Annotated in this window: 217 protein-coding genes, 7 tRNA genes and 1 riboswitch (2 of these 225 only partly in view); of the genes, 96 read left to right on the forward strand and 128 right to left on the reverse strand. The window is 60.5% G+C overall.

All coding sequences use genetic code 11. The features are described from left to right. The 4 genes from ACOQOT_RS07380 to ACOQOT_RS07395 form a co-directional block, all read right to left on the reverse strand. On the reverse strand, positions 1-488 hold the 5' portion of the coding sequence (locus ACOQOT_RS07380) for a crotonase/enoyl-CoA hydratase family protein (protein ID WP_420561692.1). Its footprint begins 343 nt before the window's first position; the window shows 488 of its 831 coding nt (coding positions 1-488); it begins with the start codon at positions 486-488; the stop codon falls past the left edge of the window. A 101-nt stretch (positions 489-589) separates the two neighbouring features. Then, positions 590-997: a PaaI family thioesterase gene (locus ACOQOT_RS07385; protein ID WP_420561693.1), complete on the reverse strand. Its 408-nt coding sequence runs from the start codon at positions 995-997 to the stop codon at positions 590-592. Further along, positions 994-1,746: a dienelactone hydrolase family protein gene (locus tag ACOQOT_RS07390; protein WP_420561694.1), complete on the reverse strand. Its 753-nt coding sequence runs from the start codon at positions 1,744-1,746 to the stop codon at positions 994-996. Before ACOQOT_RS07390 ends, ACOQOT_RS07385 begins: the two co-directional genes overlap by 4 nt. Before the next feature lie 133 nt (positions 1,747-1,879). Next, the gene (locus ACOQOT_RS07395) at positions 1,880-2,521 is read right to left on the reverse strand and encodes a glutathione S-transferase family protein (RefSeq protein WP_420561695.1); all 642 of its coding nucleotides are present in this window, start codon (positions 2,519-2,521) and stop codon (positions 1,880-1,882) included. Positions 2,522-2,630: 109 nt separating this feature from the next. Here ACOQOT_RS07395 and ACOQOT_RS07400 point away from each other — a divergent pair, with 109 nt between their 5' ends. From ACOQOT_RS07400 to ACOQOT_RS07410, 3 genes are all read left to right on the forward strand, one after another. After that, complete coding sequence (locus tag ACOQOT_RS07400) at positions 2,631-3,935, forward strand: MFS transporter (RefSeq protein ID WP_420561696.1); 1,305 nt, start codon at positions 2,631-2,633, stop codon at positions 3,933-3,935. Between the two features lie 29 nt (positions 3,936-3,964). Next, the gene (locus tag ACOQOT_RS07405; RefSeq protein ID WP_420561697.1) at positions 3,965-4,537 is read left to right on the forward strand and encodes a gamma carbonic anhydrase family protein; all 573 of its coding nucleotides are present in this window, start codon (positions 3,965-3,967) and stop codon (positions 4,535-4,537) included. Positions 4,538-4,639: 102 nt separating this feature from the next. After that, on the forward strand, positions 4,640-5,683 hold the full coding sequence (locus tag ACOQOT_RS07410) for an HpcH/HpaI aldolase/citrate lyase family protein (RefSeq protein ID WP_420561698.1): 1,044 nt from the start codon (positions 4,640-4,642) through the stop codon (positions 5,681-5,683). Here ACOQOT_RS07410 and ACOQOT_RS07415 read toward each other — a convergent pair whose 3' ends face one another. Both ACOQOT_RS07415 and ACOQOT_RS07420 read right to left on the reverse strand, forming a co-directional pair. Then, a complete protein-coding gene (locus ACOQOT_RS07415; RefSeq protein WP_420561699.1) occupies positions 5,684-6,718 on the reverse strand; it encodes a glycosyltransferase family 9 protein in 1,035 nt (344 codons plus the stop codon). A gap of 95 nt (positions 6,719-6,813) precedes the next feature. Then, the gene (locus ACOQOT_RS07420) at positions 6,814-7,917 is read right to left on the reverse strand and encodes an NADH:flavin oxidoreductase (RefSeq protein ID WP_420561700.1); all 1,104 of its coding nucleotides are present in this window, start codon (positions 7,915-7,917) and stop codon (positions 6,814-6,816) included. A gap of 198 nt (positions 7,918-8,115) precedes the next feature. On the opposite strand from ACOQOT_RS07420, the gene ACOQOT_RS07425 reads away from it, so the two are divergent. The 3 genes from ACOQOT_RS07425 (at position 8,116) to ACOQOT_RS07435 (ending at position 10,215) form a co-directional block, all read left to right on the forward strand. Next, complete coding sequence (locus ACOQOT_RS07425) at positions 8,116-9,024, forward strand: ChbG/HpnK family deacetylase (protein ID WP_420561701.1); 909 nt, start codon at positions 8,116-8,118, stop codon at positions 9,022-9,024. A gap of 100 nt (positions 9,025-9,124) precedes the next feature. After that, on the forward strand, positions 9,125-9,454 hold the full coding sequence (hspQ, locus tag ACOQOT_RS07430) for a heat shock protein HspQ (protein ID WP_420561702.1): 330 nt from the start codon (positions 9,125-9,127) through the stop codon (positions 9,452-9,454). 191 nt (positions 9,455-9,645) lie between these two features. Further along, positions 9,646-10,215, forward strand: coding sequence for an acyltransferase (locus ACOQOT_RS07435; RefSeq protein WP_147446275.1), 570 nt, complete (start codon positions 9,646-9,648; stop codon positions 10,213-10,215). A 15-nt stretch (positions 10,216-10,230) separates the two neighbouring features. Here ACOQOT_RS07435 and ACOQOT_RS07440 read toward each other — a convergent pair whose 3' ends face one another. Then, entirely contained in the window at positions 10,231-11,223 is a 993-nt protein-coding gene (locus ACOQOT_RS07440; protein ID WP_420561703.1) for a DUF2804 domain-containing protein, read from the reverse strand. Between the two features lie 272 nt (positions 11,224-11,495). Continuing rightward, positions 11,496-12,062 (reverse strand): invasion associated locus B family protein, encoded by a 567-nt coding sequence (locus ACOQOT_RS07445; protein WP_420561704.1) that lies wholly within the window; start codon positions 12,060-12,062, stop codon positions 11,496-11,498. 172 nt (positions 12,063-12,234) lie between these two features. Here ACOQOT_RS07445 and ACOQOT_RS07450 point away from each other — a divergent pair, with 172 nt between their 5' ends. Genes ACOQOT_RS07450 through ACOQOT_RS07460 form a run of 3 tightly spaced genes read left to right on the forward strand, consistent with a single transcriptional unit; the run spans position 12,235 to position 16,681 of the window. Then, positions 12,235-14,034, forward strand: coding sequence for an extracellular solute-binding protein (locus ACOQOT_RS07450; protein ID WP_420561705.1), 1,800 nt, complete (start codon positions 12,235-12,237; stop codon positions 14,032-14,034). Next, on the forward strand, positions 14,034-14,954 hold the full coding sequence (locus ACOQOT_RS07455) for an NAD(P)H-dependent flavin oxidoreductase (RefSeq protein ID WP_420561706.1): 921 nt from the start codon (positions 14,034-14,036) through the stop codon (positions 14,952-14,954). The genes ACOQOT_RS07450 and ACOQOT_RS07455 overlap by 1 nt, the downstream gene beginning before the upstream one ends. A 41-nt stretch (positions 14,955-14,995) precedes the next feature. Further along, entirely contained in the window at positions 14,996-16,681 is a 1,686-nt protein-coding gene (locus tag ACOQOT_RS07460) for a class I adenylate-forming enzyme family protein (RefSeq protein WP_420561707.1), read from the forward strand. A gap of 12 nt (positions 16,682-16,693) precedes the next feature. Here ACOQOT_RS07460 and ACOQOT_RS07465 read toward each other — a convergent pair whose 3' ends face one another. The 3 genes from ACOQOT_RS07465 to ACOQOT_RS07475 all read right to left on the reverse strand — a co-directional run bounded on the left by ACOQOT_RS07465 (position 16,694) and on the right by ACOQOT_RS07475 (position 19,284). Then, positions 16,694-17,287: a VOC family protein gene (locus ACOQOT_RS07465; protein WP_420561708.1), complete on the reverse strand. Its 594-nt coding sequence runs from the start codon at positions 17,285-17,287 to the stop codon at positions 16,694-16,696. An 88-nt stretch (positions 17,288-17,375) separates the two neighbouring features. Continuing rightward, positions 17,376-18,122: a histidine phosphatase family protein gene (locus ACOQOT_RS07470; protein WP_420561709.1), complete on the reverse strand. Its 747-nt coding sequence runs from the start codon at positions 18,120-18,122 to the stop codon at positions 17,376-17,378. A gap of 22 nt (positions 18,123-18,144) precedes the next feature. Continuing rightward, the gene (locus tag ACOQOT_RS07475) at positions 18,145-19,284 is read right to left on the reverse strand and encodes a CaiB/BaiF CoA transferase family protein (protein WP_420561710.1); all 1,140 of its coding nucleotides are present in this window, start codon (positions 19,282-19,284) and stop codon (positions 18,145-18,147) included. A gap of 171 nt (positions 19,285-19,455) precedes the next feature. Here ACOQOT_RS07475 and ACOQOT_RS07480 point away from each other — a divergent pair, with 171 nt between their 5' ends. Then, on the forward strand, positions 19,456-21,024 hold the full coding sequence (locus ACOQOT_RS07480; RefSeq protein ID WP_420561924.1) for a class I adenylate-forming enzyme family protein: 1,569 nt from the start codon (positions 19,456-19,458) through the stop codon (positions 21,022-21,024). A gap of 120 nt (positions 21,025-21,144) precedes the next feature. On the opposite strand, the gene ACOQOT_RS07485 is transcribed toward ACOQOT_RS07480, so the two are convergent. Together ACOQOT_RS07485 and ACOQOT_RS07490 are read right to left on the reverse strand one after the other, a co-directional pair. Continuing rightward, positions 21,145-21,270: a hypothetical protein gene (locus ACOQOT_RS07485; protein ID WP_420561711.1), complete on the reverse strand. Its 126-nt coding sequence runs from the start codon at positions 21,268-21,270 to the stop codon at positions 21,145-21,147. A 23-nt stretch (positions 21,271-21,293) separates the two neighbouring features. After that, positions 21,294-22,073, reverse strand: a complete 780-nt coding sequence (locus ACOQOT_RS07490) for an SDR family NAD(P)-dependent oxidoreductase (RefSeq protein ID WP_420561712.1) — start codon at positions 22,071-22,073, stop codon at positions 21,294-21,296. 138 nt (positions 22,074-22,211) lie between these two features. Here ACOQOT_RS07490 and ACOQOT_RS07495 point away from each other — a divergent pair, with 138 nt between their 5' ends. Beyond that, a complete protein-coding gene (locus ACOQOT_RS07495; protein ID WP_420561713.1) occupies positions 22,212-22,862 on the forward strand; it encodes a DsbA family oxidoreductase in 651 nt (216 codons plus the stop codon). On the opposite strand, the gene mfd is transcribed toward ACOQOT_RS07495, so the two are convergent. Further along, the gene (gene mfd, locus ACOQOT_RS07500) at positions 22,863-26,357 is read right to left on the reverse strand and encodes a transcription-repair coupling factor (RefSeq protein ID WP_420561714.1); all 3,495 of its coding nucleotides are present in this window, start codon (positions 26,355-26,357) and stop codon (positions 22,863-22,865) included. 45 nt (positions 26,358-26,402) lie between these two features. Beyond that, positions 26,403-26,687 carry a succinate dehydrogenase assembly factor 2 gene (locus tag ACOQOT_RS07505; RefSeq protein ID WP_420561715.1) on the reverse strand — a complete coding sequence of 95 codons (285 nt, stop codon included), beginning with the start codon at positions 26,685-26,687 and terminating at the stop codon, positions 26,403-26,405. 123 nt (positions 26,688-26,810) lie between these two features. On the opposite strand from ACOQOT_RS07505, the gene recG reads away from it, so the two are divergent. Next, complete coding sequence (gene recG / locus ACOQOT_RS07510; RefSeq protein WP_420561716.1) at positions 26,811-28,901, forward strand: ATP-dependent DNA helicase RecG; 2,091 nt, start codon at positions 26,811-26,813, stop codon at positions 28,899-28,901. Here the strand turns inward: recG and ACOQOT_RS07515 are convergent. Continuing rightward, on the reverse strand, positions 28,879-29,631 hold the full coding sequence (locus tag ACOQOT_RS07515; protein WP_420561717.1) for a DUF502 domain-containing protein: 753 nt from the start codon (positions 29,629-29,631) through the stop codon (positions 28,879-28,881). The two genes, recG and ACOQOT_RS07515, sit on opposite strands and share 23 nt — an antisense overlap. 234 nt (positions 29,632-29,865) lie before the next feature. Here ACOQOT_RS07515 and ACOQOT_RS07520 point away from each other — a divergent pair, with 234 nt between their 5' ends. The 6 genes from ACOQOT_RS07520 to ACOQOT_RS07545 all read left to right on the forward strand — a co-directional run bounded on the left by ACOQOT_RS07520 (position 29,866) and on the right by ACOQOT_RS07545 (position 34,267). Beyond that, the gene (locus ACOQOT_RS07520; RefSeq protein ID WP_420561925.1) at positions 29,866-30,825 is read left to right on the forward strand and encodes a phosphotransferase family protein; all 960 of its coding nucleotides are present in this window, start codon (positions 29,866-29,868) and stop codon (positions 30,823-30,825) included. A 3-nt stretch (positions 30,826-30,828) separates the two neighbouring features. Then, on the forward strand, positions 30,829-31,203 hold the full coding sequence (locus ACOQOT_RS07525) for a DUF6285 domain-containing protein (protein WP_420561718.1): 375 nt from the start codon (positions 30,829-30,831) through the stop codon (positions 31,201-31,203). An 11-nt stretch (positions 31,204-31,214) separates the two neighbouring features. After that, complete coding sequence (locus tag ACOQOT_RS07530; RefSeq protein ID WP_420561719.1) at positions 31,215-32,027, forward strand: enoyl-CoA hydratase/isomerase family protein; 813 nt, start codon at positions 31,215-31,217, stop codon at positions 32,025-32,027. Between the two features lie 6 nt (positions 32,028-32,033). After that, the gene (locus ACOQOT_RS07535; protein ID WP_420561720.1) at positions 32,034-33,152 is read left to right on the forward strand and encodes a DUF3089 domain-containing protein; all 1,119 of its coding nucleotides are present in this window, start codon (positions 32,034-32,036) and stop codon (positions 33,150-33,152) included. A gap of 54 nt (positions 33,153-33,206) precedes the next feature. After that, positions 33,207-33,704 carry a hypothetical protein gene (locus ACOQOT_RS07540; protein WP_420561721.1) on the forward strand — a complete coding sequence of 166 codons (498 nt, stop codon included), beginning with the start codon at positions 33,207-33,209 and terminating at the stop codon, positions 33,702-33,704. Between the two features lie 80 nt (positions 33,705-33,784). Continuing rightward, a complete protein-coding gene (locus ACOQOT_RS07545; protein WP_420561722.1) occupies positions 33,785-34,267 on the forward strand; it encodes a PAS domain-containing protein in 483 nt (160 codons plus the stop codon). Between the two features lie 50 nt (positions 34,268-34,317). On the opposite strand, the gene ACOQOT_RS07550 is transcribed toward ACOQOT_RS07545, so the two are convergent. Then, positions 34,318-35,520 carry an acetyl-CoA acetyltransferase gene (locus ACOQOT_RS07550; protein ID WP_420561723.1) on the reverse strand — a complete coding sequence of 401 codons (1,203 nt, stop codon included), beginning with the start codon at positions 35,518-35,520 and terminating at the stop codon, positions 34,318-34,320. 41 nt (positions 35,521-35,561) lie between these two features. After that, positions 35,562-37,073 carry a hydroxymethylglutaryl-CoA synthase family protein gene (locus ACOQOT_RS07555; RefSeq protein WP_420561724.1) on the reverse strand — a complete coding sequence of 504 codons (1,512 nt, stop codon included), beginning with the start codon at positions 37,071-37,073 and terminating at the stop codon, positions 35,562-35,564. 308 nt (positions 37,074-37,381) lie between these two features. Between ACOQOT_RS07555 and ACOQOT_RS07560 the strand changes: the two genes are divergently transcribed. Next, complete coding sequence (locus tag ACOQOT_RS07560) at positions 37,382-37,765, forward strand: YbaN family protein (protein ID WP_420561725.1); 384 nt, start codon at positions 37,382-37,384, stop codon at positions 37,763-37,765. A 3-nt stretch (positions 37,766-37,768) separates the two neighbouring features. On the opposite strand, the gene ACOQOT_RS07565 is transcribed toward ACOQOT_RS07560, so the two are convergent. The 8 genes from ACOQOT_RS07565 to ACOQOT_RS07600 all read right to left on the reverse strand — a co-directional run bounded on the left by ACOQOT_RS07565 (position 37,769) and on the right by ACOQOT_RS07600 (position 49,239). Then, the gene (locus ACOQOT_RS07565) at positions 37,769-39,409 is read right to left on the reverse strand and encodes a tetratricopeptide repeat protein (protein WP_420561726.1); all 1,641 of its coding nucleotides are present in this window, start codon (positions 39,407-39,409) and stop codon (positions 37,769-37,771) included. Positions 39,410-39,570: 161 nt separating this feature from the next. Further along, positions 39,571-41,394 carry a glutamine--fructose-6-phosphate transaminase (isomerizing) gene (glmS, locus tag ACOQOT_RS07570; RefSeq protein ID WP_420561727.1) on the reverse strand — a complete coding sequence of 608 codons (1,824 nt, stop codon included), beginning with the start codon at positions 41,392-41,394 and terminating at the stop codon, positions 39,571-39,573. Between the two features lie 24 nt (positions 41,395-41,418). Then, positions 41,419-42,768, reverse strand: coding sequence for a bifunctional UDP-N-acetylglucosamine diphosphorylase/glucosamine-1-phosphate N-acetyltransferase GlmU (glmU, locus tag ACOQOT_RS07575; RefSeq protein WP_420561728.1), 1,350 nt, complete (start codon positions 42,766-42,768; stop codon positions 41,419-41,421). Positions 42,769-42,928: 160 nt separating this feature from the next. Beyond that, a complete protein-coding gene (locus ACOQOT_RS07580; RefSeq protein WP_420561729.1) occupies positions 42,929-44,881 on the reverse strand; it encodes a polysaccharide biosynthesis protein in 1,953 nt (650 codons plus the stop codon). A gap of 115 nt (positions 44,882-44,996) precedes the next feature. Beyond that, a complete protein-coding gene (gene galE, locus ACOQOT_RS07585; RefSeq protein WP_420561730.1) occupies positions 44,997-45,983 on the reverse strand; it encodes a UDP-glucose 4-epimerase GalE in 987 nt (328 codons plus the stop codon). Positions 45,984-46,020: 37 nt separating this feature from the next. After that, positions 46,021-47,919: an adenylyl-sulfate kinase gene (gene cysC / locus ACOQOT_RS07590; protein ID WP_420561731.1), complete on the reverse strand. Its 1,899-nt coding sequence runs from the start codon at positions 47,917-47,919 to the stop codon at positions 46,021-46,023. 27 nt (positions 47,920-47,946) lie between these two features. After that, on the reverse strand, positions 47,947-48,741 hold the full coding sequence (gene cysD, locus ACOQOT_RS07595; protein WP_420561732.1) for a sulfate adenylyltransferase subunit CysD: 795 nt from the start codon (positions 48,739-48,741) through the stop codon (positions 47,947-47,949). Positions 48,742-48,888: 147 nt separating this feature from the next. Beyond that, on the reverse strand, positions 48,889-49,239 hold the full coding sequence (locus tag ACOQOT_RS07600; protein ID WP_420561733.1) for a hypothetical protein: 351 nt from the start codon (positions 49,237-49,239) through the stop codon (positions 48,889-48,891). A gap of 245 nt (positions 49,240-49,484) precedes the next feature. On the opposite strand from ACOQOT_RS07600, the gene ACOQOT_RS07605 reads away from it, so the two are divergent. Next, positions 49,485-50,192, forward strand: coding sequence for an SPOR domain-containing protein (locus ACOQOT_RS07605; protein WP_420561734.1), 708 nt, complete (start codon positions 49,485-49,487; stop codon positions 50,190-50,192). Positions 50,193-50,237: 45 nt separating this feature from the next. Next, positions 50,238-50,891 carry a carbonic anhydrase gene (locus ACOQOT_RS07610; protein WP_420561735.1) on the forward strand — a complete coding sequence of 218 codons (654 nt, stop codon included), beginning with the start codon at positions 50,238-50,240 and terminating at the stop codon, positions 50,889-50,891. A 34-nt stretch (positions 50,892-50,925) separates the two neighbouring features. Here ACOQOT_RS07610 and ACOQOT_RS07615 read toward each other — a convergent pair. The 8 genes from ACOQOT_RS07615 to ACOQOT_RS07650 form a co-directional block, all read right to left on the reverse strand. Beyond that, positions 50,926-51,001, reverse strand: a tRNA-Lys gene (locus tag ACOQOT_RS07615). 184 nt (positions 51,002-51,185) lie between these two features. After that, a complete protein-coding gene (gene tgt, locus ACOQOT_RS07620; RefSeq protein WP_420561736.1) occupies positions 51,186-52,325 on the reverse strand; it encodes a tRNA guanosine(34) transglycosylase Tgt in 1,140 nt (379 codons plus the stop codon). After that, positions 52,318-53,379 (reverse strand): tRNA preQ1(34) S-adenosylmethionine ribosyltransferase-isomerase QueA, encoded by a 1,062-nt coding sequence (gene queA, locus ACOQOT_RS07625; protein ID WP_420561737.1) that lies wholly within the window; start codon positions 53,377-53,379, stop codon positions 52,318-52,320. Before queA ends, tgt begins: the two co-directional genes overlap by 8 nt. Before the next feature lie 99 nt (positions 53,380-53,478). After that, positions 53,479-53,949, reverse strand: a complete 471-nt coding sequence (locus ACOQOT_RS07630) for a peptidylprolyl isomerase (RefSeq protein WP_045442524.1) — start codon at positions 53,947-53,949, stop codon at positions 53,479-53,481. A 14-nt stretch (positions 53,950-53,963) separates the two neighbouring features. Further along, positions 53,964-54,509, reverse strand: coding sequence for a peptidylprolyl isomerase (locus ACOQOT_RS07635; RefSeq protein WP_420561738.1), 546 nt, complete (start codon positions 54,507-54,509; stop codon positions 53,964-53,966). Between the two features lie 47 nt (positions 54,510-54,556). Continuing rightward, positions 54,557-55,063: a pantetheine-phosphate adenylyltransferase gene (gene coaD / locus ACOQOT_RS07640; protein WP_420561739.1), complete on the reverse strand. Its 507-nt coding sequence runs from the start codon at positions 55,061-55,063 to the stop codon at positions 54,557-54,559. A gap of 12 nt (positions 55,064-55,075) precedes the next feature. Continuing rightward, the gene (gene gyrA / locus ACOQOT_RS07645; protein ID WP_420561926.1) at positions 55,076-57,739 is read right to left on the reverse strand and encodes a DNA gyrase subunit A; all 2,664 of its coding nucleotides are present in this window, start codon (positions 57,737-57,739) and stop codon (positions 55,076-55,078) included. 507 nt (positions 57,740-58,246) lie between these two features. Further along, complete coding sequence (locus tag ACOQOT_RS07650) at positions 58,247-58,726, reverse strand: single-stranded DNA-binding protein (RefSeq protein WP_045442531.1); 480 nt, start codon at positions 58,724-58,726, stop codon at positions 58,247-58,249. Between the two features lie 351 nt (positions 58,727-59,077). Here ACOQOT_RS07650 and uvrA point away from each other — a divergent pair, with 351 nt between their 5' ends. The 6 genes from uvrA to trmFO all read left to right on the forward strand — a co-directional run bounded on the left by uvrA (position 59,078) and on the right by trmFO (position 70,255). After that, a complete protein-coding gene (uvrA, locus tag ACOQOT_RS07655) occupies positions 59,078-62,149 on the forward strand; it encodes an excinuclease ABC subunit UvrA (protein WP_420561740.1) in 3,072 nt (1,023 codons plus the stop codon). 153 nt (positions 62,150-62,302) lie between these two features. After that, positions 62,303-64,393, forward strand: a complete 2,091-nt coding sequence (locus tag ACOQOT_RS07660; RefSeq protein WP_420561741.1) for an alkaline phosphatase D family protein — start codon at positions 62,303-62,305, stop codon at positions 64,391-64,393. Between the two features lie 59 nt (positions 64,394-64,452). Next, positions 64,453-65,880 carry an amidase gene (locus ACOQOT_RS07665; protein WP_420561742.1) on the forward strand — a complete coding sequence of 476 codons (1,428 nt, stop codon included), beginning with the start codon at positions 64,453-64,455 and terminating at the stop codon, positions 65,878-65,880. 35 nt (positions 65,881-65,915) lie between these two features. Further along, positions 65,916-67,340 (forward strand): amidase, encoded by a 1,425-nt coding sequence (locus ACOQOT_RS07670; RefSeq protein ID WP_420561743.1) that lies wholly within the window; start codon positions 65,916-65,918, stop codon positions 67,338-67,340. 81 nt (positions 67,341-67,421) lie between these two features. Then, the gene (locus ACOQOT_RS07675; protein ID WP_420561744.1) at positions 67,422-68,801 is read left to right on the forward strand and encodes a DUF3179 domain-containing protein; all 1,380 of its coding nucleotides are present in this window, start codon (positions 67,422-67,424) and stop codon (positions 68,799-68,801) included. 53 nt (positions 68,802-68,854) lie between these two features. After that, positions 68,855-70,255, forward strand: coding sequence for a methylenetetrahydrofolate--tRNA-(uracil(54)-C(5))-methyltransferase (FADH(2)-oxidizing) TrmFO (gene trmFO / locus ACOQOT_RS07680; RefSeq protein ID WP_420561745.1), 1,401 nt, complete (start codon positions 68,855-68,857; stop codon positions 70,253-70,255). 1 nt (position 70,256) lies between these two features. Here the strand turns inward: trmFO and ACOQOT_RS07685 are convergent, their stop codons facing one another. From ACOQOT_RS07685 to yajC, 6 genes are all read right to left on the reverse strand, one after another. Further along, the gene (locus ACOQOT_RS07685) at positions 70,257-71,108 is read right to left on the reverse strand and encodes a phytoene/squalene synthase family protein (protein ID WP_420561746.1); all 852 of its coding nucleotides are present in this window, start codon (positions 71,106-71,108) and stop codon (positions 70,257-70,259) included. A 71-nt stretch (positions 71,109-71,179) separates the two neighbouring features. Then, positions 71,180-71,782, reverse strand: coding sequence for a urate hydroxylase PuuD (locus ACOQOT_RS07690; protein ID WP_420561747.1), 603 nt, complete (start codon positions 71,780-71,782; stop codon positions 71,180-71,182). A 161-nt stretch (positions 71,783-71,943) separates the two neighbouring features. Next, positions 71,944-72,318: an Mth938-like domain-containing protein gene (locus tag ACOQOT_RS07695; protein ID WP_420561748.1), complete on the reverse strand. Its 375-nt coding sequence runs from the start codon at positions 72,316-72,318 to the stop codon at positions 71,944-71,946. Between the two features lie 7 nt (positions 72,319-72,325). Next, complete coding sequence (secF, locus tag ACOQOT_RS07700) at positions 72,326-73,261, reverse strand: protein translocase subunit SecF (RefSeq protein ID WP_420561749.1); 936 nt, start codon at positions 73,259-73,261, stop codon at positions 72,326-72,328. A gap of 11 nt (positions 73,262-73,272) precedes the next feature. After that, positions 73,273-74,889 carry a protein translocase subunit SecD gene (gene secD / locus ACOQOT_RS07705; RefSeq protein ID WP_420561750.1) on the reverse strand — a complete coding sequence of 539 codons (1,617 nt, stop codon included), beginning with the start codon at positions 74,887-74,889 and terminating at the stop codon, positions 73,273-73,275. 32 nt (positions 74,890-74,921) lie between these two features. Next, entirely contained in the window at positions 74,922-75,263 is a 342-nt protein-coding gene (gene yajC / locus ACOQOT_RS07710) for a preprotein translocase subunit YajC (RefSeq protein ID WP_420561751.1), read from the reverse strand. Positions 75,264-75,494: 231 nt separating this feature from the next. On the opposite strand from yajC, the gene ACOQOT_RS07715 reads away from it, so the two are divergent. Further along, entirely contained in the window at positions 75,495-76,355 is an 861-nt protein-coding gene (locus ACOQOT_RS07715; RefSeq protein WP_420561752.1) for an ATP-binding protein, read from the forward strand. Here the strand turns inward: ACOQOT_RS07715 and ACOQOT_RS07720 are convergent, their stop codons facing one another. The 12 genes from ACOQOT_RS07720 to argS all read right to left on the reverse strand — a co-directional run bounded on the left by ACOQOT_RS07720 (position 76,356) and on the right by argS (position 87,497). Next, on the reverse strand, positions 76,356-77,297 hold the full coding sequence (locus ACOQOT_RS07720) for a peptidoglycan DD-metalloendopeptidase family protein (protein WP_420561753.1): 942 nt from the start codon (positions 77,295-77,297) through the stop codon (positions 76,356-76,358). It lies immediately after the preceding gene. Positions 77,298-77,314: 17 nt separating this feature from the next. After that, positions 77,315-77,989: a protein-L-isoaspartate(D-aspartate) O-methyltransferase gene (locus ACOQOT_RS07725; RefSeq protein ID WP_420561754.1), complete on the reverse strand. Its 675-nt coding sequence runs from the start codon at positions 77,987-77,989 to the stop codon at positions 77,315-77,317. 8 nt (positions 77,990-77,997) lie between these two features. Continuing rightward, positions 77,998-78,804 carry a 5'/3'-nucleotidase SurE gene (gene surE, locus ACOQOT_RS07730; protein WP_420561755.1) on the reverse strand — a complete coding sequence of 269 codons (807 nt, stop codon included), beginning with the start codon at positions 78,802-78,804 and terminating at the stop codon, positions 77,998-78,000. Then, positions 78,804-80,093: a serine--tRNA ligase gene (serS, locus tag ACOQOT_RS07735; RefSeq protein ID WP_420561756.1), complete on the reverse strand. Its 1,290-nt coding sequence runs from the start codon at positions 80,091-80,093 to the stop codon at positions 78,804-78,806. The genes surE and serS overlap by 1 nt, the downstream gene beginning before the upstream one ends. A gap of 152 nt (positions 80,094-80,245) precedes the next feature. Beyond that, positions 80,246-81,067, reverse strand: a complete 822-nt coding sequence (tatC, locus tag ACOQOT_RS07740; protein WP_420561757.1) for a twin-arginine translocase subunit TatC — start codon at positions 81,065-81,067, stop codon at positions 80,246-80,248. Then, entirely contained in the window at positions 81,064-81,558 is a 495-nt protein-coding gene (gene tatB / locus ACOQOT_RS07745) for a Sec-independent protein translocase protein TatB (protein WP_420561758.1), read from the reverse strand. Before tatB ends, tatC begins: the two co-directional genes overlap by 4 nt. 41 nt (positions 81,559-81,599) lie before the next feature. Continuing rightward, positions 81,600-81,842 (reverse strand): twin-arginine translocase TatA/TatE family subunit, encoded by a 243-nt coding sequence (tatA, locus tag ACOQOT_RS07750; protein WP_420561759.1) that lies wholly within the window; start codon positions 81,840-81,842, stop codon positions 81,600-81,602. Positions 81,843-81,937: 95 nt separating this feature from the next. Continuing rightward, on the reverse strand, positions 81,938-82,588 hold the full coding sequence (scpB, locus tag ACOQOT_RS07755; RefSeq protein ID WP_420561927.1) for an SMC-Scp complex subunit ScpB: 651 nt from the start codon (positions 82,586-82,588) through the stop codon (positions 81,938-81,940). 279 nt (positions 82,589-82,867) lie between these two features. Then, positions 82,868-83,782, reverse strand: coding sequence for a segregation and condensation protein A (locus ACOQOT_RS07760; protein WP_420561760.1), 915 nt, complete (start codon positions 83,780-83,782; stop codon positions 82,868-82,870). A 146-nt stretch (positions 83,783-83,928) separates the two neighbouring features. Further along, complete coding sequence (nagZ, locus tag ACOQOT_RS07765) at positions 83,929-84,942, reverse strand: beta-N-acetylhexosaminidase (protein WP_420561761.1); 1,014 nt, start codon at positions 84,940-84,942, stop codon at positions 83,929-83,931. Between the two features lie 6 nt (positions 84,943-84,948). Further along, entirely contained in the window at positions 84,949-85,743 is a 795-nt protein-coding gene (locus ACOQOT_RS07770) for an SPOR domain-containing protein (protein ID WP_420561762.1), read from the reverse strand. Beyond that, complete coding sequence (gene argS / locus ACOQOT_RS07775; RefSeq protein WP_420561763.1) at positions 85,743-87,497, reverse strand: arginine--tRNA ligase; 1,755 nt, start codon at positions 87,495-87,497, stop codon at positions 85,743-85,745. Before argS ends, ACOQOT_RS07770 begins: the two co-directional genes overlap by 1 nt. Positions 87,498-87,636: 139 nt before the next feature. Between argS and ACOQOT_RS07780 the strand changes: the two genes are divergently transcribed. After that, a complete protein-coding gene (locus ACOQOT_RS07780) occupies positions 87,637-88,611 on the forward strand; it encodes a DUF481 domain-containing protein (protein ID WP_420561764.1) in 975 nt (324 codons plus the stop codon). Here the strand turns inward: ACOQOT_RS07780 and ACOQOT_RS07785 are convergent, their stop codons facing one another. Continuing rightward, a complete protein-coding gene (locus ACOQOT_RS07785; RefSeq protein WP_420561765.1) occupies positions 88,612-89,805 on the reverse strand; it encodes a deoxyguanosinetriphosphate triphosphohydrolase in 1,194 nt (397 codons plus the stop codon). 195 nt (positions 89,806-90,000) lie between these two features. Between ACOQOT_RS07785 and erpA the strand changes: the two genes are divergently transcribed. Both erpA and xth read left to right on the forward strand, forming a co-directional pair. Next, on the forward strand, positions 90,001-90,363 hold the full coding sequence (gene erpA / locus ACOQOT_RS07790; RefSeq protein ID WP_081875356.1) for an iron-sulfur cluster insertion protein ErpA: 363 nt from the start codon (positions 90,001-90,003) through the stop codon (positions 90,361-90,363). 79 nt (positions 90,364-90,442) lie between these two features. Next, positions 90,443-91,225 (forward strand): exodeoxyribonuclease III, encoded by a 783-nt coding sequence (gene xth / locus ACOQOT_RS07795; RefSeq protein WP_420561766.1) that lies wholly within the window; start codon positions 90,443-90,445, stop codon positions 91,223-91,225. Between the two features lie 3 nt (positions 91,226-91,228). Here xth and ACOQOT_RS07800 read toward each other — a convergent pair whose 3' ends face one another. Beyond that, complete coding sequence (locus tag ACOQOT_RS07800) at positions 91,229-92,737, reverse strand: M81 family metallopeptidase (protein ID WP_420561767.1); 1,509 nt, start codon at positions 92,735-92,737, stop codon at positions 91,229-91,231. Between the two features lie 130 nt (positions 92,738-92,867). Here ACOQOT_RS07800 and ACOQOT_RS07805 point away from each other — a divergent pair, with 130 nt between their 5' ends. Continuing rightward, a complete protein-coding gene (locus ACOQOT_RS07805) occupies positions 92,868-93,251 on the forward strand; it encodes an EthD domain-containing protein (RefSeq protein ID WP_420561768.1) in 384 nt (127 codons plus the stop codon). Here the strand turns inward: ACOQOT_RS07805 and ACOQOT_RS07810 are convergent. The 3 genes from ACOQOT_RS07810 to ilvD are packed head-to-tail and all read right to left on the reverse strand — an operon-like array spanning position 93,248 to position 96,411. Next, positions 93,248-93,973: a tetratricopeptide repeat protein gene (locus tag ACOQOT_RS07810; protein ID WP_420561769.1), complete on the reverse strand. Its 726-nt coding sequence runs from the start codon at positions 93,971-93,973 to the stop codon at positions 93,248-93,250. The genes ACOQOT_RS07805 and ACOQOT_RS07810 overlap by 4 nt on opposite strands. Positions 93,974-94,011: 38 nt before the next feature. Further along, on the reverse strand, positions 94,012-94,683 hold the full coding sequence (locus tag ACOQOT_RS07815) for an ATP-binding protein (RefSeq protein WP_420561770.1): 672 nt from the start codon (positions 94,681-94,683) through the stop codon (positions 94,012-94,014). Positions 94,684-94,686: 3 nt separating this feature from the next. Further along, positions 94,687-96,411: a dihydroxy-acid dehydratase gene (ilvD, locus tag ACOQOT_RS07820; protein WP_420561771.1), complete on the reverse strand. Its 1,725-nt coding sequence runs from the start codon at positions 96,409-96,411 to the stop codon at positions 94,687-94,689. A gap of 217 nt (positions 96,412-96,628) precedes the next feature. On the opposite strand from ilvD, the gene ACOQOT_RS07825 reads away from it, so the two are divergent. Both ACOQOT_RS07825 and ACOQOT_RS07830 read left to right on the forward strand, forming a co-directional pair. After that, positions 96,629-97,717, forward strand: coding sequence for a Zn-dependent alcohol dehydrogenase (locus ACOQOT_RS07825; protein ID WP_420561772.1), 1,089 nt, complete (start codon positions 96,629-96,631; stop codon positions 97,715-97,717). 187 nt (positions 97,718-97,904) lie between these two features. After that, the gene (locus ACOQOT_RS07830) at positions 97,905-98,309 is read left to right on the forward strand and encodes a DUF2852 domain-containing protein (RefSeq protein ID WP_420561773.1); all 405 of its coding nucleotides are present in this window, start codon (positions 97,905-97,907) and stop codon (positions 98,307-98,309) included. Positions 98,310-98,359: 50 nt separating this feature from the next. On the opposite strand, the gene ACOQOT_RS07835 is transcribed toward ACOQOT_RS07830, so the two are convergent. The 4 genes from ACOQOT_RS07835 to ACOQOT_RS07850 form a co-directional block, all read right to left on the reverse strand. Next, a complete protein-coding gene (locus ACOQOT_RS07835) occupies positions 98,360-101,035 on the reverse strand; it encodes a valine--tRNA ligase (protein ID WP_420561774.1) in 2,676 nt (891 codons plus the stop codon). 175 nt (positions 101,036-101,210) lie between these two features. Next, positions 101,211-101,867, reverse strand: a complete 657-nt coding sequence (locus ACOQOT_RS07840; protein WP_420561775.1) for a DUF2497 domain-containing protein — start codon at positions 101,865-101,867, stop codon at positions 101,211-101,213. Positions 101,868-101,978: 111 nt separating this feature from the next. Further along, complete coding sequence (locus ACOQOT_RS07845) at positions 101,979-103,334, reverse strand: TolC family outer membrane protein (RefSeq protein ID WP_420561776.1); 1,356 nt, start codon at positions 103,332-103,334, stop codon at positions 101,979-101,981. Between the two features lie 209 nt (positions 103,335-103,543). Next, positions 103,544-104,209 (reverse strand): protein-L-isoaspartate O-methyltransferase family protein, encoded by a 666-nt coding sequence (locus ACOQOT_RS07850; RefSeq protein ID WP_420561777.1) that lies wholly within the window; start codon positions 104,207-104,209, stop codon positions 103,544-103,546. Positions 104,210-104,412: 203 nt separating this feature from the next. On the opposite strand from ACOQOT_RS07850, the gene ACOQOT_RS07855 reads away from it, so the two are divergent. Then, a tRNA-Cys gene (locus ACOQOT_RS07855) sits at positions 104,413-104,486 on the forward strand. Between the two features lie 42 nt (positions 104,487-104,528). Here ACOQOT_RS07855 and ACOQOT_RS07860 read toward each other — a convergent pair. The 4 genes from ACOQOT_RS07860 to ACOQOT_RS07875 are packed head-to-tail and all read right to left on the reverse strand — an operon-like array spanning position 104,529 to position 109,133. Then, entirely contained in the window at positions 104,529-105,848 is a 1,320-nt protein-coding gene (locus ACOQOT_RS07860) for an O-antigen ligase family protein (RefSeq protein WP_420561778.1), read from the reverse strand. Positions 105,849-105,859: 11 nt separating this feature from the next. Further along, a complete protein-coding gene (locus ACOQOT_RS07865; protein ID WP_420561779.1) occupies positions 105,860-107,380 on the reverse strand; it encodes an undecaprenyl-phosphate glucose phosphotransferase in 1,521 nt (506 codons plus the stop codon). Continuing rightward, positions 107,377-108,567: a glycosyltransferase family 4 protein gene (locus ACOQOT_RS07870; protein ID WP_420561780.1), complete on the reverse strand. Its 1,191-nt coding sequence runs from the start codon at positions 108,565-108,567 to the stop codon at positions 107,377-107,379. Before ACOQOT_RS07870 ends, ACOQOT_RS07865 begins: the two co-directional genes overlap by 4 nt. Then, positions 108,567-109,133, reverse strand: a complete 567-nt coding sequence (locus ACOQOT_RS07875; RefSeq protein WP_420561781.1) for a polysaccharide biosynthesis/export family protein — start codon at positions 109,131-109,133, stop codon at positions 108,567-108,569. Before ACOQOT_RS07875 ends, ACOQOT_RS07870 begins: the two co-directional genes overlap by 1 nt. A 284-nt stretch (positions 109,134-109,417) precedes the next feature. Between ACOQOT_RS07875 and ACOQOT_RS07880 the strand changes: the two genes are divergently transcribed. Next, positions 109,418-111,598, forward strand: coding sequence for a GumC family protein (locus tag ACOQOT_RS07880; RefSeq protein ID WP_420561782.1), 2,181 nt, complete (start codon positions 109,418-109,420; stop codon positions 111,596-111,598). Positions 111,599-111,637: 39 nt separating this feature from the next. On the opposite strand, the gene ACOQOT_RS07885 is transcribed toward ACOQOT_RS07880, so the two are convergent. Then, positions 111,638-112,930 carry a polysaccharide biosynthesis C-terminal domain-containing protein gene (locus ACOQOT_RS07885; RefSeq protein ID WP_420561783.1) on the reverse strand — a complete coding sequence of 431 codons (1,293 nt, stop codon included), beginning with the start codon at positions 112,928-112,930 and terminating at the stop codon, positions 111,638-111,640. A gap of 207 nt (positions 112,931-113,137) precedes the next feature. Here ACOQOT_RS07885 and ACOQOT_RS07890 point away from each other — a divergent pair, with 207 nt between their 5' ends. After that, a complete protein-coding gene (locus ACOQOT_RS07890; protein WP_420561784.1) occupies positions 113,138-114,250 on the forward strand; it encodes a polysaccharide deacetylase family protein in 1,113 nt (370 codons plus the stop codon). Between the two features lie 3 nt (positions 114,251-114,253). On the opposite strand, the gene ACOQOT_RS07895 is transcribed toward ACOQOT_RS07890, so the two are convergent. Then, complete coding sequence (locus tag ACOQOT_RS07895; protein WP_420561785.1) at positions 114,254-114,565, reverse strand: hypothetical protein; 312 nt, start codon at positions 114,563-114,565, stop codon at positions 114,254-114,256. 103 nt (positions 114,566-114,668) lie between these two features. On the opposite strand from ACOQOT_RS07895, the gene ACOQOT_RS07900 reads away from it, so the two are divergent. Further along, positions 114,669-114,744, forward strand: a tRNA-Asn gene (locus ACOQOT_RS07900). A 75-nt stretch (positions 114,745-114,819) separates the two neighbouring features. Here ACOQOT_RS07900 and ACOQOT_RS07905 read toward each other — a convergent pair. From ACOQOT_RS07905 to ACOQOT_RS07920, 4 genes are all read right to left on the reverse strand, one after another. After that, positions 114,820-116,679: an ABC transporter ATP-binding protein gene (locus tag ACOQOT_RS07905; protein ID WP_420561786.1), complete on the reverse strand. Its 1,860-nt coding sequence runs from the start codon at positions 116,677-116,679 to the stop codon at positions 114,820-114,822. Positions 116,680-116,784: 105 nt separating this feature from the next. Beyond that, positions 116,785-118,185 (reverse strand): sensor histidine kinase, encoded by a 1,401-nt coding sequence (locus ACOQOT_RS07910; RefSeq protein ID WP_420561787.1) that lies wholly within the window; start codon positions 118,183-118,185, stop codon positions 116,785-116,787. A 53-nt stretch (positions 118,186-118,238) separates the two neighbouring features. Next, positions 118,239-118,427: a hypothetical protein gene (locus ACOQOT_RS07915; protein ID WP_420561788.1), complete on the reverse strand. Its 189-nt coding sequence runs from the start codon at positions 118,425-118,427 to the stop codon at positions 118,239-118,241. A 13-nt stretch (positions 118,428-118,440) separates the two neighbouring features. Next, the gene (locus ACOQOT_RS07920; protein ID WP_420561789.1) at positions 118,441-119,211 is read right to left on the reverse strand and encodes a response regulator; all 771 of its coding nucleotides are present in this window, start codon (positions 119,209-119,211) and stop codon (positions 118,441-118,443) included. A 288-nt stretch (positions 119,212-119,499) separates the two neighbouring features. Here ACOQOT_RS07920 and ACOQOT_RS07925 point away from each other — a divergent pair, with 288 nt between their 5' ends. The 5 genes from ACOQOT_RS07925 (at position 119,500) to ACOQOT_RS07945 (ending at position 123,905) form a co-directional block, all read left to right on the forward strand. Then, positions 119,500-120,732 (forward strand): class I SAM-dependent methyltransferase, encoded by a 1,233-nt coding sequence (locus tag ACOQOT_RS07925; protein ID WP_420561790.1) that lies wholly within the window; start codon positions 119,500-119,502, stop codon positions 120,730-120,732. Between the two features lie 61 nt (positions 120,733-120,793). Beyond that, positions 120,794-121,411 (forward strand): NUDIX domain-containing protein, encoded by a 618-nt coding sequence (locus ACOQOT_RS07930; RefSeq protein ID WP_420561791.1) that lies wholly within the window; start codon positions 120,794-120,796, stop codon positions 121,409-121,411. 96 nt (positions 121,412-121,507) lie between these two features. Further along, entirely contained in the window at positions 121,508-122,512 is a 1,005-nt protein-coding gene (locus tag ACOQOT_RS07935) for a cysteine synthase A (RefSeq protein WP_420561792.1), read from the forward strand. Further along, the gene (gene sseA / locus ACOQOT_RS07940; RefSeq protein WP_420561793.1) at positions 122,509-123,372 is read left to right on the forward strand and encodes a 3-mercaptopyruvate sulfurtransferase; all 864 of its coding nucleotides are present in this window, start codon (positions 122,509-122,511) and stop codon (positions 123,370-123,372) included. Before ACOQOT_RS07935 ends, sseA begins: the two co-directional genes overlap by 4 nt. Before the next feature lie 2 nt (positions 123,373-123,374). Further along, positions 123,375-123,905 (forward strand): GNAT family N-acetyltransferase, encoded by a 531-nt coding sequence (locus ACOQOT_RS07945; protein WP_420561794.1) that lies wholly within the window; start codon positions 123,375-123,377, stop codon positions 123,903-123,905. Here the strand turns inward: ACOQOT_RS07945 and ACOQOT_RS07950 are convergent. From ACOQOT_RS07950 to ACOQOT_RS07965, 4 genes are read right to left on the reverse strand one after another with little or no spacing between them, the layout of a single operon-like run. Beyond that, a complete protein-coding gene (locus ACOQOT_RS07950) occupies positions 123,902-124,609 on the reverse strand; it encodes an amino acid ABC transporter ATP-binding protein (RefSeq protein WP_420561928.1) in 708 nt (235 codons plus the stop codon). The genes ACOQOT_RS07945 and ACOQOT_RS07950 overlap by 4 nt on opposite strands. Before the next feature lie 59 nt (positions 124,610-124,668). Further along, a complete protein-coding gene (locus ACOQOT_RS07955) occupies positions 124,669-125,793 on the reverse strand; it encodes an amino acid ABC transporter permease (protein WP_420561795.1) in 1,125 nt (374 codons plus the stop codon). Beyond that, positions 125,790-126,995, reverse strand: a complete 1,206-nt coding sequence (locus tag ACOQOT_RS07960; protein WP_420561796.1) for an amino acid ABC transporter permease — start codon at positions 126,993-126,995, stop codon at positions 125,790-125,792. The genes ACOQOT_RS07955 and ACOQOT_RS07960 overlap by 4 nt, the downstream gene beginning before the upstream one ends. A gap of 16 nt (positions 126,996-127,011) precedes the next feature. Next, a complete protein-coding gene (locus tag ACOQOT_RS07965) occupies positions 127,012-128,115 on the reverse strand; it encodes an amino acid ABC transporter substrate-binding protein (protein ID WP_420561797.1) in 1,104 nt (367 codons plus the stop codon). A 120-nt stretch (positions 128,116-128,235) separates the two neighbouring features. Here ACOQOT_RS07965 and metC point away from each other — a divergent pair, with 120 nt between their 5' ends. The 5 genes from metC to ACOQOT_RS07990 are packed head-to-tail and all read left to right on the forward strand — an operon-like array spanning position 128,236 to position 132,268. Next, positions 128,236-129,399: a cystathionine beta-lyase gene (metC, locus tag ACOQOT_RS07970; protein WP_420561798.1), complete on the forward strand. Its 1,164-nt coding sequence runs from the start codon at positions 128,236-128,238 to the stop codon at positions 129,397-129,399. 1 nt (position 129,400) lies between these two features. Continuing rightward, entirely contained in the window at positions 129,401-130,204 is an 804-nt protein-coding gene (gene modA / locus ACOQOT_RS07975) for a molybdate ABC transporter substrate-binding protein (protein WP_420561799.1), read from the forward strand. Beyond that, positions 130,201-130,899: a molybdate ABC transporter permease subunit gene (gene modB, locus ACOQOT_RS07980; RefSeq protein ID WP_420561800.1), complete on the forward strand. Its 699-nt coding sequence runs from the start codon at positions 130,201-130,203 to the stop codon at positions 130,897-130,899. The genes modA and modB overlap by 4 nt, the downstream gene beginning before the upstream one ends. Further along, positions 130,896-132,017, forward strand: coding sequence for a molybdenum ABC transporter ATP-binding protein (modC, locus tag ACOQOT_RS07985; protein ID WP_420561801.1), 1,122 nt, complete (start codon positions 130,896-130,898; stop codon positions 132,015-132,017). The genes modB and modC overlap by 4 nt, the downstream gene beginning before the upstream one ends. A 26-nt stretch (positions 132,018-132,043) precedes the next feature. Beyond that, complete coding sequence (locus ACOQOT_RS07990; protein WP_420561802.1) at positions 132,044-132,268, forward strand: acetyl-CoA carboxylase biotin carboxyl carrier protein subunit; 225 nt, start codon at positions 132,044-132,046, stop codon at positions 132,266-132,268. On the opposite strand, the gene ACOQOT_RS07995 is transcribed toward ACOQOT_RS07990, so the two are convergent. The 3 genes from ACOQOT_RS07995 to ACOQOT_RS08005 all read right to left on the reverse strand — a co-directional run bounded on the left by ACOQOT_RS07995 (position 132,269) and on the right by ACOQOT_RS08005 (position 136,020). Further along, positions 132,269-133,588: a D-arabinono-1,4-lactone oxidase gene (locus tag ACOQOT_RS07995; RefSeq protein WP_420561803.1), complete on the reverse strand. Its 1,320-nt coding sequence runs from the start codon at positions 133,586-133,588 to the stop codon at positions 132,269-132,271. 87 nt (positions 133,589-133,675) lie between these two features. Next, positions 133,676-135,055, reverse strand: a complete 1,380-nt coding sequence (locus ACOQOT_RS08000; protein ID WP_420561804.1) for a DUF1329 domain-containing protein — start codon at positions 135,053-135,055, stop codon at positions 133,676-133,678. A gap of 179 nt (positions 135,056-135,234) precedes the next feature. Further along, positions 135,235-136,020: a tetratricopeptide repeat protein gene (locus tag ACOQOT_RS08005; protein ID WP_420561805.1), complete on the reverse strand. Its 786-nt coding sequence runs from the start codon at positions 136,018-136,020 to the stop codon at positions 135,235-135,237. Between the two features lie 293 nt (positions 136,021-136,313). Between ACOQOT_RS08005 and ACOQOT_RS08010 the strand changes: the two genes are divergently transcribed. Then, a complete protein-coding gene (locus ACOQOT_RS08010; protein ID WP_420561806.1) occupies positions 136,314-136,901 on the forward strand; it encodes a hypothetical protein in 588 nt (195 codons plus the stop codon). 123 nt (positions 136,902-137,024) lie between these two features. Further along, positions 137,025-138,722 carry a SulP family inorganic anion transporter gene (locus tag ACOQOT_RS08015; RefSeq protein ID WP_420561807.1) on the forward strand — a complete coding sequence of 566 codons (1,698 nt, stop codon included), beginning with the start codon at positions 137,025-137,027 and terminating at the stop codon, positions 138,720-138,722. Positions 138,723-138,731: 9 nt separating this feature from the next. On the opposite strand, the gene ACOQOT_RS08020 is transcribed toward ACOQOT_RS08015, so the two are convergent. Both ACOQOT_RS08020 and ACOQOT_RS08025 read right to left on the reverse strand, forming a co-directional pair. Then, positions 138,732-138,808 (reverse strand) — tRNA-Arg (locus tag ACOQOT_RS08020). Between the two features lie 62 nt (positions 138,809-138,870). Continuing rightward, positions 138,871-139,176: an ETC complex I subunit gene (locus ACOQOT_RS08025; protein ID WP_420561808.1), complete on the reverse strand. Its 306-nt coding sequence runs from the start codon at positions 139,174-139,176 to the stop codon at positions 138,871-138,873. 277 nt (positions 139,177-139,453) lie between these two features. Between ACOQOT_RS08025 and ACOQOT_RS08030 the strand changes: the two genes are divergently transcribed. Next, positions 139,454-139,759 carry a hypothetical protein gene (locus tag ACOQOT_RS08030; RefSeq protein WP_420561809.1) on the forward strand — a complete coding sequence of 102 codons (306 nt, stop codon included), beginning with the start codon at positions 139,454-139,456 and terminating at the stop codon, positions 139,757-139,759. Between the two features lie 70 nt (positions 139,760-139,829). Here the strand turns inward: ACOQOT_RS08030 and ACOQOT_RS08035 are convergent. From ACOQOT_RS08035 to ACOQOT_RS08045, 3 genes are all read right to left on the reverse strand, one after another. Continuing rightward, positions 139,830-139,906: transfer RNA gene (locus tag ACOQOT_RS08035), tRNA-Pro, on the reverse strand. A 100-nt stretch (positions 139,907-140,006) separates the two neighbouring features. Next, positions 140,007-140,453 carry a PaaI family thioesterase gene (locus ACOQOT_RS08040; RefSeq protein WP_420561810.1) on the reverse strand — a complete coding sequence of 149 codons (447 nt, stop codon included), beginning with the start codon at positions 140,451-140,453 and terminating at the stop codon, positions 140,007-140,009. Positions 140,454-140,504: 51 nt separating this feature from the next. Continuing rightward, positions 140,505-141,047: a cold-shock protein gene (locus ACOQOT_RS08045; protein WP_420561811.1), complete on the reverse strand. Its 543-nt coding sequence runs from the start codon at positions 141,045-141,047 to the stop codon at positions 140,505-140,507. 383 nt (positions 141,048-141,430) lie between these two features. On the opposite strand from ACOQOT_RS08045, the gene ACOQOT_RS08050 reads away from it, so the two are divergent. The 20 genes from ACOQOT_RS08050 (at position 141,431) to ACOQOT_RS08145 (ending at position 158,811) form a co-directional block, all read left to right on the forward strand. Beyond that, entirely contained in the window at positions 141,431-141,907 is a 477-nt protein-coding gene (locus ACOQOT_RS08050; RefSeq protein ID WP_420561812.1) for a Na+/H+ antiporter subunit E, read from the forward strand. Beyond that, entirely contained in the window at positions 141,904-142,215 is a 312-nt protein-coding gene (locus tag ACOQOT_RS08055) for a monovalent cation/H+ antiporter complex subunit F (protein WP_420561813.1), read from the forward strand. The genes ACOQOT_RS08050 and ACOQOT_RS08055 overlap by 4 nt, the downstream gene beginning before the upstream one ends. Next, positions 142,212-142,568: a monovalent cation/H(+) antiporter subunit G gene (mnhG, locus tag ACOQOT_RS08060; protein ID WP_420561814.1), complete on the forward strand. Its 357-nt coding sequence runs from the start codon at positions 142,212-142,214 to the stop codon at positions 142,566-142,568. The genes ACOQOT_RS08055 and mnhG overlap by 4 nt, the downstream gene beginning before the upstream one ends. 4 nt (positions 142,569-142,572) lie before the next feature. Continuing rightward, positions 142,573-143,139, forward strand: a complete 567-nt coding sequence (locus ACOQOT_RS08065; RefSeq protein WP_420561815.1) for a DUF4040 domain-containing protein — start codon at positions 142,573-142,575, stop codon at positions 143,137-143,139. After that, positions 143,139-143,576 (forward strand): Na(+)/H(+) antiporter subunit B, encoded by a 438-nt coding sequence (locus ACOQOT_RS08070; RefSeq protein WP_420561816.1) that lies wholly within the window; start codon positions 143,139-143,141, stop codon positions 143,574-143,576. The genes ACOQOT_RS08065 and ACOQOT_RS08070 overlap by 1 nt, the downstream gene beginning before the upstream one ends. Next, complete coding sequence (locus ACOQOT_RS08075; RefSeq protein ID WP_420561817.1) at positions 143,576-143,971, forward strand: cation:proton antiporter subunit C; 396 nt, start codon at positions 143,576-143,578, stop codon at positions 143,969-143,971. The genes ACOQOT_RS08070 and ACOQOT_RS08075 overlap by 1 nt, the downstream gene beginning before the upstream one ends. Further along, positions 143,971-145,512 (forward strand): monovalent cation/H+ antiporter subunit D family protein, encoded by a 1,542-nt coding sequence (locus ACOQOT_RS08080; RefSeq protein ID WP_420561818.1) that lies wholly within the window; start codon positions 143,971-143,973, stop codon positions 145,510-145,512. Before ACOQOT_RS08075 ends, ACOQOT_RS08080 begins: the two co-directional genes overlap by 1 nt. 3 nt (positions 145,513-145,515) lie before the next feature. Beyond that, complete coding sequence (locus tag ACOQOT_RS08085; protein WP_420561819.1) at positions 145,516-147,045, forward strand: monovalent cation/H+ antiporter subunit D family protein; 1,530 nt, start codon at positions 145,516-145,518, stop codon at positions 147,043-147,045. Positions 147,046-147,052: 7 nt separating this feature from the next. Then, entirely contained in the window at positions 147,053-147,373 is a 321-nt protein-coding gene (locus tag ACOQOT_RS08090; RefSeq protein ID WP_420561820.1) for a hypothetical protein, read from the forward strand. Beyond that, entirely contained in the window at positions 147,366-149,078 is a 1,713-nt protein-coding gene (locus ACOQOT_RS08095) for a Na(+)/H(+) antiporter subunit D (protein WP_420561821.1), read from the forward strand. The genes ACOQOT_RS08090 and ACOQOT_RS08095 overlap by 8 nt, the downstream gene beginning before the upstream one ends. A gap of 24 nt (positions 149,079-149,102) precedes the next feature. Next, positions 149,103-149,708 (forward strand): SRPBCC family protein, encoded by a 606-nt coding sequence (locus ACOQOT_RS08100; RefSeq protein ID WP_420561822.1) that lies wholly within the window; start codon positions 149,103-149,105, stop codon positions 149,706-149,708. 141 nt (positions 149,709-149,849) lie between these two features. Further along, positions 149,850-150,317 (forward strand): (2Fe-2S)-binding protein, encoded by a 468-nt coding sequence (locus tag ACOQOT_RS08105; RefSeq protein ID WP_420561823.1) that lies wholly within the window; start codon positions 149,850-149,852, stop codon positions 150,315-150,317. A 63-nt stretch (positions 150,318-150,380) separates the two neighbouring features. Continuing rightward, positions 150,381-152,744: a xanthine dehydrogenase family protein molybdopterin-binding subunit gene (locus tag ACOQOT_RS08110; RefSeq protein WP_420561824.1), complete on the forward strand. Its 2,364-nt coding sequence runs from the start codon at positions 150,381-150,383 to the stop codon at positions 152,742-152,744. Between the two features lie 12 nt (positions 152,745-152,756). After that, positions 152,757-153,554 carry an FAD binding domain-containing protein gene (locus ACOQOT_RS08115; protein ID WP_420561825.1) on the forward strand — a complete coding sequence of 266 codons (798 nt, stop codon included), beginning with the start codon at positions 152,757-152,759 and terminating at the stop codon, positions 153,552-153,554. Positions 153,555-153,742: 188 nt separating this feature from the next. Beyond that, a complete protein-coding gene (locus tag ACOQOT_RS08120) occupies positions 153,743-153,982 on the forward strand; it encodes a hypothetical protein (RefSeq protein ID WP_420561826.1) in 240 nt (79 codons plus the stop codon). Positions 153,983-154,045: 63 nt separating this feature from the next. Beyond that, entirely contained in the window at positions 154,046-154,972 is a 927-nt protein-coding gene (locus tag ACOQOT_RS08125; RefSeq protein ID WP_420561827.1) for an AAA family ATPase, read from the forward strand. Next, a complete protein-coding gene (locus ACOQOT_RS08130; RefSeq protein WP_420561828.1) occupies positions 154,969-156,177 on the forward strand; it encodes a vWA domain-containing protein in 1,209 nt (402 codons plus the stop codon). The genes ACOQOT_RS08125 and ACOQOT_RS08130 overlap by 4 nt, the downstream gene beginning before the upstream one ends. Then, positions 156,174-156,509, forward strand: coding sequence for an XdhC family protein (locus ACOQOT_RS08135; RefSeq protein ID WP_420561829.1), 336 nt, complete (start codon positions 156,174-156,176; stop codon positions 156,507-156,509). The genes ACOQOT_RS08130 and ACOQOT_RS08135 overlap by 4 nt, the downstream gene beginning before the upstream one ends. Further along, positions 156,509-157,186: an XdhC family protein gene (locus ACOQOT_RS08140; RefSeq protein WP_420561830.1), complete on the forward strand. Its 678-nt coding sequence runs from the start codon at positions 156,509-156,511 to the stop codon at positions 157,184-157,186. Before ACOQOT_RS08135 ends, ACOQOT_RS08140 begins: the two co-directional genes overlap by 1 nt. Next, positions 157,183-158,811 (forward strand): NTP transferase domain-containing protein, encoded by a 1,629-nt coding sequence (locus tag ACOQOT_RS08145; protein ID WP_420561831.1) that lies wholly within the window; start codon positions 157,183-157,185, stop codon positions 158,809-158,811. The genes ACOQOT_RS08140 and ACOQOT_RS08145 overlap by 4 nt, the downstream gene beginning before the upstream one ends. 156 nt (positions 158,812-158,967) lie before the next feature. Here the strand turns inward: ACOQOT_RS08145 and ACOQOT_RS08150 are convergent, their stop codons facing one another. After that, on the reverse strand, positions 158,968-160,575 hold the full coding sequence (locus tag ACOQOT_RS08150) for an alpha-amylase family glycosyl hydrolase (protein WP_420561832.1): 1,608 nt from the start codon (positions 160,573-160,575) through the stop codon (positions 158,968-158,970). Between the two features lie 109 nt (positions 160,576-160,684). Between ACOQOT_RS08150 and ACOQOT_RS08155 the strand changes: the two genes are divergently transcribed. Together ACOQOT_RS08155 and ACOQOT_RS08160 are read left to right on the forward strand one after the other, a co-directional pair. After that, on the forward strand, positions 160,685-161,419 hold the full coding sequence (locus ACOQOT_RS08155) for an SDR family oxidoreductase (protein WP_420561833.1): 735 nt from the start codon (positions 160,685-160,687) through the stop codon (positions 161,417-161,419). A gap of 35 nt (positions 161,420-161,454) precedes the next feature. Next, positions 161,455-161,943, forward strand: a complete 489-nt coding sequence (locus tag ACOQOT_RS08160; RefSeq protein WP_420561834.1) for a VOC family protein — start codon at positions 161,455-161,457, stop codon at positions 161,941-161,943. Between the two features lie 2 nt (positions 161,944-161,945). On the opposite strand, the gene ACOQOT_RS08165 is transcribed toward ACOQOT_RS08160, so the two are convergent. Further along, positions 161,946-162,686 (reverse strand): SIR2 family NAD-dependent protein deacylase, encoded by a 741-nt coding sequence (locus ACOQOT_RS08165; RefSeq protein ID WP_420561835.1) that lies wholly within the window; start codon positions 162,684-162,686, stop codon positions 161,946-161,948. 98 nt (positions 162,687-162,784) lie between these two features. Here ACOQOT_RS08165 and ACOQOT_RS08170 point away from each other — a divergent pair, with 98 nt between their 5' ends. The 5 genes from ACOQOT_RS08170 to ACOQOT_RS08190 all read left to right on the forward strand — a co-directional run bounded on the left by ACOQOT_RS08170 (position 162,785) and on the right by ACOQOT_RS08190 (position 165,686). Continuing rightward, a complete protein-coding gene (locus tag ACOQOT_RS08170) occupies positions 162,785-163,204 on the forward strand; it encodes a VOC family protein (RefSeq protein ID WP_420561836.1) in 420 nt (139 codons plus the stop codon). Between the two features lie 111 nt (positions 163,205-163,315). Further along, entirely contained in the window at positions 163,316-163,729 is a 414-nt protein-coding gene (locus tag ACOQOT_RS08175) for a hypothetical protein (protein WP_420561837.1), read from the forward strand. 118 nt (positions 163,730-163,847) lie between these two features. After that, on the forward strand, positions 163,848-164,525 hold the full coding sequence (locus tag ACOQOT_RS08180; RefSeq protein ID WP_420561838.1) for a hypothetical protein: 678 nt from the start codon (positions 163,848-163,850) through the stop codon (positions 164,523-164,525). Then, positions 164,522-165,103 (forward strand): cytochrome b, encoded by a 582-nt coding sequence (locus tag ACOQOT_RS08185; protein WP_420561839.1) that lies wholly within the window; start codon positions 164,522-164,524, stop codon positions 165,101-165,103. Before ACOQOT_RS08180 ends, ACOQOT_RS08185 begins: the two co-directional genes overlap by 4 nt. 10 nt (positions 165,104-165,113) lie before the next feature. Next, complete coding sequence (locus tag ACOQOT_RS08190) at positions 165,114-165,686, forward strand: YceI family protein (RefSeq protein ID WP_420561840.1); 573 nt, start codon at positions 165,114-165,116, stop codon at positions 165,684-165,686. 5 nt (positions 165,687-165,691) lie between these two features. Here the strand turns inward: ACOQOT_RS08190 and ACOQOT_RS08195 are convergent, their stop codons facing one another. Beyond that, positions 165,692-165,970, reverse strand: a complete 279-nt coding sequence (locus ACOQOT_RS08195) for a TMEM165/GDT1 family protein (RefSeq protein ID WP_420561841.1) — start codon at positions 165,968-165,970, stop codon at positions 165,692-165,694. A 4-nt stretch (positions 165,971-165,974) separates the two neighbouring features. Beyond that, positions 165,975-166,173, reverse strand: a riboswitch (yybP-ykoY riboswitch). A gap of 130 nt (positions 166,174-166,303) precedes the next feature. Between ACOQOT_RS08195 and ACOQOT_RS08200 the strand changes: the two genes are divergently transcribed. Both ACOQOT_RS08200 and ACOQOT_RS08205 read left to right on the forward strand, forming a co-directional pair. Continuing rightward, positions 166,304-166,891, forward strand: a complete 588-nt coding sequence (locus ACOQOT_RS08200) for a PAS domain-containing protein (RefSeq protein WP_420561842.1) — start codon at positions 166,304-166,306, stop codon at positions 166,889-166,891. 165 nt (positions 166,892-167,056) lie between these two features. Beyond that, positions 167,057-167,644 carry a PAS domain-containing protein gene (locus ACOQOT_RS08205; RefSeq protein ID WP_420561843.1) on the forward strand — a complete coding sequence of 196 codons (588 nt, stop codon included), beginning with the start codon at positions 167,057-167,059 and terminating at the stop codon, positions 167,642-167,644. 111 nt (positions 167,645-167,755) lie between these two features. Here the strand turns inward: ACOQOT_RS08205 and ACOQOT_RS08210 are convergent. From ACOQOT_RS08210 to ACOQOT_RS08235, 6 genes are all read right to left on the reverse strand, one after another. Continuing rightward, positions 167,756-167,830, reverse strand: a tRNA-Glu gene (locus tag ACOQOT_RS08210). Positions 167,831-167,896: 66 nt separating this feature from the next. Next, the gene (gene recJ, locus ACOQOT_RS08215; RefSeq protein ID WP_420561844.1) at positions 167,897-169,717 is read right to left on the reverse strand and encodes a single-stranded-DNA-specific exonuclease RecJ; all 1,821 of its coding nucleotides are present in this window, start codon (positions 169,715-169,717) and stop codon (positions 167,897-167,899) included. A 16-nt stretch (positions 169,718-169,733) separates the two neighbouring features. Beyond that, positions 169,734-170,714, reverse strand: coding sequence for a class II fructose-bisphosphatase (gene glpX, locus ACOQOT_RS08220; RefSeq protein ID WP_420561845.1), 981 nt, complete (start codon positions 170,712-170,714; stop codon positions 169,734-169,736). A gap of 24 nt (positions 170,715-170,738) precedes the next feature. Continuing rightward, the gene (locus tag ACOQOT_RS08225; RefSeq protein ID WP_420561846.1) at positions 170,739-172,040 is read right to left on the reverse strand and encodes a homoserine dehydrogenase; all 1,302 of its coding nucleotides are present in this window, start codon (positions 172,038-172,040) and stop codon (positions 170,739-170,741) included. Continuing rightward, entirely contained in the window at positions 172,037-173,311 is a 1,275-nt protein-coding gene (locus ACOQOT_RS08230) for an LL-diaminopimelate aminotransferase (RefSeq protein ID WP_420561847.1), read from the reverse strand. The genes ACOQOT_RS08225 and ACOQOT_RS08230 overlap by 4 nt, the downstream gene beginning before the upstream one ends. A 162-nt stretch (positions 173,312-173,473) precedes the next feature. Next, entirely contained in the window at positions 173,474-174,967 is a 1,494-nt protein-coding gene (locus ACOQOT_RS08235; RefSeq protein WP_420561848.1) for an OmpA family protein, read from the reverse strand. A 203-nt stretch (positions 174,968-175,170) separates the two neighbouring features. Between ACOQOT_RS08235 and ACOQOT_RS08240 the strand changes: the two genes are divergently transcribed. Both ACOQOT_RS08240 and ACOQOT_RS08245 read left to right on the forward strand, forming a co-directional pair. Continuing rightward, on the forward strand, positions 175,171-177,042 hold the full coding sequence (locus ACOQOT_RS08240) for a PHA/PHB synthase family protein (protein ID WP_420561849.1): 1,872 nt from the start codon (positions 175,171-175,173) through the stop codon (positions 177,040-177,042). A gap of 144 nt (positions 177,043-177,186) precedes the next feature. Beyond that, positions 177,187-178,008, forward strand: coding sequence for an EamA family transporter (locus tag ACOQOT_RS08245; RefSeq protein WP_420561850.1), 822 nt, complete (start codon positions 177,187-177,189; stop codon positions 178,006-178,008). Positions 178,009-178,013: 5 nt separating this feature from the next. On the opposite strand, the gene argC is transcribed toward ACOQOT_RS08245, so the two are convergent. Next, positions 178,014-178,961: an N-acetyl-gamma-glutamyl-phosphate reductase gene (gene argC, locus ACOQOT_RS08250; RefSeq protein ID WP_420561851.1), complete on the reverse strand. Its 948-nt coding sequence runs from the start codon at positions 178,959-178,961 to the stop codon at positions 178,014-178,016. Positions 178,962-179,164: 203 nt separating this feature from the next. Here argC and ACOQOT_RS08255 point away from each other — a divergent pair, with 203 nt between their 5' ends. Further along, positions 179,165-181,174, forward strand: a complete 2,010-nt coding sequence (locus ACOQOT_RS08255; protein WP_420561852.1) for a methyl-accepting chemotaxis protein — start codon at positions 179,165-179,167, stop codon at positions 181,172-181,174. A gap of 69 nt (positions 181,175-181,243) precedes the next feature. On the opposite strand, the gene rpsI is transcribed toward ACOQOT_RS08255, so the two are convergent. The 3 genes from rpsI to ACOQOT_RS08270 all read right to left on the reverse strand — a co-directional run bounded on the left by rpsI (position 181,244) and on the right by ACOQOT_RS08270 (position 182,796). Further along, a complete protein-coding gene (gene rpsI, locus ACOQOT_RS08260; protein WP_045442755.1) occupies positions 181,244-181,732 on the reverse strand; it encodes a 30S ribosomal protein S9 in 489 nt (162 codons plus the stop codon). Positions 181,733-181,735: 3 nt separating this feature from the next. Beyond that, positions 181,736-182,200, reverse strand: coding sequence for a 50S ribosomal protein L13 (rplM, locus tag ACOQOT_RS08265; protein WP_045442758.1), 465 nt, complete (start codon positions 182,198-182,200; stop codon positions 181,736-181,738). Between the two features lie 149 nt (positions 182,201-182,349). Beyond that, positions 182,350-182,796 carry a PaaI family thioesterase gene (locus ACOQOT_RS08270; RefSeq protein ID WP_420561853.1) on the reverse strand — a complete coding sequence of 149 codons (447 nt, stop codon included), beginning with the start codon at positions 182,794-182,796 and terminating at the stop codon, positions 182,350-182,352. A gap of 98 nt (positions 182,797-182,894) precedes the next feature. On the opposite strand from ACOQOT_RS08270, the gene ACOQOT_RS08275 reads away from it, so the two are divergent. Genes ACOQOT_RS08275 through ACOQOT_RS08285 form a run of 3 tightly spaced genes read left to right on the forward strand, consistent with a single transcriptional unit; the run spans position 182,895 to position 185,565 of the window. After that, positions 182,895-183,716, forward strand: coding sequence for an enoyl-CoA hydratase (locus ACOQOT_RS08275; protein WP_420561854.1), 822 nt, complete (start codon positions 182,895-182,897; stop codon positions 183,714-183,716). A gap of 40 nt (positions 183,717-183,756) precedes the next feature. After that, positions 183,757-184,239 (forward strand): CoA-binding protein, encoded by a 483-nt coding sequence (locus tag ACOQOT_RS08280; protein ID WP_420561855.1) that lies wholly within the window; start codon positions 183,757-183,759, stop codon positions 184,237-184,239. A 51-nt stretch (positions 184,240-184,290) separates the two neighbouring features. Then, positions 184,291-185,565, forward strand: coding sequence for an O-acetylhomoserine aminocarboxypropyltransferase (locus tag ACOQOT_RS08285; RefSeq protein WP_420561856.1), 1,275 nt, complete (start codon positions 184,291-184,293; stop codon positions 185,563-185,565). Between the two features lie 65 nt (positions 185,566-185,630). On the opposite strand, the gene ACOQOT_RS08290 is transcribed toward ACOQOT_RS08285, so the two are convergent. Further along, on the reverse strand, positions 185,631-186,686 hold the full coding sequence (locus ACOQOT_RS08290) for a COX15/CtaA family protein (protein ID WP_420561857.1): 1,056 nt from the start codon (positions 186,684-186,686) through the stop codon (positions 185,631-185,633). A gap of 191 nt (positions 186,687-186,877) precedes the next feature. Here ACOQOT_RS08290 and ACOQOT_RS08295 point away from each other — a divergent pair, with 191 nt between their 5' ends. Both ACOQOT_RS08295 and ACOQOT_RS08300 read left to right on the forward strand, forming a co-directional pair. Continuing rightward, entirely contained in the window at positions 186,878-187,111 is a 234-nt protein-coding gene (locus tag ACOQOT_RS08295) for a DUF2842 domain-containing protein (RefSeq protein ID WP_420561858.1), read from the forward strand. Between the two features lie 89 nt (positions 187,112-187,200). Next, positions 187,201-188,424, forward strand: a complete 1,224-nt coding sequence (locus tag ACOQOT_RS08300) for an amidohydrolase family protein (RefSeq protein ID WP_420561859.1) — start codon at positions 187,201-187,203, stop codon at positions 188,422-188,424. A 206-nt stretch (positions 188,425-188,630) separates the two neighbouring features. Here ACOQOT_RS08300 and ACOQOT_RS08305 read toward each other — a convergent pair. The 7 genes from ACOQOT_RS08305 to ACOQOT_RS08335 form a co-directional block, all read right to left on the reverse strand. Further along, a tRNA-Pro gene (locus ACOQOT_RS08305) sits at positions 188,631-188,707 on the reverse strand. Positions 188,708-188,819: 112 nt separating this feature from the next. Further along, a complete protein-coding gene (locus ACOQOT_RS08310; RefSeq protein WP_420561860.1) occupies positions 188,820-189,308 on the reverse strand; it encodes a MerR family transcriptional regulator in 489 nt (162 codons plus the stop codon). Between the two features lie 79 nt (positions 189,309-189,387). Then, positions 189,388-189,717 carry an integration host factor subunit alpha gene (locus ACOQOT_RS08315; RefSeq protein WP_420561861.1) on the reverse strand — a complete coding sequence of 110 codons (330 nt, stop codon included), beginning with the start codon at positions 189,715-189,717 and terminating at the stop codon, positions 189,388-189,390. Between the two features lie 108 nt (positions 189,718-189,825). Then, a complete protein-coding gene (locus tag ACOQOT_RS08320; RefSeq protein ID WP_420561862.1) occupies positions 189,826-190,803 on the reverse strand; it encodes a beta-ketoacyl-ACP synthase III in 978 nt (325 codons plus the stop codon). Next, positions 190,800-191,870, reverse strand: coding sequence for a phosphate acyltransferase PlsX (gene plsX / locus ACOQOT_RS08325; RefSeq protein ID WP_420561863.1), 1,071 nt, complete (start codon positions 191,868-191,870; stop codon positions 190,800-190,802). Before plsX ends, ACOQOT_RS08320 begins: the two co-directional genes overlap by 4 nt. Before the next feature lie 119 nt (positions 191,871-191,989). Further along, positions 191,990-192,538, reverse strand: coding sequence for a YceD family protein (locus ACOQOT_RS08330; protein WP_420561864.1), 549 nt, complete (start codon positions 192,536-192,538; stop codon positions 191,990-191,992). After that, a complete protein-coding gene (locus ACOQOT_RS08335; protein ID WP_420561865.1) occupies positions 192,535-193,113 on the reverse strand; it encodes a ubiquinol-cytochrome C chaperone family protein in 579 nt (192 codons plus the stop codon). Before ACOQOT_RS08335 ends, ACOQOT_RS08330 begins: the two co-directional genes overlap by 4 nt. Positions 193,114-193,371: 258 nt before the next feature. Between ACOQOT_RS08335 and ACOQOT_RS08340 the strand changes: the two genes are divergently transcribed. Continuing rightward, the gene (locus ACOQOT_RS08340; protein ID WP_420561866.1) at positions 193,372-193,881 is read left to right on the forward strand and encodes an outer membrane protein assembly factor BamE; all 510 of its coding nucleotides are present in this window, start codon (positions 193,372-193,374) and stop codon (positions 193,879-193,881) included. A 94-nt stretch (positions 193,882-193,975) separates the two neighbouring features. On the opposite strand, the gene ACOQOT_RS08345 is transcribed toward ACOQOT_RS08340, so the two are convergent. From ACOQOT_RS08345 to glyA, 9 genes are all read right to left on the reverse strand, one after another. Next, positions 193,976-196,093: a sodium-translocating pyrophosphatase gene (locus tag ACOQOT_RS08345; RefSeq protein WP_420561867.1), complete on the reverse strand. Its 2,118-nt coding sequence runs from the start codon at positions 196,091-196,093 to the stop codon at positions 193,976-193,978. Positions 196,094-196,266: 173 nt separating this feature from the next. Then, positions 196,267-197,259, reverse strand: a complete 993-nt coding sequence (gene thiL / locus ACOQOT_RS08350) for a thiamine-phosphate kinase (RefSeq protein WP_420561868.1) — start codon at positions 197,257-197,259, stop codon at positions 196,267-196,269. Further along, entirely contained in the window at positions 197,243-197,758 is a 516-nt protein-coding gene (nusB, locus tag ACOQOT_RS08355) for a transcription antitermination factor NusB (protein ID WP_420561869.1), read from the reverse strand. Before nusB ends, thiL begins: the two co-directional genes overlap by 17 nt. A gap of 6 nt (positions 197,759-197,764) precedes the next feature. Next, complete coding sequence (locus tag ACOQOT_RS08360; protein WP_045442790.1) at positions 197,765-198,232, reverse strand: 6,7-dimethyl-8-ribityllumazine synthase; 468 nt, start codon at positions 198,230-198,232, stop codon at positions 197,765-197,767. Next, positions 198,229-199,401, reverse strand: coding sequence for a 3,4-dihydroxy-2-butanone-4-phosphate synthase (ribB, locus tag ACOQOT_RS08365; protein WP_420561870.1), 1,173 nt, complete (start codon positions 199,399-199,401; stop codon positions 198,229-198,231). The genes ACOQOT_RS08360 and ribB overlap by 4 nt, the downstream gene beginning before the upstream one ends. A 5-nt stretch (positions 199,402-199,406) precedes the next feature. Next, the gene (locus ACOQOT_RS08370) at positions 199,407-200,006 is read right to left on the reverse strand and encodes a riboflavin synthase (protein ID WP_420561871.1); all 600 of its coding nucleotides are present in this window, start codon (positions 200,004-200,006) and stop codon (positions 199,407-199,409) included. Between the two features lie 2 nt (positions 200,007-200,008). Then, positions 200,009-201,127 carry a bifunctional diaminohydroxyphosphoribosylaminopyrimidine deaminase/5-amino-6-(5-phosphoribosylamino)uracil reductase RibD gene (ribD, locus tag ACOQOT_RS08375; RefSeq protein WP_420561872.1) on the reverse strand — a complete coding sequence of 373 codons (1,119 nt, stop codon included), beginning with the start codon at positions 201,125-201,127 and terminating at the stop codon, positions 200,009-200,011. Between the two features lie 42 nt (positions 201,128-201,169). Further along, complete coding sequence (gene nrdR / locus ACOQOT_RS08380) at positions 201,170-201,637, reverse strand: transcriptional regulator NrdR (protein ID WP_420561873.1); 468 nt, start codon at positions 201,635-201,637, stop codon at positions 201,170-201,172. Between the two features lie 72 nt (positions 201,638-201,709). Then, complete coding sequence (glyA, locus tag ACOQOT_RS08385; protein WP_420561874.1) at positions 201,710-203,011, reverse strand: serine hydroxymethyltransferase; 1,302 nt, start codon at positions 203,009-203,011, stop codon at positions 201,710-201,712. A 409-nt stretch (positions 203,012-203,420) separates the two neighbouring features. Between glyA and ACOQOT_RS08390 the strand changes: the two genes are divergently transcribed. Then, positions 203,421-203,861, forward strand: coding sequence for a MucR family transcriptional regulator (locus tag ACOQOT_RS08390; protein ID WP_420561875.1), 441 nt, complete (start codon positions 203,421-203,423; stop codon positions 203,859-203,861). A gap of 26 nt (positions 203,862-203,887) precedes the next feature. On the opposite strand, the gene ACOQOT_RS08395 is transcribed toward ACOQOT_RS08390, so the two are convergent. From ACOQOT_RS08395 to ACOQOT_RS08410, 4 genes are all read right to left on the reverse strand, one after another. Further along, positions 203,888-204,175 (reverse strand): DUF6898 family protein, encoded by a 288-nt coding sequence (locus ACOQOT_RS08395; RefSeq protein ID WP_420561876.1) that lies wholly within the window; start codon positions 204,173-204,175, stop codon positions 203,888-203,890. Beyond that, positions 204,165-205,376 carry a 5-aminolevulinate synthase gene (gene hemA / locus ACOQOT_RS08400; protein ID WP_420561877.1) on the reverse strand — a complete coding sequence of 404 codons (1,212 nt, stop codon included), beginning with the start codon at positions 205,374-205,376 and terminating at the stop codon, positions 204,165-204,167. Before hemA ends, ACOQOT_RS08395 begins: the two co-directional genes overlap by 11 nt. A 199-nt stretch (positions 205,377-205,575) precedes the next feature. Then, positions 205,576-206,349 carry a glycerophosphodiester phosphodiesterase gene (locus ACOQOT_RS08405; RefSeq protein ID WP_420561878.1) on the reverse strand — a complete coding sequence of 258 codons (774 nt, stop codon included), beginning with the start codon at positions 206,347-206,349 and terminating at the stop codon, positions 205,576-205,578. An 84-nt stretch (positions 206,350-206,433) separates the two neighbouring features. Next, entirely contained in the window at positions 206,434-207,732 is a 1,299-nt protein-coding gene (locus ACOQOT_RS08410; protein ID WP_420561879.1) for a L,D-transpeptidase family protein, read from the reverse strand. 203 nt (positions 207,733-207,935) lie between these two features. Here ACOQOT_RS08410 and ACOQOT_RS08415 point away from each other — a divergent pair, with 203 nt between their 5' ends. After that, entirely contained in the window at positions 207,936-208,790 is an 855-nt protein-coding gene (locus ACOQOT_RS08415; protein WP_420561880.1) for a DUF1295 domain-containing protein, read from the forward strand. 10 nt (positions 208,791-208,800) lie between these two features. Here the strand turns inward: ACOQOT_RS08415 and ldtR are convergent, their stop codons facing one another. The 4 genes from ldtR to ACOQOT_RS08435 form a co-directional block, all read right to left on the reverse strand. Beyond that, positions 208,801-209,313 (reverse strand): transcriptional regulator LdtR, encoded by a 513-nt coding sequence (gene ldtR, locus ACOQOT_RS08420; RefSeq protein WP_420561929.1) that lies wholly within the window; start codon positions 209,311-209,313, stop codon positions 208,801-208,803. Between the two features lie 304 nt (positions 209,314-209,617). Further along, a complete protein-coding gene (gene mmsB / locus ACOQOT_RS08425; protein WP_420561881.1) occupies positions 209,618-210,508 on the reverse strand; it encodes a 3-hydroxyisobutyrate dehydrogenase in 891 nt (296 codons plus the stop codon). 80 nt (positions 210,509-210,588) lie between these two features. Further along, the gene (locus ACOQOT_RS08430) at positions 210,589-211,626 is read right to left on the reverse strand and encodes an enoyl-CoA hydratase/isomerase family protein (protein ID WP_420561882.1); all 1,038 of its coding nucleotides are present in this window, start codon (positions 211,624-211,626) and stop codon (positions 210,589-210,591) included. A gap of 8 nt (positions 211,627-211,634) precedes the next feature. Further along, on the reverse strand, positions 211,635-212,774 hold the full coding sequence (locus ACOQOT_RS08435) for an acyl-CoA dehydrogenase family protein (protein WP_420561883.1): 1,140 nt from the start codon (positions 212,772-212,774) through the stop codon (positions 211,635-211,637). Positions 212,775-212,974: 200 nt separating this feature from the next. On the opposite strand from ACOQOT_RS08435, the gene hemB reads away from it, so the two are divergent. Beyond that, on the forward strand, positions 212,975-213,934 hold the full coding sequence (gene hemB / locus ACOQOT_RS08440; RefSeq protein ID WP_420561884.1) for a porphobilinogen synthase: 960 nt from the start codon (positions 212,975-212,977) through the stop codon (positions 213,932-213,934). A gap of 161 nt (positions 213,935-214,095) precedes the next feature. On the opposite strand, the gene ACOQOT_RS08445 is transcribed toward hemB, so the two are convergent. Both ACOQOT_RS08445 and ACOQOT_RS08450 read right to left on the reverse strand, forming a co-directional pair. After that, the gene (locus ACOQOT_RS08445; RefSeq protein WP_420561885.1) at positions 214,096-215,271 is read right to left on the reverse strand and encodes a type III PLP-dependent enzyme; all 1,176 of its coding nucleotides are present in this window, start codon (positions 215,269-215,271) and stop codon (positions 214,096-214,098) included. Between the two features lie 25 nt (positions 215,272-215,296). Next, on the reverse strand, positions 215,297-216,166 hold the full coding sequence (locus ACOQOT_RS08450; RefSeq protein ID WP_420561886.1) for an NAD(P)-dependent oxidoreductase: 870 nt from the start codon (positions 216,164-216,166) through the stop codon (positions 215,297-215,299). 132 nt (positions 216,167-216,298) lie between these two features. Here ACOQOT_RS08450 and ACOQOT_RS08455 point away from each other — a divergent pair, with 132 nt between their 5' ends. Next, complete coding sequence (locus ACOQOT_RS08455) at positions 216,299-218,764, forward strand: penicillin acylase family protein (protein WP_420561887.1); 2,466 nt, start codon at positions 216,299-216,301, stop codon at positions 218,762-218,764. A 5-nt stretch (positions 218,765-218,769) separates the two neighbouring features. On the opposite strand, the gene ACOQOT_RS08460 is transcribed toward ACOQOT_RS08455, so the two are convergent. From ACOQOT_RS08460 to ACOQOT_RS08475, 4 genes are all read right to left on the reverse strand, one after another. Beyond that, entirely contained in the window at positions 218,770-219,642 is an 873-nt protein-coding gene (locus tag ACOQOT_RS08460) for a hypothetical protein (RefSeq protein ID WP_420561888.1), read from the reverse strand. A 61-nt stretch (positions 219,643-219,703) separates the two neighbouring features. Beyond that, a complete protein-coding gene (locus tag ACOQOT_RS08465) occupies positions 219,704-220,111 on the reverse strand; it encodes an ExbD/TolR family protein (RefSeq protein WP_420561889.1) in 408 nt (135 codons plus the stop codon). Next, positions 220,108-220,536 carry an ExbD/TolR family protein gene (locus ACOQOT_RS08470; RefSeq protein WP_420561890.1) on the reverse strand — a complete coding sequence of 143 codons (429 nt, stop codon included), beginning with the start codon at positions 220,534-220,536 and terminating at the stop codon, positions 220,108-220,110. Before ACOQOT_RS08470 ends, ACOQOT_RS08465 begins: the two co-directional genes overlap by 4 nt. Positions 220,537-220,544: 8 nt before the next feature. Further along, entirely contained in the window at positions 220,545-221,318 is a 774-nt protein-coding gene (locus ACOQOT_RS08475) for a MotA/TolQ/ExbB proton channel family protein (protein WP_420558873.1), read from the reverse strand. A gap of 141 nt (positions 221,319-221,459) precedes the next feature. Here ACOQOT_RS08475 and ACOQOT_RS08480 point away from each other — a divergent pair, with 141 nt between their 5' ends. Continuing rightward, entirely contained in the window at positions 221,460-222,077 is a 618-nt protein-coding gene (locus tag ACOQOT_RS08480; RefSeq protein ID WP_420558874.1) for a MarR family winged helix-turn-helix transcriptional regulator, read from the forward strand. On the opposite strand, the gene ACOQOT_RS08485 is transcribed toward ACOQOT_RS08480, so the two are convergent. Then, positions 222,001-222,480 carry a flavin reductase family protein gene (locus ACOQOT_RS08485; RefSeq protein WP_420558875.1) on the reverse strand — a complete coding sequence of 160 codons (480 nt, stop codon included), beginning with the start codon at positions 222,478-222,480 and terminating at the stop codon, positions 222,001-222,003. The two genes, ACOQOT_RS08480 and ACOQOT_RS08485, sit on opposite strands and share 77 nt — an antisense overlap. Positions 222,481-222,715: 235 nt before the next feature. Here ACOQOT_RS08485 and motA point away from each other — a divergent pair, with 235 nt between their 5' ends. Beyond that, a complete protein-coding gene (gene motA / locus ACOQOT_RS08490; RefSeq protein ID WP_420558876.1) occupies positions 222,716-223,579 on the forward strand; it encodes a flagellar motor stator protein MotA in 864 nt (287 codons plus the stop codon). A 60-nt stretch (positions 223,580-223,639) separates the two neighbouring features. After that, positions 223,640-224,544: the 5' portion of a flagellar motor protein MotB gene (locus ACOQOT_RS08495; protein WP_420558877.1), read on the forward strand. Its footprint extends 52 nt past the window's final position; the window shows 905 of its 957 coding nt (coding positions 1-905); it begins with the start codon at positions 223,640-223,642; the stop codon falls past the right edge of the window.

The following is a 224,544-nucleotide window of genomic DNA, read 5'->3' on the forward strand; positions in this document are numbered from 1 at the left end:
GTACCCGCCATATCGGGCACGAGGCCCCATTTGACTTCCATGACGGAAAGCTTCGTGTCGGGCGCGACATAGCGGATATCCGCGCCGAGCATCACCTGAAAGCCGCCGCCGAAAGCAACGCCGTGAACGGCGGCGATCACCGGCACCGGCACCTCGCGCCAGATCCAGGCGGCATATTGCGCGTCATTGGCAATACCCTGGGTGCGCTTTTCAAGCCGCCCTTCCCCGCTGCCGGCAGCCGGGTTCGAGCCTTTGCCGCTGCCGCCTTCTTTCATCTTGGCGAAATTGCCCATGTCGAGTCCGGCGCAAAAGGCCCGGCCCTCGCCTGAGATAACGGCAACACGCACGGACGGATCGCTTTTCAGCTTCTCACCCGTCTCCAGCAAGGCCTGGAACATGGCCGGATCGAGCGCATTCATCTTGTCCGAACGCACCAGCCGGATATCGGCCACACCCTCTTCGATTTTCAGCGAAACGCGGTCGCTCATCTTTGTCTCCACCCTGTTGAATGTTTATTGGCGGCAGATTAGGCGAGTGGCAAGGTTCGCGCAAATGCCGCAGCGTCGCTGCCGCTTTGCCGCCTTGAAAACTACTTGCCGATTTTGAACGTGGCGCTTGCCCGCGCAACAAGCACGCCTTCGGGCGTGAAAAGCTCGGCTTCGGCAAAGGCGATGGATTTGCCCCGGTGGCGCACCCAGCCCTCGCCGTGCAGCTCACCGACGCCGGCTGCGCCCAGAAAACTCGTTTTCATTTCCAGCGTCACTTGCGGCGTGCCCGGCACCTCATGGGTGCTGCGCACCGCATGACCGCAGAGCCCGTCCAGCATGGCGGCAAGAAAACCGCCATAGATGCGCCCGCCCCGGTTGATGAAGTTTTCGCCTGCATAATAAGAGGCCTTCACCCGGCCGGGCTCCACGGAAATGACTTTCTTGCCGAGGGTGACGGCGGCGGGAGATTCCCATGTCTGGTCTTCCGGACGCAGATCGCTGTCGCTCACTTGGTATTTCCTTCAGGTTGCGGCAAACGGCGCCGGTAAAGATCGAAGACTTTCTCCCAAACGGCCTCTGCCGCATCGGCCTTATAAAGCGGGCGTTCGGGAAAACAGAAGCCGTGTTCCGTGCCGGGCCAGATGTCGAGCTGGTAAGGCACGTTGTTTTTCTCCAAGGCCTCTTTTAAATCCGGAATGACGTTATCCGGCACCCAGGCGTCGGTTTCGGCAAAGCCGAAATAAAGCTCTGCCTTGATGCGGGGAGCCAGAAGATGGGGCGAGTCTTCCTTATCCGTGACGATGCCAACGCCGTAAAGCGAGACGGCGGCGGCAAAGCGGTCGGGAAACGTGCCCGCCGCGGAGACCACATATTGCCCGCTCATACAATAGCCGATGCAGCCGGCAGGCCCGAACGCGGCGTTTACATTCGTGTCGAGAAAATCGAGCAGCGCGCGCGTGTCTTCCATGATGAGCCCATTGTTGAGCGAATACATGGCATCGAACACTTCCTCGCGTACATCATCGTTCGGAATGGGCGTTGGAAAGCGTTTGCGTCCAAGCCGGTAATAAAGATCCGGCAGAAGCACATAATAACCTTGCGCGGCGATGCGGCGGCAAAAGCCGTAAAGTTCCTCGCGGATGCCCGGCGCGTCCATATAAAGAATGATGGGCGGATGGCGCTTGCCGTCTTCCGGCCAAACGGTGAAGGTTTCGATCTGGCCGCCCGGCCCGTTTATCTGCTCGATCTTTTCGTGCATATGGCTCCTCCAGCGCGCAGCTTAAAAAGCTGCGGCCTCCTGTCAAAGAAAAACACTGGCAAAGGAAAAGCTGGCAAAGAAAAACGCCGGCACGGGGCCGGCGTCTTGTCTTCATCTCTACCAGTAGCCGGGATCAGGCCGTTGCCTTGGCGCTGTCGCGTTCCTTCATGCGCTCATACCAGGCAAGCACATTCTTGTTTTCAGGCTTAAGCGGCTGGCCGACGCTCACGCCGAAATCGAGGAAGCAGAAGAGCAGAATATCGGCAAGGCTCATGCGTTTGCCTGCGAGATACTCTTTGCCTTGGAGCTGCCCGTCGAGCCAGACGAGCTTGTCCTGCGCAATGGCTTTGAGCCCGTCTGCCGCTTCCGGCAGGCAGCGCATGCGGTTCTTGAACATCTCCAGCCCTTCGGAAAAACGGAAGCCGTTCGCCAGCGGCTCGCAAATGCCAAGATCGACGCGGCGCGTCCACATGCGCGTTTCCGCGCGCTCTTCTGGCGTTTTGCCGACGAGGCCGGACTGGCCTTCTTTCTCATCGAGATACTCGCAAATGGCCGTCACTTCCGCGAGGATCGTGCCGTCATCGAGCTCGAGGCACGGAAGCTGCCCGGCGGGGTTCTTTTGCAGGTAAGGCTCGGCGCGGTTTGCCGCGCCCATAATGTCTACTTCCTCGAACGGCACCTCGATGCCGCGTTCGGCCATATACATTTTGACGACCCGGGGGTTGGGGCCGATGGAATTATAGAATTTCACTGCGCGCTCCTGTTGTTTGGCCATTCAGATTGGCTCTTTTGTGCAAGCCCATTTTCATAATTGGCTCTGCTCTAGGGCAAAGAAGACATGTCTGCTATGACAGGATCAATAGAAATCTTGAACGAGCAGGCCAATGTCGGAGTTGCGGGACGAGGCGCCGGGCGGACGGGCGCCCCTTTTCTATGGCTGGTACATTGTGGCCGCGGCCTTTGCCGTCATGACCGTGTCGGCGGGGCTCGGCTTTTACAATCTCGGCGTTTATCTGAAAGCTTTCGTCGCCGAGCGGGACTTTGCCGTATCGGTGACATCGGCGGCGACCGCGAGTTTTTTCATTTCATCGGGCCTCACGGGCCTTGTCGTCGGTGCCTATATCGAAAAGCACGATCCGCGCTGGTCGGTACTGGCGGGCGCGGTAATCGCCTCTGCTGCCATGTTCGGCGTACGCTGGGTGGAAGAGCTTTGGCAGCTTTATGCCTTTCACATTCTCTTCGGCGCAGGCTATGCGGCCTGCGCGCTTTTGCCCTGCACGACGCTGGTGGCGCGCTGGTTCAACGATAAGCGCTCCATCGCGCTTTCTTATGCCTCCACGGGGCTTTCCGTCGGCGGCATTCTGCTCACCCCGCTTTCCGCCAAGCTCATCGATATTGGCGGTATCGGCTGGGCGGCGCAGTGGCTCGCCCTGATTTTTTTTATCGGCATTGTGCCGGTGTCTCTTCTTGTCTTCCGCCCCTCGCCCGCTTCCATGGGGCTTCGGCCGGACGGGGCGGCGGTAAGCCGGGATGAAAAAGGCAACGCGCTGCCGGAAGCGGCGGCAGAAGGCGCGGATTTCGGCGCGGCGGTGCGCTCGCGGCTCTTTCTTTTCATGGTCGCCGCCTTCGTCTTTGCCATGATGGCGCAGGTCGGCACAATCGCGCATCTCTTTCGCCTCGTTGCGACGCGCACGGGCAGCGACGACACCGCCTCCCTTGCCGTGGCGCTGATGGCGGGCTCCAGCATTGCCGGGCGCCTCATTGGCGGGCAAGTGCTCACCCGCCTTCCCGCCCGGCCTTTCGTTCTGGCACTGACGCTCGTGCAGGGAAGCGCGCTCGTGCTTTACGCTTTTGCGCAAAGCGAGGCGGCGCTTTTTGCCGTCGCGCTTTTATTCGGCACCTCCGTCGGCAATTTGCTGATGATGCAGCCGCTCATCGTGGCGGAGGCTTTCGGCCTTAAAGCCTATGGCCGGCTCTTTTCCTGGAGCCAGTTTGCGATGACGCTGGGCGTTGCCTCCGGCCCGGCAATGATCGGTTTTATCTATGAACAAGCGGGCGGCTATCAGCCCGCCTTCCTGCTGATGGCCGCTGCCTCGCTTACGGCCTTTGTCTGCCTTCTGGCGGCGGGTTCCTTCGATGTCTTCCGCAAGAACGGCTGGCAGGCGCCGGTAAAACGACAAATAAAGTAAAAAACGACAAACAGATAAGAGGAAACGCAATGTCCCGATTTGGCCCCGGCGTCACGCTCAACGATCCCGCTTTCATTCACGAGACGGCGCTTGTCTATGGCAAGGTGACGATCGATGAAGGCGCCTCTCTTTGGCCCTATGTCGTTATCCGCTCGGAAATGCATGAAGTGCGGATCGGTAAGCGCACGAATATTCAGGACTTCGTCATGATCCATGTCGGCAATACGACACCGACGATCATCGGCGATAATTGTTCGATCACTCACCATGTCACGGTGCATGGGGCGGAGATCGGCGATAATTGCCTCATCGGCATCAATTCGACGCTCATGGACGGAGTGAAAGTCGGCAAGAACTGCATCATTGCCGGGCATTCCATTCTGACGGAGGGAACGGAAATTCCCGACAATTCCATCGTCGCGGGCGCGCCAGCCAAAGTGATCAAGACGCGGGACAATGGCGCGGCCAATATCATGAATGCCGCCTTCTATTTTGAGAATGCCAAAGCCTATGCGCGCGGCGAGCACCGGGTGACGGATCTGCCGGAATTCGGCGCGGCCATGCAGGCCGAGCTTGAAAAGCTGGGCCGGAACAAGAGCTGACCAGGCTATTCCTTGTGGGGCATGCCAGGGCTGGCGGAGGCCGCCCGCTGCCGTTAGACTGCGCGCCAAATCACTCCCATTCCCACTCAAATGGCAGGACCGATGAAACTTCCCAGCCAATTCTATAAGCCCCTCGCCATCGGCGCGCCCGCTCCTTTCCGTGAGCTTCCCGTGCGCACCGAGCGGATGATTCACTTCTTCCCCCCGCAAAACGAGAAGATGCGCGCCAAGGTGCCGGATCTCATTTCCAAGGTGGATGTGATCCTGGGCAATCTGGAAGACGCCATTCCCGCCGAAGCAAAGGAAGCGGCGCGGGCCGGGTTCATCGAAGTCGTCAAAGCCAATGATTTCGGCCAGACGGGTCTTTGGACGCGGATCAACGCCCTGAACAGCCCCTGGGTGCTCGATGATATTACAGAGATCGTCAGCGCCGTCGGCGACAAGCTCGATGTCATCATGCTGCCCAAGGTCGAGGGCGACTGGGATATTCATTATCTCGATCAACTTCTCGCGCAGCTGGAAGCGAAGAACGGCATCAAAAAACCTATTCTCATTCACGCCATTCTGGAAACCGCGCAAGGGGTGAAGAATGTGAACGAGATTGCCGCGGCCTCTCCGCGCATGCATGGCATGAGCCTCGGCCCGGCGGACCTTGCCGCCTCCCGCGGGATGAAGACGACGCGCGTGGGCGGCGGACACCCCTATTACGGCGTGCTGGCGGATGCCGAGGAAGGCCAGGGTGAGCGGCCCTTCTATCAGCAGGACCTCTGGCATTACACCGTGGCGCGCATGGTGGATGCTTGCGTTGCCAACGGCCTGCGCGCCTTTTACGGCCCCTTCGGTGATTTCGGTGACGAGCGGGCCTGCGAAGCGCAGTTCCGCAATGCCTTCCTGATGGGCTGCTCCGGGGCGTGGTCGCTCCACCCCTCGCAGATCGATATCGCAAAACGTGTCTTCAGCCCCGAAGTGAACGAAGTGCTCTTTGCCAAAAAAATTCTGGACGCGATGCCGGACGGCACGGGCGCCGTTATGATCGACGGCAAGATGCAGGACGATGCCACCTGGAAACAGGCCAAGGTGATCGTCGATCTGGCCAAGATGGTGGCGGAAAAAGACCCGGACTTGGCGAAAGCCTACGGCTTCTGATCAGCCGGCGCGGGCAAGCAGCCGGTTTAGAGCCTCTTCAACGGCGGCGATGGGCACAAGCGATGCATCCACGCCGCCGTAATCTTTTGCATCGACGATTTCCAGCAGCCGCGCACCGGGCGCATATTTTTTCGGATCGTGCTTGGCAAAAATCGAAACGAGCGGCGCGCCGCCCACGGCAAGCATGTGCCCCGTGCCGGAATCATTGGCGACCGCCGCCTTCAGTCTTGCGGCCAGCGCCATGACAAGCAGAGGGCCTTTGACATCACCGTAAGGATCGAGCCGGTTCCACTCGGGAAAAAGCGCGTCAGGTACGGCGGAAGCGAGTGGCGTAAGCCAGTCTTTTTCTTCCGGCCCTAAAAAGAACACGGGCACCCGCCCCTGATCTTTCTGCTTGCGGGCAAGCTCGATGAAATTGTCGAGCGGCCAGCATTTGCTCTTATCCCCTGCCCCCGGCGAAAAGCCGATATAAGAAGGCCCTTCCGGGAGCAGCGCGGCGGCGGCTTCGCTGACGCGGCTTGCAAGCGGCATGGCAAAGGCCGGGTCGGGAACGGCCGGCGGCGCGGCAAGGTCGAGCAGTTGCATCAGATAAGCGGAAAACGAGCGCGGCGAGCTGTTTCCTTTTTCGGGGCGGGTGTCCGAGAACATGAACCCGGCTGTGCCCGAGACGAACTGACCGTGCGAAAGACGTTTCAGGATGAGTGTGCGCAGGACAAGGCGCTGTGTATCGATGATGACGTCGAAATGGCGCTTGCGGACAATCGCGCGCGGCAGCAGCAATTCGCTGGGGGATTTGCCGACCCCGGCGCATTCGATCACTTCATCGACGAAAGGCGCGGCGGCATCTTTCAAAATCCCGGCATAAACGGTTTTGCCGAGGCCCGAGAGCCAGGTGATATGCGCACCCGGAAAACGGGCCCGGCAGGCATGCAGGAACGGCAATTTGATAATGCCGTCGCCGATCTGATCCTGGCCGGAATAAATCAATACCGAGCGGGCCCCGGCTGCGTTGGCCCCTTCTGAACGCTTCGCCACCCGTCTTTCCCCAAATCCGTTAGGCGCAAAAAACAATGCCCCGCCGAGCGGTAAGCACCGGCGGGGCACGGCTAATGTCGCCTATCGGCTAGGGGTTAGGCAAGAGCCGCAAGCGCTTCCTTGGTAAAGGGCACGAGGTCTTTCGAGCGGCCCTCGCGGATTTTGTTCGGCCATTCCGGATCGACCAGAAGAGCGCGCCCCACGGCCACCATGTCGAACTCGTCCTTTTCCAGCCGGTCGAGCAATTTGTCGATGCTGGTCGGCTCTGAAGATTCGCCCATGAAGGCGCCGATGAATTCCCCCGAAAGGCCGACGCTGCCCACGGTCATGGTGGGTTTGCCGGTCAGTTTCTTCGTCCAGCCGGCAAGGTTGAGGTCGGAGCCTTCGAATTCCGGTTCCCAGAAACGGCGGGTCGAGCAATGGAACATATCGACACCGGCATCGGAGAGCGGCTTGAGGAAGGCGGCCAGCTCATCTGGAGTCGGCGCGATCTTGTGCTCGAAATCCTGTTGCTTCCACTGCGAGAAACGCAGAATGAGCGGGTAGTCGTTGCCCACTTCGCGGCGTACCGCATTGATGATATCGACGGCGAATTTCGTGCGCTGAGCGGCCTGCTCGCCGCCATATTCATCATCGCGCTCATTCGTACCGGCCCAGAAGAACTGGTCGATAAGATAGCCATGGGCGCCGTGCAGTTCGATCGCATCGAAGCCGAGCTCGCGGGCATCCGCTGCGGCACGGCCGAAAGCGTCGATCACGCTCTGGATGTGCTCTTTCGTCATCGGGTCGGAAACTTTTTTGCCTGGCTTGAAGAGGCCAGAGGGCCCGGCGCTCGGCAGTTCGGAGCGCGGTGCATTGCCCGGATCGCGCATGGTGCCGACATGCCAAAGCTGCGGCGCGATGAGCCCGCCTGCGTCATGGACTTCTTCCACAACGCGCTTCCAGCCTTTCAATGCATCGCCGTGAAAGGCCGGCACATTGGCCGCCATGGTGGCGACGGGATCGGCAACGGTCGTGCCTTCCGTGATGATGAGGCCCGTGCCACCTTCCGCACGGCGGCGGTAATAGGTGGCGACATCTTCGCCCGGCGTTTCGCCCGGCGAGAACTGGCGCGTCATGGGCGCCATGGCGATACGGTTTGGAACCGTCAGGCCGTTAAAAGTGAAAGGGCTGAAAAGTTTGTCGAGTGATCCGCTCATGAAGGTCCCTTGAAATGTGATGAGGCGGCCTTGCCGCCAGTACCAATTTGAATGGCGTACATATTGAGACTAAGGCCGCAAAAGGCAACCTTTGCCGCCATAACTTTTACGAAGCGGCGTTCTGCCTTTCCGGTTCTTTCCTTTCAGGATCAATCGGCTAGGCTGCGGTAAAACAATGGAGAATGCGGGGAGAAAAGCATGTGGGGTTCAAATCCGGTTCTGGAGAAACTGGGATTCGGTAAAAATGACCGTGTCGCCATCATCCATACGGACGATATCGGCATGTGCCAGGCTTCCGTTTCCGCCTTTATTGACCTTTGGGAGGCGGGCCGCATCACCGCCGGAGCGGCCATGGTGCCCTGCCCCTGGTTCGGCGAAATCGCCGCTTATTGCCGGGCGAACCCGGAAACGGATATGGGCGTTCACGCAACTTTGACTTGTGAATGGCCGACCTTCCGCTGGGGGCCGCTGAGCACCAGGGATGCGGGCACCGGCCTTCTGGATGAGGAAGGCGGGCTGCACAAGACGTGCGAAGCGCTGGCAGCTGACGGCCATGCGCCCGCCGTGCGGGCCGAGCTTGCCGCGCAGATTGCCCGCGCCCGCGCTGCCGGTATTTCCCCCACCCATATGGACACGCATATGGGCTCGGTCATGCATGCGAAATTCTACGAAGGCTTTGCGGAGACGGCGCTGGCCGCAGGTATTCCGCCTTTTGCGCTCCGGCTGGAAGAAGCCCAATGGCTGAAAGGCGGCTATGACGCAGAAAGCGCTGCAGTGCTTTTCAAGCAGAGCCAGCGGTTGGAACAGCTCGGCGTACCTCTTCTTGACAGAATATTGAATGTTCCGCTTGCGGAGGAGGAAAACCGGCTGGAGAAGACCCGCACCGTCTTCCGGGCTATGAAACCGGGACATTTGAGCTATTTCATTTTGCATCCGAGCCGGGACACGCCGGAATTACGGGCCATCTGCTCGGATTGGCGCTCACGGGGCGCCGATTATGAGATTTTCCTCTCGGGCGGTGTTGCGGAGACGGTTAAGGAAGAAGGTATCCACCTTATCGGCTGCCGGGATCTGGCAAAGCTGATGCCCGACTGGGCGAATGCCTGATCTGAGGACCCCGCGCTATCCGGCAATGCTTGCCGAATAAGCAGGGCACGGGTAACAATAAGGGATAAAAATTGTTCAGTAACCGCAGGTTGAGCGGATCATGTTAAAGCGTGATGCAAAGTTTCAGATCGGCCAGGTCGTGCGCCACCGGTTCTATCCGTTCCGGGGTGTGGTGTTCGATGTCGATCCCACTTTCAACAATACCGAGGAATGGTGGCAGTCCATTCCCGCCGAGGTGCGCCCCCGCAAGGACCAGCCCTTCTATCACCTTCTGGCGGAGAACGAGGAGACGGAATATGTCGCCTATGTGTCCGAGCAGAACCTTTTGGAAGATGAGACGGGCCGCCCGATCCGCCATCCGGAAGTGAGCCACTTTTTCGGATCGCTGGAAAACGGTGTTTACCAGTTGCGTTCGGATATTGCACATTGACGGCGCGCCATCACCGCCCGGCATAAGGACCAACGACACTGCGTAAAGATCGCCGCCCCTACCCGGTCCGCCGTATCAGAGACGGATTAGAGCGTTTTTACACGCGGCATTACCTCGCCCCTCATTTCGCGGAAATAGGACCTGGGCTCGACGCATCTTATCCCTGGACTATCGAGGTCTGGGGGCCCAACGTGACGGCCGGTAAGAACCTGCATATCCGCTCGGCGCGGGGCCACATGGTGCGCCTTTCCACATGGGACACCGGCACGCGCCAGGGTCGCATCGAGATCGGCGATAATGTGCTGATCTCCCCTTCCAATCAGATCGTTTCATCCGTCGGCATTACCATCGGTTCCAACACGATGTTGGCGAGCGGTTGTTACATTTCCGATTCGGACTGGCACGACACCTATGACCGCACGGCGGAACATGAGAAATATGCGCCGGTCGTTTTGAAAGATAATGTCTGGCTCGGTGTACGCACCATCGTCGGCAAGGGTGTGACGATCGGCGAGAACAGCATTATCGGCGCAGGCTCAGTGGTGATGACGGATATTCCGGCCAATGTCATTGCCGTCGGCAATCCGGCAAAGCCCGTGCGCGAGCTGGACATGACCCGCGAATTCCGCAAGCGCGAGGAACTCTTCCATAATCCGGAAAAGCTGGCCCGGGATATGGATCAGCTGCAGCGCTATCTTTTGCGCGAGAATACGTTCCTCAACTGGCTGCGCATTCTGGTGGCCCCGCGCCGGGGTGATTGACGAAAGCGCGGCCCGTCACCAGCGCAGATATTGCGTTTCGGTGAAACCGGGCATGGCCTCTATCTTGTAAGCCTTACCGCCTTCATCTTTCAATTCGCCGTTGAAGAAGCCGAACATCTGGTGGAAATTGCTGGCGATCTTTCCGTTCTCGCCTGTGGCGTGATAACCGCCTGCGGGCGTGAAGGTCAGATCGGCTTTGCCGTCCTGTGAGTAAATCCGCCAGGGCGCATCGAGGTTCTCGTCGTCGAAATCGATCATGACGTGGTCGCATTTGACCATCGCGCCGTTTACCCAGAAACAGTTTTCCGTCTGTCCCGTCTCGTTAACGCCGTTCGAGACATTGAGGCCAAGCACTGTGCCGTCCGCCGCGCGGCCGGAGAAACAGGCCCAGTTCCAATAGGTTTCGGGCCGCAGAAAACCTGCCGTGTAATCATGATGGGCGCAGGCGCCGAGCGCCGCAAAATCATACTGTCCAAAGGGGCCGGAGGCCTCCCCCTCGCCTATAACGCCAGCCACCTTCTGCGCATAAGTCCAGCCGGCGGCGCCCGTCTGCGTGCAAAGACGCAAAGTCTCGAACCCGGCTCTGCTTTCACTGAAAGAAAGCGAGATCGCCGTGCCGTCATCGAGGCGGACGTCCAACTTTTTCGATAGCGCTTCTTTTTCGGCTCGCATGACGATGCGGTTTTCACCGAAACGGAAAAGGCTTTCGCCGTCATCCGGATCGAGGGCGAAATGGCATTCATCGCCTTGGCGCGCGCCGAAGCGGCGCTCTAGCACGAAGCGGTTTTCGGAAAAGTCGAAAATATAGAGGAAGGCGGATTTGAGCGCGGCGGAATAAGTCACCGCGCAGCCGAGCACGAACCACGCCGAGACCGCGCCCAGAAACTGAAAGCCTTTGAAATCGCTCTCGCGCCGCTCTTCCGGCAGGAGAGCGCCAAGCGGCGATTTGAGTCTGTAGTCGCGGTAACGGATCGGGCCGATTGGGGAGCCGAAGAGCCCTTTCTTCACTGTCCCGTCTTCGCGGATCAACGGACCGGAAGGGGCACCGATTCGGGAGTGGGTGTCAGGATTTTTCATTGATGAAGATCAATGCCCCGCCATTCCGCCAGCGCTTTAAATGCCCCTCTGGGGAACGCGCTGAAAGGACAATAAAATGACCGACGCCGATACGCTTTACCTTGCCATCGTTCTTGGCGGCTTTGTGCTCTTTGCCGGTGTGCTGGCCTACTGTTCGGCGAAAGCCTCGCACCGCTAAGGGTGCGAGGACTTTTCCGGGAAGTTTACTGTTTGCTCAGCCAGTCGAAGGCCGCCGAAATGCCCGACAGGCTTACCGGCACTTTGACCGGCCCGCGCTGGGCATGAACGAACGCCACCTGCATCGTATTGCCGGCCCGCATTTGCTGGATGTTGTCGGTGGATAGCGCCATATGCGCTTCGCAGCCGCCGCCGTGGCAGATGACGAACGGTGCGCCGAATTCCTTGTTCTCGTCGATCTTGAAGCCGACGCCCTGCGGCAGCAGCGTGCCGAGCGGCGTCAAGGCGATAGCGCCGAAGCCGCCATCCTTGATGTTCGGCCCGATGGCGACGGAAATGATCCGCGTTTCCGGGTCTTCTTCCGCGCGAATGTCCACATAGACATTGCACACCTTGCGGGTGCTGCCGTCATTGAGGCCCATCTGCTGGCACCGCCCTGCCCAATTGCCGAATTTTTCGACTTGAGGAGCTGCTGCGCCCGCACCGGCGCCGGCTCCCAGACCTTCTTGTGCAGAGGCCGTAACCGAGCCGAAAGCAAGAGCGATCAATGCGGTGAGAACAGCGATCGGCGCGAAAATCCGCCGTTGAATCATGATAAACCTCATAAGTTGACGTCACGGGAAAGAAGCCGCCACCCGGCCTCTATTTCCAATCGGGCACAATATAGACATGCTCTGCGGCATAAAAGGGGCAGAAGCACGATTGCCCATCTTGCGGGGACTTTGCGCCTGCGTCATGGTTGGAAAAAAGGTCTTGGGAGGGGATATGCGGCGATTCTGGGCGAAAATCTGCGTTGCGGGGGCGTTTTTTGCGGCTACTTTGGTGGCGGGCGGCGCGGCCATTGCGCAGCCGCAACATGCCATCGCCATGCATGGCAGCCCGCTTTATGAGCCCGGCTTTTCGCATTTTTCATATGCAAATCCGCACGCGCCGAAAGGCGGCACGCTGAAGCTTGCGGCCATCGGCTCATTCGACAGCGTCAATCCCATGATCGTGCGGGGCACCGCGGGGCTCGGCGCGCGCGAGCACGTTTTCGAAAGCCTGATGGCGCGCTCCTATGACGAGCCCTTCTCGCTCTATGGATTGATTGCCGAAAGCATTGAAACGCCGGATGACCGCTCCTGGGTTGCCTTCACGTTGCGGCCCGAAGCGAAATTTTCAGACGGCACGCCCGTCACGGTGGAGGACGTGATTTTCTCCATCGAAACCTTGCGCGAAAAAGGCCGGCCCAATCACCGCTATTATTATTCGAAAGTCGAAAAGATCGAGCGGCCGGATGCGCGCACGGTAAAACTGATTTTCGGCGAGGAGCGCGACCGGGAAATGCCGCTCATCATGGGGCTGATGCCGATCTTGCCGAAGCATATTTATGAAGGCAAAGATTTCGAAAAGACGACGCTTGAGCCGATGGTGGGGTCAGGGCCATATGTGATGAGCGAAATCAAGCCGGGCACGCGCATCACTTACAAGCGCGATCCGAATTATTGGGGCAAGGACCTGGCGGTCAATCGCGGCCTTAATAATCCAGATGAAATCGTCTATGATTATTTCCGCGACACGAACGCCTCTTTCGAAGCCTTTAAAGCAGGGCTTTACGATGCACGGCCGGAATCCGATCCGGCGCGCTGGGTGGCGGGCTTCGATTTTACCGCCGTTCAAAAAGGCGATGTGCGCAAGCTCGCTTTCAAGCCCGAAACGCCTTCGGGCATGCGCGCCTTCGTCTTCAACACCCGCCGTCCCGTCTTTCAGGATAAGAAAGTCCGTGAAGCGCTGATCTATGCCTTCGACTTCGAATGGGTGAACAAGAACCTGTTCTACGGCGCTTATGAGCGCGTCCAGTCTTATTATGACGGTTCGGAGCTTTCCTCCCATGGCCGCCCGGCGAGTGAGAAGGAAAAGGCGCTGCTCGCCCCATACATGGATGCCGTCGATCCCGCGGTCCTGGCAAACGGCTATCAGGCGCCGGTGAGCGATGGAAGCGGCCGCAACCGGGAGAACCGCCGGAAAGCCATCATGCTGCTTCAGGATGCCGGTTGGACGCTGCAGGACGGGCAGATGAAAAACGCTTCGGGTGAGCCGCTCAGCTTCGAAATCCTCGTCTCAAGCCCGGATGATGAACGCCTTGCCCTCAATTACGCCCAGTCGCTGAAAGGCATCGGCGTTGCCGCCAATGTGCGCAATGTGGATTCGACGCAATATGAACAGCGCCGCCAGACATACGACTTCGATATGATCTTGAACTTCTGGTACGCCTCGCTTTCGCCCGGCAACGAGCAGAGCTTTTATTGGGGCTCGGAAGCGGCACGCACCGACGGATCGCGCAATTATATGGGCGCGGAGAACCCGGCGATCGATGCCATGATCGAGGCGATGCTGGCCGCCCGCAGCCGGGAGGATTTCGTTGCCGCGATCCGCGCGCTCGACCGGGTGCTGCTCTCCGGTTATTACGTCGTCCCGCTCTATTACCAGCCGGAGCAATGGGTGGCGCTTTGGGACAAGGTCAAGGTGCCGGAAAAAACCTCTCTTTACGGCTACCGCAGCGATGCCTGGTGGGTGAGCGAATAATGCGCCAGAAACTGTTCCCGAACCTGCGCTTGCCGCTGATGGCCGCGCCGATGTTTCTCGTCTCGGGCCCTGATCTCGTGGTTGCTGCCTGCAAGGCAGGAATTATCGGCACCTTCCCGACGCCCAATGCCCGCACACCGGAGATATTGGAAGACTGGCTTCAGGACATTACCGCGCGCCTTGCGGGGGACGCGGCGACAGCGCCCTGGGCGGCCAATCTCGTCGTACACCGTTCCAATACCCGCCTTGGGGATGATCTGGCGCTTGTCAAAAAATACCGCGCGCCGCTTGTCATCACGGCTCTCGGCAGTCCGCGCGATATCGTTTCGGAAGTTCATACCTATGGTGGACGCGTCTTTGCTGATGTGAATTCCGTTCCTTTCGCCCGCAAGGCGGCGGCTGCCGGCGTAGACGGGCTCGTTCTCGTTGCCTCCGGCGCGGGCGGGCATACGGGGCAGATGACGGGCTTTTCTTTCGTGCCGGCTGTCCGGGAGTTTTTCGACGGGCCCATCGTGCTCGGCGGCGGCATCACGACCGGCGGCGGCATCGCGGCAGCGGAAATGCTGGGCGCCGATTTCGCCTATATGGGCACACGCTTCATCGCGGCCGAAGAAAGCCTCGCCGCAGCCGATTACAAGCAGATGCTGACGCAAGTAAGCGCCGAGGATCTGGTGCCGACCCGCGCAGTAACGGGCGTGCTGGCCAATTGGCTGCGCCCGACGCTGGAACGCGCGGGCTATGATGTGGCGATGCTTGAAGAAAAACCCAATATCGATTTCACCGACCCGCAAAGCGATGCCAAACGCTGGGCGAATGTCTGGTCCGCCGGGCACGGTGTCGGCGCGATCAAGAATGTCGAGCCGGTGAGCAAGATCGTGGACCGCCTGAAAGCGGAATATGACGCTGCCCGGCAGACATAAATCATAGTGGGTTTTCTTTCGGCCATTGGGGAGGACGGGCCATGGGATACCGCGTGAGTGAGGAAGAGGCATCGCTTTACCGCGATGCCGGATTCTGGAGGAATGAGACCCTTAGCGCCCTTTTCCGTGAGAATGTGAAAAGAAACCCGGAAGCGCTGGCCCTTTGCGATATGCCGGGCAAGGAAGCCGCCACCGGCCTTGCCGAACGCCGTCTTTCTTATGATGCGCTTCACCGCGCCGTGCAGGGACTGGCAAATCAGCTTACGGGCGCGGGGCTTGAGGCGGGCGATATTCTGCTCGTCCAATTACCGAATAGTGCCGAGCTCGCCGCCACCTATCTCGCGGCCTGGGAGCGCGGAATTATCGTTTCCCCCGTTCCTATGCAGTGGCGCCGCCATGAACTTGAAGGCGTGCTGGAAGCAACGGGCGCCAAAGCGCTGATGACGCTGGCGCGCTTCAAAGACGAAAGCCACGAAGCGCTTGCCCGCGCCGCGGCTGAAAAGGCGTCTGCGCGCCCTCACCTTCTCGTCTGGGGCGCGGCGGCATCAAAGGGCGTCCAGCCGCTTGAATGGCGCGAGGAGGAACCTCTACCGGCCAAGACAGGCGATCCGCAGCGCCTTGCCACGCTCTGCTGGACCTCCGGCACTGAGGCACGGCCCAAAGGCGTGCCACGCCATCACGATCATTGGCGTGCCGCCGGCATGGCCATGGTGGAGGCCTGCGGGCTTGGCCAAGGCGATGTCATTCTCTGTCCCTTCCCGCTCGTCAATATGGCGGCCCTCGGCGGTACCTTCGTGCCCTGGCTTTTGACGGGCGGCACGCTGGTTCTCCATCACCCGCTCGATCTGCCGGTTTTCTTAAAGCAGCTTGTTGCGGAAAAAGTGAATTACACCGTCGCCCCGCCCGCCGTGCTCAACATGCTGCTGAAGGATGAAAAGCTGCTGGCGATGCTGGATCTTTCCAATTTCCGCAGCATCGGGTCCGGCTCCGCGCCGCTTGCGCCCTTTATGGTGAAAGGCTTTCAAGAGCGTTTCGATCTGCCCATCGTTAATATATTCGGCTCGAATGAAGGCACCTGTCTTTCCTCCGGTGCGGGGGATGTGCCGGAGCCGGAAAACCGGGCGCAGTTTTTCCCGCGCATCGGCGGCGGCGGGCTGGACTGGCCATCGGCGATTTCCGCCGTTACCCGCACGAAGCTCGTCGATCTGCAATCCGGCGCTGAAATCCTGGAAGAAGGCGTGCCGGGCGAGCTTGTCATCAAAGGGCCGACAGTTTTTGACGGCTATTGGCGCGAAGGCAGTGAAGACGGCCCGGCCCCGGCCATCGATGCGGACGGGTTCTTTCATACCGGAGATGTTTTCGAGATTGCCGGCGAATGCGGGCGCTTCTACCGCTTCGTTGAACGGGCCAAGGACATCATCATCCGCGGCGGCATGAACATATCGCCCGGTGAGATCGACGGGCTCATGGCAGGCCATCCCGATATTGCGGAAGCGGCGGTTTTCGGTGTACCGGATGAGAGATTGGGCGAGCGCATCTGCGCGGCGCTCGTACCGGCCAATGGCAAGGCGGTCACGCTTCAAAGCCTGACGGATTATTTAAGGGGCGAAGAAATTGCGGCCTATAAGCTCCCCGAAATGATTACGGAAGTCGAAGCCCTGCCGCGCAATCCGCTCGGCAAGGTGCTGCGGCGTGTCTTGAAAGAGACCTATCTGGCGAAAGCGTAAGGCGGGGGCGTTTTAGTCCGCCGCCTTGAAAAGCTCCATCCGCGCCTGCTTGATCGCTTTCGTCTTTTCGCTCCACTCGGCAATGGCCTGCGCCGCCTTGCCGCCCTCTTCTTTCATGTAAGCATCATGACAAGCGTCTTTGGTCGTGATCTCGCAGGCAAGGCCGTTCGGATCGAAGAAATAAAGCGAATGACAGAAGGTGTGATCGATAGGGCCGAAGGCGGGAACCTTCGCTTCTTCAAGACGGGTCTTGAAGGTCATCACCTCGTCCATCGTGCCGACTTCAAAGGCAAAGTGATAATCGTCGATGCCGTCTTTCAGCCCGAAGGTTTCATCGCTCGCGCTTGACGGCGCATCGAAAAAGGCGATGAAATTACCGTCTCCCATCTCGAAGAAAAGGTGCATGAAGGGCTTGTCCTCGCCAGACGGCGTCTTGTCGAACGACAGCGCGGCGGCGGGCTTCAGGCCCAAAAGATCGACGTAAAATTTGTATGTCTCTTCCGCATCGCGGCAGCGATAGGCGATGTGGTGAAATCCTTTGATCTGGGGCGGGGCGGTTTTCGTTTCGCCGATATGATCGACACTGCCCATCAGTTCACGGCTCATGGCTTCTCCTCCCAAAAATGCCCGGCGTGCTTGAGCAAGCTTACGCCTCAAGGCGAAGCTTGAAAAGCTGCGGTTTCAGATAGGAGTTTCAGGCAGGCTCCCGGGCGAAAATCGCCTCGAGGCTCGTCATGTTCATGCCGTGCTTGACGTAATTGTAAGGCGTGATGTTCACGGCTTTGACGATAGCGCGGGCGATTTCCGTGCCTACCTGCCCGTCCTCCTGCGGCACCATATCAAAATCGATCATGTTGATGCAGGCGGTGTCCTGCTCGAAGGCGGAGGCCGCGTGGAGCCCGCCGCTGACGGCCCAGCTCAAGATAAGCCGGTTGATGCCTTCATGAGCTGCGATCAGCGCCGTATGCCAGCCGGGCTCGGTCAGCAGCCGCTTGATGACGCCGAGCGCGCGGGCCTGGGCATCCGCGAAAGGCTCGCCCCCTTCCAGCAGCGTCGCGCCGGGTTCGCCTGCTTTTTCGAAATAGAGCGTCATAATGCGGGCGACATCGTCCCGCGATTTCACGGTGCCGAAGCCGCCGCCGTGAATCTCGTAGAGGTCTTCATCGGTTTCGAGCACCGGGCGCGCCGCCTCGTCCTGCATGTCCAGAACGAGCTCGGCAGTTGAGCGCGTGCGCGGCGCGCCGGAGCAAAGCGCCCGGTCGAAGCGCACATGAGAAAGCGCCTTGCCGGCTGCAATGGCTTCCTTCCGGCCGCGCGGGGTAAGCGGCACCACTTTGGTGTCGCCGCCCGCAGCCTGAATTTCCTTGCCGAAATAATCCACATGCCCGTGACGCATGAGATAAATCCGGCGGCGGCCCGTCGTGCCCGGCAATGCGCTCATCAGATGCCTTTCGGGCGGAAGCTTAAATCGCTTCCGCCTTTTTCAATGCGTCGATATCGCCGCCCGAAAAGCCCCAGTCTTCCAGCGCGCTTTCCGTGTGCTCGCCGATGGAAGGCGGCGGGCCCTGAATTTCCGACGGCGTGCCGAAGAAGCGCGGCGCGATATTGGGCTGCGCCACCCCGTCCCGCTCGACGATCGTCTCGCGCGCCTTGTTATGGGCGTGATCCTTGGCTTCCTTGATGGAAAGGACGGGAGCAAAGCAGATATCCGTGCCTTCCATGATGGCGCACCATTCATCACGGGTTTTCGTTTTGAAAACCTCGATGAGTTTGTTCTTCATTTCCGGCCACTGGCCACGGTCCATCTGCGCGTCCCAGATGGCATCGGTCAATCCTGCTTTCTCACGCAGGATGGCGTAGAATTGCGGTTCGATGGAGCCGATGGAAATCCACTTCCCGTCCTTCGTCTCATAGGTGTCGTAGAAATGCGCGCCGCCATCGAGCATGTTCGTGCCATGCTCGTCCGCCCACATACCCGACGCCGTAAAGCCGTAGAACATGGCCATCAGCGAGGTCGCGCCATCGGTCATGGCCGCATCGACCACCTGGCCTTTGCCGGAGCGGTTTGCTTCATGCAGCGCCGCCAGCATGCCCATGGCGAGGTAAAGCGCGCCGCCGCCGAAATCGCCCACGAGATTGAGCGGCGGCACCGGGCGCTCGCCGGGCCGGCCGATGGCGTGTAGCGCGCCGGTCAGCGAGATATAGTTGATGTCGTGACCGGCGGCATTGGCGAGCGGGCCTTCCTGCCCCCAGCCCGTCATGCGGCCGTAAACGAGCTTCGGATTGCGTTTCAAGCAGACATCGGGACCGAGGCCGAGCCGCTCCATCACGCCGGGGCGGAAGCCTTCCTGCAGGATATCCGCTTTCTCGATGAGTTTGAGGCAGGCTTCCACGGCATCCGGCGATTTCAGGTTCATCGCCACGGAGCGGCGCCCGCGGGCGGTAATGTCGAATTTCGAGCCGCCCTGGCCACCCTTGCGGTCGATGCGGATCACATCCGCGCCCATATCCGACAGCAGCATGGCGCAGAACGGGCCCGGCCCGATGCCTGCGAATTCGACGACTTTCACCCCGGAAAGCGGCCCTTTGCCCGTTTTACCCATGACAGAATCTCCCTGATTTGTGGCCTTTGGCTTTATTGGCCCCTGTTTTACCGGCTGGCCGGGAACGGGTAAACCGGCGAAAGAGACCCCGGTGCCGTGACGTAGCGTCCCTGCGGGCGCTTGCGCGGACGCGGCGCACGGGGTAGATGCCAGAACATGACAGACTTGAGCATGACAGAAACGCTTTCCCTCACCGCGCCCCGCTATACCGGCGCCTTGCCGCCTGCCCGTTTCAACATGGCGCAATATTGCCTGGAAGCGGCGGCGAGAACCACGCCGGAGAAAATCGCTCTGCGCGTCGTCCACGATCTTGCCGCGCCTGCGGAGGCGGCGGAAAGCTGGACCTATGGCGGGCTTGAAAAAGCGGTGCGCGCGGTTGCTGCGGGGCTTCTGGAAAGCGGGCTGAAACCGGGTGAGCGGCTGATGATCCGCCTGCCCAACACAAGCGACTATGCCCTGCTCTTTTTCGGCGCGCTGGCGGCGGGCATCGTGCCGCTGCCTGCCTCCGCGCAGCTCACGGCGCGAGAGGCGAGCTTTTTACTCGCGGACTCAGGCGCCCGAGCCGTCGCGCTTGGCGAAGGCATGGAGATCGAGGCGGCGGAAACGCAAGTCCTTACATCCGCCGATATCGCCAGGTTCAAGCAAGGCGCGCCGCTCGGCTCTTACGCGGCAACGCGGGCCGATGATCCTGCCTATCTCGTCTATACGTCCGGCACGAGCGGCAATCCGAAAGGCGTGCTCCATGCGCACCGCGCCGCCTGGGGGCGCAGGCCCATGTATCAGGGCTGGTATGGCATCGGGCCTGAAGACGTCATGCTGCATGCCGGTGCCTTCAATTGGACCTACACGCTGGGCGTCGGGCTGACCGACCCTTGGGCGAACGGGGCAAGCACCGTGCTTTATACGGGGGAGAAGAACGTCCAGGTCTGGGGCGAGCTGATGGCGCGCTATGACGCGACGCTGTTTGCCGCCGTGCCCTCGCTCTACCGGCAGATCCTGAAATATTGCGATACGGAACTTATTCGCGGCTCGAAGCTGCGCCACGGGCTGACGGCAGGTGAAGCCTTGCCCGAGCCGCTGCTCGAAGAATGGCGCGCCCGCACCGGCCGCGAGCTTTACGAGGCGCTGGGAATGAGTGAATGCTCGACCTATGTATCGACCGGCCCCGGCATGGAAATTCGCGCAGGCTCACCCGGTAAACCTCAGGAAGGACGCGCCGTCGCTATTTTGCCGGTTGAAGAGGGCAGCGATCCGCTGCCGCGCGGGGAAGACGGCCTTCTTGCCGTTCACCGCTCCGATCCCGGGCTGATGCTCGGTTATTGGAACCGGCCGGAGGAAGAGGCCGAGGTGTTCCGGGGTGAATGGTTCATCGGCGGCGACGTCGCCGCGCTCGATGAAGACGGCTATCTCTGGTACCGGGGCCGCGCCGACGATGTGATGAACGCTATGGGCTACCGCGTCTCGCCCATGGAAGTGGAAGCGGCGCTTGCCGCCCATCCCGGCATCGGGGAAGTTGCGGTTACAGAACTCAAAGTGCGCGCGGATGTCAGCATCATTGCCGCCTTTGTCGTGCCGGCGGAAGGCGCACCGCGTGATGCGCAGAGCATTCTGGATTTCGCGGCAGCGGCCCTTGCGGGTTACAAGCGCCCGCGCGAGATCATCTTCGTGGAAAGCCTGCCCCGTACGGCCAACGGCAAAGTGCAGCGCAAGGTGCTGACGGAGCGGTACAGGCGCATCTAACCGACTACTTTCGTCACCCTCGCGCTTGACGCGAGGGTCCACGGGAAGACGCAGCAGACAAAGAGGCTGCATGGATGCTCGGGTCAAGCCCGAGCATGACGACTGGATTGATTTGCTAGATCAATCCTCAATCGCGTCCCAGGTCTCCTCCCAAAGCGCTTCGACGGCATCGTCGAGATCGATTTCGTAGGCCCAGACGCAAGCCAGAAACCCGAGCACGAAGCCCAGCAAAAATTTCGCCATCATCCCCCCTTTTTGCCTTGCCGCGCTTAGGCAGGCTTCAGAGATTGTCCGTCATCCACGGTGAAAAGGGAACCCGTGATAAGGCGGCCCTGGTCGCCTGCCAGCAGCAGCAACGTGCCGTCGAGATCGGAATCCTCGCCAAGTCTCTTTCGGGGGAACCCAGCAATCTGCTTTTGCCCGCCCGCGCTGTCGAACCATTCGGAATTGAGCTCGGTGCGGATATAGCCGGGGCAAATCGCGTTGACGTTGATTTCGTGTTTCGCCCATTCGCGCGCCAGCGATTTCGTCATCATGGCGGTTGCCGCTTTCGACATGCAGTAAACGGCAAGGCCTGGCAGTACGCTATGCGCGCCGATGGAGGCGATGTTGATAATCCGCCCGCCTGCCCCGCGTGCGATCATCCTTCTGCCTGCAGACGTCGCCATGAAAAACGCCCCGCGCGTGTTCGTGCCCATGATCTGGTCATAGGCTTCCGGCGTCACGTCCGTCGCCATTGCCTGCACGTTCATACCGGCATTGTTGACGAGAATATCAAGCGGCCCGAGCGCCGCTTCGATCTTGTCCATCGCCGTTTCGATACCGGCGGCATCGGTCACGTCGAGTGCAACAGGCAGTGCCTTGCCGCCGTTAGCTGCGATTTCCTTGGCCAGTTCTTCGAGCCGCTCCACGCGCCGCCCGGCAATGGCGACCGCGGCGCCCGAGGCCGCCAGCACCCGCGCGAAACGCAGGCCGAGCCCGCTCGTTGCGCCCGTTACAAGAGCAGTTTTTCCGCTCAAATCCTGAGATGCGATGTTCACGCCAGACATGACCCCGTCCTTACTTATTGGTTCTGATTGGCCCGCATCCTACAAGGTGCCAAAGGGGGGTCAAGGAGACGTGTTTTGCGTAGGGGCGCAGGCTCTGTCAGACTGCTCCCAAAGAATTGAAAACCGAGGAGATGCCCCATGAAACTCGATATTATTTCCGATACGGTTTGCCCCTGGTGTTATATCGGCAAGAAGCGTCTTGAAAAAGCGCTGACCGATAGCGGGCGCAATGATGTCGAAATCAACTGGCGGCCCTTCCGCCTCGACCCTTCCATTCCGCCTGAAGGCGTGGACCGCCAGGAATATCTGGAACGCAAGTTCGGTCCGGAAAAAATGAAAGAAGCGGGCGGCGCACTGAAAGAGATGGGCGCGCGCGAGGGCATTCCTTTCGCCTTCGACAAGATCGAACGCTCGCCCAATACGCTGGACTCGCACCGCTTGATCCTTTGGGCGGGTAGCGCCGGTGTGCAGGACGAAGTCGTCAGCCTGCTCTTCAAAGCCTATTTCGAGGAAGGCAAGGATATCGGCGACAAGGACGTGCTCGTTGCCGTGGCAGAAGAAGCGGGCATGGAAGGCGATGTGGTACGCGATCTTCTCAATTCCGATGCAGACCTGAAACGGATCGAATATGACGATTTCCAGGCCCGGCAAATGGGAATCACGGGCGTGCCCTGCTTCCTTTTTGAAAATCAGTTCGCGCTGGTTGGCGCGCAGGATGCGGACACGCTGGTGAAAGTCTTCGACCGTATCGAGATGAAGCTGAAAGAAGCGGCAGAAGTTCAAGGCTGATCAGGCTGCCGCTGCTGCTTCCCCCGCAATTTCCGCAAGTTTACGCATCATCAGCCGTGTGCCGTTAAGCCGGTCTTCAGGCAGCGGCCAGTTGCGCATGAAAACGAGCTTGTGGTCCGGGCGCAACTTCGCCTTGTCGCGCTCGTCATTGATGAATTCCACAAGCCCGCCCGGGTTCGGGAATTCGTTATTGCGGAAGGTGAGCACTGCGCCCTTCGGGCCCGCATCGACTTTCTCCACCAGCGCCTTACGGCAAAGGCCTTTGATCTCCACGATTTTCAGCAGATGTTCGACTTCCTCGGGCAGCGGGCCGAAACGGTCGATCAGCTCGGCGGCGAAACCGTCAATATCCTGTTGATCCTCGACGCTGGAAAGACGCCGGTAAAGCGCCATGCGGGCATTGAGGTCCGGCACATAATTTTCCGGGATAAGAACCGGCGTGCCGATATTGATCTGCGGCGACCATTGGCCTTCATCGCTGCTGCCTTCTTCCCCGCGCAGCGAAGCGACGGCTTCTTCCAGCATTTCCTGGTAAAGCTCGTAGCCCACCTCTTTGATATGGCCGGACTGTTCTTCACCCAGAAGATTACCCGCGCCACGAATATCAAGATCGTGCGAGGCAAGAGTAAACCCGGCGCCGAGCGAGTCGAGCGATTGCAGCACCCGCAGGCGTTTTTCCGCCGTCGGCGTCAGCTTCTTGTTGGCCGGCACGGTCATATAAGCATAGGCGCGGGATTTGGAGCGCCCCACCCGGCCCCTAAGCTGATAAAGCTGGGAAAGACCGAACATGTCAGCTCTGTGGATGACCATTGTGTTAGCCGTCGGAATATCGATGCCCGATTCAACGATCGTCGTGGAAATCAGCACGTCATATTGACCGTCATAAAAGGCGGTCATCTTGTCTTCGATTTCCGTCGGCGCCATCTGCCCATGAGCCGTGATGAATTTCACTTCCGGCACATATTCCTTCAGAAAGTCTTCCGCTTCCTTCAGATCGGAAATGCGCGGGCAGACATAAAAGCTTTGTCCGCCCCGGTAATGCTCGCGTAAAAACGCCTCGCGGATGATGACGGGATCGAAGGGTGCTACATAGGTGCGCACGGCCAGCCGGTCCACGGGCGGCGTGGCAATGAGTGAGAGCTCCCGCACACCGGACAGCGCAAGCTGCAGCGTGCGCGGAATGGGCGTTGCCGTCAGTGTTAGCACATGCACGTCCGAGCGCAGCTCTTTCAGGCGTTCTTTGTGTTTGACGCCGAAATGCTGTTCCTCATCGACGATCATGAGGCCGAGATTGTTGAACTTGATAGTCTTGCTGAGTAGCGCATGGGTACCGATGACGATATCGACATCGCCGCTGGTAAGCCCGGTTTTCGTTTCCTGCGCCTCCTTATGCGGGACGAGACGGGAAAGCTGGCGGATATTGAGCGGCAATCCGGCAAAGCGCTGCGTGAAGGATTTGAAATGCTGGCGGGCAAGCAGCGTCGTCGGTACCACGACCGCCACCTGATGCCCGTCCATGGCAGCCGTAAAGGCGGCGCGCAGCGCGACTTCGGTTTTGCCGAAGCCGACATCGCCGCAGACCAGCCGGTCCATCGGCCGTCCTTTGGAAAGATCTTCCATGACCGCGTCGATGGCCTGGGCCTGATCGTCCGTTTCCTCATAAGGAAAGCGGGCGCAGAACTCGTCGTAAATGCCGTCCTGAACGTTGATCGGCGGGGCGTCTTTCAGCTCACGCGCCGCGGCGATCTTGATGAGCTGCGCGGCCATATCGCGCAAGCGTTCTTTCAGTTTGGCTTTGCGCGCCTGCCAGCCCGAGCCGCCGAGACGGTCAAGCTGCACGGCGGCATCGTCGGAACCGAAGCGGGACAGAAGCTCGATATTCTCGACCGGCAGATAGAGCTTGTCGCCGCCATGATAAAGAATGAGAAGACAGTCATGAGGCGCACCGGAAACGTCCACTGTCTGCAGCCCCTCGAAACGGCCAATGCCGTGATCGACATGCACCACCACATCGCCGGGCGTCAGGCTCGAGGCTTCGGTGAGGAAATTGTCCGCGCGCTTCTTGCGCTGGCGGCGCACCAGCCGGTCGCCCAGCACGTCCTGCTCGCTGATGATCGCAAGTTCATCCGTCTCAAAACCGTGCTCGAGCCCCAGCACCACGAGTTTGACGGTGGCGGCATTGCCGCTCAGCGCTTCGGCCCAGGTGCCCGCCAGCGCTTCATTCTCGATCTTGTGTTCGGCGAGCACCCCTTGCAGGCGTTCGCGCGCCCCGCCGCTCCAGCTTGCAATGACAACGCGCTTACCTGCTTTGCGAAGCCCTTGGATATGGCCGCCTAACGCATCGAAAACATTGACGCCTTCCTGCTGGCGCTCGGGAGCGAAACTGCGCCCTTCCCGCGCGCCGAAATTGATCACGTTCGCCTGCGTTTCCGGCAGAGCGAAGGGGGAGAAGGCCCGCACCCGCTTGCCCTCAAGCTGCGCTTTCCAATCGTTTTCGGTCAGATAAAGCGCGGAGGGTTTGAGCGGTTTGTAGCTCGGCACATCCATGTTCTTCATGGGTTTGACCGAAATACGCGCGTCGAAATAATCCTGAATGAGATCGAAGCGGGAGGCTCGCGCTTCATCGACCTGATGGTCGAGTGTGATAAGCGCGCCCGGTACATAATCGAAAAGCGTTTCGAGCTTTTCATGGAAGAGCGGCAGCCAGTGCTCCATGCCCTGATGCTTGCGCCCTTCACTCACCGCTTCATAAAGCGGATCGCCGTCATTGGCGGGTCCGAAAGTCGCGACATAACCCGCGCGGAAGCGTTTGATGGAGGCCGGGTCAAGATTGACCTCGCTCACGGAGACAAGTTCAAGGCCGGAAAGCTGGCCCACCGTGCGCTGGCTCTCCGGATCGAAGGTGCGCACGGAATCGAGCGTGTCCCCGAAAAGATCGAGCCGCACCGGTTCATCAAGGCTCGGCGGGTAGATATCGACAATCCCGCCGCGCACCGCATATTCGCCGGGCTCACGCACCGTGCCCGTTCGGGAAAAGCCGTTCTCGGCGAGATAGAGCAGAAGTTCGTCGAGATCGATGCGGTTGCCGACATGGGCATGCCAGCCCCCCGCCTCGAGCGTCTTGCGCTCCGGCACCCGCTGGATTGCGGCATTGACGGTGGCCAGCACGATAAGCGGTTTCTCCGCTCCCTCGGCACGCTTGGCGAGCCGGGTGAGCGTTGCCATGCGCCGGGCGACGATATCCGTATGAGGCGACACACGGTCATAAGGCAGGCAGTCCCAAGCCGGAAAGGTTGCGATTTCCACATCCGGCGCGAAGAAGGACAAGGCCTCGCTTAAAAGGCTCATGCGCGCATCGTCGCGGGCGATGTGCAGCAGCACCTCCCCCTCCAGCGCCCGTGCAAGATCGCTCAGCACCAGGGCATCGAACCCCTCCGGCGTTTCGCCAAGGTTCAAAAGGCCGTCGGTTTCGATAAGGGGGCGTATGTCGGTCACGGGAGAAGGCTCGCGGGCAAAGGGCTTCGGGCTTGGTCCAGGGAATTACTTTTGGCGGAACATCGTTCCGTCGAGATGGCTAAGGCCGCATATCCGTTTGAAGAGCGCGGTATCATGGGCTGGCTCGACCGGCTCGCGGCCCACCACCCAGGCATAGAGCATGTCGTCCGGTACCTCGAGCAGCGCTTCCAGCGCGCCCAGCTCTTCGGCGGACAGATTTTCCAGCTCGGCATCGATGAAAATGCCCAGAATGAGGTCCATTTCCTTCATTCCGCGGTGCCAGCCGCGGAATCGGATACGCTTGCGGCGCACGTCGAGTGGGTCGCTCACATTACTTCCTTTCCTTGTTGACCCCACGATATAGACCTAGAAAGAGGCGCTGTCAGCCCGCCGGTTGTTCACGCTCCGTTGCACGCTAGAATTGGCGCTCCCGATACTCGTAAAAGGCTGAAAATGCGGCCAGAAATTCTCTTTCCCCTCTTTGCCTCCGTCACCCGCCTGCCCGGCATCGGGCCGCGGCTGGAGAAGCTTTATGAGCGGCTGACGGGCCCGCATGTGGTGGATTTGCTCTGGCACCTGCCGACGGGAATCATCGACCGGCGCTTCCGCCCGCCCATTTCGGAGGTCAAAGACGGGGAAATCGCCACGCTGGCAATCACCGTGGGGCTGCATGTGCCCCCGCCGCCCCGCAACAACCGGGTGCCTTACCGGGTCTGGGTCTCCGATGAGACGGGGGAGATGTCCCTCGTCTTCTTCCGCGCGCGTGCCGATTACATCCAGAAAATGCTGCCCGAGGGGCAAAAGCGGCTGATCAGCGGCAAGGTGGATTTTTATCAGGGCCAGCCGCAAATGACCCATCCTGATCACATCGTCGCCCCTGAAAATGAAAAAGATATGCCGCTTATCGAGGCGGTTTATCCCCTCACCCAAGGGCTGACGCAAAAACAGGTGCAAAAAGCCGCCGCGAATGCGCTGGCCAAAGCCCCCGCCCTTGCCGAATGGCTGGACCCGGCCTGGAAAGCCAAAAATGCCTGGCCGGACTGGCAGGAGGCGATCAGGGCGGCCCATGCGCCGGCAAGCGAGACGGAACTGGCGCCTGAGGCCGCTGCCCGCGCCCGCCTCGCCTATGATGAGCTGCTCTCCAATCAGTTGGCATTGGCGCTGGTGCGCCTTCGGATGCGCGCCCGGGCGGGCCGGCCGGTAAAGGGCGATGGCCGCCTTCGGGCCAAGGTCGAAAAGGCTCTTCCCTTTGCACTGACCGGCGCCCAGAAAGACGCGATTACCGAGATCGATGCCGACCTTGCCTCGAACCGGCGCATGCTGCGCCTCCTGCAAGGGGATGTGGGCTCGGGTAAGACGCTGGTCGGCCTCATGGCCATGCTTTCCGCCATTGAAAGCGGCGCGCAGGCCGCCCTTATGGCGCCGACGGAAATTCTCGCCCGTCAGCATGCCGCAGGCCTTGCCCCGCTCTGCGAGGCGGCGGGCGTCACCCTTGCGCTCCTCACAGGCCGGGAAAAAGGCAAGTCCCGCGAGGCGGTGCTGAGCCGCCTTCAATCCGGGGAGATCGATATCCTGGTCGGCACCCATGCGCTCTTTCAAGAGGATGTGCATTTCAAGGACCTTGCCGTTGCCGTGGTGGACGAGCAGCACCGCTTCGGCGTTCATCAGCGCATGCAGCTGCAATCGAAGGGCGGCGCGGGCACCAACGTGCTGGTGATGACGGCAACACCCATCCCCCGCACCCTGACGCTGACAGCTTATGGCGACATGGATGTTTCCCGCCTCACCGAAAAGCCGCCGGGCCGCCAGCCCATCGACACGCGCCTCGTCTCCGCCGAGCGCCTTCATGAGGTGGTGGAAGCCGTGCGCCGCGCGATGCAGGGCGGCGCGCGGGTCTATTGGGTTTGCCCGCTCGTCGAAGAATCCGATGTCCTTGACGTTGCCGCCGCAGAAGAGCGCTTCGGCGCGCTCAGCCACACATTCGGGGATAAAGTCGGCCTCGTGCATGGCCGCATGCGGGCGGCGGAAAAAGACGCCGTCATGGCGCGCTTCCAGTCCGGGGAGATTTCGCTGCTCGTTGCCACCACGGTCATCGAGGTTGGCGTCGATGTGCCCGAAGCCACGGTCATGGTGATCGAACATGCCGAGCGCTTCGGTCTTGCCCAGCTTCACCAGCTGCGCGGGCGCGTCGGGCGCGGCAGCGGCAAATCCACCTGCCTGCTTCTTTATCACGGCGCCCTGGGCGAGACCGCCAAGGCGCGGCTCAAGATCATGCGCGACACGGAAGACGGATTTGTCATCGCCGAAGAAGATTTACGCCTGCGCGGCGCAGGCGAGCTGCTCGGCACACGCCAGAGCGGGATGCCGGACTTCCGCCTTGCCGATATCACCGCGCACCGGGAGCTTTTAAGCGTGGCCTATGACGATGCCCGGCTCATCGTCGAAACGGACCCGGAGCTGGAAGGACCGCGCGGCGAGGCGCTGCGCACCCTGCTCTATCTCTTCGAGCGGGACGACGCGATCAGGTATCTTCGCTCGGGTTGACCTCTGTGCCGTTTGCTTTCCCCGCGTCTTTTTTCGGCAGCTTTTTCACTTCCTCGGTCGGCGGTGAGACGAGACCGGCGGAGATGATGAGCTTGGCCGCATCTTCGATCGACATTTCCAGCGGATAAATGTCCTTGCGCGGCACGAAGAGCAGAAAGCCCGATGTCGGGTTCGGCGTGGTCGGCAGGAAGACGCTGACGAGGTCGTCATCCGTTGGCGCTTTTTCCGCGACCTCGCCTTTCGTGCTGGTCGTGATGAAGACCAGCGCATAAAGCCCGCGCCTTGGATACTCGATCAGCGCCGCTTCCCGGAAGGACGTATTGCTCTGGGAGACCACCGTCTCGAAAATCTGTTTCAGCGCGCCGTAGATGCTGCGCACCACGGGCATCCGGTCCACCAGCCGCTCGCCCCAGACCAGCAATTGCCGGCCAAAGAAATTTGCGGTCAGCGCACCGAGCAATGTCAGCACGACAAGCGCGATGAGGAGCCCGAGCCCCGGAATGGAAAAGGGAATGTATCTTTCCGGCTGGTAAGCGGCGGGAATAAGCGGCAGGAACCAGTAATCCACCAGCTCCACGAACCAGCTTGTCAGATAGATCGTAATACCAATCGGGGCCGCAACGACAAGACCGGTCAGAAAGTAGTTACGCAACCGGGTGAGAAACCCGACGCGGCTTGCCGGCAGGATGATATGCGGATCGCCTGAAGGTTTGTCCTGCTTGTTGCTCATGTCCTGGCCATTTGACGTAGGGGGGGAAAGGCATTGCGCCGGGGGTTTTTCAACATCCCCGAAACATGCCAGAAATAGGAACCGGATTCACGAAAACAAAGGCCGCAATCCCATGAAAAGGCGGCGGGACCGGACGCGAGGAGGAAAGATGACTGGCGCTGACGTGCATTTTCCCGGACGGAGGCTCGCATGAGCGCGGCACCGGAAGAGCTGGCCGCTGATCTGGCCCGGGTGATGGACCAAAAGGTCGAGACCCTGAACGGTATCGAGAACTTGAAACGCCTGTCGGGGGGCGCGAGCCAGGAGACCTGGGCCTTTGATGGCACGACACCCAAGGGCTCCCTGCCCCTTATTCTCCGCCGTGCGCCGGGTGGCACCGCCGCCTCGAAACGGGAAACCGCCGTGCCGCTTGCAACCGAAGCCGCCCTCATCCGCCTTGCGGAGAAAGCCGGCGTACCGGTGCCCCCGGTGCGCTATGTCCTGGAAGACGAAGACGGCCTCGGCCCGGGCTTTGTCATGGACCGGGTGGAGGGCGAAACCATCGCCCGGAAGATATTGCGTGATGAGGCCTATGCCGCGGCCCGCCCGAAGCTTGCCCGCCAATGCGGGGAAATGTTGGCAAAACTCCATTCCGTGCCGATGGAGACGCTGCCGGAGCTGCGCCATTCGCCGGCCGCTGCCGAGATCAAGCAATATTGGGAAACCTATAAAACCCATGGCCACCCCCACCCCGTCTTCGAGCTTGCCTTTAAATGGCTCAGGGACAATGTGCCGGATGAAGACCGCATCACGCTGGTGCATGGCGACTTCCGGAACGGCAATCTGATGATCGGGGAAGACGGCGTGCGCGCCGTGCTCGATTGGGAGCTCGCGCATATGGGCGATCCGATGGAAGATCTCGGCTGGATCTGCGTCAATTCCTGGCGCTTCGGCAATATCGATCAGCCGGTCGGCGGTTTCGGCCAGCGGGAGGATATGTTTGCCGGTTATGAAGCAGCAGGCGGCCCGCCTGTCGATCCCGGGCGGGTGCGCTTCTGGGAAATCCTCGGCACGCTGAAATGGGGCATCATGTGCACGCTCATGTATGAAGCCTTCAAGACCGGCATGGACCGCTCCGTCGAACGCGCTGCCATTGGCCGGCGATCGTCGGAAACCGAGATAGACCTCCTTCACCTCTTGCTGCCGAGGAGCTGACCCATGCAGGACATGCCGAAATCGTCGGAAATCGTGGAAGTCGTGAGCGAGTTCATGCGCCAGCACGTCTTGCCGCAATTGCAGGGCCACACAGCCTTCCATGCCCTCGTGGCCGCCAATGCGCTCGACATCGTCAAGCGCGAGCTTGCTATAGCCCCGCAGGCGAATGAAGCTGAAAAGGCGCGGCTTGAAAAGCTGCTGGGCAAAGAAGGCACGCTTGAAGAATTGAACCGGCTCCTTTGTACGCGTATCGAAGCGGGCGATGTGACTGCGGACACGCCCGGCCTTGCCGATCATCTATGGGAGACGACGCTGACGAAGCTCGCCATCGATCAGCCGAAATATTCCGGCTACCGGCGCGCCAAAGGAGAAATCTGAGGGAGGAGCGCATGGCGCTTGTCACACAGCGGCGCGAAAAATCCGCCGCCATCATCACCTTCGCCAACCCGCCGCGCGGCTATATGAACGCCGCGCAGGTGGCGGAGCTTGCTAAGCTGATTGAGGAAATCGAGCTCGATGCAAGCGTGCGTACGGTAATCTTTACCGGCGGCGTGCCCGGCGTGTTCGTCCGGCATTACGATGTGGGCGATATTCTGGAAGCGGCGGGCGCCGTGCGCAAATCCGGCCTCGATGGCGCGGCGCTTATGGAGGCGGGCAAGCGCGGCAATCCCATCTCTCAGCTCTTCGACAAGATCGACGGGCTCAACATCCCCACCATTGCCGCCATCAACGGCTATTGCCAGGGCGGCGGGTTTGAGTTCGCGCTCTGCTGCGACATCCGCATTGCCGAGGAAGGAGATTACCGCATCGGCCTGCCGGAAACGAATATCGGTATCTTTCCGGGCGCGGGTGGCACGCAGCGCCTGCCCCGCGTCATCGGCGAGGCAAAGGCGCTGGAACTCATCCTGAAGGGCGAAACCCTGCCACCGCAGGAAGCGGCCGAGGCCGGGCTCGTGCATGAATTCGTTCCCATGGGCGGCGCGCTTTCAAGGGCGCTGGAGATTGCGGAGAATTTCGCCGCCAAGATGCCGCGAGCGCTTGCCGAAGCCAAGCAGCTTGTGAAAGGCGCGGCGCGCGGGCCCTTGTCTGAGGGCTGCGCCGAAGAGCGCGGGCGCTTTTCCCGGCTGCTTTTGGAAGATGACGAGGCCCTGCGCCTTATGCAAGACTTCCAGAACGGAACTCAGGAAATCAATAAGGCGTAAGCGATTATGTTCAGGAAGTTTGTTTACGGGCTGGCCGCCCTTCTGGTCGTCGGCGCCGTTACCGTGCTTTATCTTTCCATGAACCCGGATGTCGCGCAGCGCCTTTTCTTGAAACCGGGCGCGCCTTTCGACGTCGCCAGCGCCCCGCCCGCGCCCGATTACAAGCGTCCTGAAAGTTGGGCTTCCCTGCCCAATATGGAAGACCCTGCCGACACGCTCATTCCGGGCAGCGGCTATGAAGACGGCCAGGCCGATGCGCAAGTGGATGTCTTTTTCATTCATCCCACGACCTATTACAGCAAGGACGGCTGGAACGCGGCCTATGACGAAGGCGGCGAGACGCGCGAGCTTTTAGAGGCTGGCGTGCTGCGCTTTCAGGCAAGCACCTTTAACGGCGATGCCCGCATTTATGCGCCGCGCTACCGCCAGGCGACGCTCTACTCCTTCATGGGTGAAGGGGAAGACGAGCAAAAAGCCCTCGCCTTTGCTTATGAAGATGTCGCCCGCGCCTTCCGCTATTTCATCGAGACATATAATCAAGGCCGGCCCTTTATCCTTGCCGCTCACAGCCAGGGTTCGCTGCATGGCATGAGGCTTCTGCAGGAACGTATTGCCGGAACCCCGCTCGCCAACCGCATGGTAGCAGCTTATCTCGTCGGCTATTCGATCCCCGAAGATATGGGCCGCGATGACTTGCGCCCCTGCAAGGAGGCTTACAGCACGGGCTGCTATCTCAACTGGAATTCCATCAGCGCGGAAGCGGACCGGAACGGCTGGACACAGAGCAATAAGATTTGGCTGAACGGGGAAATGACGACCATGGCCGGACACAGGCTTACGTGCGTTAATCCCCTGACCGGAACGAAAGACGGCAAAGCCGGCGCGGAGAAAAACCTTGGCGGCCTTCCCTTCGCAGAAGCGGACAGCCAAATGCCTGAACTCATTCCTAGTGTCAGCGATGCGGCTTGCGAGAGCGGTGTTCTTATCGTTAATCCGGACGAAGACAGAGGCGATTTTTCCTACGGTGTCTTCGACGGAGACTTCCACATTTACGATTACAATCTTTTTTACGCGAATATTAGACAAGACATCCGCACACGAATTGGTGCATTCTGGAAAAGGTGATCGGCAGACGGGTTTGTAACCAGATCAGACTTGGGGGAGCAAGGATGATCCGCGATGCCGTATCGCCCGCAAAAGCTGACATCTTCCGATATTCATCCTGCTCATCCTGTGGGTGTTTTTCTGCGCTATTACCGCGCAGCCGCCGATGAGCGCGGCTATTTGCTGCGCGACAATTTCGACCCTTCCCGCGTGCCCGGCACGCTGAACTGGCTCGCCGTTTTCGAATGCGTTTTCGATGGAGAAGATGAAAAATTTCTCTGCACGCTATGCGGCGCGGGCGCGAGCGATCTCTTCGGTTATGACTATACCGGCAACTTGCTCGGCGAAATGATGCCGCGTCAGGCGGCCGAGTGGCGCCTCAGGGAATTCAGAGAGGTCATGAGTGACGCCCGTCCCCGCTTCACCCGTGCAAGCTTGCCGGATGCAGAGCGGGATTTCATCACGCTTATTCGCGGTGTTTTTCCGGTATCGAAATCTTCAGCGCGTATAGATGAAATCATGCTTGTCGCCGCACCGGAGGAAACGCGTATTTCATCTTATGTTGCAACGTAAACGGATGGATGACGTGCGCTCGTTTGCGCTCTACACTTATTGCTATATGCAATTGCCGCAAAGAAACAAAAACAAAGATTATGGTTCTTAATCCGATCCAGCTCGCCGATCTCGATCCCCGTCATCCCGTTGCCGTTTATGCCGCCTATCATCAAAAGAAGATGGGTGCGGACAACCTTCTGTTGAAGGACAATTTCGACCCGATCGATCTGCCAAAGGTCCTGCCCTGGATGATGATCCTGGACAAAACCGGCGATCCGGCGGACCCGCAATTTCTCTACAGGCTGGCCGGCACCGGCTGCCGGGAAATCTTCGGGATCGATTATACGGGCAAGCTTTTGGGCGATAATTTGCCTGCGGATGCAGCCGAGCAGCGGCGCGAAGAAATTCTCGATGTGATGGAACGCCGAACCCCGAGCATTACCCGCACGGCCATTCCGCTTGCCGGGCGGGAATTCATGACCATCATTCGCGGTGTTTTTGCGGTATCCAGCGATGGGGAAACGATAGACCGCATCCACATCATCATTGCGCCGGAAAGCCAGCACCTGCGCAATACATAAAAAGCCGGGCGCAAGGGCCCGGCTTTCGTGTGATTTCATATGCAGCGGCTTTAAACGCCTTCGAGCCCGACAATCGCGACCGAGCACACATTCTGTGACGGCGAGCCGCCCAGATTGTGGGTCAGGCCGATTTTCGGATTGGCAAGCTGGCGCTCTCCGGCGCGACCCTGGAGCTGCAAATACATCTCATAAGCCATGCGCAGCCCGCTCGCCCCGATCGGGTGACCGAAGCACTTCAGGCCGCCATCGATCTGGCAGGGAACCGTACCGCTGGAATCATAAAACCCGTCCATCACGTCTTTCACCGCGCCGCCCTCGGGCGAAATGAAAAGGTCTTCCATCGTGACAAGCTCCGTGATCGAGAAACAGTCATGCACCTCGATCATGGAAACTTCTTCGCGCGGCTTTTCGATGCCCGCTTCCTGATAGGCTTTCTTGGCGGCTATGCGCGCCGTGTGGAAGTAAGAGCCGTCCCAGGAGTTGTGCTGGGATTCAAGCCCGTTCGACACGGAAAGCTGCATGGCCTTGATCGTCACGAGATCCTTCTTGCCCATTGCCTTGGCGATTTCCGGTGTGGTGACGATGGCGGCGGCCGCCCCGTCAGAAACACCGCAGCAATCGAACAGGCCGAGCGGTTCGGCAATCATCGGCGCGTTTAGGGCCTGATCTTCCGAAATCTCATTGCGCAGATGCGCTTTTGGGTTCTTCGAACCGTTGGCATGGCTCTTGACCGAGACATGGGCGATGGCGCGTTTCAGGTCTTCTTTCGCAATGCCGTGCTTTGCCCGGTAGGCGGAAGCAAGCTGCGCGAAATTACCCGGCGCAGAACCGTTCGGCGCCCATTGCGGGTTGAGCGTGCCGGGATTGGAAACGGGAAGCCCGCCATAACCCGTATCCTTCAGCTTTTCCACACCGAGCGCGAGCGCGATATCCGCCGCGCCTGAGGCAACGGCATAAACCGCGCCGCGCAGGGCTTCGGAGCCAGAAGCGCAGAAGTTCTCAACGCGCGTCACCGCGATATTCGGCAGACGCAGCGCGAGCGAGAGCGGCGTGCCGCCCTTGCCGGTGCCGATCTCATCGATATGCGTGGAGAACCAGGCCGCGTCGAGCTGCGTCGGCTCGATGCCCGCATCCTGCATCGCCTCCAGATAGGCTTCCACCATCAGTTCTTCCGGGCCGGTGTCCCAGCGTTCGCCGAATTTCGAGCATCCCATGCCCAGAATTGCGACCTTGTCCTTAATACCACGTGCCATGTTTCTCTCCCTTTGGGTGCCAGTATTGGTAAACCGGTCGCTTATTCGGCGGCCCGACCTGTGTTTTGGCCCGTTGCTTGAACTGTTGCAGAAGAGCGGACGGGAACCGCCTTCCAGAAATAGCGTTTGAAGCCGCGCTTCTCGTCCACGTCCTTGACGCGGAAAACCATCTTCACTTCCATACCGGACTCAACCTCGCCCGGCGCGACATCGGTGATGTCCATGAAAATGCGCCCGCCGCCCTCGAAGACGATCATGCCGTAATGATTGGGCGGGGACATGGAGAAGGTCAGATAATCTGCCGACCAGGAAAGGATCGAGGCTTTCCGCTCGGCGAACTTATATGGCTCCTGCGTATCGACGGCGGGGTTGTTCGGGTTCACGGAGATGCGTGAGCGCGGAAATTGCACATTGCCCGTTTCCGTGCAGCGCCCGCCGACGAGACCGAGGATCATGTCCTCATTGCGGTAAAGTGTGGTGAGCGCGGTTTTCTTGTCCTGCTCAGCGCGCATGCCTTTTTCCCATTCGACAAGCCCGTTAAAGGTCAGGAACTTCATGTAATTGGTTTCTTCCTGGCGGTCGGCAAGCGAGCCTGTAATGCCGCGCCGGTCATCCATGCTGGAAAGCTTGTCCGTCGTCTCGAAGATCAACGCGTCTGCGCCGCCGCCGAATTGAGCGAGTAGAATTTTCTCACCGGGTTTTGCTTCCTGCAGCGCATGAACAAGCATGACGAGGCCGTGGGCCGCGCCCGTTTCCCCGCAATTGGCGGCGAGATTGTCCCGTACCTTTTCCGCCGGGATGCCGAGTTTCTTGGCCACCGATTGGGGCACTTTGGGCAGGGTGCACGGCAGAATGAAGTGGTCGATGTCAGCGGCCTCAAGGCCTGCCTCCTTCAGCGCCCCTTCCACGGCCTGAGGAATAATCTTCAGATAGCCTTCATCGCGGATCCAGCGCTCTTCCCAATTATAGTCGAACTCTTCATGGGCGCCGCGGAAGTGGTCGACGAAATCCACGGTCAACGAATGTGCGCCGAGGAACTTCGCAATGACATTCTCGCCGCCGACGCTGAGTGCCGCCGCCCCGTCCCCGAAATCGAGCTCCTGCGGACTGACGGCGCGCGCCTTGCGCTTGTCCGAGGCGAGCACCAACGCGTTCTTGGCCGCGCCCGCCTTTGCCGCGTGAAGCGCCTGCAAGAGCGCGCTCGTCCCCGCCCGCTGGGTGGAGGTGATGTCCACGGCCTGAATGCCTTTCTCAAGGGTGAGTGCGGCGGAAATGATCCCCGCATTCAGCCGGTCGGCGAAAGGCTGTGTTGTCGTGCCGAAATAAAGCGCATCCACGTGGGAACGATCGTCATCCGGGCCCAGAAGGTCACGCGCCGCTTCCACGGCCATGGTGATCGTATCCTCGTCCCAATTCGCCATGGACCGCTCGCCCTTGCCTTTCCCGGCAAGGTTGGGGGCAACCCAGGCATTGGCCGTGGTGATTGCTTTGCGCTGCAGACGCAGGCGCGGAATATAGCCGCCCAGCGCGGTAAGCCCGATTTCTCCGCTCATGACCGTTCTTCCCTGTTGTTGTTGGCCTTTTTCGGCCGCTTTTCAGGCAGTCTAGCTGTATTTACCGGCGGGCGACAATATCGCCGCCGGACCGGTTTTCTCGGCATTTCGCCTATGCGTCAAAGAGAAAGGAGACGCTGCGTCAAATACGCGGCGCGCCTTGAAGCGGGCCCGTTTTCCCCCATTTCTGGAAGGAATCGCGGGCACGCTCTCCATCACATTTTAGCGGTTTGGTGAGGGATACGCGCCAGGATAAAATGAGAGGTAATGAGGCGTCTTCGCGCCTCTGAAACCGGCAGCGGACTGACATGGCGTATCGCAACATCTTTTTGATCGCATTCGGCTGGATTTGCGTCGGCCTCGGTATCGTCGGCGCAGTGCTGCCGGTTATGCCGACCACGGTCTTTTTGCTGATTGCCGCCTGGGCCTTCGCCAAGGGCTCGCCCCGGCTCCATGGCTGGCTCTTGGATCATCCGCGCCTTGGCTCTTATATCCGCGACTGGGAGCTTTACGGCGCCATACCTCTGCGCGGGAAGATAACAGCGCTGGTGATGATCAGCCTTTCGGCAAGCTGGCTGCTGTTCTTTTCGGCCCTGCCCGCCATTGCCATCGGCGGCACATTGGCGGTGCTTACCTGCGTGTTGATCTTCATTTTCACTCGCCCGTCGGCCGCACCTGAAGGCGAGATTTAAGCGCTATTGGGATGCAGCGGAGGCGCGTTTTACGAAACAGTCAGTGCCTTCTGCTTTCAGAGACTGGCAAAGCCCCTCGGCCTTCGAAAAGCCGCTGAAAGCCCCAATCTGCAGGCGGTAGTAAAGCCCCTTCTCACCCAGATCCGCCTCTACGATGTAAGGCTGCAAATCCTTGAGCAGCGCCGGGTGCTTGGCGGTCGCCTTCGTCCAGGAAGCACTGGCATCGCTGGGCGAGCGGAAAGAACCGATCTGTACGCGGTAAGTCGGCAGCGCCCCGGCATCGTTCTGCACGGGCTCATCGGCACTTGCCTGGGCATAACGCAGCGCATTGGCCTGGCTTTGCAACGCCGCCGTTGCGGGGCGGGAGGCTGGCGGCAGGCTGCCCGTTAGGGAACGGTCGGCGGGTACAGCCGGTTTTTTGAGACTGACCTGCCCCTGCGGCACGCCATTGGCGGCTGCCGCATAGCGGATGACAGTCGCTTCCCAGCCGCTGAGGCTCGCAAGCTGCACGTCTTTTGTCCCGGAAGCGGACCACGGGTCCTGCGCCGCTGAGGCAGCTTGAGGCGTACTTTCCTCGATCGGTGCGCGGGACGGCGCGGCGAGCGGAGAAGCGGCTTCTGCGGTTTTGGCCGGCTCGGGCTGCGCAGGCGGGTTTTCAGGAAGCGCCTGTTCGAGCCGTGCAACCTGAATCTGCGGTGCGCGAATTTCCTCGAGCGCTAGGGAACGGCTGCGCGGTAGAGGCGCAGCGGCGGCAGGCGCAATGGCTGCGGTGCGGGCCGGTTCTTGCATGCCGGGTTGCGGTTTGGGCTCGCTCAGCGCTGCCGAGGCGCCGATGGGCGAGAGGCTCTGCACTTCAAGCGGCGTTTGCTTTTGTGCAGGAAGCACGGGCAGCGGCGCCACGGGTTTGTTTTCGGCAAGCTTCTCGGGTGTCAATTGCGGCGCCATGGCGCTCAGCGTTTCGCGCGCCAGCGCGAAAGAAGGATCGAGGGCAACGGCCCGCTCGATATCTTCAACCGCGCCGAGTTTGTCGCCATTCGCATCTTTCGCCATGCCGCGCCCGAAAAAGGAAAGCGCGGCGCGCTTGCCCATATTGGCATCGATCGCTGCATTATAATCAGCAATGGCTTCGCCGTAGCGGCCCTGCTGGCGGCGGATATTGGCGCGGTTATGATAGGCGACGGCGTAATCTGGATTGAGCTCCAGCGCTTTGGAATAGTCCTTCTCGGCGCGGGCGGCATCGCCCGTTCGCGAGTAAGCGGCAGCGCGGTTGTAATAAGCGCGCGGCAGAATATCGGCCGGCAGCGCATCGCGCCAAATGGCATTGGTGTAATCGGCAACCGCGTGACCCGGCTGAGCGAGCTGTAGATTGGCGATGCCGCGATGATGGTAGGCCAGCGCCTCGCCTTCCGCCGAAAGGCCGCCCGATTGCAGGGCTTTGTCGAGATAGTCGAGAGCAGCGCGCGCATTGCCCGATTGCAGCGCGGCGGTGCCGGCATTCAGCGCGGCAATCGCCCCGCCTCCGGTCTCGCTCGTGCCGCCGGAAAAGCCGGTTTCACCAGCGCGCACGCTGGTGCCCGCGCCCGCCATTAGAAGCGTCAGCGCGATAGCGGAAACCATGTTCAGCCTGAAAAACAAACGCCGCATTTTGGTCCTCGACCCCTCCCCGCAAAATAAATAGCACGAAGACCCTATCGCAAGCAGATTGCCGCGGTATTTAGCGGAAATCCGCCAATTAATTAAAGTTTTCAGGTCTCGCTTAAGGGGGAGTCGCGGTTTTGCCGGGAAATAAGCAGCATTGATTCGGCTTATTCCACCGTCACGGATTTGGCGAGGTTGCGCGGCTGGTCCACATCCGTGCCTTTGGCAAGGGCCGTGTGGTAGGCCAGCAATTGCACCGGCAGGGAATAGATCAGCGGCGCGGTGAGCCCGTCGCATTCAGGAACTTCGATCACGGCAACGGCATCCTTGCCCGCTTCCTCGATCCCCTTCTTATCGGAGATCAGGATGACCCGGCCGCCGCGCGCCATGACGACCTGCATGTTGGAAACGGTTTTGTCGAAGAGAATGGTGCTGGGCGCGACCACGACGACGGGCACGTTTTCATCCACCAGCGCTACCGGGCCGTGCTTGAGCTCGCCCGCTGCATAGCCTTCGGCGTGAATATAGGAAATTTCCTTGAGCTTCAGCGCGCCTTCAAGCGCCATAGGATACATCGGCCCGCGTCCGAGATAGAGCACATCACGCGCCTTGGAAAGATTATGGGCAAGGCCCTGGATGAGATCGTCATGGGCCAGGACATCCGACATGAGGCGCGGAACTTCCATCAGCCGGCGCACGGAAAGACGCTCTTCGGCCTCATTAAGATGACCGCGCGCCTTGGCCGCTTCCAGTGCCAGAAGCGCTAGCACCGTGAGCTGGCAAGTAAAGGCTTTGGTGGAGGCAACGCCGATTTCCGGTCCCGCATAGGTCGGCACGATGGCATCGGATTCCCGGGCGATAGAGCTTTCCGTCACATTGACGATGGAGATGATCTTCTGCCCCTGCTCCCGGCAATAGCGAAGCGCGGCAAGTGTGTCCGCCGTTTCACCGGACTGAGAAACAAAGACGGCAAGCCCGTTTTCCGGCATGGGCGCTTCGCGGTAGCGGAACTCGGAAGCGATATCGACTTCGACAGGCAGGCGGGCAAGCTGCTCGAACCAATACTTGGCGACATGGCCTGCATAAGATGCGGTGCCGCAGGCAACGATAGTAACTCTGCTCAGTGTTGAAAAATCGACAGGCAGGGAAGGTAGCGCCAGACGGTTGTCCATCGTGTCGATATATTCGGTCAGCGTATGGCCAATCACCTCGGGCTGTTCGAAGATTTCCTTTGCCATGAAATGCCGGTGGTTGCCCTTACCGACAAGTGCTGCACTCGCATCGGTGATTTTCACCGGACGGTCGACTTTTTTGCCGTCCGCATCATAGACCGTCACGCCGCCGCGTTTAACGATGGCCCAGTCGCCTTCTTCCAGGAACGCCACCCGGTTCGTCATCGGCGCGAGCGCAAAGGCGTCGGAGCCGAGATACATTTCCCCGTCGCCATAGCCAATGGCGAGCGGGCTGCCCTTGCGCGCGCCGATCATCAAATCTTCTTCGCCGCGAAAGAGAATGCAGAGCGCAAAAGCGCCCTCCAGGCGGCTGAGCGTTTGGGAGGCGGCATCGATGGCGCTGGCGCCCGCCTTCATGGCCTGGGTGATGAGATGAGCGACGATCTCCGTATCAGTGTCGCTGGTGAAGGTCACACCGTCAGCTTCAAGTTCGGCGCGCAGCTCGCGGAAATTTTCGATGATGCCGTTATGGACCAGCGCCACTTTGTCTGTGATATGTGGATGGGCGTTCTTCTCGGAGGCCGGCCCATGAGTTGCCCAGCGCGTGTGGCCGATGCCGGCCGTGCCGTCGAGCGGGCTTGCGGTGAGCACGGCATCGAGTGCGGTCAGTTTGCCGACGGCGCGACGGCGGTCGATTTCGCCATTGACTAGCGTGGCGATCCCGGCGGAATCATAGCCGCGATATTCAAGCCGCTTCAGCGCATCCAGAATGACAGGAGCTGCTGGCTGGGTGCCTAGAACGCCGACAATGCCGCACATAATATTCCCCGGTTGGTTTGGGTCTTAAGAGGATTTGGTTTTTTCTTTGGAAGCGCGAAAACTCGCCGCCCATCCTTTTTTCTCGAACTGCTTGCCACGCGCTACGGCGAGCGCATCCGGCTCGACATCCTTCGTCACGACGCTGCCCGAGCCCACATAGGCACCGGCGCCGATGGAAACCGGCGCGACGAGCGAGCTGTTCGAGCCGACAAAGGCGCCGTCGCCGATATCGGTAAAGTGCTTGTCATAGCCATCGTAGTTGCAGGTGATGGTGCCGGCCCCGATATTGGCTTCCACGCCGACGCGCGCATCGCCGATATAGGACAGATGGCTGATCTTGGCCCCGTCCTCGACCTTGGCTTTTTTCGTTTCGACGAAATTGCCGATCTTGGCTTTCTTGCCGACATCGGTGCCGGGGCGCAAACGGGCGAAGGGGCCGACCTGGGCGCCTGCACCGACATGCACGCCTTCCAGATGGCTGAAGGGTTTGACCTCTGCCCAATCCTCGACGTGAACGCCGGGGCCGAAGACGACATTCTGCCCAATCAGCACATCGCGCCCGAGCCGCGTATCATGGCTGAAATAGACCGTGGACGGATCGAGCAGCGTCGCGCCTTCCAGAAGCGCCTTCTCGCGCATCCGGTCCTGAAAGATTTCTTCCGCAACCGCGAGATCGAGCCGGCTGTTGATGCCGAGAATTTCTTCTTCGGGGCATTCGATGACGCACATGGAAAGTCCGCGTGCCCGCGCCTCTCCGGCAATATCGGTCAGATAATATTCGCCTTGCGCATTATCCGGCTTGAGATCGTTCAGAAGCTCGAAAAGCAGCGGCGTGCGCACGGCCATGGCCCCGCCATTGCAAAGGTCGATAGCGGCTTCTTCGGGGCTTGCATCCTTCGCCTCGACGATCTTGATGAGCGCGCCTTCTTCGTTCAGCACCAGGCGGCCATAGGGCGCCGGGTCGTCGGCCTGAAAGCCGAGCACCACGACATCGTTTCCGTTTGCGCAGGTCTGCTGCATCCGCGTCAGTGTTTCAGGCGTGATAAGCGGCGTATCGCCAAAGACCACGACAGCAACGCCTTCGAAGCCCGAGAGCACCTCTTCAGCAGCTTTGACCGCATCGCCCGTGCCGTTCTGCTCTTTCTGGTAGGCAATATGACTTGCCCCCTCTGCCAGCGCATAATCAGCAACAGCGTCCATACCGGGCGCGAGGACTGTGATGGTCTTATCGCTTGCGCAAGCCGAAGCCGCGCTCAGGACATGGCCGAGCATGGCTTTGCCGCCAAGCTCATGCAGGACTTTCGGACGGGCCGATTTCATTCGCGTGCCCTTGCCGGCGGCAAGAACGATAATGGCTGAATTGATCACTGACATATATTTTGATCGCTAAAGAAATGAATGCCGAATCCCCCGTAACCGGCAGCACAACCTGTCACAGATCGGGGATATTTAAGAAATAAAATAATATTTCAGGTTTTAACACCCGCCCGCGCCTTTAACCTAAACGGAAAAAGGCTGCCGCAGAAAGCTGGCCTTACGCGGAGGGGTCGTCATGCATGGGAAAGGCTGAAGAGGCTTCCTGATTTTCGAGCCGGTCAGCGCGGGTAGCGAAATCCGGTAAAATCCGCTCCAGAAGCTCCCTCGTGTGCTGATGATCCGATTTGAGTGCCGCCTCGATCAGCGAATCGAGCATTTTTCCCACAAAAGCTTCTTCGGGAACCCGGGGCCGGGCCAGCATAATCGCCTCATGCGAACTGTTGACCAGCGCTTCTTGGTGCTGGAAGAGGATTTCGTAGAGCCGCTCACCGGGGCGGAGGCCGGTAATTTCGATCTCGATATCTTTATCGGGCTGCAGACCGGCAAGACGGATCATCTGGCGGGCCATATCGAGAATATTGACGGGCTCGCCCATATCCAGAACCGCAATGCCGCCGCCCTCTTCAAGCATTGTATCGCGCAACGTAGATGCCTGAAGCACCAACTCGACCGCCTCACGGATGGTCATGAAATACCGGGTCATGCGCGGATCGGTCACCGTCAAAGGCCCGCCCTGCTCCAACTGCCTTTGGAAAAGCGGCACAACGGAGCCCGCAGAGCCCAGCACATTGCCGAAGCGCACGGTGACGAAGCGTGTGCCGCCCTGTTCGCGCCCGCGAATGTCCTGTGCTTGGCAATAGGTTTCGGCGATACGCTTCGAGGCGCCCATGACGCTGACGGGCTGAACCGCCTTGTCCGTCGAAATCATTACCATCATCTGTACATGATGGGCGGTGCAGGCATCGGCGACATTGCGCGTGCCCATGACATTCGTCAGCACCGCCTCGGAAGGTTGTGATTCCAGAAGCGGCACATGTTTAAGTGCTGCAGCATGGAAAACGATTTCCGGTTTCTCGCGGTCGAAAGTTTCGAAAAGCGATTTCCGGTCGCGTACATTTACCAGCAATGCCTGACGTTCGATCGCCGGAAAACGCCGGGCCATTTCACCGTCTATCTCAAAGAGATTGTATTCGCTGGCATCGACCAGCGTCAGCTGCGAGGGGGTGAAAGCCGCGATCTGGCGGACTAGCTCGGAACCAATACTGCCCCCTGCCCCGGTTATCAGCACCCGCTTGCCGGTCAAAAGCGCTGCCATCGCGCTGCGGTCGAGCCTTGCCTGGGGGCGGCTGAGAAGATCCTCAACATTGACCGGCTGCACCGTGATCCGGTTGCTATCGGCATTCTGCAGCTGGGACATTTCAGGCAATCGGGAAAGACGAATGCCTTCTTCCTCCGTCAGTTCCAGAAGCTTTTTGACCGGCTCCCCTTTTAAAGAAGGATCGGAAAGGATGAGATGGCCGATATGGGCGCCGCGCCCGCGCAGGCGGCGCAGGATGGGGCCGATTTCATTCAATCCGCCCAAAATCTTGACGCCGCGGATGCGGCTGCCCACCGGGCGTTCATTGTCCGCATTGATCAGGCCGGAAACATGATAAGGCGCAGCGTCGACGCGCGACATTTTCCGGATAAAAGCCTCGGCTTCATCGGTTGCACCGATGAGTAGCACATTTAGTTGCTGGTCTTTGGGCGCTCCTTTGGCAAAGCCGGGCTGGCGTTCGTGCCAAAGGCGGAAGACCAGGCGGCTGCCGATGAAAAGCCCGCCAAGGCAAAGAATATTGATGCCGATAAAGGAACGGGGAAACCCGTCGAGCCGCGTCGTCAGAAAGAGGACCGCAAGAAAAATCAAGTTGATCAGCGCAGCCGTGCGCGCCAGCAGGATCGCATCATCCACCGATACCCAGCGCCAGGCAATGCGCCCGTGGCGCGAGAAGAAAATCGTAACTGTAGCAATCCCGATAAAAATGCCGGTCGCCAGCACCGTCAAATCGAAACGTTCCATCAGGCCATCGAACCCTACCCGCAAGGCAAGCGAGATCGGGACGGACAGAGCTGCCAGGGAAATATCTATGGCTAGAATGGCCGCATTTCTGAATCTATGGGAGATCGCCATCGGCGGGATCCATCATCCTTTTGGCGGATACTCGCCATTCTTTAGCATGTGGTTGCCGACAGAGCCAGAAGAAGGCAGATGCGCCATTTGGGAAGGGTTAGCTCAAAAAGGGCAATTAACGAACTTTCTCGGGCAAGTTTTGTTCCCACGCGAGGGCATGGCGCACGATCTGCTTGAGATCGTCATATTGCGGGGTCCAGCGCATCCGCTCCTTGAGCAAGTTTGAGTTGGCGACCAAGGCAGCCGGGTCACCTGCCCGGCGGGGTTCTTCCGTGGCCTTGACGGGGCGCCCTGAGACCTCCTCTACGGCTTGTATGACCTCGCGGACGGAGAACCCATGGCCGTAGCCGCAATTGGCGGCAAGCGAAGCACCGCCCTCCCGCAAATAGTGGAGCGCGGACCTGTGAGCCGCGATGAGGTCGGAAACATGGATGTAGTCCCGCACACCGGTCCCGTCCGGGGTCTCGTAGTCGGTTCCGAAAATACCCATTTGCTCACGCTGGCCGAGCGCGGTCTGGCAGGCGATCTTAATGAGGTGCGTGGCATTGCGCGTCGATTGACCCGAACGGCCCGCAGGATCGGCGCCGGCGACATTGAAATAGCGCAGCGCCACATAGCGCAGATCATAGGCGGCAGCTGTGTCGCGCAGCATCCATTCCGTCATCAGCTTGGACGTGCCGTAGGGAGAAATCGGGTGAAGCTCCATGTCCTCCGTGACGGGGGACGTTTCGGGCATCCCGTAAACGGCGGCTGTCGAGGAGAAGATGAAGTATTTCACACCGCTTTTTACGCAAGCCTCGATCAGATCACGCGACTTGGCGGTATTGTTCAGATAATATTTGAGAGGGTTCTCGACGGATTCCGGCACGATGATCGAACCGGCGAAATGGACCACGGCATCGACGCCATGTTGCCGGATCAGATCGCCGACAAGGCCCGTATCGCCGACATCACCTTCATGGAACTGGGCCTGCGGATGAACCGCCCAGCGAAAGCCGGTGGAAAGATTGTCGAGAACGACAACTTCCTCACCGGCATCCACAAGCGCCAAAACCATATGACTGCCGATATAGCCGGCACCGCCGGTAACAAGAACAGTCATGAAATTACCCCAGTTAACGTGTTGGCCTTACGCTAACTTATACGCGGAAATTTCTCTCCACGTAATTAATGAGAATTTCCAGGCATTCTTCCAGCGGTGTCTCTGCCGTATCGATTACGAGGTTCGGAGAATCCGGTTCCTCATAGGGAGCGGAAATGCCGGTAAACTCTTTGATCTCGCCGGCGATGGCCTTTTTATAGAGGCCCTTGGGGTCGCGCTGCTTACAGGTCTCCACGTCCGCTTTCACATAGATTTCGTGGAAACTGTCCCCGGCTGCCGCCCGGGCGCGGTCGCGGTCCGAGCGGTAAGGTGAAATGAAGGAGGTGATGGCCAGCATACCTGCCCGCTGGAAAAGCGCCGCCGTTTCACCCACGCGGCGGATGTTTTCCGCCCGGTCTTCCGGGGAGAACCCCAGATTAGCGTTGAGCCCATGGCGGACATTGTCACCGTCGAGCACGTAGGAGCTGTAGCCTTTTTCAAACAGCAGCTTCTCGAGCGCCACGGCGAGCGTCGACTTGCCCGCACCGGAAAGGCCGGTGAACCAAAGCACGCCGCCCTTATGACCATTGCGCCGGGCGCGCTCTTCGATCGACACACCGTGTTCGACACGCGTGATATTGGTCGACTTCGTCGCCATGATCATGCTGCGCTGGTCGGCATAGCCTTCCATGGAAATGATGCCGCCGCCCGCAATGTCGTAATTATCGACAAGCACGAACCGCCCCGTGCGGCCATTATTCGCAAACTCATCGAGCGCCAGCATGCGCCGCGCACGGATCGTGACTTCCGCTACCTGGTTGCGTTCGACCTGCTCGGACTCCGAATTCGACAAATCGCTCGTATCGATGATGCGGTCGACTTTTTGCACCGTGACAGGGGTCTCGAATGTGCCGAGTTTGAGCTTGTAGCTTTTGCCCGCCGTCAACGGATCGTGCCCGAGCCAGAAGAGCCGCGCGCGGAAGACTTCCGTCTCGACCGGCGCATCTTCTTCGTGACTGATCAACTCGCCGCGTTCGACGAAAATTTGCTCGTCAAGCGTGATACCGATGGATTCGCCGGCAACAGCTTCGGTCGGCGGCGTGAAATCGTCGCGCGCGGACCAGCTTTCGATGCTCTGCACTTTTGCAGTCTTGTTTGAAGGAGAAAAGACCAGCTTGTCGCCGACCTTCAAACTGCCGGATTCGATACGTCCGGCGATGATCCGGCGCTGGTCGAATTTATAAACGTCCTGCACCGGGAAGCGCAGCGATTGGTCGACCAACGGTGCATTCGGCAGGAAGCTGTCCAGCGCCTTGACGACCGTCGGGCCCTTGTACCAGGGCATGCTTTTCGAGCCGTTGGCAATATTGTCGCCTTCACGCGCGGAAACGGGAATGACGAAGGTCGGCTCCACACCGATCGAGCGCAGGTAGTCGCGATACTCTTCCTCGATCAGATCGAACTGTTCCTGTTCATAGCCCACCAGATCCATCTTGTTGACGGCAACGGCGACCTGGCGCACGCCCATCAGATGAAGCAGATAGCCATGGCGGCGAGACTGCTCGCGCACACCTTCGGCGGCATCGATGATCAGCAGCGCGGCATCGGACTGTGCAGCGCCCGTGATCATGTTTTTCAGGAACTCTTTGTGACCCGGCGCATCGATGATCGTGTAATCGCGTGCTTCCGTCTTGAACCAGATCTGGCTCGTGTCGATGGTAATGCCCTGATCGCGCTCGGCCTGCAGCGCGTCCATGAGGAAGGCATATTCGAAGGGCACGCCGCGGCGTTCGCACATCGCCTTGATGGACTCATACTTGCCATCGGGCAGCGAGCCCGTGTCATGGAAAAGCCGTCCGACAAGCGTCGACTTACCGTGGTCGACGTGGCCGACGATGACGATCCTGAGAAGATCCCGGGCCTTTTGTGCATCCGGGTTGATAGAAGCCAGTTTCACGTTTGTCTCACCCATTTTCCCGGTTCCTTATAGATAGCCGTCAGCCCGAAGACGTTCAAAGGCATCTTCGCTTTCATGGTCCATGGCGCGGCCGGACCGTTCGGAAATCTTCGTTGTGCGCAGTTCGTCGATGATCTCGGGGATCGTCGTCGCGGTGCTATCGACCGGGAAGGTGATGTCCTTGTCGCCGAGCGAGCGGTAGCGCTTCCCGTCTTTGGCAAAATAAAGATCGATGGTCGGGATTTGTTCGCGCTGCGTATAGGCCCAGATATCGACTTCCGTCCAATGTAGAAGCGGATGCACACGGATATGCGTACCGGGCGGGAAGTCGGTTTTGTACTGGTCCCAGAATTCCGGCGGCTGATCGCGGAAATCCCATTGCCCGCCCTGCCCGCGCGGCGAGAAAACGCGCTCCTTCGCGCGCGTTGCTTCTTCGTCGCGGCGGATGCCGGCAAAGAGCGCATTGAACTGATATTTCTCGATGGCTTTCTTCAGGCCCGCGGTCTTGCGCGCGGCGGAACGCGCGGCAGGCGGCAAGCTCTGATCGACTTCTTCGATCGGCGGGCATTCCTCGCGCAGGAATTTCAATCCCCATTCGTCCGCATAGCGGTCGCGAAAAGCATACATCTCCGGAAATTTCTTACCCGTATCCACATGCATAACGGGAAAGGGCACATGGCCGAAAAACGCCTTGCGCGCCAGCCAGATCATGACGTTGGAGTCTTTCCCGAGCGACCACAGCATCGCGATATTCTCGATGCGGTTAAACGCTTCACGGAAAATATAGATGCTTTGGCTTTCGAGCTGATCCAGCCGATCCATCAGTGTGCTCCCGCAATTCCATTCTTTCACACAAAAAGAATGTATTAAATTCAGTTACCCCGTGGGCGACTGTGATTTAATAGCCCGGCAAGACGAATGCAAGAGCGAATTCAGAGGAACGGACCGGATTTGCGCGCTGCGACTCTACTAAGTCCGGTAGGAAGGAACCGGGTGGTAGCGCGGAATAGACTGCTGACGCCGTTTCTCATCGCCCCGGGCACCGGTTTTGCGCAGCGGACGGTTCATTCTCGTCAATGTCGAGTAACGGCCATCCAGGCTAGCGGTTTCCTTAAAGGGAATTCCCGGCGAATTTGAGGCGGAAAAGATGGAAGGTGCACTGCGTTGCGCCAGTGCCGACTGGCGGGCCTCTTTGGCAAGGCGGCGCGAGGTAACGGCCAAATGTGCTAGAAGCAGCACCAACAAGCCGCCGGCAAATCCGTAAATCCCGGCTTGCGCGCCCAGCGGCCAGGCGTCAAAAGGCAAGGCATCGAGTGTCATGAAGGGTCTCCCTTTATTTATGCCCGCCCTTACGCAAAAAGCCTGCCGGGTGGAAGCGCCCGTTTCCAAGGCATTTTGGAACCAATTCCTTGCTTCACCTGCCGATACCGCTCAAGCCTTGTGCAAAATGCGTAATGGTTAATCAGTTCTTAAGCGGAACTCCCCGGCGCGTTAATTGACCGCCTATGGCGACTCGCATAACAGTCGTTAACCGGCTCTTTGAGCGCTTATCGGTGAGATGCGGCATGGTCATAAAAAGCGATCGGCGCTGGCTTTTCCTGGTCCTACTTGGAGGAGCGCTCAGCCTTGGGGCCTGCGCCGGCCAGCACGACGTAACCGGCGCCTCATCTGCCAGCAAGCCCGTTGCCGGTTATCAGCGGCTCGGCACCGATAAGGAAACACTTGAAGAACGCGTCAACCGGCTCGAGCAGGATCTGGCCGAGCTGCGGATCGACTATTCGGTCGTGCGGCCGGCCATGGAAAAGCTGGTCTTTTCCGAAAACAGCCTCGACAGGCGCCTCGACCGCATTGAAAACGCCTTTGGGCCCGCCACGGCCTCCTTGGGGGCGGCAGGTGACACAGCCCGGGCGCCCAACCCTGCCAAGGCGTCTCAATCTTCTCCTGAAGCCGCTGCTATGGCCCGCATGGACCCCGTGCGTGACGAAATGAAAGCGTCCGGGACTGCTGCTGCCGGGTTCGGCATCCACCTGGCCTCATACAGAGGTAAAGCGGCGGCCATGGAAGGCTGGAGCAAGCTGCAGCAAAGCTACAAGAGCGCCCTCGCCTCGTACCGGCCCATTATTCATAGATTCGATGCCGGCAAGGACGGGACGTATCAGCGCCTGCTCGCCGGCCCCCTGTCCACGCAGGCCGCTGCGGAAAGCCTGTGTGCGTCCCTCAAAAAGCAAGGTGCGTGGTGCCAAGTGCTTGCTCTCAATCCCTCATCGCAGTAAAGCCGGGCCTTAAGAAAAGCGACACATAAGTTGTTGAGGTCACAAATGGCGGACAATTCGGCAGAGATGGGCCATCTTCTGGCTGGCTATAAGCGCTTCCGGGAGGGCACCTACGCGCAGAACCAGCAGCGCTTCGAAAGCCTGGCAAACGCCCAGTCCCCGAAGGCCGCGATCGTCTGCTGCTGTGACAGCCGGGCCGATCCTTCGATGATCCTCGACGTCAATCCGGGCGAGCTTTTTGTGATCCGCAATGTCGCCAATCTCGTGCCTCCCTATGAGGTCGACGGTGCTTACCATGGCACCAGCGCGGCGCTGGAATTTGCCGTCGAAGGCCTCCACATCAAGGACATCATCGTGATGGGCCATGCCCGCTGCGGCGGCATCAATGCCCTTTATGAGAACGCCCCCAAAGGCCACAAGAAGGGTTTTGTCGGCCAATGGATGAACATCGCAACCGAGCTCGCGCTCTTCATCCGCCGCCAATATGCCCACGAAACACCAGAACAGCAGCGCGACCGGCTGGAACGGGAATCCGTCCTCGCCTCCATCGACCGTCTAAAAACCTTCCCCTTCGTCGAAGCGGCGCTGAAAGAAGGCCGCTTGCGCCTCCATGCCTGGTTCTTCGATATCGGCAACGGCATTCTGCTGGAATATGACGAGAAGGCAGAAGACTACCGCCCGGTCGATCTGCCCGGCTGAGCGTCTGTCCAAAATTACAGGAATGGCGGGGGAATGGTGAGCCCGACAGGGTTCGAACCTGTGACCTACTGATTAAAAGTCAGTTGCTCTACCAGCTGAGCTACGGGCCCTAAAATTTGGGGGGAAAACAAGGCTGCTTTCCATCTGGTCCTGCACCGCCTGCAAGTGATTCCGCCTTGGCGGTGCAACGGGGCGGAACCTAAGCGGGGCGGCGGCGCTGGTCAACCCGAATAATGGCCTTTTCCCGCCCAAAATGCCGCATCTCCCGCCCGCCCCGTGCCGGGGGTAAAATGGTCAGAGCGGCGGAATATCGCCGCCCGCCTGCTCTTCCTTGAAACGCTTGTAAAAGCCCCCGAAATTCCCCGCCTCGATGGCCGCGCGCATATCCGCCATCAGCCGCTGGTAGTAGGCGACATTGTTCCAGGTGAGCAGCATCATGCCGAGAATTTCACCGTTTTTGATCAGGTGATGCAGATAGGCGCGCGAATAATCCCGCGCCGCCGGGCAGTCGAGGCTCTCATCCAGCGGCCGAGGATCGTCGGCATGGCGCGCGTTTTTCAGATTAACCTTGCCGCGGCGCGTGAAGGCCTGGCCGTGACGGCCGGAGCGGGTCGGCATGACGCAGTCGAACATATCGACGCCGCGCGAGACGGCTTCGACAAGATCGTCCGGCGTGCCCACCCCCATCAGATAGCGCGGCCGGTCTTGCGGCAGCAGCGGCGCGGTATAGTCCAAGACCCGCAGCATTTCCTCCTGCCCCTCGCCTACGGCGAGCCCGCCAATGGCATAACCATGAAAGCCAGTCTCGATAAGCCCTGCCGCGCTTTCGGCGCGCAGATCGGGATAGGTGCTCCCCTGCACGATGCCGAACAGCGCCTGGCCTTCATGGCGGCGCGGATGGGCCTCGAAAGCCTCTTTCGATCGCACCGCCCAGCGCTGGGAAAGCTGCATGGAGTCCGCCGCCTGTTTTTCGGTAGCCGGAAAAGGCGTGCATTCATCCAGCACCATCTGAATATCCGAGCCCAGAAGGCACTGAATATCGATGCTGCGTTCGGGTGAGAGCATATGCCGCGAACCGTCGAGATGAGACTGGAAGGTCACGCCCTCCTCCGACATCTTGCGCAGCTTGGCAAGCGACATGACCTGAAAGCCCCCGCTATCGGTGAGTATCGGCCCGTCCCAATTCATGAACTTATGAAGCCCGCCGAGCGAGGCAACGCGTTCCGCGCCGGGGCGCAGCATCAGGTGATAGGTATTGCCAAGCAGAATATCCGCGCCGGTGCCGCGCACTTGCTCCGTATAGAGCGCTTTGACGGTGGCTGCCGTGCCCACCGGCATAAAAGCGGGCGTGCGGATGACCCCGCGCGAGGTATGCACAGCGCCAAGGCGGGCCTTGCCGTCTGTAGTGTGTAGGTCGAAACGGAACTCACTCATCGTCTTGTTCTTTCGGCATCAGCAAGCAGGCATCCCCGTAGGAATAGAAACGGTACTGCGCGCCGATAGCATGGGCATAGGCCGCTTTCATTTCCTCCGTTTCCCGGAAGGCGGAAACGAGCATGAAAAGCGTCGATTTGGGAAGGTGGAAATTCGTCATGAGAATATCCACGGCTTTGAAACGGTAGCCGGGCGTGATGAAGATATCCGTCTCGCCGGACCAGGCCGCCAGGCGGCCTTCTTCACTTACTGCGGATTCCAGTAGGCGTAAGGAAGTTGTGCCGACCGAAACGATGCGTCCGCCTTTTGCGCGCGCCTCATTGAGTTTGGCGGCGGTTTCTGCGCTGACCTCGCCCCATTCGGCATGCATTTTATGGGCGTCCGTGTCTTCCGCCGTCACCGGCAGGAACGTGCCCGCGCCGACATGCAAGGTGACGCGCGCGCTCGCCACACCGCGTCCCGCGAGCGCGTCGAGCAGCGCCGGGGTAAAATGCAGCCCTGCCGTCGGCGCGGCAACGGCGCCCGGCCGGTCGGCAAAGAGGGTCTGGTAGTCCTCTTTGTCTTCCTCATCCGTCTTGCGCTTCGAGGCGATGTAAGGCGGCAAAGGAAGCTCGCCTGCCGCGGCAATCGCCGTATCAAGTACAGGACCTGAGGCGGAAAATTGCAGCACGGTCTCCGCGCCCTCCCGGCTTTCGACAAGAGCATGAAGCCCCGCCGTGAAATCCACCCGGTCGCCGGGTTTCAGCCGTTTGGCAGGCCGGGCAAAGGCTTTCCAGCGGTCAGGCCCAAGGCGCAGATGCAGCATGATCTCGACCTGCGCCTCCGCGTCTTCGCGTTTGCGGGTGCCGCGCAGGCGGGCGGGAATGACTTTCGTGTCATTGAAGACCAAGACATCGCCGGGCTTTAAAATTTGAGGGAGATCGCGCACGCCCGCATCTTCCAGGTGGCCCTTGCCGGGGCCGACCACCAGCATACGTGCTGCATCGCGCGGACGCGCAGGACGCAGCGCGATACGCTCTTCGGGTAATTCGAAATCGAAAATGTCCACCCGCATGAGGCAGTTCTCTATTGTCTCTGTTCAATGAAAAGCGGGACACAATGAAAAAGCGGGCCGGGGCCCGCTTCCTCAGCTTCCGAAATCTCTTAGCGCCGATTAGGCGTCCGCGGCAACTTTCATCGAGACGATCTTGTCCGGGTCCGGCACCGGTTCGCCGCGCTTGATGCGGTCCACATGTTCCATGCCGTCGATCACCTTGCCCCAGACCGTATATTGCCCGTCGAGGAAGGTGGCATCATCGAAGCAGATGAAGAACTGGCTGTCGGCGGAATTCGGGTCCATGGCACGGGCCATGGAGCATACGCCGCGCAGGTGCGGCTCGCTGCTGAATTCGGCGGCCAGCTTCTTGCCCGACCCGCCGGTACCCGTCCCCGTCGGATCGCCCGTCTGGGCCATAAACCCGTCGATCACGCGGTGAAAGACGATCCCGTCATAAAAGCCGTCGCGGGCCAGTTCTTTGATGCGGGCGACGTGGTTCGGCGCCAGGTCCGGCCGCAAGCCGATGGTGACACGGCCCCAATCGAGATCGAGAAAGAGCGTGTTTTCAGGGTCTTTGATATCGGTCATTCAATCCTCAGAGTTTAATAATTGGCCGCGTCGGCGACATCCGCCGCGACGACCATCCGTACGATTTTATCGGGATTTGCAGGCGGCTCGCCGCGCGCGATCTTGTCAACATGCTCCATGCCTTCCACGACCTGGCCCCAGACCGTGTACTGACCGTTCAGGAAGGAGGCGCTGTCGAAGCAGATGAAGAACTGGCTATTTGCGCTGTCCGGATGTTGCGAGCGGGCCATGCCGAGCGTGCCGCGCTCAAAAGGAATGCGGGAGAATTCGGCGCGCAGGTCCGGATATTCCGACCCGCCCATGCCGGTGCCCGTCGGGTCGCCCGTCTGCGCCATGAAGCCTTCGATCACGCGGTGAAAAATAATGCCGTCGTAAAAGCCTTCGCGCGTCAGTTTCTTGATCCGCTCGACATGTTTGGGCGCGGCATCGGGCAGAAGCTCGATCACGACCCGGCCGTCTTTCAGATCGAGATAGAGCGTATTCTCAAGATCCCGGGCCTGTGCCGGAAGGCTGAGAAGCGCCATGCCCGCCAGGGCGAGAAAAAATGCTTTCAATCGCATATGTGCAACCTCACTTACGGTACGCCCCAGCGCCCCGGTTCCCTCACTCAGTCGTCGTCTTCCTCGAACCGCTTGTGCAGCGCGGCGGCCACCCGTGCGGGTACGAATTTTTCCAGATCCCCGCCCATCGCGGCGATTTGCCGGACAAGCGTCGAAGAGATGATCTGCAATCCGGGCGCTGCCGTCAAAAACACCGTTTCGACATCCGGCGCCAGAATGCCGTTCATGCCGACCATCTGCGCTTCATATTCATAATCTGCAGGGCCGCGAAGTCCACGGATAATGATCTTCGCATCTGCCTTGCGGGCCGCTTCCACAACGAGGCCGCTAAAGGAGGTGACGCTGACGCGGCATCCGGCCTCCCGGGCCATGTCGGCGGTTTCTTCCTCGATCAGACGGGCCCGGTCCTCGAAACTCAGCAGCGCCTTTTTCGTGGCGCTGACGCCGATGCCGACCACCACATGATCGACCAGGCGGAAAGAGCGGCGGATCACATCGAGATGGCCATAGGTCACCGGATCGAACGATCCCGAATAGAAGCCCACACGTTCCATAAGCACCCTCGTTTATTCTTGTTCTTCGTCTTCCTCGGAGCTTTCGCCAATATGTTCCACCGAGACGACGCGCTCGTCTTTGTTCGTGCGGAAAATAACGACGCCCTGCGTGGAGCGCCCGGCAATGCGCACGTCGTTGACGGGGCAGCGGATGAGCTGCCCGCGGTCGCTCACCAGCATGATCTCGTCATGATCCTCGACGGGGAAACAGGCGGCCAGACGGCCGTTCCGTTTCGTCACGGCCATGGCGATGATGCCTTTGCCGCCGCGGCCCGAGGTGCGGTATTCGAGCGAGGAAGAGCGTTTGCCATAACCGTTTTCGCTGACGGTCAGGAGGAACTGCTCCGCCGCGCCGATCTCCGCATAGCGCTCGGCGCTGAGTGCCACGTCGCCCTCACCGGCTTCATCGCCCTCTTCATCCGCGGCGATTTCTTCGGGCACGTCTTCATCGCCCGCCGCCCGGCGCATGGCATTCGACTGTTTGAGATAGGCGCGCGCTTCAGCCGGTGAAACATCCAGATGCCGGAGAATAGCCATGGAGATGACCGTATCGGAGGCATCGAGGCGGATACCGCGCACACCGGTCGAAGTGCGGCCGGAGAAGACGCGCACATCGGTGACGGGGAAGCGGATGCAGCGCCCATTTGCCGAAGTCAGAACAATGTCATCGTCTTCCGAACCGATCCGCACGGCGACGATGCCGTCATCGCCTTCGATCTTCATGGCGATCTTGCCGTTACGGTTGATCTGCACGAAATCCGACAGCTTGTTCCGGCGCACATTGCCCGAGCGCGTGGCAAACAGCACATCGAGCTCGTGCCAGGTATCCTCGTCTTCGGGCAGCGGCATGATCGTGGCGATCGTCTCACCCTGCTGCAGCGGTAGGAGATTGACGAGCGCCTTGCCCCGCGCCTGCGGCGTTGCCAGCGGCAGACGCCAGACCTTCATCTTGTAGACCATGCCGGTCGACGAGAAGAACAGCACAGGCGTGTGGGTATTCGCCACGAAGAGACGGGTGACGAAATCCTCGTCCCGCGTGGACATACCCGACCGGCCCTTGCCGCCACGCCGCTGCGCCCGGTAGGCGGACAGCGGCACACGCTTGATGTAGCCGAGATGGCTCACGGTAACGACCATATCCTCGCGCTGGATAAGATCCTCGTCCTCCATCTCGTTGGAGGCATCGGTGATCTCGGTGCGGCGCGGGGTCGCGAATTCTTCCCTGACTTTCGTCAGCTCGTCCCTGATGATTTCCATCACACGGGCGCGGCTTGAAAGAATTTCCAGATATTCGGCAATCTTTTCGCCGAGCGCGTTGAGCTCGTCGCCCACTTCATCGCGGCCAAGCGCCGTTAGGCGCTGCAGGCGCAGATCGAGGATCGCGCGGGCCTGGGTCTCGGAAAGACGGAACGTGCCGTCCTCTTTTATCAAGTGGCGCGGATCGTCGATAAGGCGGATCAGCGGCGCCACGTCATGGGCAGGCCAGTCCCGGCTCATCAAAGCATCGCGCGCCGCGCCCGGATCTGGCGCCGTGCGGATAAGCTGGATGACTTCGTCGATATTCGCGACGGCAACCGCAAGACCAACCAGTACATGGGCCCTGTCGCGCGCTTTATTAAGTTCGAACTTGGTGCGGCGTGTAACGACCGTCTGGCGGAACTCGACAAAAGCCTCAAGCAGCTCCTTGAGGTTCATCGTTTCCGGGCGGCCATGATGCAGCGCCACGGTGTTGCAGCCGAAGCTCGTTTGCAGCGGCGAGAAACGGTAGAGCTGATTGAGCACCACGTCCGGCACCGCATCGCGGCGCAGCTCGATCACCACACGCATGCCCTGCCGGTCGGACTCGTCGCGCAGATCGCCGATCCCCTCGATCCGCTTTTCACGGACGAGTTCAGCGATCTTCTCGATCATCGAGGCCTTGTTCACCTGGTAGGGAATTTCGGTGACGATGATCGCCATGCGGTCCTTGCGGACTTCCTCGATCTCCACCTTGCCGCGCATGACGACGGAACCGCGGCCCAGATGATAGGCGCTGCGGATGCCCGCGCGCCCGAGAATGATGCCGCCTGTCGGGAAATCCGGTCCCGGCACGATTTCCATAAGCTGGTCGATGGAGAGGTCCGGGTTTTCGATCAGCGCGATACAGGCATCCACCACTTCGCCCAGATTGTGCGGGGGAATGTTGGTGGCCATACCGACCGCGATACCGCCGGCGCCATTAACGAGCAGGTTCGGAAACTCGGCCGGCAGAACCGTCGGTTCGCGCTCTGAGTTATCGTAGTTGTCCTGATAATCGACCGTATCCTTGTCGATATCGTTGAGAAGCGCATGGGCGGCTTTCGCCATGCGCACTTCCGTATAACGCATGGCGGCGGGCGGATCACCGTCCACCGAGCCGAAATTGCCCTGCCCGTCGATCAGCGGCAGGCGCAGCGAGAAGTCCTGCGCCATGCGCACCAGTGCGTCATAGATCGAAGAGTCGCCATGGGGGTGATATTTACCGATCACATCCCCGACCACGCGGGCGGACTTGCGGTAAGGCTTGTTCCAGTCGTAGCCGTTCTCGCCCATCGAGAAGAGAATGCGCCGGTGCACGGGCTTCAGCCCGTCCCGCGCATCGGGCAGCGCACGGCTAACGATCACGCTCATCGCATAATCGAGATAGGAGCGTTTCATCTCCTCTTCGATTGCGATGGGGCTTACATCGCGCTCCGGCGGAACACCCCCGCCTGCGCCGCCGGGGCCATCGGAGCCCCCGCCATTGCCCAAATTTCCACCGCCTTCCGGGAGAGGTTCATCGCCCGGTGCTGTCGTGTCATGCGTGTCGGACAAACTTGCTTACCTTCAAAAAACTGCCCCGGAAGCAGGATGCGCCGGGGCACATAATCGGACCCAGAAACGGATAAGGACGGCTGCCCGAATCCTCTGAAATATGAGAGGCGGAGAATAGCATTTCACCCCTTCAAGGGCAATCATCATATGCCTTCGGAAGCACCCCTTAAGTCTCTGACTTTCAAAGAAAAAATGCCTCTGACAAAAGTGCCCTCCGCGGCGCGCGGAGACAGGCAAAAATCCGCCCTGCCCGCACAGATTTTTGCCCGGGGAATTGGCTCTGAAACGAGGGCTTGAAAAGACGAAGGGCGGCTCGCGCCGCCCTCCTAAACCTCGCTCTGGAACGCGTCCTTAGAACGGAATTTCGTCGTCCATGTCCTGGTTGAAGCTGCCGCCGCCGCTCTGGCCGCCGCCGAAATTCCCGTTGTCGTAGCCGCCGGAGGAACCGCCGAAGTCGCCCCCACCGGAGCCGCCGCCGCTGCGCCCGTCGAGCATGGTCAGTGACGAGTTGAAGCCCTGCAGCACGACTTCCGTTGAATAGCGGTCCTGACCGGACTGATCCTGCCACTTGCGGGTCTGCAGCTGGCCCTCCAGATAGACCTTGGAGCCTTTCTTCAGATATTGCTCGGCAATCTTACAAAGGCCCTCGTTGAAGATCACGACCCGGTGCCATTCGGTGCGCTCGCGCCGCTCGCCGGTATTCTTGTCACGCCAGCTGTCTGAGGTCGCAACGCGCAGATTGCAAATCGGCCGGCCGTCCTGGGTGTGGCGGATCTCCGGATCGGCGCCCAGGTTCCCGATCAAAATGACTTTGTTGACGCTCCCGGCCATATGGTGCTTCTCCTCGTATTTTTGACCCTGCAGGCACCCGCAGCTTAAACCAGCGGCGCGCAGGACGAATAATCTGGACGCGACCCTAAAGGAAAGCCCAGATCGGGGCTATAGGTTCGGCGGAAATGGCCCCGCTTTACCTGTGGACAGAATGGGCCGGTCGGCTCTTGCCAGACTCAGCGCCGCGTGCCATTTGTTCTTATTATGTTCCACAGGTGGCAGGAAGGGTCAAGAAGCCGTGTCCACCTCCCCGCGCAGGGGTGAAAAATTCCCCGATGCGCTATATGAACGGCCAGACGGTTTTCACCCGCCCCGACGCCCACACAAAGCCAGTTAGGATTTTGACGCGCCATGCAGAAGTTCATCACCGTTTCCGGCGCCCGCGAACACAATCTGAAAAACATCACCGTGCAAATCCCGCGCGACAAGCTGGTGGTGATCACGGGCCTGTCCGGCTCGGGCAAATCCTCCCTGGCATTCGACACGATCTATGCGGAAGGCCAGCGGCGCTATGTGGAAAGCCTGTCGGCTTATGCGCGCCAGTTCCTGGAGATGATGCAGAAGCCGGATGTGGACCAGATCGACGGTCTCTCCCCCGCCATTTCCATCGAGCAGAAAACCACCTCGCGCAACCCGCGCTCCACGGTCGGCACGGTGACGGAAATTTACGACTATATGCGCCTGCTTTGGGCGCGTGTCGGCATTCCCTATTCCCCGGCCACGGGCCTGCCCATCGAAAGCCAGACGGTCACGCAGATGGTGGACCGTATCATGGCGCTGCCCGAAGGCACGCGGCTCTACCTTCTTGCCCCCATCGTGCGCGGGCGCAAGGGCGAGTACCGCAAGGAATTCGCCGATCTGCAGAAACGCGGTTTCCAGCGCGTGAAGGTCGACGGGCAGTTCTATGAGATCGACGAGGTGCCGGCTCTCGATAAGAAATATAAGCACGACATCGATGTGGTGGTGGACCGGCTCGTGGTGCGCGGCGACCTCGGCAACCGGGTGGCGGACTCTCTTGAAATTGCCCTGCCGCTTGCCGACGGTATCGCCGTCGCCGAACTCGCCGATGCCAAGGAAGGAGAGACGCCGGAACGCATCATCTTTTCCGAACGTTTTGCCTGCCCCGTTTCGGGCTTCACGATCGACGAGATCGAGCCCCGCCTCTTTTCCTTCAACAACCCTTTCGGCGCCTGCCCGGCCTGTGACGGGCTTGGCACGCAATACATCATCGATGCCGATCTTGTGGTGCCCGATCCCGGGCTGAGCCTGCGCCAGGGAGCCGTGGCGCCCTGGTCCCGCTCCACCTCGCCCTATTACACACAGACACTCGACAGCCTGGCGCGTAAATACAAGTTCTCCATGACCAAGCCTTGGTCGGAGCTGCCTAAACAGGCCCAGAACGTCATCCTCTACGGGTCCGGCAACGAGGAAGTCACCTTCAATTACGACGATGGCATGCGCTCCTACCAGACGCGCAAACCTTTCGAAGGCGTCATCCCCAATCTGGAACGGCGCTGGCGTGAGACCGACAGCAGCTGGGCGCGCGAGGAAATCGAGAAATATCAGAACGTCACGAATTGTGAGACCTGTAATGGCTACCGCCTGAAGCCGGAAGCGCTGGCCGTAAAGATCAGCGGGCGCCATGTCGGTGAAGTCTCTCAGCTGTCGATCAAGGAAGCGGATAAGTGGTTTGCCGAGCTCGACGGTTATCTCACCGATAAGCAGCTCGAAATCGCCAACCGCATCCTGAAGGAAATCCGCGAACGCCTTCACTTCCTCAACAATGTGGGGCTCGATTATCTCAGCCTCTCGCGTAATTCCGGCACGCTGTCGGGCGGGGAATCCCAGCGCATCCGTCTTGCCTCGCAAATCGGCTCAGGCCTCACCGGTGTGCTTTACGTTCTCGACGAGCCCTCCATCGGCCTGCACCAGCGTGACAATGACCGCCTGCTCGCGACGCTCGAACGGCTGCGCGATCTCGGTAATACCGTCATCGTCGTGGAGCATGACGAAGATGCCATCCGCACCGCCGATTACGTGCTCGATATCGGGCCCGGTGCCGGCATCCATGGCGGGCATATTATCGCCGAAGGCACGCCGAAAGACATCATGGCGAATACGGAAAGTCTGACGGGCCGCTACCTGACCGGCTTCGAGCAGATCGATATTCCCTCCGAGCGCCGGCCCATCTCCGATACGCGCCGCCTGAAAGTCACCGGCGCGCGCGGCAACAATTTGAAGAACGTGACGGCGGAAATTCCGCTCGGCACATTCACCTGCGTCACCGGTGTGTCGGGCGGCGGCAAGTCCACCCTTCTCATCGAGACGATCTACAAATCCGTTGCCCGCCGCCTCACCGGCGCGCGCGAACATGCTGAACCCTTCGACCAGATAGAAGGGCTGGAGTTTCTCGACAAGATCATCGATATCGACCAGTCGCCGATCGGCCGCACACCGCGCTCGAACCCGGCGACCTATACCGGCGCCTTTACCCATATCCGCGACTGGTTTGCGGGCCTGCCGGAATCGCGGGCGCGCGGTTACAAGCCCGGCCGCTTTTCTTTCAACGTCAAAGGCGGGCGCTGTGAGGCGTGCCAGGGCGACGGCGTCATCAAGATCGAAATGCACTTCCTGCCCGACGTTTATGTGGAATGCGATGCCTGTCACGGGCACCGCTATAACCGCGAAACGCTGGAAGTGAAATTCAAGGACAAATCCATCGCCGACGTTTTGGAAATGACGGTGGATGAGGCCGCTTCCTTCTTCAAAGCCGTCCCGGCCGTGCGCGAGAAGATGGAAGTGCTGCAGCGTGTCGGCCTCGGCTATATCAAGGTCGGCCAGCAGGCGACGACGCTCTCAGGCGGTGAAGCCCAGCGCGTCAAACTAGCCAAGGAACTTTCCCGCCGTGCGACGGGCCGCACGATCTACATTCTCGACGAGCCGACCACCGGCCTGCACTTCCACGATGTAAAAAAATTGCTCGAAGTGCTGCATGAGCTCGTCGATACCGGCAATACGGTTGTCGTCATTGAGCACAACCTGGAAGTGATCAAAACCGCCGACTGGATCCTCGATCTTGGCCCGGAGGGCGGCAATGGCGGCGGTGAGATTGTGGCTGCCGGGCGTCCTGAAGAAGTGGCCGAAGAGAAACGTTCTTATACGGGCCATTACCTCAAGGACATTCTGAAACGCCAGAAAAGCCGCGGCCCGGCCCGCAAGGCCCCGAAGCGCATAGAAATGCCCATGCCCCCGCGTAAGGAAAAACCGGCGCCAAAAGCCAAAACCAAAGCGAAGCCGAAAACGGCAAAGGCCTCAACCAAGAAACCGGCGGCTAAGAAGGCTTCGACGAAGAAAACCGCTGCAAAGAAGCCTGTGAGTAAAAAAAGCCCCGCAAACAAGACCCGCCGCGCTGCCGCCGAATAGGCATCTTAGTGCGGAATGCGAAGATGGCCGGGTTCCGGCGTTGCGCGCACGCGCCGGGCGGGCTAATCATGGCATTGGCTGTTTAGGCTGCGCCGACGTAGGGGAGCATTGGCGCAGGCGCGATATCGGGTGGCTTGCGTAATGGGGGGCAATGTGAGGGACATCAGTCGGCGCCGTTTTCTCAAATGGTTCCTGGCCGGCACGGGTGCCTATGCAGGCATGGCCGCGCTGCCGTTCACGCCCCGCCTTTCCGCGGCGTTCGCCGAGCCGGCGCTGGGCCTTTATCACTTTCCGCAAGGTCTTGCCTCCGGCGATCCTCAGCCCGATGCCCTGATGCTCTGGACGCGGGTCGAAGCGCTAAGCGGCGCGGATGATCCCATCGATCTTTATGTTCAAGTCTCCGAGCAGGAAGACTTTTCCAATGTCGTGATCGAACAGGCGCTCCGCGCACTGCCTGAGGCCGATCACACGGTGCGCTTCTTTGCGCAAGGGCTTAAACCCGACACCCGGTATTTCTACCGCTTCTTCGCCGGTCCCGATGCCGCGCCTTTCATCGGCCGCAGCCGCACGGCACCGGAAGCGGGCAGCAAGCGGCCCGTGCGCTTTGCCATCGCCTCCTGCCAGAATTACGAGCAAGGCTATTTCAGTGCCTGGCGGCATCTCGTGCGCGAGGATAGGCGCGTGCCCGAAGAGGCGCAGATCGATTTCGTGCTGCATCTTGGCGACTTTATTTATGAGGTCACAGGCGACGTGCCGATGGACCGCACCCCTGCCCGGCTCGTGCCGAAACTGCCCGATGGCAGCCCGCCCTGGGTGCCGGACGGCACGCGCACTTGGTGGCAGCCGGGCGCGCAGGCTGCGGTGACGCTTGCCGATTACCGCCACCTTTATAAGGTCTATCTTTCCGATCCTGATTTGCAGGCGGCCCGGGCGCGCTTTCCTTTCATTTGTACCTGGGACGATCACGAATTCACCAACGATGCCTGGCAGGCGCACGACACCTACTTTGGCGAGGGAGAACCGGCACAGCGGCGCAAGGTTGCCGCCAACCGCGCCTGGTTCGAATTCATCCCCGCGATCTTGAGCGGCGGCCCCGGCATTGGCGGCGTTGAGAATGCTGCTACCGATTTTGCGGATGCCCCGGTCGAGGATGCGCCGTTCGAAACATATGATGACGCGTATCTGTTTGATGGTGACAACAAGACGGCACTTGAAACGCTGACCATCTACCGCGCTTTTTCCTGGGGCAGCCTTGCCGATCTCATCGTCACGGACACGCGTTCTTACCGCAGCCCGCCTGTGGTGAGCGGCGAGGTCGAAGCCCTGCTCGAGGAGGCGCCCTTGCCCCCCGTCGGTATCGTCAAGACACTGGATGCCGGACGCACCGCGAATAATGGCGCGCCACCTGAAACGATCACCTATAAAGAAACGTCCATCCCCAATCCGCGCCGTGCGGCCCCGCCCGGCACCTGCCTTGGCGCGCAGCAAAAAGCCTGGTTCAAAGAGGTAATGAAACAGTCGGGCGCCCGCTGGAAAATCTGGGCGAATTCCATTCCGGCTCTGCCGCTGCGCCTCAATCTCGGCTCCATTCCTTTTGCCGGGCTCGACACAGGCTATCTCGGCACCGATGCCTGGCAGGGCTATCCGGGTGAGTTGACAGAGCTCATGGCTTATTTGCGCGAGGAAAAAATCGCCAATGTCGTTTCCTGCGCGGGCGATTATCACACCCATGCGGCAGGCCGCCTGCCCGTCGATCCCGATGCGGAGGAAACGGAATTCGCCGCCGTCGAATTTGCCGTAACAAGCATCAGCTCCGGCAATCTCTATGAGGGTGTGGAAGCCCGCTCCCGCGACAGCGAGAGCCTGCGCCGCCTGGTGGTCTATGAAACCCCGGAAGGGCCGGTAGAGAACTGGAACAACAGCATCGTCAACGGCGTGCTGGCGGGGCTCGCCGCCTCCGTCACCGGCAGTCCCAATGTGTCGGGCGTCTTTGCTTCCAAAAGCGCCAATCCGGGCCTCAATTTCCTCGATTCCAACAGCCATGGCTATGGGTTGGTGGATTTGACGGAAGAAGAGATTTCCGTGCGCCTCGTCAATGTGGGCGATGTGCGCCGCGATGAAGGGCCGGAAGGAACCGAGCTCCTGCGCACCACGCTTTTGCGGGTGCCTGCCTGGAAAGACGGCGAGGAGCCGCCGGAATTTACGCCCGCCATTCAAGGCGCGCCGCTTTTTCCGTTCGCATGAAAGCTGACAAAGCAACGCAGACCTGACTATCATCCCTCATAAGAAAAGAGAGGGAGCTCATGGCGTTCAACGAATATGCGGATTATGACGGGCTCGGCCTGGCTCAGCTCGTCGCCAAAGGCGAGGTCAGTGCAAGCGAGCTTACGGAAGAAGCGATCAGCCGGATCGAAAAACACAATCCCACGCTCAATGCGGTTGTCACAAAGCTTTATGACATGGGCCGGGAGGCGGCAAAGGCCCCGGCAAAAGGCCCCTTCTCCGGCGTTCCTTTTCTGCTGAAAGACATTCTGGGTGACGTGGCGGGCGTGGAAACGCGCTCCGGCTCACGCCTCATGCAGAGCTTGCCTGCCCCTGCCGACAATACACTGACACAGCGTTTCAAGGCGGCGGGCGTTTCCATTCTCGGCAAAACAAATGTGCCGGAATTTGGTCTGCTGCCGATCACCGAATCCGCGCTTTACGGGCCTGCGCGCAATCCATGGAACCCGGATCATTCGACGGGCGGCTCTTCCGGCGGTTCGGCCGCGGCAGTTGCCGCCGGCATCGTGCCCATGGCCCATGCGAATGATGGCGGCGGCTCCATCCGCATTCCCGCTTCCTGCTGCGGGCTTGTCGGCCTGAAACCGACCCGCGCGCGCAACCCGCTCGGCCCGATGCTGGGTGACATCATGAGCGGCTTGATCAGCGAGCATATCGTCTCGCGCAGTGTGCGCGACAGCGCGGCCATGCTCGACTGTACGAGCGGGCCGGAACCGGGCGATCCTTATATGGCGCCGGTGCCGGAACGCCCTTTCCTTGAAGAAGTGAAACAGCCTGCCGGGAAACTGCGCATCGCTTTTTCCACCAAAGATCTTGGCGGTAACAGCGTTCATCCCGAATGTGTGAAAGCGGTGCAGGAAACGGCAAAGCTTTTGGAGGAGCTCGGTCATGAGGTTGTGGAGACGGCGCCCAATCTCAACATGGAAATGATGTCCGGTGCCTTCATGGCCGTGTGGGCCGCCGGTCTTGCCATGCAGATCGATGCGACCGCGCAGTTCACAGGCAAAGTGCCGAGCGAGGATAATCTAGAAGGCCTGACCTGGGGCCTTTACAAAGCCGGTCAAAGCATCACCGCCTCGCAATATCTCATGGCAGTGAGCGCCTTTCAGATGCTGGGCCGCGAGATGGCACGCTTCCACGCCACCTATGATGCCTGGATGACGACCACGCTGGGCGCGCCGCCGCTCCCCTTAGGTTCGATCGACATTCATGAAACCGATCCTGAAAAAGCATTCGAGCCGGTACAAACCTATGTGCCCTTCACGGCCATTGAAAATGCGACCGGCCAGCCCGCCATTTCGCTGCCGCTGCATTGGACACCGGAAGGCTTGCCGGTCGGGCTCATGTTTGCCGGGCGCTTCGGGGAAGAAGGTTTGCTGCTGCGCCTTGCCGCGCAGCTCGAAACGGCCCGCCCCTGGAAGGAAAGAAAGCCGCAGGTCTGGAACTGACATCAGGCTGACACCGGTCTTTGGGAGGAGACGGAATGAAAAATTATGCAGATTATGATGGGCTCGGCCTGGCGCAGCTTGTTGCCAAGAAAGAAGTCACGCCGCTCGAACTCGTAGATGCCGCCATCGAGCGGATCGAAAAACACAATCCGGCTTTGAATGCCGTTGTGCATAGAGCATACGATGAGGCAAGGCAGACGGCTAAAGGCAAGTTGTCGGACGGCCCTTTCAAAGGCGTGCCCTTCCTCATCAAGGATTTGGGCCTGAAAGTTACGGGTCTGCCGCGCACCGATGGCAGCCGTTTCATCGGGTCTCGTGTCGACAGCGAAGACAGCGAACTTACCCGCCGTTTCCGCGCCTCGGGCATCGTCATCCTGGGTAAGACGAATACGCCGGAATACGGCATCACCGGCACGACGGAATCTGCCCTACTCGGCCCCTGCCGCTCGCCCTGGAACGAGAACCATATTGCGGGCGGCTCTTCCGGCGGCGCGGCGTCGGCCGTGGCAAGCGGCATGGTGCCCTTGGCTCATGCAAGCGACGGGCTCGGCTCCATCCGTATTCCGGCTGCCTGCTGCGGGCTTTTCGGCATGAAAATTACCCGCGACCGCAACCCCAACGGGCCGGACGATTTCGATCGCGCCATCGGTTTCAGCGTGGATCATGTCGTCTCACGCAGCGTGCGCGACAGCGCGGCGATGCTCGATGCGACGGGCTATCCGGAAGCCGCCTCTCCTTATGCCCCGCCACCCAAAGCCCGGCCTTATATTGAGGAGGTAGAGGCCTCACCCGGCAAACTGAAAATCGCCGTCTCCACGGAAACACCGAACGGCAAACCGATCGATCCGGAAGTTCAACAGGCCTTCGAGAAGACTGTGGAACTGCTCAAATCGCTCGGTCATGAGGTCGTGGAACGCGGCCTTGGCGTCGATTACCGGCGCCTTTACCGGGCGCAAGGCATGGTCTCCGCCTCCAATTTCGCCGCCGGTATGCGCCGGCGCGTGGAACTTATCGGGCGGGAGCCGGAAGAGCACGAGCTTGAAAAACTGACCTGGGCTGCCTACCGCAATGGCGGGCGCGTCACCGGCGAAATGGCACTTTACGGCTGGCAGGAATTGCGGCTCTTGAACCGGCAGGTGCTCTCGCTCTTCGAAGAATTCGATGTGCATCTTTCCCCGGTCATGGGCACACCGCCGCCGGAAATCGGCTATGTCGACCCCGTCAATCTTGACCCGAAAGAAGTCAACAAGCGTCAGGGTAAGGTTTTCCCCTTCACACCGCCCTTCAACTTCACCGGCCAGCCCTCCATGTCCGTGCCACTTTGGCAAAGCGCGGCGGGTCTTCCCATCGGCATGGTGTTTACCGGGCGGTACGGCGATGAAGGCACGCTCTTCCGTCTTGCCGGGCAGCTTGAAAAAGAGTGCCCCTGGAAGGACCGGCGCCCCAAACACTGGAATTGAGGACACCTCCTCACAAAGAGTTCAAACCGTGTGCCGTTGCATGCCCCTTCGTTCCCCCTAGCATGGGGGAAGGAGGCATCCATGCGCTTGTTCATTCGCCCTATTGCTGCAGCCCTATTTGCTATCTTCCTCACGTTCCCTGTCATGCAGGCCCGGGCGCAAGACGCGGGCGATGCCGGGCAGCGCGCGCGGATGGCCGATCAGCTTTTAAGCGATAACGGTTTTCTGCGGCGCATTGCCGTCGATTGGCTGGTGGATAAAGGTGGCAGCAAAGCCGTGTCCGCCTTGATCCGTGCGCTGCGCTTCGAAACGGCCGAAGCGCCGGAAATTGTCGCCGCGCTCGAAAAACTGACCGGCGCGAAACCCGGCAATGATTGGAAAAGCTGGATGCTCTGGCTGCAGCAACATCCGGAAATCACGCCGCATAAAGATTATGACCGCTTCCTTTCGGCTTTCTTCGCCGCGCTCGATCCGAAATTCGTGTCACTCGTCTATCCCTCCATGCCCCACACGATCCGGCTGGAGGAGATCGTCTGGGGCGGCGTCAAGAAAGACGCCATCCCCCCGCTTGATGATCCGGCACTCATTCCTGCGAGCGAAGCGGATTATCTGACTCCGGAGGAACTTGTCTTCGGCGTCGAGATCAATGGCGATGCGCGGGCCTATCCGCTACGCATCATGGACTGGCATGAGATGCTGAACGACGTGGTGGGCGGTGTGCCCGTCTCGCTTGCCTATTGCACGCTCTGCGGTTCGGGCATTCTGTTCGAGACAGCAATCAAGGGCCGGGAAAAACCGTTTCGTTTCGGCTCCTCCGGTCTTCTCTACCGCTCCAACAAACTGATGTATGATCGCGAGACGAATTCGCTCTGGAACCAGTTCACCGGCGAGCCTGCTGCGGGGCCTCTTGCCGGCTCCGGCATCACGCTTTCCGCCCGGCCGGTCGTTATCACGAACTGGCAGGCCTGGCGCGCCAGCCATCCCGAAACGAAAGTGCTCTCCCTCGATACAGGCTTTGAGCGCGATTATCGGCCAGGCCAGCCATACGGGGATTATTTTGCCAGCAAAGAGCTCATTTTCCCGGCCTATCTCGATGATGGACGGCTGGGCGCGAAGGATTACGTTTTCGCCTTGCGCGGCGGCGCGGCTGACAAGGCCTGGCCGCTCGCGGCCTTCAAGGGCGGCGTGGTCATCAACGACATGGCAGGCGCCGTGCCCCTGACCCTTATCGGAAATGAAGAAAGCCAGACGGTGCGCGCTTACCGCACGGACGGGCGGGTTTTTGAGAAAACCGGCAATCCCGGTGAAGTCCGCTCGGGCGGTGAAGCCTGGCAGGTGACCGAGGAAGCCCTGCGCAGCCCGGAGGGAGAGGCCTTTCCCCGCCTTCCCGGCCATATCGCCTATTGGTTTGCCTGGTCGGGCTATCTGGGCGCAGGAGGCGAACTCGCCGAGGCCCGGTAAAATTCGCGTCCTAGCCCCTTTCCAGCGCTCCGGCAGAGTGCTATTTCCCGCCTATGAGCAATGAAAGCATCAAACCCGTTCACGTCGTGGGCGCCGGCATGGCGGGGTCGGAAGCTGCCTGGCAGCTTGCGAATGCCGGCACGCCCGTCATCCTGCACGAAATGCGCCCGGTGCGCGGCACCGACGCCCACCAGACGGACGGGTTCGCCGAGCTTGTCTGCTCGAATTCTTTCCGTTCCGATGATTGGGAAAACAATGCCGTCGGGCTTCTGCACGAAGAAATGCGCCGGGCAGGCTCCATCGTCATGCAGGCGGCGGAGAAAGCGAAAGTCCCTGCCGGCGGCGCGCTTGCCGTGGATAGAGATATTTTTTCCGGCGCGGTGACGGAGGCGCTGGAAAACCATCCGCTCGTTACCGTGGAGCGCGGCGAGGTAGACCGCCTGCCGCCGGAAGACTGGCATTCGGTCATCATCGCGACCGGCCCCCTCACCTCGCCCGCGCTTAGCGAGGCAGTGAAAGGCCTGACGGGCTCGGACGAGCTTGCCTTCTTCGATGCGATCGCGCCGATTATCTATAAAGACAGCATCGACTTCGACATTTGCTGGTACCAGTCCCGCTACGACAAACCGGGCCCCGGCGGCACGGGCAAGGACTACATCAATTGCCCGATGAACAAAGAGCAATATGCCGCTTTCATCGATGCGCTTTTGACAGGCGACAAAACCGAATTCAAAGACTGGGAAAAAAACACGCCCTACTTTGAAGGCTGCCTGCCTATCGAAGTCATGGCGGAGCGCGGGCCCGAAACCTTGCGGCACGGGCCCATGAAACCCGTCGGTCTGACGAACCCGCATAACCCGGATGTGAAGCCTTACGCCATCGTGCAGCTGCGCCAGGATAATGCGCTCGGCACGCTTTACAACATGGTCGGCTTTCAAACCAAGCTGCGCCACGGTGAGCAGAAGCGCGTGTTCCAGATGATCCCGGGGCTCGAGAAAGCCGAGTTCGCGCGGCTTGGCGGCCTGCACCGCAATACGTTTATCAACTCACCGCGCGTGCTCGATGCCTCGATGCGGCTGAAAGCCGATCCGCGCCTGCGTTTTGCGGGGCAGATCACCGGCGTTGAAGGCTATGTGGAAAGTGCGGCCATGGGACTTTTGGCCGGCCGTTTCGCAGCAGCCGAGGCGCGGGGTGCTCAGCCCGTGCTGCCGCCGGTCACATCGGCGCTCGGCGCGCTTCTCGGCCATATTACCGGCGGCGCGGAAGCGGAAACCTTTCAGCCGATGAATGTGAACTTTGGCCTTTTCCCTGAAATCGAACCGCCCAAATCACCGGACGGCAAAAGGCTGCGCGGTAAGGAAAAAGGCCGCGCCCGCAAACAGGCGCTCACCGCCCGCGCCCTGCGCGATATCGAAACCTGGCTGAAAGGTCAGGAAATGGCCGCCGCCGAGTAAATCAAATACGCCCGCGCCACTGCGCCGTCAAAAAACGCCATTGCAGCCGGAAGGCGGGAACCTCTACCCGTTCGCGGAACGGATGGTCTTTGCGCGCCAGATACCGTCTCTGATAAAGCGGCACCACGGCGAGCGGCAGGAAAACCGGCAGACAGATTTTCGGCATATCGTTCATGTGACGGCGCATTTCGTTCAGTGCCTCTTGCGACAGCGCCGCCATCTCACTCATCGCGTCATAAAGGCCCGGCCGGGCCACGCCGTTGAACAGGTCTTCCAGTTCCACCTCATGTTTGGCGAGCAGCGATTGCGGCAGCATCATATAGCCTTGCGAGGCCTGATAAGGCAGCGCCCGCAAAAACCCGATATAGGCATAGGCCCGCGCGCCCGCTGTAATAGCTGCATCCAGTCCGGGCTCTATCTCATTTCCGGTGAGAAGCTTCGCACCAAGGCGCATGAGCTGGCCTTGCGTTGCTTCCACATAAGCATCGAGATCGCTAAAATCCTGAAAGAGCCCGGCTTCCAGATCGCGCGAGCGCCCGTCGATAAGGTCGATAAGATCGCTCGCGCTCACAAGACTTCCCGGTAGAAGCTCGGCCAAACAGGCAGCAATGTCATGACCGCGTGTCTCGCCTTTAAAAAGATGTTCCGCCGTTTCCCGCCACCATTGCAGACGGATTTCGCCGAGCATGGGCTCGCTGACAAGCTCGCGGACCTTGGCGATTTCTGCGTTGAGCCCGTAAAGCGCGGTAAGTGCGCGGCGCGGCTCTTCCTTGATGACGAGCAGGCTCAAATAGCGCTCGAAATCGAGGCTGCGCAACTCTTCCAGAACCCGGTCGAAGGCCGTCTCGCTCACCTTTCACCTCATAAATAAAGGGGCCGCTGCATGAGCGGCCCCTTTGCTTTACCGGCCGGGGCCGGTGCTTATCAATAGATGTTCTGTGCCGACACCATGGCAAAGAGCATCGGGATCGACAGCAGCGTGTTGGTTCGCGAGAACAGCATGGCGGTACGGGCCGCTTTTGCTTTCGCATCGGCTTCGGCATCTACCATGCCGAGCGCGATTTTCTGGTTCGGCCAAATGACGAACCAGACGTTGAACCACATGATGGTGCCGAGCCACATGCCGATACCGATGGCAATATTCTTTTCGACGGCAAAGCCCTCGATAATGCCAAGCGTATAGGCTTCAAGCAGATAGCCGTTCATCGACGCCAGAATGATGCCGGTGACGATCGTGGCCATGGCGCCCCAGCGGAACCACCACAGAGCCGCCGGCGCGATGACCTTGCCGATGGCCGGTTTCTGTTCGTCGGGAATGTTCGGCATGTTCGGGATCTGCACGAAGTTGAAATACCAGAGCAGACCGATCCACATCACACCGCTGATGACATGCAGCCAGCGGAAGATGAATGCCCAGAAGCCGTGACCGAGATCACCGCCCCAATTCAGATACATCGCAAAAAGAACCGCCGCGAGGACGAAACCGGCAATCACCGTGTTCCGAAGCGACGTGAGAATGGCAGCCATAATAGCCCTCCCCAAAAGTTTCACACCCAAAGGCCTCAAGAACCCGGCCCCCTGCCAATTGCCGGGAGTTATGCGACTCACTTTGAAGCGACTCGCAAAAACCAGAGCAACCCTAGGCGCATCAACTGCAAAAGCCAAGTAAAGCGTGGGGAGATTGGAAACTAGTCCACAGCAATGAAGGCGCCGGCAACGGGCCTGTCTTCACTTGCAAGGATATTATAGGTCCGGCACGCGGCGGGCGTGGTCATCACATCGAAGGAGATGCCGTGCTCCGACAGATGATCGCGAATCACTTTCGGCAAAAACGTCATCGTTTTTCCGCAGCCGATCAGCAGCACATCGAAATCGTTCTTCAGTGCAACAAGCGGATCGAAAGAGCGAATGCTGGCGTCGTTCAGATCGGCAAGCGGCCAAGGCTCCATACGCGCAGGCAGAAGAAGAAGCGAGCCTTCCACCCGCTTGCCGTCCACGCGAAACCCGCCATCGCCATAGGCATCGACGGGCGGTTGACGGAAAGCGGGATTGGAAAACTCCATCTCGGCTTTAGGCGCCTTTCTTGCCGGGTTCCGGGCTGCTCGCCGTCGCGCTCCAATCGCGTTTCACGCCGAGGATAAGAAGGACCGGCGCCGCAACGAAGATCGAAGAGTAAGTCCCGATGATAACACCCCAGATCATCGCGAAGGTGAAGCCGCGAATAACCTCGCCGCCGAAAATATAAAGCGCAAAAAGAGCGAGCAAGGTCGTCAGCGCGGTCATGGTCGTGCGCGTCAGCGTCTCGTTGATCGCCTTGTCGATCAGCTCGCCCAGATCCATGCGTTTATATTTGCGCAGGTTCTCACGCACCCGGTCATAAACGACAACGGTATCGTTCATCGAATAACCGACAATGGTCAGGATCGCGGCGATGATCGGCAGGCTGAACTCGATCTGTAAAAGCGAGAAAATGCCGATCGTGGTGATAACATCATGCACCAGCGCCAGCACCGCGCCGATGGAAAACTGCCATTCGAAGCGGAACCAGACATAAATCAGCATCAATGCCACGGCGAGCACCACGGCAGTCACGCCCGAGTTCACAAGCTCGCCGCTGACTTTGGGGCCGACGACTTCCACGCGCCGGTATTGCACGCTGTCGCCAAGCTCCTGCTTGACCAACTCGACAACCTGCTGGTCGCTGCCGGGCTCTCCACCCTGGCTTTGAATGCGGATCAGCACATCATTGGGCGCGCCGAAGGTTTGTACCTGTACATCCCCAAGACCCAGCCCGTTGAGCTGGGTGCGGATGGCCGAAATGTCGGCAGCTTCCGGCGTTTCGATTTCGATCATCGTCCCGCCTTTGAAGTCGATGCCGAAATTCAGCCCCTTGGTGAAGACCAGCGCAATGGACGCCAGAACGATCAAAATCGAAAAGGCGAATGCCGCCTTTCGATAAGCAACGAAGGGGATCGAGGTGTTTTCCGGAACAAGTTTCAGTCTCATGCTCGTTCCCCTTAAACCGTAAGCGCCGACGGGCGGCGGGACTTGTACCAAAGCGCCACGAACATCCGCGTCAATGTGAATGCCGTGAAGACGGATGTCAGAATACCGATGCCGAGCGTCACGGCGAAGCCGCGCACCGGCCCCGCCCCAAGCTGGAACAGAATGGCCGCGGCAATGAACGTCGTGATATTCGCATCGAGAATAGTGCCGAGCGCGCGGTTATAACCGTTCTCGATGGCAACAAGCGGTGTTTTGCCCGCCTTCACCTCTTCACGGATACGCTCGAAAATCAGCACGTTCGCATCGACCGCCATACCGATGGTCAGCACCACGCCGGCAATGCCCGGCAATGTCAGCGTCGCGCCGAGCACTGAGAGAACGGCGCCGATCAGCATGACGTTGGTCACAAGCGCGACATTGGCAAACCAGCCGAAGAGCCCGTAAGCAAGGCCCATATAGAGCACGACAGCGGCAAAGCCGATAATCGCTGCGATTTCACCGGCGGCAACCGAATCCGCCCCGAGGCCCGGACCGACCGTGCGCTCTTCCAGGATCGTCAGCGGCGCGGGAAGCGCGCCAGCACGCAGCAGAATGGCCAGGTCGTTCGCATCCTTAACCGAAAAACCGCCGCTGATCTGTCCGCTACCACCCAGAATGGGCTCGCGGATGACCGGCGCGCTCAGCACTACATCGTCGAGCACAATGGCAAAGGGGGCACCCACATTCTGCGTCGTGATATCGCCGAACCGGTTTGCCCCGCTCGTATCGAGCCGGAAAGTAACGATAGGCTCGTTCGTTTGCTGATCGAAGCTGGCTTTCGCATCGACGAGGTTTTCACCGCTCAGCATGGCGCGCCGTTCGATGAGAACGCCTTGCGGCGGCTCCGTATTGGAAAGCGGCAGAATCTGCGAGCCGGCGGGCACGCGCGTCGCCTGCGCCTGGGCCGCCGTCATGGAACGGTCCACCAGGTGAAAGCTGAGCTTCGCCGTCTGGCCGAGCAGGTCTTTCAGGCGGCGCGGATCGTCAAGCCCCGGCACTTCCAGGACGATGCGATTTTCGCCCTGGCGCTGAATGGTCGGTTCCGTCGTGCCCAGCTCGTCGATACGCCGGCGCACGATCTCGATACTCTGGGAAACCGCCGATTGCGACATCGACACACGGGCAGCTTCCGAGAACGTCACGCCGATTGTGTCAACCCCTTCCGCCGTGATCACCAGGTCCTTTTCCGGCAGCCCGCCGAAAAGGTTGGCGTCGACGAAGCTGGAAAGCTCCTCCAGCGCCGCCATCGAGCGTTCCTGATCCCCGGCATCGTTGAGGACGACCGTCACACCTTCGTTCGTTTGGCGCACACGGAAGCGCACTCTGGGATCATCCAGCTGGCGCAGCGTGTTGCGCACATCCGTTCGCAGCGTTTGCAGACGCTCCTTGTAAAGCGCGTCCGTTTCCACCTCGAGCAGCAGGTAAGAGCCGCCCTGCAGATCGAGCCCCAGCACGATCTGGCTTTGCGGCACCCAGCCGGGCAGACCGCTCAGGCTGTCTTTGGAGAAAAAGTTAGGCGCGGTGTAGATGAACCCCAGCACGGCAATCAGCGTGACCAGGGTGATCTTCCAAGGAGGAAAGCGAAGCATGAAACGGTCCCGTTTCTTGAGGCGTGGCTCAATTAGTTGGAGTTGGCTGCCTCAGGCGCCGGCTCTGTTTTCGAGCGAACGGTGGTGATCGTGCCTTTCACGAGGCGCACGCGCACGCCCTCGGCAATCTCCACCTGGATTTCATCCCCCTCGCTCACCTTCGTCACCTTGCCGACGATGCCGCCGGCCGTCACGATCTCATCGCCGCGGCGCACCGCGTTGATCATCGCTTGGTGCTCTTTCACCCGTTTTTGCTGGGGGCGGATCATCAGAAAATAGATGATGACGAAAACCAGAATGAACGGAAAAAGCGAAATCAGCAGATCGCTGCTGCCGCCACCGGTGCCCTGGGCGTAAGCCGGGGTAATGAACATCTTTATCTCCTGAAGGAGGCGCATGGCGCCGCTTGAATCCTGAGGCCGGACTATACCGGCGCGCTGGCGCTTTGCAAACCCTGTCTCGGCCCGAAACCCGGCCCAAACCTTTGAATTACCGTCGCTTTCACTGCGTTGACCATTTCCCGGCAGCGCCCTAATGTCCGCCCGTTCCAGGGCCGCCGTGAGCCGGACGGCGGGCAGGAAGAGCGCGACAAGGGAGTAAGCCGTATGACCAAAGACCCAGAGCTCTTGGCCATCCTGGAACGGATTGCCGTTTCCTTGGAAAAGTTGGCACCGGAGCCCGAGGCCGTTCCCTCTCTGGACGGAGCCGATGCCTTTGTCTGGGAACCGGAAACGGACCGGCTCTTACCCGTTGAAACGGTCTCGCGGGTGGATATCTCGCTTTTGCGCGGTGTCGATAATGTCCGCGATATCCTTCTAGAAAACACCCGGCGGTTTACCGAAGGCCTGCCCGCCAACAACGCGCTGCTCTGGGGCGCGCGGGGCATGGGCAAAAGCTCGCTGGTCAAAGCCGCCCATGCCGAGATGAACAAGGCAAAGCCGGGCGCTCTCGCGCTCATTGAAATTCACCGGGAAGACATCGACACCCTGCCCCGCCTGATGACGGCGATCCGTGAAAGCGGGCGGCGCACGGTCATCTTTTGCGACGACCTCTCCTTCGATCACGACGATACGAGCTACAAATCCCTGAAAGCGGTGCTGGAAGGCGGGATCGAGGGGCGGCCTGACAATGTGATCTTCTATGCCACTTCGAACCGGCGCCACCTCATGCCGAGCGACATGATGGAAAACGAGCGCTCGACCGCCATCAATCCGTCAGAGGCCGTGGAAGAGAAAGTCTCGCTTTCGGACCGTTTCGGCCTCTGGCTCGGCTTTCACAAATGCTCGCAGCAGGATTATCTGGAAATGGTGGCGGGCTACGCCGCGTTTCTGGAGCTGGATATTGCGCCGGAAGAGCTGCAAGCTGGCGCCGTCGAATGGGCGGCAACGCGCGGCGGGCGCTCGGGCCGCGTTGCCTGGCAATATATTCAGGATGTGGCGGGACGGCTTGGAAAACCGCTGAGCTAATTAAGCGCGCACGATGCGTTTGGGATCCACCGGCTTCGTGCCTTTGCGCACTTCGAAATGGATCTGCGGTGTGCTCACACTGCCCGACTGGCCGGAAAGCGCAATCGTCTGCCCCTTCACCACTTTGTCGCCTCGCTTGGCGAGAATTTTGCCGTTATGGGCATAGGCGGTCATCCAGCCATCGGCATGGCGCACGAGAACGAGATTGCCGTACCCCTTCAGCTCATTGCCGACATAGGCGACGACACCGCTTTGCGCCGCGCGCACCGGTGTGCCTTCGGGCACCGCGATGTTGATGCCGTCATTATGAAGGCCGCCTTCCTTGGAACCGAAACTGGAAAGCACGCGGCCTTCCGCCGGCCAGATGAACCCGCCGGCAGGCGGCGGCGGCGCGGGAAGCGGCGGTTTGACATAAGGACGCGGCGCGCCGGGCGACACGGTGCCTGTCTGGCCCGGCCGGGCCTGCGGATAAGCAGCCGCCACCTGTACCGGCGTGCCTTTAAGGCGCAACTTCTGGCCGACCTCGATGTTGTAAGAAGAATCCAGGCCGTTCAGGCTGGCAAGCTCGGAAACCTGCATCCCATGCATTTTGGAAATGCGGTACACCGTCTCCCCGCGTTTCACGACGTGATACGTGCCACTGGAACGGGAAGCCGTTTGCGCAGGCGGACGGCGCGGCGTGCTCACGCTCGGGCGCGGCAGGGGCGAAGGCGCATTGCGCCGGGCGCTCGATGAATAATTCTTGGAACTGCCGGCTGAAGAACCGCCATTGCGGTAATCGTACTGCGCATCCCACCAGGCAGGCTGGCTGGCGCAACCGGAAATGAAGGCAAAGCTCAGAAAAAGAACGCCAAGACGTTTGAAAAGCGGTGCGCGCTGCACAAGGCCGAGCCCCGCACCGCTCTGCAGTGCCCGACTGGTCTTCATATCTGCCAGTCTCATCGCCACTTTCCGCCTCTTCAGCTCTCCCGTGCGACGCCCTCGACAAGAGGAACGAAGCGCACATCCATCAAATCTTCCCGCTCGATGCCCGTCTCGGTGCGCGTCACACGCACCAGCTTCTGCTCGCGCGGCCTGCCGGGAATATCGACCGGCAAAACCATGATGCCGCCCACTTTCAGCTGGTCCACCAGCGTTTGCGGCAATTCGGGGGCAGCGGCGGTCACCATGATCCGGTCGAACGGGGCCTGTTCCGGCCATCCGGACGCACCATCGCCCACCTTTGTAGTAATGTTGTGCAGATTTAAGGTTTCGAAACGGTTAACGGCATCGCGCATCAGCGTTCTATAACGCTCAATTGTGTAAACGCGCCGGCATAAACGGGACAGGATTGCTGCCTGATATCCGGAGCCCGTTCCCACCTCCAGAACCTTCATCCGGTCCCCGACCTCCAGCTTTTCCGTCATATAGGCGACCACGAAAGGCTGAGAAATCGTCTGCCCGCATTCGATGGGCAGCGCATGGTCTTCATAAGCCTGTTTGGAGAAGGTCGTGGGCACAAAACTGTCCCGCGCCACCCGTTCGATGGCGGAGAGCACCGCTTTGCTTTTGATGCCGCGCCGGCGCAGCTCCATGATCAGCGAAATTTTCGCCGGATCGGCTGCCGCAAACCCTTCTCTTTCCTCCTCCGGCATCGTGCCTCCTAACCGAATGCCTTGAGCAATGCGCGCCGGGAGCGGTCATGCGTCAGCGTCATATGGAGGGGTGTGATGGAGATGAAGCCGTTATAGATCGCATGCAGATCCGTGCCCTTCGGCGGGTTGGACTTCTTCGCCTCGAAGCCGATCCAGTAATAAGGCCGGTGGCGCGCATCGATGCGCTCTTCCACTTTGACAAGCGACTGATCACGCCGGCCCTGCGCCGTAACTTCAATGCCTTTGACATGATCATGGGCAACATCGGGGAAATTGATGTTGATCAGCACTTCCTTCGGCCAGCCTTCTTTCAAAAGCTGCAGGATGAGTTTCGGTGCGTGATGTTCCGCCGTTGCCCATTTCACGTTCTGCTTACCGTCGAAGCCGTAAGCCTGGCTGAGCGCGATGGAGGGAACGCCGAGAATGGTGCCTTCCATGGCGGCCGCGATCGTGCCCGAATATGTCACATCATCGGCGATATTCTGGCCGCGGTTGACGCCGGACAGAACAAGGTCCGGCGCTTTATCTTTCAGCACATGGCGCAGCGCCATCATCACGCTGTCGCTCGGTGTGCCGGAGACGGCGAATTTGCGTGCATTGACTTTGCGCAGCCGCAACGGATCGGCCAGCGTCAGCGAATGCGACGCCCCGCTCTGCTCCGTTTCCGGTGCCACGATCCACACATCGTCGGAAAGCTGCCGAGCAATCTTTTCCAGCGCCTTGAGGCCGGGGGCATGAATGCCGTCATCATTGCTGAGCAGGATGCGCTTGCCCGCAAGCGGCAGTTTCTTACTCGTGCGTTTTGCGCCCGCCATTAGCCGATCACCTCAAGCCCGCCCATATAGGGCTGCAATACGGCAGGCACCGCCACCTTGCCGTCTTCCTGCTGATAATTTTCTAGGATCGCCACAAGCGTGCGCCCCACGGCAAGGCCGGAACCGTTCAGCGTATGCACGAAACGCGTCGCGCCCTTGCCCTTCTTGTCGCTGTCACCGGGGCGGTAGCGCGCGCCCATGCGCCGCGCCTGGAAGTCCCCGCAATTCGAGCAGCTCGAAATCTCCCGGTAGGCATCCTGCCCCGGCAGCCAAACTTCGATGTCGTAAGTCTTGCGCGCGCCAAAACCCATATCGCCGGTGCACAGCGTCATCACCCGGTAAGGCAGCTCCAGCCGCTTCAGCACTTCCTCGGCGCAGGACAGCATCCGCTCATGCTCCTCCGCCGACTTCTCCGGCGCGGTGACGCTCACAAGCTCGACCTTGGAGAATTGGTGCATACGGATCATGCCGCGCGTGTCGCGGCCGGCGGAGCCTGCTTCGGAGCGGAAACACGGCGTGAAAGCCGTCATGCGCAGCGGCAGTTCTTCTTCCGCCAGAATGCTTTCGCGCACCAGATTGGTCAGCGGCACTTCGGCAGTCGGCACCAGCCAATAGCCGTTTTCGGTGCGGAAGGCATCTTCGGCGAATTTGGGCAGATTGCCCGTGCCGAACATCGCTTCATCGCGCACCAGAACGGGCGGCGCCACTTCCATATAGCCGAACTCGCTTGTATGCAGATCGAGCATGAAATTGCCGATCGCCCGTTCAAGCCGCGCCATCTGGCTTTTCAGAACGACGAAGCGCGCGCCGGAGAGTTTCGCCGCCGCCTCGAAATCCATCAGGCCCATGCCTTCGCCGAGATCGAAATGCTGTTTCGCCTCGAAGTTGAAGCGGCGCGGCTCCAGATGCTTGTGCCGCTCGACATTGTCCTCCTCGTCCTTGCCGACCGGCACATCCTCATGCGGCAGGTTGGGGATGCGCGAGAGCATGTCGTCGAGTTCGGCGGAAATCCGCTTTTCTTCTTCCTCGCCCTTCTGCAGCGCTTCTTTCAGCTCGGCGACTTCCTTGATGAGCGCGTTCGCCCGCTCCTCATCGCCTTTCGCCTTGGCGGTGCCCACTTCCTTGGAAGCGGCGTTCCGCCGGGTCTGAGCCTCCTGGGTGCGGGCAATGACGTCCCGGCGCTTGGCGTCGAGCGCAATTAGTGTCTCGGCCTGGGGCTCGGCGCCCCGTTTGGCCAGAGCGGCATCGAAAGCCTGCGGATCGTCGCGGATCAGCTTGATATCGAACATGGATCGTCCGTCGGGTCAGATGTGGCTTCCGGCGCGACTCGGGCCCGCCGGACAACAATGATTTGGCTGCCTGTATAAGCGCTGGGAGAAGGCCCGTCCAGCAGGCCAGCCGCACCGTTTCCGGGGAGAAGAAATCAGGCGGAAGGCCTCAATCAGACCTTCTCGTCCTCGTAGGGCTCGTCCTCCTCGCGCTCCTTGCGCCGCCGCTCGATCATGGCGACGGAGAGGATCGAAATTTCATAGAGCAGTAGTGTCGGCAGGCCGAGGCCGACCTGGCTGATGATGTCCGGCGGGGTCAAAATGGCCGCCGCGGCAAACACCGCCACAATCGCGTATTTGCGCCCAGAGCGCAGTTGGGCCGCCGTCACCAGCCCTGCCCGCCCTAAAAGGCTAAGCACTACAGGCAGTTGGAAGCAGAAACCGAAAGCCAGGATCAAGGTCATGATCAGGCTGAGATATTCGCTCACCCGCGGCAAAAGCTCGATGGCGATTTTCCCCTCGCCGCCGCTTTGCTGCATGGAAAGGAAGAAGCCGAGCGCCAGCGGCATGATCAGAAAATAGACCAGCGCTGCCCCGAGCGCGAAGAGCACCGGCGTTGCCAGAAGGTAGGGCAAAAACGCGCCCCGCTCGTTTTTATAAAGGCCGGGCGCGACGAACATATAGATTTGCGAGGCAAGCACTGGAAAGGCCAGAAACGTTGCCCCGAAAAGCGCGAGCTTGAGCTGCGTGAAGAAATATTCCTGCGGCGCGGTGAAAATCACCTTCAGATTGGCCGCCTCATCTCCGGCGGCGATCTCGTAAGGCAGCAGCAGAATGTTGTAGATCACATCGGCAAAGTAAAAGCAGATGGCGAAGCCTATGGCGATAGCCACGACCGAATAGAGCAGCCGCGTGCGCAGCTCGATCAGATGCGTAATCAGCGGGGCACGGGAGGCCTCGATGTCGTCATCCGGCTCGTCGCTACGCTCACTCATAGGTTGGATTTTCCATCGAGAGGGCCGGCCTTGCGTTCGGGCTTGTCCTGAGGCTCTGCCTGCGTTTCCGGCTTCGGTCCTTCATGGCCTTCATAAACCGGTGCCTCGGCCGGTTTCTCCGGTTCGGAGTTCTCAGAAACGCTCACACGTTCCGTGTCGCCTTCCGCTTCAGCGGCAATCTTATGCGCCTCTTCCGGCGGCACGCCGTCCATGATGGCCTTGTTCACCGCATCGACCGGATCGTTAAAGCTGTCCTTCAACTTGTTGATCGGATTGGCCTTACGGATGTCCTGCACTTCCTTGCGCAGTTCTTCCAGCTCCGCCTCGCGCGCCATATCATCGAAAGATCGCTGAAACTCGCGGGCCATGGCGCGGATCTTCCCCGCATACTGACCGACAACCCGCATCATCCGCGGCAGGTCTTTTGGACCCACCACGAGAATGGCAATCACGCCTATCAGAAGAAGTTCAGACCAGCCAATATCGAACATGATGCAGATGCCGCTCCGCCCGGCGCCGCCGTGCGTGAAGGTCAGCTATTGACCTTGCTGTCCTTTTCCGCATCCGCAGCCCGCTCAGCCGCCGGCTGCTCCTGCTTGTTCTCCAGGCTTTTCGCCCCGCCTTGTTCGTCGGCTTCTTCTTCCGTCAGCCCTTTACGGAAGCTGCGAATACCTTTGGCGACATCACCCATCAGCGCGGAAATCTTGCCGCGCCCAAACAGCAGTACCACGAGCACTACAACAATGATGATCTGCCACGGACCGATCTGTCCCATTCAATAATCTCCACATACGTCTTAAGAGACGAAGCTAACTTCTTTCATCATCTCAGAATCCACTCCTCGCCGCAACGTATGGCCAAGGTGGAGGTTCAGTCGTCTTCGCCTTCACTGGAAGCGCTCTGGGCAACATGGTCATCCAGCGCCTCCCCATATTCTTCATGTAGGGGGTCATCATCGAATTCGCCATCCCCGTCGCCGCCCGTATCGGAGGGAACCGGCACTTCAAAGCCCGGCGGCAGGTGCCCTTCGAGCATGCCCGAGGCTTTCAGCTCATCGAGCCCCGGCAGATCGGAGATGTTTTCAAGGCCGAAATGCACCAGAAACTCCTCCGTCGTCCCGTAAGTCACGGGACGTCCCGGCACCCGGCGGCGGCCGCGCAGGCGCACCCAGCCCGTTTCCATCAAAACGTCCACCGTGCCTTTGGAAACGCTCACGCCGCGGATTTCCTCGATCTCCGCCCGCGTCACCGGCTGGTGATAGGCGATGATCGCCAGCGTCTCGAGCGCCGCGCGGGAGAGTTTCTTCTGCTGCTTGGCTTCCCGGCGCATCAGGAACGACAGGTCTTCCGCAGTACGGAACATCCATTTATTGGCCACACGCACCAGATTGACGCCGCGCTCGGCATAAAGCGCCTGCAAATCCTCGATCAGCGCGCCGACATCCGCCCCTTCGGGCAGGCGGGCGGCAATGCTGTCCCGGTCCAGCGGCTCTGCGGCGGCGAAAAGCAGCGCCTCGACCATGCGCAATTGCTGCGCGGGATCCTGCACGGGGAAGGCCTCGACATTGCTGTCGTTGCTGTCGTCGCTCTCGCCGGCGTCCGCTTCGCCGTCCTCGTCCGCGTCGTCATCGGAGGCGTCTTCAGAGGTTTCGTCAGCTGCTTCCTCGGCACCTTCTTCCGCCTCATCGGCAGGTGCCTCACTTAAAGCTTCTTCGGCCTCGGCCGCACCTTCTTCGGCGGCTTCCGTTTCTACGGCTTCCAGCTCGGCCTCTTCTTTTTTCACTTCGCTATGATCCATCATCTACTCGTTCGTGCCGGGAGCGGCGCCGGAAGGCGCGCCCGCCTCATCCCCGCGCCGTCTCACATAGACGGGCTGGAACGGGCCGGTCTGCCGGATTTCCAGCTTGCCGTCCTTCACCATTTCCAAAGTCGCGCTCAAGGTGCTCGCCAGTGCAGAGCGCCGTTTTTTGCCCGAGCCGAAATCGGGCGGGAAGAAACTGTCGATCCGCCCCCAATCCATGGCCGCGCCGATCAGGTTTTCCAGCCGCCGCCGCGCATCTTCGATCGCCAGGATGGGCAGCTTTTTTACCTCATAATGCTCGGTAAAGGTGCCGCGCACACGCTGCACGGAATAGGCCTTCAAAAGCTCATAGAGGTCCGCCTGCCATTCGGGCGTGCGGATCACGCGCACCCCTTCCGGCTTGCCGCGCGCAAACACATGGATGCCCATGCGGGTGCGGCTTGTGAGCTGCTCGCTCGCTTTACGCATTGCCTCCAGGCGCTGCAGCTGAAAAGCCAGGCGCGCCGCCATTTCGGCGCCCGAAAGCTCGCCCTCTTCGTCTTCCGGCGGCGGCAGCAGCAGCTTCGATTTCAGGAAGGCAAGCCAGGCGGCCATCACCAGATAATCGGCGGCAAGATCGAGCTCCAGTCGGCGGGCTTCCTGAATGAATTGCAGGTATTGCTCGGCAAGCTCCAGAATGGAAATTTTGGTCAGATCGACCTTCTGGTTGCGCGCCAGCGTCAGCAGAACGTCGAGCGGGCCTTCATAGCCGCTAATATCGACGACCAGACTATCCTCATGCTCGCTTTCGGAGGGATCGACCCGCACAGGCGCATCGAAGTCCTCCGCCTCGCCCTTTTCCGGGGCGGCGGATGCTTCGGCGGCGCTCTCCTCCTCAGGCGGAGCAGCGTTGGGGTCGGTCGGCGGCTGGGTCATGTATTGGCAACTCGTTGAAGGAACCGGACGGCGGGCCGCGCCGCAGGCTGTCTGCCCTTATAACGCGCCTTGGGATTCGGGGCACGGGCTTTTGCCCCGATCCGGCAATTTCCTGTGGGCGAATTGCTGGATGCGCCCGAAAATTTCTAGGAATAGTTTCCAATAAGGGCCTGAAAGGCCTCCCAGCCCGCTTCTTCATCGAAAGGCTGCGGCGGGCGGTAGCGGCCAAGGGCGTTTTCGGCCCGAAGCAGCGCCTTGCCGCCAAGCCGGGGCACCTCGGCCATGATGGCTTCCATCTCCCCCGGATCGCCATTGCAGTGAAGCACCACGTCACAGCCGGCCGCAAACGAGGCCCGTGTCCGAGCGCCGAACTCCCCGCCCAGCGCCTTCATGGAAAGATCATCGGACATAAGCAGCCCGTCAAAACCGATATCGCCCCGGATAACCTCCGTGATCACCTTGGCCGAGGTTGTGGCGGGGGCATCCGCATCGATGGCGCTGTAGATCACGTGGGCGGTCATGGCGAGCGGCATATCCGCCAGCGCCCGGAACGGGGCAAAATCGGTTTCCCGCAACGTTTCAAGCGGTGTGTCCACGACCGGCAGCGCCTCGTGGCTGTCCACCCCGGCCCGGCCGTGGCCCGGAATATGTTTGATGATGGGCAGAACACCGCTTTGCAGCAGCCCCTCACAGGCCGCCCGGCCAAGGGCGATGACGGGCTCCGGCGTCAGCCCATAGGCCCTGTCGCCGATCACGTCATGAGCACCCGGCACCGGCACATCGAGGACAGGCAAGCAGTCAACAGTCACGCCCGCGCGGGCAAGTTCCCCCGCGATGAGCCGCGCGCCGAGCCGAGCCGCCTCAATCCCTTTTTCGGGATCAGCGCTGTAAAGCGCGCCGTAAGCCGCCCCGGTTGGATAAGAGCGCCAATGCGGGGGGCGCAGGCGCTGCACCCGGCCCCCTTCCTGGTCGATCAGGACGGGCGCGTCCCGGCCCACAGCTTCCCTGTAACTTTGGGTCAGGGCGGCCAGCTGGCCTGGGCTTTCGATATTGCGGGCAAAGACAATAAAGCCCCAGGGATTGGCCTCCTTGAAGAAGGCGCGTTCCCGCTCGCTTAAAACCGGCCCCTCGGAGCCGAATATCACCGCACTTGGCGTCATGCGGGCTTAGCGCTCCCGCACCAGGCAGTCGAGGCCGCGCGATTTCAGCTTGGAGCAGAGGTTATCGGCGCTCGATTTGCTGTCCAGATAACCGATCCGCAGACGGTAATAGACGCCTTTATCCCCAAGATCGGCGCGCTGGATATCCGCCTCGGTACCGCTCAGAAGATCGCTGTGCTGCTTCTGCAAACTGGCGAAACGGGATTTGGCATCCGCCTCGCTGCGAAGCGCGGCGATCTGGACCACATATTTGCCCGAAGAGCTGGAGGAAGAAGCCGCAGGTGCCGGTTTGCTGGCGCTCTGCGACGGCTTGGCTTCCGGCGTACGGGGCGCAGCGCCCGGAATAACGGCTTCCTCGGGGCTGGAGGGTTCGGCAGCCGTTTCCTTTTCAGCGGCAGGCTTTTCCTCCGTATCCCCGTTCGGCAGCTTCATGGGTTCCTCGGCACGCGGCAAGAGCCGTTCGACACCCTCTTCTTCACTTTCCGCCCCGGCGATGCGGTCATAGATGCGCTTGTCCTGATGCGGAATTTCCATGCCGCCCGGATCCTGCGGCGTGACCTTCGCCGGGCCCTGTTCGGCGCGGATCAGCGGCGGGGCGCTGCGCATCCCCTCCTTCACGCCTTGCTGATAGGCAAAGAAGAGGACACCCCCAAACGCCGCGAGCAGCAGGATAATCCCGGCAAGCAGCAAGGGCCCGCGCCCGCGTTCTTCTTCCTCATCCGTCGCGTCATAGGTATGGAATTCTTCGTCGGACGGATGCGGCACGAAACGGCCATGTCCTTCATCATCCCGATCGGACATCAGCGCATCTCCTCTATTGCTTCTACCCCCAATATGCCAAGGCCCGCCTCCACCACATAGGCGGCAGCGCGAATCAGAGCCAGCCTTGCAAGCGTAACACTCTTGTCATCGGCGAGGATAAATCTGAGCGAGGGGTCGTCCTTGCCCTTATTCCAGAGCCCGTGGAAGGCCGAGGCCAGCTCATAGAGATAAAAGGCGATGCGGTGCGGTTCATGGGCCTCCGCCGCCGATTGCACCATGCGCGGGAACTGCGCCATTTGCTTGATCAGCGTCATTTCCGCTTCATCGCGCAGCAGCGCCATATCGGCCTTGGCAAGCGCGCTGTCGGATAGGTCAATACCGCTGACCTCAGCTTGCGCATTACGCAGCACCGAATGGATGCGCGCATGGGCATATTGCACGTAGAAAACCGGGTTCTCGCGGGACTGTTCTTTCACCTTCGCAAAGTCGAAATCAAGCGGCGCATCGTTCTTCCGGTAGAGCATCATGAAGCGCACCGCATCCCGACCCACTTCCTCCACCACATCGCGCAAAGTGACGAAGCTGCCCGCGCGCTTCGACATGCGCACCGGTTCGCCGTTCCGGTAGAGCTTCACGAGCTGGCAGATCTTCACATCGAGATCGGCCTTACCGTCAGTGACGGCGGCAACCGCCGCGCTCATCCGTTTGATATAGCCGGAATGATCCGCGCCCCACACATCGATGAGATGCGCCGCGCCGCGTTTATATTTGTCGTAGTGATAGGCGATGTCGGGCGCGAAATAGGTCCAGCTGCCATCCGACTTCTTCAGGGCCCGGTCCACATCGTCGCCGAACTCGGTCGATTTAAAGAGCGTTTGCGGGCGCGGTTCCCAATCTTCCGGTGTCTTGCCCTTGGGCGGCTCCAACACGCCGGTATAGATGAGGCCCTTGCCTTCCAGATAGGCAAGCGTTTCCTCGACCGCGCCGTTTTCATGCAGCGAGCGCTCGGAATAAAAAACTTCATGCTCGATGCCCAGCGCGGCAAGGTCGCCCCGGATCATTTCCATCATGGCATCGATCGCCCGTTTGCGGACGATCTCCAGCCACTCGGCTTCCGGCATGGCTTTCAGCTTATCGCCATATTCGGCGGCCAGTTCCTTGCCCACCGGCACCAGATAGTCGCCGGGATAAAGCCCTTCGGGGATATCGCCGATATCCTCGCCCAGCGCTTCTCGGTAGCGCAGGAAGACGCTGCGGGCCAGCACTTCGATCTGTCCGCCTGCATCGTTGATGTAATATTCCCGGCAGACCTTGTAGCCCGCCTTCTCAAGCAGGTTCGCCAGCGCATCGCCGAAGACCGCGCCGCGCGTGTGGCCCACATGCATGGGGCCCGTCGGGTTGGCGGAAACATACTCGACATTCACGAGCTCGCCCCGCCCCGCATCCACTTCGCCGTAAGTGTTTCGCGCATTGAGAATATGTGCGACCTGGGCGCGCCAAAAGTCCGGCTGAAGCGTTAGATTGATGAAGCCGGGGCCGGCCACATCGACTTTGGTGAAATGACCGGCCGCTTCCAGCTTGGCAGCGAGCAACTCGGCAAGATCACGCGGCTTCATCCCCGCCGCCTTGGACAGCACCATGGCGGCATTGGTGGCGAGATCGCCATGGGCCGCATCGCGCGGCGGCTCGACGGTGATCTTGGAAAAGTCGAGATCGGCAGCAAGTTTGCCTTCGGCACTCAGCGCGCCAAGTTGGTCGGTAACAATATTCAAAAAGTGCGAAAAAATATTCATGATGCTACTAAATGTTTCCGGTGCGGGCGGAATGTAACGGCAGAAGCCTCTGCTTGCTAGTATGAACTAAATCCGCAGTTTCCTGCGGAATATCCATTTCCCCGCCTTCTTCATCCCATCAAGACGAAAGACGATGCATATGCAACGCCTTATTTTTCCGCGTCCTCTCTTCTTTTCTGCCTTTTGCCTTGCCGCAGCCCTCGCCTCATCGGCCGGGGCTGCCCTGGCGGACGTGCCGCCCGCGGCCAAGGAAAGCCTGAAACGCGCCCATGGCACAGACGATCCGTTCGTCATGGAAGCGACACTAGAGGCGGCTCTTGCCCGCTACCCGGATGAGGCTGCCGCCTTACGCGCTTTTGCGGCGGGCCTTGAAGGGCCGGACACGGCCGCTCAGGCCGCCGGAGCACCCGAACCATCTGCCGCCACCGGGGAAACAGCCTCTGTCGAAACACCGACTTCGGTGGGCGGTTTCTTCACCGGCTGGAGCGGGGAAGCGGAAGCCGGCGCGACCGTTACCTCCGGCAATACCGACCGGCAAAACGCCCTTGCCCGCTTTACGTTGGAACGCGACCGCGCCCGCTGGCGCACGAAGCTGAACGGCAAGCTGATCTATGTGAAGGAAGAAGGCGAGCAAACGGAAGAAGAATATACGCTGGGAACCCGCATCGACCGGAAGCTGGACGAGCGTCGCTTCTACTTCGGTCAGCTGACGGCCACGCGCGACGAGTTTTCCGGCTATGACTACCGGATTACCGAAATTGTCGGCTATGGCCAACGCTTCACCCCCTGGTCCAGCTCGGAGTTGGAACTGACAGGCGGCATTGGCGGACGCCATTCGCGCCAGTCCGACGGCACGGAGAACCACGAGCCCGTCGCCAAGGCAGGGCTGGACTTCGAATGGAAGATCAATGGCGGCTTGACCTTCGTGCAGACCGGGGAAGCGACGGTCGGCAGCGAACTTACGGTGACGGAAACCGAAACCGCGCTGAAAACCCGGCTAGCCGAAAACTGGCAGATGAAAGCCGGTATCGAAACGACCTATGTCACCGAAGTGCCGCCGGGCGACAGGAACCTCGACACCCGCACCGCCGTCACGCTGCTTTACGGGTTCTGATCAACTCATCCGCTCGTCATGCAGATCGAAGAGCCGCTTGTGCTCGCTGATGGCGAAGCGGTCCGTCATGCCGGCAATAAAATCGCATACCCGCCGCGCGGTACGCATACCCTTCGGTCCGTCGCATCCCTCCTGCCATTCCGGCGGCAGAAGATTGGGCTCGGCATGGAAGAGTGCAAAAAGCTCCTGCACAATCCGCCGCGCCTTGCTCATCGAGCGGTTGACCTTGTAATGGCGGTACATGCGTTTGAAGAGAAAGCCCTTCAGCGCCGCATCGTTCTCACTCATCTCGGTGCTGAAGGCGGCAACCGGCTCACTCGCCCCGCGCACGTCCTCCACGCTTTGCGGCTTGATCCGTGCGATGCGGGTTTTCGTCTCGCCGATGAGATCGCCCACCATCCGGCCGATCATGCCGCGCACCGCCTCGTGCTTGACGAGCTTCGGGTCGAGCCCTGGATAGGTGTCATAGACGTCCTTGAACACTGCGCCCACAAGCGGCACATCCAGCAAATCCTCGAAGGTGAAAAGCCCGGCACGCAGCCCGTCATCGATGTCGTGATTATTATAGGCAATGTCATCGGCGAGCGCCGCGATCTGCGCTTCGGCAGAAGCAAAGGTGTGAAGCTCAAGATCCTGCACTTCCGCATATTCCACGATAGCGCGCGGCAGATCCTCGAGGCCCCGCCCATTGCCGATGAGCGGGCCGTTATGTTTGACGATCCCTTCCAGCGTTTCCCAGGTGAGATTGAGCCCGATCCAGCGCGGATAACGCCGCTCGAGCTTGGTCAGGATGCGCAGCGTCTGGGCGTTGTGATCGAAGCCGCCATAGCCTTCCATGCACGCATCGAGCGCTTCTTCTCCGGCATGGCCGAAAGGCGTATGGCCCAGGTCGTGCGCCAGCGCCAGCGCTTCGGCGAGGTCTTCATCGAGCCCCAGCACCCGGGCGACAGAGCGTGCAATCTGCGCTACTTCCAAGGAATGGGTCAGCCGCGTGCGGTAATAATCGCCCTCGTGATAGACGAAGACTTGAGTCTTGTGTTTTAGGCGGCGGAAGGCGGCGCAGTGGATGATCCGGTCCCTGTCCCGCTGAAAGACGGTGCGCGTGGCGCTTTCCGGCTCCTCGAAGAGCCGGCCCCGCGAACGGGCCGCCAGGCTCGTGAAAGGCGCGGTAGCTGCCGGATTGGATAAGGCCAAAAAAACCCCCTGCGTTTTGTGCCTATTTGCCAAAAGATCCCCCGATACGAGGCAATATTTGACAATTGGGCCCTTCTTCTTACATCTCTTTAGAGTATTTCCAGGCTATAATACCAGCCATGAGTAAACCGGCAGGCCTTAACCAGCAAGATCGCAAGGCGGCCAAGCCGGTAGACAGAGAAGCGGATGGATCAAATGAGCGAGAGCATGGAATTGGAACTGCCCGGCGTGGGACAGCCCATTACCCTGTCCGAGCGGGCGGCAAAGCAAATCTCCAAAATCCTCTCCGGTGAGGAGCCCGGCGTGATGCTGCGCATCGCGGTGACGGGCGGCGGCTGCTCCGGCTTCCAATATGCCTTCACGTTCGACGATGAAAAACAGGATGACGATCTGGTGCTTGAGCGCGGCGGCGCGACCGTCCTCATCGACGAGCTTTCGCAAATGTATCTCGGCGGCTCCGAGATCGATTATGTGGACGATTTGATCGGCGCGGCTTTCAAGATCAACAATCCGAATGCCACGGCCAATTGCGGCTGCGGCACCTCCTTTTCCATCTGACGGCGATCGCTGAGACAAGCCCGCTCAAGCATGATAAAAAGCCCGCTGCCGCTCAGCGGGCTTTTGTTTTGGAGGTCTCATGAAAATCGCCACATTCAACGTCAATTCCATCAAGGTTCGTCTCGGCCATCTGAAAGATTGGCTGAAGGAATCGGAAGCCGATGTGGTGTGCCTGCAGGAAATCAAATGCGTCGATGATGCCTTCCCTGCCGCAGAGATCGAAGACCTCGGCTATAACGTCGCCGTGCATGGCCAGAAGACCTATAACGGCGTCGCCATTCTCTCCAAATACCCGCTTGAAGATGTGACCTGCGGGTTGCCCGGCAATGACGAGGACGAGCAGGCCCGCTATATCGAAGCCGTGGTGCCCGCAGGCGACACCGTGCTGCGCGTCTGCGGGCTTTACCTGCCGAACGGCAATCCGGTCGATACTGAAAAATTCTCTTACAAGCTGGAATGGATGGACCGGCTCATCGCCCGCGCAAAAGAACTGCTGCTGCTTGAAGAGCCTTTCGTGATGATGGGCGATTACAACATCATTCCCCATGAAGACGATGTGCACGACCCGGACGCCTGGCGGGACGATGCGCTCTTCCGGCCGGAATCACGCGCGAAGTTTTACGAGCTGCTCAATCTCGGCCTGACGGAAGCCTTCCGCGCCTGTCATTCCGAGCCTCATAAATATTCGTTTTGGGACTATCAGGCCGGCGCCTGGCAAAAAGACAATGGCATCAGGATCGACCATTTGCTGCTCTCGCCGCAAGCCGCCGACCGGCTGCGCGCCTGCGACATCGACAAGGCCATGCGCGGGCGAGAAAAACCCTCCGACCATGTGCCGGTCTGGGCGGAACTTGAGTTTTAAGCCTTAGCGCACCGGCTCACCGGGAAACGCATCGCCGCCCGGCATCAGCCGCACCCCTGCCCGCAAGCGTTTGTAAGGTAGGACCGTGTGATCGGCCGGGTTCGGGCCGGGGCTTGCCACCACCAGCACTTCTTCGGCAATGGGCTCGAAATCGGCGCGAAAATGCACCGAGCTCTTTACTGCGACGACGCGGTAACTTGAAGGCTCGGCGCCGAGATGCGTAAACATCGCCTGATCCGCGCATTGTACTTTGCGCTCGGCGGCAACCACATCGACCGCGCCGTGCCGCAGAAGCGCGGCCCTGCCAAGAGAAATCTGCGAGCCTGCATAAAAAGGCCCCGTCGCGGCAAAGGGCGCATTGGAAAGCCGAAGCACCTCCCACTCTGCATGAATGGGCTCTTCCGGCGCGCCGCCGGTCTTTGCGCCGAGCGGCAGGGAGACCGTCCCGCCCTCGCCTGCCTCATGCGCGGCGCGGGCAACTTCCGGATCGTAAATCACACCCATCAGCGATTTTTCAAGATTACTGTCCAGCATGGTTCTCAGAAGCTCGACCGTATCGCCATTACCGCCTGCGCCGGGATTGTCCTGTGTGTCGGCCAGGATGAAGGGGCCGGGCTTGCCCGTCTCCGTCACATAGGCAAGCGCTGCTTGCGGCGCCCAGAGTGCGCCCGCGAAACGGTCCTCCAACTCATAGATCCGGCGGGCAAGTTCGTCCGCAACACCGTCCGCTTCTTCCTGCGCTGCGGCATAGACAAGAACCGAGGGCCCGCAAAAGGCAATATCCGCCGGTGAAAACCCGGTGGCGAGCGAGACGGATTTCACCCCGCCGCGTTCAAGATCGCCGAGCCCGCCGTAAATTTCTTTTGCCGGGTCTAGCAGCGTGCAGGAGGCGATGAGCGGGATAAGAAAATCGATTTTCCGGAAGGCGCTTGCCGCCCGTGTTCCCTCGCGCAACCGCGTTTCCAGCGCTTCGGCGGCACGCTGGCCGGTCTCGGCCATATCGACATGGGGGTATGTCCGGTAGGTGACGAGCATATCCGCATGGGCATGCATGGTCTCGCTGACATTCGCATGAAGATCGAGACTGACGATGATCGGGAGCGTAGGGCCCGTCAGTGCGCGGATACGGGTGAGAAGTTCGCCTTCCCCATCTTCCAGATGCTCACAGACCATTGCCCCGTGCAGATCGAGATAAAGCGCGTCGATGCCATCATCCAGAGCAGCTTCGAGTTTTGACAGCATGGATTGCGTAATACGCTCGAAAGCATCTTTCGTCACCGGGCCGGAGGGCGTTGCCGAACACCACAAAAGCGGCACAAGCTCATGGCCGAGCGCTTTTGCCTGATCCATGAAACCGGAGATAGGGATATTCATGCCGCCAAACGCATTCAGCAGCGCTTTGCCTTCCTGCAGCGCAGGCCAGGAATCGGCCTGCTCGAATGCGGTCAAATCCGCCTTCATCGGTGCGAAGGTATTCGTTTCGTGCTGAAAGCCGCCAATGGCGATCTTCATTCCGGTCTCCTTGCCCTTTTCACACTCATTGGCCCCATCGTGATTGGCTCAGCCCTCGCGCATCTTCCGATGAGCAGGTTAGACTAACGCCAACAACAAATTGAACATAGCAAGCCGATAGGGAGCCATCATGATCAAACTTACATTCTGCCTTACCCGTAAAGACGGCATGACGCGCGAAGAGTTCCAGGATTACTGGCTGAACCGGCACGGTCCCCTGGTGCGCAAACATGCCAAGGCGCTGCATATCAAACGATATGTGCAGCTCCATAGCCGCGATCTGCCGGATACGGACCCGCTGCGCGCCTCCCGTGCCGGGTCGCTTGAAGAAGCACCGGCAACTTATGACGGGGTAGCGGAGCTTTGGTGGGAAAATCTCGATGAACTGCGCGCGGGCACGCAAACGGAAGAAGGGCTTGCCGCAGGCCGGGCGCTTTTGGAAGACGAAGCAAAATTCATCGCCTTCAAAAGCTCCCCGCTTTGGTTCGGCGAGGAAGAAGTGATCGTCGGTTAGCCCCGGCTCTTGCGGGCCTCAAGCCATTGGCGGGCCCGCGCTTCACCCTGCAGGCGCACTTCCGCGCTGAAAATGCCTTTGAGCTGGTCCTGCAGCGCGTTTGCCTGTTCACGCTCCTCATCCGTGCCGAGTTTTTTGGCGAGGTTCAGATACATCGCCCCTTCGACAGGTTCCTCGGCAATCCCTTCGCCCTTGGCATAGATGCGGGCCAGCTCGAGGAAAGCGGGCACATAGCCTTTCTTAGCCGAGAGCAGCAGCCAGCGCATCCCCTCCACCCGGCTGCGCGGCACGCCGAGGCCGTTTCGGTGCATCTTGCCGAGATAGTATTGCGCTTCCGGATTGAATTTCAGCGCCGCCTTGTCGAACCAGTCGAGCGCTTTCAGATAATCCCGTTCGAGCTCGATATCGGGAATGCCGGTCAGATAATATTGCGCAAGGCGCACCTGCGCATCGCTATTGCCCATTTCGGCGGCCTGCGTGAAATAGGAAAAGGCCAGCGCATCGGAGGCGGGCACGCCCTGCCCGTTCATATAAAGATTGCCGAGCAGATAAGCCGAAAGCGCATGACCGTCCGCCGCGCTTGCCTTCCATTCTTCGACCGCCGTTTCCACATCGCCGGAACGGAACGCGGCAATACCCCGTTCGAAATCGGCAGCGGCAGTGGCGGGCAACCCGCCAAGGCCGAGCAATGCGGCAGCTAGAGTGAGCGGTAATTTGCGCATAGACGCGCCTCCCTAAACAACGGTCATCGCGCCGGGGATCAGCCCGGCAGAAAATCAGCGTAGATGAAACCTTCCCGTTCCACCACCTCTCCAGGCCGGCAAGCGATGGGCTTGGTAAACATCGGGCCTACCGTAACAACGGTATGAAACTCGCCCTGTTCCCCGCAAGGATCGACGCTTGCCGGAAGGTTCTCAAGCAGCGCCGCGTCGAAACGCCGCCCGGCAAATTCTTTGGGGGCTTGCCGGGGATCGACACAGACAAGATGCGCCTCGAGCCCGCCCTCGATCATCTCCCGGGCAAGCGCGGCTGTTTCCGCGTCCCAAAGCGGAAAGACGGGGGTGAGCCCCGTGCCTTTCAGCTTGTCCTCCCGGTAAGCGCGCACATCTTCCAGAAAAAGATCGCCGAAGATCATATGAGTGACGCCTTGCGCCGTCAGCGCGCTTACCGCCTCTTCCATCCGCGCTTCATACGTCCCGTTCGGGCAAGGCCAGGGAATGGAGACTTTATGGCAAGGCAAACCAAGCGCTGCGGCCTGCAGGTCCAGAAGTTCTTCGCGCACCCCGTGCATGGAAACGCGCGAGAAGGTGCCCGTCACGGTGGTCAGAATACCGGCGATTTCAAACTCACCTGCCTCCCGCGCTTTATGAAGCGCCCAGGCGGCATCCTTGCCCGAGCTCCAGGAGACATAGGCCTTCGGTTTTTTACTCACGTATCAGATATCCGCGTAACAGTGTTTTTCCGCCGCGCCGCCCGGATGCGTCACCGCGCCTTTGCGCGCCGTACCGACAAGCTGGGCATATTTCCAAAGCGCGCCCGAAGCGTAATCGGTTTCACGCGGCTTCCAGTTCTTCCGCCGCGCTTCCAGAACGTCGTCATTCACTTCCAGATCGATGCGGCCTTTTTCCGCATCAATGGTGATCATGTCGCCCGTTTCAACCAGCGCAATCGGGCCGCCCACGGCCGCCTCCGGTCCCACATGGCCGATACAGAAGCCGCGTGTTGCCCCGGAAAAACGCCCATCGGTGATGAGCGCCACTTTGTCGCCCATGCCCTGCCCGTAAAGGGCGGCGGTGGTAGAGAGCATTTCCCGCATGCCCGGCCCGCCTTTCGGTCCTTCATAGCGGATGATCAACACTTCGCCTTCTTCATATTGCCGGTTCTCGACCGCTTCGAAGGCTTCTTCCTCGCAGTCGAACACCCGCGCCGGGCCTCTAAACTGCAAGGTCTGCATGCCCGCGACTTTCACGATCGCCCCGTCCGGCGCGAGCGTACCCTGCAGGCCGACAACGCCGCCCGTCGGCGAGAGCGGTTTTGAAACCGGGTAAATGACTTTCTGGTCTGCGTTAAACGTGACGCCTTCCAGATTTTCTTCGAGTGTCTTGCCCGTCACCGTCAGGCAGTCGCCATGCAGATAGCCGCCATCCAAAAGCGTGCGCAGCAGCATGGGCATGCCGCCTGCCTCATACATATCCTTGGCGACATATTGCCCGCCGGGTTTGAGATCGGCGATATAGGGCGTTTTCTTGAAAATCTCGGCCACTTCCAGAAGATCGAAATCAATGCCCGCCTCATGGGCCATGGCGGGAAGGTGCAGCCCGCCATTGGTGGAGCCGCCCGTTGCAGCCACGACGGTTGCCGCATTTTCAAACGCCTTGCGGGTGCAAATATCGCGCGGGCGGATGTTCTGCGCAATGAGGTTCATGACCGCGCGGCCAGAGGCTTCGGCATATTCGTCCCGGCTTTCATAAGGCGCAGGCGCGCCGGCGGAGTTCGGCAACGCGAGGCCGATCGCCTCGGACACGCAGGCCATCGTATTTGCCGTGAACTGTCCGCCGCAGGCCCCGGCGCTTGGGCAAGCCACGCATTCGAGCACCAGTAGCTCTTCATCCGGCAAATTGCCCGCCGAATGCTGCCCGACCGCCTCAAACACATCAAGCACCGTCACGTCCTTGTCCTTGTAGCGGCCCGGCAGGATCGAGCCGCCATACATGAAAACGCTCGGCACATTGAGCCGGAGCATGGACATCATCATGCCCGGCAGGGACTTGTCGCAGCCGGCAATACCCACCAGCGCGTCATAGCAATGCCCGCGCATGGTCAGTTCGACGGAATCGGCAATCACGTCCCGGCTTGCAAGCGAGGATTTCATCCCCTGATGGCCCATGGCGATACCGTCCGTCACGGTGATCGTGGTGAACTCCCGCGGCGTGCCATGGGCTTCGTTGACGCCTTTCTTCACCGCCTGAGCCTGGCGCTGCAGGGCGATGTTACAGGGCGCGGCCTCGTTCCAGCAGGTGGCGACGCCGACAAAGGGGCGATGAATTTCTTCATCGCTCAGCCCCATCGCATAATAATATGAGCGGTGCGGCGCCCGCTCCGGCCCTTCCGTCACGTGACGGCTCGGCAATTTCGATTTGTCGAAACTCTTGGCATCCATGGGAGCACTCCTTTTGACGAACCGGCAGCCTTGGGCGGGATAGTAGGCAGCAAAGGCGGGGCGAACCACCCCGGAAACGGTATTTTTCCGCCGATTGGCCCGCTTCGCCTAGGGTGCGCCCTTTCTCCAATTGACCCTCGCGCCCCCCGGGGTCAAGATTTTCTCAACGCACGGGCTCACGTGCGGCGCATAAGCGGAAACGAACAGGGAGAAAGCCATGAAAGCGGCAGTATTGCGCGAAGTGGGGAAACCGCTTCAAATCGAAAATGTGCAGATCAACAAGCCAGGCCCCCATGAAGTGCTGATCCGCACCGTCGCGGCCGGCGTCTGCCATTCCGACCTTCACTTTCTGGAAGGCAAATACCCCTACCCGCTGCCCGCCATTCTCGGCCATGAAAGCGCAGGTGTCGTGGAGCAGGTCGGCTCGGAAGTGCGCACGGTGAAGCCCGGCGATCATGTCGTTACCTGTCTGTCGGCCTATTGCGGGCATTGCGAGCATTGCCTGACGGGGCATCTTTCCCGCTGCATGAGCCCGGAGACACAGCGCCAGGCCGAAGAAGAGCAGCGCCTGAAAGCCGCCGACGATGCGGCGATGTTCCAGTTCCTCAATCTTTCGTCTTTTGCCGAGCAGATGCTCATTCACGAACATGCCTGCACGCCGATCCGTAAAGACATGCCGCTCGATCTTGCCGCCCTTATCGGCTGTTCGGTGACGACCGGCGTCGGCGCGGTCATTCACACATCGAGCGTGCGTCCGGGTGAGACCGTGGCCGTTGTCGGCTGCGGCGGCATTGGCCTTGCCGCCATCAATGGCGCGGCGATTGCCGGCGCCGGGCGGATCATCGCCATCGACGCCATCGGCTCGAAGCTCAATCTTGCCAAGGAATTCGGCGCGACGGATGTCATCAACGCGAAAGACGGCGATCCGGTGCAGCAGGTGCTGGACCTGACGGGCGGCGGCGTACACCACTCTTTCGAAGCCGTGGGCCTCAAGCAAACCGCCGAGCAGAGCTTCAAGATGCTGGGCAAAGGCGGCACCGCCAACATCATCGGCATGATCCCCGTCGGCGTGCATATCGAACTGCACGGCGCGGAGTTCCTGCAGGAAAAACGCATCCAGGGCTCCAACATGGGCTCGAACCGTTTCCCCGTGGACATGCCCCGCTATGTCGATTTCTACATGAACGGTAAATTGAAACTCGATCAGATGATTTCCCGCCGCATCAAACTGGAAGATGTGAACGAGGCGTTCGAAGAGCTCAAAAAAGGCGAGATCGCCCGCTCCGTCATTATGTTCGATCAGTAAATGGGGCGCTGACCCCCGGCATGGAGAAGGCGGCGCGGATGAGCGCCGCCTTTTGCATATCTGCGCCGTGAAGGCTGCTCAAAACGCACCGTTTCCGCCATTTTACAAATTGTAACAACGCTTTCCCGCCGCTTGAAACGGACCGCCACCCCGCTCATTTCCAAAAGGTCACCAACGGAGGACACCCATGTCTCACTCTGCAAACGCCGCCTCATCCGGCAGTCCCCTTGCAGCCATCGGCCTTGAACGGATGGACGATTGGCCGAAAGGCGCCTGGATCGCGATGATGATCGGCGGGTTCATCGTTTTCTGGCCACTCGGCCTTGCCATTCTCGGTTACATGATTTGGAGCGGAAAAATGCGCGGTTGGAAGAATAGCTGCAGACACGCGGGCCGCCGGCACCGGTCCCGCCCGACAGGTAACACAGCTTTCGATGCCTATCGGGAAGAAACCCTGAAACGGCTCGAAGAAGAGCAGCACGCCTTCGAGGAATTTCTCGACCGCCTGCGCCGCGCCAAGGACGAGAAGGAATTCGAGGACTTCATGGCCTCGCGCAAAGGCCCGGCGGCGGATAGTTCCACTTCCGTTTAAACGCCCCCCGCGTCACCCCTGGGCTTAAGCCCAGGGGTGACGCAATGGGATCAGGACATGTTTTCGATCTGCTTGAGCGCGTCCGACAGTTTGGCCTGTTTCACCAAAGCCTCTTCCCGGCGCTCGCGCTGCTCCTCGACCACATGTTCCGGCGCCTTGGAAACGAATTTCTCGTTCGCCAGCTTCTGATCGATTTGCTTGACATCTTTGGCAAGCTTGTCGATTTCTTTTTTCAGCCGGTCCATTTCGGCGGACAGATCCATGACACCGGCAAGCGGCAGCAGGATGGTGGCTTCATCCAGTACGATCTGCACCGAGCCTTTGGGCGCCGGGCCGTCCAGCACTTCGGCGCTTTCAAGGCGGGCAAGGCGCGTGATGATGTCCTTGTGACGCTCGAGCCGGGCAAGGCTCGTCTCATTCGCGCCCGAAATGAGCAGCGGAATTTTCGCGCCCGCGGGCACGTTCATTTCCGCGCGCACCGAACGCACGTCAGTGATGAAGCGGATCACCCAGTCCATTTCACTTTGCGCGGCTTCATCGGTGAGCCCTTCCAGTGCGGGCCAGTCGGCCACGATGAGCATACTGGCGCGCGGTGCGCCGGTTTCGCCCGTGCGCTGCCACAGCTCTTCAGTGAGGAAGGGCATGAAGGGATGCAGCAGTTTCAAAATCTGATCGAGCACCCAGGCCGCCGTCGCCCGCGTTTCTGCTTTTGTGGCTTCATCCTCGCCATTCAGGAGCGGTTTTGAGAATTCCACATACCAGTCGCAGAAGACGTTCCAGACGAAACGGTAGAGCGCGCCCGCCGCCTCGTTGAAGCGGTAGCCCTCAAGCTCTTCGGTCACCTTGCGCGCGGTCTCTTCGGCCTCGCCCACGATCCAGCGGTTCAGCGTATGCTGGACGGCGCCCGGGTCGAACCCTTCCTGGCGCACGCATTCGTTCATCTCGCAGAAGCGGGCGGCGTTCCAGAGCTTCGTGCCGAAATTGCGGTAGCCTTCCACCCGGCTGGTCGCCAGCTTGATGTCGCGGCCCTGCGCGGCCATCGCCGCCAGCGTGAAACGCAGCGCATCGGCGCCATACTCGTCGACAAGGCTCAACGGGTCGATAACGTTACCCTTCGACTTCGACATCTTCTGGCCCTTCTCGTCGCGGACAAGGGCGTGGATATAAACATCGCGGAACGGCACATCATCCATGAAGTGCAGGCCCATCATCATCATCCGGGCCACCCAGAAGAAGATTATGTCGAAACCGGTTACGAGCACGCTCGTCGTGTAATACCGCTCGAGTTCCGGCGTTTTGTCCGGCCAGCCAAGCGTCGAGAAGGCCCAGAGCCCGGACGAGAACCAAGTATCGAGCACATCCGGATCGCGCGTCAGCTCGGTCTCTTTTCCGTAGTGAGCCTTGGCAAGAGAGGCGGCTTCCGCCTCATCATAAGCAACAAAGATTTCCCCGTCCGGGCCGTACCAGGCCGGGATTTGATGGCCCCACCAAAGCTGACGGGAAATACACCAGGGCTGGATGTTCCGCATCCACTCGAAATAGGTCTTTTCCCAGTTCTTGGGCACGAAACGGGTCTTGCCCTGCTCGACCGCTTCGACGGCGGGCTTGGCGAGCGTTGCCGCATCCACATACCACTGGTCCGTCAGCCAAGGCTCGATCACCACATCCGAACGGTCCCCATAAGGCACTTGCAAGGTGTAATCGTCGATCTTTTCCAGAAGGCCGAGTTCGTCGAGATCGGCAACGATACGCTTGCGCGCTTCGAACCGGTCGAGGCCCTGATATTTCTCTGGCACGTTTTCATTCAGCTTCGCATGCTGATCGAAAATATTGATCATCGGCAAATCGTGGCGGCGGCCGACCTCAAAGTCGTTGAAGTCATGAGCCGGCGTGATCTTCACCGCGCCCGAGCCTTGCTCAGGGTCCGCGTGTTCATCGCCGACAATGGGAATGAGCCGGCCGACCAGCGGCAGCTTGACGTTCTTGCCGATCAAATGCTGATAGCGCTCGTCTTCCGGGTTCACGGCAACGGCGGTATCGCCCAGCATGGTTTCCGGCCGTGTGGTGGCGACGGTGATGAACGTGCCTTCCTCGCCTTCCACCGGATAGCGGAAATGCCAGAGGCTGCCCTTCGTTTCCTTCTGCACGACTTCGAGGTCCGAAATCGCGGTCAAGAGTTTCGGGTCCCAGTTCACAAGCCGCTTGTCTTTATAGATGAGGCCGTCGCGGTAAAGTTCGACAAAGACTTTCAGCACCGCTTTGGAGAGCCCTTCGTCCATGGTGAAGCGCTCACGGCTCCAGTCGCAGGAAGCGCCGAGGCGGCGCAGCTGATTGATGATCGTCCCGCCGGATTCGCCCTTCCACTGCCAGACGCGTTCGACAAAGGCTTCCCTGCCCAAATCATGCCGCGTCACATTCGCGCCTTCCGCCGCCATCTGCCGCTCGACAACCATCTGCGTCGCGATGCCCGCATGGTCGGTGCCCGGCTGCCAGAGCACGTCCTTGCCCCGCATACGCTCGAAACGGATGAGCACGTCCTGCAGCGTGTTGTTGAGCGCATGGCCCATATGCAAGGAACCCGTCACGTTGGGCGGTGGAATGACGATGCTGTAGGTGGGCGCGCCCTCGCCCGCTTTGCCCGCGCCGGCGCGAAACGCCCCGCTCTCCTCCCAGGCCCGGTAAAGCCGTTCTTCGGCCTCTTGCGGTTGGTAGGTCTTGTCCAGCATGTCGTCCTCGTTGTTCAAAAAGCTGCTTGAAAAGCAGGGTGCGGAGCCCGGTCCGCAATCATGAAAGGCGCGCCCGGTTTAGAGCACAGCCGCCCGAAGGCATCAAGCATGGCAAAGAAAAGGGCCGCCTCGCGGTGATCACGAAGCGGCCCGAAACTCTGTCATGCAGGAGTGGTTACGGCCGCCGCCGCGATACCCGTTCAATCTCCTCGCGTACCATCTGCTCGACCATTTCCGGCAGGTTGGCGTCCAGCCAATCCTTCAACATGGGCTTGAGCATATCGGCCACCAGATCCTCCAGCGTGCGGGAATTGCCCGACGAGGTGAGGATGGAACTGGCCAGCGCCCCGAAGGCGGCAGACGCTGCGCTCTGAGCTTCGTTGGAAAGCAGGCGGTCATCCGTCATTTCCTGGCGCGGCGCAGGCGCAGGCTCCGGCTCGAAAGCAACTGGCTCGGGCTCAGGCTCAGGTTCGGGCTCCGGCTCTTCTTCCATGAAAGCAACATCGGCTTCTTCTTCCGCCGGTTCTTCAATGTCGAAGGAAACCTCGGGTTCCGGTTCCGGTTCCGGCTCCGGTTCGGGTTCCGGCTCGGGTTCTGGTTCGGGCTCAGGCTCGGGTTCTGGCTCAGGTTCCGGCGGCGCGACCGGTGCCGCTTCCAGCGCTTCCGTCAGTTCCATAATGTCTTCTTCGAACGACTCATCGCTCGTTTCCGGCTCGGCCTCAGCCTCCGGTGCCGGCGCGTCGCCCTTGCTGCCATCCTCGGAAATGATCCGGCGAATAGACGCCAGGATCTCCTCCATGGTCGGTTCCTGACCGTCGCTATTGCTACTCATCTATCGCACCTGTCCGGTTGATCGGTTTGCCAGCTTATGGCCCTTGGTCGTTCTTGGCCACATCTGCTGCATAACATGCAGGATGCTAACAAACGTTATGCCGGCCCCCTCCTATTCGTCTTCGATACCCCAGCCGATCCACTTATCGGCCACCTGCTCATAATTGCGCTGCGGATCGTAGCGCTCGACATCAAGCCCAATCTGCTCCACAGACAGTCCCCCAATGGCGGCCAGAAGCGAAAATCCGGCCACATATTCGTTCCGCTGGGCGGAAACGAGCTGCACCTGGGAATCCAGAAGCTCCTGCTCGGCGTCCAGCACATCAAGCGTGGTGCGCGCGCCCACCTGTTCTTCCTGGCGCACGCCGTCCAGCGCGATTTCGTTGGCGTTAACCTGCTCCGTGCTCGAGCGGATCACCGCTTTCGAGGCCCGGTACTGTTCCCAGGCGTTCTGCACGCTCTCATCCACCTGACGCAGCGTATCGGCCACTTGCAGGCGGTTTTGCGCATGAATTTGCTTGGCCTCGCGGACCCGTGAATATTCCGCGCCTGCCTGATAAAGCGGGATCGTGAGACGGCCCGTCACGCGGGTTTCATCCTGGCGCGCCGTCGTCGAGGACGGCTCTTCGGCATGGCTATAGCCTGCCTCCAGAGACACCTGCGGGAAAAGCGTGCCTTTGGCCGCATCGATCGCATGATCTGCGGCCCGTTCGGCATGGCGCGCTGCCTGCAGAACCGGATTGTTGGCGCGCGCAATCTCGATAGAGGCCGCTTCACTTTCCGGGAAGGCCGGCAAGGCGGGCGGCGCATCGAGCGAGGCCGGCGCATGGCCGATGACGCGCTGATAGGCAGCGCGGCTTGCCGTCAGATTGGCTTCGGCCTGAATGAGATTGGACTGAGAAAGGCTGAGACGGGCTTCGGACTGGGCAACGTCCGTGCGCGTGATCTCACCCACATTGAAGCGGTCCTGCGCAGCTTCAAGCTGGCGGCGCAGCACGGCGACGTTCTTCTTGCGCAATTCGACCACAGCTTCATCGCGCTTCACGTCCATATAGGCCGTCACGGCATCGAGCAGCGTGTTCTGCTCGGCATTACGCAGGTTTTCCCGGCCTGCCATGACGCTTTCCTTGGCCCGGCGCGTCCCGTAAATAGTCTGGCCGCCGCGGAAGAGCGGCTGGGTGACGTTAACGGCCCCGGTAATCGGGTCCACCGTCTGCTTGCCGCCGAACTGGGGGATGGGAACGGCCGAATCCGTGTCCGTTTCCACCGTGCCGACAGTGCCCGTCGCGGTGATGGTGGGCCGCCAGCCGGCCTTTGCCTGGGCAACGCTTTCATCCGTCGCGCGCAGCCGGGCGCGCTCTGCGGCCAGGGCAGGGTTGCTGTTATAGGCCGCAGCCATCGCATCGTAGAGCGACTCCGCCGAGGCCGGCAGGCACCAGGCCTGACTGACCAAAAACGTTGCTCCCATAAGACCGATCAAGGGCTTGCGGCGCGTCCCTTTAAAAGTGGTTCGCATCATTCAACTCCGGACGGTAATCCCCTGCACCCTCGGATAAAACTGAGCAGGCCCAAAGGCCTATATTCCTCAGTTTCGGCAAAAAACGTGAGTGCCACCTTAACGTTATCGAAAAGTAGTCGCGTTTGCGGCCATTTAGAAGACCCGCCGCTGATAATTCGTCAGAAAACGAACCCTTCGCTGAGTTCAAAGCCCGGCAGAAGCTCGGCAGACCCGTCAAAAGCGTCCCGGAACGTCACCGTTCCGCGCTTTTTCGTGTAAATCCGGCCCCGGCTGCGGCCATCTTCATGGAAAATCGTCACCAGACGGCCATTTTCCTTGAGCTGGTCCAGCAAGTCGGCTGGAAGGTACTCCGCCGCGCCCTCCAGTACGATCACATCATAAGGACCGCCCTTGGCATAGCCGGCCTCGAGAGCGCCCGTAATAACGGCTGCATTGGTGATGCCCAGCGTGTCGAGATTGGCGGTCGCCTTGCCGGCAAGGTCCTCATCGCTTTCCACGGCCACCACGGTTTCGGCGAGTTTCGCCAGCACGGCCGCCGAATAGCCCGTCGCCGTGCCGATATCGAGCACCACATCCCCCTCGCGGATCACCGCCAGTTCCAGCAGCTTGCCGAAGGAATAAGGCCGCATCACATAGCGCGGCGTTTCGCCTGCACCCGTAACCCGCAAATCCCCGTCCAGATAGGCAACCGGGCGCAAGGCAGCCGGCACGAAAATCTCCCGCGGGACTTCCTGCGTTACGTCCAGCACGCGCGGGTCCGTAACACCGCTGGTCCGCAACTGGCTATCCACCATGTTCAAACGGGCATCAGTATAGTCGGCCATGAGATTTCCTAGGAGTTGGGTCGGGCGCTGTGCCCATTGCTGTCTTCGAGCGGGTTATAAAGGTCTGACACGGCAAAGACAATTCGCGATAGCCTATTCCACCCTGAGGCGCGTTTCCACATTGTCCTCAGCCAAAACTCTTGCTATATCCCCGGCCTGCCCTGAGGGTGGCCCGGCCGGACCGGGCGCCCGGCGGCAAAAGAGGCCACGTGGCGGAGTGGTGACGCAGCGGATTGCAAATCCGTATACCCCGGTTCGATTCCGGGCGTGGCCTCCAAATTTCCCCTTAAATAACGCGGAAACCCTGGGCATAGCCCTATCAGGCGTGAAATCCGTCCGCCATGACGGGCGGGCGCGCCGCCGCCAGCCGCCAATCCCCCGCCTCTTCCCGCGCCTCGCGCGCGGCAATGGCGATACCGCCCCAGCAAAGCCCGAAAATCAGAAAGAGGTGCCGCCAGTTATCGACATCGATGATGAGCGATTCGGCGGCATGGCCGACCAGCGCCGCCACGGCGACAAGGAGATAAGGCTGGTAGGCGCTGCGCTGGCGCAGGGCCGCCTTGGTACCCCGCACCAAAGTTAGCCCGATAAAGGCGAGATAGGAGAGGAACGAGAGATAGCCGCCCGCGATCAGAATGTTGAGATAGACATTATGCGGGGCAAGACCGGTGATCTCTTCCCATTGTGCGGGGCCCATGCCGAGCGGCGCGGTCAGTCCCTGCTGGAGCGCGTTAATCTGCCGGTCGAAGCGCCCGCCCTCGCCCACATCATAAGACTGGGAGAGCGAAAAGCGCTGGGCAAAGAGATCGGAAACGGATTCGGCGGAAAGCGCCCAGGCGATAATCGCCACGCCGCAGCCTGCCGCCAGCGCCGTTACCAGAATAAGCCGGAAGCGCTGCACAGGTGAGCGGCTGGTGATGAAAGCCAGCACCATGAAGACCGCGCCGGACAGCAGAAGATTGCCCCAGGCCCCGCGCGAGAAGCTGAGAAAAATACCGAGCACCAAAACGCCCAGCACCGGCAGCAGCAAAAGATCTTTGAACGAGGTGGAAAGGCTGAGCCGGCAGGCAACGAAAAGCGTCGGCGCGACGAGAAACGCGCCATAGACGTTCGGGTCGTTGAAGAAACTCGTGACGCGGCCAAAGCGCAGATAAAATTCGGCTGAGGCCAAAAGCCCGAAATAAGCAGCAATCCCCGTCAGCGATGCAATCAACGCCGCGCCGACATAACCCCACCAGATGGCGGGCAGGCGCCTTCTCGGATCGTCATAGATCATGGCCGCGAAAAAGACGAAAGAGACGATGAGGTAGCTCATCACCAGCATGAAGTCGCGGGCACGCTGCGGCAGCAGCGCGTCGAGCGCACCGAGCCCGTAGCCCAACATCAAAAAAAGCCAAAGCAGAACGGGCCAGCTCAGTTCTTTCGGGAAACGGATGCGCAAGATGACATGCAGCGCGACCGTCCCTGCCATCAGAAAATCGTAAACGGCGGGCTGAGCGACTTTCGACACATCACTCTTGAGATACGAGCTGAAAAGAAGCAGCAGGAAGATCAACGCGGCGCTCGCCCATTCCCAAGGGTTGCGCAGCACAGCCTCACGCGCTCTTGAAGAATGATCGATGCTCCAGCCGTCGCTCATCGCCCGGCCCTTTAGTAAGCGTTTTCTCCCTTGAGCAAGGCCCAAGGGGTTTTGATCAGAATGTAGAGATCGAACAGCAGCGACCAGTTTTCGATATAATAAAGGTCGTATTCCGTGCGCTTGGCGATCTTGTCATGGGTGTCGGTTTCCCCGCGCCAGCCATTGATCTGCGCCCAGCCCGTCATGCCCGGCTTCACGCGGTGGCGCGCGAAATAGCCATCGACCGCTTCGCCGTAAAGATCGCCTGCTGCCTTGGCGAGCACCGCATGGGGGCGCGGGCCGACCATCGACATCTCGCCTTTGATGACGGAGAAAAGCTGCGGCAATTCATCGAGGCTCGTGCGGCGCAAAAAGCCGCCCACCTTCGTTACCCGGTCGTCATCCGCAGTCACGAGTTTCGAGGCATTGGCGTCGGCATCCTCGTGCTTCAGGCTGCGGAACTTATAGACTTCGATCAGCTCGTTATTGAAGCCGAAGCGGCGCTGCTTGAAAAAGACAGGCCCTTTGCTGTCGAGTTTGATGGCCGCCGCAATGATGAGAAAGAGCGGCGCCGTCAAAAGCAATGCGAGCGCACCTAGCACCCGGTCCTCAACGGTTTTGACGGCAAGGTCCCAGCCGCTCATCGGCTTGTCATAGAGGCTTTTAAGCGCCAGTTCGCCAAGGCGGGAACCGTCCGCGTCTTCATCCGCATCCGGCAAAGCAAGGCGAATATCGACCGGCAATACCCAAAGCTTGGAAACAAGCTGATTGACCCGTTCCTGCGCCGCCTGGGGCAGCGCCACGATCAGAAGATCGACGCGGTTGGAACGGGCAAACCGCAAAAGCTCGTTGACGGTGCCGAGTTTCGGCAAGCCGTTTACCTCACTCTCGCTGCGTTCATCCTGGCGGTCATCGAAAAACCCGCATACTTCAATATCGCTGCGCCCGGATTTCTGGATGAGTTGCGAAAGACGGTCTGCATCCTTACCCCCGCCGACGACCACCACCCGGCGCGTCAATCGGTGGTCGCGCTGGCACTGGGCAATATAGCTTTGAGAGAATGCCCGCGCCGTTACGAGACCCGCAAGACCGATGAAATACCAATCGACAAGCCAGCGCAGCGCAGCCGGGCTTGCGCCCAGCGGAAAAAAGAGCGCCATGCAAGCAATGCCCGCAACGGCAGACCAGGCGGAAACGAGCGGCCCGAGGCCGCGATAGATATGCGCGAGCATGCGGATTTTATAGAGCGAGGAAAATTCAGCGCCCGCCGCAAAACAGAGCGTCACCCCCGTCACCAACCAGGCGAAGGTCGATGCGCCGAAAATCTCGCCAAGCCGCTCGCCGTGCAGCAAATATATAAGGGCACCGGCAAGTGCGACAACGCCCGCCTCCCCCAGCCGCGCTGCCGTTTGAATGAAGAGCGGCGGCACGCGGGATTTCACGGGCTTGCGCCGTTCGACACGCGGAATGGCGCCGGTGGGTTTGCCTTCCCTATAGTCGCTTTTCTTCGGGTGATTGGAAGGCGCCGCACCCGGCGCGTTTGGCATACTCATCCCTTTACCCCTGTGAGTGCGTGGCCGTGCGCGGGCGCCGGCTTGGTTGCGCGCCGCGCTTCCATCGCCGCGAGATAGACCTGTGCCACCCCTTCGGCCATGGCCTTCAGGCTGAAGGTTGCGCGCACATGGTCCTGAAGACGCGCGGCCTCAGCCGCGGTTTCATCCTGCCCGCATGAAAGATATTTCTTCATTGCCCCCGATAGCGCCGCAACATCGCCTGCTGGCGCAAGGCGGGCTGCTTCGGCACCGAAAATTTCCGCCATACCGCCGACGCGCGTTGCAATCATGGGTACCCGAGCTGCAGCTGCTTCGAGTGCCACATAAGGCAGAGACTCTTTGTAAGAAGGCATAATGAGACAGCGCCCAAGTGCGAACGCCTCACGCGCGGGCATCGGCGCATGCCAGGACAGGCGCGCCTCAAGACCGAGTTCTTTTGCCTTGGCTTCAAAAAGCGCTTTGTCCGGCCCGGCACCGACCAGCGCCAATCTGCTCTGCCCGCCAAGCTGCGCCATGGCCTCCAGGAGCGTTGCAATGCCCTTCAGTACGCGCACCTCACCGAGATAGACGAAGTCCGCCGCATCGGCGCGCGGCGCGACAGGCACAAATTCGTCTTCCCGCAATCCGTTGTGCACGACGGCATGGCGCGGCGGTGTGCCGCCAACCTGGGAGCGATAAGTTTCAAGCCCATATTCGGATTCAAAAATGATCCCGTCCGTACGCGCCCAAAGCGCCCGCTCGACGGCGTGAAAGGCAAGTCCCGCCGGACTCACCCGGCTGTAATGAAGCGCACCGCCATGCGGCGTATAAAACCGGAAGACCCCTCTGCCGCCCGTGGCAAGGCGTGCATAAAGCCCGCCTTTCGCGCCGTGCCCGTGCAGAATAGTAGCGCCAAGCTCGCTGGTAAGCGCGCCGGCCTGCCGGATCGCACCGATATCGCCAAGCCCCGGCAGACGTCCCATCGGCACACGGTGAAGCCCCAGCGCACAGTGATGTTCGAGCGCCAAAAGGCGGTCCTCGCTCAAAGCATCCCCTGCCTCGCGCGCGCAGATCACACCGACCATCGCGCCCGCCTCAACCTGAGCTTCCACGAGATCGCGCGCATGCCGGAAAAGCCCGCCCATGGGCGCACGGAAGCAATGCAGGATCTTCAAACCTTTCAAGCTGGTGGGCGCACGCTCTGCCATCAGAAATACCGCTCCGTGACATAGACCGTGTCGCCGGGCCGGATGAGTTCGTCCATCGGCAGCTCAAGTTCGATGAGTTTGCCGTCGCGCTTGCGCGTGACGCGCACATAGCTCTGATCGGCGCGGTAGGTGAACCCGCCGGCAATCGCAACCGCCGTGCGGGCCGTCATGCCGTTCACATAAGGATATTGGCCTGACTGGGTTACCTCGCCCAGAATGAAGAACGGACGGAACGAGATGACCTGCGCCGAGACATTCGGGTTACGCAAAAGGCTTTCGCCCAGAACCCGCGCCACTTCCGCTTCCAGTTCCTGAATAGTCAGCCCGCGCGCCTGAATGCCGTTGACGAGCGGCATGGAAATCTGCCCGCTGCCGTCGATCGTGTATTCACCCGTCAGATCTTCCTGGCCGAACACCACCACACGCACCTGATCGCCGGAATCGAGCTGATAAGGCTCATCGTTTCCGGCAAGTGGGCGCTCGCTGATCACCCCGCCCGCAGAACAAGCCTGCAGGGTGAGCGCGAGGAAAGCGGTCATAAGGAGGCGCAGCATCGTTAACCCCATGTCCCGCCTCTCCGGTGGAGGGCGGTGAAAGTCTTCGCGTTTTCGTGAATTTACCCGAAGAGTGGTTAATGAATTCCAAGGCGGGGGCAAATCGCAAATGCCGCCCGGTGCTGCGATGCCGTTGAAACCTTTGCCAAAATTGCGCTTCTGCCCGGCCCCGTTAAATCTTCCGTTACCTAAACAACGTCTACTGGTGGCTTGAATGGGGACATCCGCCACTTGCGCGGATCGACTTTGACGCTGGCTGGAGGGCCTTTGGGGGCCGTCCTTTTCGATGGACGCATATGTCGACGCCGAGCCTTTCATCTCAGGTGATCTTCGGAGACCGCCGCCGTCCGGCAGGCGGGTCGGGAGAGGACACCGTCAATCCGTGGGACTTGCTGCGCGGCATCTGGGCCCGCAAAGCTGTTGTCGGCGGCACGGCGCTTGTCATTCTCCTCATCGCGTTCGCCTTCATAGCGACCGTTACGCCGACCTACACGGCAGAAACATTGCTGCGCATCGAGCCTCGCGCCGGAGAGATTTCCCGTTTCGACGATCTCTCCCCGCTTTCCTTGCCGGACCAGGGCGCAGTCGAAAGCGAAATCCAGGAACTCATTTCCTATTCCATGATCGCGCGGTTGGTGAGCGAGACCGGCCTCGACAAGACGGCGGAATTCAATTCCTCCCTGCGCAAGGAAAACGGGCTCGGCGCGCTTTTCGGAGGCAGCGCAAAGAAGAAGGACAAGGTCTCCCTATCCGAAATCGTAGATAAGGTGCAAGGGCGCCTGTCGATTTACCGCAAAGGCGAATCCCGGGTCATTTCGATCAATTTCACTTCCGAGGTGCCGGAACGGGCGGCCAGCGTCGCCAACCGGCTGGCCGAACTTTACATCCAAAAACAGATCGAGACCCGCCAGGCATTGCATAGCGAGGCCACGGGCTGGCTGCGCGAGCAGATCGACACGCTGCGCGGCGAAGTGCGAAAATCTGAGGCTGCCGCCGAACGCTTCCGTTCCAAGCACGGGCTCTTCATGACGGGCGAGTCCTCGGACCGGGCAACGCTGCCTCAGCGAGAGCTTTCGGAACTGACGAGCCAGCTCGTTCTTGCTGAAGCCACCTATTCCGAGGCTCAGGCGCGCCTTAGCCTCGCGCGCGACCTTGCCGCCGGTGAACGCGATATCGATACGGTGGGCGAAGTGTTGAACAGCTCGCTTATCCAGAACCTGCGCCAGCAGGAAGTGCAGCTTCAGGCACAGATCGCGGAAATGTCCGCGACGCTGCTACCCTCCCATCCGCGCATGCAGCAGGCCGTCGCCAATCTGAAGGATTTGCAGACACAGATTTCCCAGGAAATCAGGAAGATCAGCGCGGCGCTTGAAAACGAGGCGCAGATCGCCCGCTCCCGCGTTTCCACCATCAAAGCCAATCTGAACAAGCTGAAACGCCAGATGGGCGCACTCAACCAGAACGAGGTTGAATTGCGCGCGCTGGAACGGGAAGCCGCAGCCAACCGGCAGCTGCTTGAAAGCTTTCTGACGCGTTACGAAGCCGCAGCTGCTAAAGCCGAGGCCGATGCCCGCGCCGCCGATGCCCGTATCGTTTCACTGGCCGAGCCGCCCTCACAGCCCTCTTTCCCGCAAAAAGGCGCCCTTGGCGTTCTGGCCGTTGCGGCCTCTTTGATCGGCGGCATTGCCGCGGCCTTTGTCGTGCAGGTATTGGCGCCCGGTTTTCTCACGCCCGAGCAGCTTGAGCGCACAACGGGCACGCCTTTCCTCGGTATCGTGCCCGGTACCGGCAAGCGCACGCCGCTTGGCCAGCTTACCTCCAATCTCGTTTACCGGCCGCACACACCATTTGCCGAAAGCTTGCGCAACCTGCTCAGCCATCTCATGACGGCCCGGGTCAATGGCCGCCCGGCCAAAAGCGTGACCATCACCTCCTGCCTGCGCGGTGAAGGACGCACGGCCCTGGCGCTCGGTCTCGCGCGCACCATCGCCCTTGGCGGGCGGAGCGTCATTCTTGTGGAAGCGGATCTTTTCACGCCTTCCGTTCACCGCGCGCTCGGCGATCAGGCACGCTGGGGCCTCAGTGAAGTTTTGACGGGCCGCGCCTCCTTCGAGCACGTCATTCACCGCGACCCGATGACGGGCGCGCATATTCTTCAAGCCGGAACGCCGCTCACCAATCCAACGGCGGCGCTTGGCTCCGAACGTATGATCTGGATCTTGCAGGCACTCGCGCAGGCCTATGATTATGTGATCGTCGACACGCCTGCATTGAGCGAGAGCGGCGACGGGCAAATTCTCTCCCGCCTCACCGATGTCACGATCCTGGCGGTGCAATGGCGCCGCACGGGCCGTCTTGCCGTCACCCGCGCGGTCAAGCAGCTGGCCGCCGCCACGAGCCGGCGCGTCGGCACGGTGCTCACCCAGATGAGCGCCAAGGAATACCGCTCCCTGACAGGCGATGACGCCCGGGGCTAAAGAGCTTCTCTTCCTTATGTCTCTCTAGAAACCGCGACCCTAGCGGGCGAAGACGAAAGCCCGTATGCCCAGCCTCCGCCAGGCGGTTGCGCTGAGGATCAGCGTCAAAAGAATGCGCGAGACGGCAGTGGCTATAGCCGCACCCAAAATGCCCCATTGCGGAATGAAGGCGATATTGAGCACGAGGTTCGTGCTCGCCGCGATGCCGTAAGCGATGGTGGCGTGCTTCTGGTGACCGGTCATATTGAGCAGGTAATCGACGGGCCCGCCTGCAGCGCGCACCAGCATCCCAGCCAGTAGCACCAGCAATGCAGGATATGCCGCGCCGAAATCTCCGCCGAAAAGCCCGAGCAGGAACGGCCCCAGCACGACGAGGCCGAGCACGACGCCGAGCGTTGGCCAGAAAATCATATGCGTGACGCGGGAAAGAAAGCGGCGCAGATCATCTTTGTCACCCGCCGCATGAAATTCGGCGATCTTCGGCGTTGCCAGCGCCATCACCGAAAAGAGCACGAAACCGGCCAGGCTGTTGATGCGCACGCTCGCATAATAAATGCCGACGCTTTCCGGCATCAGATAATGGCCGATCATCATCGTGTCCATATTCTCGATGACGAGCTCGAAGCCCTGGATCATCAGGAAGGGCAAGGCGATCAACAGCCAGATACGGGATTCGATAATCGGTTTCGGGCGCGGGAAATGCTTATGGAGCCGCCACTTTAAAATGACGAATTGCCCGGTCGAGGCGGCGACCACGGCGCCGAACAGCGCCGCAACGGCGCTTATCCCTGTCGGGCTCATGCCGGAAAATTCCATCGTGCCGACGATGAGCAGGATGCCGAGCGGGCGGAAAATATAATGCGGCATATAGGCAAGGTTCACCCAGCCATTGGCCCGCGCCATGCCGCCATGCACATCTGCCGAAGCTTGCACGGGTACGCATAAAAGCCCGATCGCAAAAGGCGCCACATAGTATGAATCGATAAGCGACGTTCCGGCATAGAGGAAAAGCCAGCCGGCCCCCATCAGCAAAAGACCGAAGGAAAAGGCCATGCGCCGGCTGGCGACAAGCACGCCGCGGATGCGCTCCCAGTCCGTTTTCGCCCGGTACTGCGCATGCAATTTCATGATCGCATCGGGCAGGCCTAGACCGGCGATAAAGCCGAGCAGCGTCACCCAGACCCAGACATAGGCAAAGACACCGTATTCGAAGACACCCATCCAGCGTGCGAGCAGCACCTGCGAGACGAGCGCGACCGCCGCGCCGCCAACACGAATGCCCATGGCAAAAAAGGCGCCCTTAGCGACGGCGCCAAGATCGGCGTCGCCCATAAACCGGCCCACAAGTCTGGTTAGAGCGTCCAGCAGTGACGCGCCCCCTTTATGATCGCCTATTTTGTCGCGGACTGATTGCATGGCCCCGAACTGTCTGAATATTCACGTTCAGAATGCATGCCCGGTACTTGATGAATGGTTAGCATTATGGACTGGCGTTCCCTTTTCCCACAGTCCATATCCCTAACGGAAACGAAAGGTTTTATGAACAAAATTGAAGGGTTGATGAGGGAGAGTGAGATCGACGCGCAGTTTCAGGTCTGGAGGGAAAGCATGAAGACGGCGCTGCTGAAGCAGGCACTTCACGCATTGAACTGGATTGGTGCCCCGTCCTGGGCGCCGGCAGCTCTGCGTGGAAACGGTGCCATATTCATGCTGCACCGTGTGCGGACCGAACCCCTGCCGGAATTTGCCCCGAACCGCATTCTCGAAATCACACCTGACATGCTCGACCGCGTGCTGCACCGTGTGCGCGATCTCGATTATGACATTGTTACGCTGGATGAAGCGGTACACCGGCTGCGCCATGGCGCAAAACGGCGCTTTGCCGTTTTCACATTCGACGATGGTTACAAAGATAACCTGACACAAGCGCTTCCCGTATTCGAAAAACACGATGCGCCCATGACGATCTATGTCTCCGCCGGGATGCCGGACGGCACAATGGAAATCTGGTGGGTGGCGCTTGAAGAAATCATCCGCAAAGCGGATCATCTTGAAACCGAGATTGGCGGACGCCACGTTTCCATGCCCGCAAAGACCGCCCGGCAGATGGACCTGGCCTTTGCGCGGCTATACTGGCCGCTGCGCGCCATGGATGAAGACGCGCTGCGCGCGGCCATCCGGCAGCTTGCCGCTCAGCATGGTATCTCAATTCCCAAAATCACCGAAGAAAGCGCCCTGAGCTGGGACGATGTAAAAACGCTGCACGCCCATCCGCTCGTGACCATCGGCAGCCACACAGTGGACCATTTTGCGCTCTGCAAAGTCAGTGAAGAACGCGCCCGCATGGAAATGAAACGTGGCGCGGAAGCAATTGCCGGCCATATCGGCGAAATGCCCCGGCACTTCGCTTATCCTTTTGGCGATGCAAGTTCTGCTGGCGAGCGCGAATTCCGCCTTGCCCGGGAGCTGGGTTTTGAAACCGCCACGACGACACGCAAGGGGCTGATTTTCGAGCATCACCAGGAGTACATGACAGCCCTGCCGCGCATTTCGCTGAACGGTGATTATCAGGATATCCGGCTGATCGATGTGCTGATGAGCGGCGTACCGTTCCCCTTCGGCCGCCTGATTCCCTCGCTCGGTGTGGCCTGAGGCCTATTCGGCCGGGCCCGCGGCTTGTTTTTTCCGCTGCCGGCGGCGGCCCCACCAAACCTCCAGCTTGCGGCGCTGGCGCCGGATCGGGGCAAAATCCACCGAGAGAATCACCAGCCCAAGCGGCACCATCCAGAAACCCAGAACGGGCAAAAACCCGAATATGCCGCCCACCACCAGCGCAAGCCCGAGGGGCAGCCGGATAAAGGGGGAACCCGGCAGCGGATACCGCCGCCCATTGATGGTTACATGCGCCATTATCGCAGCATAATCCCTGTTTTGAGCCTGGCCATTAAGTCCCCGGAAAATATTCAACAGATATGATCATCTGGGTGGAAAAAACAGACGAAAGAGGGCTAGCATTGCCCGGAATCCTTTGATATATGCAACCTCCATCGGCGCAAACACGCCGATCTGATCCCCGGTAGCTCAGTTGGTAGAGCAATCGGCTGTTAACCGATCGGTCGCTGGTTCGAGTCCGGCCCGGGGAGCCAATTCAAACCGGTCCTGCTTTATGGCAGGGCCGGTTTTGTTTTGCCGGAACCCTATTGAGGGCCCTAGTGAGAGCCCTATTCGGCTGCCTCGGTATTTTGGGCGTTCAAATCGAGCCCGATGAAACCGCCGGACTGCCGCTTCCAAAGGTCGGCATAAAGCCCGCCCCGCTCCAGTAACTCATCATGAGTGCCGGTTTCCGCAATCTTGCCGCCATCCATAACGATCAACCGGTCAAGTACGGCAATAGTCGAGAGCCGGTGGGCAATGGCGATCACGGTCTTGCCTTCCATCAGGCTGTAAAGCTGCTCCTGGATCGCGGCCTCGACCTCCGAATCGAGCGCGGAAGTTGCCTCATCCAGAATGAGGATCGGCGCGTTCTTGAGCAGCACCCGGGCGATGGCAATGCGCTGGCGCTGTCCGCCGGAAAGTTTCACCCCGCGCTCGCCGGCATGGGCCTCAAGCCCCCGGCGCCCTTGTTCATCTTCAAGCTGGCCGATAAAGCCGTCCGCCTGCGCCTGACGGATGGCAGCCTCCACTTCGGCCTCCGTCGCATCCGGTTTGCCGTAGCAGATATTGTCGCGGATCGAGCGGTGCAGCAGCGAAGTATCCTGCGTCACCATACCGATTTTCCGGCGCAGCGATTCCTGCGTGACCTTGGAAATATCCTGCCCGTCGATGAGGATGCGCCCGCCTTCCAGATCGTGAAAACGCAGCAGCAAATTGACGAGGGTGGATTTGCCCGCGCCCGAGCGCCCGACGATGCCGACTTTCTCTCCCGGGTGAATGGTGAGGGAGAGATCGTCGATCACCTTCACGCCCTGGCCGTAATTGAAGCGGATATGATCGAATTCGATTTGTCCCTCGTGCACCTCCAGCGCGCGAGCGTCCGGCGCATCCTTGACCGTCTGGGACTGTGCGATGGTGCTCATGCCGTCCTGCACGGTGCCGACATTCTCGAAAAGCCCCGCTACTTCCCATAGGAACCAGTCGGACATCGCCCGGATGCGCATGATCAGTGCAATGGCGACGGCGATCGAGCCGAGAGAAATCGCCGAGATGTACCAGGCATAAATCGCCACACCGCCGATGCCCGCAAGCAGAAACGAGTTTAGCGTTTGCAAGGACACGGTAAGCTGCGTGACGAGACGCATTTGCGGGTGCACCGTGCCCATAAATTCCTGCATCGCGCCGCGCGCATAATCCTGTTCGCGCTGGGTATGAGCGAAAAGCTTGACCGTTTGCACATTCGTGTAGCTATCCACCACACGGCCCGTCATATGGGCCCGCGCATCGGCCTGCGCCATGGAAACGCGCTGCAGGCGCGGTACGAAATGGATGAGCAGGCCTATATATCCCGCGAGCCAGAGCATGAGCGGCACAAGCAGCCAAAGATCGGCCTGCCCCATAAGCACCACAGCGCCGGTGAAATAGACGCTGACATAGACGAAGACGTCGACCATCTTCATCACCGTCTCGCGGATGGCGAGCGAGGTTTGCATCACCTTTTGCGAAATGCGCCCGGCAAACTCGTTCTGGAAGAAACTCATGCTTTGCTGCAGCACATGGCGGTGCATGAGCCAGCGCCCGATCATGGGGTAATTGCCAAAGACCGTCTGATGCGTGAACAGCGATTGCAGCACGATGAGCAGCGGGAAGCCGATAACGATCAGCGCGCCCATGCCAGCAAGCTCCCAGCCATATTCGGCAAAGAACGTCTCCCGCTCCGCCTCGCCAAGCCAGTCAACCAGCGTGCCCATATAATTCAGAAAGACGACTTCGAGCGCCGAGAGCAGCGCCGTCAGCAGCCCCGTCACCAGAAGCCAAGGCAGGATCGGGCGGGAATAATGCAGGATGAACGTGCCGAGCTTGCGCGGCGGCACTTCGGGCTCGGCGGCGGGAAAAGGATCGACGAGATTTTCGAAAAAACGGAACATCAGGACCTGCAATCGAAGGCACATGAAACCGGCCCGCAGGTCCGGAGCCTTCATATAGTGGCCGTTTCAGCCATCTTAAAGCCGGAAAAACAGCTTCTCAGGTGATTAAATATCACTGGTATTGGGAAAAATAATCCGGATTTTCGTGCCAGGCCGCTCGTTCGATGCCTCATCCAGTTCCAGCCACTCCACGTCGCCGCCAAGTGCCGCCGATAGCCGGTCCACAATGCGGGTGCCAAGTCCCCCGCGCCCGCCTTTATAGGCATCGCTGCGGATGCCGATGCCATTGTCTTCCACAATGAGCGACAGCGTATCACCCAAATGCTCCTGGGTCAGGCGGACCTGGATGGAGCCTCTCATGCCATCCGGGAAAGCATATTTGAGCGAGTTCGTCACGAGCTCCGTAACGATCACGCCAAGCGTCACGGCATCCTTGGAAAGGATCTGAATGTCTTCGGCATTGCAGTCGATGGAAAGCGTACCGCGGGCGGTCAAATTGGTTTTCAGATCATCCACGATCGAACAAAGGAAAGTATGGGCATCGACGCTCTCACCCTCTTCCGTCAGGCGGAGGCGGCGCTGGGCGGAGGCAATGGCCAGCACACGCTCGCGTGCCCGGCGCAGCGCAACCGCCGCTTCATCGTTTTCCGTCTGATTGGCCTGCAGCCCGAGGAACGACGCGACCAGTTGCAGTGAATTGCCCACCCGGTGATGCAGGTCCCGCAAGAGCGATTCCGCGCGCATGAACTCGGTCTCAAGCTTGAGCTTCGCCGCTTCAAGGTCGGAGGTGCGTTCGCTAACACGCCGTTCCAGTTCCATATTGATTTCCGAAAGTGCCGCCCGGCTTTCCTGTTCGGAAAGAAAGCGGCTGCGGGCGACGAAAGCAGCGGCCACCGAGGAAATAGCGGTCAGCAGCAACGCGGTGAAAATCGTCACGATCAGCCAGAAACTGTTCGTGTCATAGACAAGCTGACGCTCGCGCAGGAGCCGGTCTTCCTCCGCGATGATACGGGAAATTTCGGTGCGGATATTGTCCAGCGTTTCCTTGCCGTGGTCTTTTTTGACGAGCGCGGTCGCCGCGCCGTAATTGCCCGACAGACCGAGCTGCACCGTCTCGCGCAATTCCTGCAGCTTGATTTCCATCTGCCGGTCGAGCACATCGAGCCGCACCTGGTGGATGGGATTATCCTGGGTCAGTTCCTTAAGCTGCTTTTGCGCTTCATCGACGGCAGCAAGCGCGTTCGCATAAGGCTGCAGGTATTTGCGTTCCCGGGTGACGAGGAAGCCGCTGCGGCCGGTCTCCGCATCCTGCAGAATACCGAAAAGACGGCGGGCGGCATTTTGTATCTCGATCGTGCGCTGCACATCCCGGCCCGCATCGCGCCCTTCGATGGCAAGATAAGAGGCAAGCGCGCCCGTCACCAAAAGAAGGACAAGCCCGAGGCCCAAAAACAGGGCGACCATGTCAACCGCGTGGCCATTGATCCTGAAATAACGAAAGGGCATGAAACCTTCTTTATGTTGTTGTGCCCCGGCGTGCCCGTCAGCTCACCAGCCCGTTAGTCCCGCTCGTCCTTCTTGCCTTCCGGCGTTCCCGTTTCCTGCCTCCAGCGCTGCAGGCTTTGTTCCAGCAAGATACGCACAGCCTCGGAACGCGACGGCACCCGGTTGCCATAACGGTAATCGTCGATCTCTTCCAACTCGGAATCCGTCAGCAAGAGCTGAAGTTTGACTACCCTCTTTTCCAACCGAAGTTCCCCCCTACTCCACAAGCGCGGCGCGCGGCTTCGTCAAAGCTTGCCACAGCGCGGCCTTGATAGATTGATCACGATAAGGCTTCGTGACCACAAAAGCAGGCTCAAAGTCTTCACCGGTCAAAACGTCGTCGGGATAGGCGGTGATGAAGATGGCCACGGTATCCTGATCCGCCGTGATTTCCTTCACCGCATCGAGTCCTGTCCCGCCTTTGCCCAGGTCATAATCGGCGAGCAGAAGATCGGGATGCACACGCTCTGCGAGCGCAACCGCCTCGTTTTTCGTACGCGCCTTGCCCAGCACCTTCACGCCTTGCGCGCTGACAAGATCGGCAATTTCCTCGGCAATCAACGGCTCGTCCTCGATGATGATCGCAGTTCCTTCCAGGGCGACATTGGTGCGCTCGCGCGCAGTATCGAGAAAGGCTTCCGTCACTTCCAGCGATTGATCGACGATCTGCGCGGCGAGTTGAATGGGAAAACCCAGCACATCGACCATCAGCAGTATCTGGCGGCTGAGGTCCTGTTCCGGTGAGACGCTTTGCAGGAGCGCGGAATTGGAAAACACCCGGGCCGATTGCGGCGCTTCATGCGCCTTATTCCAGATTTCGTAGACGGATTGAAAAAGCAGCGGCAAGCGCGCCGATTCCGGCATGGCTTCGAAGGGTTCGAGACTGATTTCAGCTAAAGCACTGCGGGCCACTTCATCGCCCAGAAGCTGGTCATTGGTCAGTGCCCGCAAATATTGCCGCAGGATATTGATTTCCTTTGTCAGCATGATGCCGCCCCTAACCCGTCGAGCTTTTGCGCCGCGCAAAAATGGCAGAGCCGGCCCCTAGGGTCAACTAATTGAAAAACAAAAGTTTTTACGACTAACGGCACCAAAACAAGCGCCCCGAGTTGAGCAGAAACCCGGGGAGATAACGCCGAATATGATCTTTTGTTCGCTTTTGTTCGTAAATGACGGGCGAATTGGCGCACCAAGCGCCTATGCCAAGCAAAATCATGGTGTCAGGCCCCGTTTCTTTCTTCTACACTGATCCGTGATGTTAGGGAGGGAGTTGGCATGATTGAGTCCCAGGTTCCTGTTGACGTCACCGCGGCCAAGCTGGCGGCCATGAAGGATATTCCGTGGCTGACACGCATGATCCTGCGAATCGCCGCGCACATCACATCTGGCAGCCTGACAGTGGAATTACCCGACGGCCGGAAAATCCGTTTCGCCGGCGCTGAGTCCGGCCCCGATGCCGAGCTGCATATCCGGGATTATGATTTCGCAAAATATATCGTAACGGGCGGCGATCTCGGCGCGGCGGAGGCCTATTTGCGCGGTCTCTGGGAAAGCCCGCGGATCGAGGTTTTTCTCCAGCTCTTTGCCGCCAACCGGCATGCGCTGAGCCAAAGCCGCAACGGGCTGAAGCTTGCCCGGATTGCCGGGCGTATCGGCCATCTCCTGCGCCATAACAACCGGCGCAATGCGAAGAAGAACATCGAATATCACTACGATCTCGGCAACAGCTTCTATATGCGCTGGCTGGACCCGACCATGACGTACTCCTCTGGCAAGTTCGAAACGCCGAATGACGATCTGACGGCCGCGCAGCTCAATAAATACCGCTCGCTCGCCAAGCGCATCGACCTGCGCCCCGAACATCATGTGCTTGAAATCGGCAGCGGCTGGGGCGGCTTTGCCGAGTTTGCCGCAAAGGAAATCGGCTGCCGCGTCACCGGCATCACAATCTCCAAGGAGCAGCTGGAATTTGCCCGCGCCCGCATGGCGCGCGAGGGGCTGCAGGACCGGGTGGAAATCCGCTATCAGGATTACCGCGACGTGCCGGAGAAATATGACCGCATCGCCTCCATCGAAATGTTCGAGGCGGTGGGTGAGCGCTATTGGCCGGCCTATTTTTCCAAGATCGGCGAATGCCTGAAGCCAGGCGGCCTTGCGGGCCTGCAGATCATCACCATCGATGACAAATCCTTCCCCTCCTACCGCAGCGGCGTCGATTTCATTCAGCGCTATATCTTCCCGGGCGGCATGCTGCCCTCCATCAAAGCGCTGCGCGACGAAGTGACCTCCGCCGGGCTCGACTGGAAAGACAATCTGAATTTTGGGCTCGACTATGCGAAGACGCTCGCCCATTGGCGCGACCGTTTTCTGGAAGCCTGGCCGGAAATTCAGCCCATGGGCTTTGATGAACGCTTCAAGCGCATGTGGGAATATTACCTAGCCTATTGCGAAGCCGGTTTCCGCGCCGGGAACATCGACGTGACGCAGCTCACTCTCGCAAAAAACTAGACTTGGCCTTACCTCACAGGCAGCCTCATCACGTCGTTCAGTGAATGTGAAGAGGCCAGGCATGGATTTGAAACTCACCCCAGCAAGCTACGGCCCCGGTGACGTGGAGGTGCTGCGCGAGGAAACCGTGTGGCGCGAATGGGGCCGTGTGGTGATCTATGAATACCGCCACAAGCGCCATGACGGCAGCTGGTCGGGCACGGTGAAGCGGGAGATGCACGCGGTGCGCAACACCGCAAGCGTGCTGCCCTGGGACCCGGCGCTCGATGCGGTAGTGCTGACGGAGCAGCTGCGCATGGTCGGCCTCTTTCAGCGGGCAGAGCGCCCTTGGGTGATCGAATGTATCGCCGGGATGATCGACGAAGGCGAAGACCCCGGCGAGACCGCAAGGCGCGAGGCGGAAGAGGAAACCGGCGCGCGCATCGGCAAACTCGTCCCCGTTATGAGCGGCTATACCTCCCCCGGCGCCTGGGGCGAGAAGAGCCATCTCTTCGCGGCCACGGCCAATCTCTCCCAGGTCGGCGGGTTTCACGGCCTTGCCTCGGAAAACGAAGACATCCGGGCGCTGGTCGTTCCTTTCGATGAGGCCTTTGCCGCCGTGAGCGACGGGCGCATCGAAGACGTCAAAACAGCCCTTCTCCTCCATTGGCTTGCGGCCAACAAGGACAAATTGCTGTGAGGCCCGCCCAGCCTTGAAGCGGGCGGAAACGAGGGTTACTTTCGGGAAAGCAAAATCACGAAGAACCGGCCGCGCCGGCCCTCTAAGGACGATCTCATGAAAATAAAAAACGGATTGATCGATTCCATCGGCAATACCCCGCTGATCCGCCTGAAAAAAGCCTCCGAGGAAACCGGATGCGAAATTCTGGGCAAGGCGGAATTTCTGAACCCCGGTCAATCGGTCAAGGACAGGGCCGCGCTTTTCATCATCAAGGATGCGATCGCCAAGGGCACCTTGCGCCCGGGCGGCACAATCGTGGAAGGCACCGCGGGCAATACCGGCATCGGCTTGGCGCTTGTCGGCAATGCCATGGGCTTTAAGACCGTCATCGTCATTCCCGAGACGCAGTCCCAGGAAAAGAAAGACATGCTGCGCCTCTGCGGCGCCGAGCTCATCGAAGTTCCGGCGGTGCCATATAAGGACCCCAATAATTACGTGAAGTATTCCGGCCGCCTTGCCGAAGAGCTGGCTGCAAAAGAACCCAATGGCGCGATCTGGGCAAACCAGTTCGACAATGTCGCCAACCGCCAGGGCCATATCGAAACGACGGGCCCGGAAATATGGGACCAGACGGACGGCAAGGTGGACGGCTTCATCTGCGCCGTGGGCACCGGCGGCACGCTTGCGGGCATCGGCATGGCACTGAAAGAGCGCAACAAAGACATCGTGATCGGTCTCGCCGACCCGATGGGCGCCGCGCTCTACAACTATTACGCCCATGGCGAGCTGAAAGCCGAAGGCAGCTCCATTACCGAAGGCATCGGCCAGGGGCGCATCACCGCTAATCTGGAAGGCGCGCCCATTGACGAACCGTTCCAGATACCCGATGCCGAAGCCCTGCCCATTGCCTTCGATCTTCTCCAGCATGAGGGCCTTTGCATGGGCGGCTCGACGGGCATCAACGTCGCCGGCGCCATCCGCCTGGCGAAAAAGATGGGCCCCGGCCACCGGATCGTGACGATCCTTTGCGACTACGGGAACCGCTATCAAAGCAAGATGTTCAACCCGGCCTTCCTGAAGGAACAGGGCCTGCCGGTGCCGCCATGGATGGACAAATGAGCGCCGCCGCCGATACCCGCACCATCCCCGCGCTCGTGACAACCGAGTGGCTCGCCATTCATTTAAGCGAGCCCGACGTCAAACCGGTCGATGCGTCCTGGTATCTGCCGCAAATGAACCGGGACCCGAAAGCCGAGTTCGAGGCGGAACACATTCCCGGCGCCGTCTTCTTCGATATCGACGCGGTGAGCGACGACACAAGCCCCTACCCGCACACGCTGCCGGCTCCTGAAGATTTTGCAGAGGCGGCGGGCAAGCTCGGCCTTTCCAATGAAGATCACATCATCGTCTATGACACGGCAGGCCTGATGAGCGCGCCGCGCGTCTGGTGGATGTTCAAAACGATGGGGCACGAGAAAGTTTCCGTGCTGAATGGCGGCTTCAAAAAATGGCAGGCGGAACACCGCCATGTGAAAGCCGGCTGGCCGGAGAAAAAGGCGAAGCACTTTGCGGCGCGCCTGCGCAAAGAAAACCTGCGCACACTCGATGAAATGCGCGGCCTTCTAGAAAGCGGCAATGCGCAAATCCTGGATGCCCGCTCCAAAGGCCGGTTTGAAGGTACAGCGCCTGAGCCGCGCCCCGGCCTTGCCTCCGGCCACATGCCGGGCAGCCTCAACCTGCCCTTCGACGCGCTGGCAACACCGGAAGGCACGGTAAAACCGAAAAGCGAGCTCAAAGCGCTGTTCAAACACGCAGGGCTTGCGCTCGAAAAGCCGGTCGTCACCACTTGCGGCTCCGGCGTAACCGCCGCCGCGCTTTATCTCGCGCTCACCCATTTGGGCAAAGACGATCTTGCCCTATATGACGGATCATGGGCGGAATGGGCGGCGCAGCCGGATGCGCCGATTGAAACAGGCTGAAAATGCCGAAACGCTACCGAACGACGGTGACACATCTGGAAATGCGCGAGAACCCGCACGCGCATTGCCCGCCGCCTTTCGGCCATTACGCGCTTTTCCGCACCGTAGAGATGCCCATCCATTTCTACCGCTATCTCTATCATGTGGTGGGCCGTAACCATGTCTGGGTGCACCGCAAGAAGATGGACGACGACGCGCTCAGCGCCATCGTCCACTCACCCAATGTAGAAATTTACGTCCTTTATATCGACGGCAATCCGGCAGGGTTCTTCGAGCTCGATTTCCGGCATCTGCCGCGCGCCGAACTCTCTTTCCTTGGCATCGTGCCGGAATTTATCGGCCGCGGCTTCGGCCGTTTTTTGCTATGCGAGGCCCTGCATGCCGCCTGGGCCCGCAGCCCGAGCAAAGTGACCATCCAGACCTGTACGCTCGACCATCCCCGCGCCCTGCCGCTTTATCAGCGCCACGGTTTCGTGCCTTACGCGCAGGAGGAAGTGGAACTTGAAGATGACGGCGAAGGACCGGGCTTCTAACCGATAATCTGGCTGAGGAAAGCTTTCGTCCGCTCACTTTGCGGGTTCGTGAAGAAAGTTTCCGGCGGCGCGATTTCGATAATCTCGCCCTCATCCATGAAGATCATCCGGTCCGCGACTTCCCGCGCAAAACCCATTTCATGCGTGACGCAAAGCATGGTCATGCCGGACCCGGCAAGATCCGTCATTACGTCCAGCACCTCGCGGATCATTTCCGGATCGAGGGCCGACGTCGGCTCATCGAAGAGCATGATCTTGGGGTTCATGCAGAGCGAGCGGGCGATTGCGACACGCTGCTGCTGGCCGCCGGAAAGCTGGCCGGGAAACTTGTCCGCCTGCTCCGGGATGCGCACGCGCTCCAGATACCCCATGGCCGTTTCTTCCGCTTCTGCCTGCGCCATCCCGCGTACATGAATGAGCGCCAGCGTGCAGTTTTCCAGCACGCTCATATGGGGAAAGAGATTGAAGTCCTGAAAGACCATGCCGACTTCCCGGCGCACCTCGTCGATCCGCTTCAGATTTTCGGTGAGCTCGATCCCGTCAATGACAATGCGGCCCTGATCATGCGCTTCCAGGCGGTTGATACAGCGGATGAGCGTCGATTTGCCCGAACCAGATGGGCCCGCGATAACAATGCGCTCGCCTTCCTTCACGTTCAGATTGATGTCGCGCAGAACGTGAAAATCCTCGAACCATTTATGCATGTTCTCGATCTGAATGATCGGGTCGGCGGATTGCGGCAAAACTCTCTCCTCGTTCCGGTCTAGCGGCGCTCGCCCTGGCTCAGTTGTTTTTCCATGTAGAGCGAATAACGCGACATGGCGAAACAGAACATCCAGAAAATGAAGGCGGCAAAGACATAGCCCGTTGCCGCGGTATTAGGGGATGCCCAATTGGCATCGGTAAAATTGGCGCGGATGATCCCGAGAAAATCGAAAAGCCCGATGATCAGTACCAGCGTCGTATCTTTGAAAAGCCCGATAAACGTGTTGACGATACCGGGAATGACGACACGCAGCGCTTGCGGCAGCACGATAAGGCCCATCATCTGCCAATAGGAAAGACCGAGCGCTTTAGCCGCTTCATATTGCCCGGCAGGCACGGCTTGCAGACCGCCGCGCACCACTTCGGCCATATAGGCGGAGGCAAAAAGCGCAACGCCGATAATCGCCCGCAGCAGCAGATCGAACGTCACTCCCTCCGGCAGAAAGAGCGGCAGCATGACGCTTGCCATGAAAAGCACCGTGACGAGCGGCACGCCGCGCCAGAACTCGATAAAGAGGACGGAAAGCGTGCGGATGACCGGCAGCTTCGAGCGCCGGCCAAGCGCCAGCAAAATACCGAGCGGCAAAGAGGCGAGAATACCGGAAAGCGCAATGACGAGCGTGAGTAGCAACCCGCCCCAATCGGAGGTCTCCACAACCGAAAGCCCGAACTTGCCCCCGTGAAGAACGCCCCAGGCAAACATGGGAAAAATGAACAGCAGCGTTGCCGCCAGCCAGCCCTTATACGGCATGCGCGGGGTGAGCACGGCGGCAAGATTGAGGAAGAAGAGCAGTAGAATGAGATTAGGCCGCCATATTTCCTCCGCCGGGTAGCGCCCATAGATGAACTGCCCGAATTTCGCTTCCACAAAGGCCCAGCACGCCCCCGCGCCCTCTGCCCGGCACAGGCTGCCATCGCTTGCATACCAAACGGCATCGAGCACCGCCCAATTGAAAAACGGCGGCACGGTCAGCGCGATGATCGCAGCACACACAAGCGTCGTGATCGTATTGCCCGCGCTTGAGAAAAGATTACGGCGCATCCAGCCGATAAAACCCGTCTGGCGGCTTGGCGCAGGCAGCGCCGGGTGACGGCGGGTTTTGACGTAAGTTTCCATGCTCATGCCACCCCCCGCTCTTTCAGCGCAAGGCGCGCATTGTACCAATTCATAAAGAGCGACGTGCCAAGGCTGATCAGAAGATAGACCGCCATGGTCATGGCGATGATCTCGACCGCCTGGCCCACCTGGCTAAGCGCGGTATTCGCAAAGACGAGCACAAGGTCGGGATAAGCGATCGCGACGGCAAGCGAGGAGTTCTTCGTCAGATTGAGATACTGGCTTGTGAGCGGCGGCACGATCACGCGCATGGCTTGGGGCAGAATGATCTTGCGCATGATAAGCCCTGAGGGAAGCCCCAGCGCCTTTGCCGCTTCCACCTGGCCTTTGGGCACCGCCTGCACACCAGAGCGCACATTCTCCGCCACGAAGGCGCCGGTATAGATGGACAGCGCCAGCAGCAGCGCAATGAATTCCGGGATCAGCGAGATACCGCCCTGAAAGCCGAACCCTTCCAGCACCGGCATATCGAGCGAAAGCGGCCAGCCCAACACCAGAAGCAGCAAGAGCGGCGGCAGTACCGCAATGCCAAGCACCTTCCAGCCTTCAAACGCAAATCTTTTGCGGGCGAAAAAGCCAAGCAGCAGACTGGCGAAAAGCGCCACGCAGAATGGCGCGAAGGTGCCCGCCTCCCACAAAATCCGCGGTACGAAAAGACCGCGATTGTTGAGAAAGATGCCGCCGCCCGGCGTCAGGCTTTCGGCTTGCGAGGGCAAAAGCTGCAGGACGACGAAATACCAGAAGAAGAGCTGCAAGAGCAGCGGGATATTGCGCAAAGTTTCGATGAAAAACCCGGCCAGGCGCGCCACCAGCCAATTGGGCGAGAGCCGCGCGATGCCGACGGAAAAGCCGATCAGCGTCGCAAGCATAATGCCCAGCACGGCAACGAGCAGCGTGTTCAGCACGCCGACGAAAAACGCCCGCAGAAAGTCGGACTGAGCTGAATAATCGATCAGGCTGAAATTGATCGCAAAGCCTGCCGGATTTTCCAGAAAACCGAACCCGGAAGCGATATTGGCTTTTTGCAGATTAAGGACCGTGTTCTGCACCAGCTCGAAAATACCGAGCGCGGCAAGCAGAAGCACAGCGGCCTGCATGATCCAGCCGCGAATGCGCGGGTCCTGAAAACCGCGCGCCAGCGCGTTGTCGTCGGATAGCCCAACAGCGCCAGAAAGCCCAATAACGTTGGAAACCCAAGACTTGATCATCGAGCCCATCCCGCACTCACCGGACCGGCATGGCGTACATCAGCCCGCCATTGGTCCAGAGCGCATTCAGGCCCCGGGGAATGCCGAGCGGCGTGTTCTTACCGACATTGCGCTCGAAAATCTCACCGTAATTGCCGACCTGCGTGATGATCTGAAACGCCCAGTCGCCGCGCAGGCCGAGATTCTGTCCGTAGGAATTTTCAACGCCCAGCAAGCGGCGGATCGAGGGATTGTCGCTCTTTTTCATTTGCTCGGCATTGGCGCTGTTCACGCCCAGCTCTTCGGCCTCGATCATCGCGTAAAGCGTCCAGCGGACAATGTCGGCCCAGCGGTCATCGCCTTGACGCACGGCTGGCCCAAGAGGTTCTTTGGAAATAACTTCCGGCAGGATAATGTGCTCGTCCGGGTTCTTGAGCTTCAGCCGCTCCGCATAAAGACCGGAGGCATCCGTCGTATAGGCCTCGCAGCGCCCGGCATCGTAAGCGGCAATCACTTCGTCGGTCTTTTCGAAGACCACCATCTCGAACTCGAGCCCATGGGTGCGGAAATAATCCGCCGCATTCAGCTCCGTCGTCGTGCCCGTATTGGCGCAGATCGTTGCCTGGTCCAGTTCCAGCACGCTGGAAACCTTGAGGTCCCGGCGTACCATGAAGCTCTGGCCGTCATAATAAGTGATCCCGGCAAAATCGAGCCCGAGCACCGTGTCCCGTGTCAGCGTCCAAGTGGTGTTACGCGAGAGGACGTCTATCTCACCAGCCTGCAACGCAGTGAAGCGTTCTTTCGCCGAAAGCGCCCGGTACCGGACCTTCGAGGCGTCACCGAAAATAGCCGCGGCCATGGCCCGGCAGACATCCACATCGATGCCGCGCCAGTCACCTTCGTCGTCCGGATTAGAAAAACCAGGCAAGCCCTGGCTCACCCCGCATAGAAGCTCGCCTCTTTCCCGCACCACGCGCAGCGTGCCGCCGCGGGCCGCCTCCGGCGCAAGGTTTTCCTGCTCCGCCTTGCTAAGCTCCTGCGCATCGCGGGCGGGGCCGGATGGTGCGCCCGGCAAGAACAGATAAACCAACAAGGCACCGAAAACGATGCCGAAGATCAAGGCCGGAGCCTGATTGCGCATGCCCTACCCCCGCAAAGCCCGTCTGGCGGCGAAAAGCGCCGCTTCTCTTTCTGCTTACCGATTTGACCGCTATTCTTACACCGAAGCCGCGCAAGATCATAGGCAGGGAGCCGCAAAGGCATGAAGAAAGGCGAGAAAAGACCCGAAACGCTGCTGGTGACGAGCGGCAGAAAGCCGGATGAGAATCACGGCATCATCAATCCGCCCGTCTATCACGCCTCCACCATCCTTCATCCGACGATGAAAGTGCTGAAAGAGGCAAGCCAGCCTTACACCTATGGCCGCCGCCGCACCCCCACCATCGAGGCGCTGCAGGACGCGATGTGCGAGCTGGAAGGCGGGCATGGCTGCGTCATCACCCCTTCCGGCCTTTCCGCCGTTTCGACAGCGCTGCTTGCAAATCTGAAAGCCGGCGATCACTTGCTGGTGACGGATTCGGTTTATGGCCCTTCCCGTACCTTCTGCGAGCAGATGCTTCGCCGCTATGGCGTGGAAGTGGAGTTTTACGATCCGCTGATCGGCGCGGATATCGCAGCGCTGATGAAGGACAATACCGCCGTGGTTTTTACCGAAACGCCCGGCTCGCAAACATTTGAAGTCCAGGACCTGCCCGCCATCGCCGAGGCCGCCCATGCGAAAGGCGCCATCGTCATGCTCGACAATACCTGGGCGACACCGCTCTTCTTCGATGCCTTTGCAAACGGCGCGGACATAAGCATTCAGGCGGCGACGAAATATATCGTCGGCCATTCCGACGCGATGATGGGCACGATCACCTGCAACGAGCGCAGCTTCAAAGCGACATTGCGCGGCCATGGCCATTTGGGCGTGACCGCCGGGCCCGATGATATCTATCTCGCACTTCGCGGCATTCGCACCATGGGCGTGCGTCTGCGCCAGCATATGGAAACGGGGATCGCCCTCGCCCGCTGGCTGGAACAGCGCCCGGAAGTAAAAGAGGTCATTCACCCCGCGCTTGAAAATCACCCAGGACACGCCATTTGGAAACGGGACTTCAAAGGGGCAAGTGGGCTTTTCGCTGCCGTGCTGCATCCGGTGCCGGAAAAGGCGCTCGCCGCTATGCTCGATGGGCTGGAGCTTTTCGGCATGGGCTATTCCTGGGGCGGCTATGAAAGCCTAATTGTGCCGGCAGAGCCCCATCGCAGCGCGACGGAATGGAAAGAAGAGGGCCCGCTTTTGCGCATCCATGCCGGGCTCGAGCATATCGACGATCTGACCGCCGATCTAGACGCCGGTTTCGCGCGCCTGAATAAGGAAAAATAATATGATGCGGCGCGGCACATTTCTCTTCGGGCTTTCTTTCGCGCTCTCTTTGATAATCGGCGCACCGGCAGCAAAGGCCGCCTGCGAGCCCATGACCATCTATGCCGCTGCCAGCACCACGGAAGCGGTGAGGGAAATCGCCGCGCAATTTGGTATCGAAGAGGCTTGCGCCGTGACGACCGTCTTTGCCGGCTCTTCCACTCTCGCCCGTCAGATCGACCAAGGCGCGCCCGCGCAGCTTTTTCTCTCGGCAAATGAACGGTGGATGGATTGGCTGGAAGCGCGCGGCCATATCGCCCCGCAAAACCGCACATCGCTTCTCACCAACAAGCTGGTGCTGATCGTCCCGAAGAACGAGGACCTTGCGCCGCTCTATCTTGGTGATCCGGGCAGTCTTAAAAAGCGCATCGGGGATGGTAAACTTGCGCTCGCCAATCCCGATGCCGTGCCCGCCGGCATCTATGCCAAGGAAGCCCTGCAAAGCCTCGGCCATTGGGGGGATGTGCACCAGCAAATCGTGACGGCGGATTCGGTCCGCGTCGCCCTTGCCTGGGTGGAGCGCGGGGAAGCGGCCGCAGCCGCCGTTTACCGCACCGACGCGCTGATCAGCAATAAGGTGAGCGTCGCCGCGGAATTTCCGGACACCAGTTATTCACCCATCGCCTATCCGCTTGCCATGCTGGGCCGTGCTCCCCATCCCGACACGGAGCGTTTTTTTGCTTATCTGAAAAGCTATGAGGCAGCGGAAATCTTCGCCAAATACGGGTTTTCCCGCATCGAAGACGTGAAGGAAGCCGTGCGGTGAGCCTGACACCTGCAGAACTCGAAGCGCTGCGCCTCTCGCTCCTTGTTGCTAGCGTGGGCACGGCCGCCTCGCTCCTTCCCGCGCTCGGTATTGCCTGGGCACTGGCGCGTTATCGGTTCCCCGGAAAAATTCTGCTCGACGGGCTCATTCATTTGCCGCTCGTCCTGCCGCCCGTCGTCATCGGCTATATCCTGCTGGTCGGGCTCGGGCGGCGCGGCATTATTGGCGCCTGGCTGTATGAAAGTTTCGGTATCACCTTCGCCTTTACCTGGAAGGGCGCTGCCATCGTCGCCGCCGTCATGGGCTTCCCGCTGCTGGTGCGAGCGCTGCGTCTTTCCATCGAAACGCTGGATGACGGGCTCATTGGCGCGGCCCGCACGCTGGGCGCAGGCCCCTTCCGCGCTTTCATGACCGTCACGTTACCGCTCATCACGCCCGGGCTTCTAACCGGCGCGATCCTCGCCTTTGCCCGCGCGCTGGGTGAATTCGGCGCGACCATCGCGTTCGTCGGCAATATCCCCGGTCAAACGCAAACCCTGCCGCTCGCGCTTTATTCGGCTCTGCAATTGCCGGGGGGCGAAGAAGCTGCCTGGCGCATTGTCCTTATCTCGACACTCTTTGCCGTGGCTCTGCTCGGGCTTTCCGAACTCAGTAACCGCTTCCTGACCCGCCGGCTCACGGGAACGCGGCCATGAGCGTGAGACTTGCCGCCCATATCCGCCATCAGGCAGGCGATTTCAGTCTCGATGTAGCGCTTGAGGCGGCAGCCGGTATCACCGCGCTGCTCGGCCCTTCGGGTGCCGGCAAGACGATGCTGCTCAATGCTATTGCCGGTCTTATCCGCCCCCGTGACGGCCATATCCATTTGAACGGGCGCCCGCTTTTCAGCACGGCGGAAAATATCTGTCAGCCGCCTGAGGCGCGGCAGATCGGTTACGTTTTTCAAGATGCCAAACTCTTCCCGCATCTCTCCGTACTGCAGAACCTTTCCTATGGCCGCGCGCGGGCGAGCGCCGTGCCTCATGCGCTCTCTTTCGATGAAGTGATCGATCTTCTCGCGCTCGGCGAGCTTCTGGAGCGCCGCCCGCATCACCTTTCCGGCGGCGAGAAACAGCGCGTCGGCATCGGCCGCGCCCTTCTTTCTGCACCGCATCTCCTGCTGATGGACGAACCGCTCGCAAGCCTCGACCCCAAACGGCGCGGTGAGATACTGCCCTTTCTCGATGCGCTTCACCACAAGCTCAAACTGCCCGTGCTCTATGTCACCCACAATGTGGATGAGAGTCTGCGTCTTGCCGACCGGCTTGTCGTCATGGATAAAGGGCGCGCCGTTGCGCAGGGCGGCATCGAAGAAGTGCTGAACGGGGAAAACGTGCAGGCGCTGCTCTTCGGGCAAGCCGGTGATGTGACCTCCGAGCCCGTCATGTTTCTGAGCGGGCGCTGCCTCAGCGCCGTTGAAGACGTCGCCGAAATCGAAACCGCCTGGGGTACGTTTCTCATTCCCGCGCGCCATATTGCCAAGGGCGACATCCGCCATCTGCGCATTCAGGCACGCGAAGTGGCACTCACAACCCGCAAGCCGGAAGGCCTCAGCATTCAAAACGCGTTTAAGGCGCGCATCAAAAAGATCACCAGCATCGGCAGCGGGCTCTGCGACCTTTGCCTCGTCTGCGCGGCAGATGAAGACGCCCCGCTCCTGCGCGCCCGCATCACGCGGCGCGCGGTCTACACGCTCGGCCTCGAAGAAGGCGCAACGGTCTGGCCGCTCATCAAAACGGCGGTGCTTGCAAGGCCGGGCGTAATCACGCAATAAGAAAGAACGGATAGAAGGAGAGCGACGTGGCGGATATCGAAGTCAGAAGCGAGATCACCGGCAAGGTTTGGAAGATCGAGGTCAACCCCGGTGAACGGGTCGAAGAAGACGAGCCGATCCTCATTCTGGAATCGATGAAGATGGAAATTCCCGTCGCCGCGCCAAAAAGCGGCAAACTCGTCAAGTTGCTGGTCGCCGAGGAAGACCCGGTCGAGGAAGATCAAGTCGTCGCCATTCTCGAAGAAGACTGATCACGCCGCGCCGAAGAGCGCTTTCATATAGGGCGTCAGAAACTTGCCCTTGGCGTCCATCTCACGGCGCAGTTTCGTAAATTCATTCCATTTGGGATAAAGCCCCGCAAGCTCACCGCCTTTCAGCCAGTGCAGCTTGCCCCAATGGGGCCGCCCGCCATAGCGGTGGAACACTTTTTCCACTTCCCGGAAAAGCCCTTCATAGGGTTGCTTGAAATATTGGTGGACGGAGATAGTTGCACTGTCCCGCCCGTAAAAAGGGCTCAGCCAAATGTCATCGCCCTTCACATAGCGGTATTCCAGCGGGAAAAGAAAATTATACCCCGCCTCGCGCATAGTGCGCCCGACTTCCCTGATGCAGTCCGGCCCGTTTTCTGCCGGGACCGCAAATTCCATTTCATTGAAGCGCACGGTCCGGTCGCTCGGAAACGCGTCATGAGACCAATAGACATGTCCTTTACGCGGTGCCGCCGGATCAAGCGGCTTGCCCGCCCCTGCCATGAGCGCCTGCAACCCGGCGCGCTTTGCCGGAAAATGGATCGCAAGCTCGCACGCCGCGCGGAAGAAATCATCCGACGGCGCGTTCTCACCTTCCGGCACGCGCCGTTTTTGTTCCGCCGGCGCCTCGCTCTCGTTCAGGAGCTTCACATAGGCTTCTTCGGCATAAGGGAACCAGAAAAACTCGAAATGCCGGTTCTCACGCGCAAGCGCATCTATCTGGGCGAAAAGCCGGTCGAGCGGCATACGCCCGCCGCTCTCTTCGAGCTTATATGCCGGACGGCAAGCCATCTCGATGGCGCTCATGACGCCAAACGCGCCGAGCGACACGCGGCCCGCTTCAAAAAGCACCGCGTTCTCATTTTCGCTGCAAGTCAGGACCTCGCCGCTCGCGGTTACAAGACGGAAGCCCGACACCGCTCCTGAAATGGAAGGCAGCTCCTTGCCTGTCCCATGCGTGCCCGTGCCGACAGCGCCTGAGAGGCTCTGCGCGTCAATATCGCCCTGATTGGCGAGCCCGAGCCCCTCAGCCTGCAAAAGCGGGCCGAGCGCGCGCAGTTTGGTACCCGCCTTGATCCAGGCGCGGCCCGTCTGAAGATCGGCGCTTTCCACCCCGGAAAGGAGGCTTAGATCGGCAAGCGTGCCATCGGTAGCGGCGATGGGCGTGAAGGAGTGCCCGGCCCCGAAAGCGCGCAGCGGCCCCTCAGCCTTCTTCACGCCTTCGGCAAGCGCAGCCTCGCTCTTAGGCTTAAGCCGCGCGCGGGGCGCCGCGTTTACCCAGCCCGACCAGTTTTGCCATGCCTCACGCTCTGCTTTTGCCATATCCCGCTCCCTTTGGCTCCAGCATACAAAAAACCCGGCAGCTGGGAAGCTGCCGGGTTCAAGGAGTAACGCGTTAAACGCTGGGGCTTAGCGCGTGGCCAAACGGCGGATCGCCGCCGGCGTGAACATGTCCTCGGTGATCTCGTCCGCATTGAAGTTGATCATCGGTTCGTTGTTCTTCAGACCCTGAATGACGTAACGGCCAGCCGTGATGTCATAGGTCACATCAGATGCGTTCCAGCAGGACGGCACATCGTAATACTGGATCATGTGACCTTCCTGGATACGCCACAGTTCACCGCGAGCGTCGTAAAGCTCACCCGCAGCCATGGTCCAGCTGTCTTCGTCGAAATACTTCACGCGGCGCGTATAGACGTGGCGGTGACCTTCACGAAGGTTGCCTTCCACTTCCCACACACGGTGAAGCTCATAACGCACGAGGTCCTGATTGATGTGCTTGGGCTGGGCGATATCGGCATAAGGAATGCCCTTCGCGCTCAGCTTGTAGCTGTTATAGGCAATGTATTTTTCTTTCTTGCCTTTCAGGTCCCATTTGTAGCGGTCCGGCGACCCGTTATAGAGGTCGAAATTGTCTGCGGTCTGCAGACCTTCCGAATAGCTCTGCGGGTTGTCATACGCGATCGTGGGCGCGCGGCGCACACGGCGCTGACCGGGGTTGTAAGACCATGCCTTACGCGGGCCCTGCACCTGGTTGATCGTGTCGTGCACGAGGATGATTTCCCCGGCGCGGCGGGCAGGCTCGATCACGCTCTGCATATACATCAGCGAGATGTTGTCGAGTTCCTGGATCTTTTCCTTGGTCGGGTCCGTGTAAGTGAAGATCACCTGGTCCTGCACCACGATCGGCGTGAACTGAGCCGAGGTGGTCGGTGCCAGCGCGGCGAACTGACGGGTCAGTTTGAAGCCGCGGTAACGCAGGTTGTGGTTCCAGATAACTTCCACGCCTTCCTGCGGGATCGGGAACGGGAAGCCCAGCAGCGCGCCATCGACGCCGTTGCCATCGGCAACCAGCTTGCCGCTCACGGCATTGCGTTTCGTCGCTTCATAAACATTTTCCGGGAACGCACAGGAACGGCGCGTCGGATAGACGTTCATCTTGTACGTGTCGTAAATCTTGAGAAGCTTGAGCTGACCCGGGGTCAATTTATCCGCATGCTGATCCGCATTGGCGCCGGTGATGGTCATTTTGATCGCATCGTCGGCATAAGGATCGGGGTGATGGTCACCCGGCGAATAGGAAACGTTGGAGGGGGGCTTGGAAAGGCCGCCGGTCCATTCCGGGATCGTGCCGTCGGCATTCCCGGCTTTCTCGGCACCGATGGGGGTCAAGTCTTTGCCGAGGCGTGCGGCTTCCTGTTCGGAAACACCGGCCTGGGCGGAAAGGCTGAGAGCAAATACAGCCAGAATATTAGCAGCCGCAATGGCTGCGGATTTACAGAGCGACATCTGTAACTCCCTGATCATGGGTTTCATATGTCGCGCGCTTGTTTTTTATTGGGAGGAGTTGGCGCGCAGTATTGTCCTGCCTACTCAACGAGCAGACGAAGCCAATGTGTCTAGCAAAGTGTAACTTTTTTGCAAATACAGACTTGATTGGCTCAGCTCAAAGCTGATTCAAGGCCGATTCAACCGTCCTTAGCCTGAATTTCTTCCCAGTTTTTGATCTGGAAAGCCCGGGCCATGCCCGTCGCCTCCTTGATCTGGGTGGGCGACATCATGCGCGAGACATTTTCCAGCGCGGTCGTCGCAAATTGGGCAAATCCGCCTTCCACAGCAAGGAGATAGTACATATAGGCCCGCTCCAGATCGAGCTCCAGCCCATCGCCTTTTTCGTAGAGTGTCGCGACGTTATATTGCGCTTCCACCATGCCTTGCTGAGCAGCTGCGAGGTACCATTTGGCCGCTTCCGCGATGTCCCGCTCGACGCCCCAGCCATTATCGTAAAGCGTACCGAGGTCCATCTGGGCGCGCGGATCCCCGCCATTTGCGCCGATCTTGTAGTATTTCAGCGCCTTTTCGATGTCGCGTTTGACGACTTTCGCATCGAAATATTCCTCGCCGAGGCGATATGCCGCACCGACATCGCCGCTTTCAACGGCCTTGCTCCATTCCTTGAAGGCTTCCTTGTAAAGCCCGCGCCGGTAAAGCCGGAATCCGGTCTCTTCGGTCGGTACGGCGCTGTCGGCTTCCTCGCGCACTTCCTCGATCACGTCGTCGACCGGCATATCGAGCGGCGCCATATCGACGGTGATTTCAGGCGCCTCATCGGCTTTTTGCGCGAGCGCCCGCCCGCCGATCAGCAGCGCGAGAGCCAGCGTCAGCGCGCTGCCAAATACCCAGAGAAGCCTGACACCCCGCTCCCGCCGTTCCCGGTTAAGCGCTACAGCTTTGACTTCAGTTCTGCGTATCATTCCCGATCCCGTTTCCATCCCCAGAATTCACGGCCTGCTCCGGTTTCCCGGAAGCCCAGCCAAGATACGCCGCTCGCAGTGTTGATTAGGCGGCATCGGCTTCAACATGGTTAGCATACCGCCCGCAAACGGCAGGCAAACTCCAGATGCAGGGCACCTATTGTTTTTATTCTTCAGTACCTTGCCTTTATGATCGGCCCCTGGGGAACCTCCCAGCAAGTTAATAATTCGTCACAAAGTTGTGTGTCCGGAGATAATGTGGACAGGATACGGGCACGGTCAAGGCGGCAGGAATGAGCGCTGATTTACTTTTCGGACTGGCCCTTTATCTGGGCGCGCTCGCCGTCTGTGTCGGCGGCGTTGCCTATCTGGCCCATGAAGTGAAGGGCCGCAGCGCGCTTGGCTGGGGCATCTTCGCGCTTTGCCTGCAAATTCTGGCGCTGGCGCTGCCGGTTGCCACAGGCGCGCTGCTCGGCCTGTTCGACCCGCGGCTCTGGCTGAGCGAAGGTCTTGGCGCGGTGCCGCCCGATATTCTCTCCCTGTCAGGCGAGCTTGCCATGATCGCCGGCGGCGCAGCGCTCGCCGTCCTGGCCTTCCAGTCCCAAATGCGCTGGAAAGCCTGCCCGGCCTGCCGCAGCCGCATCGGCTGGTCGAACACCGTTTGCCCCGAATGCCTGACCCCGCAGCCCGCCTCCCCCGCAAAGGGAGAAAGGCCGGAAAGGCTGACCGAGTTCCGGGTGTTTTTGCCGGTCTCCCTTGCCGAGCGCCTTCGCCAATATGCCCGCGAAAGCGAAGCCTCCGGCAAAAAGCAGAAACTCGGCGAAGACGCGCTTGTCGGCCGCGTCATCCGCGAATGGGTCAGCCAAAAGCTCGACGGCTAAATCCGCAAAATAACTAGGGCTATCTTGACAAAGCTTCCCCTGAAGGAGGAAGTATCTATCCAGCCTGCCGCAACGTCCTCCGGCCCACTGCACCTGTTCCAGTACGCTTCAGGAGCGATCCAGATGCCATCATCCGCCGATCCCTCGGGCACACCCGGCTTTGCCGAGCTTTTCACGCCGAAGCTCGTGACCGTGCTGAAGGAAGGGTATGGGCTCAACGAACTCAGAGCCGATATTCTGGCCGGGCTCACCGTCGCCATCGTCGCCTTGCCGCTCTCCATGGCCATCGCCATCGCTTCCGGCACCTCACCCGACAGAGGGCTCTATACCGCCATCATCGGGGGCTTCCTCGTTTCGCTGCTGGGCGGCAGCCGCTTCCAGATTGGCGGGCCCGCAGGCGCCTTCATCGTGCTCGTCGCCGCCACCGTGGCGCAGCACGGGATCGACGGGCTCATCCTAGCCACCTTCCTCTCCGGCCTGATGCTCGCCGCCGCGGGCTTTCTGAGGTTCGGTACCTATATCAAGTTTATTCCCTATCCCGTCACGGTCGGCTTCACCGCCGGGATCGCCGTCATCATCTTCGCCAGCCAGATCAAGGATCTGCTCGGCCTGCCCGCCGGTGAAAGCGATACCGGCTCCTTCATCGAAAAACTCTCCGCCGCCGCTTCCGCGCTGCCGGAGGTAAGCCCGGCTGCCGTTTTCATCGCTGCGCTCACCATTGCGCTTATTCTTGCCTTCAAGGCGTTCCGCCCCGGTTGGCCGGGCATGCTCATCGCCATTGCCGCTGCCTCTCTACTGGCCTTTTTTACCGGGCTGCCGGTGGAAACGATCGGCACGAAATTCGGCGGCATTGCCCGCACCTTGCCGCTCCCCGCTTTGCCGGAGCTTTCCGCATCGCTTTTCTGGGCCGTTCTGCCCAACGCCTTCGCCTTCACACTTTTGGGCGCGATTGAATCACTGCTTTCCGCCGTGGTGGCGGACGGCATGACGGGGCGGCGGCATCGTTCGAACTGCGAGCTTGTGGCGCAAGGCGCCGCCAATGTGGGCTCCGCGCTCTTTGGCGGCATCTGCGTGACGGGCACCATCGCCCGCACCGCAACCAATGTCCGCGCCGGCGCGCGCGGCCCCGTCGCGGGCATGTGTCATGCGCTTTTTCTGCTCGCCTTCATGCTGATCGCCGCGCCGCTTGCCAGCTATATTCCACTTGCCGCTTTGGCCGGTGTTCTGGTGCTCGTTGCCTGGAACATGATTGAAAAACACGCCATTGCGGTTCTGGTGCGCACCTCGCCCGGCGATACGCTCGTGCTCAGCGCCACGTTTCTTTTCACCATCTTCCGGGATTTGACGGAAGGGATCATCGTCGGCTTTTCCCTCGGCACACTGATCTTTATGAACCGCATGGCAAAATCGATCCGCATCGAGCATCACATCCCCTTCGTCCCCGAAGACCAGGCCGATTGGGAAAACGGCGCCCGCGCGCCCTATGACCCGGACCTTGCCTCCGATCCCGGGCTCGTCATCTACCGCATTTCAGGGGCATTCTTTTTCGGCTCCGCGGCAACGGTCGCCGCCGTGCTCGACCGGATCGCCGAGCGCCCGCAAACACTGATCCTTGATTTCTCCGACGTGCCGTTTCTCGATTCCACGGCGGCCAACACCGTAGAAGGCGCGCTGCGCAAAGCCCGCGCCAGCAAAACGAAGATCATCCTTACAGGAACCTCGGAGGCGATCCGCAAGGTGCTCGCCGCTCACGGCATCCTAGAACCGGAGATTTCCTTCGCCCCGACCATCGAAGAGGCGAAGGCGGGCATAAGCGGCTAAAAACGGAAATGGCGATCCCGGCAGGACTCGAACCTGCAACCTGCTGATTAGAAGTCAGCTGCTCTATCCAGTTGAGCTACGGGACCTTTAACGCCTCAGGTACAGGCATGAAGAGCGCCGGAAAGCGGCCCTCCGGCGCCGGGCCGCGTTAGTGGGTCCACTGGCCCATGCGGCCGAACTTGAAGTTGTCGGCATAGGCTTTGAGCTTCGGGCGGCGGGGCTTCGGCGCATAAATATCGTAAGGGATATTGTGCTTTTCCGCGTAAGCCACAGCCTCTTCCCGGCTATCGAAGGAAAGCCGGACCTGGGAGCGCATATCGCCGGAACTCGTATAGCCCATCAGCGGATCGATCGATCTGGCCTCTTCGGGCTCATAATCGAGCACCCATTTGCGGGTTTTGGCCATGCCGGACTGCATGGCGGTTTTTGCAGGTCGATAAATTCGCGCGCGCATTCGAACATCCCTTTCAGCCGTTAAATCCAGTCCCAGATCGCATATCGGATGACGCCCTGGGACCGGCTCGGTCAGCCTTGGCCTGTATCGCCCGTCCGGTCCGTTTTGGCAAGTATTTCAGCACTCTTTCAGGGCCATGAAAGCGCCCCGATAGGTTCGCGAGAAGATTGCGTCACTGTCACATCACCGACAAACGAGGCGCCTATTTCTGCCCTCGTAGCGGCACCGGTTCGCCGCTTCAACCGTCTCCAGAAGTCTTTCGAGTCGAGGATAGACCATGACACGCCCCCTTCCCGCCTCCGCCTTCCGCTCCAGCCTGTCCGGGACCTTGCCAACCCGGCCCGGCACAACCGCCCAGGACACGCGCCAGCGCGACGGGCGGCTCATTCACAAATCGGACCTCATCGACCTTCTGAATGCCTGGAAATTCAACGCCCATGACCGGGCCTGTGTGCTGGAACTTGCCCCTTCATTCCAGCTCGACGGGCAGGTCTTCTATCACCTGGCCGTCGTCGAACGGCTCCTCGCCCGGGCTTACTGGGTGGGCAGCGATGCCCCCCGCGCCTTTCCCGCCGCGGCTTAAAACCCAGGCACACGCAGGTTCCTCGCGAGGCCCCGGCCGCTCAGACTTGACGGATGTACTCAGGAAAGAGTGGTCGGGGCAGCAAGATTCGAACTTGCGACCCCCTGGTCCCAAACCAGGTGCGCTACCAGACTGCGCTATGCCCCGACCGGGCAAGACCGGTCATCTCTCCGGTCTTCGGGCCTCAAGGGCCTGATGGGGCATGGATTACACAGGTCTTCGGTCCGGCGCAACCGGAATAGGCCGCTTAGCGGCCCTCACCGCCCAGCAATTTGAAAACCCCGGTCGCCGCCACCACTTGCCGGCCTTCGCTTTCGATATGCCCGCGCACGAAAACCACATCGCCGTCCACCTGCGTGACATGCGCCGTGCCTTGCAGCCAGCCGCCTTCCTTGGCGCTCGCCAGAAACTCGGCATTGATCTTCATCGTAACCGAAGGCCGCTTCACTTCGCGGAACACCGCCGTCGCCAATACCCCGTCTGCGAAGGTCATAAGCATGCCGCCATGCACGATACCGCGCGAATTGCAGTGCCGGTGGCGCAGGCGCAGCCCGTGCCAGAAACCCTCGGCCGAGGTCTTGTGATAAAAAGGGCCGTTATGGCTGGAGAAAGGCCCTCTCGTGCGGCTCGGCTCGAACCCCGCCGGAGGATTGTCTTCCAGCTCCTGATGCGTGTCGCTGCCGGCTATCGTCACGTTCAACTCGTTTACTGGCGGGCCTGAAACAAGGTTCAAGAAAGCAGGGGCTCAATTATGAGGTTCGGCGTTCAGAATCTCGGCAACGGCAAGGCCCTTCTGCCCTTCCCCGAAACGCACCCGCACCTGCTGGCCCGGCACCAGCTCACGCAAACCGAAACGGCGCAGCGTTTCCATATGCACGAAAATATCCGGCGTGCCTTCGCCGCGCGTCACGAAGCCGTAGCCTTTGGCCCGGTTGAACCATTTGACCGTCGCAATCTCATAGCCGCTGACCGGCACAACCGCCGTCGAGGGCGATTTCTGCGCCGCGCGCACCGGCTCCTTCACCGCCGTCGTATCGTCGATTTCGAGAATGCGCACCGCCTGCAGACCCTTCGGGCGCTTGGCCGCTTCACATGTCAGCGTCGTGCCTTCCGAGAGCGTGTCGTGTCCCGCCGAACGCAGGCAGGACAAATGGATCATCACATCCGCTTCGCCCGTATCGGGAATTAGAAAGCCGTATCCTTTGACAGGATCGAACCATTTGACGACGCCGGAAACTTCATAAAGCGGTTCGGTACCGTGAGCCGCACTCTGAATTTGTTCTTCCATCCCCACCCCGACAGCAATGTCACTCAGAACCTCGTGGCGTTCGCACTAAAGTACGCGATGTCGAAGCTCTTCTCACTACGGCGCAGTGAAAACACTACACCGCCTCCTCCGAGTTAACTATAGCAGTGCGGAAGCTCTCTTCAAAAGAAATCAAGTTTTCAGCGTGGAGTTTTTCCGTCAAAGCCGGTCTTTATTGTCAGATTGGCACAACCGCCGCAAAATTAGGCAGCTATGACCGCAACTTGCAGCACCGATTGGATGCATTTAATAAGGTTCTTCGCAGCCCCTTGGACTCGGTATAGAACAGATTAACTGTTATTCGAGCAGGAACTGCAGCAACACACCCGGAACAACCGGGGTCACTCAGGGCGGAGAAACGGGGTATGGTGAAGGCGATCATTCTGGGACTGGGGCTATTTGTCCTCTGGTTCCTGCTTTCCGGCTATACGATCCCGCTCATCCTCACCTTCGGCGTCTTGTCCTGTATCCTCTGCGTCTGGCTGGCGGCCCGCATGGACCTCATCGACGAGGAAGCCGTTCCGCTGCAGCTCAGAGCCGGCATTTCCAGCTATTGGGGCTGGCTCGGGCGCGAAATCGCCAAGGCCAACTGGGCCGTGGTGAAGATCATCCTGCGCCCGCGCCTCAATCTCGACCAGCAGCTCATCTATGTGCCCACCAGTCAGAAAACGGATATGGGCAAGGTGATCTATGCCAATTCGATCACCCTCACGCCGGGCACGATCACTGTTGAAACGGAGCCCGGCAAGTTTCTGGTCCATGCGATCACGGGCGACTTCACCGATCCGGAAGGTCTTGCCGAGATGGACCGCCGCGTCACCGCTATCGAGAGCCGCACATGATGTTTACAGCCGCTATGTTTGCACTGGCCGTCGCCATGCTGCTTCTGCTGGTGCGCCTTTTCGCCGGCCCCACGCTCTATGACCGCGTTCTGGCGCTGAACTCGTTCGGCACCGTGACGGTGCTGCTCATCGGCGTTGTCGGCTTCATGACGGAGCGGCCGGACTTTCTCGATATCGCGCTGCTCTACGCGCTGATCAACTTCGTCGGCACGATCGCTATTCTGAAGTTCTTCCGCTACAAGGATCTCGGCCAGGGCCTGCCGGAGGGCGAAGACCCCGCCTCCCTTCAAAATGGAGACTCCAAATGAACGTCTCCCCCGATCTCATTCTCGACATTGCAAGCTGGATTTCCTTCGCCCTCGGCGCGTTCTTTCTGATCGTCGGCGCCTTCGGCATGATCCGCCTGCCCGATTTCTGGTCGCGCCTTCATGCCGCCGGCGTCATCGATACGCTGGGCGCGGAGCTGATCGTGCTCGGCATGCTCTTTCAAGCAGGCTTTACGATCGTCGCGGTCAAGTTGCTGCTGATCGGCGCCTTCGTCTTTCTGACGAGCCCGACCGGCACCCATGCCGTTGCCAATGCCGCTTTCGTAGCGGGTCTGCGCCCGCTCGGCCTGACCCGCGACGACACAGGCGGCACCAAAACCGATAAAGGAGCCTGAGCCGATGGAAGCCTTTATCGACATCGTTCTTTTCGGATTTCTCATCCTCACCGCCATCGCCATTATGAGGCTGCGCAATCTCTTCGCCGTCGTCATGCTCTCCGGCGTCTTCAGCCTGCTCTCCGCTGGCCTCTTCGTGGTGATGGACGCAGTGGATGTGGCCTTTACGGAAGCCGCCGTCGGCGCAGGTATTTCCACCGTCCTCATGCTCGGCACCATGGCGATGACGAGCCGGGAGGAAAAACCGCCGGTGCATAACCGCCTCTTTTCCTTCGCTATCGCCGTCATTGTCGGCGCGGCGCTCATTTACGGCACGACGGACATGCCGCCTTTCGGCGCGGCCGATACCCCGGTGCACCAGCATGTCGGCCCAGATTACATCGAGCGCACCCCGAAGGAAATCGGCGTGCCCAATATCGTCACCGCCGTGCTCGCCAGCTACCGGGGCTTCGATACATTGGGTGAGGTTGCGGTGATCTTCACGGCAGGCATCGCCGTCATCGTGCTCCTGCACGGGCGCACACGCCCCGCCCGCAGCGCCGATGCGCGCAAAAAAGGAAAGGACGCCTGATGCACCATCATCTGATCCTGCGCGTCGTTTCCAAGATGCTCATTCCGCCGATCCTGCTCTATGCGCTTTATGTGCAGTTCCACGGGGATTTCGGACCGGGGGGCGGCTTTCAGGCCGGGGTAATTTTCGCGGTGGCTTTCATTCTTTACGGCATCGTTTTCAGCCTCGACCATCTGCGCCGCGCCGTGCCACCGCATGTCGTGCGCCGCTTCGTCGCGCTGGGATTGCTGATCTATGCCGGGGTCGGGGTCGCCAATCTGCTGCTCGGGGGTAATTTTCTCGACTATTCCACCCTCGCCCATGACGCCAAACACGGCCAGCACTACGGCATCATACTGGTTGAGCTCGGCGTCGGCATCACGGTAGCCGCCGTGATGATTTCCATCTTCTTCGCCTTTGCCTCCCGCCCGCCCACGATCAAGGACACGGACTGGTAATGTTCGACGACCTCACTCCCGGTTTCATCGTTCAGCACTACAATTACTGGATGGTCATCGTGTTGATGATGATCGGCCTTTATATCGTGGTCAGCCGCGGCAATCTGGTGAAGAAGATCGTCGGCCTCAATCTCTTCCAGACCGCCGTTTTCATGCTCTACATCTCCATGGGCAAGATCATCGGCGGCACCGCGCCGATCCTTACAGGCAACCCGGACGAGGTTTATTCCAACCCGCTGCCGCACGTCCTTATCCTCACCGCCATTGTGGTGGGTGTCGCGACAACCGCCCTCGGCCTGGCGCTTATCGTGCGTATCCGCGAGCGCTACGGCACGATTGAAGAAGACGAGATTGCCGACATAGAACAAGAAATCGACCGGCGGGAGAGCGCCTGATGTTATCCGCAATTCTGGCGCATGCCCCTGCCTTGCAAACGGTGGTGCCGCTGATCGCAGCCCCGCTCTGCGTCCTGTTCGGCCGCCGGCACTTCGCCTGGGTCATTACGCTGGCCGCGAGCCTTATCTCGGCTTTCTTCGCCGCCTATCTGCTCGCCCAGACATTGGACGGCAGCATCATCTCCTATGAGCTTGGCGGCTGGGCGCCGCCGCTCGGCATCGAATACCGGATCGATGCGGTCAACGCCTTCGTGCTTTTCATTGTTGCCAGCGTCGGCGCGCTTGTCGCCTTCTATGCGCGCGAAAGCATCGAGCAGGAAATCGACCCCGCGCTGCACGTTTATTTCTATACTGCTTTCCTGCTCTGCCTGACCGGGCTTTTGGGCGTGACGATCACGGGCGATGCCTTCAACGTCTTCGTCTTCCTCGAAATTTCGTCCCTCTCCACCTATACGCTGGTGGCGCTCGGTGCCGGGCGCGATCAGCGCGCGCTCACTGCTGCTTACAATTACCTGATCATGGGGACGATCGGGGCGACCTTCTTCGTCATCGGCATCGGCTTTCTTTATATGCTGACCGGCACGCTCAACATGGCCGATCTTGCCGAGAGGATTGCCGCCCTTGGCGACAACCGCACCTTGCGTATCGCCTTCGTCTTCATCTTTGTGGGTATCGGGCTGAAGCTCGCCATGTTCCCGCTGCATCTCTGGTTGCCGAACGCCTATAGCTATGCGCCGTCCGTGGTGTCGGTCTTCCTGGCGGCAACGGCCACCAAGGTCGCGGTCTATGTGATGCTGCGCTTCCTCTTCACCATCTTCGGCTTCGATTACGGCTTTCAGGCAGCAACGCTGCAGACCATCGTCGTGCCGCTCGCGGTCATCGCCATGTTCGCCTCGTCCATCGTCGCGATTTTCCAGAGCGATCTGAAACGCATGCTGGCTTATTCGAGCGTCGCGCAGATCGGCTACATCTTGCTCGGCATCTCGCTCCTCAATAAGCCGGGGCTGACGGCGGGCATTATTCACCTTTTCAACCACGCCGTGATCAAGGGCGCGCTTTTCATGGCTGTCGGCGCCTTCGTTTACCGCATCGGCTCCTCGCGCATTGAAGACCTGCGCGGCATCGGCAAGCAAATGCCCTGGATGGCCGCCGCTTTCGTCGCCGCGGGTCTCGGCCTGATCGGCGTGCCGCTAACCGCCGGTTTCATTTCCAAATGGTACCTCATTCAGGCAACGCTGGATGAAGGGGCCTGGTGGCTCGCCCTTCTCATTGTCGGCTCTTCGCTGCTCGCGGTGATCTATGTCTGGCGCGTGGTGGAGGCGATGTATCTGGCCGCGCCCGTTCAGGAAGCGCCGGTGAAAAAGGCCCCCTGGTCCATGATCGTCCCCACCTGGATCATGGTGCTGGCGAGCCTTTATTTCGGCATCAATACCGAGCTGACCGGCAAAGCGGCCAGCACCGCCGCCGATCTTCTGATTCAGGCAACGCAAATCGAAAAAGCGCCGGAAACAGTTCCCGGCGCACCGGCGGCGGGAGAGTAAAAGATGGATATGAGCCCTTCCTTCGCCATTACCCTCGCCGTTCTGCTGCCGCTTATCGGCACGGTCCTGATCGGCATGTCGGACCGCCGCCCCAATCAGCGCGAGGCAGTGTCCATCCTCACCTCGCTGGCACTTTTTTATGTCGTTGCAGGCTTCCTGCCCGATGTCATGAGCGGCGCACGCCCAAGCGCCACCTGGTTCGAAGTGCTGCCGGGGCTCTCCCTTGCCTTCGAGATCGAGCCGCTCGGTATGCTCTTCGCGCTTGTCGCTTCGGGCCTCTGGATCGTCACGGCGCTTTATTGCATCGGCTATATGCGCGGCAACAAGGAAAGCCACCAGACGCGCTTTTACATGTGTTTCGCGCTGGCGATCTCAGCTGCCATCGGCATCGCCTTTGCCGCCAACATGTTCACGCTTTTCATCTTCTATGAAGTGCTGACGATTTCGACCTACCCGCTCGTCGCGCATAAGCAGAACGAGGCGGCGAAATCCGGTGCGCGGACCTATCTCGGCATTCTGATCGGCACCTCCATCGGCTTCCAGCTCATTGCCATCATCTGGACCTGGATGCTGGCCGGCACACTCGATTTCCAGCTCGGCGGCATTCTGGCAGGCAAGATCGACCCCACCATCCTGCCCGTCCTTCTCGGCCTTTATGCTTTCGGTATCGGCAAAGCCGCGCTTATGCCGTTTCACCGCTGGCTGCCCGCCGCCATGGTGGCGCCGACCCCGGTCAGCGCCCTCCTTCATGCCGTGGCCGTGGTGAAGGCAGGTGTCTTCACCATGCTCAAAGTTGGCGTTTATATCTTCGGCATCGATCTTCTGGCCGTCACGCAGGCCTCCGACTGGCTGATGTGGCTTGCCGCCGCCTCCATCCTGATCGCCTCAACCATTGCGCTGACGAAAGACAATCTGAAAGCGCGGCTGGCCTATTCAACCGTCTCCCAGCTTTCCTACATCACACTCGGCATGGCGCTTGCCACCTCACTCGGCGTCATGGGCGGGGCGATGCATATCGCTATGCATGCCATGGGCAAGATCACGCTCTTCATGTGCGCGGGCGCCATCTATGTCGCCACGCATAAGACCGAGATCAGCGACATGGACGGGCTGGGCCGCGTCATGCCCTTCACCTTCGGCGCCTTCCTTATCGGCGCGCTTTCGATCATCGGCCTGCCGCCGCTCGGCGGAGCCTGGAGCAAATGGTATTTGATGCTGGGCGCGGCAGATGCCGGCCATCAGATCATGATCGTGGTTTTCATGGCGAGTTCGCTGCTCAACGTCGCTTATCTGCTGCCCATCGTGGCGCGGGCCTTCTTCGTACCCTCTCCGCGCTTTGCCAGCGTCGGCGCGGCGGCGGTGCCCGCGCGCGGCGGTATTCAGGAAGCCCCGCTTCTATGTGTGCTGCCACCCGTTATCACCGCAATGGGCTGCCTCCTGCTCTTCTTCTATGCCGGGGAAATCTACGACCTCATTTATCCGGTCGCTTTCCCCGATCCTTCTTCCGCCGCCGTTCAAAGCTTGGCACCATAAAGGCCCCATGATGAACGCAAAGACAGACACCTCCCTTCCAGCGCTCGCCCGGCTTCTCTGCCGCCTCGATGGTAAGAAACTTTTCTGGCTGCTGGTGCTTGCCGGCGTCCTTCTCACCTTGAGCGACTTTGCCTATCACCGGCATGAGATTTTCGACTTTGAGGCGGTGCCGCTTTTCTATGCCGGTTTCGCTGCCGCTTCCGTTCTCGTGCTGGCGCTGGCCGCCGCGATTTTCCGCGCACTCTTCAAACGGCCGGAAACGTTTTATGCGCCGTTCAGCACCGACAGCGAGCCGCCTTTGAAGACGCAGGAGGGCGATCATGCCTGATATCTTTCCGCCCGCGCTGATCTTCATCGCCGCCGCCATCGTTCTTCCCTTCCTGCCCAAGGGCAACTTGCGCGCGCTCTTTCTGCTCGCCGTGCCGCTCGTCGCAGCCCATGAAATCTGGCAGCTTTCCGAAGGCGTCACCCATACTTACGATCTTCTGGGCTATTCCCTGACGCTGATGCGGGTCGATCAGCTCAGCATCGTTTTCGGGCTGATCTTTTCTTTCGCCGCCTTCCTAGCGCTGCTCTATGCCTGGCACGTCAAGGATACGGTGCAGCAGGTCACGACGCTGCTTTATGCAGGATCGGCCATCGGCGCCGTCTTCGCAGGCGATTTCGTCACGCTCTTCATTTTCTGGGAAGGCACGGCGGTTGCCTCCGTCTTCCTCATCTGGGCGCGCGGCACAGAGGGCGCTTATTACACCGGCATGCGCTATCTGATCATTCAGATCGCCTCGGGGGTCATTCTCGTTGCCGGCATGGCGCTGTATTATTACGAAACGGGTTCGCTTGCTTTCGAAGCGCTGACGCTCGGCTCGCTCGGCACCTGGGCGATCCTCATCGCCTTCGGCATTAAGGCCGCCTTCCCGCTGCTCCATACCTGGCTGCCCGACGCCTATCCCGCTGCCACGCCGACGGGCACGGTCGTCCTTTCCATCTTCACAACGAAACTGGCGATCTATTCTCTGGCGCGCAGCTTCGCGGGCACCGAAATCCTGATCTATATCGGTGTCGTCATGGTCTTCTGGCCGCTTATCTATGCCGCCGCCGAAAACGATCTGCGCCGCGTGCTCGCCTATGCGCTCAACAATCAGCTCGGGTTCATGGTCATCGCCGTCGGCATCGGCACGCCCCTGGCGCTGAACGGTGTCGCTGCGCATGCCGTCGCCCATATCCTCTATAAATCACTGCTCTTCATGGCGATGGGCGCGGTGCTCTACCGTACAGGCACGGCCAAAGCTTCCGGCCTCGGCGGGCTTTACCGCTCCATGCCCCTCACCGCGCTGCTTTGCATTCTGGGCGGGCTGGCCATGTCCACGCCGCTCTTTGCCGGCTTCGTTTCGAAGTCCCTCATTCTTTCTTCCGTCGCCAAGGCCTATGAGCCTTTGATCTGGACGGCGCTATTGTTCGGCTCGGCGGGGATTTTCTACGTCGCCGGTGTGCGCCTGCCTTATCTAGCCTTTTTCGGCGAGGATAAGTTTGCCGGCGCCCCGGAGCGGCCCAAGGAAGCGCCATGGAACATGCTACTTGCCATGGGGCTGACGGCGGCATGCTGCCTCGCGCTCGGCCTCATGCCCGGCGCCTTCATAAGCTTTCTGCCATACGATGTGGCCTATAACGCCTATACGCCGGATCACATTCTCACCCAGCTTCAGGTCCTCAGCTTTACCGCTATCGCCTTTTTCGCGCTGTGGCGCTTCGGGCTCATCAAACGGCCCGCGCCCGGCATTCTGGTCGATACCGATTGGCTGAACCGGCGCCTTGCCCTGGCAATCGTCAAACTGGGTGCCTATATAAGCCGGAACACGTGGGGCCTGATGAGCCGCACGGCCACCCGCCGCCTCGATGCCTTCCTGGCCAGTATTTACCGCGCGCATGGACCGCAAGGCCCGCTTGCGCGCAGCTGGCCGGCCGGTTCTATGGTATTGTGGATTGCCGTGCTCTTGGGCTTCACGCTCATTCTCAGCTTCAGCCAATCACTTTAAACGACAAGACGGGGAGAGACGCTCATGGATATGTCAGGCGAGGTTCGCATTCCCGCTCCGCGCGAAACCGTGTGGGACGCGCTCAACGATCCTTCCATTCTTCAACAGGCCATCCCCGGCGCTGAAACCGTGGAAAAAACCTCCGACACTGGGTTCGAGGCCGCGGTCAAAGCCAAGGTCGGCCCGGTCAGCGCAAAGTTCAAAGGCAAGGTCACGCTTTCCGACATCAACGCGCCCGCCGGTTACACGATTTCCGGTGAAGGCTCGGGCGGCGCCGCCGGTTTCGCCAAAGGTTCGGCCAAGGTCGATCTTGTGGAAGATGGTAGTGACACGATTGTCAAATATGAGGTGCATGCGACCGTCGGCGGCAAGCTCGCCCAGATCGGCCAGCGCCTGATCGATTCAACCGCCAAGAAAATGGCGGACGAATTTTTTGCCAATCTGCGCAACGCCGTTGCCGGCCCCGTGGAAGCGGACCGCCCCGGCGCACACCCGGAAAGCGACGCGGTTGCGCCCACCGACGCGCCCATGCTGCCCAATGAGGACGCGGGCATGGGCCTTGCGCCCTGGATGTGGGGCACATTGGTCATTCTCGGTGTGCTTATCGTGATTTATTTCGTCGGAACGTGAACGAAACCGCCACCTTGGCGGTTGACGCTTGCCCTGCAAGTTCCCACACTTAACCAAAGGACAATTGCGCCGGATGCCGCACCATCCGGCCTTAATCCATCCTGCGTATATGAACCCGCTAATTTGAATGGGGAGGTGCCCATGCCCGTTGTCACCATGACGGTCAACGGCAAGTCGGTGAGCGGCGAAGTGGAAGGCCGCACGCTTCTTGTTAATTTCATCCGCGATCAGCTGAACCTGACGGGCACCCATGTGGGCTGCGACACCAGTCAGTGCGGCGCTTGCGTGGTGCATATCGACGGCAAAGCCGTGAAATCCTGCGCCACCCTCGCCCTGCAGGCGGACGGCGCGGACGTTACGACGATCGAAGGCCTTGCCGCGGGCGGCGATCTGCATCCCGTGCAGCGCGCTTTCAAGGAACATCACGGCCTGCAATGCGGCTTCTGCACGCCCGGCATGATCATGACCGCCGTCGATATGATCCGCCGTAAGCCGGAACTCGACGAGAAAACCGTGCGCGAAGAGCTGGAAGGCAATCTGTGCCGCTGCACCGGCTATCACAATATCGTCAAAGCGATCCTGGCCGCATCGGAGGAAATGCGCGCCTAATCTCCGGCAAAGACTGGATCACATCGCACTGGGCGGAAACTGGGCAGCAAATGGGAGGAGAGCATGTCGGAATGGGGTATCGGTAAGCCGGTTCGCCGGCGCGAGGACGACCGTTTCATTCGCGGGCGCGGCCAATATACGGACGACATCAACCGCCCGAACCAGACCCATGCGGTCTTCGTGCGCTCGCCCCATGCCCATGCGCTGATCCGTTCCATAGACCTTGAAGAAGCCAATGCCGCGCCCGGCGTCGTGGCCATTCTCACGGGCAAAGACGTGGCCGAAGACGGGCTGGCCGGGCTCATTTGCGGCTGGACCGTCCATTCCAAGGACGGCTCGGAAATGAAGGCTGGCGGCCATCCTATTCTCGCCGCCGAAAAAGTGCGCTATGTCGGCGACCATGTCGCCCTCGTCCTCGCGGAAACGAAGGCGCAAGCGCTGGCCGCCGCCGATCTTGTGCTCGTCGATTACGAACCGCTGCCCGCCGTCTCCCTAAAAAACAGCACGGAGCCCGGCAGCGCGCAGGTGCATGAGGAAGCGCCCGGCAATCTCTGCTTCGAATGGGAGCTGGGCGACAAGGCCGCGACGGAAGACGCTTTCTCGAAAGCCGCGCGCACCGTCAGCATCGATCTTGCCAATAACCGCCTCGTGCCGAACGCCATGGAGCCGCGCGCGGCCATCGGCGATTATGATGCGGGCCGCGATGAATATACGCTCTGGACCACAAGCCAGAACCCGCATGTCGCCCGCCTCGTGCTCTCCGCCTTTGTCGGCGTCGCCCCGGAGCACAAGCTCCGCGTCATTGCGCCGGATGTCGGCGGCGGCTTCGGCTCAAAGATTTTCATCTATCCGGAAGAGACCGCCTGCGCTTGGGCCTCAAAGAAAATCGGCAGGCCCGTTAAGTGGACGGCGGACCGCTCGGAAGCCTTCCTTGCGGATGCTCATGGCCGCGATCATCTGAGCCATGCGGAGCTGGCGCTCGATGAGGACGGCAAGTTCCTCGGCCTCAAGGTCAAAACCAAAGCCAATCTCGGCGCCTATCTTTCCACCTTTTCCGCCGCCGTGCCGACTTATCTCTACGGCACGCTCCTGTCGGGCCAATACGACATTCCCGCCATCTATGTAGAAGTCGACGGCGTTTACACGACCACCTCGCCCGTCGATGCCTATCGCGGCGCGGGCCGCCCGGAAGCAACGTATATTGTCGAGCGGATCGTGGAAACGGCGGCGCGGGAAAACGGTTTCGATCCGGCGGAAATGCGCCGCATGAATTTCGTCAAAACCTTCCCGCACCAAACCCCGGTCATCATGAATTACGACATCGGGGATTTCGAAGCCTCGCTCGATAAGGCGCTGGAAGTTGCGGACTATGAAGGTTTCCCGGACCGCAAGGAAGAAGCGGCCAAACGCGGCAAGCTGCGCGGCATCGGCTTTTCCACCTATATCGAGGCTTGCGGCATTGCGCCTTCCGCTGCCGTCGGCTCGCTCGGCGCCGGTGTCGGGCTCTGGGAATCGGCGGAAGTGCAAGTCGCGCCCACCGGCAAGATCGAAGTCTTTACCGGCTCCCACTCCCATGGCCAGGGGCATGAGACGACCTTTGCCCAGCTCGTTTCCGAACGCACGGGCCTGCCGCTTGAAGATATCGAGATCATTCACGGTGACACGGGCCGCGTGCAATTCGGCATGGGCACTTATGGCTCACGGTCCGGCGCCGTCGGCATGAGCGCCATTTTTAAAGCCATCGACAAGGTGGAAGCTAAAGCGCGCAAGATCGCCGCACAGCTTATGGAAGCCGCTGAAGACGATGTGGTGCTGGAGAACGGCGCCTTCACCGTCAAAGGCACAGATAAAAGCCTGAACTGGCCGGAAGTGACCCTTGCCGCCTATACCGGCCACGGCTTCGATACCGCGGAGATCGAACCCGGCCTTAAGGAAAGCGCCTTTTACGATCCGCTCAACTTCACTTTTCCTGCAGGCTGCCACATCTGCGAAGTCGAAATCGATCCCGAGACAGGGGTAACAGAAATCGTCAACTTCACCGCCATCGACGATTTCGGCACCATCATCAATCCCATGATTGTCGAGGGACAGGTGCATGGCGGGCTCGTTCAGGGCATCGGCCAGGCGCTTTACGAGCATGGTATTTACGATGAAGAAAGCGGCCAGCTCATGACCGGCTCCTTCATGGATTACTGCATGCCGCGCGCGGACAATTTCCCCGGCTTCAAACTCGGCTTCACACCGACCGTCTGCCCGTCAAACCCGATGGGCATGAAAGGCTGCGGGGAAGCCGGCGCTATCGGCTCACCGCCCGCCGTCATCAACGCCATTACCGATGCCCTCGGCATCAAGGACATTCCCATGCCCGCCACGCCTGCGCGGGTCTGGGCCGCCATCCAAAACAGTGCCACACCGAAAGCTGCATGAGGACGACCTCAAATGTATCAATTCGACTATCACCGCCCCGCAAACCTGAAAGAAGCCGCCGAGCTTCTGACGAAATGCGATGAGGCAAAAATCCTGGCCGGCGGCCAGACGCTGATCCCGACGTTGAAGCAGCGGCTGGCCATGCCGAGCGATCTCATCGATCTCGGCGCGCTGAAAGAACTCTCCTTCATCAAGGCCGAGGGCGATGCGATCATGATCGGCGCGGCCACGCCCCATGCCGATGTCGCGGTCAATGCGGATGTGCGCAAGCACCTCCCCTCCCTCGCCAAACTCGCCGAAGGGATCGGCGATCCCGCCGTCCGCCATAAAGGCACGATCGGCGGTTCGCTCGCCAATAACGATCCTTCCGCCGATTATCCGGCCGCCGTTCTCGCGCTCGATGCGAAAATCCACACGACGAAACGGCTGATCGAGGCGGACGAGTTTTTCAAAGGCATGTTCGAAACGGCGCTCGGGGACGATGAAATCATTACCGAAATCACCTTCCCGCATCCCAAGCGCGCCGCCTATGTGAAGTTCCCGAACCCGGCCTCCCGCTATGCCATGGTCGGCGTCTTCGTCGCCGAAACACCCATGGGCATCCGCGTGGCCGTCACGGGCGCGGGCCAGGAAGGCGTTTTCCGGGTGAAGGAAATGGAAGACGCGCTGGCGAAAAACTGGTCGGCGGATGCGATCAGCAGCATCAAGGTGCCAGCAGAAAACATGCTCTCCGACCTTCACGGCGACGCCGAGTACCGCGCCCATCTCGTCACCGTCATCGCCAAGCGCGCGGTCGCGGCGGCTGTTTAAATTCAATGCCCCCGCGCAAAGGCACAATCGTCACCCCGGGCTTGACCCGGGGTCCATGCAGCCTCTCAAATTGCTGATATGCTGTTATGGACCCCGGCATGAAAGCCGGGGTGACACTTAGAATGTGCAGCACCTCTTTGCTAAACGCGGTTGCAGCGGCTGTGTAAACCACTTCCGAAGGAGACGCGGTGAGCGCCAGCACAGACATCTATCGCTTCTACAGGCACCGTCAAAAACCCCAGTTCCGCTTGGCCTTGAAAGCACAGCTTGGGTTTCCGCCAGAAACGGCGGAAGGCGAATGGGAACTGACCCGCGAGCGTGAGGAAGAAGACGTCAACCTGGATGTCCGGCGCGAGATCGAAGAGAAAGGGTATTCTCTTTTCAAGATCGGCGTTACCTTTGCCGAATTATCCCTATCTAAGGATTGATTTTTCCCGCTAAACGGCAAAAACCAGTCTCAGCACCTGGTGCGCAAAGTTAAACAGGTTTCCATGTCCCTTCCCGCCTCCATCGACGAAACGGTCAAGCTGCTTTCCACCGGCGCCTATGTGGCGGAGCGGCCGCTGGCGACCGTGCTCTACCTTGCCTTGAAGATGGGAAAGCCGCTACTGCTGGAAGGGGAAGCCGGTGTCGGCAAAACCGAGGTCGCCAAGGTTCTGGCAAGCGCCCTGGGGCGCAAGCTCATTCGCCTGCAATGTTATGAAGGGCTCGACATTTCCGCCGCCGTTTACGAGTGGAACTATCAGGCGCAGATGATCGAGATCCGCCTTGCCGAAGCAGGCGGCACCGCGGCACGCGAGGACCTTGCCAGCGATCTTTTCTCCGAAAAATTTCTGCTGCACCGCCCGCTCCTGCAGGCGCTGGAGCCGGACACGGCCGGGCCGCCCGTCTTGCTTATCGACGAGCTCGACCGCACGGACGAGCCTTTCGAGGCCTATCTCCTTGAACTCCTCTCCGATTTTCAGGTCACGATCCCCGAACTCGGCACGATCAAGGCGAAAGAACCGCCTATCGTCATCATCACCTCGAACCGCACCCGCGAGATTCACGACGCGCTGAAGCGCCGCTGCCTTTATCACTGGGTGGACTACCCGTCCGAAGAGCGCGAGCTTGAAATCCTGCGCGCCCGCCTGCCTGAAGCGCCCGAAACGCTTTCGCGCGAAATCACGGCCTTCGTGCAGCGCCTGCGCGGCGAGGACCTTTACAAAAAACCCGGCGTTGCCGAAACGCTCGACTGGGCCCGCGCGCTGATCGAGCTCGATGCCGTCTCCCTTACCGGCGAGAACATCAACGACACGCTGGGCACCGTTCTCAAATACCAGGAAGACATTGCCCGCATTGAGGGATCGGAAGCCGCGCGGCTTCTGGGGGAGATCAAAACCCGCATGGCGGCGGGCGAGGAAAAGGTGGGGCTTTGAGCGCCGCCCCGCTGAACGGGCAGTTCGCCGAGAATATCGTCCATTTCGGGCGGGTGCTGCGCCGGGCCGGGATGAGCGTCGGCCCCCGCGATATTCTCGATGCCGTGGAAGCGGTGGAATATGCGGGCTTTCACTCCAAAGCCGACTTTTACTGGACGCTTCATGCCGCCCTTGTGCGCAGCCATGAGACCCATGAGCTTTTCTCCCAGGCCTTTCATATTTTCTGGCAGGAACCGAAGCTGCTCGAGCGGATGATGGCGCTCGCCCTGCCCGAGCTGCGCACGCCGGAGAACCAGGAGCCCGGCGAAAAGGCGCTCCGCCGCCTCGCCGAAGCGCTGATGAGCGACGATGACGAGCGGCGGGAGGAAGAACCCGATACCGAAATCGACGCCCGAGAGACGCTCTCGCGCGAGGAAGTGCTGCGTACCCGTGATTTCGAGCAGATGAGCACGGCGGAACTGGCTGAGGCGAAAGCTGCGCTCCGCCGCCTGCGCCTGCCCGTCAAAGAGCAGCTCACCCGCCGCGCCCGGCCCGCCCCGCGCGGGCGGCAGGTGGACATGCGCCGCACCCTGCAGCAAAGCTTCCGCGGCCACGACCTCATGGAACTGCGCCGGAAGGAGCCCCACCGGCGCATGCCGCCCATCGTGGTGCTGCTCGATATTTCAGGCTCCATGTCGCTCTATGCGCGGGTCTTCCTGCATTTCCTCCACGCGATCACCCATGAATGGGACCGGGTTCATGCCTTTCTCTTCGGCACCAGGCTCACCAATATCACCCGCCATCTCCACCACCGCGATATCGACGCGGCGCTCGGGGAGATTTCCAAGGCCGCCGAAGACTGGGACGGGGGCACGCGGATCGGCGAGACGCTGCGCCGCTTCAATGTGGAATGGGCCCGCCGGGTGCTCGGCCAGGGCGCCGTGGTGCTGCTCGTGACCGACGGGCTCGACCGGGAAGGCGGCGACGGGCTGGAGCCTGAAATCAAGCGCCTCGCCCGCCTCTCCCGGCGGCTTATCTGGCTCAATCCGCTTCTGCGCTATGATGCCTTCGAGCCCAAGGCCGCCGGCATCCGGGCCATGCTGCCCCATGTGGATGAGTTCCGGCCCGTCCATAATCTCGATAGTTTAAGCGCCCTGGTGGACGCGCTCTCCGGCGCTCCCCATATGAAGGGCAACCGGCATTCCAGCATGAGAGCCCAGCTATGAGTGAAACCTTCACGGACGATCAGGTCCTGGAACAGGCCGCCGCCTGGCTGGCGGGCGGCCATAAAGTCGCCCTTGCCACGGTGATCGAGACCTGGGGTTCGGCCCCCCGGCCCGTCGGCAGCCAGCTCGTGATCCGCGACGACACGGCCTTTACCGGCTCCGTTTCCGGCGGCTGCATCGAGGGCGATGTCATTACCCGCGCCCTCGATCTGATGGAGGGGGACGCGCCCGAAATCCTCGAATATGGCGTCTCGGATGCCATGGCTTGGGAAGTCGGCCTTGCTTGCGGCGGGCGCATCCGCGTCCTGGTCGAGCCGGTAAAGGGGGTCTGATGCAGCGCCAAACCCTCGCCGCCTTGCTGCGCGCCCGCGATGAAAAGCGTGCCGTCGTGCTGGCAACAAGGTTAAGAGATGGAATCGAAAAACTTATCTATCCATCTGAGAATATTGAAGAAAAATGGTTAATTGAACCGATCTCTCAAGTCGTAAAATCCGACAAATCGCGCACTATCGAAGGCCCGGACGGCGAGTGGTTTCTGAACGTCTTCAATCCCCCGCTCCGCCTCATTCTGGTGGGCGCGGTGCATATCGCCCAGCCGCTGGCGCGCATGGCCGGCGATCTTGGCTATGACGTCGCCGTCATCGACCCGCGTGAGGCGTTTGCGAGCGAGGAGCGCTTTCCGGGCGTCCGCCTGGTGCGCAGCTGGCCGGATGAAGCCATGAGCGAGCTTGCGCCCGATGCCCGCACCGCCGTCGTCACCCTCACCCACGACCCCAAATTGGACGATCCGGCCCTTCACGTCGCCCTCAAGACACCTTGCTTCTATATCGGCTCGCTCGGCTCCAAAAAGACCCATGCCGCACGGCTGGAGCGGCTGACGGCGGCCGGCTTCGATGAGGCCGCCCTTGCCCGCATTCATGGGCCGGTCGGCCTTGCCATTGGCGCGCGCAGCCCGGCGGAAATCGCGGTCTCCATCCTTGCAGAAATGACGGCGAGGCTGCGGACATGAAATTTGCCGATCTGCCCGTGAAAGAGGCCGAAGGCGCGCTTCTCGCCCATAGCCTGCGCGCCGGAGGCAAAGCCTTCAAAAAGGGCCGGAAACTCAGTGCAGAGGACGTTGCCGCCCTGCAGGCCGAAGGCATCGAAACCGTCTTTGCGGCCCATCTCGGCCCGGATGAAATGCCCGAAGATGAGGCTGCCGCACAGCTTGCCGAAGCGCTCGGCGCCGATAGCGGGCTGCGGCCCGGCGCGCCCTTCACCGGCAGGGCCAATCTTTTCGCCGAAACGGCGGGCCTCACCCTGATCGACCGCAGCGCCATCGACCGGATCAACGCCGTTCATGAGGCGATCACCCTTGCCACGCTTGCCCCCTATGAGAGCGTGAGCGAGGGGCAGATGGTGGCGACCGTCAAAATCATCCCCTTCGCTTGCCCGAAAGAGGCGCTGGAGGAAGCCTGCGCCATCGCCCGTGAGCAAACAGCCATCGGTCTTGCCTCTTTCCAGCCGCAGCGCTACGGCCTTCTTTCCACGCAGCTGCCGAGCCTGAAGGAAAGCCTGCTCGACAAGACCCGCCAGGTGCTGGAAACACGCATCACGGCGCTGGAAGGCACGCTGGTGGAAGAGGCCCGTCTTGCCCATGAGCCGGGCCCCCTCACCGCCGCCCTGAAAGACATGGCGGGGAAAGCCGACATTCTTCTCGTCTCCGGTGCCTCGGCGATCGTCGACCGCCAGGACGTGGTGCCCGCCGCCATTGAAGCGGCCGGCGGCAGGGTCCTTCATTTCGGCATGCCCGTCGATCCCGGCAATCTTCTGCTGCTGGGAGAGCTCGCAGGCAAACCCGTGCTCGGCCTGCCGGGCTGCGCCCGCTCGCCCAAGCTGAACGGCGCGGACTGGGTGATGCAGCGCCTTGCCGCCAATCTGCCGGTGGCGCGGGAAGACATCACCGCCATGGGCGTCGGCGGTCTTTTGAAGGAAATCTCGAGCCGCCCGCAACCGCGCGAAGGCGGCAAAGTGGGCAGCGCCCGCCCGCGCATCACCGCGCTTATTCTCGCTGCCGGGCGCTCCTCCCGCATGGGGCTCCAGAACAAGCTTCTCGCCCCCATCGAGGGCGTGCCCATGGTGGTCCGCACGGCAAATGCCGCTCTGGCCTCGAGCGCGGACGTCACCATCGCCGTCACCGGCCATGAAAAAGAGGCGGTCGAGGCCGCGCTTGCCGCGCACCTGCCCGCCGGCAACAAACTCCGCCTCACCCATAACCCGGATTACCGCGAAGGCCTCAGCGCATCCTTGAAAGCGGGTATCGCCGCCGCCGAGAAGGAAGGTGCCGATGCGCTCCTCATTCTTCTCGGCGATATGCCGGATGTAAGCGCCAGCACCATCGACCGGCTGATTGCCGCTTACGACCCGGAAGAAGGCCGCCTCATCTGCATTCCCACCTTCCAGGGCAAGCGCGGCAACCCGGTGCTGTGGGATGCGCGCTTCTTCGAGGAGATGCAGTCGCTGAGAGGCGATATCGGCGCCAAGCCGCTCATTGCCCAATATGAAGAAGCGGTCTGCGAGGTGCCGGTGCCGGAGGACACCATTCACCGGGACCTCGACACGCCCGAAGCGCTAGCGGCTCGGACGAAGACTTAGCGGTAGGTTGCAAGCTCTGATGGACCCCGGGACAAGCCCGGGGTGACGGTTTAGTGTGCCGTACAGCTGGAGTGTGTCGCGCAACCTCGGCCTTTAATAGAAGCTGTCACCCCCGGCCCCCGTGCCGGGGTCCATGCAGCTTTTGCAGCCCGGCACTCACACCTTCATCACGACACCCGCATGGGCCCCAAGCTCCAGCGTCCCCTCGCTCAAGCTCCCCACGCCCGTCTGGAACAACACCTCGCCCTCCGCCGGAACGTGCCGCACCTCCCGTGTGAGATTGAAAAGACAGCACCGTTTCTCGTCTTCATGAGCGCGCTCATAAATCAGGACACCGTCCGGCCCTTCCTCGAAACGGATGGCCCCCCAGGTGAGCGCCGCATCGCTTTTGCGCAAGGCGATTGCCGCGCGGGTGAAATGCAGCACAGAAGTCAGGTCTTTTTCCTGCGCCTCCACGCTGCGGGTTAAGTGGCTCTCGGGCATCGGTAGCCAGGGCGTGCCGGAGGTAAAGCCCGCATGAGGTTTTCCTTCTTCCCAGGGTATCGGCGTGCGGCAGCCGTCGCGCCCTTTGGCGAAGGGAAAATAGAGATCGCCCACCGGGTCCCGAATGTCCTCGCGCGCCAGATCGGCCTCCGGCAGACCAAGCTCCTCGCCCTGATACATCAGCACCGTACCGCGCAATGTCAGGAGAATGAGCAGGCAAAGTTTTGCAAGCTCGTCATCCCCCGCGCCGCCGCCCCAGCGCGTCACCGTGCGGATCACGTCATGATTGGAAAAGGTCACGCAGGGCCAAAGATCGGGCGCCGCCGCCAGCACGTCTTCGTAATAAGCACGGAAGGTCGCGGGTTCGAAAGACCAGCTTTCCAGGAAATGAAACGTATAGCCCGTATGCAGCTTGCCCGGCTCGCCCGCATAAAGCGGCAGGCGCTTCGGCTCTTCGGAAAACTCGCCGAACGCCCAGCTTCCTTCATAATCGTCCATCACGCGGCGCACCTCGCGCATCGACCATTCGTTTTCCAGCGTATTGGCATCATGGATATGCTGCTGCAGGCGCGGCGCATGGGCCCAATCGAGGAAAGAGCGTTCCTCCATCGGCAAGGGCGGGTTGTCGGTGAGCTTTTCGTCATGGACGAAACTGTTCGCCACATCGAGGCGGAACCCGTCCGCCCCGCGCTCCAGCCAGAAGCGCAGCACATCCATCACCGCTTTGACGACGTCTTTATTGTGGAAATTCAGCTTCGGTTGCTGGCGCAGAAACTTGTGAAAGTAATATTGCCGGCGCAGCGGATGCCAGGACCAGGCGGCCCCGCCAAAGGCGCTGAGCCAATTGTTCGGCACCGTGCCGTCTTCCTTCGCTTCCGCCCAGACATACCAATCCTTCTTGGCGTTATCCCGCGAAAGCAAACCTTCCTGAAACCAGGGATGCTGGTCCGAGGTGTGGCTGAGCACCTGATCGAGAATGAGCTTCAGCCCGCGCCCGTGCAGGTCTTTCACCAGCGTGTCGAATTCGGCGAGCGTGCCGAATTTCGGGTCGATATCGCAATAATCCGACACGTCATAGCCATAATCCCGGTCCGGCGAAGGATAGACCGGCGAGAGCCAGAGCGCGTCCGCCCCCAGCTTTTCCACATAATCGAGCTTACTGCGCAAGCCCGCCAGATCACCGATCCCGTCCCCATTCGTATCGCAAAAGCTGCGCGGGTAGATCTGATAAACAATCGCCCCTTTCCACCAGGCTTGTTCGCCGCCTGTTACATCGTTCATTGTGACGCCTCTTCCTCCCGCTTATGATCCTGCCAGCATAATAACAATCGCGCTCATGCGTAAATCGGCAAGGCTGCACAGCCTGGCCGCGAGAAAGGGAGAAGCCGTTTTGCCCCGCACCGTTCTGATCACCGACGTCACCCGCTTCATCGGCATGCCCGGCACGAAAGCGCTGCTGGAGGAAGGCTACAAAGTCTTCGGCACGGATCCCGATTTCACCGATGACGGCAAACGCGGCGCTTATGAAAAAGCCTGCCCCGGCGCAACGGCGCTGGTACCAGGCTCGCCTGACACTTTGGTGACAGAGGTGGTGGAGAAAGGCGGCGCGCTCGACGTGCTCATCAATAATGACGCCTATCCCGCGCACCGCGCCGCCGTGGAAGAAGCAAGCGACACGCTCCTTGCCGAAACTTTCGAGGCGCTCTTTTTCAAAGCCTATGCCATGGCCCGCGCCGCTGTGCCGCAAATGAAAAAACAAGGCAGCGGTAAAATCATTTTCAACACTTCCGCTGCGCCGCTCAATGGCCTGCGCAATTATTCGGTCTATGTGTCGGCGCGCGGCGCGGCCAATGCGCTTGCCCGTACGTTGGCGGTGGAGCTTGCCGCCGACAATATTCAGGTGAACGCCGTTGCCCCCAATTTCGTGGACAACCCGGATTATTTCCCGCCCGAGCTCATGGCCGATCCGGACAAGGCCGCGCGCATTTTGAAGAACATTCCCATGGGCCGCCTAGGCAAGCCCGAAGAAGCCGCCTCCCTTCTCACCTATCTTGCCAGCGAGAATTCCAGCTTCATCACCGGGCAGATCATTCCCCTTGCCGGCGGCTGGGCAAGCGCCCGCTAAAGGCACAAAGGTCAGGCCGCATAAGGACATCGCCCATGCTTTCGGAAAATCCCGTCGAAGTGACCGCCATGGACCATCTCTATTTATCCGTCTCGGATATCGAGCGGTCCATGCGCTTTTACGACACGGTATTCGGCATTCTGGATTTCCGGCGCGGCGACATGAAAATCGCCGGAGCGCCGCATTATCATTACTTCAACAAGGTGATGCAGATTTCCATCCGCCCGGCCTCTCCCCATGCCCCCGCCCATGATCCCTATCAGCCGGGGTTGCATCACCTTTGCCTGCAGGTGAAAGACGAAGCGGCGCTGAAAGAAGCCTGGCATCAGTTGAAAGCCGCCGGGATCGAGGCAAGCGAGCCCGCCTATCACACTGACTATGCGCCGGATTATTACGCGACCTTTTTCAGCGATCCGGACGGGCTGCGCCTGGAGCTCGTTGCCCGCCGTGCGCAGCGCGAGCGCATTGAAGCCGAATGGGCGCGCCTCACCCGTTTTGAAAACCCGTTTGGCGCACTGGACTGATCTCAGTTCAGCATGGCGGCGGTGCGCAGCGTCGGGCCGATTTCTTCATGCAAAACGAGATCGGCAATCTCGTCCATATCCGTTTCTTCCCGGTTGAGAATGATCAGCCGCGCGCCGTTGCGCTTGGCCAGAATGGGAAAGCCCGCCGCCGGGAACACTTGCAGGGACGAGCCGATGGCCAGAAAGAGATCGCAGCCCAGCGTTGCCTCATGGGCCCGCTCCATTTCCTTTTCCGGCATGGCCTGACCGAAGGAGATCGTCGCCGATTTGACGATACCGCCGCAGTCCCGGCAGTCGGGCGCGGCGCCCGAGGTTTCGAACAAAGCGCGGACCTCATCGAGCTCATGGCGCAGCCCGCAGCCGAGGCAGGTTGCATAGGTCGCATTGCCGTGCAGTTCGATGATCTTGTCTTCCGGCACGCCGGAAACGTGGTGCAGCCCGTCCACATTCTGCGTGATGACATGGCTTACCTTGCCCTCGCCCACCCATTTGGCGATCGCCATATGGCCCTTGTTGGGCGCGGCCTTCGCCATGGTCTTGTCCATTTCGAATTTACGCCGCCAGGCTTCCGCGCGCATATCGGCCGAGGCCATGAATTCCTGGAAATCGATGGGCGCATATTTCTTCCAAAGCCCCGTTGGGCTGCGGAAATCGGGAATACCGGATTCTGTGCTGATCCCCGCCCCGGTAAAAACCACCACGCGGTAGCTTTCCTCGATTGCCCGTTTCAGTTCCTGGCTCATTGCCTCTTCCCGTCGTTTTCCGTTCACCGTTTCTTTTTTGACCCTGCGGGCCATTTGCTGGATCATGCGGCCAAATTCGACCTGATTATAGGATGCTCATGCGTTATCTCCATACCATGGTCCGCGTCAGCGACCTCGATGCCTCGCTCGATTTTTACTGCAACAAGCTCGGCCTGAAAAACATGGGCCGCTTCGACATCGAAGAAGGCCGGTTTTCGCTGGTCTTTCTGGCGCCTCCCGGCCAGGAAGATGCGCAGATCGAGCTGACCTACAACTGGGACCCAGAGGAGCTCGGCGAAGGACGCAATTTCGGCCATCTCGCTTATCAGGTCGATGACATTTACGAGACCTGCCAGAAGCTGATGGATCAGGGCGTCACCATCAACCGTCCGCCGCGTGACGGGCGCATGGCTTTCGTGCGTTCGCCCGACAACGTCTCAATCGAACTTCTGCAGAAGGGCAGCCCGCTGCCGGCGAAAGAGCCCTGGGCGAGCATGGAAAATACCGGGCACTGGTAAGCCTCATAAGCGGCAGGTACGAGCCTAGCTGAACAAGCGGTTCATAAGGCGTTCAGCCAACGGGCAACATTCTTTCCTCATCCCGCAACGATGAGTCGAAGAGGTTCCCCCATGAAAAAACTCGCGCTCGTACTTGCCGGTGTTTTCGCTCTGACCACGTTCGGCGCCAACGCGCAGTCTGCCCGCGCAGGCGATGTGAATATTGGTGTCTCAGTTGGCTGGAACCACGGTTACGGCTACAGGCAGCATCATCACAAGCGGTATTACAAACACCACCGGCCCTATATCGCCAAGCGTCATCACTATGCGCCCAAGCATTACAAGCGCTATTACCGCCACTCCTATCATGGCGGCGGCTGGGGCAATCATTACTACCGCTCCTATGGAAAGCGCCCCTGTCACCCCGTTTACCGGGACGGCTATTGGCGCGGGCGCCCGGCGAAGCTCGGCGGCACCATGTGCTATAATGGCCGCGGCCATTCCTACGTGCTGCGCGGCAGCCAATATCTCATCCACTTCTATTGAGGCCGGGTGTTGAGGCCGGGGCAAGTAACCGCTTGGCAGCGATGAAAAGTGGCCAATTGCCCCCTCCTTCAAGACCCTATAACCTTGGTCCATGTTCAACCGGCATGGACCAACGGTTTTGCTTAGAGCTTTTGCCCCGGCTGTCGCGCTGGGCCTGACGCTGTCCTGTCTGGTGGCCCTGCAGGCAGGCGCCCAAGGCTTGCCGAACGATCCGCGCCGCCCCGGCTATCTGGAGGTGCGCGAGCGGGCGAATTACCGCGATCCGAATGAATTTTACTGGGAAGGCTTCCGCCTCAAAAACGACGGGGAATGCGACGGCGCGATCGACCGGCTGAAACCGCTCGCCACACGGGGGCGCGGCTTCGAACAGGCGCAGCTCGCCCTCGGCATTTGCCAGCTCCGCCTCGCCGGCATGCCGCAGAATGCCGCCACTGCCCTGCCAAATGCGGAAAAGCTGCGCGCCGATCCGGACTTCACCCAGGGCGTGACCTGGATCGAACGGGCGGCGGAAGCCGGCACCTTCGAGGCTCAGCGCACGCTCATCGCGCTTTATGTGGCAGGTGTGGGGCCGAGCGAAGACCCAGTGGACCTTGGCAGCTGGCTCCACCTTTATGACGTGAACCCCATGCGCCTTTCCTTGGGCGCGCAGGAAAACGACACGGAACTCTTGAACCGCGCCCGAGCCATGCTCTCCGACAGGCAAGAGCTGCTCGGCCGCGCCAGAGCCCGCCAATGGGTGCCCAGTTTCTGGACCCCCGCTCCCGTTGCAAGCACGATAGGCAAACCGGAAGAATGAAACTGCGCAATACGCCCGAGGCCTATGGGGCCGTCGCCGTGACGCTGCATTGGCTGATCGCGCTCGCCGTGCTCACCATGCTGGGTGTCGGTTTCTATATGGACTGGCTGCCGAAGGGCGACCCGCTGGTCTATCCGCTTTTCCAGTTTCACAAGTCCCTGGGGCTGAGCATTCTGGTGCTCGTCGTTCTTAGGCTCCTCTGGCGCATCAGCAATCCCACGCCCGCCCTGCCGGCCCATATGCCGCGCTGGGAGCGGTTTGCTGCCAGCGCCACGCATTACGGTTTTTATGCCGCGCTCCTTCTCCTGCCGCTCTCAGGCTGGGTGATGGTCTCCGCCTCGCCCTACAATATTCCCACCCTCTATTTCGGCCTCTTCGAATGGCCGCATTTGGGCTTTGTCACGCAGAGCCCCGATAAGGCGCTTTACGAAGACATTGCGCATGAAGTGCATGAAATTCTCGTCTGGGCAGCCCTTGCGCTGATCGGTCTGCATGCAGCAGCTGCGCTGCGCCATCACTATATGCTCAAGGACACGGTCCTCACGCGCATGGCCCCCTGGATGCGCCGCCCCTCATAAAGGATTGCCCATGTTTCCCACGCGCCGCCTTGCCCGCCTTCTCTCGCTTTGCCTGACCGTCTTCCTGTTCGGCGCTGCCGCCGCGCAGGCCTCGGAATGGACGCTTGTCAAAGAGGAAAGCGCAGTGACCTTTGAGGCAACGCAGGGCAGCACGCCGTTCACCGGGCGCTTTGAAAATTTCACCGCCGACATCACGCTCGATCCGGAAAATCTGGAAACCGCCTCCATCCGCGCCGAGATCGACACCGCAAGCGTGAAGACCGGCGCAGGCGACCGCGACGGCGCGCTGCCCAGCAGCCAGTGGTTCAATTCCTCGAACTTCCCCATGGCCGTCTTCCAGTCGCAGAAGGTGCGCCATCTGGAAGGTAATAAATATGTGGCGGAAGGAACGCTGACCCTGAAAGGCATCGCCAATCCCCTCGCCCTGCCCTTCACCCTCGACATTGACGGCAACACCGCCCATGCGAAAGGCAGCACCGGGATCGACCGCCTTGCCTTCAAGGTCGGCGAAGGGGAAATGGCCGCGCCCGGCATTGCCGGGCTGCACGTCACCGTCCATGTGGACGTGACGGCAACCCGGTGACCCGCTCACATCTCCGCAAAATGGCTGTAGATCGTCCATAGGCCGAGCAGTACGAAGCCCGAGCCCGCAATCAGCTTCAGCGGCAGGCGGGCAAGATACTCCCCGGCAAAATGCCCGGCGAAAACCGCCATGGCCGTCGAAGCGGTCAGCGCCGCTGCCGCCACCATGAAAACGAGAAACGGCGAGACCTCGCGGCTCGAGGCGAACAAAACCGTAGCGAGCTGCGTTTTGTCTCCAAGCTCTGCAAGAAAGACGGCGATAAACATCGCGGCTAATTGTGACATGAATGCTCCCAAGGGCCGGAGAACGAGACGCGGCTTTACACCCGCCCAGCCCAGCACGAGCGGTAAAGCCGTCGGTCTCGCCAACCTGCAAAAGGCAATGCTTCTGCGTCGCGCACATGCCATGGCGGATATGCCCGCCAATTATGTTGACATGCGCCCCTCCCAAAACAGGAGGGCGGCTACTCCCCTAAGGTGCGCTTTGGATAGTTCAAGCCGCCGGAGCGATCAAGAAGAGATTTATAAAGTGAAGTTTTTATTTGCAGTTCTAGGTAGTACATCCCATGCTCTTTCAATCAAGAGCGCTCGCGAGTTGGGGGATTAAGGAGACGCGGTATGAATTGCAGTTCCGACTGCGCGCCAGAAGGCGGTAAGTACTTCAATTCAACAAGAAAAGACGAACCGATATCCGAAGAATTGAAAGAGCAGATCGCGCGCGCCGGCGAGCTCAATCCGCCCATTCTGATCGATCCCGCACTGGCCTTCGAATATCGCGTGCCCGCAGCAGGCCTCGGGTATTGGAATTCCAAGCGCACGGAAGAAACCCCCGTTCCGCCCCGCTCGGCCATCAGCCCGGCGGAAATCACCAAATATCTGCCCACGGTCGCCCTGATCGACGTTACCGAAAACGAAAATGGCGGCATCGAGCTTTTCAGCCGTCTGGCAGGTGCCGAGATCGAGCGGGTGTTCGGCATGATGAGCCGGCAGGACCTTCGAAAGCGGCTGCCGCCTGAAATCTTCGCGCGCTGGCAGGTCATCTTCCGGGCATTGTGGGTGGCAAAAGCGCCGCTGCGTATTACCAGCCGCATTGCCTATGAGGAAAAAAGCTATCTCTATATCGAGTGCCTGTTCGCGCCGCTGACCAACAGCGAAACGAATTCCATTACCTCGCTGGTTTTTGCCGAATTCCGTATGGATAGCTGACCGCACCTTTATTTGGTTAATTCCTCTTTACCAAATACTCAGAGCCTTCTTGACCTGTGAAACTTACGGTTTCATGATCTGACTGTGAGTCGGAGAGGAGCGAGTATTTGTTCTCAATTTGCGGAATATTCCGTTTGATTTGATAAAAGCTCGCCGGGGGGAACAATGTCATCGACATTCCAATCGACTATCGGCACGGGCGCGCAGAGCGGACCGCGGCAAGACGAACATGATCAAATCCCGCAAAGTTTGGACGCGGTGATCACGCGCTGCGAAAGTTTTTCGCCGCCCAGCTTCATCGATACGGCACTCAGCTTCCGCTACGATATCCCCGAAACGGGCTACAAATATTGGCTCTCGAAATGCAAGGACGGCGCCTTTCCGCACCGGCGCGACATCAGTCCCGTCGAGCTTTCCGCGCAATTGCCGAATGTCGGCCTTTTCGAAGTGAACCGGAGCGCGACTGCTCCCCTCAATCTCTATTGCCGGATTGCCGGGGACAATATCGAGCAGGTCTATGGCAAGATGCACCGGCAATTCATCCGCGAGTGTCTGCCGCTTGAGCAAGCCACACGCTTCGATTGCTATGCCGCCGCCGTTCTTCTTGCCGGCGCGCCTATCCGCATCAGCGGCAAGGTGAGCCACGAAGAACGCACCTTCAAGGATGCGGAGATGATGGCCGCCCCGCTCGCCACGGATGACGAGGACCGCTTGCAGATCATCGTCTTCGCGGAATACCAACCGGTTTCCTGAGACCCGTAGCGCACGCCGCGGCTAGCTAAAAATATTTTGGAGAACTCGCCCTTCCCCGGCCCGGTTTCCAGCCTCGTTGCGAGGCCTTGTCGGTGCCGCCGGGGGAGAAAGTGGCACGCCCTACGGGAGTCGAACCCGTCTTTCCAGATTGAAAATCTGGCGTCCTAACCGATAGACGAAGGGCGCCCGGCGAGGGCAGCTTATAGGGGGTATTTCGCTATATTGCAAGCCGGTCCCTGGGCGAAAATGCCATTAAACTGCACTTAAATCGTCAATGTGCAGCTGGACGCCTTTCCGGCCCTGCCAATCGTCCGCTTTAAGCCGTCCGGCGACGTGATAAAGCCCTCTATGACCGTCCAGAAGCGCCTGTCCGAGGGGGCCTTCCGCCGCACGGAATGCGATTCCCTTGATCGTGCCGCCATCCTCGCCGGAAAGAATGCAGCTGACATGGTTCTGGCCGACAACACGCGCGCGGATCAGCCGCAATCGCGGCAGCGCGAATCGCGGCTCGGCATTGCCAGCGCCGTAAGGCCCGGCCCGCTCGATCATTTCCAGCGTCGCGCGCGTCGCCGCCTTGGGCACGAGCGCGCCGTCCAGCGTCAGCCGCCGGTCACTGGCCGCCGCTTCCACATCCACCTCCATACGGGCGCTCAGAAAGGCCTCCAGCGCCTCTATCTTGCCTGCCTTCACCGTGAGGCCCGCCGCCATAGCGTGACCGCCGCCATTGACGAGCAGTCCTTCCTCGAGCGCCGCCGTCACCGCCCGGCCCATATCGACGCCGGGCACCGAGCGGCCCGAGCCCTTACCCTCGCCTTTTTCATCGACGGCGATGACGAAACTCGGCCGGTCCCAACGGTCCTTGATACGGCTCGCCACGATGCCGATAACGCCGGGATGCCAGCCCTCGCTATGGGCCATGATGAGCGGCGGCAACGTGTTGCGCCGTTCCTGCTGCAAGCGTGCCTCGATGCGCCCCATCGCCTCTTCCAGCACCTCCGCCTCGATCGCCTGGCGCTCCTTGTTATAGCGGTCGAGTTCCTCGGCGATCTGCGCGGCTTCCACGGGATCATCCGTCGAAAGCAGCCGCGTGCCGAAATCGGCGCGCCCGACACGCCCGCCCGCATTGACGCGGGGGCCGAGCAAAAAGCCTGCATGGTAAGTCGAGGGAAGCCCGTCCAAACGGCTGACATCGGCAAGAGCCGCAATCCCGGGATTGGCGCGCCGCGCCATCACTTTCAGGCCCTGCGCGACGAAAGCCCGGTTGAGCCCCGTCAGCGGCACCACATCGCAGACGGTGCCGAGCGCCACAAGATCGAGCCATTGCAAGAGATCCGGCTCTTCCCGCTCACCGTTAAACCAGCCCGCCTGCCTGAGCGCCCGGTTGAGCGCCACGATGAAAAGAAACGTCACGCCCACGGCGGCCAGCTGGCCGAGCCCGCTTTCATCGTCGAGCCGGTTGGGATTGACGAGCGCGGTGACGGGCGGCAGCGCAGGCTCGGCCTGGTGGTGGTCGAGAACAAGTACATGCAGGCCCGCTTCTTTCGCCTGACCGAGCGCCTTATGCGCCATGGTGCCGCAATCGACGGTCAGCACCAGCTTCACCCCCTCTTTGCGCAGGCGCAGAAGCGCCGGAGCATTGGGGCCATAGCCTTCCTTGATGCGGTCGGGAATGTAATAGCGCAGCGGCGCGCCCACGGCCCGGCAATAGCGGATGAGCAAGGCCGAAGACGTCGCCCCGTCCACGTCATAATCACCGAAGACGGCCATGCTCTCACCCGACATGATGGCCTTGGCGGCGCGCTCCGCTGCCTTGTCCATATCGGTGAGAACGGAAGGGTCCGGCATATAGCCGCGAATAGAGGGCTCGAGAAATTTAGGCGCTTCATCGAGCCCGACGCCGCGGCCCGCAAGCACACGCGCCAGCAGTTCGGGCAAATCGTGCCGCTGGGAAAGGGTAAGCGCGAGCCGGTCGTCTTCAACCCGGCTCGCCCATCTTTTACCCGTGAGCGAGCGCTCGACGCCTAGAAAGGCGGCGCCTGCCGCGCCTTTCGCCTCTGGCTTGACGCCGTTCACTCGCTCTCCTTCAGGATCAGGGTTTGACGAACTTTTCCATCTGCGTGTGCGTCGCCTTGATCGAACGCACCGTGCCCGTCGAAGACCGCATCACGATCGTATGGGTCGAAACGGCACCGCCATTGAAATGGATGCCTTCGAGCATCGAGCCGTCCGTTACGCCGGTCGCCGCAAAGATCACATCGCCCGAGGCCATTTCTTCCATATTGTATTTACGGTTGAAATCCTCGATCCCCATGCGCGCGGCACGCGCCTTCTGCTCTTCATTGTTGGTCACGAGACGGCCCTGCATCTGGCCGCCGATGCAGCGCAGCGCTGCAGCGGCAAGCACGCCTTCCGGCGCCCCGCCGATGCCGAGGTAAATGTCGATGCCGGTCGACGCATCCGTCGTTGCAATAACGCCGGCAATATCCCCGTCGGTGATCAGCGTCACTTTCGCGCCGGCCTCACGCACTTCGCGGATAATATCGGCATGACGCGGGCGGTCGAGGATACAGGCCGTGATATGGCTCACATCGACGCCCTTGGCTTTGGCAAGCGCCTGCACGTTTTCGGTCGGGCTGCGGTCGAGATCGACCACGCCTTCGGGCAAACCGCCGCCAATGGCGATCTTGTCCATGTAAACGTCGGGCGCGTTCAAAAGGCTGCCGCCTTCGGCCATCGCCACCACGGCCATGGCGTTCGGCATGTTCTTCGCCGTCAGCGTCGTACCTTCCAGAGGATCGAGCGCGATATCCACTTTCGGACCTTTACCGGTGCCGACTTTCTCGCCGATATAAAGCATCGGCGCTTCGTCGCGCTCGCCCTCGCCAATCACGACCACACCGTCGATCTCCAGCGAGTTCAGTTCCTTGCGGATCGCGTCCACGGCAGCCTGGTCCGCGGCTTTTTCGTCGCCGCGGCCGGCCAGATATGCCGCCGCCACTGCGCCGCGTTCCGTCACGCGCGCCAGTTCCAATGCCAATGTGCGGCTCAATCCAACCGTCTTGCCTGCCATTCTAGTCCCCGTCCTTCTTCGTCGTTATTCCTGTTCGATGCGGATAAGCAGCGGCTCGTCCACAACATCCTTATGTTTCGCCAGAAGCGCCATGGCCCGCTGCATCGTCATTTCATCCGTGTCATGCGTAATGAAGACGACAGGAAGACGGTTGTCCTCCTCGGGTATGGGATCCTTGCGCTGCACGATGCGCTCGATGGAAACTTCCGCTTCCGCGAGCGCCCGTGTGATTTCGGCCATGGAGCCTGCCCGGTCCACGGCGTGAACGCGCAGATAATAGGCCCCGGCATGATCGCTGATCGGTTTGTAGCTCGCCTCTTCCAGCATGGAGGCGGGAAGGCCGAACGGCTGAGCGATATTGCCGCGCGCCACATCGACGATATCGGCCACAACGGCAGAAGCCGTCGGCCCCTCGCCTGCGCCGCGCCCTTCCAGCATCACCGGGCCGACATGGCTGCCCACAACTTCAACCGCATTGAAGACGCCAGTAACGGCGGCAAGCGATGAGCTTTTACCCACCAGCGTCGGATGCACGCGCAGTTCCATGCGCTTGCCGTCGCGCTGAGCGATGCCCAGCAGGCGCACTTTGTAGCCGAAGTCGTCCGCCAGGCGAATGTCGAGCGGCGTCACGGTCTCCAGCCCTTCGACATAGACCTGATCGAAGTCGGGCAGCGTGCCGAAGGCAAGGCTCGCCAGAATGGTCAGCTTATGCGCAGCGTCGATGCCGCCGACATCGAAGCTCGGATCGGCTTCGGCATAGCCGAGCTTTTGCGCATCGGCGAGCACGTCTTCATATTCCCGGCCGGAGGTTTCCATCACGGTCAGGATGTAATTGCAGGTGCCGTTCAAAATCCCCGACACACGCTCGATACCGTTGGCCACCAGCCCTTCGCGCAGGGCCTTGATGATCGGCACGCCGCCGGCCACCGCCGCCTCGAATTGGAGTGCCACCTGGTTCTCTTCAGCCATGCGCGCGAGCGTCGTGCCGTGATGGGCGATCAGCGCCTTGTTTGCGGTAACGACATGTTTACCGGAGGCCAGCGCCTGCTCGACGGCCAGTTTCGCCGCCCCGTCGGACCCGCCGATCAGTTCGACGAAAACATCGCTGTCCGGATCAGCGGCCATGGCGACCGGATCGTCATACCAGCGGAAGGCATCGATATCGAAACCGCGGTCGTGCTGACGGTGACGCGCGCTCACCGCGACGATCTCGATCTTCCGCCCGCACAGCGCTTCGATACGCTTTGCTTCTTCGGTCAATACTTTAACGACACCGCCGCCCACGGTTCCGAGGCCGGCAATAGCAAGTTTCAGCGGCTCCTTCATACCTGACCTGCCCGTCCTTTCTCCTGCGCGCCTGAACCTGCATAGGTGACGACATTCGTATTGCGTTCGTACTCGGCCAGAATGCTGTCCGCATTGGCCATGAAGCGTTTCACATTGGCGGCGGCCTGGCGGATGCGCTGCTCGTTCTCCACGAGCCCGACACGCACATAGCCTTCCCCGTATTCGCCGAAACCGACGCCCGGCGCCACCGCCACATCCGCATGTTCCAGCAGCAGCGTTGCAAAAGTCAGCGCACCGTGCTCGCGGAATTTTTCCGGAATGGGTGCCCAGGCGAACATCGTGGCAGGCGGCGCGGGAATGTCCCAGCCGGCCCGGCCCATCGCCTCAACCAGCACATCGCGCCGGCCCTGATAGACGTTGCGAATGTCCTGAATGCAATCTTCCGGCCCATTGAGCGCGGCGGTTGCCGCCACCTGAATGGGCGTGAAGGCGCCATAGTCGAGATAGGATTTGATGCGGGTCAGCGCGCTGATCAGCTTTTCATTACCCACGGCAAAGCCCATGCGCCAGCCCGGCATCGCGAAGGTCTTGGAAAGCGAGGTGAACTCGACGGCGATGTCCTTGGCCCCCGGCACCTGCAGAAGCGAGGGCGGCGGCGCCGTGCCTTTGAAGTAGATTTCCGAGTAAGCCAGGTCCGAAATCAGAATGAGATCGTTCTTCTTCGCCAGATCCACCACTTCCCGGTAGAAATCGAGATCGGCCACATGGGCAGTCGGGTTCGAGGGATAGTTCAGCACCAGCGCAATGGGCTTGGGCACGGAATGCTTGATCGCCCGGTGCACCGCGCGCAGGAACTCCTCGCCCGGTTCCACCACCGGCATGTTGCGGATCACGCCGCCGCAAATGATGAAGCCGAAGGCATGGATCGGATAGGTCGGGTTCGGCACGATGATCACATCGCCCGGCGCGGTGATTGCCTGGGCAAGATTCGCCAGCCCCTCTTTCGAGCCCAGCGTCGCGATGATTTCCGTTTCCGGGTTCAGCGTCACCCCGAACCGGCGCTCGTAATAGGCTGCCTGAGCTCTGCGCAGGCCCGGAATGCCGCGCGAAGAAGAGTAGCGGTGCGTACGCGGGTTCTGCACCGTCTCGACCAGCTTATCGACAATGTGCTTCGGCGTCGGCATATCGGGATTGCCCATGCCGAAATCGATCACGTCGCAGCCTTCCGCGCGCTTTTTGGACCGGAGCCGGTTCACGACATCCAGCACGTAAGGCGGCAGACGCTTTATCCTGTAAAACTCTTCATCCATCTTCGGAAATCTCCCGGCATGCGGGTATGTTCTGGCGGGCCCTTATACCGCCAAATCAGGTCCCGGGCCATGCCGTAATCTGGGGAAACGCAAACTCCGGCTTCAGCGCACATAAACTGCGGAAACCGGGCCAAATCAAGGCGTTTTGTAAGGTTTGCCGCCTTATTCGATATAAATCTCGACCCGTCTGTTGCCTGCCTCACCGGCCGGCATGCTCTCATGATAGACGGGGCTGGCCTCGCCCTGGCTCTCGATGAGAATACGGGAAGGATCGATCCCCTGACGGGCAAGCTCGGCGGCTACCGCTTCGGCGCGGCGCGCGGCCACATCGAAATTGGCGAGTTTATGCCGGGCCAGCGGCAGATCGTTGGTGCGCGAGGAAGCATGGCCGACGACGCGCAGCGCCGTGCCATATTGGTCGAGCGCAGCTTTGACTTCGGCCAGATTGCTCCGGTCATCCTCGCTCAGGTCCGTCTTGCCATGGGCGAAATAGACCGTGAACGGCGCGGCTTCCGGCCCACCCTGGCTGGTAAAGGCAGCCGCACCGTCGATGATCTGCGTGTCGAGCGAGGCGCCGGGTCCGGGCGGCGGCAGCGCATTGAGCGCGTCCATATTCACCGTCACAGGCTCATCCTCGCCGCCCACAACCACGGTGCCGTGGGTCTGCTGGTAGCGCGAGGAGACCACACCGCCCGCCGCTTCCAGTGCTTCAGGCGAAAGCTGGGGCGCGGAGGAGCGCTCGAACTGCGTCGTCGAGTAAGTCTGCGTGCCCGGCTGGCTGACTGCTGGCGCCTGACGGTTTGCCAGCGACGGCGAGGTCGCGTTGGAAACCTCCCCTTCGATCGGCGCCATTTCGGTGCGCGGGTTGGCCGGCGCCCGGGAAGCAGACTGTGTGCCGGCGCGCGGCGGCACGGCGGCGCGGCGCTGCGGCTGAACCTGCGTCTGCGTACGGGCCTGAGTCTGAGTTTGGACCTGAGCAGGCTGCGGCGCGGGGGCGGCAGGCTGTGCGGTCTGCTGAGGCAGCGGCGTCGCTTCCTCGCGGGCGACATCTTCAACCGGCGTGGCGCGGGCATCGGCGGCGGCTTTCGCGGCCTCTTCCGGCGTCGGTTCGGATTGGGCGGTGCCATTCAGCGAGCGGCGGCCCCCGCGCGGCGGCGGCGGGATCACCCCTGCCGTATCGTTGCCGGCATCGCTCGCATTGGAACGGTCATCGCCGGCACTTTTCGGCAAGGAAGGCAGCGGCGTCGGCTCGGCAACACGCGGCGCGGATGCGGGCGGCTCGGTGCCACCCCGCAGCACTTCATCCGTATAGCGCGAGCGTTCCCGGTCCGCGGCCAGCCCTTCGGCAATGCGCTGGCGCTCGGCAGCCGAGGAAGTGTCCTGCGGGCGGTCCGGCACGTCCTGAATTTCCGGGAAATCCGAATCAGTGCTGGTCTGCTGGGCGGAGGCGGCGGCAGCTTCTTCATCCCCGTAAATAAGGCCGGGACGGGCCCAATCGGGGGCTGTCGAACAGGCGGCAAGCAGGCTGGCCATGGCGGCGGCGCTGAATGCAGCGCGCGCTGAGCGGCCTACGCGCTGCGTCATGCCGGGGCGCAGGCCCCGTTTTTCCGCGCCTTCCTTGTTCGAAAGCGTCAACCCGGTGTTCAGAAGGGCCATTAATCGCTCCTTTACAGGCGGATGCTGCCCGTGCCATTTCCTGAGACAAAGATGCCGGTCCAGTCCCTTCGAGTAAAGAGTCCCCCCAAACCGGCCAACTCAAGGGTATAGTATACAGCGTTTCCGAATTGCTAGGCCTGAGTTTGTTTATCTGGCTGAAATTCTTTGGAAACCGGCAGCCAGCGAAGTAACCCGGGTAGAGAATGCAAAGCCGTAACGGCAAAGACCGCCGCCCTCACGACGCCGAAAAGGGCAAAGACGCCGGAAAAGGCCCCGGAGAGCCGCAAGAGGACCCGTTTGGTGCCTCTCTTGGGGGCAGCCCGCAGAATCTGGGCGCAAACCTTCTGAAAGCCGCCATCGATTTCATGGAGCTGATGGCCGAGCGCGGGCGCACGGAGGACGGCAAGCCGCCGCAATCCGTGATGGAGATATTGGGGCCCGCCAGCGCCGCCCTTGCCGAAGCCTTCAAAAGCTACACGGTGGAGACCGCCCGCTGGGCCGTCGCCGAAGAGCGCCTGCGCCATGACTTCTCCGACGTCAGCGAATATGCCCTCAAGCGTATGGTGGGCCTTGCCGATGCCCCATTGATCGACACTTCGAAGGACAAGCGCTTCCGCCATCCCGCCTGGCGGGAAACCCCGCTTTTCGACATTCTGGCGCAGGGCTACCTGCTCTTTTCGCAATGGTTCATTAGCGTGGTGGACGCGGCGGAAGGCCTGAACCCGCACCGCCACGACATCGCCCGCTTCTATGCGCGCCAGATCGTGGACGCGCTTTCACCGTCCAATTTCCTTTTCACGAACCCTGAAGTCTTGCGCGCAACTGTCGAGAGTAACGGCAAAAATCTGGTCGACGGGCTGCAGAACCTGCGCGCCGATTTTGCCAATGGCAATTGGCGCCTGACCCAGACGGATATGAATGCCTTCGAGATCGGACGGAACATTGCCACGACCCCCGGCAAGGTCGTCTATCAGAATGATCTGATGCAGCTCATCCAGTACGATCCGGTGACCGAGGAGGTGCATCAGCGCCCGCTCGTCATCGTGCCGCCCTGGATCAACAAGTATTACATCCTCGATCTGACGGAAGAAAAATCCTTTATTAAGTGGGCGGTATCAAAGGGTTACACGGTTTTTGTCATTAGCTGGGTGAACCCGGACAAGAGCCTCTCCCATAAGACCTTCGAGGATTATATGCGCGAGGGCATCCTCGAAGCCCTCGACGCCGTGGAAAAGGCGACGGGCGAGCGCGACGTCAACATGATCGGCTATTGCATCGGCGGCACGCTGCTCTCCGCCACGCTAGCCTATATGGCCGCGAAGAAAGACAAGCGCGTCAAATCCGCAACCTTTTTCGCCACGCAGACGGATTTCACCGAAGCAGGCGATCTGAAAGTCTTTATCGACGAAACCCAGATAGACACCGTCAACAACCTGATGGGCGAGCGCGGCGGCATCCTGCCCGCCTCCGTTATGGCGCATACGTTCAACCTACTGCGCCCCAACGACCTCATCTGGAACTACGTGGTCGGCAATTATCTGATGGGCCGCACCCCGCAGCCTTTCGATCTTCTGTTCTGGAATGCGGACGCGACCCGCATGCCCCAGAAGATGCATCTGTTTTATCTGAGCGAGTGTTATCTGAAAAACGGCCTGGCCGAGGGAAGCATGGAGCTCGGCGGGGAAAAGCTCGACCTTTCCAAGGTCACCTGCCCCGTCTATCTGCAATCGAGCCGGGGAGATCACATCGCCCCCTACAAGTCGGTCTATAAGTCCGTGCATCTTTTCGGCGGCAAGGTGACCTTCACCCTGGCCGGCTCCGGCCATATTGCCGGCGTTATCAACCCGCCCGCCGCCAAGAAATATCAATATTGGGCGAATGCCGCGCTGCCGGAAACGGCGGAAGAATGGCTCGCGGGGGCGGCCGAGCATAAAGGCTCCTGGTGGCCGGATTGGGAACGCTGGCTGCGCAAGAAATCCGGCAAGAAGGTCCCCGCCCGCGTTCCGGGCAGCGGGAAGCTTAAGGTGATCGAAGAGGCGCCGGGCTCATATGTCCGGATCCATGCCAAGGATTGACCGGGACGTGGAACCCGACCCCTCGCGTTCTGCAAGGCGATAAGCGGATTATCCCTCTAGGGCTGCTTGGCCCCTCCCCCTAATCTCCGCGAACACCACACACCCGGCTGGAAAGAGGAGGCAGTTCTGGACACCGGCATTCTCTTGGTCGTCCTGGCGACCGCGCTGATGCATGCAAGCTGGAACGCCATGGTGCGCGCCTCGGGCGACAAGCTCGTCTCGCTCGCCAATATGACGGCGCTGACGGCGCTGATCGGCCTGCCGCTTGTCTTCTTCGTGCCGTGGCCCTCCAGGGAAGTCTGGGGACTGCTCGCCCTCACCACCCTTCTTCACACCGGCTACAAGGTCTTTCTCGTGCGCGCTTATGCCCATGGCGGGCTCGGCCATGTTTATCCCTTGGCCCGCGGCGGCGCACCGCTTCTGGTGGCAGGTGCGGGCTTCGTGCTTCTGGGCGAGACCATGTCCCCCGCCTCCCTTGCCGGCATGCTGCTCGTCACGCTCGGGATCATCTCGCTTGCCTTCCGCAAGAACGGCGGCACACAGGATGAAAAGCGCGCCACGCTCTATGCGCTCATCACGGCGGGCTTCATCGCTTCCTACACCACGGTGGACGGTATCGGCGCGCGGCTCGCCGAAACCTCCTTTGCCTATGTGGCCTGGCTCTTCGTGCTGGATGGGGCTGCCTTTACGGCGCTGGCGCTCTGGCGGCGCGGACCCAGCGCCGCCTGGAGCCCGGCAACACTTCTGCGCCAGGGCCTGCCGGGCGCGCTTCTTCAGGTCGTCGCCTATGCGCTGGTGCTCTGGGCCATGACGAAAGCACCGCTCGGCCTTGTCTCGGCGGTGCGGGAGACAAGCGTCGTCTTCGCCGCGCTCATCTCCTCGCTCATCTTAAAAGAAAAGCTGGGGCCCATGGCCGCCATCGCCGCCCTTGCCGTGGCAGCCGGGGTCATCCTGATCGAAGGCTAAGCAGCTTATTCAAGTCCCAGCGCCTCATCGACGCCGGCCATGATGTTGAGGCATTGCACCGCTTGGCCCGAGGCGCCCTTGCCCAGATTGTCGAGCTGGGCGACAAGCCGCGCCTGCCCCGTCTTCTCATTGGCGAAGACAAAGAGCTTCATCCGGTTCGTGCCGTTGAGGTCTTCCGGATCGAGATTGGCAAGGCCGGCGCTTTCTTCCAGCGAGGCAACTTCGACGAAATGCGCGCCCTCATAAGCCGCCGACAGCGTCTCATGAATGGCGCCAACTTCCGGCTTGCCCGGCAGCGCCCAAAGCTGCAGCGGCATTTCCACCAGCATGCCCTTGTAATAGCGCCCGACGGCGGGCGAAAAGAGCGGCGGATGTGCAAGGCCCGTATAGGTCTGCATCTCCGGCACATGCTTATGAGCGATCGTCAGCCCGTAAAGCCGGAAAGGCTGGCGGGAATAGTTCTCGCCCGCCTCATCCTCGAATTCGGAAATCGTGCCCTTGCCGCCGCCCGAATAACCGGAAACGGCATTGATCGTCACCGGCCAGTCCTTTGGCAGGAGCCCGGCCTCGATGAGCGGCCGGGTCAGCGCGATCATGCCCGTCGGGTAACAGCCCGGGTTGGAAACCCGCTTGGCACCGGAAATGAGCTGACGCTGTTCGGGCGCCATTTCAGGAAAACCGTATACCCAATCGGGATCGACCCGGTAGGCGGTGCTCGCATCGATCACGCCCACATCCGGGTTCTCGATCAGCGAAACCGCTTCGCGCGAGGCATCGTCCGGCAGACAGAGAATGGCGAAATCCGCTTCGTTCAGCTTCTGCGCCCGGGCCTCCCGGTCTTTGCGCCGGTCCGGATCGATCTGCAACAGGTCGATATCCGCGCGCGCGGCCAGACGCTCACGGATCTGGAGCCCCGTCGTTCCCGCCTCGCCATCGATATAGACCTTAATCATTCCGGCCTCACTAAAATAATAAACTCAGTAAAGAAATGCGTTTCTACAGGAATATTTACCGCAAACTCAAGAACTCGGAAAGCTAGGCACCGCTAGCAATTAATTAAAATTCGAGAACCAAGTCTTAAGAGTGCCTGTGAATACTGCGGACAAATGTAATGCCTTATCGGGCATTAACACCCTCAACACAGGTGTTCTCCCCCATGTCGACAAGATCCGCATCCTTGCTCTCCGTTGCTTTCGCAGTAATGGAGCGCACGTTCAAGAACTTTTCCATTTCCTTGCGCATTGCCAGCCTTGTGGGGCTGGCGCTCGCTGGCCTGACGGTCATCTCCATCACCTATTTCGCCGGCAACGCCGCGCTGAATGCCGCCGAAGCCCAGCGCAGTGAAGCCGAAACGCTTCTCGTCCTTGTCGGTGACATTGAAAGCGGCGCGCTGCGCATGCGCCGCCGCGAGAAAGATTTTCTGCTGCGGATGGATGAAACCTATCTGGCAAAATACGAAAAGGATGCAGAGCGCGTAGCAAACGCACTCACGCAGGTGCAGGCCCTTGAAATCGCCGGCGACCTTGAAGCACCGCTCGCCAAATTGCGCGAGACCCTGCCCGCGCACCGGCAGAAGATGGCCGAGGTCGGCGCGCTTTATAAAGAAGTCGGTCTTTCCGAAGAACTGGGCCTCAGCGGCCAGCTGCGCAAGGCGGTGCACGAGGTCGAGGAAAAACTCGATGCCGCCAATCTCGACGCGCTCACCGTCAAGATGCTGATGATGCGCCGCCATGAGAAAGACTTCATGCTGCGCGGCGATGACAAATATATCGGCCGGGTCGATGAACGGCGCAAAGAATTCGACAGCCTTATTCAAAGCTCGTCCCTCTTTCCTGCCGAGCGCAAACGCATCGGCGCGCTGATGGATACTTATCAGCAGAGTTTCAAAGCCTATGCCGCTGCTGTGAAAAAAGCCGAAGCCGGTGTCGCCGAACTTTCCGACATCTATGCCGTCATGGAACCGGAATTCGATGCGCTATTCGCCATGGGCCGCGCGCTTTCAGAAAAAGCGATCGAGGACGGGCACAGCGTGCAGAGCACGGTCTCCACATTGATGATCGCCGTCTTGGGCCTGACGGTACTTGGCGTGGCGCTGTCGAGCCTCTTTGTGGCGGTCGGCATTTCGCGGCCCATCAACAAGATCACCGGCGCCATGAGCAAACTGGCCGAGGGTGACAAGTCCATCGCCATTCCCGCTCTAGATAGAGGCGATGAAATCGGCGCCATGGCAAAAGCCATGGAAGTATTTAAACAGAACGCCATCGAGGCCGAGCGCCTGGCGCTCGAACAGGCCGAAGAACAGAAGAAACGGGCCGAGCGCGCCGAGGTCATTCAAAAGATCAGCGCAAGCTTTGAAGACTCCGTGAAGCAGGTACTGGAAAACCTTGCAGGGTCCGTCACTATCATGCGCTCAAGCTCGGGCGAGCTGACCGCGCTTGCCGGTGAAACGAGCCGCAAATCGGGCGATGTCACCCATGCCGCTGACGCCGCCGCTGCCAATGTACAGATGGTGGCAAGCGCCACGGAAGAACTGTCGAGCTCGATCTCTGAAATCTCCCGTCAGGTGACCTCCACCCGTGATATCTCGGCGCAGGCGATCACCCGGGCCGAAAGCGCGGCGGAGACGGTGACGCGTCTTTCGGAAGCTGCCCAGCAGATCAACGATGTCGTGACCATGATCAACGACATTGCCAATCAGACGAACCTCCTCGCGCTCAACGCCACGATCGAAGCGGCGCGCGCGGGCGAAGCCGGCAAAGGCTTTGCGGTCGTCGCCTCGGAAGTCAAAACGCTGGCGGGCCAGACCGCCAAGGCGACGGAAGGCATTACCGGCCAGATCGCCGCGATGCAGGAAGCCACTTCCGCCACGGTCGAGGCGATCAAGCATATCACCGATATCATCACCGAAATCGGTCAGGGTACGACGGGCGTTGCCTCCGCCATCGAGGAACAGACCGCCGCCACCCAGGAAATTTCCCGCAACGTGCAGGAAGTCGCCAATGGCGTACAGGGCGTGACGGACAATATGGCGGATGTGAACACGGCAACGCAGGAAACCGGCACCGCCGCGCAGAACGTCTCGAGCGCTGCCGAGGATGTGTCCGGCCAGTCCACCATTCTGGATACGGAAGTCAAAGACTTCCTCTCCAAACTGGCAGCCGCTTAGAGCAGGCAGCAGAGCAACAAAAAGGGCGGCCTCTCGGGGCCGCCCTTTTCGTATCCGGTAATGGCGCACTTAACGCTTGGAGAACTGGAAGCTCCGGCGGGCTTTCGCGCGGCCGTATTTCTTACGTTCCACAACGCGGCTGTCGCGGGTGAGGAAGCCATGCTTCTTCAGGACAGCGCGCAGGCCCGGCTCGTAATAGGTCAGCGCGCGGGAAAGACCATGGCGGATCGCCCCGGCCTGGCCCGACAGGCCGCCGCCGGTCACGGTCGCCATGATGTCGAACTGGTTTTCGCGGCCAGCCACGGTGAGCGGCTGGTTGATCACCATGCGCAGCACGGGACGGGCGAAATAGCGCTCGAATTCCTTACCGTTGATGACGATGCGGCCGGAGCCCGGCTTCACCCACACACGAGCGATGGCGTCTTTCCGGCGGCCCGTGGCGTAGGAACGGCCCTGGGCGTCGATCTTCGGCTCGGCCTGAACGGCAGCTTCGGCGGCAGCGCCGTCATTGCCCAGCGCGCCTTTGAGATCCTCAAGAGTGGTGCGTTCTTCTGTCATAGCTTACGCACTCCGCGTGTTCTTGGGGTTGAGGGAAGCGATGTCGAGCTTCGCAGGCTTTTGAGCCTCATGCGGGTGCTCGGAACCGCCATAGACATGCAGGTTGGAGAACTGCCGGCGCGAAAGCGGGCCGCCCGGAAGCATGCGTTTCACGGCAAGCTCGATCACCCGGTTGGGGTGGTCGCCGCCCAGAACTTTTTCCGGCGTGGTTTCCTTGATACCGCCGGGATGGCCCGTGTGGCGGTAATACACCTTGTCCGTCAATTTGCGGCCCGTCAGAGCCACTTTGTCGGCATTGATGACAATCACGTTGTCGCCGCAGTCGATATGCGGGGTGAAGGTCGGCTTGTGTTTGCCGCGCAGACGCATCGCGATGATGGACGCCAAACGCCCAAGCACCAGCCCTTCGGCGTCGATAAGCACCCAGTTTTTCTCGACTTCTGCGGTTTTGGCTGAATAGGTCTTCATGCTCAATCCCAGTCAAATCGCTTCAAGCAGGGGCGTCATGCCCCGTTTGAGCCGCTTTCTATGGGAGGCGGGCCGGACAGTCAACGGAAATCGGCCTGAAAAAGCGCGTAAATGCAGCAACTTAAAGAAGCGGTATTATAATACCGTGTTTATGACTTTTCCGGGGGAATGGAATAGGTCACCTGGGCGTGGGCGGCGGGCCGCCCCTCCTCGCCTTCCGACCAGATCGTCACATCCCCGACCGCCAGGCGCTGGCCAAGCTTCATGATCCGCGCTTCCGCCAGAAGGTCGCCGGGCGCGGGTTTGCGCATGAAATTGATGGTGAGATTGGTCGTCACCGCCAGCGCCACCTTACCGATATGAGCCAGAATGGCGGCATACATGGCGTGATCGGCGAGCCCCATCATGGCCGGGCCGGAAATCGTGCCGCCCGGGCGCAAATTGCGCTCGGCAAAGGAAAGGCGCAGCCGCGCGCGCATCGGCCCGACTTCCTCCGTGCGCGTGCCGCGCTCGCCCTCCTGCATTTGCGGAAAAACCTCCGCCAGATAGGCATCGACCTCCGCGGCGCTCATCACCGGCTTTGTCGCTCTTGTCATTTTTACCCCTTTTGCCGCTCAGCCCTTTGCATAAACAACACCTGACGCCAGGCCGCGCGGACACTATCATGGCCGAAACGGAAAAAGGGAGACGGGAAATGAGCGAAGCTGCAAAGGCGCCGGAAACGGCCATGCCGGTTCTGCTGCGCGAGGATAAAGGCGCTATCGCCACCTTGACCCTCAACCGCCCCAAAGCCCGCAACAGTCTTTCCGAGGAACTAATGCAGGCTGTGCTCGGCGAGGTGGAGAAGATCGGCGCCGACCCGGATCTCAAGGTCATCATCCTGAAAGCCAATGGGCCGGGCTTTTGCGCCGGCCATGACTTAAAGGAACTGACCGCCGCCCGCACGGAAGGCGACAAAGGCCGGGCCTATTACACCCGCATCATGAAGCTCTGCAGCCGGATGATGCAGGCCATCGTGCAATGCCCGAAGCCGGTCATCGCGCAGGTGCACGGCATTGCGACGGCGGCAGGCTGCCAGCTCGTCGCCTCCTGCGATCTGGCCATTGCCGCCCATGAAGCGAAGTTTGCCACGCCCGGCGTCAATATCGGTCTTTTCTGCTCGACGCCCATGGTCGCCCTGTCGCGCAATGTAACGCGCAAGCACGCGATGGAAATGCTGCTTCTGGGCGAAATGATCGACGCGGCGCGCGCCGCCGAATTCGGTCTGATCAACCGCGCCGTCTCAGCAGACACCCTGGAAGCGGAAGTCGAAAAAATGGCGGCGACCATTGCCGCCAAATCGCGCCTCACGGTCGAGATCGGCAAGACCGCTTTTTACGAACAGCTCGAAAAGCGCCTGGGCGATGCCTATGACTATGCAAGCGACGTGATGGTGCACAACATGCTCGCGCACGATGCCGAAGAAGGCATCGGCGCCTTCATCGAAAAACGCGACCCCGTTTGGGAAAACAGATAAGCGCCGGAACGAAACCGCCTTAAAAAACACGCGAGCCCCCATGTCCGAGACTTCTTACACGAGCGACTATCTCGCCGGGATTTTGAAATCCGCAAAGACCATCGCCATGGTCGGCGCGTCGCCGAAATCCATCCGCCCGAGTTATATCGTGATGAAGTACCTTCAAAAGAAAGGCTACCGCGTCATTCCGGTCAATCCGGGCGTGGCGGGCCAGGAAATTCTGGGCGAGAAAGTCTATGCCTCGCTGAGCGATATTCCGGAGAAGGTGGATATGGTCGATATTTTCCGCTCGAGCGAGGCGGCCGGTCCCATTGTCGATGAAGCCATCGCCATCGGCGCGAGTTCCGTCTGGATGCAGATCGGCGTCATCAATCCGGAGGCCGCCGCAAAAGCGGAAGCGGCCGGCCTTAAAACCGTGATGGACCGGTGCCCGAAAATCGAATACTCCCGCCTTTCAGGCGAGGCCGGTTGGATGGGCATCAATTCCAATCTGGTCAGCACACGCAGACAGCACCTGCTTTAAATCAACGTCCATAAGCGCGGCACCCGCGCAATAAATAATGGGGAGTCTTCCATGCCGGAGTACAGTTTCGACACTCTTTCCATCCATGCCGGCGCCAAGCCGGACCCGGCCACGGGCGCGCGCACAACACCCATCTATCAGACGACCTCCTTCGTCTTCGACGACGTGGACCATGCCGCAAGCCTCTTCAACCTGCAGCAATTCGGCAATATCTATACGCGCATCACGAACCCGACGACGGCGGTTCTGGAAGAACGCGTGGCGGCGCTGGAAGGCGGCGCGGCAGGTCTTGCCACGGCCTCCGGCCACGGCGCGCAGCTCCTGATCTTCCACACGCTGCTGCAGCCCGGCGATCACTTCGTTGCCTGCAAGAAACTCTATGGCGGCTCCATCACGCAGTTCAGCCAGTCCTTCCAGAAATTCGACTGGCATGTGGACTGGGCCGAAACGCCGGATGCCGACGGCATCAAGGCCGCGATCACGCCGAAGACGAAAGCCGTCTTCATCGAAAGCCTCGCCAATCCGGGCGGTGTCATCATGGATATCGAAGCGATCGCCAAGGTCGCTCATGACGCGGGCGTGCCGCTTATCGTCGATAATACCCTGGCCTCGCCCTATCTCTGCCAGCCGATCAAGCACGGCGCGGATATCGTCGTTCATTCAGCAACGAAATTCCTCGGCGGGCATGGTAACTCGATGGGCGGCATCATCGTCGATGCGGGCACGTTCGACTGGTCGGCCAGCGACAAATACCCGAGCCTCTCGCAGCCCAACGAGGCCTATCACGGCATGAAGCTGCATGAGACCTTCGGCAATATCGCCTTCGCCATCACCTGCCGGGTGATCGGCCTGCGCGATCTCGGCCCCGCCATCTCGCCCTTCAATTCCTTCATGCTGATCACCGGCATCGAAACCCTGCCGCTGCGCATGCAGCGCCATTCGGAAAACGCGCTGAAAGTCGCCGAGTTTCTGGAAAGCCACAAGGAAGTAAGCTGGGTGTCTTATGCGGGCCTGAAGAACAGCGCCTATTACGATGCCCACCAGAAATATTGCCCGAAGGGTGCCGGCGCGGTGTTCACCTTCGGCGTGAAAGGCGGCTATGAGGCAGGCGTCAAACTCGTCAACGGCATCGAGCTTTTCAGCCACCTTGCCAATGTCGGCGACACGCGCAGCCTGATCATCCACCCCGCCTCCACCACGCACCGCCAGCTCAATGAAGCGCAGCAGGAAGCGGCGGGCGCCGGGCCGGACGTGATCCGTCTGTCCGTGGGGCTCGAAGATGCAAGCGACCTCATCGCCGATCTCGACAAGGCGCTGAAAGCCTAGCCGCCCGCAACACCGTCATGCCCCGCTTTATGCGGGGCATGACGTTTTCTATAAACTGGAAAACCCTACCGCCGCGCGCTCAGATGCAGGTGGAGCAGCGCCGCGCCGAGCACCAGCATCGCGCCGCCCTGATGGATCACTCCGAGGGGAATGGGCACGACGGCCAGCAGCGTCCAGATACCGAGCACCACCTGCAGCAAAATAGCCGCCATCAAAAGATGCCCGCTCAGCTTCACCGCGCGCGGCGCGCTCTTCAGCGTGAAAAGGTGATAAAGCGCAAACGCGGTGATCGCATAAGCCACCATGCGGTGATCGAACTGCACGGTGATGTGGTTCTCGAAGAAATTCACCCACCAGGGCGACAGGTCGAAAAGCCCGCGCGGGATGATCCGGTCATCCATGAGCGGCCAGGTATTATAGGCATGCCCTGCCCGCAGCCCCGCCACGAAACCGCCCAGCAGCACCTGACAGAAGATGGCGCCCGTGAGCACCGCCGCGCGCTTTGCGGTCCCGGTCCAGGTCAGCGCCTGGCCGAGCGTGCCGCGCAGAAGATCGAGCGCCACCCAGAAAATGTAAGCGGCAATGACAAAGGCAAGGCCCAGATGCGCGGTCAGCCGGTATTGACTCACATCCACCCGGTCCACGAGCCCGCTCATCACCATGTACCAGCCAAGCGCGCCCTGCAGCCCGCCCAGCACGAACATGGCCGCAAGCTTCGGCACCAGCTGGCGCTCGACGCGCTTCGTTGCCAGGAAGAAAACGAACGGCACGAAGAACGCAAAGCCGATGAAGCGGCCGAGGAACCTGTGTCCCCATTCCCACCAATAGATGTATTGGAACTCGGCCAGGCTCATGCCTTTGTTGACGAGCTGATATTCGGGGATCTGCCGGTACTTCTCGAATTCCTCCAGCCAATGCTCTTCGGAAAGCGGCGGGATGGCGCCCATGACCGGCTTCCACTCGGTAATCGAAAGGCCGGATTCGGTCAGCCGCGTCGCCCCGCCCACAATCACCATGCAAAAGATCAGCGCCGCCACCGTGAAAAGCCAATAGGCAATGGGCCGGCGGGCGGCAATCTGCCGGGCTGTGGGCCCGTTATGGGGAAGGACGGCATCGCTCATGGCACCGGAAATAGCGCGATCGGGCCGAACCAACAAGAAAAAGCGGCCTGAAACGGCCCGCCTCCGCCTGTGACCCGATGGCGCAGTTTCCCGCGCTGAGGCTGGCCACCCTCCCCCGGAAATGCCATATACGGGGAAAGCTTGCGGCCCCATCCGGGGACCCAGCGAATGCCAGCTAACGAAAGACCGTCATGCCCGCTTCTTCTTCCCGGCTGCCCATGCGCCTTAGAAAACTGATCGGCACCTTTTTGCTGGTGGCCTGGATCATCGCCTACACGGTGCTGGCGGTCACGCTGGGCACGGCCTCTTTCTTCCCGCAGCATGTGGCCGTGCTGCTTGTCTATTACGTCGTGGCGGGCATCGCCTGGATCTTCCCCGTGCGCTACTTGCTCGCCTGGATGCAAAAGCCGGACACCCCCGCCTAAGCGCTGCTTGCACGCCCGCCGCCGCTTCTGCCACTCTGCCCGCAATCAACAACGACCCGGCGGCAAGCCGGCAACAGGGGCAAGGGCATATGCGCATCGCAATCGAGAACGGCCATCTCTTCGACACGGAGACGTTGGATTTTACCGGCGAAGCAACACTCGTCCTCGAAGACGGGGTGATCGCCGGTATTGGCGAAAAAGCCGCCTCCGCCGATCTGCGCATCAACGCCAACGGGCAATACGTCATGCCGGGTCTCATCGACGCGCATATCCACCTGCGTCTTGCGACCATGGATTTCCGCAAACTCGCCGCCTGGTCGGAAGTCGAGTTCGGCCTGCATATGGCACGGCTTGCGCGCGAAACGCTGGAGCGCGGCTTTACCAGCGTGCGCGATATTGGCGGCGAGGTGGAAGGCATCATCCGCGCCATTTCAAGCGGCCTGCTGGAGGGCCCGCGCATCACCCGCGCCGGACGCATGATCTCTCAGACAGGCGGCCATGGGGATGCGGAAGGCGGCGCCCGGCCCGTGCCGGATTGCGCCTGCCAGATGCGCCATACCGCTTTCGGTATTGTCGCCGACGGCGCGGATGCGGTGCGCAAAGCCGCCCGGCACAATCTGCGCGACGGCTCCGACTTTCTGAAAATCCATGTCTCAGGCGGTGTGGCAACGCCAAGCGATCCCTTGGAATGCACCCAGTACACGGCGGAGGAAATCGCCGCCGCCGTCACCGAAGCGCGCAATCGCCACACCTACGTGGCCGCCCATGCCTATACGCCGGACGCTATCAAGCTTGCGGTGGCAAACGGTGTTCATTCCATCGAGCATGGCAATCTCATCGACAAGGAAGCCGCGGAAGCCGTCGCCAAAGCCGGCGCGGTCATGGTCCCCACGCTTGCCACCTATGAAGCGATGTTCGAATTCGGCGCGGCGCTGAAACTGCCCGCCCGCAACCGGGAAAAGAACAAGGCGGTTTACGACGCAGGCCTTGCCTCACTGGAAATCGCGCGGGAAGCCGGTGTCACGCTCGGCTTCGGCACCGATCTTATCGGAGAAACGCAGAACCGGCAGAACCGGGAATTCGCCATCCGCGCGGAAGTGGAACCGGCGCGCGACATCCTGCGCGCGGTTTATCACGTCAATCCGGCGCTCTGCCGGCTGGAGGGGAAAGCGGGCACGCTCGCGCCCGGCGCCTTTGGCGATGTCGTCATCGCCCGGCGGAACCCTTGCGAGGACATCCGGCATCTGGCCGATGCCGCCGTCTTCTCGCACATCATCAAAGACGGCAAGCCGGTAACCCGGCCTGGCGCCTGAGATACAGGGTAATCAGTCGAGCCGGCCGAAGCTGATGAAATTCAGCGCCAGAACGGCAACCAGGAAAATCGCAATAGCGTAAATCGCAACCATAGCGGCAGGCCCTTTCGGAGTTGATGCTGGCCCTTGGCATAATCAGCTTCGCGCCGGAAGGCAAGGCCTCCAAAAGAAAACCGGCCCTGGGAGCTCCCAGAGCCGGCTTCAAATGGTCGGAGCGGCCGGATTTGAACCGACGACCCCTTGTCCCCCAGACAAGTGCGCTACCGGGCTGCGCTACGCTCCGTCATTCCGGTAAGGGCTTAAGGGCAAAGACGGCCTCAAGCGGGGCGGACTATAGGGATGTGGCCTTGATCCGGCAATAGCTCTTTGGACCGAAAAAAGGCAAATATTCCAAATTAGTAGGTTTCCGTTTCCGCGTCCGGCACCCGCGCCTCTTCCAGCGCATCGCGCAGTTTTTCAAGGCGCAGCGCGATTGCCTCCAGCTCCTTGCGGGCCTTCAGGGAAAGCGGGGAATTGTCGTTGGCTTCCTCGGCAAGATCCTCCTCGCCGCCGTTCTGCCGCTCCACGGTCTCACGGGCGAGCTCGGCAATCGTGCCGTCTACATTGCCCCGCCCGGCCTCGGCGACGAAGCGCCCGCCCTGCTCGCGGAAGACTTTCTGCACGCCTTTGATCGTATAGCCGTCATTGTAAAGAAGCGCGCGCACGCCGCGCAGCAGGTCCACATCTTCCGGGCGGTAATAGCGCCGCCCGCCGCCGCGCTTCAGCGGCTTGATCTGGGTGAATTTGCTTTCCCAAAAGCGCAGCACATGCTGCGGCACGTCCAATTCGGCGGCCACTTCACTGATGGTTCGAAACGCTTCCGGCGATTTTTGATGCAAAGACACGCCTTAATTCTCGATTCTCATTTCCAGTAAACGGGCCCGGCAATGGGGCCGGAACTGGACCCGGCAGGTGCGAGGAAACCTAGTCCGCCGCTTCACCAGCCTGGGCGCGCAGCGCGCTCATGGCCTTGTTGATTCGCTCTTTGAGCACATGGCTCGGACGGAAAACCAGAACCCGGCGCGGCTTGATCGGCACTTCTTCCTCGGTCTTGGGATTGCGGCCCATGCGCCCGCCCTTCTGCCGGACGGAAAACGATCCGAACGATGACAGCTTCACCGTTTCTCCGTTCGCCAGACAGTCGGAGACTTCCTTCAATACGGATTCCACGAGGTCCGCCGACTCGTTACGAGACAGACCAACTTCCTGATAAACCGATTCACTCAGTTGCGCCCGCGTTACCGTCCGCGTCATGGCGTCCTGCTCCCTCGTTTGATAATGGGCTTATTTGATCACCAAAAAGCAGCCAATATCAAGGAGATAGTGAAGCTTCTTCAAGCAAGGTTATGTTGGATTTTAAACTTACCAGCGAACCAGCGCGGAGCCCCAGGTAAAACCGCCGCCCATTGCCTCGAGCAGCACCAGATCGCCGCGCTTGATGCGCCCGTCTTTTACCGCAGCGTCTAGCGCGAGCGGCACGGACGCGGCAGAGGTGTTGCCCTGTTCACCGACCGTGATGACGACCTTTTCCGGCGCCAGGCCGATTCGCTTGGCCGTCGCGTCGAGAATGCGTTTATTCGCCTGATGCGGCACGAACCAGTCGATATCGTCGGCGGTGAGCCCCGTTGCCGCGAGCGCTTCTTCGATGGCTTCGGCGATGTTCACGACCGCATGACGGAAGACCTCCCGCCCCTCCATGCGCACGTGGCCGACGGTGCAGGTCGAGCCCGGCCCGCCATCCACGTAGAGCTTTTCCTTATAGCGCCCGTCGGAATGGAGATGGGCGGTCAGCACCCCCCTGTCATCCCGCGTGCCGGGCTGCTCTTCGGCTTTCAGAACGATGGCGCCCGCCCCGTCCCCGAAAAGGACGCAGGTGCCCCGGTCGTCCCAGTCGAGAAGCCGCGAGAAGGTTTCTGCGCCGATCACCAAAATCGCGCGGGCCTGGCCCATGGCGATGAAATTATTCGCTACCGCAACCGCATAAACGAAGCCGGAGCAGACCGCCTGCACGTCGAAAGCTGCGCCGTGATGCATGCCGAGCCCGGCCTGCACCGCCGTTGCCGTCGCCGGAAAGGTGTTGTCCGGGGTGGTCGTCGCCAGAATGATCATATCTACATCGTCCGCGCTCATGCCTGCATCTTCCAGGGCCTTGCGGGAGGCGGCGAGCGCCAGATCGGAGGTTTTCTCGTCATCGGCGGCGATATGGCGGCGGTGAATGCCCGTGCGCTCCACGATCCATTCGTCGCTCGTATCCACCATTTTAGCGAGATCCGCGTTGGTCAGGACCTTTTCGGGAAGAAAGGACCCGCACCCGGCAACGACACTTCGAATAACACTCACGATACTGCGGCCTCTTCCCGTTCGGCAGCTTCCGACAAATCTCCGGCAAGCTGCACCAACACATCCATATCCGTTGCAATTTTCCGCACGAGATCGGCGGCGGCCACATCGAGCGCCACATCGATGGCGGAAGCAAAGCCGAGCCCGTCCGTGCCGCCATGGCTTTTCACGACAAGCCCATTGAGCCCGAGAAAGACCCCGCCATTGACGTTGCGCGGGTCCATCTTGTCGCGCAGCGTGCGGAACACGCTATGGGCGAAGAGATAGCCGATCTTGGCGAAGAAAGAGCGCTCGATGCCCTCGCGCAGATAATGCGCCACTTGCCGGGCCGTGCCTTCCGCCGTCTTCAGCGCGATATTGCCGGTAAAGCCGTCCGTCACCACCACATCGACAGTGCCTTTGCCGATATCGTCACCTTCCACGAAACCGTGGAAATCGATGGGCAGATCGAGATCGCGCAGGATCTGCGCAGCGGCCTTCACCGATTCCGTGCCTTTGACTTCTTCCTCGCCGATATTCAGCAAGCCGACCGTCGGGCGCTCCACACCGAAAATGACGCGCGCATAAGCCTCGCCCATCACCGCGAATTGCACGAGCTGCTTGGCATCCGGGCCGATCGTCGCGCCGAGATCGAGCACGATGCTCTCGCCCTTGATCGTCGGCCAGAGACCGGCAATGGCGGGCCGTTCGATATTCGGCATGGTGCGCAGAATCACTTTGGCCATGGCCATGAGCGCGCCGGTATTTCCGGCGGAGACGGCAACTTGCGCCCGGCCCTCTTTCACCGCGTCGATCGCCATCCACATGCTGGAGGTTTTACGCCCGCGCCGCAGCGCCTGTGAGGGCTTGTCGTCCATGCCCACGGCCACTTCGGTATGCACAAACTCGCTTGCGCCGGCCACCCGCGGATTGGCATCCAGCAAGGGTTTGACCTTGGCCTCATCCCCGAAAATCAAAAAACGGATATTGGGATGGCGGATATGCGCGGCCTCGGCCCCTTCGATCACGACCTCGGGCCCGCTGTCCCCTCCCATACCGTCCAGGGCGATGGTTATTTCGCGCATCACGGTTGCTTTGCCTCCGTCCCCTCAAAACTGTGCCGGCGGGCGCAAGGGCGCACGCGGCGCCCCGAACATAAACCCTAACAGGCCAGACTCAACCGTATTATATGCTTGAATTTTTTCGATTAATCGTCTTGACGGCGCAACTTGGCAAGAACTGCAAAGGGATTGTCCTCGCGTTTTCCGTCCGTTTTGCCGTCATCTTCAACCACAGGACTAAATTCCGCATCTCCCTTACGCGGATAGGGATTGATGGCGAGGCTGAGATGTTCGGTGACCAGTTCACCCACATCGATTCCCCCCTCATCAAGCGGGTCAGGATCGTGGGCATCGTCGAGATCGACATGGATTTCGGCCTGCGGATTGACCGGCGTCATCTCGCTTTCAGGCAAGAAATAGGCTTCGAATGCGTCCGCCACTTTGTCCTTAACCGGCTCCAGCGTCACAACGCAGCTTTGCGTGACCTCGGCGGTAAAGTGCCCGCGCACGGACACACCGCTCTTGCGCCAGGGTTTGACTTCCGCTTCCGCTTTGAAGGTATCGAGCGAGATAAGCCCCAAGCGCTTGGCAAGCGCGGCGCGTTCCTTCTCATCGGCTTCCAGCTTCACCCGCACGCCTTTGGAGGGAAGATCCTGAACCTCGAGACGGTAACTGAATTCAGGCGCGCGGCTCATAGCGTCTCCTTTGCCGTTTCGCTGCCAGTATCGGTCAAGGCAGGCGCCGCGCCGAAATCCGCCGTGCCAGCCATCAGCGCGTCGATGGGCTGAGCCTCCAATTCCTCATAGACCCGGCGCACATAAGCGGCGAGCGCGCCAAGTTGGCGTTCATTCGCCCCGCCTTCAGGAAAGACGTTGCGGGAAAGCGCGGCGCGCAGCGCGTCTTCATCGCCGCTTTTCAGCGCGTCGCGGTATGCGGCGCTGCGCCCGTAAAAGGCGGCGGCCATGGTCTTGATTTTCTTGCCGACGGAAAGGTCGCCGACGCCCATCTCGCGCAAGGACTGGTCCATATCGGCAAAGAGCAGATCGAACAGCGCCTGCGCCTGGCGCGCCGCGGCCTCGCCCTTGCCGCTCAGCCGGTTCACCAGCAAGAAAACATGCAGCACGATCATGTCGAAGCGCCCATCCAGCGTATCGGGCACCGCAAAGTCGCGGTAGAAGCCGGGCTGGCGCGCCTGCGCCACGGCGGCGGCATAAAGATCATGAACGCTTTGCTCGTCCGCGTTCTGTTTGAACCAGCGTTTCCAGAACATGCATACTCCTTGGAACCGGGCATCAATGGGGAGCCAGGGCATCCAGCACAGGAACGAGGCTCCTTGGCCTGAATGCGAGGGGCTCTGCCCCTGCCCGCTCCCGTCTTCTATACCGGACGGCGCCGGGAAGAAAGAGCCTGCCTTTTTGGCGGCTGCCCGTGTTAAAAGTTGAATTTAGCCGCCGCTCCCGGTAGGTCAACGGGGGCAGCGGTCGCCCTTTTAGGGCATAAACCGCAGATTCGAAGGAGTTCAGGCCTGATGCAGTCCGCTTTTCTCCCCCTTCGCCGCACCGTGCGGCGGAAGATTTTTACGCCGCTTCTGGTTGCCATGCCGCTGGCTTTCAGCCTGGCGGCCTGCTCGCCGGTGATCGAGGAGCGCGGCTACAAGGCGGAACCGGGAGACCTGGAGCAGCTCAAGCCCGGCGACAGCAAGACCGAGGTCGAAGCCCTGCTCGGCTCGCCCTCCACAGCCGCCATTATCGACAATGAGGCCTGGTTCTATATCTCCTCCAAGGTCGAGAAATATCTTTTCTACGAACCCGAGGAGATCGACCGCACCGTTGTCGCCGTCTATTTCGACGAGCAGGAAGCGGTAGAGGAAGTCGCTTATTACACGCTGGAAGACGGGCGGATCATCAATCTGGTGGACCGTAAGACGCCGACCCGCGGCAAGCAGCTCACCATCCTCGGCGAGATTTTCGGCAATCTGGGCCGCTTCAACCGGCCGGGCGGCAGCAGCGCCGTGCCGACACCGGGGCGCCGCCGCTAAGCCAAGCGCCGCACACGGACCGGACACGGACATGCAGACATGAAAAACCCCGCGAAGCCGGCTTCGCGGGGTTTTCCTTTGTCAGCCGCAGAGCTTAGCCATGCGCCAAAATGGCGAGCAGCAGAAGCGCCACGATGTTCGTGATCTTGATCATCGGGTTGACGGCAGGACCGGCCGTATCCTTGTAAGGATCGCCGACCGTATCGCCCGTCACGGCCGCCTTGTGAGCTTCCGAGCCCTTGCCGCCATGATTGCCGTCTTCGATATATTTCTTGGCATTGTCCCATGCCCCGCCGCCGGCGGTCATGGAAAGCGCCACGAAAAGACCGGTGACGATCACCCCGAGCAGCATCGCGCCGAGCGCCGAGAAAGCCGCGGACTTATCCGCGATCTGCAGCACCACGAAGTAAAGCACGATGGGTGAGAGAACCGGCAGCAAGGATGGCACCACCATTTCCTTGATCGCCGCTTTCGTCAGAAGGTCCACAGCAGCCGAATAGTCCGGCTTTTCCGTCCCCTGCATGATGCCGGGTTTGGCGCGGAACTGACGGCGCACTTCTTCCACGATGGCACCGCCTGCGCGGCCGACCGCCATCATGCCCATGGCCCCGAAGAGATAGGGCAACAGGCCGCCGACGAAGAGCCCGACCACGACATAAGGATTGGAAAGCGAGAAATTCGCATCCACTCCGGCGAAGTAAGGATAGGTCTCCGCGTTATTCGTGAAGAAAGTCAGGTCCTGCGTGTAAGCCGCAAAGAGCACCAGCGCGCCGAGACCGGCCGAACCGATGGCATAGCCCTTCGTCACGGCTTTCGTGGTGTTGCCCACGGCATCGAGCGCGTCGGTCGTGTTGCGCACATCCTCGGGCAGCTCCGCCATTTCCGCGATGCCGCCGGCATTATCCGTCACCGGACCGAAGGCATCGAGCGCCACGACCATCCCGGCAAGCGCCAGCATCGTCGTCACGGCAATGGCAATGCCGAAGAGGCCGGCAAGGCTGTAGGTCACAACGATCCCGACCACGATGACGAGGGCGGGAAGCGCCGTAGCTTCCATGGAAACGGCCAGACCCTGAATGACATTCGTGCCATGGCCCGTCTCGGAAGACTTGGCGATGGACCGCACCGGGCGGAAATTCACGCCAGTATAATATTCCGTGATCCAGATGATCAGGCCGGTAATCACGAGGCCAGCCACACCGCAAATATAAAGATCCATGCCGGTAAAGTTGCCGGTGCTGGTCTCAAACGCGGTGCCCATGCCGAGCACATGATCGGTCACGAAATAAAGCGCCACGAGCGACAGCACGGCCGAGGCCACGAAGCCCTTATAGAGCGCGCCCATGATGTTCTGGCTGGAGCCCAGACGGACGAAGAAAGTGCCGATGATCGAGGTGATGATGCAGGTGCCGCCGATCGCCAGCGGATAAACCATCATGTCACCGGCGCCCGCACCGACAAAGAAGATCGAGGCCAGCACCATGGTGGCCACCACGGTCACGGCATAGGTCTCGAACAAGTCGGCGGCCATGCCGGCGCAGTCGCCCACATTGTCGCCCACGTTATCGGCGATGGTTGCCGGGTTGCGCGGATCGTCTTCGGGAATGCCTGCTTCCACCTTGCCCACAAGGTCGCCGCCGACATCCGCACCCTTGGTGAAGATACCGCCGCCGAGACGGGCGAAGATCGAAATCAGCGAAGCGCCGAAGCCGAGCGCCACCAGCGCGTCCACCACGTCGCGGCTCGAAGCGTCATAGCCCAACTGCACGGTCAGTATCGAGTAATAGACAGCAACCGACAAAAGCGCGAGCCCTGCCACCAGCATGCCCGTCACGGCGCCCGACTTGAAGGCGATGGAAAGACCCGCCGCCAGAGACGTGCTTGCCGCCTGCGTGGTGCGCACATTCGCACGGACCGATACGAGCATCCCGATATAACCGGCAGCGCCCGACAGAATGGCGCCGATGGCAAAGCCGATCGCGGCAAGCCAAGAAAGCTGCCATGCAGCCAGCGCGAAAATCACTACACCCACCATCGCAATGGTAGTGTACTGACGATTGAGATATGCAGACGCGCCCTCCTGAATGGCGCCTGCGATTTCCTGCATCCGTTCATTACCAGGATCGGATGCCATCACGGAACGAATTGCCCAAAGGCCGTACACGATGGCCAGGACACCGCACCCGATGATAGCCCATAAAGCCGTGCTCATAGGATTGTCCTTATTGTTGCCTATTACTGTACGGGGAATACGCATCGCAGACAGACATAGAATCAGTCTGCGCCCCCTCTCTCCTCACAATGGAAAGGACCATGCCAAACCTGACCGCAGGTGGCAACAGGAACAGTTTTGCAGCTTGAAAGGGGTTTGAGCGCGTCTTGGGCTTAAAAATGCCGGTAGCCGCTTTCGGCAAGCGGCGCGGTTTTCCCGCTCAAGTCTTCCAGAAGGACGGCAGGCTCGCCTTCTTCCAGATAGCCGATGCGCGTGATGGGCACGCCGGCCGTCCCGGCCAGAAGCTCGAGCTTCACCCCCGCCTCGCCCGGCGCCGCAAAGACAATTTCATAATCGTCCCCGCCGCTCAGCACCGCCCGCCAAAGGATCTCGTCTTTTTTGAGAAGCGTGCGCGCACCCGCCGAAAGCGGCAATGCGGATTGCGAGATGCGGGCGCGCAGCCCACTTGCCTTGCACAGATGAAGAAGATCGGCGCTGAGCCCGTCCGAAATATCAAGCGCCGCCGAGGCGACGTCCCTAAGGCCGGTGCCGGCGCTTACCCGCGGCTGCGGCAGGCGGTACCGCTGAATAAGTCCGCGGCGTTCGGCAATAGAGGAAAGCTCGATCTCCCCTTGCGCGAGTTTCAGTCCCAAGGCCGCATCGCCGAGCGTGCCGGTGACATAGACCGCATCGCCGGCCCTTGCGCCGGCGCGGCGGATCATGCCGCCCTGCGGCACGTCGCCAATCGCCGTAAGAGAGAAAGTTGCCGGACCCGGCGTTTTTACCGTGTCGCCGCCCAAAAGCTCCAGGCCGTAAATGTCCTGATCTTTTTGCAGCCCGGCCGCGAAAAGCGCGATGTCTTTTTCCTCTACACCTTCCGGCCAGGCGAGCGCCAGCAGATAAGCCCGAGGCTCAACGCCCTTGGCAGCAAGGTCGGACACATTCACCCGCACCAGCTTCTGCGCGACAAGATCGTAAGGGTCCGTGGGCAGAAAATGAACGCCCGCAACGATGGCATCCTTCGTCAGAACGAGGTCGTATCCAGGCTTCGGCTGAAAAAGCGCCGCATCGTCCTGCAGGCCAAATGCGCCCTCGGTGCGTTTTGCCAAAGGCGCGAAATAGCGTTCGATAATCTCGAACTCGCCGGGTTTACCCTGTCCTGCCATTGGCGCCGGCATTGCTCCTGAATTCATCGGCACGCAATTCGCGGCCGAGCTTGTCGAGCAGCGCGTTCACGACTTTCGGTTCGTCGCCGTCGAAAAACGCATGGGCGATATCGACATACTCCGTGATCACCACTTTGACCGGCACGTCCTTACAGCGCTGCAACTCATAAACGCCGGAACGCAGGATGGCGCGCAACGTGCTGTCGATCCGCTCCAGCTTCCAGCCTTCGGCCAGATTGCCGTGGATGCGCTGGTCGATGGCGCGCTGCTCGCGCACCACGCCGCGCACCACATCCTCGAAATGGGCTTCATGGGCGGGAAGATAATCCGCCTCCTCGTCCATCTCACGGCCGAGCCGGTGCAGCGCGAATTCCTCGACGATATCGTCGAGCGGCGTGCCCACCATATCCATCTGATAAAGCGCCTGCACGGCGCCGAGCCTTGCGGCGCTGCGCGAGGCTCGGGGTTTTCCTGCCGGTTTGTTCTTTTGCGGCGTCACGTCAGTTCACCGCCCGCCCAGCAAGCCGAGCTTGCCTTTGAGTTCGATCATGTCGAGGCAGGCCGCAGCCGCGCCGCCGCCTTTGTTCTTCTTATCCACCTTGGCACGGGCCCAGGCCTGATCGCCGTTTTCCACGGTCTGGATACCGTTGCCGAGCGCCAGCGAATGCTCGATGGTCAGGTCCATCAGCGCGCGCGCGCTTTCATTGCACACCGTGTCGTAATGGGTGGTTTCGCCGCGGATCACGCAGCCAAGCGCCACGAAGCCGTCGAAAGGTTTTTCGATTACCCGGCGCGACATGGCATCGAGCGCGAATTTGACCGCGCCCGGCACTTCCAGAACGCCCGGCACCGCGATGCGCTCATAAGTGCCGCCGCGCTTTTCGATCTCGGCAATCGCCCCGCGCGCAAGCTCGTCGGTAATGTCCTCATAGAAACGGGCTTCGACGATGAGGATGTGGGAAGACTTGCTCACGATGTGGCCTCGGCTTTGCTTTTGGAGGATTTTTCAAGGCGCGGATTATCGGTGATCGGCTCCTGCCCGACAATATGAAGATCGTAGCCGTCCAGGCCGACAACCTGGCGCGTCGTGTCGGAGAGCAGCACCATGTTGTGAATGCCGAGATCGAGCAGGATCTGCGCACCCACCCCATATTCGCGCAAGCGGCGCGGCATGGACTGGCCGTTATCATCGCCCTTATGCAGCAGCATGTCTGAGACGACGGTCGCCGTCGTATCGCGGATAAGCACGATCACGCCGCGCCCTTCTTCCTCGATGATGCGCATGGAGTTCTGCAGAAGGTCCGAACGTCCGCCATGGGTATTGAGCTTGCCTTCCGCGCCCAGCATGTCGTCGAAGACATTGATCGCATGCATACGCACCAAGACGGGTTCCGGCGTCGAGATATCGCCCTTCACCAGTGCGATATGCTCGGCATATTCCACGGTGTTGAGATAGACCTTGAGATCGAACTTGCCGCCATAGCGCGTGTCGATTTCCGTCTCAATGGCCCGGTGAATGAGATTGTCGTGCTTGCGCCGGTAGGCGATGAGATCGGCGATCGTCGCGATCTTCAGCCCGTGCAACTGCGCGAACTGCACGAGATCGGGCAGCCGCGCCATGGTGCCGTCTTCATTCATGATCTCACAAATCACGCCCGCCGGATAAAGCCCGGCCAGACGGGAAATATCGACCGCCGCTTCAGTATGCCCGGCACGCACCAGCACACCGCCGTCACGGGCGACCAGCGGGAAGACGTGGCCCGGCGAAACAATATCGCGCTCTGCCTTCGTCGGATCGATGGCGACGGAAATCGTGCGCGCGCGGTCATGGGCGGAAATGCCGGTCGTGATCCCCTCGCGCGCCTCGATAGAAACGGTGAAAGCCGTTTGGTGGCGCGACTGGTTGGTGTTCGACATCAGCTGCAGATTGAGCTGCTTGGCCCGCTCGCCGGTCATGGAAAGACAGATCAGGCCGCGGCCGTATTTCGCCATGAAGTTGACCGCCTCGGGCGTCGCCATCTGCGCGGGGATGACGAGATCGCCCTCGTTTTCCCGGTCCTCGGCGTCCACCAGAATGAACATTTTGCCATTCCGCGCGTCTTCGATGACGTCTTCGATGGGCGATAGAAATTCCTTATACACAGATCTTAGTCCTCTTGCCTTAGGCGGGCGACATAGCGGGCCAGCATATCAATTTCAAGATTAACTGCATCCCCCGCCTTTGCGGTGCCCCAGGTGGTCACGGCCTGGGTGTGGGGAATGATGTTGACGCCGAAACGGTTGCCGTCCACCTCGTTCACGGTCAGCGAGGTGCCGTTCAGGGTGACGGAGCCTTTTTCGGCAATGAATTTTTTCAAATCTTCCGGCGCCTCGAAGGTAAAGCGCATGGAATCTCCTTCCGGGCGGATATCGAGAATTTTGCCGACGCCGTCCACATGGCCCGAAACGATATGCCCGCCAAGCTCGTCGCCGACCTTCAGCGCGCGCTCCAGATTGATGCGCTGGCCTTCTTTCCAGGTGCCGAGCGCCGTGCAGTCCAGCGTCTCTTGCGAGGCTTCGACGGAGAACCAGTTCTGCCCGTTTTCCGTGCCGCGCTCGACCACGGTCAGGCACGCCCCGTCGCAGGCGATGGAGGCGCCAAGCTCGATGCCGGCGGCGTCATATGCCGTTTCGATGACAAGGCGCGTGTCGCCCGTCTTTTCCATCGACCGCAGCCGCCCGATATCCGTAATGATGCCTGTAAACATGCCTACTCCTGCCGGCGGAAACTGAAGCGCTGCAGCGAATCCTCGCCCAGCGCCAATACCTGGCGCCGCTCCAGCACCGGTGCCTCTTCCATCTTCTGCACGCCGAGCGCCGCCAAGGCGGGATAGCCGTCCCCGCCAATGAGCTTGGGCGCCTGAAACCAATCGATCCGGTCCACAAGCCCGGCCTGCACCAGCGAAGAAGCAAGCCGCGAGCCGCCTTCCACCATGAGCCGGGTAATGCCCCGCGCGCCGATTTCCTGCAAAGCGGCTTTCATATCCATGAGCCCGCCCTGCCCCCGCGGCACCTCGATAATGTCCGCTCCGCAATCGAGAAAGGCCGCGCGCCGGTCTTCGTCCCCGTCCGGCAGCGTCAAAATCCAGAGCGGTACTTTGGCGGCGCTCTGCACCAGCTTCGAGGTGAGCTGCATGCGCAGCCGCCCGTCGGCGACGATGCGCACCGGCGAATGCTGGCCGAGCCCCGGCAGCCGGCAGGTCAGCGTCGGATCGTCGACGATCGCCGTCGCGCTGCCGATCATGATGGCATCGGCTTCCGCGCGCATCAGGTGGCCGCGGTTGCGCGCCGCCTCGCCCGTGATCCACTGGCTCTCGCCGCTATGAGTAGCGGTGCGCCCATCAAGCGAGCTGGCAAGTTTCAGCATCACCAGCGGGCGGCCTTCGCGCACTTTCAGAATGAAACCTTCATTGAGGTGGTAGGCGTCTTCTTCCAGAACGCCCTCCACCACCTCGATCCCGGCTTTGCGGAGCATCTCGTGCCCCTTGCCGGAAACGCGCGGATCAGGGTCCGTCATGGCGCTGACGACGCGGGTCACGCCCGCCTCGATCAAGGCTTCGGCGCAAGGCGGCGTCTTACCGTGATGGGCACAGGGCTCGAGCGTCACATAGGCCGTTGCGCCTTTCGCCTTGCCGCCGAGTTTGTTCAGCGCATGGACTTCCGCATGGGGCCGCCCGCTCGGCTGCGTCCAGCCGCGCGCGATAATGCGCCCGCTTTCCGGCGCCACCAGCACACAGCCGACCGCCGGGTTGGGCGCCACACGGCCCAGGCCCCGCTGCGCCAGATGCAGCGCCAGCTTCATATATCTGATGTCGTCCGGCCCGCTCATGCCAATCCTTTGCAGCCTTCTTGCCGAAGGAGCCTTGCCGGATCAGCCTGGAATATCTTCCGGTCCGGAAAGCTCGCCAATAACGTCTTCAAAATCCTTGGCTTCGCGGAAATCCCGGTAAACGGACGCGAAACGCACATATGCCACATCGTCGAGGGTCCGCAGCCCCTCCATAACCATCTCCCCCAGCACCTGGGAGGGAATATCGGATTCCCCCATGCTTTCCAGGCGCCGCACGATCCCGCTCACCATACGCTCGACCCGCTCGGCCTCAACCGGCCTTTTTCGCATGGCGACTTGCACCGAGCGCATTAACTTATCCCGGTCGAAGGGAACCCGGCGGCCATTTGTCTTGATGATCGTCAGCTCGCGCAGTTGCACCCGCTCGAACGTGGTAAACCGGCCGCCGCAAGCCATGCAGGCGCGCCGGCGCCTTATGGCATTATTGTCCTCTGTCGGACGGGAATCCTTCACCTGAGTGTCTTCGTTGCCGCAATAAGGACACCGCATGGTTTTCTTCCCCTCCAACCGGGCCCGAGCTCGGGCTGAGGCCCGGCCGGCTGCCCCATTTTTCCGCTAGATTCAGTAAATCGGAAACCGCTGGCAAAGGCCCAGCACGCGCTCGCGCACCGAGGCTTCCACCGCGCCATTGCCCTCATCGCCATTTTCCGAAAGCCCGGTCAGAACCTCGGAAATCAGCTCGCCTACTTCCCTGAATTCGGCCACACCGAAGCCCCGCGTCGTGCCCGCCGGGGTGCCGAGCCGCACGCCGGAAGTCACCATCGGCTTTTCAGGATCGAAGGGAATGCCGTTCTTGTTGCAGGTGATATGCGCGCGCTCAAGGGCAGCTTCCGCCACCTTGCCGGTGAGTTTCTTCGGACGCAGATCGACCAGCATCAAATGCGTGTCCGTGCCGCCGGAAACAATGTCCACACCGTTAGAGGCAAGCGTTCCTGCAAGCGCGCGGGCATTGTCCACCACGGCCTGGGCATAAAGCTTGAAGGAGGGCTGCAGCGCTTCACCGAAGGCAACGGCCTTGCCTGCGATTACATGCATGAGCGGGCCGCCCTGAATGCCGGGGAAGATCGCCGAATTGATCTTCTTGCCGAGCTCTTCATTGTTGGAAAGGATCATACCGCCGCGCGGGCCGCGCAGGGTTTTGTGCGTCGTCGTGGTGACGACATCGGCAAAGGGAAGCGGGCTCGGATGCGCCCCGCCCGCCACGAGACCGGCGAAATGCGCCATATCCACCATGAGATATGCGCCGACGGAATCAGCGATTTCACGGAAAGCCTTGAAGTCGATGACGCGCGGATAGGCCGAGCCGCCGGCAATGATGAGCTGCGGCTTGTGCTTCTTCGCGAGCGCTTCCACCTCATCCATGTCGATCAGGTGGTCCTGCTGGCGCACACCGTACTGAACGGCGTTGAACCATTTGCCGGACTGGTTCGGCGGCGCGCCATGGGTCAGGTGACCGCCAGCAGCGAGGCTCATGCCGAGAATCGTATCGCCCGGTTTGATCAGCGCCATCATCGCGCCCTGGTTGGCCTGGGAGCCGGAATTGGGCTGCACGTTCACATAAGCGCAGTCGAAAAGCTTCTTGGCGCGGTCGATGGCCAGTTGTTCGGCCACATCAACGAACTCACAGCCGCCGTAATAGCGTTTGCCCGGATAACCTTCGGCATATTTGTTGGTCATGATCGAGCCCTGGGCTTCGAGCACGGCCTGCGAGACGATGTTCTCCGAGGCAATCAGCTCGATCTGCTCGCGCTGCCGGCGCAGCTCCTGCTCGATCGCATCCAGAATTTCAGGATCCCGCTCCGCAAGACCTTGAGTAAAAAACGCCGTCGTCGCGCTACCGGATGCCGCGTCGCTCACCGCCATGATCTGACCTCTTGATACCAAAGGAAGACGCAAGGGCTCTGCCGGATGATCACTACCATATCTTGTATCTTCCGGGCCCAATATTCTGGCCTCTTAGCATATGCGCCCATATCCGCCAAGCACACAGGCGAAGACTTAAATTGGGCGCTGCCGGGCCTCAACTGCTTTGCAAAATAGGAAGACATTCCAAGAAAACACAACATTTGTTGTTTGTTTTCTGTTTCCAACTTTGTAAACAAGCCCTACAGATTAGGGCAATTAACCATAAATTGATCTGACGTTGCTGTATTTAATGACCCGCATGCAATGGAAAATCTGTCGTTCTACTTGATTTTTCCTTCGTCCTTGTCCATAAATCGCATCCGCTAATGGTAATTAAGTTTATTGACGTGTCGCGCAAGGCCCAAAGATGACCAGCAAACCAGACCAACAGGGCATATCGCGGGCTGAAGCTTTGGAGTTGGCATCGGAAATCGTTTCCGCCTATGTCAGCAATAACGCCGTCGCCGCAGCCGAATTGCCGGCAATGATCAAGACTATGCATGACACGCTGCTGTCGTTAGGCGGCAATCCGGAAATCGGCAAGACGGAGCTCGATCCTGCCGTTCCGGTGAAGAAGTCGATCACGCCCGAATATCTGATTTGTCTGGAAGACGGAAAGCGCTTGAAAATGCTCAAGCGCTATTTGCGTTCGCGTTACAACATGTCGCCGGAAGAATACCGCGCGCGTTGGAACCTGCCGGCGGATTATCCCATGGTGGCACCAAACTATGCGGCCCAGCGCTCGCAGCTTGCCAAGGAAATCGGTCTCGGCCAGGCAGCAAACAGCAGCACCCGCCGTAAGCGCTAAGCCAGCCCTCGCCTCTTCTCTAAATTCTAAATGAGAATGCCGCCGCCATCGTCTTCGCCGGAAGAAGGCGTGTCTTTTTTGGCTTTCGCGTCCCGCTCCATCACATAGCGCAGTTTGTTGATCGCGATGCGCTCCAGCTCCGCGTTTGGCGCTTTCGACGATCCGACGATGGACACTTCCGTGCCCGTCTGCGCATCGATGGCGCAGACCTTCACAAAGCCGCCCGTGGCGGGAAGAATTTCAATATAGATTTCCCGGCTGTCGCCGGCCCGCGCGCTATCGCGGCCCTTGCCGCTGCTGCGATCAGGCGGCACGCTTCAAATTGCGCTGGGTCCAGACCTTATCCAGCGCATCCACAAGAGCTTCCATCATCTCGTCCGTGTGATAAGGCGACGGGGTGAAGCGAAGCCGTTCCGTGCCGCGCGGCACGGTCGGATAATTGATCGGCTGCACATACATGCCGTACGTGTCGAGCAATTCGTCCGCGACTTCCTTGCACAGGACCGGGTCCCACACCATTACCGGCACGATATGGCTTTCACACATCAGCACCGGCAACCCGCGGTCGGCAAGCATGCGCTTCAGCTTTGCCGAGCGTTCCTGATGCGCGCCGCGAATATTGTTGTCGCGTTTCAGGTGCCGCACGCTCGCCAGAACGCCTGCCGCAATGGTCGGCGCCAGCGACGTGGAAAAGATGAAGCCCGGCGCATAGGAGCGCACCACATCGACAAGCACGGAGCTTGCCGCGATATAGCCGCCCATCACGCCGAACCCCTTGGCCAGCGTCCCTTCGATAATATCGACTTTGTCGAGCACGCCGTCCCGCTCGGCAACGCCGCCGCCATGACGCCCGTAAAGGCCGACGGCATGCACTTCATCGAGATAGGTCAGCGCATTGTATTTGCGGGCGAGATCGCAAATCTCGCCGATCGGCGCAATGTCGCCGTCCATTGAGTAAACGGACTCAAACGCGACGATCTTCGCCTGATTGGGGTCAGCCTGAGAAAGCAGCTCTTCCAGATGGCCGAGATCGTTGTGCCGCCAAACCCGCTTCGGCCCCTTGCCGCGCCGGATACCCTCGATCATCGAGGCATGGTTCATTTCATCTGAAATGATCAGGCAGTCGCCGAAGACTTTTGAGAGTGTCGCCAGCGTCGCGTCATTGGCGTTGTAGCCGGAGGTGAAAAGCAGCGCGGCTTCTTTCTGGTGCAGCGAAGCCAGCTCTTTTTCCAGTTCGACATGATAATGGGTCGTGCCGGCAATGTTGCGGGTGCCGCCGGAGCCCGCGCCATGCTTGTCGAGCGCGTCTTTCATCGCATCGAGCACCACCGGGTGCTGGCCCATGCCCAGATAATCGTTCGAGCACCATACGACGATATCGCGCTTGCCCTCATCCGTATGCAGCGTTGCGCGCGGAAACGAGCCGCGATGGCGCAAGAGATCGGCGAACACACGGTAGCGGCCTTCGCGCTTGACGGTGTTCAGCGCATCGGAGAGCAAGCCCTCATAATCCATGACGTCGGTCCTCTATATCGTACTCCGGTCCCGGTCGTTTCCGGCCTGGCCCGCCGCCTGAGATCAAGTCTCCCGCATCCAGATTGAATGGTGCTTAACGCGGGAAGCCCTCCAAGCGGCAGCCGCGGCCATTAAGGCCGCCGGACCTGAGTCTGGCCAGCCGCGAATTGTCGCAGCCGGACAGTCACTTAGCTCTTTTTTACTCCCATAGGCCCCGCGCTTCCAGAACCGATTTCAGAACCTCCGGCTCGTCCGTCATCAGCCCGTCCACCCCCATATCGATCAAACGGTGCATTTCCGCCGGTTCATCGATGGTCCAGACATGGATTTGCAGCCCCAGCTCATGGGCGTGATCGACCATCCGCCGGTCGATGAGGCGCAAACCGGACTGGTGAACCGGAAGCTGAGCGCAGCCCGCCGCAAAACCGCCGAGCAGGCCCTTGAGCGGCCCCAGAAAGCTGCCGAGCCGGAGCCGGGTTGCCGCAATCGGCCCCATGCTCGTGCAAAGGCCGGGGCCGAGCGCTGCGCGCATCGCGGCAAGACGCGCATCGGAAAAGGAGCCTATGCCCACCCGCTCCGTCGCTTTGGCGGCTTTCAGCACCTTGATCAGCGGTTCGACGGCGTTGTCGGCTTTCGGGTCGATATTGATCTTGGCAGTAGGAAAAGCGGTGAGCAGGTCCGCCATCAGCGGAATGGGCTCCTTGCCTTCCACCTTCGCGCCGCGCACCTCGTCATACGTCATCTCGGCGATGATGCCGGTCCTATCCGTCACCCGGTCGAGCCGGTCATCGTGAAAGGCGAGCAGCACGCCGTCCTTCGTCGCATGCACATCCGTCTCAATATAGCGGTAGCCGAGCGAGATCGCGTGCTCGAAGGCCGGCATGGTATTTTCCGGGTGCACATTCGCACCGCCGCGATGAGCAAAAGCCAGAAGGCCTTTCGACTCAAGATATGGAAATTTCGCTGGCCGCATTTTCTCTCCCCGCCCGACGCTGCCCCAAGCTAGCTTCGGGCCCCCGCCGCGCCAAGTTGGAAATCTCAATTGGCCGGAAATAACTTACTGCGTGAGAGAGGTGGTGCGCACGCGCTTGTCGAGGCTGTAAATGTCGTCGCGGAAATTCACCACACCGTCCGCGCTCACCCAGGCGGTCAGATAAAGCAGATAGACGGGCACGGGCTCGCCCAGCGCCACATCCATCCGGTTACCGGAGGCGACGGTGCTGTCCACCTTGCGCCGGTCCCAGCCATCCGTCTCGCTCAGAAGCCAGGCGACGAGATCGTGCACTTTGTCGACGCGCACGCAGCCCGAAGAATAAGCGCGCGCATTACGCCCGAAAAGGCTCTTGGACGGCGTGTCATGCAGATAGACCGCATGCGGGTTCGGGAAGTGAATTTTCACCGTGCCGAGCGAGTTGCGCCGGCTCGGGTCCTGGCGCAGGCGCAGACGCTCGGCCGAAGCCGACGACCAGTCCACATTATACGGATTGATCTCGCGCGGATTGGGCCCGTAATCGGAAAGGACGCGGATACCCATGCGCTTCAAATATCCCGGATCCCGGCGGGCTTTCGGGATGATGTCTTTCTTGGCGATGCTCTGCGGCACGTTCCAATAAGGGTTGAAGGCAATGAATGTGATCTTGCTTTCATATTCCGGGGTCTGACGGTCCGTCTTGCCGACGATGACGCGGCGGCGCAGTTCCACGCGCCCGTCCGAAACGGCTTCGACTTCCTGACCCGCAATATTCACGAAGACATAGCGCCGCCCAAGCGTCGCCGACTGTTCGTTCAGGCGCTTCAGATTAACGGCAAGCTGCTTGATGCGCGTTTCGACCGGCACATTCATGGCGGCCAGCGTGCGCGCGCCGATGATGCCGTCCGGCGTCAGCCCGTGGCGGCTTTGAAAGCGGCGCACCGCATCGAAAACACTCTCATCGTAAATGTTGGGATCGCCGCCGGAGGCCGCAAGATCGCCCGTCGCCACCAGCCGCTTACGGATCAGCGCGAGGCGCGCATCGCGCATGCCCTTTTCGATCTTCTCGCCTTGCGGGATGGGCTCCCAGCCGCCCCATTCCTGGATCTGCTCATACATGGACATGGCGCGCAGGAGCGGCCAGAAGCCAGCATCGCCCAGCGTCGGGATCGTCGAGCGGCTGACCCGGCTTTCCACCACCTCGGCCTGCGAGGAGGTGGCCCAGGGGTCCACCCATTGCAATTTCCAGGGATCGAAAGCCTGATCGGCGGCCTCTGCCTTCAGCGGCGCGGCGAGGACCGAGACGGCGCACAGGAAAACGAACGCGAGCGCGTTCAGCCGCGCTGCGCCCTGCCGCTCATGCCCCCAAGCACCCGAGTAACTCACGTCTGCCCACCTTTGCCCAATAGGTTAACGGTCTGTTAACGGGGCACGGAAGTCAAACCGATTCGGCCTAAATGGCCTTAAATGAGACAGAAAGCCTCACTTTCGGCAGGAAACCGCGCCTCCTGGGCCTTACTCAGCAAGGCGGATGCCAAATGCAACGATTTCCGCCACACTCCGGGACAATGGCAAATGGTGGACATGTCATGGAAAGCGCACCCTTTACCCTGATCGAGCCCCGGCTCATGGCCTCCTGGCCGCTATACCTGCTGGCAAGCGCCCTGGCGGTCGCAGCCCTGATGGGGGCCGTCTGGCTCTGGAGCCTGAAGCGGCGTGATGTGAGCATGGTGGATGCCTTCTGGGCGCCGGGCTTTGCTCTCATCGCCTGGACGCTCCTGATCCTGACGCGCAACGTCACCCCCTTCACCCTGCTCCTGGTTTTCCTGACGACCTTCTGGGCGATCCGGCTGGGCACCTATCTCGCCTCGCGCTGGCTCTTCCACGCCGAAGAGGACCGGCGTTATGCGGCCATGCGCGCCCATCACGGGGAGCGCTTCGGCCGGGTCAGCCTCTATACGGTGTTCGGCCTGCAGGCGGCGCTCATGTGGCTCATCGCCCTGCCGCTGCAGCTTGCGATCCTCACCGTGCCGAGCCCCACGCTCGGGGTGCTCGGCTTCATGGGCGCGGCGCTCTTCCTCATCGGCTTTTCGCTGGAGGCGGCAGCCGACGCTCAGCTTCATGCCTTCAAGGCGGATCCGGCGAATGAGGACAAAGTGATGGAGAGCGGCCTTTGGGGCTGGAGCCGGCATCCGAATTATTTCGGCAATGCCGTGCTTTGGTGGGGGCTCTTTCTCGCCGCAGCGGAAGCGGAAGCGGCGCGCTGGGCGTTCCTGGCCCCTGCCCTCATGACCTTCCTGCTGCTGCGCGTCTCCGGCGTGCGGCTACTGGAAAAGACCATCGCGAAGCGCCGCCCGGATTACGAAAGCTACAAGACCCGCGTAAATGCATTTGTGCCGCTCCCTCCGGGCTGGAGGAAACGGCACAAAAGTCTCGAACGCTGAAAACGCAGTACTAGAGGCGGAAGCGGATCTGATCCGTCCAGAAGCGTTCAAGCTTAAACAGAGTGGAGTTGAGCATTTCCAGCTCGTCCATGCGGATATCCGCAACCTGCTCGAGCTGCTGCCAATGGCGGTCGTAGAGCGCTTCCACGACCTCGCGAATTTCGTGGCCCATATCGGTCAGCTTCACACGCACCGAGCGGCGGTCCTGATCGGAGCGCTGGTGGTTGATATAACCGGCCTCGACCAGCTTTTTCAGATTGTAGGAAACGTTGGACCCGAGATAGTGGCCGCGCGTGCGCAGTTCGCCCGCCGTCATTTCCTGGTTGCCAATGTTGAAAATCAGGAGCGCCTGGACGCTGTTGATTTCCGTGTTGCCCATCCGGTCCAGTTCATCCTTGATCACATCCAGAAGACGGCGGTGAAGCCGCTCTACAAGCGTCAACGATTTGAGATAGACGTCATGGCTTTCGGTGGCCTCATTGCCTGCCGTGGCTTCTGCCGCGTTGCTGCTCATCGAATGCATCATCTAATCCTCAAACTACTTATCCCCGCACACCCCCCTTCGCACAGATAAGCAGTGCCCGGGACGTACGTCTGCCATGGGGAAGAGCTTAAGACAGCTGAACTAATGAGCCCTTAAAGCAAATGTTCGCATTTTGCCTTTCGCAAAAATTTGCAGCGATTTCGGATATAAATTTCGCGATTCCGCGCGCACGGGACGCCGCGACCTGCCGCGATACTTAATGGCGGATAAACAAACGCACTCCTGCGCCCCGCCTCTGGCTCATTCCGGTACAGCGGCGCGTCAGGATTTCTAATGGAAAACCTTAAAGTTCACCGCGCAGCAATTTGATGATTCCCGAAAAGTCGATGCTGTCCTGCCCCGAGGCTTCGACCATCGCATAAAGCGAGGCGGCCATGGCGCCGAGCGGGGTCGCGGCATGAGCGCTCTGCGCGGCGTCCTGTGCAAGACGTAAATCCTTCAGCATCATCGCCGCGGTAAAGCCGGGCTTGTAATCATTATTGGCCGGGGATGCCGGCACCGGCCCCGGCACCGGGCAATAGGAGGTCATAGACCAGCACTGGCCTGAGGCGGTGGAAGAAATATCGAACAGCGTCTGCGCATCGAGGCCCAGCTTTTCGGCCAGCAGAAACGCCTCGCTCGTGCCGATCATGGAAATGCCGAGCAGCATGTTGTTGCAGACCTTGGCGACCTGGCCGTTCCCGGCGGCGCCCGCATGGAAGACATTCTTGCCCATGATATCGAGCAAGGGCTTGGCCTGATCGAAGGCGGCTTTCTCCCCGCCCACCATGAAGGTAAGCGTGCCCGCCTGCGCCCCGCCGACGCCGCCCGAGACGGGCGCGTCCACCATTTCCATCCCCGCCTCGCGGGCAAGGCCAATTACCTTGCGCGCCGTCGGCACGTCGATGGTGGAAGAATCGATGAAGAGCGTGCCCTTCGCGGCCTTTGACAGAAGCCCGCCCTCGCCGAGATAAACGCTTTCGACATGGGGCCCGGCAGGGAGCATCGTCACCACGACTTCCGCGCCTTTGACGGCATCGCCCGCCTTGGTCGCCGCTTTCGCGCCTGCCGTCACCAGCGTATCCACAGCCTCTTTCGAAAGGTCGAAGACGGTCAGCTCATGGCCCGCCTTGACCAGATTGAGCGCCATGGGTCCGCCCATATTTCCAAGCCCGATAAAGCCGATCGCCGTCATCTCTTCCTCCCGCTTTCTATTGTTCCGTTTTGCGCGGCCTGACCGGAGCATAACGGTGATTGATAGCCAGCCGCGTCACCTTAAAACGTCAGCTCGCCCGCTCCCAGGTCTGCAAAATAAGCCTGCACCATGTCATCGCTGACGCCATCCAGCGTGGCCGGGTCCCATTTCGGCGCCTGGTCCTTGTCGATCACGACGGCCCGCACGCCCTCATAAAAGTCATGCCCCGCCATGAAGCGGTTCGTCAGGCGGAACTCAAGCTGCATGCAGGCATCGAAATCGAGTTTCGCGCCCGCCCGCACTTGTGCAAAGGCAACTTTGGTTGAAAGCGGGCTTTTCGCGCGGATGGTCTTCGCCGTTTCCTGCGCCCAGCCGCTGCCTGCCGCATCGAGGGAGGCGAGAATTTCTTCGACGCTTCCCCCGGCAAAATGCGTGTCGATGGCCGCGCGCACTTCGGCAAGCGGCGCCTCGCCCGCAGGTTCGGCAAACAAGTCGATCACTTCGCCCGGCTCTGCATCGCCCTTGGCAAGCGCGGCCTTCAGTTCTTCCAGCTTTTCCGACGGCACGAAGACATCGGCAAGGCCGGCATAAAGACAGTCAGCCGCTTTCAGCCGCGCGCCGGTCAGTGCCAGATACATGCCGACCTCGCCGGGGCAACGCGGCAGGAAATAGGTTCCGCCCACATCCGGGAAAAGGCCGATCCCCGTTTCCGGCATCGCAAAAAGCGTGCGCTCGCTCACCACCCGGTGCGCGCCGTGGATGGACAGGCCGACGCCGCCGCCCATATCGATCCCGTCGATCAGCGCTACATAAGGCTTCGGGTATTTCTTGATGAAGCGGTTGAGCCGGTATTCTTCCCGATAAAAATCGATCTGTGTGCGGTCCTTCGCTTTGCCCCAATCATGCAGCGCGCGAATGTCCCCGCCCGCGCAAAAAGCTTTCTCGCCCGCCCCTTGCACAACAACGCAAGAGACGGCCTCATCCGCTGCCCAGGCCTCAAGCTGGGGATGCAGCGCGCGCACCATGGCGAGCGTCAGCGCATTCAACGCCTTCGGTCGGTTCAGCGTGACAAACCCGGCAGCGCCTTCGCGCTCGAACAGGACTTCTTCCTCACTCATGAGAAGCCTTACTCCTTCAATAGTTCGCGCGCGATGATGACGCGCATGATCTCGTTCGTGCCCTCGAGGATCTGATGCACGCGCAGATCGCGCACATGCCGCTCCAGCGGGTAATCGTTCAGATAGCCGTAACCGCCATGGATCTGCAGCGCTTCGTTGGCCACACGGAAGCCCGTATCCGTGGCAAAGCGCTTGGCCATGGCCGCGAACATCGTGGCGTCATGCGTCTTCGCATCCACCTTGACGGCGGCTTGGAGAAGCAGAAGCCGGGCGGCTTCCAGCTCCGTCGCCATATCGGCAAGCTTGAACTGCAGAGCCTGGAAATCGGCAAGCGGGCGGCCGAACTGCTCGCGCTCCTTCATATAGGTGCGCGCCGTTTCAAGCGCCCCGCGCGCCGTGCCGAGCGAGCAGGCACCGATATTGAGGCGGCCCCCATCAAGCCCGCTCATGGCGATTTTGAAGCCCTGGCCTTCCGTGCCCAGAAGATTGGCCGCGGGCACACGCGCATCCTCGAAAATCACCTGCCGCGTCGGCTGGCTCTTCCAGCCCATCTTCTTTTCATCCGCGCCGAAGGAAACGCCCGGCATGTCCTTCTCGATGATCAGGCAGGAAATGCCTTTCGCGCCCTCGCCGCCCGTGCGCACCATGCAGACATAAATGTCCGATACGCCGGCGCCGGAAATGAAGGCCTTGCCGCCATTGAGAACGTATTCGTCCCCGTCCTTCACGGCCTTGGTGCGCAGCGAGGCCGCATCCGAGCCCGAGCCCGGCTCCGTCAGGCAATAGCTTGCGATCTTTTTCATGGAGGTGAGATCGGGCAGGTATTTCCGGCGCTGCTCTTCCGTCCCATACATGTCGATCATCCAGGACGCCATATTGTGGATCGAGATGAAAGACGCCGTGGAGGTGCAGCCCCGGGACAGCGCCTCGAAGATCAGCGCCGCATCGAGCCGGGTGAGCGCGGAGCCGCCCACATCCTCGCGCACATAAATTCCGGCAAAACCGAGGCCCGCCGCCTCGCGCATCACATCCACGGGAAAATGCGAGGTTCTGTCCCATTCGGCGGCATGGGGGGCCAATTTATCGGCGGCAAATTGCGCCGCCATATCCTGAATGGCGCGCTGCTGTTCATCGAGCTCGAATTGCATGACGATCCTCCCATAACGGGTTCTTGGGCGGGTTCTGAACCGGGCGTTCAGGAAGGCGAGCCCGTTTGCAAAGGGTGATAACGCGGCTTCGAGCGGCATTGCAACCGCCTCTTGACCGGGATATGAGATGCTCCATGACAAAGAACCCACCATCCTTCGGTTCCCCTGCGTCTTCGGGCGCGGCTTTCCCGGGAACCCGCATGCGCCGGAACCGCAAGGCGGACTGGGCGCGGCGGCTCGTCGCCGAGAACACCCTTTCGGTCAATGATCTGATCTGGCCCCTTTTCCTACAGGAAGAGCCGGGCCGCAGCCCCATCGCCTCCATGCCGGGGGTGGACCGGCTGGGCGTCGATGAGGCGGTGAAGGCAGCGGAGAACGCGGCCAAGCTCGGCATTCCCGTGATCGCGCTCTTTCCCTACACCGATGGCGCAAGCCGGAACGAGACGGGCACGCTGGCGACCGATGAGAACAATCTCGTCTGCCGCACGGTGCGGGCCGTCAAAAAGGCGGTGCCGGAAGTCGGCATCCTCTGCGATGTGGCGCTCGACCCATATACGAGCCACGGCCATGACGGGCTTTTGAAGGACGGCATCATCCTCAACGATGAAACCGTTGAAGTACTGGTGCGCCAGGCGCTGATCCAGGTGGACGCCGGCTGCGACATCATCGCGCCCTCCGATATGATGGACGGGCGCATCGGCGCCATCCGCGCCGCGCTGGAAAGCGCCGGGCACCAAGACACGCAGATCATGGCCTATGCGGCGAAATACGCCTCCGCCTTCTACGGCCCCTTCCGGGACGCCATCGGCTCGACTGCGGCTCTCAAAGGCGACAAGCGCACTTACCAAATGGATGCGGCGAATTCCGACGAAGCGCTGCGCGAAGTCGGCCTCGACATTGCCGAAGGCGCGGACATGGTCATGGTCAAACCGGGCATGCCCTATCTCGATATCGTGACGAAAGTGAAGCAGGCCTTCGCCGTGCCGACTTTCGCCTATCAGGTGTCGGGCGAATATTCGATGCTGGCCGGGGCCTGCGATCAAGGCTGGCTCGACCGCGAGCGCGTTATCCTGGAAAGCCTGCTCGGCTTCAAACGCGCCGGCGGCGACGGGGTGCTGACCTATTTCGCGAAGGAAGCGGCGGAGTTGCTGCGGCGCTGACATTTCTATGCCGCAGACTGAGTGTGGACCCCGGCACAGAGGCCGGGGTGACAACCTGAGCGAGCTGCGGGGCACTGCCCCTCACAAATTCCAGACGTCACCCCGGGCTTGACCCGGGGTCCAAGCAACCTTCCGACTTGCCGCAGCTTCCCGGTAGCCCCTCAAACCGACAGCGTCTCCGCCTCGGCAAGCGGCATCGCCTTTTCAAGCCAGTGGGGGCGCCCGTCCACGCGCAGTACCGTGTCGGTGACGAAGCCGTTGAAGCCCGTGGCGAGCGCTACAGAATAAGCGCCCATCAGCCCGACCTCGATCCAGTCGCCTTCCTCGATATCGTCCGGCACGAGGAAAGGCCCGTCCATCACATCGAGACTGTCGCAGGTCGGCCCGAACACGCGGAAGGCTTTCGGCGCGCCGGTCAGCGCCCGCCCGCCCTTGCCGAAGGCGCGGGCCGGCATGACGAAATTGCCGATATTGACCTCCGAGAGACAACCGTAAATGCCCTCATTCACATAGATCGCATCGCCCTTGCGCAGATGCACCTGCAAGAGCAGCGAGCAGCCGTCGGCCACGAGTGCGCGGCCCGGCTCGCACATCAGCGGCAGTGTGATGCCGAGTTCTTTCACCGCAGCGGCGATATCGGCCAGCATCGCTTCAAGGTCCACATGCACGCCCGCATAAGGCGCGGGGAAACCGCCGCCAATATCGAGGAACTGAAGCGGCACATCCGCCTTTTCCATGATGGCAACGGCGCGTTTCAAAGCGCTGCGGTAAGCATCCGGATCGAGGCACTGGCTGCCGACATGAAAGGTGAGTCCGGCGCGCATACCGCGCTCATGGACGATCTTGAGAAGCCGCACGGCTTCTTCCGGCGGCGCGCCGAACTTGCTCGAAAGATTATAGACGGCGCCCTTGCCATCCGTTTCAAAACGCACGGCAACCGTGACATCGCGCCCGGCGATTTCCTCGATCTTGTCGATCTCCACTTCATGATCGACGACGAAATCCGTGATGCCGTAAACATCGGTCGCAGAGTCGATCGCGCCGCGCCCTTTTACCGGATGATTGAAATAACAATCGGCATCGGGAAGCAGCTCGCGCACCGCCGCAATCTCCGGCAGCGAGGCCGTGTCATAGGAAGTGATGCCGCCTTCGCTGAGCGCTTTCAGCACGAAGGGATGGGGATTGCATTTGACCGCATAAAGAACCTCACCGGGGAAATGCTCGACGAAGAGCCGCGCCTTTTCCCTCAACACTTCCGGCCAGACGATGAAAACCGGATAAGACGGGTTAAGCCGCTCGATGATCGAGGCGACGGAGGGAAAGCTGCGGGCTTTCATCGGCGTTTCTCCCGTTCAAGTTCGTTTATTTTTCAAGGCGCGCGATAAGGCTCGATGTGTCCCAGCGCCCGCCGCCCATTTTCTGCACTTCCGAATAGAACTGATCGACAAGGGCGGCGACCGGCAGATGCGAGCCGTTGCGCCGCGCCTCTTCCAGGCAAATCGAAAGGTCCTTGCGCATCCAATCGACCGCGAAGCCGAAATCGAATGTGCCCTCGATCATGGTCTGATAGCGGTTTTCCATCTGCCAGGACTGAGCCGCACCCTTGGAAATAACGTCGATAACGGCGGCAGGGTCCAGGCCGGCCTGTTTGGCGAAGTGAATGCCTTCCGAAAGCCCCTGCACGAGCCCGGCGATACAGATCTGATTGACCATTTTGGTGAGCTGGCCTGCGCCCGGCCCACCGAGCAGTTTGACCGAGCGGGCATAGGCATCGATCACCGGGGCGGCTTTTTCAAAATCCGCTTCGCCGCCGCCGCACATGACCGTGAGGACACCGTTTTCCGCCCCGGCCTGGCCGCCGGAAATCGGCGCATCGATGGCGCCGATACCTTTGGCGATGGCTGCGCCGTAAATTTCCCGGGCGACATTGGCAGACGCCGTGGTGTGATCGACGAAAATCGCGCCGCTTTTCATACCCTCAAAAGCGCCTTCCGGGCCGAGCGTAACGGCACGCAGATCATCGTCATTGCCGACACAGGTAAAAACGAAGTCGGCCCCGTCCGCCACCCGCGCCGGGCTCGGGGCATTCTTGCCGCCGAATTCCTTGCTCCAAGCCTCCGCCTTTGCGCCGGTGCGGTTATAGACCGTGACCTCGTGCCCTGCCTTCTGCAGATGGCCTGCCATGGGATAGCCCATCACGCCCAAACCGATAAACGCCGCCTTTACACCCATCAGATCCTCACTATTTCTCATCTGTCATGGCGGCGCCCCATTTTGCCATGGGACTTATCCCCGCCTTTTGCGGCCATGGTATAGAGGGTGCGGGCAAAAGCCAAAATGCCGTTACGCGAGGGGGAGGCCACCATGAACCGCTTGAAGAAAATCGCCAAATGGACCGGCATCGTATTTGCGGGCGCGTTTGCCCTCATCGCGCTTCTCCTGCTCGACCGGTTTTCCGCCGCCCGCCATGCCGCCCCGCAAATTCAAGGTGAGAAAGAAATAACAGCCGCGCTTGGCAGCGGCGTGACCCAAAGCAGTCTCGTAACATTGAGTGCGCCCGTCACGATCCTGCGGGATAAAAACGCCGTCCCGCATATCGAAGCGCAAAGCGAAAAAGATGCGCTCTTCGCCCTCGGGTATACGCACGCGCAGGACCGGCTCTGGCAGATGGAACTACTGCGCCGGGTGGGCACCGGACGGCTTGCGGAAGTCTTCGGCACGCCCGCCCTTTCCATCGACCGGTTTTTCCGCACGCTCGGCTTCACCCATCTCGCCGATGACACGTATGCCGCCCTGCCCGGCGGGATGAAGAAACTCCTCGATGCCTATGCCGCCGGAGTGAACGCCTCCATGAGCGAGCGGGAGAAACCTCTGCCGCTCGAATTCCAGCTTCTCTTTCACGAGCCCGAGCCCTGGGAAGCGCGCCACTCGCTCGTCATGGTGAAAATGCTGGGGCTCGGCCTCTCGGCCAATGCGTTCGATGAAATTGCCCGCGCACGGCTCGCCCGCGATTTGCCGCCCACAAGTTTTCAGGAATTTTTCGGCGTCGAAGAAGAACTCGCCCCCTTTCTCGTGGGCGAGCTTGGCAAACTTTTTCAAAAAGCGCCGCTGACCAGGACCGCAAGCGCCTGGCCCGATCTTGGGCCCATCGGCGCCTCCAATAATTGGGTGGTGAGCGGAGAGCACACGAAAAGCGGCAAGCCGCTGCTCGCGAACGATCCGCATCTCGGCATGCTCGCCCCCTCGCTCTGGTATCTCGTGCATTTGCAAAATCCGGTGGAAGGCGAGGCCCGCAATCTTGTGGGCGCGACGATCCCCGGCATTCCAAGCGTGCTGCTCGGCCGGAACGACCGCATCGCCTGGGGCCTGACGAATACACGGCCCGACAGCCAGGATCTTTTTATCGAGCGGCTCAATCCCGACAACCCGGATGAATATGAAACGCCGGACGGCTTTACGGCCTTTAAGCTGCGCGAGGAACGCATCAAAGTACGCTTCGGTTCGGATGAAGTTTTGAGCGTCAGGGCGACGCGGCACGGGCCGGTGCTGCCGGAAGAAACCGTGGCAGGCGCGCCCTCGCTCGAAGAAGGTCATGTGCTTGCGCTTTCCTGGCCGGCGCTCGAGCCCGGCGATCTGACGGTCGCGGCTGGCTACCAAATGAGCCGGGCAGAAAATTTCTCCGGCTTTCTGGACGCGCTGCGCGATGACTATGTCAGCCCCATGCAGTCCATCGTCTATGGCGACATTGACGGGAATATCGGCTTCATCGCGCCCGCGCATATTCCGCTGCGCGGTGAGGCACACCGCACGAAAGGGCTGATGCCCGCCGAAGGCTGGCTGCGCGACAATGACTGGACGGGGATCATTCCCTTCGACGCGCTGCCGCAACTTTACAACCCGGCAAGCGGCATCATCGCGAGCGCCAACCACAAGATCGTGGACGACAATTACCCCTATCAACTCGCACTCGATTGGAACGCGCCTTACCGCGCCATCCGCATTTATGAACTCCTGGAGAAAGGCGGCAGCTTCACCGCACAGGATTTCGCGGAGATGCAGATGGACAATCTCTCGCTTTTCGCCGCCCGCGTGCTGCCGCTCCTTCTGGAACATTTGCCTGAGGCGCAAAAGGAGACCGCGGAAGGAAAACTGCTTGCCGCCTGGAACTATTCTCTCGATGCGGAAAAAGCCGCCCCGCTCATCTATGCCGCCTTTCTGCACGAGTTGCCGAAAACACTCTGGGCGGATGAGCTTGGCGCCTCTTTCGACAGCTACAAAAGCCCGCGTTCCGATTTTCTCTTGAGCATCTTCGAAGGGGCGCGCCCCAATGCCCATTGGTGCGATGACACGCAAACGGAAGAAACGGAAAGCTGCGCCGCCCAAACCGGAAAGGCCTTTGAGGCGGCAATGACGGGGCTGCGCGAGACATACGGCGAGACCCCTCAAGATTGGACCTGGGGCGCGGCGCATCCCGTGATCAACAATCACATTCCGGGCGGCAGCCTGCCGTTCCTCAAAAACTGGCTGAGCCTTGAGACACCCTCGGCCGGCGGCATGCACACGCTGAACCGCGGGCAATATCGAGGCAGCGGCGCGCGGCCCTTCGCCAATATCCACGCGGCAGGCTTTCGGGCCGTCTATGATTTTGCCGATCTCGACGGCTCGCTTTACATGATCTCGACCGGCCAGTCGGGCGATCCCTATTCACCCTTTTACGGCAATCTTCTGGAAGACTGGGCGGCGGGCCGAACCATCACCATTTCAACGCGCAAAGACGTTTACAGTGAGGGCGCGCTCGGCACGCTTGCCCTGCGCCCTGCAGGAAAATAGGCCGCCTATTCGATCCGGCCTTCCGCCGCGATCCGGCCCGTCTTGCAATTGGGCGAGGAATTGATGGTGCATTTGTCGTAGTAAAGCCGCACCGTGCCCGCCTGATCCTGCGTCATGTGATAGCAGTCTTTGGTGTTATAGGAGATGACGGGCGACTGGTGACACCACATATCGCCTTCGATCCACCAGCGCCCTTCCCCATCGAGGCTGCGCGTCGAAGAGCGCTGCTGGTGGAACGTCTTGTAGTGGTAATAGACGAGTTCCACATCGGACGTGCCGTCGGGCTTCAACTTGATGATCGTATTCGTGAGGCGGTTGCCGCCGGGAATATCGAGCCGGCCCATTTCCAGATTGAACGTATGCCCGCTCGACTGCGCGGCGATCTGGATGCCGGTCATCTTCGTCCCCTTTTGATTGAGGATCGTCTGCTCGGCTTCGCCGCTGCTGCCTTTCGTATCGTCCCCGCTGGTCCCCTCGGACTGGCCGGCAACGGCCTGTTTGGCCTGGCCTTCGACGGGTGTCGTCTTTTCCGCCGTCTGCGTGCGCTCCGTTTTACGCAGCGGAATCACATCGGGCTTCGGCTTCGGTTTTTCCACGACTTCGGGCTTTTCGGCGGGCTTCGGCGCCGGGTCCACATCGGCATCGGCAAAGACCGGGTCCTGCTGCGCCCCGTCGATATCCGCCGCCGCATCCACGTCCTGGCCCGGCCCCGCTGCGAGCTGAAAGAACAGCTTGTCGCCGCCGCCCGGCCCCGGCGCGCCGAAAATGCCGCCCGCCAGCATGAAGATGATAAAGGCCAAGACATGCACCAGCGCGGAGCCGATGAGAAACCGCTTCATGTCCGGCGGTGAGGATGGCGATTGATCGGCCAAACTCATGTTACTCCTCCCGTTACACCCCCGCCCGCCCCCGGCACCTCCCTGCCGGACGGCACGTTTCTTATTCCTTCGCTTGCTGCGTGATCAGCATCACTTCCTTCACGCCGATATTGCGCAAACCTTCCATGAGCTGAATGAGGTCATGGGCATCCGCCGCCTGATCCGCCTTCACCGTCACGGCCTGCACCGCGAGTTTGGAGAAGCGGTTACGCAGCATGTAGGGCGCCATTTGCGCGTCCATGGTCAGATCCTGGAAATGGACGAAGCCGTCCGCTTCCACATAAAGGATCAGTTCTTCTTCCTGCTTCTTGTCATCCACCTGGCCGGTGGGAAGCTCGACATCCACCGTGTCGGTCTTCTTCAGCGTGCCGGTGAGAAGAAAGAAGATCAGCAGCAGGAACACCACATTGATGAGCGGCACCACGCTTTCGATCTGGCGGCGGGGCGGGTTTTCCTCGAACTCGATCATTGCCCGCCCCCCACGCGTGTCGTGGCCACGGTGCGTGCGCCCGCCTGGCGGGCCGCTTCCACCGCGCTGATAAGCGGCTGCACCTGCACATCCTTCTCCGCCAGGATGGAGACGACCGCCTCCTTGTCACCGCCGAGCGCCGCCTTGATGGCCGCCGAGAGCTCTTCAACCGGTGCGGCTTCCCCGTCGACACGGAACGTGCCGCCGGGCGCAACGCGCACTTCCACAACCGTGCGGTCGCTATCGGTCTCGCTTGCCGCTTTGGGCGGGGTGATGACGGACAAGGTCTGCGTCTGCAGAAAAGTACTGGCCAGCATGAAAAAGATCAGCAGCAGAAACACCACGTCGATCAGCGGCGTCAAAGAGACGATGCGCCGCTTGACCTCATAGTGCCCGAAAAGATCGTCGCCGCTTCCATGTTGCATGGCTGGCCTCAGACGAGTTTCAGGATGGCGAGCATTCGGCCCGTCGCATCACGCAGACGCAAACGCACCTGGTCCACCCGGTTCTCGAAGAGATTGAGCGCGCCGATGGCGGGAATGGCAACGGCCAGACCCACAGCGGTCGTCAGCAGCGCTTCCCAGATACCGCCGGAGAGGATGGCCGGATCGACCCGGTTGCCCGCCGCTTCAAGCTGCTGGAACGCCTCGATCATGCCGATCACCGTACCGAGCAGGCCGAGCAAGGGCGAAATATTGCCGATGACTTCCAGCCAGCGGAAATAGCCTTGCAGGGCGCCAAGCTCGTTGCCGCCGACACGCGCCATCTCCTCGGCAGGCTGCATGCCATTGCGCTTCGCCTCGACACCGGCCAGAAGCACGCGGGCGATGGGCGAGCGCTGCTTGCGCAAAATATCCGCCGCTTCATCGAGCTTGCCCGCCGAGGCTTTTTCAAGCGCCGGTTCCAGAAATGCTTTGCGCGACAGTCCGGCGCGCCAGAACTGCACCACTTTGAGCAGAATCACCGCGAGGGAGAAAATCGAAAGAATAATCAGGATAACGACGATCGGGCCGCCCTTATCGACCAGCGGCACAAGGTCGAGAAGACCGCCGCCATCGGCGGGAATGGAAGTGGCGGCATCGCCCGCCGCCTGCGCCGCGCCTTCTACGGCCTCCGCCGTCCCCTCAACCGCGCCTTCAGCTGCATTTACAGCTCCTTCAGCGTTTTCAGCGCTCGCTTCGGCGCCCGAACTCGTGACGTCGTCCACACTTTCCCCCTATGCTTGTTCTTCGCATTATGCGGTGGTAGAAACCACTTAGTAAATTAAATTTACGAAATCATGGAATGATCGGCAGGTCAACGGTCATACCGGATTATTACAGAATAACAGCGAGCGCGGCCCAAACCCATGTCCCAGCGTCTGCCGGACGATAAAAACAAAGTCAGCACCGCCGGGCGCACCGCCGCCGCGCCGGATGAGGTTCCCAAACCCCCTGCCGGCGAAACGGAACTGGGACCAGGTTATTTTCTGCAACTCCTGGAAGGGATCGGCGCCTCGCTGGAACAGGCCTATGACAGCGCCAACCCACTGCCGCGCGGCCACCAGCGACTGATCCGCCAATTGCTGATCAAGGACGGCCAGACACAGACGGAACTGGCCACGGCCATGCACATCCACAAGGTGTCCGTCGGGCTCTATATCAATGAGCTGGAGGAAATGGGCCTGGTGGAACGGCGGCGCCATCCGAAGGACGGGCGCGCCTATTGCATCTACCTGACCGACTATCTGCACAAATTCCGGCCCGAGGGTGAGCGCATCTTCGCGGAAATCCACGCCCATGCCATCAAGGGTCTGCCGACGGAAGAATACAGGATGCTGCTGCAGGCGATGGAGAAGATGTATCTGAACCTGCAAGAACTGGCGCGGAAGCCCGACATGGTCGCGCCGCTTACGCCCCCAGCGCCTGATAACCCCCCCGGTGATACACCAGCGGCCGCCCCTCCTGCTCGGAAGAAAACGCCTTGATCTGACCGATCAGAATGATGTGGTCGCCCGCATCATGGCGCGCATAAAGCTCGCATTCGAAAACCGCGAGCGCCTCTTCGATGCGCGGGCAGCCATTCTCCCCAGTGCTCGTCGCCACTTCCGCGAGCGAATGGTCGCCGCTTTTGGCCAGCGCATTGGAAAGATACTTCTGATCTTCGCTCAGAATATTGACCGTGAACGCCTCGCAGGCCTCGAACGTGTCGATCGTGTCCGAGCCTTTATCCAGGCACCAGAGCACCAGCGGCGGGTCCAGCGAGACCGAGGAGAAGGAATTGACCGTAATCCCTATAGGGTCTTTCCCCGCTACTTTCGTGGTCACAATGGCAACGCCGGTGGCAAACCACCCAAAGGCGTTGCGGAGGGCCCGCGGATCGTGGGTCATTAACGCTGCTCCCAACGGCTGATTTGTGATCAATTCTTAATTAGACCGGTTTTAGGGAGGTTTGCAGGCCGGTGCAATGCCCCAATCACGCCGCGCCTTTTGCGCAGCGCCCGGTCTTTCGGCGCAATTTACCTAAACTCGGTATTAACCCGATTTCGCGGAGAATGAGCCAAATCGGAATACCAGCGGAATATCCGCCGGGCATCCGCCGTGAGACAGGGGGACCGTCGGGGTCATGAAGTTTATCATCGGCATTGTCATCGTCGTCAGCGCGGTCTTCGGCGGCTATTGGGGCGCCGGCGGCCACTTGGCCGTCTTGTGGCAGCCCTTCGAATTCGTGATCATTCTGGGCGCGGCCATCGGCGCGCTTGTTATCGGCAATCCGCCCGCCGTGCTCAAAGGCTTGGGCCGGACATTCAAGATCATGCTGAAGGGGCCGAAATACAAAAAGGATTCCTATCTGGAATTGCTCGGCCTGCAATACACGCTCTTCAAACTTGCCAAGGCCAAGGGCAGCCTAGCGCTCGAAGCGCATGTGGAGAACCCTTCCGAGTCCGACGTCTTCAACAAGTTTCCCGCCATCGCCTCCGACCCGCGCGCGCTGGAATTCATGTGCGATTATCTGCGCCTCGTAACGCTCGGCACAGAGAACGCGCATGAAGTGGAAGCGCTGATGGACGAGGAGCTGGAAACGCTCAACCAGGAAGACGAGCAAATGGTCGCCGCCATTCAGGCCCTTGCCGACGGCACGCCTGCGCTGGGCATCGTGGCCGCCGTGCTCGGCGTTATTCACACGATGGGCGCGATCGACCAGCCGCCGGAAATTTTGGGTCACCTCATCGGCGCGGCGCTTGTGGGTACGTTCTTCGGCGTGTTCTGCGCCTATGGCTTCTTCGCGCCCATGGCGATGGCGCTGAAAAACGCGTTCGAGTCCGAAAACAAATTCTACCTCTCCATGAAGGCCGGCATTCTGGCGCATCTGCAAGGCTACGCGCCGGCCGTGTCGGTGGAATTCGCGCGTAAAGCGCTGATGAGCGACGTGCGCCCGACCTTCGCGGAAGTCGAAGAATCCACCCAGAACAATCCCCAGGCCGCCTGACGCAGGAATGCGGGGCGAAGGCCAGCGGTTTGACACAGCAAAGAACGGGCGATCCAGAAGGTGAGCGAAGCACAACCCATCATCAAGAAGGTCAAGAAGGGCAAGCACCCGCACCATGGCGGTGCGTGGAAAATCGCCTATGCCGACTTCGTGACCGCGATGATGGCCTTCTTCCTTCTGCTCTGGCTGATCTCGATGACGACGCCGGAACAGAAGCAGGGCCTTGCCGACTATTTCGCACCGGCGAACGTCAGCCGTTCGACCAGCGGTTCGGGCGGCGTAATGGGCGGTACCGCCTTCGACATCGAAGGCTCGCGCATGGCCGGCACCACCCCGCAAGTGGTAATGAATATTTCCGCCCCGCCCAAACCGAAAAATTCGTATAAAGACGAAAAAGACACCGCCGAGTCCGCCGAAACGGTCAGCACCGTTCAGGAGAAGCAGGGCCAGGAAGGCGCGACGCAGGTCTTTGACGAGCAGCGCCAGCTCGCCGCCTCCACCTCGCGCGAGAAAGACGACTTCCGCTCCGCCGCCGAAAGCATCCGCCAGGCGCTGCGCGACATGCCGGAGCTTGCAGAGCTTTCCAAAAACATTCTGGTGGAAGAAACACCGGAAGGCTTGCAGATCCAACTTGTCGATCAGGAAGGCCGCTCGATGTTCCCCGCCGGGATCGACGAGCCTTATGAGCGCACACGCCGCCTTTTGGAAGAAGTCGCCACCATCGTTCAGAAACTGCCGAACCGCATCGCCATTTCCGGCCATACCGACAGCTCGCCGAGCTATGGCAGCTCACCCAGCCAGAAATGGGAGCTGACCGCCGACCGCGCCAATGCCACGCGCCGCATTCTGCAAGGCGCAGGCGTGCCCGACGACCGGATTTACGAGGTGACCGGCAAAGCGGACACGCAGCCGCTTTTCCCGGAAGACCCGAGCCTGCCCGCCAACCGGCGCATTTCCATTCTCCT

Source organism: Tepidicaulis sp. (genome assembly GCF_965222285.1).
GTDB lineage: Bacteria > Pseudomonadota > Alphaproteobacteria > Parvibaculales > Parvibaculaceae > Tepidicaulis.

What these genes read in the sequence shown, in the direction of transcription:
- ACOQOT_RS07390 (WP_420561694.1), bottom strand. Translation starts at nt 1,746, where the DNA reads ATGCACGAAAAGATCGAGCAGATAAACGGGCCGGGCGGCCAGATCGAA.
- ACOQOT_RS07395 (WP_420561695.1), bottom strand. Translation starts at nt 2,521, where the DNA reads ATGGCCAAACAACAGGAGCGCGCAGTGAAATTCTATAATTCCATCGGC.
- ACOQOT_RS07400 (WP_420561696.1), top strand. Translation starts at nt 2,631, where the DNA reads ATGTCGGAGTTGCGGGACGAGGCGCCGGGCGGACGGGCGCCCCTTTTC.
- ACOQOT_RS07405 (WP_420561697.1), top strand. Translation starts at nt 3,965, where the DNA reads ATGTCCCGATTTGGCCCCGGCGTCACGCTCAACGATCCCGCTTTCATT.
- ACOQOT_RS07410 (WP_420561698.1), top strand. Translation starts at nt 4,640, where the DNA reads ATGAAACTTCCCAGCCAATTCTATAAGCCCCTCGCCATCGGCGCGCCC.
- ACOQOT_RS07420 (WP_420561700.1), bottom strand. Translation starts at nt 7,917, where the DNA reads ATGAGCGGATCACTCGACAAACTTTTCAGCCCTTTCACTTTTAACGGC.
- ACOQOT_RS07425 (WP_420561701.1), top strand. Translation starts at nt 8,116, where the DNA reads ATGTGGGGTTCAAATCCGGTTCTGGAGAAACTGGGATTCGGTAAAAAT.
- hspQ (WP_420561702.1), top strand. Translation starts at nt 9,125, where the DNA reads ATGTTAAAGCGTGATGCAAAGTTTCAGATCGGCCAGGTCGTGCGCCAC.
- ACOQOT_RS07445 (WP_420561704.1), bottom strand. Translation starts at nt 12,062, where the DNA reads ATGATTCAACGGCGGATTTTCGCGCCGATCGCTGTTCTCACCGCATTG.
- ACOQOT_RS07450 (WP_420561705.1), top strand. Translation starts at nt 12,235, where the DNA reads ATGCGGCGATTCTGGGCGAAAATCTGCGTTGCGGGGGCGTTTTTTGCG.
- ACOQOT_RS07455 (WP_420561706.1), top strand. Translation starts at nt 14,034, where the DNA reads ATGCGCCAGAAACTGTTCCCGAACCTGCGCTTGCCGCTGATGGCCGCG.
- ACOQOT_RS07460 (WP_420561707.1), top strand. Translation starts at nt 14,996, where the DNA reads ATGGGATACCGCGTGAGTGAGGAAGAGGCATCGCTTTACCGCGATGCC.
- ACOQOT_RS07465 (WP_420561708.1), bottom strand. Translation starts at nt 17,287, where the DNA reads ATGAGCCGTGAACTGATGGGCAGTGTCGATCATATCGGCGAAACGAAA.
- ACOQOT_RS07470 (WP_420561709.1), bottom strand. Translation starts at nt 18,122, where the DNA reads ATGAGCGCATTGCCGGGCACGACGGGCCGCCGCCGGATTTATCTCATG.
- ACOQOT_RS07475 (WP_420561710.1), bottom strand. Translation starts at nt 19,284, where the DNA reads ATGGGTAAAACGGGCAAAGGGCCGCTTTCCGGGGTGAAAGTCGTCGAA.
- ACOQOT_RS07480 (WP_420561924.1), top strand. Translation starts at nt 19,456, where the DNA reads ATGACAGAAACGCTTTCCCTCACCGCGCCCCGCTATACCGGCGCCTTG.
- ACOQOT_RS07485 (WP_420561711.1), bottom strand. Translation starts at nt 21,270, where the DNA reads ATGATGGCGAAATTTTTGCTGGGCTTCGTGCTCGGGTTTCTGGCTTGC.
- ACOQOT_RS07490 (WP_420561712.1), bottom strand. Translation starts at nt 22,073, where the DNA reads ATGTCTGGCGTGAACATCGCATCTCAGGATTTGAGCGGAAAAACTGCT.
- ACOQOT_RS07495 (WP_420561713.1), top strand. Translation starts at nt 22,212, where the DNA reads ATGAAACTCGATATTATTTCCGATACGGTTTGCCCCTGGTGTTATATC.
- recG (WP_420561716.1), top strand. Translation starts at nt 26,811, where the DNA reads ATGCGGCCAGAAATTCTCTTTCCCCTCTTTGCCTCCGTCACCCGCCTG.
- ACOQOT_RS07515 (WP_420561717.1), bottom strand. Translation starts at nt 29,631, where the DNA reads ATGAGCAACAAGCAGGACAAACCTTCAGGCGATCCGCATATCATCCTG.
- ACOQOT_RS07520 (WP_420561925.1), top strand. Translation starts at nt 29,866, where the DNA reads ATGGACCAAAAGGTCGAGACCCTGAACGGTATCGAGAACTTGAAACGC.
- ACOQOT_RS07525 (WP_420561718.1), top strand. Translation starts at nt 30,829, where the DNA reads ATGCAGGACATGCCGAAATCGTCGGAAATCGTGGAAGTCGTGAGCGAG.
- ACOQOT_RS07530 (WP_420561719.1), top strand. Translation starts at nt 31,215, where the DNA reads ATGGCGCTTGTCACACAGCGGCGCGAAAAATCCGCCGCCATCATCACC.
- ACOQOT_RS07535 (WP_420561720.1), top strand. Translation starts at nt 32,034, where the DNA reads ATGTTCAGGAAGTTTGTTTACGGGCTGGCCGCCCTTCTGGTCGTCGGC.
- ACOQOT_RS07540 (WP_420561721.1), top strand. Translation starts at nt 33,207, where the DNA reads ATGCCGTATCGCCCGCAAAAGCTGACATCTTCCGATATTCATCCTGCT.
- ACOQOT_RS07545 (WP_420561722.1), top strand. Translation starts at nt 33,785, where the DNA reads ATGGTTCTTAATCCGATCCAGCTCGCCGATCTCGATCCCCGTCATCCC.
- ACOQOT_RS07550 (WP_420561723.1), bottom strand. Translation starts at nt 35,520, where the DNA reads ATGGCACGTGGTATTAAGGACAAGGTCGCAATTCTGGGCATGGGATGC.
- ACOQOT_RS07555 (WP_420561724.1), bottom strand. Translation starts at nt 37,073, where the DNA reads ATGAGCGGAGAAATCGGGCTTACCGCGCTGGGCGGCTATATTCCGCGC.
- ACOQOT_RS07560 (WP_420561725.1), top strand. Translation starts at nt 37,382, where the DNA reads ATGGCGTATCGCAACATCTTTTTGATCGCATTCGGCTGGATTTGCGTC.
- ACOQOT_RS07565 (WP_420561726.1), bottom strand. Translation starts at nt 39,409, where the DNA reads ATGCGGCGTTTGTTTTTCAGGCTGAACATGGTTTCCGCTATCGCGCTG.
- glmS (WP_420561727.1), bottom strand. Translation starts at nt 41,394, where the DNA reads ATGTGCGGCATTGTCGGCGTTCTAGGCACCCAGCCAGCAGCTCCTGTC.
- glmU (WP_420561728.1), bottom strand. Translation starts at nt 42,768, where the DNA reads ATGTCAGTGATCAATTCAGCCATTATCGTTCTTGCCGCCGGCAAGGGC.
- ACOQOT_RS07580 (WP_420561729.1), bottom strand. Translation starts at nt 44,881, where the DNA reads ATGGCGATCTCCCATAGATTCAGAAATGCGGCCATTCTAGCCATAGAT.
- galE (WP_420561730.1), bottom strand. Translation starts at nt 45,983, where the DNA reads ATGACTGTTCTTGTTACCGGCGGTGCCGGCTATATCGGCAGTCATATG.
- cysD (WP_420561732.1), bottom strand. Translation starts at nt 48,741, where the DNA reads ATGGATCGGCTGGATCAGCTCGAAAGCCAAAGCATCTATATTTTCCGT.
- ACOQOT_RS07600 (WP_420561733.1), bottom strand. Translation starts at nt 49,239, where the DNA reads ATGACACTCGATGCCTTGCCTTTTGACGCCTGGCCGCTGGGCGCGCAA.
- ACOQOT_RS07605 (WP_420561734.1), top strand. Translation starts at nt 49,485, where the DNA reads ATGGTCATAAAAAGCGATCGGCGCTGGCTTTTCCTGGTCCTACTTGGA.
- ACOQOT_RS07610 (WP_420561735.1), top strand. Translation starts at nt 50,238, where the DNA reads ATGGCGGACAATTCGGCAGAGATGGGCCATCTTCTGGCTGGCTATAAG.
- tgt (WP_420561736.1), bottom strand. Translation starts at nt 52,325, where the DNA reads ATGAGTGAGTTCCGTTTCGACCTACACACTACAGACGGCAAGGCCCGC.
- queA (WP_420561737.1), bottom strand. Translation starts at nt 53,379, where the DNA reads ATGCGGGTGGACATTTTCGATTTCGAATTACCCGAAGAGCGTATCGCG.
- ACOQOT_RS07630 (WP_045442524.1), bottom strand. Translation starts at nt 53,949, where the DNA reads ATGACCGATATCAAAGACCCTGAAAACACGCTCTTTCTCGATCTCGAT.
- ACOQOT_RS07635 (WP_420561738.1), bottom strand. Translation starts at nt 54,509, where the DNA reads ATGCGATTGAAAGCATTTTTTCTCGCCCTGGCGGGCATGGCGCTTCTC.
- coaD (WP_420561739.1), bottom strand. Translation starts at nt 55,063, where the DNA reads ATGGAACGTGTGGGCTTCTATTCGGGATCGTTCGATCCGGTGACCTAT.
- gyrA (WP_420561926.1), bottom strand. Translation starts at nt 57,739, where the DNA reads ATGAAACGCTCCTATCTCGATTATGCGATGAGCGTGATCGTTAGCCGT.
- ACOQOT_RS07650 (WP_045442531.1), bottom strand. Translation starts at nt 58,726, where the DNA reads ATGGCCGGGAGCGTCAACAAAGTCATTTTGATCGGGAACCTGGGCGCC.
- uvrA (WP_420561740.1), top strand. Translation starts at nt 59,078, where the DNA reads ATGCAGAAGTTCATCACCGTTTCCGGCGCCCGCGAACACAATCTGAAA.
- ACOQOT_RS07665 (WP_420561742.1), top strand. Translation starts at nt 64,453, where the DNA reads ATGGCGTTCAACGAATATGCGGATTATGACGGGCTCGGCCTGGCTCAG.
- ACOQOT_RS07670 (WP_420561743.1), top strand. Translation starts at nt 65,916, where the DNA reads ATGAAAAATTATGCAGATTATGATGGGCTCGGCCTGGCGCAGCTTGTT.
- ACOQOT_RS07675 (WP_420561744.1), top strand. Translation starts at nt 67,422, where the DNA reads ATGCGCTTGTTCATTCGCCCTATTGCTGCAGCCCTATTTGCTATCTTC.
- trmFO (WP_420561745.1), top strand. Translation starts at nt 68,855, where the DNA reads ATGAGCAATGAAAGCATCAAACCCGTTCACGTCGTGGGCGCCGGCATG.
- ACOQOT_RS07690 (WP_420561747.1), bottom strand. Translation starts at nt 71,782, where the DNA reads ATGGCTGCCATTCTCACGTCGCTTCGGAACACGGTGATTGCCGGTTTC.
- ACOQOT_RS07695 (WP_420561748.1), bottom strand. Translation starts at nt 72,318, where the DNA reads ATGGAGTTTTCCAATCCCGCTTTCCGTCAACCGCCCGTCGATGCCTAT.
- secF (WP_420561749.1), bottom strand. Translation starts at nt 73,261, where the DNA reads ATGAGACTGAAACTTGTTCCGGAAAACACCTCGATCCCCTTCGTTGCT.
- secD (WP_420561750.1), bottom strand. Translation starts at nt 74,889, where the DNA reads ATGCTTCGCTTTCCTCCTTGGAAGATCACCCTGGTCACGCTGATTGCC.
- yajC (WP_420561751.1), bottom strand. Translation starts at nt 75,263, where the DNA reads ATGTTCATTACCCCGGCTTACGCCCAGGGCACCGGTGGCGGCAGCAGC.
- ACOQOT_RS07715 (WP_420561752.1), top strand. Translation starts at nt 75,495, where the DNA reads ATGACCAAAGACCCAGAGCTCTTGGCCATCCTGGAACGGATTGCCGTT.
- ACOQOT_RS07720 (WP_420561753.1), bottom strand. Translation starts at nt 77,297, where the DNA reads ATGAGACTGGCAGATATGAAGACCAGTCGGGCACTGCAGAGCGGTGCG.
- ACOQOT_RS07725 (WP_420561754.1), bottom strand. Translation starts at nt 77,989, where the DNA reads ATGCCGGAGGAGGAAAGAGAAGGGTTTGCGGCAGCCGATCCGGCGAAA.
- surE (WP_420561755.1), bottom strand. Translation starts at nt 78,804, where the DNA reads ATGGCGGGCGCAAAACGCACGAGTAAGAAACTGCCGCTTGCGGGCAAG.
- serS (WP_420561756.1), bottom strand. Translation starts at nt 80,093, where the DNA reads ATGTTCGATATCAAGCTGATCCGCGACGATCCGCAGGCTTTCGATGCC.
- tatC (WP_420561757.1), bottom strand. Translation starts at nt 81,067, where the DNA reads ATGAGTGAGCGTAGCGACGAGCCGGATGACGACATCGAGGCCTCCCGT.
- tatB (WP_420561758.1), bottom strand. Translation starts at nt 81,558, where the DNA reads ATGTTCGATATTGGCTGGTCTGAACTTCTTCTGATAGGCGTGATTGCC.
- tatA (WP_420561759.1), bottom strand. Translation starts at nt 81,842, where the DNA reads ATGGGACAGATCGGTCCGTGGCAGATCATCATTGTTGTAGTGCTCGTG.
- scpB (WP_420561927.1), bottom strand. Translation starts at nt 82,588, where the DNA reads ATGGTCGAGGCGCTGCTTTTCGCCGCCGCAGAGCCGCTGGACCGGGAC.
- ACOQOT_RS07760 (WP_420561760.1), bottom strand. Translation starts at nt 83,782, where the DNA reads ATGACCCAGCCGCCGACCGACCCCAACGCTGCTCCGCCTGAGGAGGAG.
- nagZ (WP_420561761.1), bottom strand. Translation starts at nt 84,942, where the DNA reads ATGACGCCAAGTGCGGTGATATTCGGCTCCGAGGGGCCGGTTTTAAGC.
- ACOQOT_RS07770 (WP_420561762.1), bottom strand. Translation starts at nt 85,743, where the DNA reads ATGTCCGATCGGGATGATGAAGGACATGGCCGTTTCGTGCCGCATCCG.
- argS (WP_420561763.1), bottom strand. Translation starts at nt 87,497, where the DNA reads ATGAATATTTTTTCGCACTTTTTGAATATTGTTACCGACCAACTTGGC.
- ACOQOT_RS07780 (WP_420561764.1), top strand. Translation starts at nt 87,637, where the DNA reads ATGCAACGCCTTATTTTTCCGCGTCCTCTCTTCTTTTCTGCCTTTTGC.
- erpA (WP_081875356.1), top strand. Translation starts at nt 90,001, where the DNA reads ATGAGCGAGAGCATGGAATTGGAACTGCCCGGCGTGGGACAGCCCATT.
- xth (WP_420561766.1), top strand. Translation starts at nt 90,443, where the DNA reads ATGAAAATCGCCACATTCAACGTCAATTCCATCAAGGTTCGTCTCGGC.
- ACOQOT_RS07800 (WP_420561767.1), bottom strand. Translation starts at nt 92,737, where the DNA reads ATGAAGATCGCCATTGGCGGCTTTCAGCACGAAACGAATACCTTCGCA.
- ACOQOT_RS07805 (WP_420561768.1), top strand. Translation starts at nt 92,868, where the DNA reads ATGATCAAACTTACATTCTGCCTTACCCGTAAAGACGGCATGACGCGC.
- ACOQOT_RS07810 (WP_420561769.1), bottom strand. Translation starts at nt 93,973, where the DNA reads ATGCGCAAATTACCGCTCACTCTAGCTGCCGCATTGCTCGGCCTTGGC.
- ilvD (WP_420561771.1), bottom strand. Translation starts at nt 96,411, where the DNA reads ATGGATGCCAAGAGTTTCGACAAATCGAAATTGCCGAGCCGTCACGTG.
- ACOQOT_RS07825 (WP_420561772.1), top strand. Translation starts at nt 96,629, where the DNA reads ATGAAAGCGGCAGTATTGCGCGAAGTGGGGAAACCGCTTCAAATCGAA.
- ACOQOT_RS07830 (WP_420561773.1), top strand. Translation starts at nt 97,905, where the DNA reads ATGTCTCACTCTGCAAACGCCGCCTCATCCGGCAGTCCCCTTGCAGCC.
- ACOQOT_RS07835 (WP_420561774.1), bottom strand. Translation starts at nt 101,035, where the DNA reads ATGCTGGACAAGACCTACCAACCGCAAGAGGCCGAAGAACGGCTTTAC.
- ACOQOT_RS07840 (WP_420561775.1), bottom strand. Translation starts at nt 101,867, where the DNA reads ATGAGTAGCAATAGCGACGGTCAGGAACCGACCATGGAGGAGATCCTG.
- ACOQOT_RS07845 (WP_420561776.1), bottom strand. Translation starts at nt 103,334, where the DNA reads ATGGGAGCAACGTTTTTGGTCAGTCAGGCCTGGTGCCTGCCGGCCTCG.
- ACOQOT_RS07850 (WP_420561777.1), bottom strand. Translation starts at nt 104,209, where the DNA reads ATGGCCGACTATACTGATGCCCGTTTGAACATGGTGGATAGCCAGTTG.
- ACOQOT_RS07860 (WP_420561778.1), bottom strand. Translation starts at nt 105,848, where the DNA reads ATGAGCGACGGCTGGAGCATCGATCATTCTTCAAGAGCGCGTGAGGCT.
- ACOQOT_RS07865 (WP_420561779.1), bottom strand. Translation starts at nt 107,380, where the DNA reads ATGAGTATGCCAAACGCGCCGGGTGCGGCGCCTTCCAATCACCCGAAG.
- ACOQOT_RS07870 (WP_420561780.1), bottom strand. Translation starts at nt 108,567, where the DNA reads ATGGCAGAGCGTGCGCCCACCAGCTTGAAAGGTTTGAAGATCCTGCAT.
- ACOQOT_RS07875 (WP_420561781.1), bottom strand. Translation starts at nt 109,133, where the DNA reads ATGGGGTTAACGATGCTGCGCCTCCTTATGACCGCTTTCCTCGCGCTC.
- ACOQOT_RS07880 (WP_420561782.1), top strand. Translation starts at nt 109,418, where the DNA reads ATGTCGACGCCGAGCCTTTCATCTCAGGTGATCTTCGGAGACCGCCGC.
- ACOQOT_RS07885 (WP_420561783.1), bottom strand. Translation starts at nt 112,930, where the DNA reads ATGGGCGACGCCGATCTTGGCGCCGTCGCTAAGGGCGCCTTTTTTGCC.
- ACOQOT_RS07890 (WP_420561784.1), top strand. Translation starts at nt 113,138, where the DNA reads ATGAACAAAATTGAAGGGTTGATGAGGGAGAGTGAGATCGACGCGCAG.
- ACOQOT_RS07905 (WP_420561786.1), bottom strand. Translation starts at nt 116,679, where the DNA reads ATGTTCCGTTTTTTCGAAAATCTCGTCGATCCTTTTCCCGCCGCCGAG.
- ACOQOT_RS07910 (WP_420561787.1), bottom strand. Translation starts at nt 118,185, where the DNA reads ATGCCCTTTCGTTATTTCAGGATCAATGGCCACGCGGTTGACATGGTC.
- ACOQOT_RS07920 (WP_420561789.1), bottom strand. Translation starts at nt 119,211, where the DNA reads ATGCTGACAAAGGAAATCAATATCCTGCGGCAATATTTGCGGGCACTG.
- ACOQOT_RS07925 (WP_420561790.1), top strand. Translation starts at nt 119,500, where the DNA reads ATGATTGAGTCCCAGGTTCCTGTTGACGTCACCGCGGCCAAGCTGGCG.
- ACOQOT_RS07930 (WP_420561791.1), top strand. Translation starts at nt 120,794, where the DNA reads ATGGATTTGAAACTCACCCCAGCAAGCTACGGCCCCGGTGACGTGGAG.
- ACOQOT_RS07935 (WP_420561792.1), top strand. Translation starts at nt 121,508, where the DNA reads ATGAAAATAAAAAACGGATTGATCGATTCCATCGGCAATACCCCGCTG.
- sseA (WP_420561793.1), top strand. Translation starts at nt 122,509, where the DNA reads ATGAGCGCCGCCGCCGATACCCGCACCATCCCCGCGCTCGTGACAACC.
- ACOQOT_RS07945 (WP_420561794.1), top strand. Translation starts at nt 123,375, where the DNA reads ATGCCGAAACGCTACCGAACGACGGTGACACATCTGGAAATGCGCGAG.
- ACOQOT_RS07950 (WP_420561928.1), bottom strand. Translation starts at nt 124,609, where the DNA reads ATGCATAAATGGTTCGAGGATTTTCACGTTCTGCGCGACATCAATCTG.
- ACOQOT_RS07955 (WP_420561795.1), bottom strand. Translation starts at nt 125,793, where the DNA reads ATGAGCATGGAAACTTACGTCAAAACCCGCCGTCACCCGGCGCTGCCT.
- ACOQOT_RS07960 (WP_420561796.1), bottom strand. Translation starts at nt 126,995, where the DNA reads ATGATCAAGTCTTGGGTTTCCAACGTTATTGGGCTTTCTGGCGCTGTT.
- ACOQOT_RS07965 (WP_420561797.1), bottom strand. Translation starts at nt 128,115, where the DNA reads ATGCGCAATCAGGCTCCGGCCTTGATCTTCGGCATCGTTTTCGGTGCC.
- metC (WP_420561798.1), top strand. Translation starts at nt 128,236, where the DNA reads ATGAAGAAAGGCGAGAAAAGACCCGAAACGCTGCTGGTGACGAGCGGC.
- modA (WP_420561799.1), top strand. Translation starts at nt 129,401, where the DNA reads ATGATGCGGCGCGGCACATTTCTCTTCGGGCTTTCTTTCGCGCTCTCT.
- modC (WP_420561801.1), top strand. Translation starts at nt 130,896, where the DNA reads ATGAGCGTGAGACTTGCCGCCCATATCCGCCATCAGGCAGGCGATTTC.
- ACOQOT_RS07995 (WP_420561803.1), bottom strand. Translation starts at nt 133,588, where the DNA reads ATGGCAAAAGCAGAGCGTGAGGCATGGCAAAACTGGTCGGGCTGGGTA.
- ACOQOT_RS08000 (WP_420561804.1), bottom strand. Translation starts at nt 135,055, where the DNA reads ATGTCGCTCTGTAAATCCGCAGCCATTGCGGCTGCTAATATTCTGGCT.
- ACOQOT_RS08005 (WP_420561805.1), bottom strand. Translation starts at nt 136,020, where the DNA reads ATGATACGCAGAACTGAAGTCAAAGCTGTAGCGCTTAACCGGGAACGG.
- ACOQOT_RS08010 (WP_420561806.1), top strand. Translation starts at nt 136,314, where the DNA reads ATGAGCGCTGATTTACTTTTCGGACTGGCCCTTTATCTGGGCGCGCTC.
- ACOQOT_RS08015 (WP_420561807.1), top strand. Translation starts at nt 137,025, where the DNA reads ATGCCATCATCCGCCGATCCCTCGGGCACACCCGGCTTTGCCGAGCTT.
- ACOQOT_RS08025 (WP_420561808.1), bottom strand. Translation starts at nt 139,176, where the DNA reads ATGCGCGCGCGAATTTATCGACCTGCAAAAACCGCCATGCAGTCCGGC.
- ACOQOT_RS08030 (WP_420561809.1), top strand. Translation starts at nt 139,454, where the DNA reads ATGACACGCCCCCTTCCCGCCTCCGCCTTCCGCTCCAGCCTGTCCGGG.
- ACOQOT_RS08045 (WP_420561811.1), bottom strand. Translation starts at nt 141,047, where the DNA reads ATGGAAGAACAAATTCAGAGTGCGGCTCACGGTACCGAACCGCTTTAT.
- ACOQOT_RS08050 (WP_420561812.1), top strand. Translation starts at nt 141,431, where the DNA reads ATGGTGAAGGCGATCATTCTGGGACTGGGGCTATTTGTCCTCTGGTTC.
- ACOQOT_RS08055 (WP_420561813.1), top strand. Translation starts at nt 141,904, where the DNA reads ATGATGTTTACAGCCGCTATGTTTGCACTGGCCGTCGCCATGCTGCTT.
- mnhG (WP_420561814.1), top strand. Translation starts at nt 142,212, where the DNA reads ATGAACGTCTCCCCCGATCTCATTCTCGACATTGCAAGCTGGATTTCC.
- ACOQOT_RS08065 (WP_420561815.1), top strand. Translation starts at nt 142,573, where the DNA reads ATGGAAGCCTTTATCGACATCGTTCTTTTCGGATTTCTCATCCTCACC.
- ACOQOT_RS08070 (WP_420561816.1), top strand. Translation starts at nt 143,139, where the DNA reads ATGCACCATCATCTGATCCTGCGCGTCGTTTCCAAGATGCTCATTCCG.
- ACOQOT_RS08075 (WP_420561817.1), top strand. Translation starts at nt 143,576, where the DNA reads ATGTTCGACGACCTCACTCCCGGTTTCATCGTTCAGCACTACAATTAC.
- ACOQOT_RS08080 (WP_420561818.1), top strand. Translation starts at nt 143,971, where the DNA reads ATGTTATCCGCAATTCTGGCGCATGCCCCTGCCTTGCAAACGGTGGTG.
- ACOQOT_RS08085 (WP_420561819.1), top strand. Translation starts at nt 145,516, where the DNA reads ATGGATATGAGCCCTTCCTTCGCCATTACCCTCGCCGTTCTGCTGCCG.
- ACOQOT_RS08090 (WP_420561820.1), top strand. Translation starts at nt 147,053, where the DNA reads ATGATGAACGCAAAGACAGACACCTCCCTTCCAGCGCTCGCCCGGCTT.
- ACOQOT_RS08095 (WP_420561821.1), top strand. Translation starts at nt 147,366, where the DNA reads ATGCCTGATATCTTTCCGCCCGCGCTGATCTTCATCGCCGCCGCCATC.
- ACOQOT_RS08100 (WP_420561822.1), top strand. Translation starts at nt 149,103, where the DNA reads ATGGATATGTCAGGCGAGGTTCGCATTCCCGCTCCGCGCGAAACCGTG.
- ACOQOT_RS08105 (WP_420561823.1), top strand. Translation starts at nt 149,850, where the DNA reads ATGCCCGTTGTCACCATGACGGTCAACGGCAAGTCGGTGAGCGGCGAA.
- ACOQOT_RS08110 (WP_420561824.1), top strand. Translation starts at nt 150,381, where the DNA reads ATGTCGGAATGGGGTATCGGTAAGCCGGTTCGCCGGCGCGAGGACGAC.
- ACOQOT_RS08115 (WP_420561825.1), top strand. Translation starts at nt 152,757, where the DNA reads ATGTATCAATTCGACTATCACCGCCCCGCAAACCTGAAAGAAGCCGCC.
- ACOQOT_RS08125 (WP_420561827.1), top strand. Translation starts at nt 154,046, where the DNA reads ATGTCCCTTCCCGCCTCCATCGACGAAACGGTCAAGCTGCTTTCCACC.
- ACOQOT_RS08135 (WP_420561829.1), top strand. Translation starts at nt 156,174, where the DNA reads ATGAGTGAAACCTTCACGGACGATCAGGTCCTGGAACAGGCCGCCGCC.
- ACOQOT_RS08140 (WP_420561830.1), top strand. Translation starts at nt 156,509, where the DNA reads ATGCAGCGCCAAACCCTCGCCGCCTTGCTGCGCGCCCGCGATGAAAAG.
- ACOQOT_RS08145 (WP_420561831.1), top strand. Translation starts at nt 157,183, where the DNA reads ATGAAATTTGCCGATCTGCCCGTGAAAGAGGCCGAAGGCGCGCTTCTC.
- ACOQOT_RS08150 (WP_420561832.1), bottom strand. Translation starts at nt 160,575, where the DNA reads ATGAACGATGTAACAGGCGGCGAACAAGCCTGGTGGAAAGGGGCGATT.
- ACOQOT_RS08160 (WP_420561834.1), top strand. Translation starts at nt 161,455, where the DNA reads ATGCTTTCGGAAAATCCCGTCGAAGTGACCGCCATGGACCATCTCTAT.
- ACOQOT_RS08165 (WP_420561835.1), bottom strand. Translation starts at nt 162,686, where the DNA reads ATGAGCCAGGAACTGAAACGGGCAATCGAGGAAAGCTACCGCGTGGTG.
- ACOQOT_RS08170 (WP_420561836.1), top strand. Translation starts at nt 162,785, where the DNA reads ATGCGTTATCTCCATACCATGGTCCGCGTCAGCGACCTCGATGCCTCG.
- ACOQOT_RS08175 (WP_420561837.1), top strand. Translation starts at nt 163,316, where the DNA reads ATGAAAAAACTCGCGCTCGTACTTGCCGGTGTTTTCGCTCTGACCACG.
- ACOQOT_RS08185 (WP_420561839.1), top strand. Translation starts at nt 164,522, where the DNA reads ATGAAACTGCGCAATACGCCCGAGGCCTATGGGGCCGTCGCCGTGACG.
- ACOQOT_RS08190 (WP_420561840.1), top strand. Translation starts at nt 165,114, where the DNA reads ATGTTTCCCACGCGCCGCCTTGCCCGCCTTCTCTCGCTTTGCCTGACC.
- ACOQOT_RS08195 (WP_420561841.1), bottom strand. Translation starts at nt 165,970, where the DNA reads ATGTCACAATTAGCCGCGATGTTTATCGCCGTCTTTCTTGCAGAGCTT.
- ACOQOT_RS08200 (WP_420561842.1), top strand. Translation starts at nt 166,304, where the DNA reads ATGAATTGCAGTTCCGACTGCGCGCCAGAAGGCGGTAAGTACTTCAAT.
- ACOQOT_RS08205 (WP_420561843.1), top strand. Translation starts at nt 167,057, where the DNA reads ATGTCATCGACATTCCAATCGACTATCGGCACGGGCGCGCAGAGCGGA.
- glpX (WP_420561845.1), bottom strand. Translation starts at nt 170,714, where the DNA reads ATGGCAGGCAAGACGGTTGGATTGAGCCGCACATTGGCATTGGAACTG.
- ACOQOT_RS08225 (WP_420561846.1), bottom strand. Translation starts at nt 172,040, where the DNA reads ATGAAGGAGCCGCTGAAACTTGCTATTGCCGGCCTCGGAACCGTGGGC.
- ACOQOT_RS08230 (WP_420561847.1), bottom strand. Translation starts at nt 173,311, where the DNA reads ATGGATGAAGAGTTTTACAGGATAAAGCGTCTGCCGCCTTACGTGCTG.
- ACOQOT_RS08235 (WP_420561848.1), bottom strand. Translation starts at nt 174,967, where the DNA reads ATGGCCCTTCTGAACACCGGGTTGACGCTTTCGAACAAGGAAGGCGCG.
- ACOQOT_RS08240 (WP_420561849.1), top strand. Translation starts at nt 175,171, where the DNA reads ATGCAAAGCCGTAACGGCAAAGACCGCCGCCCTCACGACGCCGAAAAG.
- argC (WP_420561851.1), bottom strand. Translation starts at nt 178,961, where the DNA reads ATGATTAAGGTCTATATCGATGGCGAGGCGGGAACGACGGGGCTCCAG.
- ACOQOT_RS08255 (WP_420561852.1), top strand. Translation starts at nt 179,165, where the DNA reads ATGTCGACAAGATCCGCATCCTTGCTCTCCGTTGCTTTCGCAGTAATG.
- rpsI (WP_045442755.1), bottom strand. Translation starts at nt 181,732, where the DNA reads ATGACAGAAGAACGCACCACTCTTGAGGATCTCAAAGGCGCGCTGGGC.
- rplM (WP_045442758.1), bottom strand. Translation starts at nt 182,200, where the DNA reads ATGAAGACCTATTCAGCCAAAACCGCAGAAGTCGAGAAAAACTGGGTG.
- ACOQOT_RS08270 (WP_420561853.1), bottom strand. Translation starts at nt 182,796, where the DNA reads ATGACAAGAGCGACAAAGCCGGTGATGAGCGCCGCGGAGGTCGATGCC.
- ACOQOT_RS08275 (WP_420561854.1), top strand. Translation starts at nt 182,895, where the DNA reads ATGAGCGAAGCTGCAAAGGCGCCGGAAACGGCCATGCCGGTTCTGCTG.
- ACOQOT_RS08280 (WP_420561855.1), top strand. Translation starts at nt 183,757, where the DNA reads ATGTCCGAGACTTCTTACACGAGCGACTATCTCGCCGGGATTTTGAAA.
- ACOQOT_RS08285 (WP_420561856.1), top strand. Translation starts at nt 184,291, where the DNA reads ATGCCGGAGTACAGTTTCGACACTCTTTCCATCCATGCCGGCGCCAAG.
- ACOQOT_RS08290 (WP_420561857.1), bottom strand. Translation starts at nt 186,686, where the DNA reads ATGAGCGATGCCGTCCTTCCCCATAACGGGCCCACAGCCCGGCAGATT.
- ACOQOT_RS08295 (WP_420561858.1), top strand. Translation starts at nt 186,878, where the DNA reads ATGCCCGCTTCTTCTTCCCGGCTGCCCATGCGCCTTAGAAAACTGATC.
- ACOQOT_RS08300 (WP_420561859.1), top strand. Translation starts at nt 187,201, where the DNA reads ATGCGCATCGCAATCGAGAACGGCCATCTCTTCGACACGGAGACGTTG.
- ACOQOT_RS08315 (WP_420561861.1), bottom strand. Translation starts at nt 189,717, where the DNA reads ATGACGCGGACGGTAACGCGGGCGCAACTGAGTGAATCGGTTTATCAG.
- ACOQOT_RS08330 (WP_420561864.1), bottom strand. Translation starts at nt 192,538, where the DNA reads ATGAGCCGCGCGCCTGAATTCAGTTACCGTCTCGAGGTTCAGGATCTT.
- ACOQOT_RS08335 (WP_420561865.1), bottom strand. Translation starts at nt 193,113, where the DNA reads ATGTTCTGGAAACGCTGGTTCAAACAGAACGCGGACGAGCAAAGCGTT.
- ACOQOT_RS08340 (WP_420561866.1), top strand. Translation starts at nt 193,372, where the DNA reads ATGCAGTCCGCTTTTCTCCCCCTTCGCCGCACCGTGCGGCGGAAGATT.
- ACOQOT_RS08345 (WP_420561867.1), bottom strand. Translation starts at nt 196,093, where the DNA reads ATGAGCACGGCTTTATGGGCTATCATCGGGTGCGGTGTCCTGGCCATC.
- thiL (WP_420561868.1), bottom strand. Translation starts at nt 197,259, where the DNA reads ATGGCAGGACAGGGTAAACCCGGCGAGTTCGAGATTATCGAACGCTAT.
- ACOQOT_RS08370 (WP_420561871.1), bottom strand. Translation starts at nt 200,006, where the DNA reads ATGTTTACAGGCATCATTACGGATATCGGGCGGCTGCGGTCGATGGAA.
- ribD (WP_420561872.1), bottom strand. Translation starts at nt 201,127, where the DNA reads ATGAGCGGGCCGGACGACATCAGATATATGAAGCTGGCGCTGCATCTG.
- nrdR (WP_420561873.1), bottom strand. Translation starts at nt 201,637, where the DNA reads ATGCGGTGTCCTTATTGCGGCAACGAAGACACTCAGGTGAAGGATTCC.
- glyA (WP_420561874.1), bottom strand. Translation starts at nt 203,011, where the DNA reads ATGGCGGTGAGCGACGCGGCATCCGGTAGCGCGACGACGGCGTTTTTT.
- ACOQOT_RS08390 (WP_420561875.1), top strand. Translation starts at nt 203,421, where the DNA reads ATGACCAGCAAACCAGACCAACAGGGCATATCGCGGGCTGAAGCTTTG.
- hemA (WP_420561877.1), bottom strand. Translation starts at nt 205,376, where the DNA reads ATGGATTATGAGGGCTTGCTCTCCGATGCGCTGAACACCGTCAAGCGC.
- ACOQOT_RS08405 (WP_420561878.1), bottom strand. Translation starts at nt 206,349, where the DNA reads ATGCGGCCAGCGAAATTTCCATATCTTGAGTCGAAAGGCCTTCTGGCT.
- ACOQOT_RS08415 (WP_420561880.1), top strand. Translation starts at nt 207,936, where the DNA reads ATGGAAAGCGCACCCTTTACCCTGATCGAGCCCCGGCTCATGGCCTCC.
- ldtR (WP_420561929.1), bottom strand. Translation starts at nt 209,313, where the DNA reads ATGCATTCGATGAGCAGCAACGCGGCAGAAGCCACGGCAGGCAATGAG.
- mmsB (WP_420561881.1), bottom strand. Translation starts at nt 210,508, where the DNA reads ATGACGGCGATCGGCTTTATCGGGCTTGGAAATATGGGCGGACCCATG.
- ACOQOT_RS08430 (WP_420561882.1), bottom strand. Translation starts at nt 211,626, where the DNA reads ATGAGTGAGGAAGAAGTCCTGTTCGAGCGCGAAGGCGCTGCCGGGTTT.
- ACOQOT_RS08435 (WP_420561883.1), bottom strand. Translation starts at nt 212,774, where the DNA reads ATGCAATTCGAGCTCGATGAACAGCAGCGCGCCATTCAGGATATGGCG.
- hemB (WP_420561884.1), top strand. Translation starts at nt 212,975, where the DNA reads ATGCGCCGGAACCGCAAGGCGGACTGGGCGCGGCGGCTCGTCGCCGAG.
- ACOQOT_RS08445 (WP_420561885.1), bottom strand. Translation starts at nt 215,271, where the DNA reads ATGAAAGCCCGCAGCTTTCCCTCCGTCGCCTCGATCATCGAGCGGCTT.
- ACOQOT_RS08450 (WP_420561886.1), bottom strand. Translation starts at nt 216,166, where the DNA reads ATGGGTGTAAAGGCGGCGTTTATCGGTTTGGGCGTGATGGGCTATCCC.
- ACOQOT_RS08455 (WP_420561887.1), top strand. Translation starts at nt 216,299, where the DNA reads ATGAACCGCTTGAAGAAAATCGCCAAATGGACCGGCATCGTATTTGCG.
- ACOQOT_RS08460 (WP_420561888.1), bottom strand. Translation starts at nt 219,642, where the DNA reads ATGAGTTTGGCCGATCAATCGCCATCCTCACCGCCGGACATGAAGCGG.
- ACOQOT_RS08465 (WP_420561889.1), bottom strand. Translation starts at nt 220,111, where the DNA reads ATGATCGAGTTCGAGGAAAACCCGCCCCGCCGCCAGATCGAAAGCGTG.
- ACOQOT_RS08470 (WP_420561890.1), bottom strand. Translation starts at nt 220,536, where the DNA reads ATGCAACATGGAAGCGGCGACGATCTTTTCGGGCACTATGAGGTCAAG.
- ACOQOT_RS08480 (WP_420558874.1), top strand. Translation starts at nt 221,460, where the DNA reads ATGTCCCAGCGTCTGCCGGACGATAAAAACAAAGTCAGCACCGCCGGG.
- ACOQOT_RS08485 (WP_420558875.1), bottom strand. Translation starts at nt 222,480, where the DNA reads ATGACCCACGATCCGCGGGCCCTCCGCAACGCCTTTGGGTGGTTTGCC.
- motA (WP_420558876.1), top strand. Translation starts at nt 222,716, where the DNA reads ATGAAGTTTATCATCGGCATTGTCATCGTCGTCAGCGCGGTCTTCGGC.